Source organism: Streptomyces huasconensis (assembly GCF_021028635.1).
Taxonomy (GTDB): domain Bacteria; phylum Actinomycetota; class Actinomycetes; order Streptomycetales; family Streptomycetaceae; genus Streptomyces; species Streptomyces huasconensis.
The window spans coordinates 3,110,001-3,338,813 of record NZ_CP086119.1; the positions used below are offsets into that span (position 1 = coordinate 3,110,001).

At 71.9% G+C, this 228,813-nt stretch carries 193 protein-coding genes, 3 tRNA genes, 4 pseudogenes and 1 riboswitch (1 of these 201 cut by a window edge); of the genes and pseudogenes, 82 read left to right on the forward strand and 118 right to left on the reverse strand.

What is annotated here, in order from left to right:
- Positions 1-758 carry the 5' portion of a stage II sporulation protein M gene (locus tag J2N69_RS13975; protein WP_230901040.1) on the reverse strand. The gene continues 250 nt to the left of window position 1, outside the view, so only the first 758 of its 1,008 coding nucleotides appear in the window; the start codon lies at positions 756-758; its stop codon lies beyond the left edge, outside the window.
- Positions 759-845: 87 nt separating this feature from the next.
- Between J2N69_RS13975 and J2N69_RS13980 the strand changes: the two genes are divergently transcribed.
- A complete protein-coding gene (locus J2N69_RS13980) occupies positions 846-1,784 on the forward strand; it encodes an RDD family protein (protein WP_230901041.1) in 939 nt (312 codons plus the stop codon).
- A gap of 23 nt (positions 1,785-1,807) precedes the next feature.
- Here J2N69_RS13980 and J2N69_RS13985 read toward each other — a convergent pair whose 3' ends face one another.
- Positions 1,808-2,422: a hypothetical protein gene (locus J2N69_RS13985; RefSeq protein ID WP_230901042.1), complete on the reverse strand. Its 615-nt coding sequence runs from the start codon at positions 2,420-2,422 to the stop codon at positions 1,808-1,810.
- Positions 2,423-2,513: 91 nt separating this feature from the next.
- Entirely contained in the window at positions 2,514-3,971 is a 1,458-nt protein-coding gene (ahcY, locus tag J2N69_RS13990) for an adenosylhomocysteinase (RefSeq protein WP_230901043.1), read from the reverse strand.
- A 536-nt stretch (positions 3,972-4,507) separates the two neighbouring features.
- Here ahcY and J2N69_RS13995 point away from each other — a divergent pair.
- Positions 4,508-5,368, forward strand: a pseudogene (locus tag J2N69_RS13995) (PTS sugar transporter subunit IIA); the annotation flags it as partial.
- Positions 5,369-5,593: 225 nt separating this feature from the next.
- Here J2N69_RS13995 and J2N69_RS14000 read toward each other — a convergent pair.
- The 7 genes from J2N69_RS14000 to J2N69_RS14030 all read right to left on the reverse strand — a co-directional run bounded on the left by J2N69_RS14000 (position 5,594) and on the right by J2N69_RS14030 (position 13,237).
- A complete protein-coding gene (locus tag J2N69_RS14000) occupies positions 5,594-6,550 on the reverse strand; it encodes a cation diffusion facilitator family transporter (RefSeq protein ID WP_230901044.1) in 957 nt (318 codons plus the stop codon).
- Between the two features lie 132 nt (positions 6,551-6,682).
- Positions 6,683-7,834, reverse strand: a complete 1,152-nt coding sequence (gene manA / locus J2N69_RS14005; RefSeq protein WP_230901045.1) for a mannose-6-phosphate isomerase, class I — start codon at positions 7,832-7,834, stop codon at positions 6,683-6,685.
- 76 nt (positions 7,835-7,910) lie between these two features.
- Positions 7,911-9,107 (reverse strand): SIS domain-containing protein, encoded by a 1,197-nt coding sequence (locus J2N69_RS14010; protein WP_230901046.1) that lies wholly within the window; start codon positions 9,105-9,107, stop codon positions 7,911-7,913.
- A gap of 81 nt (positions 9,108-9,188) precedes the next feature.
- Positions 9,189-9,365 (reverse strand): Trm112 family protein, encoded by a 177-nt coding sequence (locus J2N69_RS14015; protein WP_127912062.1) that lies wholly within the window; start codon positions 9,363-9,365, stop codon positions 9,189-9,191.
- Positions 9,366-9,554: 189 nt separating this feature from the next.
- On the reverse strand, positions 9,555-10,919 hold the full coding sequence (locus J2N69_RS14020; protein WP_230901047.1) for a phosphomannomutase/phosphoglucomutase: 1,365 nt from the start codon (positions 10,917-10,919) through the stop codon (positions 9,555-9,557).
- 143 nt (positions 10,920-11,062) lie between these two features.
- Positions 11,063-12,679: an L-lactate permease gene (locus J2N69_RS14025; protein WP_230901048.1), complete on the reverse strand. Its 1,617-nt coding sequence runs from the start codon at positions 12,677-12,679 to the stop codon at positions 11,063-11,065.
- A 135-nt stretch (positions 12,680-12,814) separates the two neighbouring features.
- On the reverse strand, positions 12,815-13,237 hold the full coding sequence (locus tag J2N69_RS14030; RefSeq protein WP_127912065.1) for a DUF3499 domain-containing protein: 423 nt from the start codon (positions 13,235-13,237) through the stop codon (positions 12,815-12,817).
- Between the two features lie 259 nt (positions 13,238-13,496).
- Here J2N69_RS14030 and J2N69_RS14035 point away from each other — a divergent pair, with 259 nt between their 5' ends.
- On the forward strand, positions 13,497-13,949 hold the full coding sequence (locus J2N69_RS14035; RefSeq protein ID WP_230901049.1) for a metallopeptidase family protein: 453 nt from the start codon (positions 13,497-13,499) through the stop codon (positions 13,947-13,949).
- A 36-nt stretch (positions 13,950-13,985) separates the two neighbouring features.
- On the opposite strand, the gene J2N69_RS14040 is transcribed toward J2N69_RS14035, so the two are convergent.
- The 3 genes from J2N69_RS14040 to J2N69_RS14050 all read right to left on the reverse strand — a co-directional run bounded on the left by J2N69_RS14040 (position 13,986) and on the right by J2N69_RS14050 (position 19,672).
- Positions 13,986-15,485 (reverse strand): DUF5719 family protein, encoded by a 1,500-nt coding sequence (locus J2N69_RS14040; protein ID WP_230901050.1) that lies wholly within the window; start codon positions 15,483-15,485, stop codon positions 13,986-13,988.
- Complete coding sequence (locus J2N69_RS14045; RefSeq protein ID WP_230901051.1) at positions 15,482-19,174, reverse strand: glycosyltransferase family 2 protein; 3,693 nt, start codon at positions 19,172-19,174, stop codon at positions 15,482-15,484. The genes J2N69_RS14040 and J2N69_RS14045 overlap by 4 nt, the downstream gene beginning before the upstream one ends.
- 234 nt (positions 19,175-19,408) lie before the next feature.
- Complete coding sequence (locus J2N69_RS14050) at positions 19,409-19,672, reverse strand: WhiB family transcriptional regulator (RefSeq protein WP_016642094.1); 264 nt, start codon at positions 19,670-19,672, stop codon at positions 19,409-19,411.
- Positions 19,673-20,265: 593 nt separating this feature from the next.
- On the opposite strand from J2N69_RS14050, the gene J2N69_RS14055 reads away from it, so the two are divergent.
- Genes J2N69_RS14055 through J2N69_RS14065 form a run of 3 tightly spaced genes read left to right on the forward strand, consistent with a single transcriptional unit; the run spans position 20,266 to position 23,090 of the window.
- The gene (locus tag J2N69_RS14055; protein WP_127912067.1) at positions 20,266-20,781 is read left to right on the forward strand and encodes a cysteine dioxygenase; all 516 of its coding nucleotides are present in this window, start codon (positions 20,266-20,268) and stop codon (positions 20,779-20,781) included.
- A 33-nt stretch (positions 20,782-20,814) separates the two neighbouring features.
- A complete protein-coding gene (cofD, locus tag J2N69_RS14060; protein ID WP_230901052.1) occupies positions 20,815-21,771 on the forward strand; it encodes a 2-phospho-L-lactate transferase in 957 nt (318 codons plus the stop codon).
- On the forward strand, positions 21,768-23,090 hold the full coding sequence (locus tag J2N69_RS14065) for a coenzyme F420-0:L-glutamate ligase (RefSeq protein ID WP_230901053.1): 1,323 nt from the start codon (positions 21,768-21,770) through the stop codon (positions 23,088-23,090). The genes cofD and J2N69_RS14065 overlap by 4 nt, the downstream gene beginning before the upstream one ends.
- Before the next feature lie 178 nt (positions 23,091-23,268).
- Here the strand turns inward: J2N69_RS14065 and J2N69_RS14070 are convergent, their stop codons facing one another.
- The 3 genes from J2N69_RS14070 to J2N69_RS14080 form a co-directional block, all read right to left on the reverse strand.
- On the reverse strand, positions 23,269-24,264 hold the full coding sequence (locus J2N69_RS14070) for a DNA-3-methyladenine glycosylase family protein (protein WP_230901054.1): 996 nt from the start codon (positions 24,262-24,264) through the stop codon (positions 23,269-23,271).
- A 39-nt stretch (positions 24,265-24,303) separates the two neighbouring features.
- Positions 24,304-25,386, reverse strand: a complete 1,083-nt coding sequence (gene manB / locus J2N69_RS14075) for a mannose-1-phosphate guanylyltransferase (protein ID WP_230901055.1) — start codon at positions 25,384-25,386, stop codon at positions 24,304-24,306.
- 105 nt (positions 25,387-25,491) lie between these two features.
- Complete coding sequence (locus J2N69_RS14080; RefSeq protein WP_230901056.1) at positions 25,492-26,895, reverse strand: peptidoglycan recognition protein family protein; 1,404 nt, start codon at positions 26,893-26,895, stop codon at positions 25,492-25,494.
- A gap of 120 nt (positions 26,896-27,015) precedes the next feature.
- On the opposite strand from J2N69_RS14080, the gene J2N69_RS14085 reads away from it, so the two are divergent.
- From J2N69_RS14085 to J2N69_RS14100, 4 genes are all read left to right on the forward strand, one after another.
- Complete coding sequence (locus J2N69_RS14085; protein WP_230901057.1) at positions 27,016-27,768, forward strand: TIGR03089 family protein; 753 nt, start codon at positions 27,016-27,018, stop codon at positions 27,766-27,768.
- A gap of 424 nt (positions 27,769-28,192) precedes the next feature.
- A complete protein-coding gene (locus J2N69_RS14090) occupies positions 28,193-29,440 on the forward strand; it encodes an LCP family protein (RefSeq protein WP_230901058.1) in 1,248 nt (415 codons plus the stop codon).
- 226 nt (positions 29,441-29,666) lie between these two features.
- Positions 29,667-31,418: an LCP family protein gene (locus J2N69_RS14095; protein WP_230901059.1), complete on the forward strand. Its 1,752-nt coding sequence runs from the start codon at positions 29,667-29,669 to the stop codon at positions 31,416-31,418.
- A gap of 100 nt (positions 31,419-31,518) precedes the next feature.
- A complete protein-coding gene (locus tag J2N69_RS14100; RefSeq protein ID WP_230901060.1) occupies positions 31,519-33,180 on the forward strand; it encodes an LCP family protein in 1,662 nt (553 codons plus the stop codon).
- Positions 33,181-33,265: 85 nt separating this feature from the next.
- On the opposite strand, the gene J2N69_RS14105 is transcribed toward J2N69_RS14100, so the two are convergent.
- Complete coding sequence (locus tag J2N69_RS14105; protein WP_230901061.1) at positions 33,266-34,303, reverse strand: glycosyltransferase family 2 protein; 1,038 nt, start codon at positions 34,301-34,303, stop codon at positions 33,266-33,268.
- Positions 34,304-34,478: 175 nt separating this feature from the next.
- Here J2N69_RS14105 and J2N69_RS14110 point away from each other — a divergent pair, with 175 nt between their 5' ends.
- Complete coding sequence (locus J2N69_RS14110) at positions 34,479-35,963, forward strand: LCP family protein (protein WP_443049174.1); 1,485 nt, start codon at positions 34,479-34,481, stop codon at positions 35,961-35,963.
- Positions 35,964-35,990: 27 nt separating this feature from the next.
- Here J2N69_RS14110 and J2N69_RS14115 read toward each other — a convergent pair whose 3' ends face one another.
- Complete coding sequence (locus tag J2N69_RS14115; RefSeq protein WP_230901062.1) at positions 35,991-36,539, reverse strand: acyl-CoA thioesterase; 549 nt, start codon at positions 36,537-36,539, stop codon at positions 35,991-35,993.
- Between the two features lie 129 nt (positions 36,540-36,668).
- Here J2N69_RS14115 and J2N69_RS14120 point away from each other — a divergent pair, with 129 nt between their 5' ends.
- Together J2N69_RS14120 and J2N69_RS14125 are read left to right on the forward strand one after the other, a co-directional pair.
- Positions 36,669-38,015 (forward strand): LCP family protein, encoded by a 1,347-nt coding sequence (locus J2N69_RS14120; protein WP_230901063.1) that lies wholly within the window; start codon positions 36,669-36,671, stop codon positions 38,013-38,015.
- A gap of 113 nt (positions 38,016-38,128) precedes the next feature.
- Positions 38,129-39,289 carry a dipeptidase gene (locus J2N69_RS14125; RefSeq protein WP_230901064.1) on the forward strand — a complete coding sequence of 387 codons (1,161 nt, stop codon included), beginning with the start codon at positions 38,129-38,131 and terminating at the stop codon, positions 39,287-39,289.
- A gap of 49 nt (positions 39,290-39,338) precedes the next feature.
- Here the strand turns inward: J2N69_RS14125 and J2N69_RS14130 are convergent, their stop codons facing one another.
- Both J2N69_RS14130 and J2N69_RS14135 read right to left on the reverse strand, forming a co-directional pair.
- Positions 39,339-39,755, reverse strand: a complete 417-nt coding sequence (locus J2N69_RS14130; protein ID WP_230901065.1) for a VOC family protein — start codon at positions 39,753-39,755, stop codon at positions 39,339-39,341.
- A gap of 34 nt (positions 39,756-39,789) precedes the next feature.
- Complete coding sequence (locus J2N69_RS14135) at positions 39,790-40,152, reverse strand: VOC family protein (RefSeq protein WP_230901066.1); 363 nt, start codon at positions 40,150-40,152, stop codon at positions 39,790-39,792.
- A gap of 89 nt (positions 40,153-40,241) precedes the next feature.
- On the opposite strand from J2N69_RS14135, the gene J2N69_RS14140 reads away from it, so the two are divergent.
- Positions 40,242-40,766, forward strand: a complete 525-nt coding sequence (locus J2N69_RS14140) for a CGNR zinc finger domain-containing protein (RefSeq protein ID WP_230901067.1) — start codon at positions 40,242-40,244, stop codon at positions 40,764-40,766.
- 28 nt (positions 40,767-40,794) lie between these two features.
- Here the strand turns inward: J2N69_RS14140 and J2N69_RS14145 are convergent, their stop codons facing one another.
- On the reverse strand, positions 40,795-42,138 hold the full coding sequence (locus tag J2N69_RS14145; protein ID WP_230901068.1) for a UDP-glucose dehydrogenase family protein: 1,344 nt from the start codon (positions 42,136-42,138) through the stop codon (positions 40,795-40,797).
- Between the two features lie 187 nt (positions 42,139-42,325).
- Here J2N69_RS14145 and J2N69_RS14150 point away from each other — a divergent pair, with 187 nt between their 5' ends.
- Together J2N69_RS14150 and J2N69_RS14155 are read left to right on the forward strand one after the other, a co-directional pair.
- Complete coding sequence (locus tag J2N69_RS14150; protein ID WP_269075611.1) at positions 42,326-43,498, forward strand: acyl-CoA dehydrogenase family protein; 1,173 nt, start codon at positions 42,326-42,328, stop codon at positions 43,496-43,498.
- A gap of 94 nt (positions 43,499-43,592) precedes the next feature.
- Positions 43,593-44,246: a dihydrofolate reductase family protein gene (locus J2N69_RS14155; RefSeq protein WP_230901070.1), complete on the forward strand. Its 654-nt coding sequence runs from the start codon at positions 43,593-43,595 to the stop codon at positions 44,244-44,246.
- 45 nt (positions 44,247-44,291) lie between these two features.
- Here J2N69_RS14155 and J2N69_RS14160 read toward each other — a convergent pair whose 3' ends face one another.
- Genes J2N69_RS14160 through J2N69_RS14170 form a run of 3 tightly spaced genes read right to left on the reverse strand, consistent with a single transcriptional unit; the run spans position 44,292 to position 47,165 of the window.
- Positions 44,292-45,476: a dipeptidase gene (locus tag J2N69_RS14160; protein ID WP_230901071.1), complete on the reverse strand. Its 1,185-nt coding sequence runs from the start codon at positions 45,474-45,476 to the stop codon at positions 44,292-44,294.
- Positions 45,477-45,480: 4 nt separating this feature from the next.
- Positions 45,481-46,014, reverse strand: coding sequence for a 5-(carboxyamino)imidazole ribonucleotide mutase (gene purE, locus J2N69_RS14165; RefSeq protein ID WP_230901072.1), 534 nt, complete (start codon positions 46,012-46,014; stop codon positions 45,481-45,483).
- The gene (locus J2N69_RS14170) at positions 46,011-47,165 is read right to left on the reverse strand and encodes a 5-(carboxyamino)imidazole ribonucleotide synthase (protein WP_269075612.1); all 1,155 of its coding nucleotides are present in this window, start codon (positions 47,163-47,165) and stop codon (positions 46,011-46,013) included. The genes purE and J2N69_RS14170 overlap by 4 nt, the downstream gene beginning before the upstream one ends.
- 242 nt (positions 47,166-47,407) lie before the next feature.
- On the opposite strand from J2N69_RS14170, the gene J2N69_RS14175 reads away from it, so the two are divergent.
- On the forward strand, positions 47,408-47,965 hold the full coding sequence (locus J2N69_RS14175; RefSeq protein ID WP_230901073.1) for a GtrA family protein: 558 nt from the start codon (positions 47,408-47,410) through the stop codon (positions 47,963-47,965).
- A 15-nt stretch (positions 47,966-47,980) separates the two neighbouring features.
- Here J2N69_RS14175 and J2N69_RS14180 read toward each other — a convergent pair whose 3' ends face one another.
- Positions 47,981-49,249, reverse strand: a complete 1,269-nt coding sequence (locus J2N69_RS14180; RefSeq protein WP_230901074.1) for an ATP-binding protein — start codon at positions 49,247-49,249, stop codon at positions 47,981-47,983.
- A gap of 410 nt (positions 49,250-49,659) precedes the next feature.
- Positions 49,660-50,337 (reverse strand): response regulator transcription factor, encoded by a 678-nt coding sequence (locus J2N69_RS14185; RefSeq protein ID WP_127911041.1) that lies wholly within the window; start codon positions 50,335-50,337, stop codon positions 49,660-49,662.
- 472 nt (positions 50,338-50,809) lie between these two features.
- Between J2N69_RS14185 and J2N69_RS14190 the strand changes: the two genes are divergently transcribed.
- Entirely contained in the window at positions 50,810-52,306 is a 1,497-nt protein-coding gene (locus J2N69_RS14190) for a peptide MFS transporter (protein ID WP_230901075.1), read from the forward strand.
- A 115-nt stretch (positions 52,307-52,421) separates the two neighbouring features.
- The gene (locus J2N69_RS14195) at positions 52,422-53,258 is read left to right on the forward strand and encodes an alpha/beta hydrolase (protein ID WP_230901076.1); all 837 of its coding nucleotides are present in this window, start codon (positions 52,422-52,424) and stop codon (positions 53,256-53,258) included.
- Positions 53,259-53,695: 437 nt separating this feature from the next.
- On the opposite strand, the gene J2N69_RS14200 is transcribed toward J2N69_RS14195, so the two are convergent.
- The 6 genes from J2N69_RS14200 to J2N69_RS14225 all read right to left on the reverse strand — a co-directional run bounded on the left by J2N69_RS14200 (position 53,696) and on the right by J2N69_RS14225 (position 59,324).
- On the reverse strand, positions 53,696-54,973 hold the full coding sequence (locus J2N69_RS14200) for a hypothetical protein (RefSeq protein ID WP_230904724.1): 1,278 nt from the start codon (positions 54,971-54,973) through the stop codon (positions 53,696-53,698).
- Positions 54,973-56,106 (reverse strand): hypothetical protein, encoded by a 1,134-nt coding sequence (locus J2N69_RS14205; protein ID WP_408056892.1) that lies wholly within the window; start codon positions 56,104-56,106, stop codon positions 54,973-54,975. Before J2N69_RS14205 ends, J2N69_RS14200 begins: the two co-directional genes overlap by 1 nt.
- A gap of 50 nt (positions 56,107-56,156) precedes the next feature.
- Positions 56,157-57,173, reverse strand: a complete 1,017-nt coding sequence (locus tag J2N69_RS14210) for a COG1470 family protein (RefSeq protein ID WP_230901077.1) — start codon at positions 57,171-57,173, stop codon at positions 56,157-56,159.
- Positions 57,174-57,212: 39 nt separating this feature from the next.
- The gene (locus tag J2N69_RS14215; RefSeq protein ID WP_230901078.1) at positions 57,213-57,959 is read right to left on the reverse strand and encodes an LPXTG cell wall anchor domain-containing protein; all 747 of its coding nucleotides are present in this window, start codon (positions 57,957-57,959) and stop codon (positions 57,213-57,215) included.
- A gap of 236 nt (positions 57,960-58,195) precedes the next feature.
- On the reverse strand, positions 58,196-58,705 hold the full coding sequence (locus J2N69_RS14220; RefSeq protein WP_230901079.1) for an ATP-binding protein: 510 nt from the start codon (positions 58,703-58,705) through the stop codon (positions 58,196-58,198).
- Between the two features lie 250 nt (positions 58,706-58,955).
- Positions 58,956-59,324 carry an STAS domain-containing protein gene (locus J2N69_RS14225; RefSeq protein ID WP_127911897.1) on the reverse strand — a complete coding sequence of 123 codons (369 nt, stop codon included), beginning with the start codon at positions 59,322-59,324 and terminating at the stop codon, positions 58,956-58,958.
- Positions 59,325-59,562: 238 nt separating this feature from the next.
- On the opposite strand from J2N69_RS14225, the gene J2N69_RS14230 reads away from it, so the two are divergent.
- Positions 59,563-60,516 carry an RNA polymerase sigma factor SigF gene (locus J2N69_RS14230; RefSeq protein ID WP_408056726.1) on the forward strand — a complete coding sequence of 318 codons (954 nt, stop codon included), beginning with the start codon at positions 59,563-59,565 and terminating at the stop codon, positions 60,514-60,516.
- Between the two features lie 195 nt (positions 60,517-60,711).
- Here the strand turns inward: J2N69_RS14230 and J2N69_RS36520 are convergent.
- Positions 60,712-60,973 (reverse strand): annotated as a pseudogene (locus J2N69_RS36520) (aspartate/glutamate racemase family protein); the annotation flags it as partial.
- A gap of 232 nt (positions 60,974-61,205) precedes the next feature.
- On the opposite strand from J2N69_RS36520, the gene J2N69_RS14240 reads away from it, so the two are divergent.
- Complete coding sequence (locus J2N69_RS14240) at positions 61,206-63,404, forward strand: hypothetical protein (RefSeq protein WP_230901080.1); 2,199 nt, start codon at positions 61,206-61,208, stop codon at positions 63,402-63,404.
- Between the two features lie 7 nt (positions 63,405-63,411).
- On the opposite strand, the pseudogene J2N69_RS14245 reads toward J2N69_RS14240, so the two are convergent.
- The 5 genes and pseudogenes from J2N69_RS14245 to hutU form a co-directional block, all read right to left on the reverse strand.
- A pseudogene (locus J2N69_RS14245) lies at positions 63,412-63,531 on the reverse strand (IS5/IS1182 family transposase); the annotation flags it as partial.
- 177 nt (positions 63,532-63,708) lie between these two features.
- The gene (hutI, locus tag J2N69_RS14250) at positions 63,709-64,881 is read right to left on the reverse strand and encodes an imidazolonepropionase (RefSeq protein WP_230901081.1); all 1,173 of its coding nucleotides are present in this window, start codon (positions 64,879-64,881) and stop codon (positions 63,709-63,711) included.
- Positions 64,882-65,029: 148 nt separating this feature from the next.
- Positions 65,030-66,382: a formimidoylglutamate deiminase gene (locus J2N69_RS14255; protein ID WP_230901082.1), complete on the reverse strand. Its 1,353-nt coding sequence runs from the start codon at positions 66,380-66,382 to the stop codon at positions 65,030-65,032.
- Positions 66,373-67,575, reverse strand: coding sequence for an allantoate amidohydrolase (locus J2N69_RS14260; RefSeq protein WP_230904727.1), 1,203 nt, complete (start codon positions 67,573-67,575; stop codon positions 66,373-66,375). Before J2N69_RS14260 ends, J2N69_RS14255 begins: the two co-directional genes overlap by 10 nt.
- Positions 67,576-67,607: 32 nt before the next feature.
- A complete protein-coding gene (gene hutU, locus J2N69_RS14265; protein WP_230901083.1) occupies positions 67,608-69,272 on the reverse strand; it encodes a urocanate hydratase in 1,665 nt (554 codons plus the stop codon).
- Positions 69,273-69,431: 159 nt separating this feature from the next.
- Here hutU and J2N69_RS14270 point away from each other — a divergent pair, with 159 nt between their 5' ends.
- The 3 genes from J2N69_RS14270 to J2N69_RS14280 all read left to right on the forward strand — a co-directional run bounded on the left by J2N69_RS14270 (position 69,432) and on the right by J2N69_RS14280 (position 73,253).
- Positions 69,432-70,832: a type III PLP-dependent enzyme domain-containing protein gene (locus J2N69_RS14270; protein WP_230901084.1), complete on the forward strand. Its 1,401-nt coding sequence runs from the start codon at positions 69,432-69,434 to the stop codon at positions 70,830-70,832.
- Between the two features lie 251 nt (positions 70,833-71,083).
- Complete coding sequence (locus J2N69_RS14275) at positions 71,084-71,758, forward strand: hypothetical protein (protein WP_230901085.1); 675 nt, start codon at positions 71,084-71,086, stop codon at positions 71,756-71,758.
- A gap of 127 nt (positions 71,759-71,885) precedes the next feature.
- A complete protein-coding gene (locus J2N69_RS14280; protein ID WP_230901086.1) occupies positions 71,886-73,253 on the forward strand; it encodes an APC family permease in 1,368 nt (455 codons plus the stop codon).
- A gap of 3 nt (positions 73,254-73,256) precedes the next feature.
- Here J2N69_RS14280 and J2N69_RS14285 read toward each other — a convergent pair whose 3' ends face one another.
- From J2N69_RS14285 to J2N69_RS14300, 4 genes are all read right to left on the reverse strand, one after another.
- Entirely contained in the window at positions 73,257-73,844 is a 588-nt protein-coding gene (locus J2N69_RS14285; protein WP_230901087.1) for a hypothetical protein, read from the reverse strand.
- A 126-nt stretch (positions 73,845-73,970) separates the two neighbouring features.
- Complete coding sequence (locus J2N69_RS14290) at positions 73,971-74,387, reverse strand: type II toxin-antitoxin system VapC family toxin (protein ID WP_230901088.1); 417 nt, start codon at positions 74,385-74,387, stop codon at positions 73,971-73,973.
- Positions 74,384-74,626: a hypothetical protein gene (locus tag J2N69_RS14295; RefSeq protein WP_127912864.1), complete on the reverse strand. Its 243-nt coding sequence runs from the start codon at positions 74,624-74,626 to the stop codon at positions 74,384-74,386. Before J2N69_RS14295 ends, J2N69_RS14290 begins: the two co-directional genes overlap by 4 nt.
- A gap of 68 nt (positions 74,627-74,694) precedes the next feature.
- Positions 74,695-75,528 (reverse strand): MurR/RpiR family transcriptional regulator, encoded by an 834-nt coding sequence (locus J2N69_RS14300; protein ID WP_230901089.1) that lies wholly within the window; start codon positions 75,526-75,528, stop codon positions 74,695-74,697.
- A 143-nt stretch (positions 75,529-75,671) separates the two neighbouring features.
- Between J2N69_RS14300 and J2N69_RS14305 the strand changes: the two genes are divergently transcribed.
- Both J2N69_RS14305 and J2N69_RS14310 read left to right on the forward strand, forming a co-directional pair.
- Positions 75,672-77,099 (forward strand): purine-cytosine permease family protein, encoded by a 1,428-nt coding sequence (locus J2N69_RS14305; RefSeq protein WP_230901090.1) that lies wholly within the window; start codon positions 75,672-75,674, stop codon positions 77,097-77,099.
- An 11-nt stretch (positions 77,100-77,110) separates the two neighbouring features.
- Entirely contained in the window at positions 77,111-77,545 is a 435-nt protein-coding gene (locus J2N69_RS14310) for a hypothetical protein (protein ID WP_127912862.1), read from the forward strand.
- 16 nt (positions 77,546-77,561) lie between these two features.
- Here J2N69_RS14310 and J2N69_RS14315 read toward each other — a convergent pair whose 3' ends face one another.
- Entirely contained in the window at positions 77,562-78,323 is a 762-nt protein-coding gene (locus J2N69_RS14315; RefSeq protein ID WP_230901091.1) for an SDR family oxidoreductase, read from the reverse strand.
- A 152-nt stretch (positions 78,324-78,475) separates the two neighbouring features.
- Between J2N69_RS14315 and J2N69_RS14320 the strand changes: the two genes are divergently transcribed.
- Positions 78,476-79,321 carry a helix-turn-helix transcriptional regulator gene (locus J2N69_RS14320; RefSeq protein WP_230901092.1) on the forward strand — a complete coding sequence of 282 codons (846 nt, stop codon included), beginning with the start codon at positions 78,476-78,478 and terminating at the stop codon, positions 79,319-79,321.
- 267 nt (positions 79,322-79,588) lie between these two features.
- Here J2N69_RS14320 and J2N69_RS14325 read toward each other — a convergent pair whose 3' ends face one another.
- A complete protein-coding gene (locus J2N69_RS14325) occupies positions 79,589-80,980 on the reverse strand; it encodes a cystathionine beta-synthase (RefSeq protein WP_127912860.1) in 1,392 nt (463 codons plus the stop codon).
- Between the two features lie 171 nt (positions 80,981-81,151).
- On the opposite strand from J2N69_RS14325, the gene J2N69_RS14330 reads away from it, so the two are divergent.
- The 4 genes from J2N69_RS14330 to J2N69_RS14345 all read left to right on the forward strand — a co-directional run bounded on the left by J2N69_RS14330 (position 81,152) and on the right by J2N69_RS14345 (position 86,377).
- Complete coding sequence (locus J2N69_RS14330; RefSeq protein WP_230901093.1) at positions 81,152-82,183, forward strand: SGNH/GDSL hydrolase family protein; 1,032 nt, start codon at positions 81,152-81,154, stop codon at positions 82,181-82,183.
- Between the two features lie 496 nt (positions 82,184-82,679).
- Entirely contained in the window at positions 82,680-83,900 is a 1,221-nt protein-coding gene (locus tag J2N69_RS14335) for an acetyl-CoA C-acetyltransferase (RefSeq protein WP_230901094.1), read from the forward strand.
- Between the two features lie 268 nt (positions 83,901-84,168).
- Positions 84,169-85,020, forward strand: a complete 852-nt coding sequence (locus J2N69_RS14340; RefSeq protein ID WP_230904728.1) for a hypothetical protein — start codon at positions 84,169-84,171, stop codon at positions 85,018-85,020.
- Positions 85,021-85,285: 265 nt separating this feature from the next.
- The gene (locus J2N69_RS14345; RefSeq protein ID WP_230898903.1) at positions 85,286-86,377 is read left to right on the forward strand and encodes an IS630 family transposase; all 1,092 of its coding nucleotides are present in this window, start codon (positions 85,286-85,288) and stop codon (positions 86,375-86,377) included.
- On the opposite strand, the gene J2N69_RS14350 is transcribed toward J2N69_RS14345, so the two are convergent.
- On the reverse strand, positions 86,374-86,685 hold the full coding sequence (locus tag J2N69_RS14350; protein WP_230901095.1) for a hypothetical protein: 312 nt from the start codon (positions 86,683-86,685) through the stop codon (positions 86,374-86,376). The two genes, J2N69_RS14345 and J2N69_RS14350, sit on opposite strands and share 4 nt — an antisense overlap.
- A gap of 102 nt (positions 86,686-86,787) precedes the next feature.
- On the opposite strand from J2N69_RS14350, the gene J2N69_RS14355 reads away from it, so the two are divergent.
- Positions 86,788-87,018, forward strand: coding sequence for a DUF4287 domain-containing protein (locus J2N69_RS14355; RefSeq protein ID WP_127911873.1), 231 nt, complete (start codon positions 86,788-86,790; stop codon positions 87,016-87,018).
- A gap of 106 nt (positions 87,019-87,124) precedes the next feature.
- On the opposite strand, the gene J2N69_RS14360 is transcribed toward J2N69_RS14355, so the two are convergent.
- The 3 genes from J2N69_RS14360 to J2N69_RS14370 form a co-directional block, all read right to left on the reverse strand.
- On the reverse strand, positions 87,125-88,054 hold the full coding sequence (locus J2N69_RS14360) for a Bax inhibitor-1/YccA family protein (RefSeq protein WP_230901096.1): 930 nt from the start codon (positions 88,052-88,054) through the stop codon (positions 87,125-87,127).
- A gap of 66 nt (positions 88,055-88,120) precedes the next feature.
- The gene (locus J2N69_RS14365) at positions 88,121-89,479 is read right to left on the reverse strand and encodes an MFS transporter (protein WP_230901097.1); all 1,359 of its coding nucleotides are present in this window, start codon (positions 89,477-89,479) and stop codon (positions 88,121-88,123) included.
- Positions 89,480-89,494: 15 nt separating this feature from the next.
- A complete protein-coding gene (locus J2N69_RS14370) occupies positions 89,495-90,682 on the reverse strand; it encodes a 4-hydroxybenzoate 3-monooxygenase (RefSeq protein WP_230901098.1) in 1,188 nt (395 codons plus the stop codon).
- Positions 90,683-90,826: 144 nt separating this feature from the next.
- Between J2N69_RS14370 and J2N69_RS14375 the strand changes: the two genes are divergently transcribed.
- Positions 90,827-92,827, forward strand: a complete 2,001-nt coding sequence (locus J2N69_RS14375; RefSeq protein ID WP_230901099.1) for an IclR family transcriptional regulator domain-containing protein — start codon at positions 90,827-90,829, stop codon at positions 92,825-92,827.
- Between the two features lie 79 nt (positions 92,828-92,906).
- On the opposite strand, the gene J2N69_RS14380 is transcribed toward J2N69_RS14375, so the two are convergent.
- Positions 92,907-92,989: transfer RNA gene (locus tag J2N69_RS14380), tRNA-Leu, on the reverse strand.
- Between the two features lie 385 nt (positions 92,990-93,374).
- Here J2N69_RS14380 and J2N69_RS14385 point away from each other — a divergent pair.
- Positions 93,375-94,145, forward strand: coding sequence for an ABC transporter ATP-binding protein (locus J2N69_RS14385; RefSeq protein ID WP_230901100.1), 771 nt, complete (start codon positions 93,375-93,377; stop codon positions 94,143-94,145).
- A 62-nt stretch (positions 94,146-94,207) separates the two neighbouring features.
- Complete coding sequence (locus tag J2N69_RS14390; RefSeq protein ID WP_230901101.1) at positions 94,208-96,721, forward strand: ABC transporter permease; 2,514 nt, start codon at positions 94,208-94,210, stop codon at positions 96,719-96,721.
- A gap of 68 nt (positions 96,722-96,789) precedes the next feature.
- Here J2N69_RS14390 and J2N69_RS14395 read toward each other — a convergent pair whose 3' ends face one another.
- A complete protein-coding gene (locus J2N69_RS14395) occupies positions 96,790-98,094 on the reverse strand; it encodes an SAM-dependent methyltransferase (protein WP_230901102.1) in 1,305 nt (434 codons plus the stop codon).
- Between the two features lie 213 nt (positions 98,095-98,307).
- Positions 98,308-99,723: an NAD(P)/FAD-dependent oxidoreductase gene (locus J2N69_RS14400; protein ID WP_230901103.1), complete on the reverse strand. Its 1,416-nt coding sequence runs from the start codon at positions 99,721-99,723 to the stop codon at positions 98,308-98,310.
- Between the two features lie 471 nt (positions 99,724-100,194).
- Here J2N69_RS14400 and J2N69_RS14405 point away from each other — a divergent pair, with 471 nt between their 5' ends.
- A complete protein-coding gene (locus tag J2N69_RS14405; RefSeq protein ID WP_230901104.1) occupies positions 100,195-100,608 on the forward strand; it encodes a hypothetical protein in 414 nt (137 codons plus the stop codon).
- Between the two features lie 132 nt (positions 100,609-100,740).
- On the opposite strand, the gene J2N69_RS14410 is transcribed toward J2N69_RS14405, so the two are convergent.
- From J2N69_RS14410 to J2N69_RS14465, 12 genes are all read right to left on the reverse strand, one after another.
- The gene (locus J2N69_RS14410) at positions 100,741-101,724 is read right to left on the reverse strand and encodes a Ppx/GppA phosphatase family protein (protein ID WP_230901105.1); all 984 of its coding nucleotides are present in this window, start codon (positions 101,722-101,724) and stop codon (positions 100,741-100,743) included.
- Positions 101,721-102,272, reverse strand: coding sequence for a DUF501 domain-containing protein (locus J2N69_RS14415; RefSeq protein WP_230901106.1), 552 nt, complete (start codon positions 102,270-102,272; stop codon positions 101,721-101,723). The genes J2N69_RS14410 and J2N69_RS14415 overlap by 4 nt, the downstream gene beginning before the upstream one ends.
- Positions 102,273-102,294: 22 nt before the next feature.
- Positions 102,295-102,774, reverse strand: a complete 480-nt coding sequence (locus J2N69_RS14420; protein WP_127911865.1) for an FtsB family cell division protein — start codon at positions 102,772-102,774, stop codon at positions 102,295-102,297.
- Between the two features lie 130 nt (positions 102,775-102,904).
- Positions 102,905-104,188 (reverse strand): phosphopyruvate hydratase, encoded by a 1,284-nt coding sequence (gene eno / locus J2N69_RS14425; RefSeq protein ID WP_435844739.1) that lies wholly within the window; start codon positions 104,186-104,188, stop codon positions 102,905-102,907.
- Between the two features lie 335 nt (positions 104,189-104,523).
- Positions 104,524-105,243 (reverse strand): LysM peptidoglycan-binding domain-containing protein, encoded by a 720-nt coding sequence (locus J2N69_RS14430; RefSeq protein ID WP_127911863.1) that lies wholly within the window; start codon positions 105,241-105,243, stop codon positions 104,524-104,526.
- A 4-nt stretch (positions 105,244-105,247) separates the two neighbouring features.
- A riboswitch (cyclic di-AMP (ydaO/yuaA leader) is annotated at positions 105,248-105,434 on the reverse strand.
- A 194-nt stretch (positions 105,435-105,628) separates the two neighbouring features.
- A complete protein-coding gene (locus J2N69_RS14435) occupies positions 105,629-106,690 on the reverse strand; it encodes a transglycosylase family protein (RefSeq protein WP_230901107.1) in 1,062 nt (353 codons plus the stop codon).
- A gap of 117 nt (positions 106,691-106,807) precedes the next feature.
- Positions 106,808-108,118, reverse strand: a complete 1,311-nt coding sequence (locus tag J2N69_RS14440; protein WP_230901108.1) for a cytochrome P450 family protein — start codon at positions 108,116-108,118, stop codon at positions 106,808-106,810.
- Positions 108,119-108,298: 180 nt separating this feature from the next.
- A complete protein-coding gene (locus tag J2N69_RS14445) occupies positions 108,299-109,300 on the reverse strand; it encodes a nucleoside triphosphate pyrophosphohydrolase (RefSeq protein ID WP_230901109.1) in 1,002 nt (333 codons plus the stop codon).
- A gap of 31 nt (positions 109,301-109,331) precedes the next feature.
- Entirely contained in the window at positions 109,332-110,015 is a 684-nt protein-coding gene (locus J2N69_RS14450) for a SurA N-terminal domain-containing protein (protein ID WP_230901110.1), read from the reverse strand.
- 152 nt (positions 110,016-110,167) lie between these two features.
- Entirely contained in the window at positions 110,168-111,739 is a 1,572-nt protein-coding gene (locus J2N69_RS14455) for a serine/threonine-protein kinase (protein ID WP_269075613.1), read from the reverse strand.
- A 2-nt stretch (positions 111,740-111,741) separates the two neighbouring features.
- A complete protein-coding gene (locus tag J2N69_RS14460; RefSeq protein ID WP_230901111.1) occupies positions 111,742-112,269 on the reverse strand; it encodes a hypothetical protein in 528 nt (175 codons plus the stop codon).
- A 129-nt stretch (positions 112,270-112,398) separates the two neighbouring features.
- Positions 112,399-114,513, reverse strand: a complete 2,115-nt coding sequence (locus J2N69_RS14465) for an N-6 DNA methylase (RefSeq protein ID WP_230901112.1) — start codon at positions 114,511-114,513, stop codon at positions 112,399-112,401.
- Between the two features lie 145 nt (positions 114,514-114,658).
- Here J2N69_RS14465 and J2N69_RS14470 point away from each other — a divergent pair, with 145 nt between their 5' ends.
- The gene (locus J2N69_RS14470) at positions 114,659-115,408 is read left to right on the forward strand and encodes a hypothetical protein (RefSeq protein WP_230904730.1); all 750 of its coding nucleotides are present in this window, start codon (positions 114,659-114,661) and stop codon (positions 115,406-115,408) included.
- Between the two features lie 102 nt (positions 115,409-115,510).
- Here J2N69_RS14470 and J2N69_RS14475 read toward each other — a convergent pair whose 3' ends face one another.
- The gene (locus tag J2N69_RS14475; protein ID WP_408056727.1) at positions 115,511-116,902 is read right to left on the reverse strand and encodes a sporulation protein; all 1,392 of its coding nucleotides are present in this window, start codon (positions 116,900-116,902) and stop codon (positions 115,511-115,513) included.
- Positions 116,903-117,236: 334 nt separating this feature from the next.
- On the opposite strand from J2N69_RS14475, the gene J2N69_RS14480 reads away from it, so the two are divergent.
- The 3 genes from J2N69_RS14480 to J2N69_RS14490 all read left to right on the forward strand — a co-directional run bounded on the left by J2N69_RS14480 (position 117,237) and on the right by J2N69_RS14490 (position 120,859).
- Positions 117,237-119,003 (forward strand): asparagine synthetase B family protein, encoded by a 1,767-nt coding sequence (locus J2N69_RS14480; RefSeq protein WP_230901114.1) that lies wholly within the window; start codon positions 117,237-117,239, stop codon positions 119,001-119,003.
- A 28-nt stretch (positions 119,004-119,031) separates the two neighbouring features.
- Positions 119,032-119,469: an NUDIX domain-containing protein gene (locus J2N69_RS14485; RefSeq protein ID WP_230901115.1), complete on the forward strand. Its 438-nt coding sequence runs from the start codon at positions 119,032-119,034 to the stop codon at positions 119,467-119,469.
- 70 nt (positions 119,470-119,539) lie between these two features.
- Positions 119,540-120,859 carry a UDP-glucose dehydrogenase family protein gene (locus tag J2N69_RS14490; protein ID WP_230901116.1) on the forward strand — a complete coding sequence of 440 codons (1,320 nt, stop codon included), beginning with the start codon at positions 119,540-119,542 and terminating at the stop codon, positions 120,857-120,859.
- A 271-nt stretch (positions 120,860-121,130) separates the two neighbouring features.
- On the opposite strand, the gene J2N69_RS14495 is transcribed toward J2N69_RS14490, so the two are convergent.
- Both J2N69_RS14495 and J2N69_RS14500 read right to left on the reverse strand, forming a co-directional pair.
- Positions 121,131-121,871 (reverse strand): HNH endonuclease family protein, encoded by a 741-nt coding sequence (locus J2N69_RS14495; RefSeq protein ID WP_408056728.1) that lies wholly within the window; start codon positions 121,869-121,871, stop codon positions 121,131-121,133.
- Entirely contained in the window at positions 121,868-122,611 is a 744-nt protein-coding gene (locus J2N69_RS14500; RefSeq protein ID WP_230901117.1) for an MOSC domain-containing protein, read from the reverse strand. The genes J2N69_RS14495 and J2N69_RS14500 overlap by 4 nt, the downstream gene beginning before the upstream one ends.
- Before the next feature lie 140 nt (positions 122,612-122,751).
- Here J2N69_RS14500 and J2N69_RS14505 point away from each other — a divergent pair, with 140 nt between their 5' ends.
- Positions 122,752-123,165 carry a hypothetical protein gene (locus tag J2N69_RS14505; protein WP_230901118.1) on the forward strand — a complete coding sequence of 138 codons (414 nt, stop codon included), beginning with the start codon at positions 122,752-122,754 and terminating at the stop codon, positions 123,163-123,165.
- Positions 123,166-123,279: 114 nt separating this feature from the next.
- Complete coding sequence (locus J2N69_RS14510; RefSeq protein WP_127909851.1) at positions 123,280-123,729, forward strand: nuclear transport factor 2 family protein; 450 nt, start codon at positions 123,280-123,282, stop codon at positions 123,727-123,729.
- 14 nt (positions 123,730-123,743) lie between these two features.
- Here J2N69_RS14510 and mfd read toward each other — a convergent pair whose 3' ends face one another.
- Entirely contained in the window at positions 123,744-127,274 is a 3,531-nt protein-coding gene (gene mfd / locus J2N69_RS14515) for a transcription-repair coupling factor (protein ID WP_230901119.1), read from the reverse strand.
- Between the two features lie 328 nt (positions 127,275-127,602).
- On the opposite strand from mfd, the gene J2N69_RS14520 reads away from it, so the two are divergent.
- On the forward strand, positions 127,603-129,057 hold the full coding sequence (locus tag J2N69_RS14520; protein ID WP_230901120.1) for a DUF2079 domain-containing protein: 1,455 nt from the start codon (positions 127,603-127,605) through the stop codon (positions 129,055-129,057).
- A 73-nt stretch (positions 129,058-129,130) separates the two neighbouring features.
- On the opposite strand, the gene J2N69_RS14525 is transcribed toward J2N69_RS14520, so the two are convergent.
- A complete protein-coding gene (locus J2N69_RS14525) occupies positions 129,131-131,722 on the reverse strand; it encodes an ABC transporter permease (protein ID WP_230901121.1) in 2,592 nt (863 codons plus the stop codon).
- Positions 131,719-132,507: an ABC transporter ATP-binding protein gene (locus tag J2N69_RS14530; protein WP_230901122.1), complete on the reverse strand. Its 789-nt coding sequence runs from the start codon at positions 132,505-132,507 to the stop codon at positions 131,719-131,721. The genes J2N69_RS14525 and J2N69_RS14530 overlap by 4 nt, the downstream gene beginning before the upstream one ends.
- 488 nt (positions 132,508-132,995) lie before the next feature.
- Between J2N69_RS14530 and J2N69_RS14535 the strand changes: the two genes are divergently transcribed.
- Positions 132,996-134,552 carry an MDR family MFS transporter gene (locus tag J2N69_RS14535; protein ID WP_408056893.1) on the forward strand — a complete coding sequence of 519 codons (1,557 nt, stop codon included), beginning with the start codon at positions 132,996-132,998 and terminating at the stop codon, positions 134,550-134,552.
- Here J2N69_RS14535 and J2N69_RS14540 read toward each other — a convergent pair.
- The 3 genes from J2N69_RS14540 to J2N69_RS14550 all read right to left on the reverse strand — a co-directional run bounded on the left by J2N69_RS14540 (position 134,549) and on the right by J2N69_RS14550 (position 139,439).
- On the reverse strand, positions 134,549-135,451 hold the full coding sequence (locus J2N69_RS14540; protein ID WP_230901123.1) for a coiled-coil domain-containing protein: 903 nt from the start codon (positions 135,449-135,451) through the stop codon (positions 134,549-134,551). The genes J2N69_RS14535 and J2N69_RS14540 overlap by 4 nt on opposite strands.
- A 282-nt stretch (positions 135,452-135,733) precedes the next feature.
- Complete coding sequence (locus J2N69_RS14545) at positions 135,734-138,436, reverse strand: SUKH-4 family immunity protein (RefSeq protein WP_230901124.1); 2,703 nt, start codon at positions 138,434-138,436, stop codon at positions 135,734-135,736.
- A gap of 7 nt (positions 138,437-138,443) precedes the next feature.
- Positions 138,444-139,439 carry an SMI1/KNR4 family protein gene (locus J2N69_RS14550; RefSeq protein ID WP_230901125.1) on the reverse strand — a complete coding sequence of 332 codons (996 nt, stop codon included), beginning with the start codon at positions 139,437-139,439 and terminating at the stop codon, positions 138,444-138,446.
- A gap of 354 nt (positions 139,440-139,793) precedes the next feature.
- Here J2N69_RS14550 and J2N69_RS14555 point away from each other — a divergent pair, with 354 nt between their 5' ends.
- Both J2N69_RS14555 and J2N69_RS14560 read left to right on the forward strand, forming a co-directional pair.
- Positions 139,794-140,384, forward strand: a complete 591-nt coding sequence (locus tag J2N69_RS14555; RefSeq protein WP_230904733.1) for a YwqJ-related putative deaminase — start codon at positions 139,794-139,796, stop codon at positions 140,382-140,384.
- An 83-nt stretch (positions 140,385-140,467) separates the two neighbouring features.
- The gene (locus tag J2N69_RS14560) at positions 140,468-140,983 is read left to right on the forward strand and encodes an SUKH-3 domain-containing protein (protein ID WP_230901126.1); all 516 of its coding nucleotides are present in this window, start codon (positions 140,468-140,470) and stop codon (positions 140,981-140,983) included.
- 48 nt (positions 140,984-141,031) lie between these two features.
- Here the strand turns inward: J2N69_RS14560 and J2N69_RS14565 are convergent, their stop codons facing one another.
- Positions 141,032-142,360 carry a sensor histidine kinase gene (locus tag J2N69_RS14565; RefSeq protein ID WP_127909856.1) on the reverse strand — a complete coding sequence of 443 codons (1,329 nt, stop codon included), beginning with the start codon at positions 142,358-142,360 and terminating at the stop codon, positions 141,032-141,034.
- Positions 142,361-142,527: 167 nt separating this feature from the next.
- Here J2N69_RS14565 and J2N69_RS14570 point away from each other — a divergent pair, with 167 nt between their 5' ends.
- The 6 genes from J2N69_RS14570 (at position 142,528) to pth (ending at position 147,604) form a co-directional block, all read left to right on the forward strand.
- Positions 142,528-143,409, forward strand: a complete 882-nt coding sequence (locus J2N69_RS14570) for a hypothetical protein (protein WP_230901127.1) — start codon at positions 142,528-142,530, stop codon at positions 143,407-143,409.
- A 14-nt stretch (positions 143,410-143,423) separates the two neighbouring features.
- Positions 143,424-143,495, forward strand: a tRNA-Gln gene (locus tag J2N69_RS14575).
- 128 nt (positions 143,496-143,623) lie between these two features.
- A complete protein-coding gene (gene glmU, locus J2N69_RS14580) occupies positions 143,624-145,072 on the forward strand; it encodes a bifunctional UDP-N-acetylglucosamine diphosphorylase/glucosamine-1-phosphate N-acetyltransferase GlmU (RefSeq protein ID WP_127909858.1) in 1,449 nt (482 codons plus the stop codon).
- 116 nt (positions 145,073-145,188) lie between these two features.
- Positions 145,189-146,163 carry a ribose-phosphate diphosphokinase gene (locus J2N69_RS14585; RefSeq protein WP_127909859.1) on the forward strand — a complete coding sequence of 325 codons (975 nt, stop codon included), beginning with the start codon at positions 145,189-145,191 and terminating at the stop codon, positions 146,161-146,163.
- Positions 146,164-146,328: 165 nt separating this feature from the next.
- A complete protein-coding gene (locus J2N69_RS14590) occupies positions 146,329-146,922 on the forward strand; it encodes a 50S ribosomal protein L25/general stress protein Ctc (RefSeq protein WP_230901128.1) in 594 nt (197 codons plus the stop codon).
- A 73-nt stretch (positions 146,923-146,995) separates the two neighbouring features.
- Entirely contained in the window at positions 146,996-147,604 is a 609-nt protein-coding gene (gene pth / locus J2N69_RS14595; RefSeq protein ID WP_230901129.1) for an aminoacyl-tRNA hydrolase, read from the forward strand.
- A gap of 79 nt (positions 147,605-147,683) precedes the next feature.
- Here pth and ppc read toward each other — a convergent pair whose 3' ends face one another.
- The gene (ppc, locus tag J2N69_RS14600; protein ID WP_230901130.1) at positions 147,684-150,428 is read right to left on the reverse strand and encodes a phosphoenolpyruvate carboxylase; all 2,745 of its coding nucleotides are present in this window, start codon (positions 150,426-150,428) and stop codon (positions 147,684-147,686) included.
- A gap of 258 nt (positions 150,429-150,686) precedes the next feature.
- On the opposite strand from ppc, the gene J2N69_RS14605 reads away from it, so the two are divergent.
- Both J2N69_RS14605 and J2N69_RS14610 read left to right on the forward strand, forming a co-directional pair.
- A complete protein-coding gene (locus J2N69_RS14605; RefSeq protein WP_230901131.1) occupies positions 150,687-151,697 on the forward strand; it encodes an acyl-CoA desaturase in 1,011 nt (336 codons plus the stop codon).
- Positions 151,694-152,380, forward strand: coding sequence for a TetR/AcrR family transcriptional regulator (locus J2N69_RS14610; RefSeq protein ID WP_230901132.1), 687 nt, complete (start codon positions 151,694-151,696; stop codon positions 152,378-152,380). Before J2N69_RS14605 ends, J2N69_RS14610 begins: the two co-directional genes overlap by 4 nt.
- Before the next feature lie 30 nt (positions 152,381-152,410).
- On the opposite strand, the gene J2N69_RS14615 is transcribed toward J2N69_RS14610, so the two are convergent.
- Positions 152,411-153,031 carry a Uma2 family endonuclease gene (locus tag J2N69_RS14615; protein ID WP_230901133.1) on the reverse strand — a complete coding sequence of 207 codons (621 nt, stop codon included), beginning with the start codon at positions 153,029-153,031 and terminating at the stop codon, positions 152,411-152,413.
- Positions 153,032-153,155: 124 nt separating this feature from the next.
- Positions 153,156-154,010: a trans-aconitate 2-methyltransferase gene (locus J2N69_RS14620; RefSeq protein ID WP_230901134.1), complete on the reverse strand. Its 855-nt coding sequence runs from the start codon at positions 154,008-154,010 to the stop codon at positions 153,156-153,158.
- A 117-nt stretch (positions 154,011-154,127) separates the two neighbouring features.
- Between J2N69_RS14620 and tamR the strand changes: the two genes are divergently transcribed.
- A complete protein-coding gene (gene tamR / locus J2N69_RS14625) occupies positions 154,128-154,625 on the forward strand; it encodes a MarR family transcriptional regulator TamR (RefSeq protein ID WP_127909867.1) in 498 nt (165 codons plus the stop codon).
- Here the strand turns inward: tamR and J2N69_RS14630 are convergent.
- Positions 154,584-155,360 carry a LuxR C-terminal-related transcriptional regulator gene (locus tag J2N69_RS14630; RefSeq protein ID WP_230901135.1) on the reverse strand — a complete coding sequence of 259 codons (777 nt, stop codon included), beginning with the start codon at positions 155,358-155,360 and terminating at the stop codon, positions 154,584-154,586. The genes tamR and J2N69_RS14630 overlap by 42 nt on opposite strands.
- A 274-nt stretch (positions 155,361-155,634) precedes the next feature.
- On the opposite strand from J2N69_RS14630, the gene J2N69_RS14635 reads away from it, so the two are divergent.
- Entirely contained in the window at positions 155,635-156,090 is a 456-nt protein-coding gene (locus J2N69_RS14635; protein ID WP_230901136.1) for a GNAT family N-acetyltransferase, read from the forward strand.
- Here the strand turns inward: J2N69_RS14635 and J2N69_RS14640 are convergent.
- The 4 genes from J2N69_RS14640 to galT form a co-directional block, all read right to left on the reverse strand.
- Positions 156,071-156,421: a DoxX family protein gene (locus J2N69_RS14640; protein ID WP_230901137.1), complete on the reverse strand. Its 351-nt coding sequence runs from the start codon at positions 156,419-156,421 to the stop codon at positions 156,071-156,073. The two genes, J2N69_RS14635 and J2N69_RS14640, sit on opposite strands and share 20 nt — an antisense overlap.
- A gap of 110 nt (positions 156,422-156,531) precedes the next feature.
- On the reverse strand, positions 156,532-157,686 hold the full coding sequence (gene galK, locus J2N69_RS14645; protein ID WP_230901138.1) for a galactokinase: 1,155 nt from the start codon (positions 157,684-157,686) through the stop codon (positions 156,532-156,534).
- A gap of 3 nt (positions 157,687-157,689) precedes the next feature.
- Positions 157,690-158,649, reverse strand: a complete 960-nt coding sequence (gene galE / locus J2N69_RS14650) for a UDP-glucose 4-epimerase GalE (protein ID WP_230901139.1) — start codon at positions 158,647-158,649, stop codon at positions 157,690-157,692.
- On the reverse strand, positions 158,646-159,707 hold the full coding sequence (gene galT, locus J2N69_RS14655) for a galactose-1-phosphate uridylyltransferase (RefSeq protein ID WP_230901140.1): 1,062 nt from the start codon (positions 159,705-159,707) through the stop codon (positions 158,646-158,648). Before galT ends, galE begins: the two co-directional genes overlap by 4 nt.
- Positions 159,708-159,883: 176 nt before the next feature.
- Between galT and J2N69_RS14660 the strand changes: the two genes are divergently transcribed.
- Positions 159,884-161,569, forward strand: coding sequence for a sodium:solute symporter family protein (locus J2N69_RS14660; protein WP_230901141.1), 1,686 nt, complete (start codon positions 159,884-159,886; stop codon positions 161,567-161,569).
- Between the two features lie 22 nt (positions 161,570-161,591).
- The gene (locus J2N69_RS14665; RefSeq protein WP_230901142.1) at positions 161,592-161,876 is read left to right on the forward strand and encodes a hypothetical protein; all 285 of its coding nucleotides are present in this window, start codon (positions 161,592-161,594) and stop codon (positions 161,874-161,876) included.
- 22 nt (positions 161,877-161,898) lie between these two features.
- Here the strand turns inward: J2N69_RS14665 and J2N69_RS14670 are convergent, their stop codons facing one another.
- From J2N69_RS14670 to J2N69_RS14685, 4 genes are all read right to left on the reverse strand, one after another.
- Positions 161,899-162,630: a helix-turn-helix transcriptional regulator gene (locus J2N69_RS14670; RefSeq protein WP_230901143.1), complete on the reverse strand. Its 732-nt coding sequence runs from the start codon at positions 162,628-162,630 to the stop codon at positions 161,899-161,901.
- A gap of 212 nt (positions 162,631-162,842) precedes the next feature.
- On the reverse strand, positions 162,843-164,804 hold the full coding sequence (locus J2N69_RS14675; RefSeq protein WP_230901144.1) for an outer membrane protein assembly factor BamB family protein: 1,962 nt from the start codon (positions 164,802-164,804) through the stop codon (positions 162,843-162,845).
- 61 nt (positions 164,805-164,865) lie between these two features.
- Positions 164,866-166,668, reverse strand: coding sequence for an outer membrane protein assembly factor BamB family protein (locus tag J2N69_RS14680; protein WP_230901145.1), 1,803 nt, complete (start codon positions 166,666-166,668; stop codon positions 164,866-164,868).
- A 156-nt stretch (positions 166,669-166,824) separates the two neighbouring features.
- On the reverse strand, positions 166,825-168,639 hold the full coding sequence (locus tag J2N69_RS14685; RefSeq protein ID WP_230901146.1) for an ABC-F family ATP-binding cassette domain-containing protein: 1,815 nt from the start codon (positions 168,637-168,639) through the stop codon (positions 166,825-166,827).
- 169 nt (positions 168,640-168,808) lie between these two features.
- Between J2N69_RS14685 and J2N69_RS14690 the strand changes: the two genes are divergently transcribed.
- The gene (locus tag J2N69_RS14690) at positions 168,809-169,402 is read left to right on the forward strand and encodes a Uma2 family endonuclease (protein WP_230901147.1); all 594 of its coding nucleotides are present in this window, start codon (positions 168,809-168,811) and stop codon (positions 169,400-169,402) included.
- On the opposite strand, the gene J2N69_RS14695 is transcribed toward J2N69_RS14690, so the two are convergent.
- From J2N69_RS14695 to rsmI, 7 genes are all read right to left on the reverse strand, one after another.
- A complete protein-coding gene (locus J2N69_RS14695; RefSeq protein WP_230901148.1) occupies positions 169,380-170,735 on the reverse strand; it encodes an acyltransferase family protein in 1,356 nt (451 codons plus the stop codon). The genes J2N69_RS14690 and J2N69_RS14695 overlap by 23 nt on opposite strands.
- Positions 170,736-170,884: 149 nt before the next feature.
- Positions 170,885-171,778, reverse strand: a complete 894-nt coding sequence (locus tag J2N69_RS14700) for a 4-(cytidine 5'-diphospho)-2-C-methyl-D-erythritol kinase (protein ID WP_230901149.1) — start codon at positions 171,776-171,778, stop codon at positions 170,885-170,887.
- Positions 171,775-172,641, reverse strand: coding sequence for a 16S rRNA (adenine(1518)-N(6)/adenine(1519)-N(6))-dimethyltransferase RsmA (rsmA, locus tag J2N69_RS14705; protein WP_230901150.1), 867 nt, complete (start codon positions 172,639-172,641; stop codon positions 171,775-171,777). The genes J2N69_RS14700 and rsmA overlap by 4 nt, the downstream gene beginning before the upstream one ends.
- 55 nt (positions 172,642-172,696) lie before the next feature.
- Entirely contained in the window at positions 172,697-174,016 is a 1,320-nt protein-coding gene (locus J2N69_RS14710) for a resuscitation-promoting factor (RefSeq protein ID WP_230901151.1), read from the reverse strand.
- Between the two features lie 109 nt (positions 174,017-174,125).
- A complete protein-coding gene (locus J2N69_RS14715; protein ID WP_230901152.1) occupies positions 174,126-175,001 on the reverse strand; it encodes a TatD family hydrolase in 876 nt (291 codons plus the stop codon).
- Positions 175,002-175,073: 72 nt separating this feature from the next.
- The gene (locus tag J2N69_RS14720) at positions 175,074-175,496 is read right to left on the reverse strand and encodes a hypothetical protein (RefSeq protein ID WP_230901153.1); all 423 of its coding nucleotides are present in this window, start codon (positions 175,494-175,496) and stop codon (positions 175,074-175,076) included.
- 157 nt (positions 175,497-175,653) lie between these two features.
- Positions 175,654-176,550: a 16S rRNA (cytidine(1402)-2'-O)-methyltransferase gene (gene rsmI / locus J2N69_RS14725; RefSeq protein WP_230901154.1), complete on the reverse strand. Its 897-nt coding sequence runs from the start codon at positions 176,548-176,550 to the stop codon at positions 175,654-175,656.
- A 62-nt stretch (positions 176,551-176,612) separates the two neighbouring features.
- Between rsmI and J2N69_RS14730 the strand changes: the two genes are divergently transcribed.
- The 5 genes from J2N69_RS14730 to J2N69_RS14750 all read left to right on the forward strand — a co-directional run bounded on the left by J2N69_RS14730 (position 176,613) and on the right by J2N69_RS14750 (position 183,439).
- Entirely contained in the window at positions 176,613-178,352 is a 1,740-nt protein-coding gene (locus tag J2N69_RS14730; RefSeq protein ID WP_230901155.1) for a dolichyl-phosphate-mannose--protein mannosyltransferase, read from the forward strand.
- 157 nt (positions 178,353-178,509) lie between these two features.
- Entirely contained in the window at positions 178,510-180,147 is a 1,638-nt protein-coding gene (locus J2N69_RS14735; RefSeq protein ID WP_230901156.1) for a penicillin-binding transpeptidase domain-containing protein, read from the forward strand.
- 148 nt (positions 180,148-180,295) lie between these two features.
- The gene (locus J2N69_RS14740; RefSeq protein WP_408056729.1) at positions 180,296-182,014 is read left to right on the forward strand and encodes a penicillin-binding transpeptidase domain-containing protein; all 1,719 of its coding nucleotides are present in this window, start codon (positions 180,296-180,298) and stop codon (positions 182,012-182,014) included.
- A gap of 70 nt (positions 182,015-182,084) precedes the next feature.
- On the forward strand, positions 182,085-182,591 hold the full coding sequence (locus J2N69_RS14745; RefSeq protein ID WP_230901157.1) for a YbaK/EbsC family protein: 507 nt from the start codon (positions 182,085-182,087) through the stop codon (positions 182,589-182,591).
- On the forward strand, positions 182,588-183,439 hold the full coding sequence (locus J2N69_RS14750) for a DMT family transporter (protein ID WP_230901158.1): 852 nt from the start codon (positions 182,588-182,590) through the stop codon (positions 183,437-183,439). Before J2N69_RS14745 ends, J2N69_RS14750 begins: the two co-directional genes overlap by 4 nt.
- 85 nt (positions 183,440-183,524) lie before the next feature.
- Here J2N69_RS14750 and J2N69_RS14755 read toward each other — a convergent pair whose 3' ends face one another.
- Complete coding sequence (locus J2N69_RS14755) at positions 183,525-184,181, reverse strand: permease prefix domain 1-containing protein (RefSeq protein WP_230901159.1); 657 nt, start codon at positions 184,179-184,181, stop codon at positions 183,525-183,527.
- Positions 184,178-184,519 carry a PadR family transcriptional regulator gene (locus J2N69_RS14760; protein ID WP_230901160.1) on the reverse strand — a complete coding sequence of 114 codons (342 nt, stop codon included), beginning with the start codon at positions 184,517-184,519 and terminating at the stop codon, positions 184,178-184,180. Before J2N69_RS14760 ends, J2N69_RS14755 begins: the two co-directional genes overlap by 4 nt.
- A 90-nt stretch (positions 184,520-184,609) precedes the next feature.
- Between J2N69_RS14760 and J2N69_RS14765 the strand changes: the two genes are divergently transcribed.
- Positions 184,610-185,068 (forward strand): hypothetical protein, encoded by a 459-nt coding sequence (locus tag J2N69_RS14765; RefSeq protein WP_230901161.1) that lies wholly within the window; start codon positions 184,610-184,612, stop codon positions 185,066-185,068.
- Positions 185,069-185,073: 5 nt separating this feature from the next.
- The gene (locus J2N69_RS14770; protein ID WP_230901162.1) at positions 185,074-185,334 is read left to right on the forward strand and encodes a hypothetical protein; all 261 of its coding nucleotides are present in this window, start codon (positions 185,074-185,076) and stop codon (positions 185,332-185,334) included.
- 5 nt (positions 185,335-185,339) lie between these two features.
- Here J2N69_RS14770 and J2N69_RS14775 read toward each other — a convergent pair whose 3' ends face one another.
- From J2N69_RS14775 to J2N69_RS14790, 4 genes are all read right to left on the reverse strand, one after another.
- Positions 185,340-186,506, reverse strand: coding sequence for a serine hydrolase domain-containing protein (locus tag J2N69_RS14775; RefSeq protein ID WP_230904735.1), 1,167 nt, complete (start codon positions 186,504-186,506; stop codon positions 185,340-185,342).
- 130 nt (positions 186,507-186,636) lie between these two features.
- On the reverse strand, positions 186,637-187,419 hold the full coding sequence (locus tag J2N69_RS14780; protein ID WP_230901163.1) for an energy-coupling factor ABC transporter ATP-binding protein: 783 nt from the start codon (positions 187,417-187,419) through the stop codon (positions 186,637-186,639).
- Positions 187,407-188,168 (reverse strand): cobalt ECF transporter T component CbiQ, encoded by a 762-nt coding sequence (gene cbiQ, locus J2N69_RS14785; protein WP_230901164.1) that lies wholly within the window; start codon positions 188,166-188,168, stop codon positions 187,407-187,409. Before cbiQ ends, J2N69_RS14780 begins: the two co-directional genes overlap by 13 nt.
- A gap of 1 nt (position 188,169) precedes the next feature.
- The gene (locus J2N69_RS14790) at positions 188,170-189,309 is read right to left on the reverse strand and encodes an energy-coupling factor ABC transporter permease (RefSeq protein WP_230901165.1); all 1,140 of its coding nucleotides are present in this window, start codon (positions 189,307-189,309) and stop codon (positions 188,170-188,172) included.
- 245 nt (positions 189,310-189,554) lie between these two features.
- On the opposite strand from J2N69_RS14790, the gene J2N69_RS14795 reads away from it, so the two are divergent.
- Positions 189,555-189,905: an SsgA family sporulation/cell division regulator gene (locus J2N69_RS14795; protein ID WP_230901166.1), complete on the forward strand. Its 351-nt coding sequence runs from the start codon at positions 189,555-189,557 to the stop codon at positions 189,903-189,905.
- A 25-nt stretch (positions 189,906-189,930) separates the two neighbouring features.
- Here J2N69_RS14795 and J2N69_RS14800 read toward each other — a convergent pair whose 3' ends face one another.
- Together J2N69_RS14800 and J2N69_RS14805 are read right to left on the reverse strand one after the other, a co-directional pair.
- Positions 189,931-192,171 carry an MMPL family transporter gene (locus J2N69_RS14800; RefSeq protein ID WP_230901167.1) on the reverse strand — a complete coding sequence of 747 codons (2,241 nt, stop codon included), beginning with the start codon at positions 192,169-192,171 and terminating at the stop codon, positions 189,931-189,933.
- A gap of 134 nt (positions 192,172-192,305) precedes the next feature.
- A complete protein-coding gene (locus J2N69_RS14805; protein ID WP_230901168.1) occupies positions 192,306-192,896 on the reverse strand; it encodes a TetR/AcrR family transcriptional regulator in 591 nt (196 codons plus the stop codon).
- 174 nt (positions 192,897-193,070) lie between these two features.
- Here J2N69_RS14805 and J2N69_RS14810 point away from each other — a divergent pair, with 174 nt between their 5' ends.
- Together J2N69_RS14810 and J2N69_RS14815 are read left to right on the forward strand one after the other, a co-directional pair.
- Positions 193,071-196,481, forward strand: coding sequence for a S41 family peptidase (locus J2N69_RS14810; protein WP_230901169.1), 3,411 nt, complete (start codon positions 193,071-193,073; stop codon positions 196,479-196,481).
- 113 nt (positions 196,482-196,594) lie between these two features.
- Positions 196,595-196,816 carry a hypothetical protein gene (locus J2N69_RS14815; protein ID WP_230901170.1) on the forward strand — a complete coding sequence of 74 codons (222 nt, stop codon included), beginning with the start codon at positions 196,595-196,597 and terminating at the stop codon, positions 196,814-196,816.
- An 87-nt stretch (positions 196,817-196,903) separates the two neighbouring features.
- Here J2N69_RS14815 and J2N69_RS14820 read toward each other — a convergent pair whose 3' ends face one another.
- From J2N69_RS14820 to J2N69_RS14830, 3 genes are read right to left on the reverse strand one after another with little or no spacing between them, the layout of a single operon-like run.
- On the reverse strand, positions 196,904-197,779 hold the full coding sequence (locus J2N69_RS14820; RefSeq protein WP_230901171.1) for an SDR family oxidoreductase: 876 nt from the start codon (positions 197,777-197,779) through the stop codon (positions 196,904-196,906).
- A complete protein-coding gene (locus tag J2N69_RS14825) occupies positions 197,776-198,702 on the reverse strand; it encodes an alpha/beta fold hydrolase (protein WP_230901172.1) in 927 nt (308 codons plus the stop codon). Before J2N69_RS14825 ends, J2N69_RS14820 begins: the two co-directional genes overlap by 4 nt.
- Complete coding sequence (locus J2N69_RS14830) at positions 198,699-200,264, reverse strand: flavin-containing monooxygenase (RefSeq protein ID WP_230901173.1); 1,566 nt, start codon at positions 200,262-200,264, stop codon at positions 198,699-198,701. The genes J2N69_RS14825 and J2N69_RS14830 overlap by 4 nt, the downstream gene beginning before the upstream one ends.
- Positions 200,265-200,450: 186 nt before the next feature.
- Between J2N69_RS14830 and J2N69_RS14835 the strand changes: the two genes are divergently transcribed.
- Positions 200,451-201,077 carry a MerR family transcriptional regulator gene (locus tag J2N69_RS14835; RefSeq protein ID WP_127912124.1) on the forward strand — a complete coding sequence of 209 codons (627 nt, stop codon included), beginning with the start codon at positions 200,451-200,453 and terminating at the stop codon, positions 201,075-201,077.
- Between the two features lie 12 nt (positions 201,078-201,089).
- Here the strand turns inward: J2N69_RS14835 and J2N69_RS14840 are convergent, their stop codons facing one another.
- Together J2N69_RS14840 and J2N69_RS14845 are read right to left on the reverse strand one after the other, a co-directional pair.
- Positions 201,090-202,106 carry a DUF6528 family protein gene (locus J2N69_RS14840; protein ID WP_230901174.1) on the reverse strand — a complete coding sequence of 339 codons (1,017 nt, stop codon included), beginning with the start codon at positions 202,104-202,106 and terminating at the stop codon, positions 201,090-201,092.
- A gap of 139 nt (positions 202,107-202,245) precedes the next feature.
- Positions 202,246-203,037 (reverse strand): exodeoxyribonuclease III, encoded by a 792-nt coding sequence (locus J2N69_RS14845; protein WP_230901175.1) that lies wholly within the window; start codon positions 203,035-203,037, stop codon positions 202,246-202,248.
- 168 nt (positions 203,038-203,205) lie between these two features.
- On the opposite strand from J2N69_RS14845, the gene J2N69_RS14850 reads away from it, so the two are divergent.
- Positions 203,206-203,715 (forward strand): GNAT family N-acetyltransferase, encoded by a 510-nt coding sequence (locus tag J2N69_RS14850; protein WP_230901176.1) that lies wholly within the window; start codon positions 203,206-203,208, stop codon positions 203,713-203,715.
- 94 nt (positions 203,716-203,809) lie between these two features.
- Here the strand turns inward: J2N69_RS14850 and J2N69_RS14855 are convergent.
- From J2N69_RS14855 to galU, 7 genes are all read right to left on the reverse strand, one after another.
- Positions 203,810-203,883, reverse strand: a tRNA-Ala gene (locus tag J2N69_RS14855).
- 86 nt (positions 203,884-203,969) lie between these two features.
- A complete protein-coding gene (gene sepX, locus J2N69_RS14860; RefSeq protein ID WP_230901177.1) occupies positions 203,970-205,157 on the reverse strand; it encodes a divisome protein SepX/GlpR in 1,188 nt (395 codons plus the stop codon).
- Positions 205,158-205,374: 217 nt separating this feature from the next.
- On the reverse strand, positions 205,375-205,998 hold the full coding sequence (locus J2N69_RS14865) for a GNAT family N-acetyltransferase (RefSeq protein ID WP_269075666.1): 624 nt from the start codon (positions 205,996-205,998) through the stop codon (positions 205,375-205,377).
- A complete protein-coding gene (locus J2N69_RS14870) occupies positions 205,995-206,495 on the reverse strand; it encodes a MogA/MoaB family molybdenum cofactor biosynthesis protein (RefSeq protein ID WP_127912560.1) in 501 nt (166 codons plus the stop codon). Before J2N69_RS14870 ends, J2N69_RS14865 begins: the two co-directional genes overlap by 4 nt.
- Positions 206,492-207,013 (reverse strand): cyclic pyranopterin monophosphate synthase MoaC, encoded by a 522-nt coding sequence (moaC, locus tag J2N69_RS14875; RefSeq protein WP_230901179.1) that lies wholly within the window; start codon positions 207,011-207,013, stop codon positions 206,492-206,494. Before moaC ends, J2N69_RS14870 begins: the two co-directional genes overlap by 4 nt.
- 87 nt (positions 207,014-207,100) lie before the next feature.
- On the reverse strand, positions 207,101-208,447 hold the full coding sequence (gene glp, locus J2N69_RS14880) for a molybdotransferase-like divisome protein Glp (protein ID WP_230901180.1): 1,347 nt from the start codon (positions 208,445-208,447) through the stop codon (positions 207,101-207,103).
- A gap of 4 nt (positions 208,448-208,451) precedes the next feature.
- Positions 208,452-209,363, reverse strand: coding sequence for a UTP--glucose-1-phosphate uridylyltransferase GalU (gene galU, locus J2N69_RS14885; protein WP_230901181.1), 912 nt, complete (start codon positions 209,361-209,363; stop codon positions 208,452-208,454).
- Between the two features lie 92 nt (positions 209,364-209,455).
- Between galU and J2N69_RS14890 the strand changes: the two genes are divergently transcribed.
- Positions 209,456-210,070, forward strand: a complete 615-nt coding sequence (locus J2N69_RS14890; protein WP_230901182.1) for a 5-formyltetrahydrofolate cyclo-ligase — start codon at positions 209,456-209,458, stop codon at positions 210,068-210,070.
- Between the two features lie 61 nt (positions 210,071-210,131).
- Here the strand turns inward: J2N69_RS14890 and J2N69_RS14895 are convergent, their stop codons facing one another.
- On the reverse strand, positions 210,132-212,939 hold the full coding sequence (locus J2N69_RS14895) for a penicillin acylase family protein (RefSeq protein WP_230901183.1): 2,808 nt from the start codon (positions 212,937-212,939) through the stop codon (positions 210,132-210,134).
- Between the two features lie 242 nt (positions 212,940-213,181).
- Between J2N69_RS14895 and J2N69_RS14900 the strand changes: the two genes are divergently transcribed.
- The 6 genes from J2N69_RS14900 to mscL all read left to right on the forward strand — a co-directional run bounded on the left by J2N69_RS14900 (position 213,182) and on the right by mscL (position 218,973).
- Positions 213,182-214,714, forward strand: coding sequence for a potassium/proton antiporter (locus J2N69_RS14900; RefSeq protein WP_230901184.1), 1,533 nt, complete (start codon positions 213,182-213,184; stop codon positions 214,712-214,714).
- A 280-nt stretch (positions 214,715-214,994) separates the two neighbouring features.
- Positions 214,995-216,266: an MFS transporter gene (locus J2N69_RS14905; protein ID WP_230901185.1), complete on the forward strand. Its 1,272-nt coding sequence runs from the start codon at positions 214,995-214,997 to the stop codon at positions 216,264-216,266.
- A 67-nt stretch (positions 216,267-216,333) separates the two neighbouring features.
- Positions 216,334-216,672: an FmdB family zinc ribbon protein gene (locus J2N69_RS14910; protein ID WP_127912554.1), complete on the forward strand. Its 339-nt coding sequence runs from the start codon at positions 216,334-216,336 to the stop codon at positions 216,670-216,672.
- Between the two features lie 93 nt (positions 216,673-216,765).
- Entirely contained in the window at positions 216,766-217,677 is a 912-nt protein-coding gene (locus J2N69_RS14915; protein WP_230901186.1) for an S-methyl-5'-thioadenosine phosphorylase, read from the forward strand.
- 168 nt (positions 217,678-217,845) lie between these two features.
- Positions 217,846-218,358 (forward strand): RcpC/CpaB family pilus assembly protein, encoded by a 513-nt coding sequence (locus J2N69_RS14920; protein ID WP_230901187.1) that lies wholly within the window; start codon positions 217,846-217,848, stop codon positions 218,356-218,358.
- 138 nt (positions 218,359-218,496) lie between these two features.
- Positions 218,497-218,973, forward strand: a complete 477-nt coding sequence (gene mscL / locus J2N69_RS14925; protein WP_230901188.1) for a large conductance mechanosensitive channel protein MscL — start codon at positions 218,497-218,499, stop codon at positions 218,971-218,973.
- A gap of 106 nt (positions 218,974-219,079) precedes the next feature.
- Here the strand turns inward: mscL and J2N69_RS14930 are convergent, their stop codons facing one another.
- Positions 219,080-219,319, reverse strand: coding sequence for a hypothetical protein (locus J2N69_RS14930; protein WP_230901189.1), 240 nt, complete (start codon positions 219,317-219,319; stop codon positions 219,080-219,082).
- A 407-nt stretch (positions 219,320-219,726) separates the two neighbouring features.
- Between J2N69_RS14930 and J2N69_RS14935 the strand changes: the two genes are divergently transcribed.
- From J2N69_RS14935 to J2N69_RS14950, 4 genes and pseudogenes are all read left to right on the forward strand, one after another.
- Complete coding sequence (locus tag J2N69_RS14935; protein ID WP_230901190.1) at positions 219,727-221,031, forward strand: low temperature requirement protein A; 1,305 nt, start codon at positions 219,727-219,729, stop codon at positions 221,029-221,031.
- A gap of 26 nt (positions 221,032-221,057) precedes the next feature.
- A pseudogene (locus J2N69_RS14940) lies at positions 221,058-222,154 on the forward strand (P1 family peptidase).
- Between the two features lie 153 nt (positions 222,155-222,307).
- Positions 222,308-223,525 (forward strand): L,D-transpeptidase, encoded by a 1,218-nt coding sequence (locus J2N69_RS14945; protein WP_408056731.1) that lies wholly within the window; start codon positions 222,308-222,310, stop codon positions 223,523-223,525.
- Between the two features lie 156 nt (positions 223,526-223,681).
- Complete coding sequence (locus tag J2N69_RS14950) at positions 223,682-224,443, forward strand: DUF6227 family protein (protein ID WP_230901191.1); 762 nt, start codon at positions 223,682-223,684, stop codon at positions 224,441-224,443.
- Here J2N69_RS14950 and J2N69_RS14955 read toward each other — a convergent pair.
- The 4 genes from J2N69_RS14955 to J2N69_RS14970 form a co-directional block, all read right to left on the reverse strand.
- The gene (locus J2N69_RS14955; protein WP_230901192.1) at positions 224,440-224,694 is read right to left on the reverse strand and encodes a hypothetical protein; all 255 of its coding nucleotides are present in this window, start codon (positions 224,692-224,694) and stop codon (positions 224,440-224,442) included. The two genes, J2N69_RS14950 and J2N69_RS14955, sit on opposite strands and share 4 nt — an antisense overlap.
- Before the next feature lie 92 nt (positions 224,695-224,786).
- A complete protein-coding gene (locus tag J2N69_RS14960; RefSeq protein WP_230901193.1) occupies positions 224,787-226,871 on the reverse strand; it encodes a PTS fructose transporter subunit IIABC in 2,085 nt (694 codons plus the stop codon).
- A 58-nt stretch (positions 226,872-226,929) separates the two neighbouring features.
- Positions 226,930-227,877, reverse strand: a complete 948-nt coding sequence (gene pfkB, locus J2N69_RS14965; protein WP_230901194.1) for a 1-phosphofructokinase — start codon at positions 227,875-227,877, stop codon at positions 226,930-226,932.
- A 49-nt stretch (positions 227,878-227,926) separates the two neighbouring features.
- Complete coding sequence (locus J2N69_RS14970) at positions 227,927-228,688, reverse strand: DeoR/GlpR family DNA-binding transcription regulator (protein WP_230901195.1); 762 nt, start codon at positions 228,686-228,688, stop codon at positions 227,927-227,929.
- Positions 228,689-228,813: the final 125 nt, after the last annotated feature.

The window sequence follows — 228,813 nt, forward strand, 5'->3', positions numbered from 1 at the left end:
AGGGCGGTGCGGCGTGTGCGCGGGCCGGGGTCGATCACGGTCCAGCCGAGCCGCAGTCCCGTGCCCGCGGCTACGAAGACGGCGGTCAGCTCCAAGAGACCGTGGGGCAGGACCAGACCGAGGAAGGTGTCGAGCCGGCCGGCCGAGGACATCAGGCCGATGCCAACCCCGAGGTTGAGCATGTTCTGGAAGAGGACCCAGAGGACGGGGAAGCACAGGAAGGCCCCCAGGACGAGGCACATGGCGGCGGCCTGGGCGTTGTTCGTCCAGACCTGGGCCGCGAAGGACGCTGCCGGGTGGCTGGAGTAGTAGGTCTCGTACTGGCCACCGGGGCGGGTGAGCTCGCGCAGCTCGCTGGGGGCGGCGATCGAGGACTGGACCTCGGGGTGCGTGCCGATCCACCAGCCGATGAGCGCGGCGAGGGCCGTCGAGAGCAGCGCGGTCGGGACCCACCAGTGGCGGCAGCGGTAGACCGCTGCCGGGAAGCCGTGCGTCAGGAAGCGGGTCACGTCGCGCCAGGAGGCGCGGCGGGTGCCGGTCACGGCGCTGCGCGCGCGTGCCACGAGGTGGGTCAGGCGGCCGGTGAGCTGGGGGTCCGGTGCGCTGGACTGGATCAGGGAGAGGTGGGTGGCGGCACGCTGGTAGAGGGTGACGAGTTCGTCGGCCTCTGCTCCGGAGAGGCGGCGTTGGCGGCGCAGCAGGGCTTCCAGGCGGTCCCACTCGGCTCGGTGGGCGGACACGAAGACGTCGAGGTCCATCGGACGGCTGCTCCTCGTACTGCGGCGCGTGGCAGTTCAGCTTGGCAGACTGGCCAGTCCCAGGGCAGGGCAGGAAGGGCGGCGGGCGTGAGTGAGCTTGTGACGGGCGAGGCGGTGGCGCTGGAGCTGCGTCCCGCGAAGCTGCCGAGCCGGGCGCTGGCCGTGCTCATCGACCTGGTCGTGGCGTGGGCGCTCTATCTCGCGGTGACGGTCGGGATCATCGCTTCGACGTCCTCGTTGGATGACGCCGCCGCTGCCGCGGTCGCGGTCGCCAGTTTCGTACTCATTCCGGTCGGGGGCCCCATCGCGGTGGAGACGCTCAGTCATGGGCGGTCGCTGGGGAAGCTGGCCTGTGGGTTGCGGGTGGTGCGGGACGACGGCGGGCCGATCCGGTTCCGGCACGCGTTGGTGCGGGGGGCCCTCGGAGTCGTCGAGATTCTGCTGACCTTCGGGGTCGTGGCGTGTATCGCGTCGCTGGTGTCCGCGCGCGGGCGGCGGCTCGGGGACGTGTTCGCGGGGACCCTGGTGGTGCGCGAGCGGGTTCCCGCGGGGCGGGCCGCTTTTGTGCCTCCGCCGCCGCCCTGGTTGATGGGGCGGTTCTCGGGGCTCGATCTGTCCGGGGTTCCGGAGGGGCTGTGGCTCGCCATCCGGCAGTACCTGACGCGGATGGGGCAGCTGGACCCGCAGGTGAGCTGGGCGATGGCGGAGCGGTTGGCCGGGGATCTGGCGGAGCGTACGGGGGCTCCGGCGCCTCATGGGGTGCCGCCGGCCGCGTACCTGGCGGCTGTGGTGCACGAGCGGCAGGCGCGGGACGCGCGGCGGGCCTTCGGCGGGGCGGCGCTCGCCGATGGCGGGGCCGCGGTCACTGGCGGTGGGGCTGCGTCTGGCCACGGTTCTGCGTACGGCGGTGGGGTTGCTGCTCCGCTTCCGCCGCGCTCCGCCGCTCCGGATGCCGTTCCGGCGCCGGAGCCGCGTGGGGGCGCTGGGGCCGCGCGGCCGACCACGGGGTTCGTGCCGCCCACTTAGCCGGTCAGGGCGGGCGAAGGGCGTCAGGCGAAGGTCGAGGGTGGCGTCTCGAGGTGCTCCAGTTCGACGCCGGGGGCCGAGAGGACGACGTCGCCGGTGATGTGGACCGGGTGCTGTTCGCCGGTGTCCAGGGCTGTGACCTGGTATTCGTCGACGATCAGCGGGCCGTTGTCAGTGGCGTGTGCTTCGCTTTTCAGCAGGGCCCAGGACTGGTCGAGGGTGCGGGGGGCGAGGACCGGGTCCGTGAAGGCGACCAGACGGATGCGGGTCGCGGGGGAAGCGGGGGTCAGGCGCAGGAGCCGGGCCGTCGCGATGAGGAAGGCGGGGGAGGTGCCGGTGAAGGCGTGGGCAGGTGCGTTGTCCTCGGTGGCGTGGGCGCCGGTGGGGTCGGTGCGTACCCAGGTGACGCCGTTGAGGGCGGCGGCGCGGACCTGCCAGTCGCCCGCGTGCAGTTCGAGGCGGATGGGGCGGCCCCGGTCGTCGAGGGCGAGGTCGACGGAGCCCGCGGGGGTGCCGGAGGGGGTGGTGCGCTGGGAGACGTAGCGCCAGCCGGAGGGGCCGGGCGCGCAGTGGAAGTGTTCTTCGCCGAGGGGGGTGTGATCGTGTGGATCGTGGAGCGAATAACGGCCGCGGGGCATGGGCTGGGGTCCTCTGAGGCAAAGGGGGCAGGCCCCCGCCGCGGGGGCGAGGGCCTGCTGGGGTCGTGCTGACCGATGACCGGTCGGGATGTCAGTAGCGGTAGTGGTCGGGCTTGAACGGGCCCTCTACCTCGACGCCGATGTACGCGGCCTGCTCGGGGCGGAGCTTGGTGAGCTTCACGCCGAGTGAGTCCAGGTGGAGGCGGGCGACCTTCTCGTCCAGGTGCTTGGGGAGCACGTAGACGTCGATCGGGTACTCCTCCTGCTTGGTGAACAGCTCGATCTGGGCCAGGGTCTGGTCCGCGAACGAGTTGGACATCACGAAGGACGGGTGGCCGGTGGCGTTGCCCAGGTTGAGCAGGCGGCCCTCGGACAGCACGATCAGGACCTTGCCGTCGGGGAACGTCCAGGTGTGGACCTGCGGCTTGACCTCGTCCTTGACGATGCCGGGGATGGCGGCCAGGCCGGCCATGTCGATCTCGTTGTCGAAGTGGCCGATGTTGCCCACGATCGCCTGGTGCTTCATCTTGGCCATGTCGGAGGCCATGATGATGTCCTTGTTGCCGGTCGTGGTGATGAAGATGTCGGCCTTGTCGACGACCTCGTCCAGCGTCGTGACCTGGTATCCGTCCATCGCCGCCTGGAGCGCGCAGATCGGGTCGATCTCGGTGATGATCACGCGGGCGCCCTGGCCGCGCAGAGACTCGGCGCAGCCCTTGCCCACGTCGCCGTAGCCGCAGACGACGGCGGTCTTGCCGCCGATCAGGACGTCCGTGGCGCGGTTGATGCCGTCGATCAGCGAGTGGCGGCAGCCGTACTTGTTGTCGAACTTCGACTTCGTCACGGCGTCGTTCACGTTGATCGCCGGGAAGAGCAGCGTGCCGTCACGGTGCATCTCGTAGAGGCGGTGGACGCCGGTCGTGGTCTCCTCGGTCACGCCGCGGATTTCCGAGGCGAGCTGGGTCCACTTCTGCGAGCCCTCGGTGATGGTGCGGTTGAGGAGCTCCAGGATGACGCGGTGCTCGTCGTTCTCGGCGGTGTCGACGGACGGGACCTTGCCGTCCTTCTCGTACTCGACGCCCTTGTGGACCAGGAGCGTGGCGTCGCCGCCGTCGTCCAGGATCATGTTCGGGCCGCCGGTGGGGGTGTTCGGCCAGGTCAGGGCCTGCTCCGTGCACCACCAGTACTCCTCCAGGGTCTCGCCCTTCCAGGCGAAGACCGGGACGCCCTGGGGGTTGTCCGGGGTGCCGTTCGGGCCGACGGCGATGGCCGCGGCGGCGTGGTCCTGGGTGGAGAAGATGTTGCAGGAGGCCCAGCGGACCTCGGCGCCGAGGGCGACCAGGGTCTCGATGAGCACGGCGGTCTGCACGGTCATGTGCAGCGAGCCGGTGACACGGGCGCCGGCGAGCGGCTGGGTGGCGGCGTACTCCTTGCGGATCGCCATCAGGCCGGGCATCTCGTGCTCGGCGAGGGTGATCTCCTTGCGGCCGAACTCGGCGAGGGAGAGGTCGGCGACCTTGAAGTCCTGGCCGTTGGTGGCAGTCGTCATGAGTGAGCTGGCTCCTCGTGGGGTTGGTCGAGGGTGGGCATGGCTGACCTGCGGCGTCGGGTACAAGGGTGCACCGCACCGACGCGCGCAGCGCAGTCCGTCGGAGGCCCTCTCTCCCTCGGCCGGTCCGTGCGTGGACCGCCCGACCGCCATCAGCAGCGACGTCTGGCTCAGCCTCAAAGCTACACCGGGTGGGGCGACCAACCCCAGCCCGCCTCCGGGCCCGGCATCACCGGCGGACCGGCCGCCGGAACGGGAGGAGAGGGGCATCTCGGTTTCTGGGCGGGCGGCGGGCGCGCCTCTGGGCGTGCGGCGACCGGGCACCTGGGCGGGCGGCGACCGGGCGTTCGGGGGTGCGGCGAGCGTGCTTCTGGGCGTGCGAGGGCCGCGCTTTTAAGACATGCGGCGAGCCGCGCTTCCGGCCGTGCGAGGGCCGCGCTTCTGGGCCATGCGGCGAGCGTGCTTCTGGGCGTCTGCGGGTCGCGCTTGCGGGCGCGCGGCGCGCCCGCTTCCGGGCGTGCGGCCAGTTCGCTCTTGGGCGCGCGATCGTGGCGGTGCTGGGGGCCATCGGTGGCGTACCGATGTTCTTCGTGGCCGTGGCCATCGGGACGGTCGTCACGGTGACGCTCATCGACCTCGGTGAGCGCAGGCGGCGCGGGGAGGACGTGGTCCGCGGGTCGGTGGGGCCGGGTGGGCCCGAGCCGGTGTTCGCGGGGGCCGGGGTGGCCTCCGGGGGTGCGGCGGTCGGCGCGGGGGCGTTGGGGAAGGAGCGGTCGGTGACGGCTGCGGCTTCCTCGGCGGAGGCGGCGACTACGGAGGCACCGGCTGTGAAGGCACCCGCCGCGGTGGCGTCGGCCGAGCAGGCACCCGTTGCCGTGGCGTCGGCCGAGGAGGCACCCACTGCGGACCCGACCGCTGCCGTGGCGGAGCCCCCGGCCGACGAGGTCCTCTCCGGTTACCTCACCGAACAGACCGTGAAGGTCCGCCTGGCGGCTCGCGACAAGGAGGACGCGATCCGCGAGATGGCCGCGCTGCTCGCCGCCACGGGCAAGGTCGACGACGTGGAGGAGCTGGTGCGCACCGCCCTGCGGCGCGAGGAGCAGGGCACCACCGGGCTCGGCGAGGAGATCGCCATCCCGCACGCGAAGACCGACGCGGTGAGCGCCCCGGTCGTCGGGTTCGCGCGCTCGGCGGAGGGCATCGAGTGGGGCTCCCTGGACGGGACCAAGGCCAAGCTGATCTTCATGATCTCCGTACCGGAGGCGGCCGCCGGGGACGAGCATCTGCGGATTCTGGCGCTGCTCTCGCGGAAGCTGATGGACACGGGCTTCCGGGAGCGGCTGGAGGCAGCGCCGGACGACGCCTCGGTCCTCGATGTGCTGCGTGAGGTGCGGTAGGGGGCTTGGCGGCTTCGCCTGGCCGGGGGGAGCAGGGCCTCCGCGCTTTGCCTGCGCGTGGGCCCAGCGGGTCCGACGAGAGCCACACCCCCGGATGCGCCGATGGGGCCCCGCACCATGCCCGGTGCGGGGCCCCATCGGCGTACGTACGCCTGTCCGGACAGCCAGACGGCCAGACAGCCGCACGGCCAGACAGCCAGGCAGACCAGCCGGGCGTCAGCCGCCCTAAGTCGTCGTCGGCTTCGCCGGATTCGTGGCGCCCGCCGCTGCCGACTCGCTGTAGATGTCCGGCTCCAGGTAGATCACGCGGGCGATCGGGACCGCCGCGCGGATGCGGTCCTCGGCGGAGTTGATCGCGGCGGCCACCTCGGCGGCCGTGTCGTCGTGCTGGACGGCGATCTTGGCGGCGACGAGCAGCTCCTCGGGGCCGAGGTGGAGCGTGCGCATGTGGATGACCTTGGTGACCGTGTCGCCGTCGACCAGGGCCTTCTCGATCTTGGCGACCTCCTCCGTGCCCGCGGCCTCGCCGAGCAGCAGCGACTTGGTCTCCGCGGCGAGGATGATCGCGATGGCGATGAGCAGGATGCCGATGCAGAGGGTGCCGATGCCGTCCCAGACGCCGTCGCCGGTGGCGAGGGCCAGGCCGACGCCGCACAGGGCGAGGATCAGGCCGACCAGCGCGCCGAGGTCCTCCAGGAGGACGACCGGCAGCTCGGGGGCCTTCGCGCGGCGGACGAACTGCGTCCAGGAGAGGTTGCCGCGCAGCTGGTTGGACTCCTTGATGGCCGTCCGGAAGGAGAAGCTCTCCGCGATGATCGCGAAGACCAGGACGCCGACCGGCCAGTACCAGTGGTCGATCTCGTGCGGGTGCTTGATCTTCTCGTAGCCCTCGTAGATCGCGAACATGCCGCCGACCGAGAAGAGGACGATCGAGACGAGGAAGGCGTAGATGTAGCGCTCGCGGCCGTAGCCGAAGGGGTGTTGCGGGGTCGCCTCGCGCTGGGCCTTCTTGCCGCCGACGAGCAGCAGCCCCTGGTTGCCGGAGTCGGCGAGCGAGTGGACGCTCTCGGCGAGCATCGAGGACGAGCCGCTGAAGATGAACGCGACGAATTTCGCCACCGCGATCGCGAGGTTCGCGGCGAGTGCCGCGACGATCGCCTTTGTTCCGCCTGACGCGCTCATAAGTGCCGGGGGTCCCTTCGCCTTCGTGTGTGGTCGGCCATCGCGGGCGGGCCGTGCTCCGGTGCTCTGTCCGGTTGCTTTGCCCGTCCTTTGCGGTGGGTCATTGTTGCAGCACAGGAGGGTGCTGGTGCGTCAGGCCACCACAGTGGCCCGGAAAACCGTGCCCACTCCGGACACTTCCGCCTTTTCTCCCGCTGGGACGAATACGGACTGGCCGGGCGTCAGGGGCAGTTCGCCCGCGTGGACCGTCCCCGCGGTGCAGAGCAGGATCTGCGGGGTGGTGGCGGTGAGGTCGTGCGGGGCGGCGCCTCCGGGCAGGACGAAGCGGGAGAGGCGGAACTCGTCGATCGGGGTTTCGTAGACCTCTTCGCCGGCCGGTGTCGCCTCGGGGCGCAGGACGCCCGGGTCGGTCGGCTCGAAGCGGACGACGCGCAGGAGTTCGGGTACGTCGACGTGCTTGGGGGTCAGGCCGCAGCGCAGGACGTTGTCGGAGTTGGCCATGATCTCGACGCCGAGGCCGTCGAGGTAGGCGTGCGGGACGCCGGCGCCGAGGAACAGGGCTTCGCCGGGCTGGAGTCGTACGTGGTTGAGGAGCATCGCGGCGATGACTCCGGGGTCGCCCGGGTAGTGGTGGGCGATGCCGGCGTACGGGGCGTAGGGGCCGCCGAGGCGCTGGGCGGCGGCGGTGACCGCGGTGCCGGTCTCGGCCATCTGTTCGGGGTCGGCGGTCAGTACGGCCGTCAGGACCTCGCGCAGGGCGGCGTCCTCGGGGTGGGCGCGCAGCAGGTCGACGTACGGCTTGAGGGAGTCGACGCCGAGGGCCTCCAGGAGGTCGGCGGTCTCGGCGGGGGCGCGGAAGCCGCACAGGCCGTCGAACTCCGTGAGGGCGCAGATCAGTTCGGGCTTGTGGTTGGCGTCCTTGTAGTTGCGGTGCGGGGCGTCCAGGGGGACGCCGCGGCTCTCCTCGTCCGCGTAGCCCTCCTTCGCCTGGGCGAGGTCGGGGTGCACCTGGAGCGAGAGCGGGGCGCCCGCGGCGAGGATCTTGAGGAGGAAGGGCAGGCGCGGGCCGAACTTGGCGACCGCCCGCGGGCCGAGTTCGCGCTCCGGGTCCGCCTCGATGACCCGGTCGAGCGCGCCGCGCCCGGTGCCCGAGGGTGCCCCGGGGTGGGCGCCCATCCACATCTCGGCCTGCGGCTCACCGCTCGGCTCGACGCCGAGCAGCTCCGCGATGGCGGTGGTGGAACCCCAGGCGTAGGGGCGGATGGTGTTGCTGAGGCGGTCCACGGAGGGGTGCTCCCTTACTGCGTACGCGAATGCTGAACTGCCGGCGGTCCGGCCGGCGTGGCCGGGGCCGGAGCGGTCATGATCGGCCCCCGGAGGCGAGCGCCAGGTAAACGGCGGCGAAATCCGTGACGGCGATCAGCTCCGCGAGCGCCTCCAGTTCGTCGGTCGCCTCCGGTTCCAGTTCGCTGAGGGCGACGTCGTGGCCGTGCGCCAGTTCGCGGGCGGCGGGCGCCGCGGTGAGGCCGCCCAGGTCCACCGGGCGGTCGCGGAGCAGCACCACGCGGGCGCGCAGGGCCGCCTGGTCGTCGACGCGGTCGCGGAAGAAGTCGTCGGCGTCGCCGCCTGCGGGGTTGCCCGCGAGGAGGGCGCCGTGGGCGGGCAGGGCTTCGGGCAGCTCGGCGGCGAGGGCCGCGTGCCCGGCCAGTTCGGCGAGGGTGGCGGCGAAGCGGCGGCCCGCGACTCCCGCGGACTGGCCCTCGGTCCAGATGAGCGGGAGCGCGTCGGCCAGCTCGGCGGCGAGCGTCTTGGCGGGGTTGCTGTACGTCCCGATGGCCGGACCGCAGCGTTCCGCGACACGGTCGAGGCGGTCGGCGACCTTCTGGAGGGTGTCGACGGGGGCGGTGATCAGGCCGGTGCGGTCCAGGAGGACGAGGAGCGGGACGATCAGGGCCCACAGGGTGCAGGGGGCGCCGGGCGCGGCTTCGTCCTCGACGCGGCGTGCCTCGTACGAGGCGGCCTCGCGGGTGGCTTCGTCGTGCGCGCCTTCGTAGGCACCGTAGGGCGAGGTGGCCAGGGGGACGGTGAGGCCGTGGCTGCCCTCCACGCTCTCCGCGAGGGGGGTGCGCGCGGGGGCGACGGCGACGACCGTGCAGCCGCGGCGGTACGCCTGCTCCGCGAGGAGGGAGAGGCCCGGTTCGGTGCCGTCCGGGGTGGCGAGGAGCAGCAGGTCCACCGGGCCGGCCCAGCCGGGCAGTGTCCAGCGCAGGGCGCCCGCGGCGGGGGCGACGCCGGTCGGGGCCAGGCGGACGACGGGGCAGGAGGCGCCCGCGAGGCCGTCGAGCAGGTCGGCGACGCAGACGGCCGCGGTGCCCGGGCCCGCGATCAGGATGGCGCGGGGGCGGCCGTCGGGTTTCAGTTCCGTCAGCCCGGCCTCGGCGGCGTGCCGGACGGCCGTGCGGACCCGGGCGCCCGCCTCGGCCGCGCCGCGCAGCAGTCCGCGGCGGTCGGCGCGGGCCAGCGCCTCGGGGTCGTCGAGCAAGGACTCGTCGAGCATGGGGTGCGGCCTCCGAATCGGCTGCGCGGCTTCCCGCGCACTGCTGGGTCGTGCCGGAGCGTATGCCCTGCGCGCGTGCCGTTACGCGGGGCGGCGGGCCTCGTCGACCAGGAGCACGGGGATGCCGTCGCGGACGGGGTAGGCGAGGCCGCACTCCTTGGCGTCCGCCGTGCAGATCAGCTCGCTGTCCGTCTCCTTGAGCGGGGCGTGGCAGGCCGGGCAGGCGAGGATCTCCAGGAGGCCGGCTTCGAGCGCCATGGGGTGGGTCCCTTCGAGCTGATGTGGTGAGGTTTTTTCCGCGGCCGCGCCGCGGTTCGCCGGGTCCTGCGAGGCGGGGCACCGCGGCCTCGTCGGTGCGGGATTCCGCGGCGTCGCCTCACAGGATGCGGCCTGGTCAGCCTACCTCCGTGGCAGACGGCCGGGTGGCCGTCAGCCGTGGATGATCCGTCAGCCGCGGATGATCGCGAGCGCCTCGTCGCGGACCTTGGCCATCGTGGCCTCGTCCCGCGCTTCGACGTTCAGCCGCAGGAGCGGCTCGGTGTTGGAGGCGCGGACGTTGAACCACCAGTCGGCGGCGGTCACCGTGAGCCCGTCCAGCTCGTCCAGCGTCACCCCGTCCTGCTCCGCGTACGCCGACTTGATGGCGGCCAGGCGGGCGGTCTGGTCGTCGACCGTGGAGTTGATCTCGCCGGAACCGGCGTAACGGTCGTACTGGGCGACGAGGGCGGACAGCGGGCCGTCCTGCTCGGCGAGGGCCGCCAGGACGTGGAGCGCGGCGAGCATGCCCGTGTCCGCGTTCCAGAAGTCCTTGAAGTAGTAGTGCGCGGAGTGCTCGCCGCCGAAGATCGCGCCGGTCCTGGCCATCTCCGCCTTGATGAAGGAGTGGCCCACGCGCGTGCGCACGGGCGTGCCGCCGTTCTCCTTGACGACCTCCGGGACCGACCAGGAGGTGATCAGGTTGTGGATGACCGTGCCGGAGCCGCCGTGCTTGGCCAGCTCGCGGGAGGCGACCAGGGCGGTGATGGCCGACGGGGAGACCGGGTCGCCGTTCTCGTCCACCACGAAGCAGCGGTCGGCGTCGCCGTCGAAGGCGATGCCCAGGTCGGCGCCCTCGGTGCGCACGCGCTCCTGGAGGTCCACGATGTTCGCCGGGTCGAGCGGGTTGGCCTCGTGGTTGGGGAAGGTGCCGTCCAGCTCGAAGTACATCGGGACCAGCTCCAGGGGCAGGCCCTCGAAGACGGTGGGGACGGTGTGCCCGCCCATGCCGTTGCCCGCGTCGACGACGACCTTCAGGCTGCGGTTGGCCCGCAGGTCGACCAGGCCCCGCAGGTGCGCGGCGTAGTCGGTCAGGGTGTCGCGCCGGGTGAGGGTGCCGGGCGTCGCGGCGGGCTCGGGGGCGCCGGTCTCGGACCAGCCCTCCACCAGGGCGCGGATCTCGGCGAGGCCGGTGTCCTGGCCGACCGGGGCCGCGCCCGCGCGGCACATCTTGATGCCGTTGTACTGGGCGGGGTTGTGCGAGGCGGTGAACATCGCGCCCGGCAGGTTCAGCGCGCCCGAGGCGTAGTACAGCTGGTCCGTCGAGCAGAGGCCGATCTCCGTGACGTCCACGCCACGGGCGGCCGCCCCGCGCGCGAAGGCCCGCGACAGGCCCGGCGACGAGGGGCGCATGTCGTGGCCGACCACGATCGCGTCCGCCTCCGTGACCTGTGCGAAGGCGGCTCCGAACAGTTCGGCCAGCGACTCGTCCCACTGGTCCGGGACCACCCCGCGAACGTCGTACGCCTTCACGATCTGGGACAGATCAGCAGTCACGGCCAACCCTCTCTACGAACTCTGCGAGTCATGTACCGGTACGTCGGTCACCCACGTCGGTCACCCCACGTCGGTCGTCCCAAACTACCCGCAACGACCGACAACGAACGGAGCGCGGGCGCCGGGCCACGGTCGGACGCCCGTCACGGCAGCATCCAGCCGAGCACGGGCGTGCTCTGCCCGACCACGATCAGGCACATCACGAGGAGCAGTCCGAGGCTCCAGGGCAGTACCTTGCGCAGCAGATCGCCCTCTTTCCCGGCGAGGCCGACGGCGGCGCACGCGATCGTCAGGTTCTGCGGGGAGATCATCTTTCCGAGGACGCCGCCCGAGCTGTTGGCGGCCGCGAGCAGCTCCGGCGAGAGCCCCGACTGCTGGGCCGCCGTCACCTGGAGGGCGCCGAAGAGGGCGTTGGCGGAGGTGTCGGAGCCGGTCACCGCGACGCCGAACCAGCCGAGCACCGGCGACAGGAAGGCGAGGCCCGCGCCCGCCGCCGCCACGTAGTGCCCGATCGTGGCGGCCTGCCCGGAGAGGTTCATGACGTACGCGAGGGCGAGAACGGACGTCACGGTGAGGAGCGCGAAGCGCAACTCGTGGACGGTGGCCGCCCATTCCCGTACCGCCACGCGCGCGTGCACCCCGATGACCGCCGCCGTGCCCACCCCGGCGAGCAGCACGAGCGTCCCGCCGGTCGCCACGAGCGGCAGCGAGAAGACGTTGCCGCCGACCGGGTCCCCCGAAGGGTCGCCCACGTTCAGGAAGGGCCAGTCGAACGTCCGTGTCGCCTGGGCGAGGACGTCCTTGACGGCCGGTATCTGGGCGAGGGAGAAGACGGCGACGATGAGGACGTAGGGGGCGTAGGCGCGCAGCACCTCGGGGCGCGGGTCGACGTGGTCGAGGTCGTCGCTGCGTACGCCGGTGAGGACCGCGGCGCGCACGGGCTCGGCGGCGGGCCTGCGCGCGTGCGGCACGGCCATCAGCGCGCCCGCGCCCGCCAGGGCCGCCCCGATGTCGGCGAGTTGCGCGGAGACGTAGTTGGAGGCCGCGAACTGGGCGAGGGCGAACGCTGATCCGCACGCCAGGGCCGGCACCCACGTCTCGCGCAGCCCGCGCCGCCCGTCCACGAGCCACACCAGGAGCAGCGGTACGACGAGCGCGAGCAGCGGCGTCTGGCGGCCGACGACCGTGGCGACGGTGTCCAGCGGAAGGCCCGTCACCTGGGCGAGCGTCACCACGGGGGTGCCCATGGCGCCGAAAGCCACGGGCGCGGTGTTGGCGACGAGGGCGACGACCGCAGCGCGCACCGGGTCGAAGCCGAGGGCGACGAGCATGACCGCGCTGATCGCGACGGGTGCCCCGAAGCCGGCGAGGGCCTCCAGGAGCGCCCCGAAGCAGAAGGCCACCACGAGGGCCTGCACGCGCGGGTCGTCGGAGAGCCGCCCGAAGGAGCGGCGCAGGACGTCGAAGTGCCGGGTGCGGACGGTCATGCGGTACACCCACAGGGCGTTGACGACGATCCACAGGATGGGGAAAAGCCCGAAAAGGGCTCCTTGCGCGGCGCTGGAGGCGGTCTGGCCGAGCGGCATGCCGTACGCGAGCCAGGCGACGAGGACGGCGACCGCGAGACCGATGAGGCCTGCCCGGTGGGCCTTCATGCGGACGGCGCCGAGCAGGACGAGGACGGTCAGGAGGGGCAGGGTCGCGACGAGCGCGGACAGGCCGAGGGAGCCGGCCACGGGCTCCAGTTGCTGCACGTACACGGAACGCCTCCCGGGCTGTGGGGTGGCGAAATCGTCAGGGCCTCGGTGAACGGGCGTCAACGTGCGGGACGGGGAAGATCCGGTGAAGGGGCGTCAGGCTCCGCTACGGGCGCCTCGGGGCCCGCTGCGGCGGGGTCAGGACTCGGGTGAGCGCAGCACGCGGAGGTGTCCGCGGCGCGCGACCTCCATGGGGTCCGTCCTGCGGCTGCCGCCGCCCTCGGCCGCGCGCTCCTGGGGGCGGGCCGCCTCGCGCACGGCGTTGGCGAGCGCTTCGAGGTCGTCGCCCGAGGGGCGGGCCGGGCCGGAGGCGTCGGCGAGCCGGACGACCTCCCAGCCGCGGGGCGCGGTGAGGCGCTCGGAGTGCTCGGCACACAGGTCGTAGCAGTGGGGTTCGGCGTAGGTGGCGAGGGGGCCGAGGACCGCGGTCGAGTCGGCGTAGACGTACGTCAGCGTCGCGACGGCGGGACGGCCGCAAGCGGTGCGCGAACAGCGACGTACAGGGCTCACGACGTTGGACGGTACCGCACTCTTGAGCGGGCCGCGACGACTCTCCCTCAGCTCACTCCACCGTGTCGTGCCGTGCCTCTCGCGTCGGTGTGACGCGAGAGGACCGCGTTGACCTGCGCAGATGCCAGTGACTGGAGGGACAGGTGGTGTTGAATCCGGTCACCACATGGCGTGAATCACGTCATTCGGCGCGAGCCCGACGGTCCAGGAGAGATACGGAATCGAGTCCAAGCCAGTCAGGAACGGTCAGGAAGCGACATGCCGCGCAGCGCCCGGAAAGGCCGACCCCGGGGACTACGCTTCATCAGTGATGGACGACCCCGTACAGCCCCGTTCCGCAGAACCGAGGCCCCGCCGCCGGGACCGCCACGGCAGAGGCATGCGCGGTCCCGTGGCGCCGCCGCAGGTACCGCTCTCCGCGAGCCGCGCCGAGGCCTTCACGGACCTCGTGCAGGACTCCGTGGAGCGGCTCGAGCGGCGCTGGCCCCAGCTCGCGGAGGTGGAGTTCCTGGTCCTGGAGGTCCCGCCGCTGGGCGGGTCCGACGGCGAGTGGCCGGACGAGGCGGTGCCGCTCGGCGGCTCCCTCTCGGCGGCCGAGGGGAAGCCGGCCCGCGTGATCATCTACCGGCGGCCGGTCGAGATCCGCACCAAGGGGCGCGACGAGCGTGCCGCCCTGGTGCACGAGGTGGTGGTCGAGCAGGTCGCCGATCTGCTGGGCCTCTCCCCGGAGTCGGTCGACCCGCGCTACGGCGACGAGGACTGACGCCCGCTCGCTCCGTCTCCCACTCCCCCGCGCCGGTTACCTCTGGAGCACCGTCAGATCCCGTTCCGCCTCCGGGACCGGGACCGACCCGCGATCGTCCGGCAGCGTCTGGATCGTGAACATCGGGATGCCGTCCTCGGGCAGGGCCAGCATCCGTGATCCGTAGACCTCGCCACCGGACACCGGCTCCACGGTCAGGGCGTACACGCCTTTGAGCCCGGCCGGGACCGGTGGCCGGGCGACCTCCAGGGTCGTGCCACCCTTGACCGTGTACGTCTTCGTGGCCGGCGTGCCGCCCTCCGTGCCCGCCGAGGCCGTGACCTTCACCTTCGCCGACTCCTCCGGGGCCACCAGGGAGAGCGTGGAGCCCTTGGCGCGGTTGTCGGCGGCCGTCGCGCGCGTGCCGACCGCGGCCGTCGCCGGGATGAACGCCGTCTCCTTGTCGCTGCCCTTGCCGCGGGTGACCCGCAGCGCCGCGACCACGGGCACCGCCTTGTCGGTCGGCGAGAGCAGCAGGGAACCCGCCTCGCCCTTGGTGACGTCACCGAGGTCCACGGCGGCCGTCATGCCCGCCTTGACGTGGAGGTTCTCGTGTCCGGCCGGGGTGAGGGTGCCGGTCGGCGAGGCCAACTGCACCTTGAGGTCGGCGTCGTCGGAGCCGGGCGCGAAGGCCACCAGACGCACCGACGTGGCGTCCTTCGGGATGCCGGGCAGGACCGCCGCGGGCGCCGGGTCGGCGGCGGCCGCCAGCCAGTCGCCGCCGGTCTTCTCGTCGGAGGACTGCACGGCGGCCGCGACCCGGCCGCTGCGCGCGGTCACGTGCATCGTGAGGTTCGGGTACTCCTTGTCGGCGAGCGTGGAGAGCAGCACCGGGACGCTGGAGTGCGGCTGGACCTGGATCGCCTCGCCGACCGGGGAGGTGACCTCGCCGTCGGGACCGAAGAGTTCCACGTCGACGACGGCCGCGGAGTCGTCGGGGTTCGTCAGGTGGATGTAGTCGCTGCGGCCCTTGGCGGTGCTCGTGCCCGGGAACCAGAAGTCCGTGTCGGGCGCGGTGCAGTTGGTGCCCTGGGCGCCGCGGCCGCTGCCCGCGGAGTACGTCGTGGTCTGCTGCACGGTCCAGCCGGGGGCGAGCGCGCCGTCGGCGGTGCCGATGAGCACGGGGGCCTCGGCGCCCGACTGCTCGCCGCCGACCGCCTCGCCCGGCGTGCGCTGGGTCAGGAAGGGCTTGGCCTTCTTGCCCTTGGCTCCGCCGTGCTGGGGCACGTCCGTCAGCTGCTTGGTGACGGGCACCAGTTCCGCCTTGCCGCCGCCTTCGGAGCCGCTCGTCTTCGGGGTGAAGGCGGTGTACGAGGTCTCGGCGAGGTCGGAGGCGCTGGGTGCCGGGCAGAGGAGGCTGGTGCGCTCCACGGGCAGCCGCGTGGCGGCCTTGGCGCCGTCGCCGTCCGTGCCGCCGGGGGCGCCGGCCGCGGCGTACCCGGTGACGGCGCCGAGCGCGACGACCACGGCGATCAGGGACTGGGTGGTGCGGTTCACTGCTGGCTCCCGTCGGGGCGCTCGCTGTCGGTGCCGTGGGGCGGCCGCGGGGGCGCCGGCGGCATCGGGGGGTGCTGCTCGTACGGCGCCTCTCCGTAGGAGTGGCCGTACTGCTGCTGGTCGCCTCCGTAGGCCCCGGCCGCTCCTCCGTAGGAGGCGTACGGGTCGTACTGGCCGTTCTGGTAGGGCTCCGACTGATATTGCGGCTGTTCATAGGCCCCGGCCTGGTACGGGCCGCCCTGGTACTGCTGTTCGCCGCCGTACGTGCCGTACTCGGCGCCCGCGCGGGCGGGTGCCTGTCCGTCGTCGTAGGACTGTGACGGTGTCTGCTGGTGCGGGACCGCGGCGAGGGGCTGCTCGGCGGGGGGCGGCGGCACGTCCTGGTCCGCCTCCTGCGCGGCCTGCTCGCTCTGGGCCCGCAGCCTGCGCGCCCTGCGGCCCTCGCCCTCGACCGCCTGGGCGGGGACGAGGGGCTCCTCGGGGAGGTCGTCGTCGACGTCGCGGCGCCGGCCGGGCAGGGCGAGCACCACGAGGACGAGGGCGAGCGCGCCCTGCGTCCACAGCCAGGCGGTGTGGCTCATGGGCGCTTCGAAGGTGACGTCCAGGTGGCCGCCGGTGGTGGGCAGCTCGAAGCCCTGCGCCCAGCCGTCGAGCGTGGTGCGGGACAGCGGGCGGCCGTCGAGGGTCGCCGTCCAGCCCGGGTCCGCGGAGTCGGCGAGGCGCAGCACGCGGCCCTCCGCCCCCGAGGGGATCTTCGTGTGCAGCTCGACGGGGCCCGCGGCGACGGGCTCCGGGTCGCCCGTCTTCGGGACGATGGCGGCGCGGGAGACCTGCCGGTCCACCCGCCACAGGGCGCTGCCGTCCTCCTGGCTGAGCCGGGTCAGCCCCGGTGTCGCGTCCAGGGTGCGGCTCATCTGGCGGGGGGCGCCTTCGCGTACGAGGACGTAGCGCACGGCGTAGCCGCCGAGCTGGTCGGCCTGGTCGGCGCCGGAGCCCGCGACGAGCCGGGCGACGATCTTGTCGAGCCCGGTGTCGGTGGCGGCCGCCGCGGTCAGTTCGGCGTCACCGAGGCGGGCGCCCGATCCCCGTACGAGCGTGTAGGAGACCTGGGCCGCCGAGTCGCTGTCGAGGACGAGGGTGCGGGCCTGGTCCTGCGTGCCGCTCTCCTCCGCGACGAACGCGGGGACCTGCACCGGGTCGCGCCGCTCCAGGGGGCCGTCGGCGCCGCGGATCATCCATCCGGCGGCGGCGAGCAGCGGTCCCGCGGCCGCGGCGAACGCGATGAGCGCGGCCACCGGCTGGCGCCAGCCGAAGCTCTGCTCGGCGACACGCGCGCGTGCCCCGTCGGCGCCGAGCGCGGCGGCGGCCAGGAGCGCGATGCCGTAGCCGAGGGTGGCGGGGCCGGCCCACGCCGAGCCGTTCGCCACGACGGCGAAGACCAGACAGACCAGGGCGGCCGCCCAGGCGGTCCGGATGGCGAGCTGCCGCTCGCCGCGCAGCAGGGCGCCGAGCGCGGCGAGGACGATGCCGATGAGCAGCAGTCCGTCCACGGTGCCGGGGCCGCCGGGGCTGGCGCCGAGCAGGTCGAACGCGCTCGCGGAACCCTGACCGAACTCCAGTCCCGCTTCCTTGAGGAAGCCGAAGGGCAGCAGCGTCAGCGACCAGGGGGCGAGGAGGAGCAGCGGCGTGCCGAGCGCCGCGAGGAACCGCAGTCCGTACGCGGTGATGTCGCGCAGACGCAGCACAAGGAGGGCGAGGCCGAGCACCAGGGCGATCGGCCAGACGATCGGCGTGAAGGCCGTGGCGAGCGTCAGCAGCAGCGCGTACGCCCACGTGGCCCGCCAGGTGCCGCGCGCGCCCTTGGCGGCCGTCAGCCCCGCGGCGGCGACGCCCGCGCGCGCGATGAGCGGCAGCAGGACGGCGAGGACGGCGGTGCCGACGCGGCCGCCCGCGAGCGCGCCGGTGGCGGCGGGCAGGAAGGCGTACGCGACGGAGACCCAGGCGCGCAGCAGGCGCGAGGTGACGAGCGGGCGCGAGGCGAAGTACGCGGCGAAGCCGGCCAGCGGCACGGAGCCGACGAGCAGCACGGTGACCGCGAGCCCGGTGGAGCCGAACAGCAGGGTGGACAGTCCGGCGACGAGTGCGAGGTAGGGCGGCGCGGTCTGGGTGCCGCCCGTGCCGACGGGGTGCCAGCCGTCCAGGTAGCGCGCCCAGAGGCCGGAGGAGTCGGCGGGGGCGGGCAGCAGCGCGCCGCCCGCGAGCGCCCCGCTGCCGAGCAGCGCGCGGCAGGCGATGAGCGAGACGAACAGGAGGACGACGAAGAGCACCGGGCCCGGTTTGCGGGCGATGCGCTTGAGGCGGGCGAACTGCTCGATCTCCAGGAAGTCGGCGTCGTCGCCACCGGGTCCGGACTCGACGGCGCCGTGGCGTCCGGCGCCCGCGGGGGCGTCCGCGTCGGAGCTGCCGACGAGGCTGCCCGCGGCCTGTTCGACGGTGGCCCGCACGGTGGCGCCGGGCGGCGGGAACAGGGCCCGCATCTCCCCCGCGTCGGGCACCGGCTTGCCGCGCTGCTTGCGTGCGGCCAGGAGCCGCCCGGGTCGCAGCAGCGTCACCAGGAGACCGGCGATCTCGTCGAGCGCCTGTCCGGGCGCCTTGCCGAGCAGATACGTGAGGGTGCGCAGGAGCGTGCCGAGGACGAGCCGGAAGAGCACCCACGGCAGGACCGCCGAGCGGGCGTTGACCAGCAGGGTGTAGGCGGCGCCCGCCTTGTCCACGCGGTGCGGCGACGTCGCCGTGCGGCCCACGCAGTCGACGGTGCGGCGCTCGCGGGAGGACGCCTCGGCGTGCCGGACGACGGCGTCGGGGGCGACGAGGACGCGGTGTCCCGCGGCGTTCGCGCGCCAGCACAGGTCGACGTCGTCGCGCATCAGCGGCAGGAAGCGGTCGAAGCCGCCGAGTTGTTCGTAGACGTCGCGGCGGATCAGCATGCCGGCGGTGGAGACGGAGAGGACGGGGCGCACGTGGTCGTGCTGGCCCTGGTCCTGTTCGCGGCGGTCGAGGCCGGTCCAGCGGCGGCCGCTGTTGGCGATGGAGACGCCGACTTCCAGCAGCTGCCTGCGGTCGTACCAGCCGCGGAGCTTGGGGCCGACGACGGCGACGTCCTTGCCCAGCTCGTGTTCGTTCTCCACGGCGCGCAGCAGTTCGGCGAGGGCTTCGGGCTCGGGTGCGCAGTCGTCGTGGAGCAGCCAGAGCCACTGCACGGGCTCGCCGTGCGGCAGGTCCGGCATGTCGTACGCCTCGTCGCGCCAGGTGCGGCTCACCGGGTCCCAGCCGCTGGGGCGCTTCAGGTACGGCAGCTCCTCGGGGGTGAGCACCTTGGCGCTGCGGACCGCCTCGTCGACGGCGGTGCCGAAGCCGGAGCGCCGGGCGAGGTGCAGCACGCGGTCGGCGCCGAGGGCCTCGGTGACCAGCCGGGCGGAGTCGTCCGCGCTGCCGGTGTCGGCGGCCACGGCCTGCTGCACGGGGCGCTCCTGGCCGAGCAGCCCGGCCAGGGCGTCGGGCAGCCAGCGGGCGCCGTCGTGGGAGACGAGGACGGCAGTCACGACGTGCCGCGGGAACTCAGGAGGGCGGGTCGGGTCGAACCCGGCGGCAGCGTCGTGATGGGCTGCCGGATGGCTGTGCACGGACATCGAGGTACGGGCCCCGGTTCGATGGACTGCGGTGGACGCCTGCGCCCTGCGGGGGCGCCGGGGCGTATCGGACGGGGCCCCACACTAACGGCTGGCACCAGGACGGCCCGCCGCCTGTGGATAACCCACGGGCGACGGGCCGTTCGTTGCGCAGCGGTTGCGGGAGATGTGTGCCGAATTGGCGGGACGGCTCCGGCGCGCGAGCGCGTCCGGTCACACCGCGGACTTCTCCGGTCACACCGCGGCCTTCTTCAGCCGGCGGCGCTCACGCTCCGACAGACCGCCCCAGATACCGAAGCGTTCGTCGTTGGCGAGTGCGTATTCAAGGCATTCCGATCTGACTTCACAGGCGAGACAGACCTTCTTGGCCTCGCGGGTGGAGCCGCCCTTCTCAGGGAAGAAGGACTCGGGGTCGGTCTGGGCGCACAGCGCGCGCTCCTGCCAGCCGAGTTCCTCGTCCGCGTCCTCGACCAGCAGTTCCTGAACCAGCTCGGTCATCTGCGCCCCTCGTCTGTCTGTGCGTCCCCGTGGTGCTGCCGTTACCGATTTCGGCTGAACGACACGAGTGAAATTACAAGTGCGCCGATCCGGGCCAGTCAAGCCGAGATCTGCTATTGGGCCCCTTATTCACTCTGCGGAACCAAGGCTATGCGGAAAGTGTTCAAATCGGGATAAACCACTACCCCGTCGGCGACCCGGTCTCACTGATGAGGACGGCGAGGTTTGGCAGCCGGTTGCTGCGCCATGTGTCCCGTGCACCCGCTGCACAAACCTTTCACCTATCCGAACAACCGGATGAGGTGAAACACATCCCACATTTCGGACATAGAGTTGACAGCACAGGTGTAAGAGGGTGTCCTGGTGGGCATGCTCGCGCACCTGGCTCTTTCGATGACCCGCACCAGCGGGTCCATCGGTGCTGCCCACGCGCGCTGTTGCTGTTCCTGCTCCAGCTGTTGAGTTCATCCAGCTGTCGAGCCGCTTTCCCGCGTCGCCTCCCTCCGCACGACCCTGCGGCGCCCCTGTCTTCTCCACGCTTCACCCATCCTTCGCGACACCCCAGCTCTCTTACGTTGAGGAACCACCGCACGATGAACAGCGACAGCGACCTCCAGATCGCCGGCGACATCCTCGAGGTCCCGCACCTCCTGCAGCCCGCCCGCGAGCACCCCGCCACGGTGGCCGAGTTCGTCGGCCTGGCCCGCACCATCGCCGCCGACCGCTCCCAGTGGGAACACCTCGTCGAATACGACGCCACCAGCCGCTGGTACCACCGCCTGCGCACCGGGCCCGGCTACGAGGTCTGGCTGCTCTCCTGGGTGCCCGGGCAGGGCAGCGGCCTGCACGACCACGGGCCCTCCTCCGGCGTACTCACCCTCCTGGAGGGCGAGTTGACGGAGCGCACCCAGCGGGGCACGCGGGCGCTCGAAGCGGGCGCGCAGCGCGTCTTCGCGCCGGGTTACGTCCACGAAGTCGTCAACGACTCCCTCGAACCGGCCGTCAGCCTGCACATCTACTACCCGGGCCTGACCGAGATGCCGATGCACGCGGCCCAGTGCGCCGCCCGCGACACCGGTGGCGTCGCGGAGGATGTCGTGACCGCCTGACGGACTGTCGTACCCGCCTGACATGCTGGGCGCATGCGCATTGTGGTTCTGGCCGGTGGCATCGGCGGCGCCCGTTTTCTCCGCGGGCTCAAGAAGGCCGCGCCCGACGCGGACATCACGGTCATCGGCAACACCGGTGACGACATCCACCTGTTCGGGCTGAAGGTCTGCCCCGACCTGGACACCGTGATGTACACGCTCGGCGGCGGCATCAACGAGGAGCAGGGCTGGGGACGTTCGGACGAGACGTTCAAGGTCAAGGAAGAGCTGGCGGCCTACGGCGTCGGGCCCGAGTGGTTCGGGCTCGGCGACCGCGACTTCGCGACGCACATCGTGCGGACGCAGATGCTGGGCGCCGGGTATCCGCTCAGCGCCGTCACGCAGGCGCTCTGCGAGCGGTGGCAGCCCGGCGTGCGGCTCATCCCCATGTCCGACGACCGCGTCGAGACGCATGTCGCCGTCACGATCGACGGCGAGCGAAAGGCCGTGCACTTCCAGGAGTACTGGGTGCGGCTGCGCGCCTCGGTGGACGCGCACGCGATCGTGCCGGTCGGCGCCGAGCAGGCCAAGCCCGCGCCGGGCGTGCTGGAGGCCATCGCGGAGGCCGACGTCGTGCTCTTCCCGCCGTCGAACCCGGTGGTGAGCGTGGGGACCATCCTTGCCGTGCCCGGCATCCGCGAGGCCATCGCCGACGCGGGCGTACCGGTCGTCGGCCTCTCCCCCATCGTCGGCGACGCGCCCGTGCGGGGCATGGCCGACAAGGTGCTGGCCGCCGTCGGCGTGGAGACCGACGCCGCCGCCGTCGCCGAGCACTACGGCAGCGGTCTGCTCGACGGGTGGCTGGTCGACAGCGTCGACGCGGGCGTGGTGGAGCGGGTGGAGAGCGCCGGAATCCGGTGCCGGGCCATCCCGCTGATGATGACCGACATCGACGCGGCGGCACAGATGGCGCGGGAGGCCCTCGCGCTCGCCTCGGAGGTACGGGCGTGACCCCGCCGGACGGGGCGGGCCCGTCTTTCCGGGTGTGGGCCGTGCCCGGGCTGCCCGAGGTCCGGGAGGGCGACGACCTCGCCAAGCTGATCGCCGCCGCCGAGCCAGGACTCGCCGACGGTGACGTCCTGATCGTCACCTCCAAGATCGTCAGCAAGGCCGAGGGGCGGATCGTCCGGGCGGACGACCGCGAGGCGGCCATCGACGCCGAGACCGTACGGGTCGTGGCGCGGCGCGGGGCCCTGCGGATCGTGGAGAACCGGCAGGGGCTCGTGATGGCCGCGGCCGGTGTCGACGCGTCGAACACGCCTTCGGGGACGGTGTTGTTGCTGCCCGAGGACCCCGACGCGTCGGCTCGCGCCGTGCGGGACGGGGTGCGGGACGCGTTGGGCGTCGAGGTCGGCGTCATCGTCACCGACACGTTCGGGCGGCCCTGGCGGGCCGGGCTCACCGATGTCGCCATCGGGGCGGCGGGGGTGCGGGTGCTCGATGATCTGCGGGGCGGCGTGGACGCGTACGGCAATCCGCTGAGCGCGACCGTGGTGGCCACCGGCGATGAGCTGGCCGCCGCGGGGGATCTCGTCAAGGGCAAGGCCGCGGGGCTGCCGGTGGCCGTGGTGCGGGGGCTCGGGCATGTGGTGGCCGGGGGTTCCGGCTCCGACTCCGGGGCGCGGGCCCTCGTGCGTGAGGCGCGGGACGACATGTTCCGGCTCGGGACGTCCGAAGCGGTGCGGGAAGCGGTGGCGCTGCGGCGGACCGTGCGGGAGTTCACCGACGAGGAGGTCGACCCCGGGGCCGTGCGGCGCGCCGTCGCCGCGGCGGTCACCGCGCCGGCGCCGCATCACACGACGCCGTGGCGGTTCGTGCTGCTGGAGTCCGCGGCGGCGCGGGCGGAGCTGCTGGACGCGATGCGGGACGCGTGGATCGCGGATCTGCGGCGGGACGGGAAGTCCGAGGAGTCCATCGCCAAGCGGGTGCGGCGCGGGGATGTGCTGCGCAAGGCGCCGCTTCTGGTCGTGCCGTGCATGGTGATGGACGGCTCCCATACGTACGGGGACGCGCGGCGGGACGGGGCCGAGCGGGACATGTTCGTGGTCGCGGCCGGGGCCGGTGTGCAGAATTTCCTGGTGGCGTTGGCCGGGGAGCGGCTGGGGTCGGCGTGGGTTTCGTCGACGATGTTCTGCCGGGATGTCGTGCGGGACGTGCTTGCGTTGCCGGGGGCGTGGGAGCCGATGGGGGCGGTGGCTGTGGGGCACCCGGCGGGGGAGCCTCCCGCTCGGGGTGGGCGGGATGTGGGTGGTTTTATCGCTGTGCGGTGAGGGGGTGGGCGGGGGCCTTGGTGGGGGCTGCCGGGGGGCTGTTTTTTCGGGTGCCGGTGGGGGGTGGCTGGGCGCGCAGTTCCCCGCGCCCCTGACGGGGCGCTCCTGTCCGTGGGAGTGTGCGGGTTCGTGGGGGGTGCTCGCGCAGTTCCCCGCGCCCCTGGTGGGGCGGGGCTCGTCAGAGTAGGGCGATGTCTGTTTTGCGCATGCGGGGGGCTCTGCGGGGTGGGGTGTGGCCGCTCAGGAGGATGAGGCGGGTTGCTCGGTGGCGTTGGCCCCTGTAGGGGGTCAGGAGGCTCAGCATCGTTTCGTCGTCCGCGTCGCGGTCGTCGGCCAGGGCGTGACCGACGATGCCCGGGAGGTGGAGGTCGCCGACCGTGACCGCGTCCGGGGCGCCGTTGCTGCGCTGGACGGTCTCGGCCGAGGTCCAGGGGCCGATGCCGGGGATCAGCTCCAGGCGGGCCTGGGCCTGGAGCGGCTCCATCGTGGCCGCCTCCTCCATGCGCCGGGCCACCTTCACCGCGCGCAGGATCGTCGACGCCCGCTTGTTGTCGACGCCCGCCTTGTGCCACTCCCACGAGGGGATCAGGGACCAGGTGCGCGGGTCCGGCATCACGTACATGCGAGGGGTGGGGCCGGGAGCCGGCTCGCCGTGGCCGCGGACCAGGAGGCGCCAGGCGCGGTAGGCCTCGTCCGCGGTGATCTTCTGCTCCAGGATGGAGGGGATCAGGGATTCGAGGATCAGTTCCGTGCGCGCAAGGCGCAGGCCGGGCCGGCGGCGGGCCGTCGCGGCGATCAGGCGGTGGCGGGGCTCGAAGGCGGAGGGGTCGTCCGACGCGCCGAGCAGGGTCGGGAGGCGGTCGAGGAACCAGCGGGCGCCGGGGCCCCAGGCCTCCGCCTCGACCGTGCCCGCGCGGAGCGCCACGCGCAGGGTGCCGGGGCCCTCGGGCGTACGGCTGGCGCGCCAGACCGAGCCGTCCGGGGTGATGTGGAAGGTGGGGTCGCCGGGACCGCGCCGCAGGACCCCCAGGGTCACGCCCAGGTCCAGGGGGAACGGCGGCTTCCAGGAGCGGGTCAGCGGCGCCGCGCTCTGGCGGGGGACGCCTGACGGCACGGCCGTCTCGCCGCCGCGCACGGTGGTGCGGGTGGGGCGCGGGGCGAAACGGGACGACACGTGTATGAGGGTAGGCGACGCCCGCCCTCGCCGGGGGCGCTACTGGTCGGAGGAGAAGCGGACCGCGCCCGCCGGGAGCGTGGCGCCGCACCAGACGCGTACGCCGTCACGCAGTTCGTTGTCGGCGCCGACACTCGCCCCGTCGCCGACCACCGCGCCGCTCAGCGCCGTGCGCGCCCCGACGCGGGCGGCCGCGCCGACGAGGGAGTCGGTGATCACCGCGCCCGGTTCGATGACCGCGCCGGACAGGATCGCGCTGCCGGAGATCCGCGCGCCCTCGCCGACCTCCGCGTCCTCGCCGACGACTGTGCCGGCGGTGAGCTTGGCGTCCGGGGCGACGCGGGCGGTGGGCAGGACGAGGCTCTCACCGCGGCGCCCGGGCACGGCCGGGGAGGGCGCGCGGCCGAGGACGAGGTCCGCCGAGCCGCGGACGAACGCCTGGGGCGTGCCGAGGTCCAGCCAGTACGTGGAGTCGACCATGCCCTGGAGGTGGGCGCCCGAGGAGAGGAGGCCGGGGAACGTCTCGCGTTCGACGGAGACCGGGCGGCCCGCCGGGATCGTGTCGATGACCGAGCGGCGGAAGACGTACGCGCCCGCGTTGATCTGGTCGGTGACGATCTCCTCCGGGGTCTGCGGCTTCTCCAGGAAGGCGGTGACGCGGCCGGTCGGGTCGGTCGGGACCAGGCCGTACGCCCTGGGGTCCGCGACCCGGGTCAGATGCAGGGAGACGTCGGCGCCGGAGGTCTCGTGCGTGTCGACCAGGGCCCGGATGTCGAGGCCGGTGAGGATGTCGCCGTTGAAGATCAGGACCGGGTCGTCGGGTGCCGAGCGCAGGCGGGACGCCACGTTGCGGATGGCGCCGCCCGTGCCCAGGGGCTCGGTCTCGGTGACGTACTCGATGTGGAGGCCGAGCGCGGAGCCGTCGCCGAAGTACGGCTCGAAGACCTCCGCGAGGTAGGAGGTGGCGAGGACGATGTGCTCCACGCCCGCCGCGCGGGCCCGCGCCAGCTGGTGGGTGAGGAACGGGACGCCCGCCGCCGGGACCATCGGCTTGGGGGTGTGGACCGTGAGCGGCCGCAGCCGGGTTCCTTTGCCGCCGACCAGGAGGATCGCTTCTGTCACCTGTCGTCTCTGCTTCCTGCTGGGGCCGGCCGAACGTGAGTTTCGGCCGGCCAGTGTATGCAGACGGGTTTGCAGGTCGTGCAGGTCGTGCAGTGCGACCGGGCTTCAGCGCCCCTGGTAGCGGGCCGCGGAGGACCGGGCCGTGCCGAGCTTTGCGTACAGTTGCTTGCCCGGACATTCCGTGGCGTATCCGTCGCGGTGCCCTGAGATCACCCTAAGTCTGACGTTCGTGCCTTTCTTGTACAGGTTGCCGCCGCCGGACTGCAAGTGGGTGGTGCCGCTGGGGTCGGCGCCGTGCAGGCCGAGCTTCCACGCGGCCAGCCGGGCGATCGCGGTCACGGCCGCCTTCGGCGGTGTGGCGGTGCTGTACGTGCCGAGGACGGCGATGCCTGTGCTGTTCGCGTTGAAACCGAGAGTGTGGGCCCCGAGGACCGGCTTGGCCACACCTCCGGCACGTCCTTCGTAGATGTTTCCGCACTTGTCGATCGCGAAGTTGTAGCCGAAGTCGCGCCAGCCGCTGCTCTTGACGTGGTACCGGTAGATGCTGCGGAGTACGGACCCGGCCTGTGAGCAGCGGTAATTGTTGCCGGAGGCGCTGTGGTGGACGAAGGCGGCCTTCACCGTCTGCGTGTACGCGAAGTCCTTCTCGCGAATCCGCTCGTCCGCGCCCCAGCCCTTGCGCGTGATGATGCGCGGGCGCGGGCCGATGTAGGGCCGTGCCTGGCCGGCCGCGGCCGCGGGGTCGCCGCGGGCGGCGAGCAGTTCGTCCTCCGTCTGCTGCTTCGTCAGCTCCGGGATCGCGTCGGCCTCCATCGGGGCGAGGTCCGCGTTGACGGCCGCGACGGCCTCCGACTCGGCGGTCATCGCGGGGGTCAGGCGCGGCGCTTCGGTCTGGCCGCCGCGTGGCGGCGGCTCGTCGCCGGGGTCGACCAGTTCGAGGCGCAGGCCCTCGGGGAGCAGGCCGCCGGCTCGGTCCCGGTCGCCGCGGCGCTCGGACTCCGCCCGTACGCGGACCTCCACGCCGTCGGAGTCGCCGACCCACAGGGGGGCGGTGGCGCCGCGGACCTTGCCGGTGCCGCGCTCCAGGGTCTCCGGGTCGGCCGCGTGTTCGTGGTTGTGCGTCTCCACGCTCTGCCAGCCGGACCAGGTGGTGGTGCCGCTGGCCCGGGTGCGGACCTGGACGGTGCCGTGCAGTTCGTCGGACGGGTCGTCCCAGACCACCCCCACCAGGGCGAAGGGGCGGACGTCCCGTCGGGTCAGGCCCTGCTCGCGCTCGTTCGGGCCGGACGAGCGGTCGGTGGCGAGCGGGGCGAGGGGCAGTGACTGGGTGCTGCCGGGGATGCCCTCGGCAGCGGGCGGGGCGGCGGGCGGCGCCGCGGGTGGCGGGGCGGCGGAGGTCGCGGCCCGGGCGCCGGATGACGGCAGGGCGAGGGGCAGGGCCAGGACGGCCGCGCAGGTGACGCCGATCGAGGAAGCAAGGAATCCACGCATACGTCTGATCGTCGGCATACCGGAACATATCTGTCCATCGGGGAATTGACGGACCGTCGCCTTTGAGCGGCCGAACCGGTGGTCCGCCCTCCCCCGCCACGCCGGGCACCGTGCGGGTGCCCGCGTACCCTTGCGCCCGTGAACGTCAACGACCGCACCCCTGCCGACCTGCTGCGATCCGCGCTCGCCTCGGACCCCGGCCGCCCTCTGGTCACCTTCTACGACGACGCCACGGGTGAGCGCGTGGAATTGTCCGTCGCCACCTTCGCCAATTGGGTGGCCAAGACCGCCAATCTGCTGCAGGGCGACCTCGCCGCCGAACCCGGTGACCGGGCCGTGCTGTTGCTGCCCGCGCACTGGCAGACGGCTGTGTGGCTGCTCGCCTGTTCGTCGGTGGGCGTGCTCGCGGACGTGGGCGGTGACCCCGCTGCGGCGGATCTCGTCGTCAGCGGGCCGGACACGCTGGACGCCGCGCGTGCCTGTGCCGGGGAGCGGGTCGCGCTGGCGCTGCGGCCGCTCGGCGGGCGTTTTCCGCAGCCGCCGGTGGGCTTCGCCGATTACGCGGTGGAGGTGCCGAGCCAGGGCGACCGGTTCGCTCCCTACGCTCCCGTCGACCCGGACGAGCCCGCGCTCGCGGTCGGTGGGGCGGAGCTGAGCGGGGCGGGGGTGGTGGAGCGGGCGCGGGCTGACGCCGAGCGGCTCGGCGTCACGGCCGGCTCCCGGGTGCTGTCCGGGTTGTCGTACGGGACGTGGGAAGGGCTCAGTGCCGGGTTGTACGCGGGGCTTGCGGCGGGTGGGTCGGTGGTGTTGTGCCGGCACCTTGATCAGCTGGCGGAGGGTGGGCTGGAGAAGCGGGTCTTGGATGAGCGGGTGACGGTCACCGTCCGGTGAGGTGACGGCCGGGGGGTGCGTGTTCGGCTGCCGGTTTGTGGGGGTCGAGCGCGCAGTTCCCCGCGCCCCTTCGGGGCGGCTGACCCCTGGTCGGAGGCACGCAGTGGGGCCGTGCGGCCGCCAATCCCGTTTTCGGCTGCCGGTTTGTGGGGGTCGAGCGCGCAGTTCCCCGCGCCCCTTCGGGGCGGCTGACCCCTGGTCGGAGGCACGCAGTGGGGCCGTGCGGTGTGAACCCGTTTTCGGGTGAACGTCCGTGGGGGTTGAGCGCGCAGTTCCCCGCGCCCTTCGGGGCGGTGGGGTGGTGTTGCCGATCACCCGTTCGGCCTACCTGGGCCGCCGACCCAGAGGCCCTTGGCGGTGTGGCGGGCCATGGTCGTAAGGGACGCAGCACGCACCGACGCAGCCGTGAGGGGTGGACGTACACGTGACCGACACCGCGGGCGCGGCATGGGAGCCCAAGGCCACGTACGGACCCGGGACGGGGGCGAGCCCCACCGGGGAGGGCGTGGTGCGCCGGCGGCGCCGCTGGCTGCGCGGTGTGGCGCTCGGGACCGCCGTGCTGGTGCTCGGGGCGGGCGGTGCGGGATGGGCGGCGTACCAGAAGCTCAACGGCAACATCACGAAGGACACCGACGCCGCCGCCGAACTCGCCCGCTACGAGAGGGAGCGGCCGACGCCGCTGGTGCACGACGCGCAGAACATCCTGCTGATCGGCTCCGACACCCGCGCCGGCGACAACAGCAAGTACGGCAGGGACCGGGGCACCCAGCGTTCGGACACCACGATCCTGCTGCACCTGGCCGCCGACCGGCAGAGCGCGACCGCCGTGTCGATCCCCCGTGACCTGATGGTGGACGTCCCCGGCTGCCGACGGCCGGACGGCTCGCGGACGCGGGCCCAGTTCGCCCAGTTCAACTCGGCGTTCGAGGTGGGCGGGACGGCCTGCACGATCCGTACCGTCGAGAAGCTCACGAGAATCCGCGTCGATCACCACATGGTCGTGGACTTCGCGGGGTTCAAGGACATGGTCGACGCGGTGGACGGGGTGGAGGTCTGCCTGAAAGCCCCGATCGACGACGATGACGCGCATGTGCGGCTCGCCCCGGGGCTGCAGACCCTCGACGGCGAACAGGCGCTGGGGTACGTGCGCGCCCGCAAGAGCCTCGGCAACGGCAGCGACACCGAGCGGATGGACCGCCAGCAGCGGTTCCTGGGCGCGCTCGTCAACAAGGTGCAGAGCAATGACGTCCTCCTGAACCCGTCGAAGCTGTATCCCGTGCTCGACGCGGCCACGTCGTCGCTGACCACCGACCCCGCGCTCGCCAGCCTGCGCGGCCTGTACGAACTGGTGCGCGGCATGCGCAACATCCCCACGGAACGGGTGCAGTTCCTCACCGTCCCGCGACAGTCGTACACGTACGACGTCAACCGCGACCAGCTGGTCGAGCCGGCGGCGGAGCAGCTCTTCACGCGGCTGCGCACCGACAGCCCGGTCGCGGTGGTCCCCGAGCGGCCCGCGAGCCCCCGGGAATCACCGCCCGGCCAGGAACAGGCGCACCGGGTGAATCCGGGCCATTCGGACAGTGACGCGAAGCCCGGCGATCCTTCACATACGCCGTCTCCCGCGCCGACATTCCGGGGCAACACGGCGGCCGGAGCACCCTGCGAGTAAAACGATCCCCAAAGGAAACCGACCGCGCCCTGAGAAATTGGGTGGATTGCCCAGTTGTAGGGGAGTGGAATTTGTCACCGGCGTCGTCCGGCGCTGAACTGGGCGGATAGTGTGAGCGATCCGGTGCGCCGGGCCCTCTCGGCCGCGCACCGCTGGAACGACTGACCGAGCGCCTTCTTGAGGGGGATGAGGCGCCGCGTGGCCCCGACGGAGGACGCAAACAACCGTGGACGCGCAAGGCCGTGGGCGGGCGGAGAACATCGACCCCGCAGACCAGTGGGTGCTCAACCCGGACACCGGTGATTACGAGCTGCGACTGAGCCCCTCCACAGGGCAAGGACCCTCGACGGTCCCCGGGCCGCGCCGAGCCGCGTCCCGCCAGGGGGGCCGCGGCCGCTCCACGCCGGGGCGCGACCGCCAGCGCCCGCGTCCGGGCGAGCGCGACGAGCGCCGCGAGGTGCCGGGCCAGCGCAGGCGCCGGGTCAAGGAGCCGGAACCGGCCCCCAGCGGCAGGCGCAAGCAGAAGCCGAAGAAGTCCGCGGGCAAGAAGGTCATGGTGTGGACCGGCGGCACCCTGGCGTTCCTGCTCGTCACGGGCTGCGTCGGCGGTTACCTGTACTACCAGCACCTCAACGACAACATCACGTCGATCAACGACGACGGCGCGGGCACCGGCGGCTTCAGCAAGGACCGGGCCATCAACATCCTGGTGGTCGGCACCGACAAGCGCAGCGGTGACGGCAACAAGGGCTACGGCGACGAGGGCAGCGCCGGCCACGCGGACACCACGATCCTGCTGCACGTCTCCAAGGACCGTACGAACGCGACCGCGCTGAGCATCCCGCGCGACATGATCACGGACATTCCGGACTGCCCGACCACGATGGAGGACGGCAGCACGAAGGTCATCCAGGGCACGAAGAACGCCCGGTTCAACGAGAGCCTCGGCCAGAACGAGCGCACGCCGAGCTGCACGATGCGTACGGTCACGAAGATCACGGGGATAAAACTCGACCACTTCATGGTGGCCGACTTCAACGCGGTCAAGACGCTCTCCAGCGCCGTCGGCGGCGTGGACATCTGTCTCGCCAAGGACATCGACGACCCCAAGTCGCATCTGAAGCTGCCCAAGGGCGAACACACGCTCGCGGGCGAGAAGGCGCTCGCGTTCGTGCGGACCCGGCATGCCGTGGGCAACGGCGGCGACCTGAGCCGCATCGAGCTGCAGCAGCAGTTCCTCAGCTCGCTCATGCGCAAGCTGAAGTCGAGCGACACGCTCACCAACCCGAAGAAGATGTTCAAGCTGGCCGAGGCCGGCACGAAGGCCCTCGCCGTCGACTCCACGATCGCGGACATCATGAAGCTGCGCGACCTCGGCATGGAGCTCGGCAAGCTCGACATGAAGAACCTGACCTTCGCCACCGTGCCGGTCGTCGACAACCCGAACGAGAAGGTCCACACCACGGTCGTGCTCAACCCGGCCAAGGCCGACCCGCTCTTCGCGATGATGCGGGCCGACCAGTCGCTGACCGAGGTGAAGAAGAAGGAGAAGAAGGAGAAGGCCGCGGTGGCCGCCCGCCTCAAGGGCCCCAAGGCCGACCCCTCCGACGTGCGGGTCGACATCTTCAACGGCAGCGGCAAGACCGGTGCCGCTCAGGCGACTCTCACGTGGCTGCAGAACAACGAGGGCGTGCTCAAGTCCAGCCAGCAGGGGAACGCGCCCGCGGTCATCAAGAAGACGACCCTGGAGTACGGCCCCGACCAGGCGGCCCAGGCCCGTCGGCTCGCCGCCATCATGGGGCTGCCCGCCGCCGCCCTGAAGCCGGGCAAGAGCGAGGAGAACGCCCAGGGGCTCCCCGCCATGAAGCTGACGCTCGGCGGCGACTTCGCGGGCGCGGGGGTGCCCATCGCCCCGCCGAAGAAGGCGCCGGAGGGCATCCAGAAGGTCGAGGCCGACAAGACCGTGTGTGCCAAGTGACGTCTGCCGAGTGACCTGAAGCGGTCGTTTGGCATCTAACAATGCGCCAAGGCGCCGCACGGCGGTCGCAGTTCGGGAACGGGGCGGGGAGGGGCTGGGGATGAGGCAGAACAGCGTGCGTAAGGAGGGGGCGCGGTCACGCGCCCCGCACGCAAGTGATCACGGCTGGGACGAGGGCTCGAAAGAGCCGTCGTCGGACGCGGCCGTGCCCGCCGGCGGCAGCCGCCGGCAGCCCGGCCGCCGGCGCCGGCGCGGCTCGGGTGGCAGAGGCGCTCCGCCGCGCCGCAGGCGCCGCGTCCTGCGCTGGTCGGCGACGGTCCTGTCGGTCCTGATACTCGGCACGGCCGGCGCCGGTTACCTGTACTACCAGCACCTCAACTCCAATATCGAGACGGACGACCTGAACCTCGGCGAGCACCGGGCCCCCGAGCCCACGCCCAACGCCGCGGGACAGACGCCGCTGAACATCCTGCTGATCGGCTCGGACGCGCGGGACTCCAAGGAGAACCAGAAGCTCGGCGGCGCCAAGGACACGTTCGGCGCGCCGCCGCTCGCCGACGTGCAGATGCTGCTGCACCTGTCGGCCGACCGCTCCAACATGTCGGTGATCAGCATGCCGCGGGACACGCTGCTGACGATCCCCAAGTGCACGGACCCCGACGACGGCAAGGTCTACCCCGAGTCCGGCCCGCGCACCATGACCAACGAGTCGCTGGGCCGCGGCGGTCCCGGCTGCACCGTCGCCACCTGGGAGAAGCTCACCAACATCCACATCGACCACTACATGATGGTCGACTTCGCGGGTGTGGTCTCCATGGCGGACGCCATCGGCGGCGTACCGGTCTGCGTCGACAAGAACATCCACTCGCGCGACAGCCGGGGCAAGGGCTCGGGCCTGAAGCTGAGGAAGGGCACCACGGAGGTCCAGGGCGAGCAGGCCCTCCAGTGGCTGCGCACCCGCTACGGCTTCGAGGACGGCACCGACATAGGCCGTGCCAAGGCCCAGCACATGTACATGAACGCGCTGGTCCGCAAGCTCCGCGAGAACACCGGCCTGACGAGCCCGAACCAGTTGCGCAAGCTCGCCGACAAGGCGACGAAGGCGCTCAACGTCGACAACGGCCTGGGCACCGTCAAGAAGCTGTACGACCTCGGCAACGAACTCAAGAAGGTCTCGCCCGCGCGTACGACGATGACGACCATGCCGTTCGAGTACGTGGGCGCCCGCGTCGTCCCCAAGCCCGGCGACGCGGAGCAGCTCTTCCGGCTGGTCCGCGACGACATCCCGCTGGACGGCAAGGGCGGGAAGAAGCCGGCCAAGGAGAAGGCGTCGGACGACCCGGCCGCCGAGGACGACCGGATCGCGGTGCAGGTGCAGAACGGCACGCGCACCGTCACCGAGCCCCCGGCCACCGGCCGGGCGAGCGCGGTGGCGCAGATCCTGGCCGCGAAGGGCTTCAAGAAGGCGACGCCGGACATGACGACGGCGCTGACCGAGGCCAAGACGGTCGTCCGCTATCCCAGCGTCGACCTGGAAGGCGATGCCCAGCGGGTCGCCAAGTCGCTGGGTCTGCCGCTCAGTTCGGCGAAGAAGTCGACGGATGTCTCCGGGGTGACGCTGGTCGTCGGCGCCGACTGGCGCGAGGGCGACGCACCGCCCAAGCACAAGAAGAAGGACGACAAGACGCCGGACTCGGCGGGCGCGCTCAGCGGCTCCGACAAGAAGGCGTGCATGAAGGTGAACCCGGAGTTCACCTGGTAACCGCCCCTGGACGCGGGGAGCCGCCCCCGTACGTGCGAAGGGGCCCGGCACGCTCCAGCGCCGGGCCCCTTCGCGTGTACGGCTCTCAGGCCTCCTGGGTCTCCCCCAGGACGGCCGGACGGCGGAAGGCGATGACCTTCCTGGCCAGCGAGCGGGGGCTGGTGAGGAAGCCCCAGCCCCACGACATGTGCATGGTCGCGAGCGCCACCGGTATCTGGAGGCGGGCCTTCAGCGGCAGGCCCTTGCCCGCGGGGATGGAGCCCGCGACGATCGCCGCGAGGTAGCCGCCGGGGATCACGAAGCCCCACGGCGTGAGCGCCGCGCCGACCACGACGCCCGCGGCGATCGCGCAGACCGCGGTCGGCGGGGCGAGGTAGCGGAGGTTGATGGAGCCCTCGTGGTAGCGGGCGACGACGTGGCGCCAGCGGCCGTAGTCCTTGTACTGCTTGGCGAGGGCCTTCACGCTCGGCCGCGGGCGGTAGGAGACCTTCAGCTCGGGCGAGAACCAGATCAGGCCGCCCGCCTCGCGGATGCGGAAGTTCAGCTCCCAGTCCTGGGCGCGGATGAACTCTTCGTTGTACCCGCCCTGTTGCTCAAGGGCCTCGCGGCGGAAGACGCCGAGGTAGACGGTCTCGGCCTGCTGGGCCGCGCCGCCGGTGTGGAAGGCGGCGTTGCCCACGCCGATCTTCGACGTCATGGCGGCGGCGACCGCGTGCTCCCAGTCGTTCTGGCCCTCGGCGTGCATGATGCCGCCGACGTTCATCGCGCCGGTCTCCTCCAGGAGGCGGACGGCGGTCGTGATGTAGCCCGGCGAGAGCGCGGCGTGGCCGTCCACGCGCACCACGATCGGGTGACGTGAGGCCTTGATCGCGGCGTTCAGCGCGGCCGGCGTACGCCCCGTGGGGTTGGGGACCGTGTGGACCCGCGGGTCCTCGCGGACCAGCTCGGCGGCGATCTCGTCCGTACGGTCGGTGGAGGGGCCGAGCGCGACCACGACCTCCATCTCACCCGCGTACTCCTGACGCAGGATCGCGTGGACGGCCTCGCGCAGGTGCCGTTCCTCGTTGAGGACGGGCATGATCACGGACACGGCGGGAGGCTGTGCCTCAGACTTCGCGTTCATCACGCGCCACGTTACCGCGAATGGGGGACACGGACGCGCGCCGTCCGGGTCGCTACCCCGGGCCGCATTTCGTATGGGCTTACGTTTCTGGGGTCGCCCGCAGGCCCGCCGCCCGTCACCCGCCGTCCGTCGCCCGCTCCGAGCCAGGTCCGTCTCCGCGGAGGTGTTCCCTCACGTGCCCACACCGCCCCGCTCCCCCGCTCCCGCGCCGCGCCGCCCGAAGCCGCGGGGCCGCGGACCGTCCGCAGGCCGGCCGGCCGGGCGCGTGAAGCGGCGGCCGCGCTGGGTCATGCGGATGGCGACCGCGTGCTCCGTGGCGGTGCTCCTCGCGGCCGGCATCGGGCACTCCGTGGTCACCGGTCTCGACACCGGGATCAAGCGGGTCGACGCCTTCCGGGACATGAAGAACCGTCCCGCTTCGGGCAACGGCATGAACGTCCTGCTCGTCGGCACCGACGGCCGCGACAAGATCACTCCTGAGGAGAAGGCGAAGTACCGCCTCGGCGGCGCGCCCTGCCACTGCACGGACACGATCATGATCGTGCACATCTCGGAGGACCGGGACCGCGCCAGCGTCGTGAGCCTGCCGCGCGACTCCTACGCCGAGCTGCCCGCGCACACCGACCAGAACAGCGGCAAGAAGCACCGCGCGCACCCCAGCAAGATCAACGCGGCGTACGCGGAGGGCGGGCCGAACCTCACGGTGCGGACCGTCGAGCACATGACGAAGGTCAAGATCGACCACTATCTGGAGGTCGACTTCACCAGCTTCATCAAGACCGTGGACGTCCTCGGCGGCGTGGAGATCTGCACGTCCAGGCCGCTCCAGGATTCCAACACGGGCCTGAACCTCGCGGTCGGCACGCACGCCATGAACGGCGGCGAGGCGCTCCAGTACGTGCGGTCGCGGTACGTCGACGGGGCCTCCGACCTCGGCCGCATGCGGCGCCAGCAGCGGTTCCTCGCGGCGCTCATCGCGAAGGCGACCAGCAGCGGCGTCCTGCTGAATCCGGTCAAGTTCCGCGACGTGACGCAGACGCTGCTCGGCTCGGTCCGGGCGGACAAGGGCTTCGGCACGAGCGACATGCTGGACCTCGGCCGGGCGATGCGGGGCTTCTCGCCGTCGTCCTCGGAGTTCACGACCGTGCCGCTCAGCGCCGAGGGGCAGACGCTGCCGGGCATCGGCGCGACGCTGCGGTGGCACCCGACGAAGGCCCCGAAGCTGTTCGACGCGCTGCGCGAGGACCGGCCGCTGGCCCCGCACCGCAACAAGCCCAAGGTCACGCTGGTGGACGTCTCGCCCCAGCAGATCCAGGTGCAGGTGGACAACGGCACGGCCGTGCCGGGACTCGGCAAGCGCGTCGACACCCAGCTGCGGGCCACCGGGTTCCGTACGACGGGTCTGCCGGGCAATGTGCCGACCGCGCGGACGGCGCCGGCGCCCCGGACCGTCGTCGCCTACGACCCCCGCTGGGACCGCTCCGCGAAGGCCCTGGCGACGGCCCTGCCGGGCTGCGAGATGCGCAGCGTCGACGGGCAGGGGGCGGTGCTGAAGGTGATCGCGGGGACGGACTTCAAGGCGGTGCGGCCGGTGCGGGCGGAGGACGAGCTGGAGGGTGAGTTCGGGGCGGTCACCGGGGACCAGGTCGTCTGCCCCTGACCGGCACCGTGCCGCAGAGGGGGGCTTTCAGTCGTCGAAGCCCTCCGCCGCGCGGGCCTCCCGCAGCTCCTTGATCGCGCGGCGCCGGGCGAGGCGGTGCGTGCGGCGGATCTGGGCCTCCTGGTAGCGGCGGCGGTCGCGGTCGGTCTCCGGGAGGACCGGGGGGACCGTGCGGGGCTTGCCGTCGGCGTCGACCGCGGCGAAGACGAGGTAGGCGGAACCGACCTGCTGGGCGGGCGTGGACTCGTTCCACCGCTCGGCCAGGACCCGGACGCCGACCTCCATGGAGCTGCGTCCGGTCCAGTTGACCTGCGCCTTCACATGAACGAGGTCTCCTACTCTGACCGGCTCCAGGAAGACCATCTCGTCCATGGAGGCGGTGACCGCCGGGCCGCCCGAGTGGCGTCCGGCGACGGCCCCCGCCGCGTCGTCCACGAGTTTCATGATCACGCCGCCGTGCACCGTGCCGAGGAGGTTGGTGTCGTTGTGGGTCATGATGTGGCTGAGCGTGGTGCGGGACGCCGAGGTCGGCTTGCCCGGTATATCCGATTCCGGACGGGGGGCCTGATCTGTCATGCCCTCCACCCTATGCCGGGCGTACGAACGAGCCGCCCCCGGCCGCTTTGCATCAGCTCTGCAACAGCCCTGGCCCGAAATCCCGACCGCCCTGTGAGCCGCGCGCCCGCGCACTGCACACTAAGCCACATGAGCGATTGGCCAGACGATCAGGCGGGCGGCCGTGGCTACGGCCGCGGCAGCGGGAACCCTCAGCCCGACGGCGCCCGCGTGATGCGGCACGTCCAGCGCGGCGGCACCGGCCGCCCCGCGGGTCCGCCGCCGGGCGGCGTGCCGCAGCAGCCCGCGTACGACGACGGGTACGGGGACCAGCGCGGGGACGGACAGCCGTACGGCGACGCCCGCGACGAGGTCTTCGAGCCGCGCGCCCCGCGCCAGGGCGCCCACGGCCAGGGCTACGACAGCGGTTACAACACCGGGCAGGTCTACGGCCAGCCCGCCGCGGCCGGCGGTGGCCGGGGCGGCGCCGGACGCCCGCCGCGCGGCCCGCGCCCCGCGCCGAACTGGCGGCGCCGCATCAAGATCGGCTCGATCACCCTCGTGTCCGTGCTGCTGGTGACGTCCGTGGCGACGTATTTCTGGGCCGACGGCAAGCTCAAGCGCGAGGTCGACCTCTCCAAGGTCATCGAGCGGCCCGAGGGCGGCGCGGGCACCAATTACCTGATCGTGGGCTCCGACAGCCGCGAGGGCATGTCCGACGAGGACAAGAAGCGGCTCCACACCGGTTCGGCCGAGGGCAAGCGCACGGACTCGATGATGATCCTGCACGTCGCGGACGACGGCGGGAACACGATGATCTCGCTGCCCCGCGACTCGAACGTCACGATCCCCTCCTTCAAGGGCGCGGAGTCCGGCAAGCTCTACCCGAACCAGGGCCGCCAGGTGAAGCTGAACGCCGCGTACGCGGAGGACGGCCCCGAGCTGCTCGTACGGACCGTCGAGTACAACACCGGACTGCGCATCGACCACTACGCGGAGATCGGCTTCGGCGGCTTCGCCAAGATCGTGGACGCGGTCGGCGGCGTCGAGATGGACATCCCGAAGGGCTTCAAGGACAAGAAGTCCGGCGCCGACTTCGAGGCGGGCAAGCAGACGCTCGACGGCGAGCAGGCCCTCGCCTTCGTCCGCACCCGCTACGCGCTGCCGGGCAGCGACCTGGACCGCACGAAGAACCAGCAGAAGTTCCTCGCGGCCCTGGCGAACCAGGCGGCGACGCCCGGCACGGTCCTGAACCCGTTCAAGCTCTATCCCACGATGGGCGCGGGCCTGGACACCCTGATCGTCGACAAGGACATGGGCCTGATGGACGTGGCGTCCATGTTCTGGGCGATGAAGGGCGTCACCGGCGGCGACGGCAAGTCGATGAACATGCCGCTCGCGGGCACGGCGGGCGGGAACCTGCTCTGGGACAAGGCGAAGGTCAAGCAGCTGGTCAACCAGTTGAACAACGACGAGAAGGTCACGGTCTCCGGCTGATCCAGGGCCCCGGGCGCGGCCCCGTCCCCCGAACGGCCCGCCCGGCGGGAAACCCCGGCCCCGGCATGCCACGGTGGTCCCGAACTGCCACCGCCGACGTCCGGAGCCCTGCCATGGCAGACCTGCAGGACGAGATCAACGCCGCCGCCGAGGCCGGGGAGCTGGACCAGCCTCCCGCCCGGCCCGACCCCCTCGCCGAGCCGCTTCCCGAGCGGAAGCCCGGCCGCGAACCCGAGGCGGCAGACGCCGCCGAGACCGCCGAGACCGCCGATCCGCTGGAGCGGGCCGACGCCGTGCTCGCCGCGCACCCCGTGGCCGACGGGTACAGCGGTCTGCCGGGGACCTTGCGCGACCTGCCCTGGTACGACTTCGAGACGGGCGACAGCGGCCTGGAGAGCGACCTGCCACGGCTGCGCGCGGGCCGGGTCGGGGCGCAGCTGTGGTCCGTGCACGTGCCCGAGTGGCTCGGCGCCGACCAGGTCGTGCGGACCACGCTCGAACAGATCGACCTGGTGAAGCACGTCGTCGACACCCATCCCGAGTGGCTGCGGCTCGCCCGTGACGCGTCGGAGACCACCGACGCCCGCAACTGCGGCCGCATCGCCACGCTGATCGGCCCCGCCCGCGGCACCGCGCTCGGCGACTCGCTGGGCGCCCTGCGCGGGCTGCGCAGCCTGGGCCTGTGCGCGGTGACCCTCTGCGGCACGTCGTGGGCGGGCGCGGGCGGGCTGACCGCGTTCGGCGAGGAGGTCGTGCGCGAGATGAACCGGCTCGGCGTCCTCGCGGACCTGTCCGGCGCGTCCGAGGCGACCGTGCGGAGGGTGCTCGCCATCTCCAAGGCGCCGGTGATCTTCACCCGCTCCGGGGCCCGCGCGCTGTGCGACCACCCGGACAACCTCTCGGACGAGCTGCTCGCGGAGGTGGGCGCGCTGAAGGGCCTGTGCATGGTGCCGCTGGCCGCCGACCGCACGGGGTCCTCGCTGCGCGAGGTCGCGGACCACCTTGATCACGTGCGTCGGGTGGCGGGGCCCGAGTGCGTCGCCCTCTCGGGGCTGTACGACACGCCCGAGGTGCACCCGGAGGGTCTCGTCGACCCGTCGGGCTATCCGCGGCTCGTGGCGGAACTCCTGGAGCGCGGCTGGTCCGAGTCGGACGTGGCGCTGCTCACCTGGGACAACTTCCAACGGGCCCTGCGCGGCGCCGACTTCACGGCGCGGGCGACGCGCGAGCGCAGGGCGGCGTCGACGGCGCGGATAGAGCGTCTGGACGGCTGACCGGGGACGGGGCCGTCTTCGGTCACGGCGGCCCCGTCTTCCGTCACGGTCAGGGGATCTTGCAGAGGCAGAACGGGTGCCCGACCGGGTCGGCGTAGACGCGGAAGTCCCGCTTGCCGCCGTCGTCGTCCACGTCGAGGGGGCGCGCGCCGAGGGCGAGCACCTTCTCCTCGGCGGCGTCGAGCTCCTCGGTGGTGCGGCCGGCGTCGAGGTCCAGGTGGAGCTGCTGGGCGTTGGCGTCGGCGCGGGGCCACTCGGGCGGACGCAGGTCGCTCACCCGCTGGAACGAGACCTTGACGCGGCCCGGGGCCACGAGGTCGACCCAGTCGCCGTCGCCCTCGATGGTGCCGCCGATGATCTGGGCGTAGAACTCCGCCAGTTCACGCGGCCGCGGGCAGTCGAAGACGACGTTGTGCAGACGGGCGATGGGGGCGGCGGGGGCGGCGGGGTCGTGCTGTTCGGTCATGACCTCTCCTTCTCGACGGCCTTTGACAGGCCTCTCAGCAGGCGCAGAGGCAGAACGGGTGCCCGGCCGGGTCGGCGTAAACCCGCCAGTTGCGGTCCCGGTCGGCCGCGTCGAGGACGGTGGCGCCGAGTGCGAGGACCTCCTTCTCGGCGGCGTCCATGTCTTCCACTGTGAGGTCCAGGTGGAACTGCTGCGACCCGTCGGGCGCGGGCCACTTCGGCGGTACGAGGCCGGGGGCCTTCTGGAAGGCCAGGGAGGTGCCCCCGTACCCCTCCAGGTCGACCCAGGTCTCGTCGGCGGGGGTCGGGGTGCCGCCGACGATGGCGGCGTAGAACTCGGCGAGAGCGAGGGGGTCGGGGCAGTCGAGGACGACGGCGCCGAGCTTGGCGAGAGCCATGATTCCTCCGGAGGTCGTTGATTACCGGTAGGTCGCGGCAACCGGTAACGGTGACTTCATGCTCCCGCATGAGAGGTAACGTCGCAACCATGAATGACAGAGCGCCGGCACCGGGAGGGCTCGCGCTGGTCCAGGAGCTGGTGAACACGCTGAACCTGGAGACCGGCGCGGACGCCCTGGACACCGAGGCCGGACGCGACGCCTTCGGGCTCGGCCCGCAGGACGTGGACGCGGCGCGCGCACTGCGGGAGTCCCTGCGGGCGGCGTGCCTCGCGCACGCCGGACACCCGGCGCACCGGCCGGTACGGGAGCTGGGTGAACTGCTGGCGGGGGGCCCGCTGCTGATCGAGGTGGACGGCGCCACGGGCGCCGCGTCGCTCGTCCCCGCGGACGCCTCGGCGCTCACCGCGCGGGTGGCCGCGGCGATCGCGGAGGCGCTCATCGCCGGGACGTGGCTGCGCCTCAAGGCGTGCGAGGCCGTGACCTGCCACTGGGCCTACTACGACCGCAGCCCGGCGGGGCGCAGCCGGTGGTGCGACATGGGGGTGTGCGGGGCGCGCGCGAAGATGCGGGCGTACCGGGCGCGCAAGGCGGCACCCGGCACGTCTTCCTAGTCCCTCCGGTGGAACCCCCGGGCCCGTATCAGGCGGCGGGCCTGCCCATGGCGCGGTACGTCCAGCCCGCCGCCCGCCAGGTCTGCGGGTCGAGGGCGTTGCGGCCGTCGAGGATCACCGGGGTCGTCGCCACGGAGGCGAGCGCGGCCGGGTCCAGCTCGCGGAACTCGCGCCACTCCGTGAGGTGCAGGACGACGTCGGCGCCGCGCACCGCGTCCGTCGCGGTGTCCGCGTAGCCGAGCGTGGGGAAGAGGCGGCGGGCGTTCACCATGCCCTTGGGGTCGTACACGGTGACCTGGCCGCCCTGGAGGTGGATCTGTCCGGCGACGTTCAGCGCCGGGGAGTCGCGGACGTCGTCGGAGTCCGGTTTGAACGTGGCGCCGAGCACCGCGACCCGCTTGCCGAGGAAGGAGCCGCCGCCCAGCGCCTCGCGGGCCATCTCGACCATCTGGCCGCGGCGGCGCATGTTGATGGAGTCGATCTCGCGCAGGAACGTCAGGGCCTGGTCGGCGCCCAGCTCGCCCGCCCGCGCCATGAACGCGCGGATGTCCTTGGGCAGGCAGCCGCCGCCGAAGCCGATGCCGGCCCGCAGGAACTTCTTGCCGATCCGGTCGTCGTGCCCGAGGGCCTCCGCCAGCCGCACGACGTCGCCGCCGGCGGCCTCGCACACCTCGGCCATGGCGTTGATGAAGGAGATCTTCGTGGCGAGGAAGGAGTTGGCGGAGGTCTTGACCAGCTCCGCCGTCGGGAAGTCGGTGACGACGAAGGGGGAGCCCTCGGCGATCGGCGTCGAGTACACCTCGCGGAGCAGCTTCTCGGCGCGCTCGCTGCGCACACCGACCACGATGCGGTCGGGGTGCAGCGTGTCCTGCACGGCGAAGCCCTCCCGCAGGAACTCGGGGTTCCACGCCAGCTCGACCTCGTCGCCCGCCGGGGCCAGCTCGGCGAGGCGGGCGGCGAGCCGGTCCGCGCTGCCGACCGGCACGGTGGACTTGCCGACGACCAGCGAGGCCCTGGTGAGGTGCTTGGCGAGGGACTCCAGCGCGGTGTCGACGTACGACATGTCGCAGGCGTACTCGCCGTGCTTCTGCGGGGTGTTCACGCAGATGAAGTGGACGTCGCCGAAGTCGGCGGCCTCCGCCGGGTCCGTCGTGAAGCGCAGCCGCCCGCTGGCGCCCTCGATGCCGGCGACGTGCTTGCGCAGCAGCTCTTCGAGGCCGGGCTCGTACATGGGCACCTCGCCCCGCTGGAGCATGGCGACCTTCTCGGCCACCACGTCGAGACCGAGGACCTCGAAACCGAGTTCGGCCATGGCCGCGGCGTGCGTGGCGCCGAGATAGCCGGTGCCGATCACGGTGATCTTGAGGGCCATGTGGTGCTCCAGACGCTCTGCGGGGGCTTGCTGCTGCCGTGCGGTGACCGAGCATAGTCGGGCGTATCCGGGCCTCTCACCGGGCACGTTTCCGGCTGTCGCCAAGCTCACGTATCCGTTGCGCGGGCGACACCACTAAAATTTGGGTTACTTAACGGTAATTAGCGTCCTTGGAGCGTGAGAGACCTTGGCCGGATCGGCTGATTTCGACCTGTACCGCCCGTCCGAGGAGCACGACATGCTCCGGGACGCGATCCGCTCGCTGGCCGAGGCGAAGATCGCGCCGTTCGCCGCCGCGGTGGACGAGGAGGCCCGCTTCCCCCAGGAGGCCCTCGACGCCCTCGTGGCCAACGACCTGCACGCCGTCCACGTACCCGAGAGCTACGGCGGTGCGGGCGCCGACGCCCTGGCGACCGTGATAGTGATCGAGGAGGTGGCGCGCGTGTGCGCCAGCTCCTCCCTCATCCCCGCCGTGAACAAGCTCGGCTCGCTGCCCGTCATCCTCTCCGGCTCCGAGGAGCTGAAGAAGAGGTACATGACGCCGCTCGCCAAGGGCGAGGGCATGTTCTCGTACTGCCTGAGCGAGCCGGACGCCGGTTCGGACGCGGCCGGCATGAAGACGAAGGCCGTCCGCGACGGCGACAGCTACGTCCTCAACGGCGTGAAGCGCTGGATCACCAACGCGGGCGTCTCCGAGTACTACACGGTCATGGCCGTCACCGACCCGACCAAGCGCTCCAAGGGCATCAGCGCCTTCGTCGTCGAGAAGGGCGACGAGGGCGTCTCCTTCGGCGCCCCGGAGAAGAAGCTCGGCATCAAGGGCTCCCCCACCCGCGAGGTCTACCTCGACAACGTCCGCATCCCCGCCGACCGCATGATCGGCGAGGAGGGCACCGGCTTCGCGACCGCGATGAAGACCCTGGACCACACCCGCATCACCATCGCGGCGCAGGCCCTCGGCATCGCGCAGGGCGCCCTGGACTACGCCAAGGGCTACGTCCAGGAGCGCAAGCAGTTCGGCAAGCCGATCGCCGACTTCCAGGGCATCCAGTTCATGCTCGCCGACATGGCGATGAAGATCGAGGCCGCCCGCCAGCTGACGTATGCGGCGGCGGCCAAGTCGGAGCGCGCTGCCGCCGGAGGTGGAGAAAGGGACCTGACGTTCCAGGGCGCGGCCGCCAAGTGCTTCGCCTCGGACGTCGCGATGGAGGTCACCACGGACGCCGTCCAGCTCCTCGGCGGCTACGGCTACACCCGTGACTACCCCGTCGAGCGGATGATGCGCGACGCCAAGATCACGCAGATCTACGAGGGCACGAACCAGGTCCAGCGGATCGTGATGGCGCGGAACCTGCCGTAAGTCCCTGGGGGGCCACGGAAATTTGTTCGTCGGCAACGATGAGTTTCCGTGGCCCCGGCGGTCTTTCCTGTTACCGATGGCATGGGAGGGACACATGAAACAGCCGGAACAGCTGGTGCGGGTGCAGAACTTCACGGTGTCGAGCGACGGGTTCGGGGCCGGTGAGGGGCAGAGCCTGGAGCGGCCGTTCGGGCACGCCGAGCCCGGGGAGATGTTCGCCTGGGCGGGGGCCACGGCGAGCTGGCCCAACCGCACCGACCCGGGCGGCAGCCGCGGTCTCGACGACTGCTTCACGCGGGACTTCGCGCGGAACATCGGCGCCGAGATCATGGGGCGCAACAAGTTCGGGCCCCAGCGCGGCCCCTGGACGGACCACGAGTGGCGCGGCTGGTGGGGCGACGAGCCGCCGTTCCACACCCCGGTGTTCGTCATGACCCACCACAAGCGGCCGTCGTTCACGCTCTCGGACACGACGTTCCACTTCGTCGACGGCGACCCGGCCACGGTCCTCGCGCGGGCGCGGGAGGCCGCGGACGGCAAGGACGTCCGGCTCGGCGGCGGGGCCACCACCATCCGGGAGTTCCTCGACGCCGGCCTCGTCGACACGCTGCACGTGGCGGTCTCGCCGGTGCGGCTCGGTTCCGGCGTACGGCTGTGGGAGTCGCCGGAGGAGCTGCTCGACCGGTATCACCTGGACGTCGTGCCCAGCCCGAGCGGCGTGACGCACCACCTGTTCTGGCGGAAGTGAACAGGTGACGCGGGGCCGCTCGGGCCGTGGGGTGCTCTTGGGGGCCTAGCCGTCCAGCTGTTCCAGCGTGGCGACGGACGGGCCCCTGCGGGTCTGTTCGTCCCTCGCCACGTCCTCGGCGGCGCCCAGCACCCGTACCGCGTTCTGCCAGGTCAGCTTGGCGAGGTCGGCCTTCGACCAGCCGCGGTCCAGCAACTCGGCGACGAGGTTCGGGTAGCCCGCGACGTCGTCCAGGCCGTCCGGCGTGAAGGCCGTGCCGTCGTAGTCACCGCCGATGCCGATGTGGTCGACGCCCGCGACCTCGCGCATGTGGTCGAGGTGGTCGGCGACGGTGGTGACGGTGGCGACCGGGCGCGGCGTCGACTCCTCGAAGGCCGCGTGGACCTTCATGGCCTCGGGTGTCGTGTCGAGGTGGTGGAAGCCGTGGGCACGCATGTTCTCGTCGGCGGCCGCCGTCCAGTCGACCGCCGCCTGGAGGACGAACTTCGGCACGAACGTCACCATCGCCACGCCGCCGTTGGCGGGCAGCCGCTCCAGGACGTCGTCCGGGATGTTGCGGGGGTGGTCGCAGACCGCCCGCGCCGACGAGTGCGAGAAGATCACCGGCGCCACGGAGGTGTCGAGGGCCGCCCGCATCGTCGTCGCCGCCACGTGGGAGAGGTCGACCAGCATGCCGACGCGGTTCATCTCGCGTACGACCTCGTGGCCGAAGGGCGACAGGCCGCCCACCCCCGGCTCGTCCGTCGCCGAGTCCGCCCACGCGATGTTGTCGTTGTGCGTGAGCGTCATGTAGCGGACGCCGAGCGTGTGCAGCGCCCGCAGCGTGGCGAGGGAGTTGTTGATGGAGTGGCCGCCCTCGGCGCCCATCAGGGAGGCGATGCGGCCCTCGGAGCGGGCCTTCTCCATGTCCGCCGCCGTCAGCGCGCGGGCCAGGTCCGCCGGGTGGCGGGCCAGCAACTGCTCGACGCAGTCGATCTGTTCGAGCGTGGCGCTGACCGCCGCGTCACCGGCCAGGTCCGTGCGGACGTAGACGGACCAGAACTGCGCGCCGACACCGCCGGCGCGCAGCCGGGCGATGTCGGTGTGCAGGTGGCCGGTCTGGTCGGTGGCGATGTCGAGGCGGTCGAGGTCGTAACCCGCCTTCTCGCGGAGGGCCCACGGCAGGTCGTTGTGGCCGTCGACGACCGGGAAGTCGGCGAGGAGGGCGCGCGCTTCGTCCAGGGATGTCATGCGCTCACTTTCCCGAACCGAAGCCGAATCCGGAACCCGCTCCCTCGACCTTGGTGCGCAGCCGCTTGCCCTTCTCCGTCGCCTGGTCGTTCAGATCCTGCTGGAACTCCCGCATACGGGACAGGAGTTCGGCGTCGTGCGCCGCGAGCATCCGGGCGGCGAGCAGGCCGGCGTTGCGCGCACCGCCGACCGAGACCGTCGCCACCGGGACACCGGCGGGCATCTGCACGATGGACAGGAGGCTGTCCATGCCGTCCAGGTACTTCAGCGGGACCGGCACGCCGATCACCGGCAGCGGCGTCACCGACGCCAGCATGCCGGGCAGGTGGGCGGCGCCGCCCGCGCCCGCGATGATCGCCTTCAGGCCGCGGTCGGCCGCCTGCTCGCCGTACGCGATCATCTCGCGCGGCATGCGGTGCGCGGAGACGACGTCGACCTCGTACGAGATCTCGAACTCGTCGAGGGCCTTGGCGGCGGCCTCCATCACGGGCCAGTCCGAGTCGGAGCCCATGACGATGCCAATAAGGGGAGAGGTCATTCGGTGATCGTCCCTCGGAGGTAGCCGGCTGCGTGGCGGGCGCGGTCGAGGACCTCGTCCAGGTCGTCGCCGTAGGTGTTGACGTGGCCGACCTTGCGACCGGGCTTCACGTCCTTGCCGTACATGTGGATCTTCAGCTGCGGGTCGCGGGCCATGCAGTGCAGGTACGCGGCGTACATGTCGGGGTAGTCGCCGCCCAGGACGTTGGCCATGACGGTCCACTTGGCGCGCGGGCGCGGGTCGCCGAGCGGCAGGTCGAGCACGGCGCGCACGTGGTTGGCGAACTGCGAGGTGATCGCGCCGTCCTGCGTCCAGTGGCCGGAGTTGTGCGGGCGCATCGCCAGTTCGTTGACCAGGATGCGTCCGTCGGCCGTCTCGAAGAGTTCGACGGCGAGGTGGCCGACCACGCCCAGTTCCTTCGCGACGCCGAGGGCCAACTCCTGCGCCTGGCCCGCGAGTTCCGCCGAGAGGCCGGGGGCGGGGGCGATCACGGTGTCGCACACGCCGTCGACCTGCTGGGACTCGACGACGGGGTAGGCGACGGCCTGGCCGTGCGGCGAGCGGACGACGTTCGCCGCCAGTTCGCGTACGAAGTCGACCTTCTCCTCGGCGAGCACCGGGACGCCGGCCCGGAAGGGCTCCGCGGCGTCCTCGACGGAACGCACGAACCACACCCCCTTCCCGTCGTATCCGCCGCGCACCGTCTTGAGGATGACCGGGAAGCCGTCGCCGCCGTCCGAGGCGCCCTCGGCCGCGAAGGCGGCCACGTCGGCCGGGTCCTTCACGATCCGGTGGCGCGGGCAGGGCACGCCGATCTCCGTGAGCTTCGCGCGCATCACGCCCTTGTCCTGGGCGTGCACCAACGCGTCGGGCCCCGGACGGACGGGGATGCCGTCCGCCTCCAGGGCCCTGAGGTGCTCGGTGGGTACGTGTTCGTGATCGAAGGTGATCACGTCGCAGCCCCGCGCGAAGTCACGCAGCGTGTCCAGGTCGCGATAGTCGCCGATGACGACATCGCCGACGACCTGCGCCGCGGAATCCAGCGGGGTGTCACTGAGGAGCTTGAATTTCAGGCCGAGGGGGATGCCCGCCTCGTGGGTCATGCGGGCGAGCTGACCGCCGCCGACCATGCCGACTACCGGGAACGTCACACCCCCAGGGTATCGGCCGTTGCCGGGCGCCCGGGAACCGCCGGGGGCGGGGCCCCCGGGCCCCTTCCGCCACAGTGGAGCCCGTCACAGCGGGGCCACGGTGTTCGGACGCCCGCGCGCGCCGGGAGGGCCCGCTGGTTAGCATGGCTGGGTCGACACGACCGAATCACCAATCCGTCGGCACGTACACGAGCCGGGGCACACCGTCCCGGTACGAACCGACGGGGGCTGGGGCGACCACCATGACGGAACGGGGCGCACTTCGGGGACGACTGGACAGGGTCTGGCGCGAAGTGGCCAAGTTCGGAGCCGTGGGGGCGGTCGGAACGCTGGTCAACTTCGGTGTCTTCAACCTCGTACGCCACGTCACGGATCTGCACGTGGTGCGCGCGAGCGTGATCGCGACCGTCGTCGCCATCGCCTTCAACTACGTGGGGTTCCGTTACTTCACGTACCGGGACCGCGACAAGAGCGGCCGCACCAAGGAACTCACGCTGTTCCTGCTGTTCAGCGCGGTCGGCCTGGTGATCGAGAACGGCGTGCTCTACGCCGCGACGTACTGGTTCGGCTGGGACGGCAGGCTCCAGTCCAACTTCTTCAAGTTCCTCGGCATGGGCATCGCCACGCTCTTCCGCTTCTGGTCGTACCGCACGTGGGTGTTCAAGGCGCTGCCCGTGCGCGAGGCCGTCGCGCATGCGGAATCGTTCCTGGAGAAGTCGCGGGAGCAGGGGCGGGAGCCGGGGCAGGGGCGGGAGCAGGACCGCGAGCGCGAGCGGCCCGTCGTACGGCGCGCCGGCTGACGCCGTCCCGTCGGCTCAGCGCACGGTCTCGTGCGCGGCCTCCGTCTTCGACAGCGGCGTACGCGACAGGAAGAGGCCGAAGACCGGCGGCTTCGTCTGGAGCATCTCCAGGCGGCCGCCGTCCGCCTCGGCCAGGTCCCGGGCCACGGCGAGGCCGATCCCCGTGGAGTTGCGGCCGCTGATCGTCCGCTCGAAGATGCGCGCCCCGAGGTCGGGCGGGACGCCGGGGCCCTCGTCCGTGACCTCGATGACCGCCTGGTTGCCGGTGACGCGGGTCCGCAGGGCGACCGTGCCGCCACCGTGCATCAGGGAGTTCTCGATCAGGGCCGCCAGGACCTGCGCGACCGCGCCCGGCGTGCCCACCGCCTCCAGGTGCCGCTTGCCCGAGCTGACGATGGCGCGGCCCGCGCTGCGGTAGGCGGGGCGCCACTCCTCCAGCTGCTGCTTGATCACCTCGTCCAGGTCGAAGGCGACGGCGGAGCCGGTACGGGGGTCGCGGGAGTTGGTGAGCAGCCGCTCCACGACGTCGGTGAGGCGCTCCACCTGCGCCAGCGCGATCGTCGCCTCCTCCTTCACCGTGTCCAGCTCGTCGGTGACGGTGATCTCCTCCAGCCGCATGGACAGGGCGGTCAGCGGGGTGCGCAGCTGGTGGGAGGCGTCGGCGGCCAGGCGCCGCTCGGCGGTCAGCATGCGGCCGATGCGGTCGGCGGAGGCGTCCAGGACGTCGGCGACGCGGTCCAGTTCCGGTACGCCGTACCGCTTGTGGCGGGGGCGGGAGTCCCCGGAGCCGAGGCGTTCGGCGGTCTCGGCGAGGTCGGTGAGCGGGGAGGCCAGGCGGTTGGCCTGGCGGACGGCGAGGAGCACCGCGGCGATGATCGCGAGCAGCGCGACGGCGGCGATGATCAGCAGGGTGCGGCCGACCTCGCGGGTGACGGCGTCCTTCGGCTCCTGCACGGTGACCTGTTCGCCCTGCTCGCCGGGGCGGGTGGCGCTGATCACGTCGCCGGTGGGGCGCTTGCCGATCTCGATGGGCGGGCGGCCGGGCAGGTCGATCCGGGCGTAGCGGGCGGTGGCGACCTGGTCGCGCAGGATGGCGGCGCTGATCCGCTCCTGGCTGATCAGCCGGCTGTCGACGATGCTGGCGAGGCGCATGGCCTCGGAGTCCACGCGTTCCTGGGCGCTGCTGCTGATCGTCCTCGTCTCGACGATGACGAGGCTGACGCCGAAGACGGCGATCACGACGAGGACGACGGCGAGGGTGGAGTTGATCAGTCGGCGACGCATGCGTTTAGTGTCGCGGATCGGAGCGGGCCGGGGGTGCGGGATGCCGCGGGGTGGTCCCGCTGCCCTCAGGGGCGCGGGGCGGCCGCAGGCCCCCTCACGAGATGCCGCGGGGTGGTCCCGCTGCCCTCAGGGGCGCGGGGAACTGCGCGATCAGCCGAGACGGTCTGCGGAGGCCGACGGTCCTGGACCTCGCAGACGCGGCTGCCTCCGGCGGTTTCGCGGGCGGGTGCGGGGCGTCTTGGCTTGCTCGCGCCGTTCCCCGCGCCCCTTACGGGGCCCGAGCCGTCAAAGCCGCCGGAGCGGCTGCCCGCCGCCGTATCGTGCGCGGGTGCGGGGCATCCTCGCTTGCTCGCGCAGTTCCCCGCGCCCCTTACGGGGCGCCACACTGACGCCCCTGACACACGTGCGGGTCAGCTCTTCTCGAAGCGGAAACCCACGCCCCGTACCGTCGCGATGTACCGCGGGTTCGCCGCGTCGTCGCCCAGTTTTTTGCGGAGCCAGGAGATGTGCATGTCCAGGGTCTTGGTGGACGACCACCACGTCGTGTCCCAGACCTCCCGCATCAGCTGATCGCGCGTGACGACGCGGCCCGCGTCGCGCACGAGGACCCGCAGCAGGTCGAACTCCTTTGCCGTGAGCTGGAGTTCCTCCTCGCCCATCCAGGCCCGGTGCGACTCCACGTCGATCCGCACGCCGTGCGTGGACGGCGCCTCCTTGTGCTCCGTGGCACCACGCCGCAGCAGGGCCCGCACCCGGGCCAGCAGCTCCGCGAGGCGGAACGGCTTGGTCACGTAGTCGTCGGCGCCCGCGTCCAGACCGACGACGGTGTCCACCTCGTCGGCGCGCGCGGTGAGGATCAGGATCGGCACCGTGAGCCCGTCGGCGCGCAGCCGGCGGGCGACCTCCAGGCCGTCCATGCCGGGCAACCCCAGGTCGAGCACGACAAGATCGACACCGCCCTGGAGTCCGGCGTCGAGGGCGGTCGGGCCGTCCTCGCGCACTTCGACCTCGTAACCCTCCCTGCGCAGGGCGCGGGCCAGCGGCTCCGAGATGGACGCGTCGTCCTCGGCGAGCAGTACACGGGTCATGAGGTGATGGTAGTCCGCGGTGGACAAGGGCTGTGCGGTGATCGCACAGTGGAGGCGACGGCCTGCGGCTGTAGGACGCGAAACTAGGAAACACCTTTGAATGTACGCCGCCGGTTGCAGCCAAACCTGTGATCCATGTCTCAAGTCCTTCCATATGCCTCCCTGTGGTGTCGTATGGTGACCCAACGCCTGATGCACTACTCAAGGACCTTTGGCCCGCTGTGCGCGCCTTAGGTCTCTTTTATGTGCGGGCCGGCTTCGGCCAGCCTTGAAAGGAATGACCTGTGGTCGGGCCCTGCGCGCGAGGTTGCGCCCAGGGTGTGGATCCCGGAGTCGCCGTCCCTCGCTCCCTCCACCGGGGTGTGAACCTCCCCTGGGCGTGGGGTTGGACGAGGCGGCACCGGTGCCGACCGCCCCCCACCGGGCGCGCACACGCTCCTGCCGCGCGTCCCGAACCCACGAGGATCGACCCATGGCGTCCAGCCTGACGAAGGACTCCGCCAGTACTCCTGGCCCCGAGAAGACCTTCTTCGGCCACCCCCGCGGACTGGCCACACTGTTCATGACCGAGATGTGGGAGCGCTACAGCTTCTACGGCATGAAGGCACTTCTCCCGCTGTACCTGATCGCCCCCGGCGGCATGAACATGAGTGCCACGACGGCGACGGCGATCTACTCCGTCTACATGTCGATGGTCTACCTGCTCGCCCTGCCGGGCGGCTGGATGGCCGACCGCTTCTGGGGTCCGCGCAAGACGGTCATCATCGGTGCCTCCGTCGTCATCCTCGGCCACATCACCCTCGCGCTGCCGAACTCGGCGTCCTTCTTCGCCGGCCTCGCGCTCGTCGCGCTCGGCTCCGGCCTGCTGAAGGCGAACATCTCCGTGATGGTCGGCCACCTCTACGACGGCCCGAAGGACCCGCGCCGCGACGGTGGCTTCACGCTCTTCTACATCGGCATCAACCTCGGCGCCTTCCTCGCCCCGCTCTCCATCGGCACGGTCGGCGAGAGCGTCAACTGGCACCTCGGCTTCGCGCTCGCCGCGGCCGGCATGGCCCTCGGCCTCGCCCAGTTCATGCTCGGCTCGCGCCACCTGAGCGCGCAGAGCAGCGTGATCTCGCAGCCCGCCACCCCGGAGCAGCGCGCCTCCGCCCTGCGCACCGGCCTGATCTGGCTGATCGTCGCCGCCGCGCTCTACACGCTGATGGGCGTCACCGGGAACTTCGCCGACTGGGCGCTGATGCCGCTGATCATCGCGGGTCTGCTCATCCCGATCGCCGTCCTCGCCCGCATGAAGCGCGACAAGGAGCTGTCACAGCTGGAGCAGTCGAAGCTGTCCGGCTACATCTGGTTCTTCGTGGTCGCCGCCGTCTTCTGGATGATCTACGACCAGAACGGCTCGACCCTGTCGATCTTCGGCAAGACGGCGACGACGAACAACCTCCTCGGGTTCGACTTCCCGACCTCCTGGTACCAGTCGCTGAACCCGATCTTCATCATGGCGCTCGCCCCCGTGGTCGCCTCGGCGTGGCTGTGGCTGAACAAGCGGGGCAAGGAGCCGAGCACGGCGGTCAAGTTCGCCTCCAGCCTCACGCTGATCGGCATCTCCTTCGCCGTCTTCCTCATCCCGCTGATCGACACCGCCAACAACGGCGGCCGGGTCAGCCCGATGTGGCTGGTCGCGATCTACTTCATCCAGACCGTCGGCGAGCTGTGCCTCTCCCCGGTCGGCCTGTCGCTCACCACGAAGATGGCCCCGGAGAAGTACAGCGCCCAGATGATGGGTGTCTGGTTCCTCGCGGTCACCGCGGGCGACTCCGTGACGGGTCTGCTGACCTCGCCGCAGCTCGGCATCGACCTGAACAACTCCGGGGCGGTGGCCGTCGAGGCGATCATCGCGGTCATCGCGGGCTTCGGCATCTGGACGTCGCGCAAGAAGGTCAAGCAGCTGATGGGCTCCGTCAACTGACGTACGCCCGTCCAGGCCACGCCTGAACCGAACGAAGGGCCGCCACACCACCCGGTGCGGTGGCCCTTCGCGTTTCTGCGCGCTCCCGGGGGCCGGCCGGTGGAGCATCTGGCGCATGCGCCGTACCTTGCTGCCCCTCGCCCTCTGCGGGGCGCTGCTCTCGCCCCACGCCGCCGCCGAAGCGGCTCCCCGGCCGCCGTCCGGGAAGCTCTTCTCGTACGGGCCCCACGCGCGCCAGAACATCACCGTGTACGGGAACCCGTCCCCGCACCGCCCCGCCCTGATGATCGTGCATGGGGGCTCGTGGGCGCGGGACACCGACTGGAGCGGCCGGGCGCGGTGGTTCGCGGAGCGCGGTTTCACCGTGTACGACACCGACTACCGGCTGACGTCCGACGCGGCGTGGCCCGCGCAGCGTGACGACGTGCTGGCGGCGCTGCGGTGGGTCGGGGACCGGGAGCGGGGGGAGCGGCCGCTGGTGCTCGGCTCGTCGGCGGGCGGGCATCTGGCCTTGCAGGCCGGTGCGTACGGGGAGGGGCGTGCGCGGGTGCGGGGGGTCGTGGCGCTCTCCCCGGTGGCCTCGCCCTACCGGGCGTGGGCGGACGGGGGCGTGGCCGGTGCCCCGGCCGAGCGGCGGGCGCTGCGGAGGGCCGCCGAGCGGCTCGCGGGGTGCGCACCGGATCTCGGCGGGCTGCGCTGCTGGGAGCGGTGGGACGACCTGGCCGCCCGGACACACGCGTCCGGTACGGATGACGCCCCGCTGCTCCTGATCCACTCGGCGGGTGACTTCGTGCCGCGCGCCCACTCCACGGAACTCGCGGGCGCGCAGCGGCGGGCGGGGTTGCGGGACGTGACGGTACGGACGGTCCGGGGCGCGGCCCACGGGGGCCCACTGCTCAAGGCCCCCGGCATGGCCGGGGCGGCCCTCCGCTGGCTGCGGGCTCACACGTAGTGCCTCCGGCGGTCGGCGGTCGGGTGCGGGACGGCCGAGGGTTGCTTCGCGCAGTTCCCCGCGCCCCTGAGGGGGCCGCCCCACCTTGCGCCCCGCCAACCACGCCCCCAAAGGGGCGCGGGGAACTGCGCGCCCAGCCACAAACAACCCGCAGACGCGTCTGCCCCCGACAGCTACATGGCGAGTGCGGGTCCGCTGCGGGTCGCTCGCGCAGTTCCCCGCGCCCCTGACGGGGGCGCCACACCATGCGCCCGCCATGTACGCGAACCCCCCGCAGACGCGTCTGCCCCCGACAACTACATGGCGAGTGCGGGTCCGCTGCGGTTGCTCGCGCAGTTCCCCGCGCCCCTGACGGGGCGCCACAGCTTGCGCCCGGACAACCGCGCCCCTTAGGGGCGCGGGGAACTGCGCGACCGGCCACGAACAACCCGCGGTGGTCAGCGGACAGAACCCCGCCTCCGCCTCGGCAAGAACGTAAAGACCGCGCCGCCCAGCAGGATCACCGTGCCGGCGACCAGCCCCAGTGCTCGCAGGGCGCCATCGTTCTCCGCCCCGGTCTCCGCGAGACCGCCCCCCGTGGCGGAGCCACCCGCGGAGCCACCCCCGGTCGACGAACCCCCCGACGCCCCACCCGGCTGCGCCTCCGTGTCCAGTTCCAGGGAAACCTCGCTCTTGGCGGGCGTGCAGGTCGTCGTCGTACCCAGGGCCTTGACGGTCAGGACGCCCGGCGAGAGCGTCGCCCTGCCGTCCGCCCCCGGCTTGTAGGTGCCGGTGAGGTCCGGGACGGCGATGGGCGCGCCGGACTTGATGGGGTCCTTGTTGGTCGGGCCCTCGACATGCACCGTGCCCTTGTCCGCGCCGCCCAGCGTGACCTCCATGGACGGTTTCACGGAGTCGGCGGGGATGTCCGCGGGGCTGTCCATCACGGACTTCTTGAACTGCACGGTCAGGCCGTATGCCCCGCCGCCCTTCTTGGCGTTGATCTGGACCGGCGAGGTCGCCTCCTTGTCGCCGATCGGTGTCTTGCACTTGTAGGGGGTCTGCACCTCTTTGCCGAGGAAGTCGGTCCGCCCGTCCCCGCCACCCGAGGTGCCGCCAGAGGCACCGCCGGCGTTACCACCACCGCTCGCCGTCCCACCCGTACCGCCCGACGAACCCCCTGAACCGCCGCCGTCCGTCACCTTGATCGTCGCGCCCGCCCCCACCCGCTCCTTCGGCGCGCACTTCGTGTCCGTCGAGATCGGCTTGCTGACGTTGATGTGGTACGCGTCCGGGGTCAGCGTCACCTCGCCCGCCGCCGTCAGCTTCAGCTTGCCCCTCATGTCGGAGAGGATCATGGGGCTGTTCTTCTTGATCGGCGGGTTCTTCCGCTCCCCCTCGACCTTCAGGTCACCGCTCTGCCCGCCGCCCACCTTGATCGTGCCGCTCGGCTTCACCGTGTCCTGGTCCAGGTCGAGCACGTCCGGGTTCTTGGAGGCCGCCTGGGTCGTCTTCCATACGACCTCGATCTCGTCGCCCACCTTCGCCGTGGCGGGCGCCGTGATCTCCACCTTCGTCGTGCCCTGCACGGGCGGCAGCCCGGAGATCGGCGGAGGGACGCACTCCGTCTGGTAGGCGACGTCCGCGGCCCGTGCGGCGCCCGCGGTGAACAGGACGCCCGCCCCGCCGAGCAGGAGCGCGACCGAGGCCGCGCCCGCTCTCCGTCGATGCGTGATCACGTTTTTCCCTTCGTCGGACTGTTGTCGGACGGTGCGGAGAGCCGGCCCGCGGGCGCGCCGGGGTCTGTGTCGGGGGTGAACCACGGCAGAGCGGTCGTCCGCTCCGCCGAACCGGGGTCAGGCGCGCCGGAGCCCCCCGAAGGCCGGGCGACGCGTGGCGCGCGGGTCTCCTCGTCGGCCGCGGCCGCGCCCTGCGCGGGCCTCAACTTCGCCAGCCGGTCGGTGAGTTCGGCGAGCCGCCCGGCGCGGTGCCGGCCACCGGCACGGCGTCGGCGCGGCCCCAGCCGGTCGACCACCGCCATGCCGAGGCGGAAGACGGCGGCGGGCACGACGAGGCAGAGCAGGAGCCAGAAGACGGTGACGCCCCAGGGGCGGCCCACGCCCCACGGCTGCTCGGCGAGGACCTTCCCGCCGAACTTCAGCGAGACCAGGTAGTCGCCGTGCGCACCCGCCGACAGCTCCACCGGCAGCTCGATCCGCGCCTTCTCGCCCGGCGCGACGGTGCCGCGCCACTGCCGCTCCTCCCACTGCGGCGCGAACACGCCGTGGGAGGTGCCGACTTGGAAGACGGGGTCCTTGAGGGGCGCCGGGCCGACGTTGCCCACGGTGAAGACGAGCGTGCGCCGCGGCGGCGCGCCGAACCAGGTCAGCAGGGAGCCGGAACCCTCCATACGAGTGTCCGACAGGACGGAGAGCCGCCCGCCGCCGCTCTGCTCGGGCAGCGGCTTCACGGGGTGGCCCGCGACCTTGAACGCGGCGTCGGCCTTCGCCTTCTCCCCCGTCACCGTGGCGACGTGGACGACGCAGGGGCAGGGCTCGGGCGGCTCGGCGACGGGCAGCTTCTTGCGGAACGTGCCGTCCTTGCCGGTGGTGACGGCGCGGCCCTCGGCGTTGGCACACGCGTTGGTGCCGCCGACGACGCCCTCGCCGGGCGTGGACTGTCCGCAGATCAGCATCATCAGCAGGGCCTCGGGACGCCAGCCCTCTCCCGTGACGGTGACGGAGCCGCCCTTGCCCGCCTGCGCGGCGGAGAGCGTCACGGTGGGCTTGTCCGCCGCGGGGGCGGCCGTCGCCGCCGGCCAGGGCAACAGGGCGGAGCCGAGCAGCGCCAGGGCGACGACGGCCCACAGACCGGCCGTCCCGTTCCGCTTGCCGTTCCGCTTACCGTTCCGCTTGGCGCTCACGGTTCCTCCCGCGTCCCGGCTTCCGCCAACTCCCGTGCGCTGCCCGGCGGCTGGGCCCGCTCGCACTCCCGCTCCGTCCCGGCTTCCGGTTCCGGCACCTCGGAGCTGCGTCTGCGTCCCCGTACGCGTACGAGATGAAGCGCGCCGCCCGTGACGGCGAGCAGCGCGGCCGCCCCGCCCGCCAGCGCGCCCCACGGCACGAAGCGCGCCGACGCCGTGGCGGTGTCACGGGCGCCGCCCGGTGCCGTCGCCGTCAGCCGTACCTCCGCCGCGTCGAGAGCCGGGACGTCCGGCCACGGTTCGCTCAGGGAGACGCGGCGGCCGGGCAGCAGTTCGACCGGCAGCGGCCGCGCCGGTCGGTGCAGGAGCGTGCCGAGGACACCGTCGACGTGGACCGCGAGCTTCGGGCTCAGCACGGTGTTGCCGCGGTTGACCAGGTCGTACGTGATGCGCCCGGCGTCCTGGTCGACCTTGACGCGCTCCACGGTGAGCGCCGGGAGCGTGGGCCCGCCGACCCGCAGGTGCAGCCGTACGCCCACCGTGCGCCCGCCGCCGCTCGCGACGATCACCCCGGGGTGGTCGCCGGGCACCGCGTCCTCGGGGACCGTCACGGTGAACGGCACCTCGGCGCGCGTGCGCGGCGGCACCTCCACGCGCCGCCGCGCGAGGCGTATCCACGCCCCGGTCTCCGTGGGCCGCTCCTTGGCCGAGGCGACCGAGGGGGCGCCGGAACCGGTGTCACCCGCTTTCACGTCCGCGCCCCGCAGGGACACCGTGCGCGGCTTCGGGCCCGGGTTGCTGACGGACACGGTGTCCCGGAGCACCGTGCCCGGGGCGCCCTCGGCGTAGAAGGCGGGGCGGCCGTCCTTCGGGGCGCGTGGGCCGTCCCCGGTGGACGGCCCGACGGACCAGTCCGGGGAACCGCCGCGGTCCGCGTGCGCGGGGGCCGCGGAACCCAGCACGAGGGCGGCGGCACACAGCGCGGCGGCGGCACGTGCGGCGGAGGACGGCATGGGCGGCTCCTGGCCTCGGTTCGGCGGTCCGGGCGGCGGCTACCGCGAGCGCGCCGCCTGGTTCCTGCGGGTCAGCCAGAGCGCGCCGGCCGCGCCCGCGAGCAGCACGGTGCCGCCGAGGGTGCCGAGCGCGATCGCGGAGTCCGCCGGACCGGTCTGCGGGAGTTCACCGCTGCCGGAGCCGCCGGTTCCAGCCCCTCCGGAGCCGGAGCCAAGGCCGGAGTCGGGCCCCGCGTCGGAACCGGAACCGGAGTCAGAACCGGAACCGGAGCCTCCCGCCCCCTTCACCTCCAGCTCCAAGGACGGCTTCGGGTTGTTGGACGGCGTACACGTGGTCGTCGTACCGAGCGCCTTGATGGTGAGGACCCCGGCGGTGAAGGTGACCTTGCCGCTCTTCTTCGGCGTGTACGTGCCCGACAAGTCGCTGATCTTGATCGGCGTGTTGGCGGGGATCGCCTCGGTGTTCGGCGCGCCGGAGACCGCCACGGTCCCGCTGTCCGCGCCGCCGACCTTGATCACGGCACTCGGCTTCATCGCGCCCTTGCCCAGCTCGACGGGGCTGGACGAGACGCCCTTCTGGAAGGACATCGTGAGCTTGTGGCCGCCGCCGCTCCTGACGCTCTTGATGTCGATCGGCGAGACCGCGCCCTTGTTCCCGATCGGCGTCTTGCACTGGTAGTTGACGTCCTGGACGGTGGCCTGCGCGGCAGGGGCGGCCACCAGCACCGCCGAGCCGCCGGCCAGGGCGGTGGCAAGCGCGAGCGCGGCCGATTTCTTGTACGACACCTCGTGATCCCCTCATGCCGGTCGTCGTGGCGTGCCGCGGTGCGGAGTGACGCTGGCTTGCTGACTTACTGACGGCACATCAGATTGGGCGCTCAAGGTACGCCGGGGGCCTTGCCGAGGGAAGACAAAAGACGCGCCGGATCGTGGTGATCCGGCGCGTGTGCGAACCGTGGACAGCAGGACGGCAGGACAACGGGCCGGCAGCCGTGGCCGGGGGCGGGCCCGCCGCGCGGGCGCTAGGCGGGCGCTCCCAGCTCCGCCCAGACCCTCTTGCCGACGTCCCCCGGCGTGCGTACGACACCCCAGTCGAGGCAGAGCCGCTGGACGATGAACATGCCGTGTCCGCCGGGCCGCCCCGCGCGGTGCGGGGTCCGGGGCGCGGGCTGGCCCGCGCCGCGGTCGGAGACCTCGATGCGCAGCACCTTGCCGTCGCAGGAGAGCCAGAGCTCGTCGGGACCCTCGGCGTGCAGGCAGGCGTTGGTGACGAGCTCGGAGACGACGAGCAGGACGTCCTCGGCGGCGGCTCTGCGGTCGGCGCTCTCCGCGGGCAGCCAGCCCCACGCGTGCAGCGCCTCGCGGGTGTAGTCCCGGGCGAGCGGGACGATGCCGCTGGCACCGCTCAGGCTCAGCCGGCGGACCTGGCGAGCCGTGGGCGCCCCGGAGGGCGGGTCCGCGGGAGCGTCCGCGACGGCGGCCTCGGAGTCCGGGCCGCGGTCGCCCGGCGAATAAGGCCGGGTGGTGCTCATCAGCGCTTCACCTCACCGACAAGATGACTGAGCACTCTGGACACGCAGAGGACTCTGGACAAGTAGGGGTCGTGGGACGAGTAGGGGACATCGGCTGCTTGCCGTTCTGACAGAGGACGGGTCCAGGTCTCTCCTGCCCGGCCGAACCGTGAGAACACCCACTTGTTCGGGACGGTTCCTGTGACGCTGGTAACGCCTTGATCACAGAGAGACAACTGACGCGTAACTTTCGCGTGCGACCGTCACGGGCTCAGTCGCCCAGAGCGGCTTCGAGTGTCTCGTGCACCGTGAAGACGGCCTCCGCACCGGTGATCTCGAAGACCCGGGCCACCACCGGCAGCATCCCGGCCAGGTGGACCCCGCCCCCCGCGGCCTCGGCCTTGAGCCGGGCCCCGAGCAGCACATTGAGCCCCGTGGAATCACAGAATTCGAGGCGCGAGCAATCGACGACGAGCCGTGAATAACCGCCCGCGAGACAGCTTTCCAGCGGTTCACGCAGGAGATCGGCGGTGTGGTGATCCAGCTCACCCGCCGGTGTCACGACGGCGCTCGTGTCCACCTCTCGCACTTCGACCAGAAGTCGGCCCCTGTGCGCACTGCCGACCGTGCCGCGGTCCATGCCGTCTCTCTCTTCCGACCGTCGTGGCTGTTGATGACGCCCCTGAACATTACGCCCTCCCCGCGGTTCGGGGTACCCGAACATCCCCCCGAAATCGGACATTTCACCGCCAAAGCCACTTGCGACCGGAGCGCGGAAGCGGGTAGGGGTAGAAGAGACAGCAATCGACACGGACGGCTTTGGAGGCGCCGCACACCGCAGTGCACGCATAGGCATCGGCAGCCATATGCCGAGAACGATGGAGGACACCATGTCACCCCGGCTCGACGAATCGCCTGCTGACCAAGCGACGTCGACACCCCCGCCGTCCCACTCCGCCACCACGATCCCGGCTCCCGCCCGCGAACCGCAGCCGGTTCCGGAAGCGGCCCCGGAAGCCCCGGAAGGGCTGCGGGACCTCCCCGAGATCCCGCCGTACGCCGAAGTGGGGCCGCTGGACGCGAGGGCCCTGTCCAAGACCCTCTTCGAGCGCCTGGAGTCGCTCGAAGAAGGCACGCACGAACACGCATACGTCCGCAACACCCTGGTCGAACTGAACCTCGCCCTGGTGAAGTTCGCGGCCTCCCGGTTCCGCTCCCGCAGCGAGCCGATGGAGGACATCATCCAGGTGGGCACGATCGGCCTCATCAAGGCCATCGACCGCTTCGAACTCAGCCGCGGTGTGGAATTCCCCACGTTCGCGATGCCGACGATCGTCGGGGAGATCAAGCGCTTCTTCCGCGACACCAGCTGGTCGGTGCGCGTCCCGCGCCGGCTCCAGGAACTCAGGCTCGACCTCGCCAAGGCGGGCGACGAACTCGCCCAGAAGTTCGACCGCGCCCCCACGGTGAGCGAGCTGGCCGAGCGCCTCGGCATCTCCAACGACGAGGTCGTCGAGGGCATGGCCGCGTCCAACGCCTACACGGCGAGTTCCCTGGACGCGCAGCCGGAGGAGGACGACTCCGAGGGCGCGCTCGCGGACCGGATCGGCTATGAGGACCACGGCCTCGAAGGCATCGAGTACATCGAGTCGCTGAAGCCCCTGATCGCCGAACTGCCGCCGCGCGACCGGAAGATCCTCTCTCTCCGCTTCGTCGCCAACATGACGCAGTCCGAGATCGGCGAGGAACTCGGCATCTCGCAGATGCACGTCTCGCGACTGCTGTCGCGCACCCTCGTCAAGCTCCGCAAGGGACTGACGGTCGAGGAGTGAGCCGACGCGACGCCACGGGGCGCCTCAACGGCCTCGTGCCCTGCGCCCCGGCCTTCTGCCTCGGCCCTGTGGGGCCCGCCTCGTGACGGGGCGGGCCTCACAGTCGTCATATGACGCCTGTGAGGTCGGCTCACGCCTCTGAGGTAAGCGCCGCCTCGACCGCCGCCTGCGCGTGCAGCCGGTTCGTCGGGAAGAGACGACGGCCCGCCCCGCCGCGTCCGGCACGAGCACCTCCAGGCCATGCCCCGCCAGCCACTCCCGGTAGAAGTCCTGCTCCATGGTGAACGCGGTGCCGAGCAGCCCGACCGGCCGAACTCCCCCGCAGCCTGCAATCGCCCGATCTCCGCGAAGTCCACGGAGTGCAGGCCGCCGAGGCGCGTAGGAGTTCGTTGAGCAGTCGGTAGTACTCGGCGCTGGACTCCCAGCTCATGCCGCCGAAGAGGCCGATGGTCTTCATGGTCATCGGTGACGAGGCGAAAGCATTGACGAGTCGGATCTCGCCTGAATGAGGCGACGGTGCCGGACGCATCGACCGTCGCGCACCTCAACTACCGTTCTGACGCTATATAGATCACTTCACCGCCTAGGCGGGGGACCGCGCGAGAGCCGCCAGCTCCTTGATCGGCCTTACCGATTCGATTCGCCGGAACGGCAGCGAAGCGCGCAATGGCTGCGAAAGAATGCCCCTCATGAGTGTCTTCGACGAGGACCCGCACTTCCGTCCGTACATGACACGAATTCGACGTTCCCTGCCGGCTGCTGTGGTGATGCTGCTGCTCGATGTCGCGACGGGCATCGCCATCCCCTTGACCATGGGGCTGACCTGGTGGTTGGTTCTGATCTTGATCTCCGGTCTGGCAGCAGGAGTGACCTTGCTCTCCGCAGCCCGCACGATCAACGCGGCCACACGAATTCGCCCTTTACCCGTGCTCGTCAGACGCGAGCAACTGAAGGACCAGACCTACGTGCTATACCTGCGCAATTTTCAGATGGACCAGGTCTTGTCAAGGGTGGACGAAAAACCAGGCCGGGGCATATGGTCTGCTGTGCGCCAGTATTTCGGAGACAGGGATAGCATCGAGACCGGCGCAACGGCGGAGGAGCAACTCGTCCGTCTCTTCCGGCGCTTCGGCAAGGTGGTTGCCGTGGGAAGTCCCGGGGAATCGTTCACATTGCCCGGGGCAGAGCGCTTCTACCTTCCGGAGGATGACTGGAAAGGCGCGGTCAGCGACGCCATTCGCCACGCCCGTCTTGTTCTGATCATTGCCGGCCTCGACTGCGGATCAAGGACACCTGAGGGTGTCCTGTGGGAGTACACCGAAGCGCTTCGTCTCTTACCGCCGTCACGTGTTCTGTTGCTCGCCTGTTCTGACCCCGAGAGCTACGGGCGCTTCTGCGAGGAAGCCTCGAACTTCTACACCGCCCGTGCCGGAGAGCTGCGCGCAACGGGCGTTCCAGTTCCGGCGCAGCCGTCACTTCCCCCGTACCCGCCCTTGATGCGGCCTTCGAAGCCGCACAGGAGAATGCCGGTCGAGGGCATTGTCCGCTTCAAGGACGACTCCTCAGGGGAATTCGTGCGATTCGACCCCACCTCGTGGCCGGGCCTGACTCGTCGTGCGCGACAGCGCAGGATGGTCACCACGCAGATCGACCCGCTGCTGGAGCATATCGAGGAAGCACTCCCCGGCAAGGCCACCTACACCGCTCCCGTTAACCGGGCAAGAGTGGCCCGGACCACAGCCCGTATTTTTCTCGGGGTCGCATGCGCAAGCCTTCTGCTCATCGAGGCATTCGACATCACGTCACCCTCTCAGCTCGCCGGGATCTGCATATTCACATTCGCTGGTTCGGCGTGGCTGACGATGGAGATAATGGAGGAAGAACGCAGCAGGCAAATCGGCGACGTCAAGGTCGCAGTTCCGAAGGAGGGTGGACATTCGGTCAAGGGCATCATTACCACTGGGCCCTCGCCTCTTCCCACAACGACGGAACCTAGTTCCAGGCAGTTGACGGAAGAGCCACCAGCGACGCTTGCAAAGGGCGAGCGTACGCTGAACCGGACCATGCGGCACTGGCAACAGGTGAATGTCACCATAATCTTTGTGGTCATGTTCTTGCTCATATGGACTCGACCGGCACTTCCGGTGATTCTGTGGTCTTCGGCGATCGGTGTCGTACTGGTTGCCGTGAACACGGCTCATCAACTGCGGAAACTGGGGCGCTTCATTGCTTATGCGCGACGCCCCTCCGACCTCAAGCAGGAGCCGTACGTCCTGTACCTTCGCCCTATGCCGCTGGACGTTGATACACCGCCGCTCTGGAGTCCTCCTGGCCTCAAAGAAGCACTCATGGCCGTCTTTGAACCCTATGGCACACTCATCGTGTCCGGCGATCGGGCCGACATGGAGAAGGCGGGAATACCACGGCTTCCCCTGACACCGGGCAAGTGGAAACCCGAGGTCTCCGAGGCACTCCCGTACGCAGATCTTGTACTCATCATGGCGACATCCTCGCCCGGAACGCTCTGGCAGCTCACGGAGGCCGTCCGGCTGCTCTCACCTGCGCAATTGCTCGTAATCATTCCCGGAGGAAAGGATGCGGCAGCATGTTACGAGCGATTCAAGGCGGCGGCCGAGGCGGAATTCGCCAGGCGAATAAACGAACTCCGGAACGCACGCGGCGCCGATTTCTCTTCGCCGCGCTTTCCGAACATTCCCCGCACTGCGGCGCGCGGGCAACGGGAGCCGGCTCTTTGCGGCGTCATTTACTTCACACGAGCGTGGCAACCCGGTTTCCTCCGGCTCGAGCCGTCCCCGACGGGAGACGACCAGCCCGAGGTATGGCGTGCACAGGTCCACAGCCTGCCGCACTCAGAACTCGACCGCTGACCGAACCGATGTAGGCACGTAGATCACGGCTGCTACGTCGACCTGCCGAGAGCCGGTCCCACCGGCCACGGAAGGGCACCCGCACGGTGCCGCACGCCTCCCGGTGGTCCTTGTCCGCCGCCCAGCAGGCCAGGGGCACACTCTGCCCACGGCGGTCCAGCCGGTGACCGCTGAGGTCCGGGCCCGCTGCGGCGGGCTGCGCTCCGCGCAACTCCAGGCCCGAACCCCGCGGCTGATCACCGGTACCGCGCCGACGTCACGACACAGTCGCGCAACCGCTCCGCACGGAACATGGCAGGGAACGTCACCCCACCCGCGCGCCCCTCCGCCACACCTCCCCGACCAGCGGCACCCCCGGCCGGTACGCCAAGTGCACATGGCTCGGGGCGTCCAGGAGGGCCAGGTCGGCGCGGGTGCCCTCGCGGAGGGTGCCGATGTCGGTGCGGCGCAGGGCCGCCGCGCCGCCCGCCGTGGCCGACCAGAGCGCCTCGTCGGGGGTCATGCCCATGTCCCGTACCGCCAGGGCGATGCAGAACGGGAGCGAGGACGTGAAGGACGAACCCGGGTTGCAGTCCGTGGAGAGGGCCACCGTCACGCCCGCGTCCAGGAGGCGGCGGGCGTCCGGCCACTCCGCACGGGTGGAGAACTCCGCGCCCGGCAGGAGCGTCGCCACCGTGTCGCCCTGGGCGAGCGCGTCGACGTCGGCGTCCGTGAGGTGCGTGCAGTGGTCCGCCGACGCCGCGTCCAGTTCGACCGCCAGCTGGACGCCCGGGCCGTACGAGAGCTGGTTGGCGTGGATGCGGGGGTGCAGGCCCTTCGCCTTGCCCGCCGTGAGGATCGCGCGGGCCTGGTCGCCGTCGAAGGCGCCCTTCTCGCAGAAGACGTCGATCCAGCGGGCGTGCGGCGCGCAGGCGTCCAGCATCTCGCCGGTGACCAGTTCGACGTACGCCGCCGGGTCCTCGGCATAGTCCGGGGAGACGATGTGCGCGCCGAGGAACGTGACCTCGTCCGTGTGGCGCGCCGCGATGCGCAGGGCGCGGGACTCGTCCTCGGTCGTCAGGCCGTAGCCCGACTTCGTCTCGAAGGTCGTCGTGCCCTGGCGCAGGGCCTCGCGGAGGTAGTGGGTGACGTTCGCCTCCAGCTCCGCGTCCGTGGCCGCGCGGGTCGCCGCCACCGTCGTACGGATGCCGCCCGCGGAGTAGGCGCGGCCCGACATGCGGGCGTTGAACTCCTGCGTGCGGTCGCCCGCGAAGACGAGGTGGGAGTGGGAGTCGACGAAGCCGGGGATCGCGGCGCGGCCGTCGGCGTCGTGCACCGTGTCCGCCGCGGGGGCCTTCGCCGCCGGGCCCACCCAGGCCACAGTCTCGCCGTCCAGGACGACGGCGGCGTCCGTGAGCAGGCCCAGGGGGCTGCCGTCGCCCTGGGCGGGGTCGTTGGTGACGAGGCTCGCGATGTTGGTGATGACGGTGGTGGTCATGGGGTGCTCCATGGGGGAAGGCGGGGGTTCGAGCGAGTTCCTTCCCCAAGCCCGCCCCTTCCCGAAACCGGGGCTCCGCCCCGGACCCCGCTCCTCAAACGCCGGAGGGGCTGGGAAAGCGGGCAAGGCGGCGGCCTTGGGGGGCCGGTCAATCTCTCAGCGCCGCCACCGCCTCCGCCAACGCCCCCGGCACGTCCGGAACCGCCGCGTGCGCCCCCTCCCGTACGACGACCCGGCCGCCGGTCACCACATGGCGGACGTCCGCCGCCGTCGCCGCGAAGACCGCCGTCTCCGCGGCCAGGCGCGGGACCGGGCCCGCGGTGCGGACCGTGTCCAGGGCGACCGTGGTGAGGTCCGCAAGGGCGCCCGGTTCGAGCACGCCCGCCTCGGGCCAGCCGAGCGCCGCGTGACCCGTGGCCGTCGCCGCGCGCAGCAGCGCCGCCGCCGTCCAGTGGCCCCGCGTGTGGGAGCGGAGGCGTTCGTTCAGCTCCATCGCGCGCGCCTCCTCGAAGAGGTCGATCACCGCGTGGCTGTCGCTGCCGAGCGACAGGGGGCTGCCCGCCCGGTCCAGGGCGACGGCGGGGCCGATGCCGTCCGCCAGGTCGCGTTCCGTCGTCGGGCACATGCACGTGCCCGTCGTCGTGCCGCCGAGCAGCCCGATGTCCTCCTCCGTCAGGTGCGTGTTGTGGACGCCCGTGGTGCGCGGGCCGAGGACGCCGTGGTCGGCGAGGAGCTGGGTCGGCGTGCAGCCGTGCACCGCCTGGCAGGCGTCGTTCTCCGCCGTCTGCTCGGAGAGGTGGACGTGCAGGGGCGCCTGCCGCTCCGCCGCCCACTGCGCCACCACGCCCAACTGCCGTGCCGGGACCGCCCGTACGGAGTGGATCGCGGCGCCTATGCGGGCGTGCGGGCGGTCCTTGAGCGCCGACGCCCGCTCCGCCCACGCGTCCGCCGTGCCGTCGGAGAAGCGCAGCTGGTGGCGGTCGGGGGCCTTGCCCCGCGTCGCGGAGAGCAGTCCGGAGGCCACATACGCCGTGTCCAGGAGGGTGATGCGCACGCCCGCGTCCGCCGCCGCCTGGATCAGCGCCTCGCCCATCGCGTTCGGGTCGGCGTACGGCGTGCCGCCCGGCTGGTGGTGGAGGTAGTGGAACTCCCCCACCGTCGTGATGCCGGCCAGCGCCATCTCCGCGTACACCGCCCGCGCGAGCGCGTGGTAGCTCTCGGGCGTCAGGCGGTCCGCCACCCCGTACATCACCTCGCGCCACGTCCAGAACGTGCCGGAGCCGACCTGGACCGTGCCGCGCAGCGCCCGGTGGAAGGCGTGCGAGTGGGCGTTGGCCAGGCCGGGGAGCGTCAGGCCGCGCAGCACCGTCGCGCCCGGCGGGGGCGCCGCGACGTCCTTGCGGACGGCCGTGATCCGCTCGCCCGTCACCTCCACCGCGACGCCCGGCTCGACATGGGTGCCGAGCCAGGCGTGCTCCAGCCAGTACGTCGTCACCTGCATGCCAACCCTTCCAGTACGTCGGCCAGTGCGGCCACCCCGGCCAGGCAGTCGTCCTCGGCGGCGTACTCTGCCGGGGAGTGCGAGACGCCCGTGGGGTTCCGTACGAACAGCATGGCGGTGGGGATCGAGGCGGACAAAATACCCGCGTCGTGTCCGGCGCCCGTGCCGAGGACGGGGACCGGCCGCTCGGTCTCTCCGCCGAGGATCGCGCCCAGCTCGTCGCGGAGGGCGTCCTCGAACTCCACCACCGGCGTGAAGGACTCCCGTACGACGTCGAGGTCGATGCCGTGGCGCTCCGCGTACTCGCGGGCCGCCTTCTCGACGCCCGTGACGACGGTGTCGAGGGTCGCCTGGTCGGCGGCGCGGGAGTCGAGCCAGCCGCGCACGAGGGACGGGATGGCGTTGACGCCGTTCGGCTCGACGGAGATCTTGCCGAACGTCGCGACAGCGCCCGCGAGTTCGGCCTCGCGGCGGGCGGCGAGGACCGTCTCCGCGTAGGTGAGCATCGGGTCCCTGCGGTCGGCCAGGCGGGTCGTGCCCGCGTGGTTGGCCTCGCCCCGGAAGTCGAAGCGCCAGCGGCCGTGCGGCCAGATGGCGGAGGCGATGCCGACGGGGTCGCCGGTCAGGTCCAGGGCGCGGCCCTGCTCGACGTGCAGCTCCACGAACGCGCCGATCCGGGCGAGGCGTTCGGGGTCGGGGCCGATCGCCGACGGGTCGTACCCCGCGGCCTCCATCGCCTGCGGCAGCGTCACGCCGTCGCCGTCCCGCAGCTTGTGCGCCGCCTCGATGGTGAGCTGCCCGGCGGTGAGGCGGGAGCCCACGCAGGCCAGGCCGAAGCGGGCACCCTCCTCGTCGCCGAAGTTCACGATGGCCAGGGGCTTGGTGAACCGGGTCCCGCGGGCACGGAGTTCGTCCAGCGCCGCGAAGGCGGAGACGACGCCCAAGGGGCCGTCGAAGGCGCCGCCGTCGGGGACGGAGTCCAGGTGCGAGCCGGTGACGACGGCGTCCCCGGCGGCCGGGTCGCCCAGCCAGGCCCACTGGTTGCCGTTGCGGTCCAGTTCGTGGGTGAGGCCGCGGGACTCGGCCTGGGCCCGGAACCAGGCCCGGCAGTCGGCGTCGGCCCCGGTCCAGGCGTAACGGCGGTAGCCGCGCGACCCGGCGTCGCGGCCGATGGGTGCCAGGTCCCGCCACATCTCCTGGAAGGACGGGGCGGCGGCCTGCTCGCTCACGCGCCGTCACCCTCCCGCATCGGAACCCGTACGCCCTTCTCGTCCGCCACGGACTCCGCGATGTCGTACCCGGCGTCCACGTGCCGGATGACGCCCATGCCGGGGTCGTTGGTCAGCACGCGGCGGATCTTCTCGCCGGCGAGCTTCGTGCCGTCGGCGACCGAGACCTGGCCCGCGTGGAGGGAGCGGCCCATGCCGACGCCGCCGCCGTGGTGGAGGGAGACCCAGCTCGCGCCCGACGCGACGTTGACCATGGCGTTCAAAAGCGGCCAGTCGGCGATCGCGTCGGAGCCGTCGAGCATGGCCTCCGTCTCGCGGTACGGGGAGGCGACGGAGCCGCAGTCCAGGTGGTCGCGGCCGATGGCCAGCGGGGCCTGCAACTCGCCGCCCGCCACCATGTCGTTGAAGCGCTCGCCCGCCTTGTCGCGCTCGCCGTAGCCGAGCCAGCAGATGCGGGCGGGCAGGCCCTGGAAGTGGACGCGCTCGCCCGCCATCTTGATCCAGCGGTGCAGCGATTCGTTCTCCGGGAAGAGGTCGAGGATCGCCTTGTCCGTCTTGTGGATGTCGGAGGCCTCGCCGGACAGCGCCGCCCAGCGGAAGGGGCCCTTGCCCTCGCAGAAGAGGGGGCGGATGTAGGCGGGGACGAAGCCGGGGAAGGCGAAGGCGCGGTCGTAGCCCGCGAGTTGGGCCTCGCCGCGGATGGAGTTGCCGTAGTCGAAGACCTCGGCGCCCGCGTCCATGAAGCCGACCATGGCCTCGACGTGCCGGGCCATCGACTCACGGGCGCGGGTGGTGAAGCCCGCCGGGTCCTTCGCCGCGTGCGACGCCATGTCCTCGAAGGCGACGCCCACCGGCAGGTAGGAGAGCGGGTCGTGGGCGGAGGTCTGGTCCGTGACGATGTCGATGGGCGCGGACTCGGCGAGCATGCGCGGCAGCAGCTCCGCCGCGTTGCCGAGCAGGCCGATGGAGAGCGGCTTGCGCTGGTCGCGGGCCTCGACGGCGAGCTGGAGCGCGTGCTCCAGGGAGTCGGCCCGCACGTCCAGGTACTTGTGCTCGATGCGGCGCTCGATGGCGCGCGGGTCGCAGTCGACGCAGATCGCGACGCCGTCGTTCATGGTGACGGCGAGGGGCTGGGCGCCGCCCATGCCGCCGAGGCCCGCGGTGAGGGTGATGGTGCCCGCGAGGGTGCCGTTGAACTTCTTGGCCGCCACCGCCGCGAACGTCTCGTACGTGCCCTGGAGGATGCCCTGCGTGCCGATGTAGATCCACGAACCGGCCGTCATCTGGCCGTACATGGTCAGGCCCAGCTGCTCCAGGCGGCGGAACTCCTCCCAGTTCGCCCAGTCGCCGACCAGGTTGGAGTTGGCGATCAGGACGCGCGGCGCCCACTCGTGGGTCTGCATGACGCCGACGGGGCGGCCGGACTGGACGAGCATCGTCTCGTCCTGCTTCAGGGTCTGAAGCGTACGGACCATCGCGTCGAAGGAGCGCCAGTCGCGGGCGGCCTTGCCGGTGCCGCCGTAGACGACGAGCTTGTCGGGGTGCTCGGCGACCTCGGGGTCGAGGTTGTTCTGGAGCATGCGCAGGGCGGCTTCCTGCTGCCATCCCAGGGCGCTGAGTTCCGTGCCGCGCGGCGCTCGTACGGGGCGGGGTCCTGACATGGGGCGGTGCCTCCTCGCGTGAACCTGCGGTGACTGTCGTCGCTCTGCCGACTGTGACCTTGTTATTCACATCCTGATGGCCTGAATAGAGCTAGTCAATAGCGAACGGATGCGCGAGTACGTCGGCGCGGGCCCGCCCCGGATGATTGGCTGGATCGCATGGCCCACGACGAGGACGACGACCAGCAGACGCAGGACCTCCGCACGGACACCGCCCCCGGCACCACCACCGCCGCTCGCGCCGCCCGCCGCGACCAAGCCGTCCGCGCCGCCGTCGAGCAGGGCATCGTCGGGCCCGGCGCCCCCGTCGCGGGCCTGCTCGACATCGCCGGCATCCGCGCGAGCGCCGCCGCCCTGCGCGCCGCCTTCGAGGCGGTCACCCCGCCCGGCACCCCCGTCCTGCACGCCTTCGCGGTGAAGGCCACCCCGCTCGTGCCGGTGCTGCGGCTGCTGCGCGCGGCCGGGATCGGCGCCGAGGTGGCGAGCCCCGGCGAGCTGGCCCTCGCGCGCGCCGCCGGGATCGCGCCCGCCGACACCGTCCTGGACTCCCCCGCCAAGACGCCCGCAGAGCTGCGCCAGGCCCTCGCGCTCGGCATCGCCGTCAACGCCGACAACCCCGGGGAGCTGACCCGCGTCGACGCCCTGGTCCAGTCGGCGCCGACCGCCTCCCCCGTCGGGCTGCGCGTGAACCCGCAGATCGGCGGCGGCGCGATCGGCGCCCTGTCGACGGCGACGGCCACCTCCAAGTTCGGCGTGCCGCTGCTCGACGAGGGAGCCAGGGAGTGGGTGATCCAGGCCTTCCTGGACCGGCCCTGGCTGACCCGCCTGCACGCGCACTCCGGTTCGCAGGGTATGCCCCTGGAGATGATGGCGCGCGGGGTCGAAGCGACGTACGAACTGGCCGAGGAGATCAACGGACGCGCCGGGCGGCGGCAGGTCGACACGATCGACATCGGCGGCGGCCTGCCCGTCAACTTCGGCTCCGACGAGGAGAGTCCGACCCACGCGCAGTACGCGCGCCGCCTCCAGGTACGGGTGCCGGGGCTGCTCGACGGGCGGTACGGCCTGGTCACCGAGTTCGGCCGGTCCCTGCTGGCCAAGCACGGCACGCTGCTCGCCCGCGTCGAGTACGCGAAGGAGGCGGGCGGCAGGCCCATCGCGGTGACGCACGCGGGCGTGCAGGTGGCGACCCGGACGGTGTACGCGCCGCTGTCCTGGCCGCTGCGGATCGCCGCGTACGACGCGCAGGGGCGGCCCAGGAGCGGGCCCGCCGTCGGCCAGGACATCGCGGGCCCGGCCTGCTTCGCGGGCGACCTGCTCGCCGAGAACCGTCCGCTGCCGCTGCTCGAACCGGGCGACCACATCGCCGCGCTGGACACCGGCGCCTACTACTTCGCGCAGCACTACTCGTACAACAGCCTTGCCAGGCCCGGCATTTACGGCTTCTCGCAGCACGGCGACGACGTACGCTTCGCCGCCGCGCGCGAGCCGCAGACCCTCGACGAGATCGTGGCGGAGTCCGGCGGCGGATCGGAGCGGGACGCGCTGCGGTATCTGTGAGCACCACGCGGCGCCGCACGCCGCACGCCGCTCCAACCGAACCGGATAAATACTTTCTGCTTTGCCCGCGAAAGAATTAACGTTTCTGTTGGCAAGGCCTGCCGGGACGTCCCATGACCCGTACTGCCTTTGCATGAGAAGCCACCCCTGCGATGGCCTCGGGAAAAGGTGAGAATGGCATGATCACGTCCTTTTCCCGCACGCCGAGTGCTTCACTTGCCCCCGGGGATGGATAGGTCAGGGGGGGCACAATGATTCATGACCCGAACGACGGGGGGCCGACGCCGGCACCACCTGCATCACCACCGCCGCCGCAGCCGACGCCGCCGACACCGACACCGACACCGACACCACCGAACAGCAACGGCATTCCTCGAAGGCGCGTCTGGGAGGTGCTCGGCGTCGCGGCAGCGGTCGCGGGCGTCGTCATCGGGCTGATCCAGGTCTGGCCGGACCCTCCTTTCACGCTCCAGGACTGGAGCAAGGAGGCGAACGCCGCCTGTGCGCAGACCCAGGGGGATCTCGACGAATCGGCGAGAGACGCCAACGACGCTCTCACGGGCCTGGACGAGGCGTACGCCCAAGGAACGGCGACCCGAGCGGATTTCGTCGCCACCGGGAACATGTTCTACAAATTGGCCGGGTTGCAGAACAAGCAGGCGGGAGATCTCAGCAGAATACGCACCCCCGACTCACGCGCCGACGAAACGACATCGGTGGTCGACGACATGCGCGCGGCCGACCGCACGCTCTATCGAATGGCGGAGAAACTGCGGCATGTGGATGCGCAGAACCTGCAGAAGACGTTGCAGGACTTCGGCGAGCTGACGCAGTCGTTCAACCGAAAGGCCGATTCCATCAATCGGCGCCTGGAGGAACTGGGCGCCCACCACTGCCTGTCGGCAGTGGACGCGGCGTCGTCCTGACGGTCGCCACGCCATGCTCTGAGGTTCCTCAACTCGCGCATAGTGACGTGGCTCACGGGCAGACCCTCCCTCCAGAACGTGTTCCCGGCCGGACTCGTTTCCGGTCTCGGTCTCGGGGGAGGCTCCCATGACGGCATCCGGCACACCCACCACCGCGTCACCACCCGCCGAGGACGGCGCGCTGCGCCGCGCCATCGGCCCCAGACTGCTGATCCTCTTCGTGATCGGCGACATCCTCGGTACGGGCATCTACGCCACCACCGGCAAGGTCGCGGGGAAGGTCGGCGGCGCGCTGTGGCTGCCGTTCGCGATCGGCTTCGTGGTGGCGATCCTGACGGCGGCGTCGTACGTCGAACTGGTCGGCAAGTACCCGAAGGCGGCCGGGGCCGCGCTCTACACCCAGAAGGCGTTCAAGACGCCGTTCCTGACCTTCATCGTCGCGTTCATGGTGATGTGCTCGGGGCTCGCGTCGGCGAGCGCGGCGGCCCGCGCCTTCAGCGGCGACTATCTGAGCGAGCTGACGGGCGACGCGCTGCCGCCGACCCTGATCGCGATCACGTTCCTCGTGCTGCTCGCGGCGCTGAACCTGCGGGGCGTCTCGGAGTCCGTGAAGACGAACGTGGTGCTGACACTCGTGGAACTCACCGGCCTGGCGATCATCCTCGCGATCGGCGCGTACGCCGTGCTGAGCGGGGACGGCGAACCGTCCCGCCTCACCGAGTTCGAGGCGGGCGGAGGCACCGGATACGCCCTGATGACCAGCGTCCTGGGCGCGACGGCGCTCGGCTTCTTCGCCTTCGTCGGCTTCGAGGACTCGGTGAACATGGCCGAGGAGACGAAGGACCCGGTGCGGACCTTCCCGCGCGCGATCTTCATCGGCGTCGCGGTGACGGGCACGATCTACGTCCTGGTGGCGCTGGTCTCGTCGCTCCTCGTCGACCACAAGACACTCGAGGGCTCCAGCGGCCCGCTCCTGGAGGTCGTGAAGGCGGGCGGCGTCGACTTCCCGCACAAACTCTTCGCGCTCATCGCGCTGTTCGCGGTCACCAACTCGGCGCTCATCAACATCATGATGGCCTCGCGGCTCTGCTACGGCATGGCCAACGAACGCATCCTGCCGCGCGCCATGGGCCGCGTCCTCGCCAAGCGCCGCACCCCGGTCGTCGGCATCGTCTTCGTCTCGCTGCTCGCGATCGGCCTGGTGTCGACGGGCGAGATCGAGGGCCTCGGCGACACCACGGCGTTCCTGCTCCTGTGCGTCTTCGCGGTGGTCAACGTGGCGGTGCTGGTCCTGCGCCGCGACCGCGTCGACCACGCCCACTTCCGCACCCCCACGGCCCTGCCGGTCCTCGGCGCGATCACGGCCCTGATCCTCGCGAGCCCCCTCGCCGACCGCCCCGCCGAGGTCTACATCCGCGCGGGCATCCTGCTCGCCATCGGCGTGGCGCTGTGGGCCGTCAACAAGGCGGTGCTGAGGACCCGGGGCGAGGAGTAACCGCTACCGGGCCCCGGCGGCGGTGCGGCGCCGCGCCCCACCCGGCGCGGCGTCACCCGCCACCGGGCCCGTCGTACGGAAGGCGCGGACGGCCTTGCCCGCCGGGGCGCCCGCGCCGTGGTCGAGCCAGTCGACGCGTACCCACAGGAGTACGTCGCCGTCCTGCTCGCGGCGGCCGAGGCGGGCGGCCTTCGCCCACAGGCCCGCGCCCGCCCCCGCGAGGACGGCGCCGCCCGCCACGGGGACGGCGAAGGCGCTGCCGAGTGCGGCGAGGAAGGCGGCGGCGAGCCACCAGCGGTGCCCGCGCCGCCAGTTGCGCACGGTCACGGCACGGCTCTGGAGCACGTCGTGCTTCCCGGCGCGGGCGGCCACGCGGGCGAGGGCGTCGTACCGCTTCATGCGGGAGTACGCGACGACCAGGGCCGTCACGATGAAGAGGGCGGCCCCGGCGTAGACCCCGATGCGCCGCCCGGTGAACCCGTCCGGCACCGCGCCCACGCCGGCGGCGACCACGCCGAGCCACCACAGGGGCGCGGCCCCGGCCCGCACCACCACCGGCACCCTCGCCAGCCCATATCCACCGCGTCCCACGCCGTCGCCTCCTTGGCCTGCGTCATGCCTGCGCTGCTTCGGCGGAGGAGGATAGCGGCGGAATCTGAGGAGAGGGTGAGAAGCGGGGCGTCCCGGCCGACCCCGCGCACGGTGGAGGCGCCGCGCTCACGGCAGGAGCGTGAAGGCCTTCACATGCTGCGGCCGGACCGCCGCGAAGTGGCGGCGGTCCAGTGTCGCGACCTCCGCGAGGCCGAGGCGTTCGGCCACGGCGATGACGGAGGCGTCGACCGTGCCGAGGGGGAAGTCGGCGTACTTGCGGACCAGGTCCGCCATGCGTGCCAGGTCCCGTCGCTCCATGGCGACCAGGTCCAGCTGGCCCGCTGCCACCGAGTCCAGAAAACCCGCCTCTGCCTCCGGGGACAGATACCGCTCCAGCATCCAGGCCGTCTCGGTCACCACGGTCGGCAAGATCTTGAGGCGCCCCTCGAATCCTTCGGCGAAGGCCACGCACGCGGCGTGATGAGCGTCCCGCCGATCAGCGATCGCGATCAGTACACCCGTGTCGACCAGGATCTCCCTCACCGATCCAGCTCGATTCCGTCCTGGACCAGCTCGCGGTGGCGTTCCGAAAGGTCTGACCGACCCGAATCGCCGATGCCCGCGAAGGACAGGCGCCGCGCCGGCGGCTCGGCCCCGGCGTGCTCCGCATAAGGCGCGGTCTTCGGGTCGGTGTCCACGATGACGCGGAGGTGACGGAGCGTCTCCGGTGGCAGTACGTCCAGTACGTGCCGAAGGTGGTCGTAGTCCTCTGCTGCAGTCATACAGTCGAGCCTACGGCGCCCCGCCCACCCCCGGCACAGCCCACGAACCGTTCACCCGATAGGGACCCTCACTCCACGAACAGCCCCCGCGCCGCCGCCCCCGCGTCGAACTCCTCGAGCCGCGCCTGCGCGTCCGGGAGGCCGTCGCACATGGCCTCCAGGAGGACGCGGCCCAGCAGCATCGGGGCGCAGGCCGTGTCGAAGGCCAGGCCGGTGCCGACGGCGGCCGGGAGGAGGAGGTGGGAGTGGGCCGCCACCGGGGCGAACGGGGAGTCCGCCACCGTGACCACCGTCAGGCCCGCCTCCCTGGCGTGGGCCAGCGCGTCGACGACCTCCCGGGGGTGGCGCGGCAGCGCGAAGCAGAGCAGGGCCGTGGCGCCCGCGCGGACCGCCGCGTCGATGCGGTCGGTCAGCATCGAACCGCCCTCGTCGAGGAGGCGTACGTCGGGGTGGACCTTGGCGGCGAAGTACGCGAAGCCGTACGCCTGGGAGGCGGCGGCCCGCAGGCCGAGGACGGGGAGGGGGCGGGAGGCGGCGAGGAGGCGGCCCGCCCGCTCCACCGGCCGGGGGTCCGCGAGGGCCTCCGCGAGGTGCCGGAGGTTCTCGATCTCCGCCTCGACCGCCTGCTGGTACTCGTTGAGGGAGTCACCGCCGGCCGCCTCGGGGGGCACCACGTCCCGCAGGTGCTTGCGCAGCGCCGGGTAGCCGTCGAAGCCGAGCGCGACCGCGAACCGGGTCACGGACGGCTGGCTGACCCCGGCCAGCTCCGCCAGTTCGACGCTGGAGAGGAAGGGGACGTCCGCCGCCCGCCGCACCATGCAGTGCGCGATGCGGCGCTGCGTGGGGGTGAGCCGGTGCCCCTCGAAGAGCACCTGCAGCCGTGCCGCAGGACTGTCACTCATGCCGTCCCCCTGTTGTTCGACCAATGCGTCACTGGATCACCGGGTCACCTGTCGACCGCCTATTGACAACCTATTCAGTCTGCGTGGACCGTGCATGACGTTATACAGGAGGCGTCCGGCACACCCGTGGGGAGTCGCGCGGCATGGCAGCTGAAGACCTGGTGGAGCGGCGCTCCATCGACGTCGTCCCGGACGACGAACGGCACGGCACGGCGTTCAGCCAGTTCACGCTCTGGCTCGGCGCCAACCTCCAGATCACCGCGGTCGTCACGGGCGCCCTCGCCGTCGTCTTCGGCGGCGACGTGGTGTGGTCGCTCGCCGGCCTCGTCCTCGGCAACCTGCTGGGCGGCGCGGTGATGGCCCTGCACTCGGCGCAGGGCCCGAGGCTGGGCCTGCCGCAGATGATCCAGTCCCGCGCCCAGTTCGGCGTGAAGGGCGCGGTGGTCCCGCTCCTGCTGGTCATCCTCATGTACGTCGGGTTCTTCGCGAGCGGCAGCGTCCTCGCCGGGCAGGCCACCGCCCAGCTGACGCACACGGACGACACCACCGGCATCGTGCTCTTCGCCGTCGTCACGGCGGTCATGGCGGCGGTCGGCTACCGCGTCATCCACGCGCTCGGCCGGGTCGCGAGCGTGATCTGCGCGCTCGCGTTCGTCTACCTCGGCATCCGCCTCCTCGACCGCGTGGACCTCTCCGCCCTCCTGGGCGACGCCCGCTTCGACCTGCCGATGTTCCTGCTCGCCGTCTCCCTCTCGGCGTCCTGGCAGCTCGCCTTCGGGCCGTACGTCGCCGACTACTCGCGCTACCTGCCGCGCACGACCTCGGCGAAGGCCACCTTCTGGTGGACCCTGTCGGGGTCGGCGCTCGGCTCGCAGTGGTCCATGACGTTCGGGGTGCTGGTGGCGGCGAGCGCGGGGGACGCCTTCCTCACCCACCAGGTCGGCTATGTCGTCGGCCTCGGCGGCACCGGCCTGATCGCCTCCTTCCTGTACTTCGTGATCGCCCTCGGCAAGCTGACGATCAACGTGCTCAACACCTACGGCGGCTTCATGTCGATGGTCACGAGCATCAGCGGCTTCCGCGGCCTGAAGGTGCTCGGGCCGCGCGGACGCGCCGCGTACATCGCCGTGATCATGGTGGCGGGCACGGCGGTGGCGCTGCTGGGCAAGGACAGCTTCCTGACGTCCTTCAAGGACTTCCTGCTGTTCCTGCTGACCTTCTTCACGCCGTGGTCGGCGATCAACCTCGTCGACTACTACCTGATCTCCAAGGAGCGCTACGACATCCCGGCGCTCTTCGACCCGCGCGGCCGCTACGGCGCCTGGCGCTGGGACGCCCTCACCGTCTACGGCGTCGGGCTCCTCGCCCAACTGCCCTTCCTGGTCACGCACTTCTACACGGGCCCGCTCGTCGAGCCGCTGGGCGGCGCCGACATCTCGTGGCTCGTGGGCCTCGTGGTGCCCGCGGCGCTGTACTGGGCGCTGGCCCGGCGCCGGGCCGTGGCACCGGGGGCGGGTCCCCGGCCGGAAAGGGGGGTTAGCCCCACCGCCGACGAGCCCCGGGCACCGTAACGTTGACCGCTATGGAAGCCCGTGACGCGGAACTCAAGGCCGACCTCAAGAAGGAACTCGACGCCACTCTGCACGCCCGCAGGGAGCTGGGCGAGGAGTACGACTCCGCCCTGGTCGACTCCTTCCTCGGGAAGGTCGAGCAGCGCCTGGACGGCACGATCGACCGGCGCATGCGCCGCCACCTGGCCGAGCAGCAGATGGTCGTCGCACGCGGAGCCGCCCGCTCCCGGCCCGACAGCCCGCTGGACTCGTGGAGCGAGCGGTTCGGCTTCGGGGTGATCTCGCTGATCCTCGCGGTCCCGCTCTCCGCGATCGGCGCGGTCAACGCCGGCCTGACCGGTCTCGTCGTGACGTGGGCGGGCATCTTCGGCGTGAACGCGGTGCACGCGGTCCGCGGCACCCCCTTCGGCCGCCGCAAGGACCGCGCCTCGGAGTGGGACGACTGAGCCCGGCTTCCGTGAACTACGCCTGACGCGTGGGCAGCACGATCAGCTGCCGGAGGTTGACGTGGCGCGGACGGCTCGTCGCGTACGCGATGAGGTCCGCGACGTCGTCCGCCGCCAGTGACCCGATCGCGCCGAACATGCCCTCCAGCTGCCCGCTCAGCTCCTCGTTGTCGATGTGCCCGCGCAACTCGGTCTCGGTCAGGCCCGGTTCGATGTTGGTGACGCGTACGTCACGCGGCCCGAACTCGGTGCGCAGGGACTCCGACAGGTACGTCAGCGCCGCCTTCGTCGCCCCGTACACCGCGTAGTGGGGGAACGCGATGTGCGCGCCGATCGAGGAGATGTTGACCAGGTCCGCCGTGCCGCCCGCGGCCGCGACCGCGACGAGGTCCGGCGCGAAGGCGCCGATGACCCGCAGCGCGCCCGCCAGGTTCGTGTCCAGCATGCGCTGCCACTCGTCGGTGCGGTGCGCGCTCACGGGGTTCGGCAGCATGACGCCCGCCGCGTTCACGACCAGGTCCACCCGCCCGTAGGCCGCGTGCACGCGCTCGGCGGCGGCGTCCACCGACGCCTGGCCGGTGAGGTCGGCGGGGACGGCGAGCGCCCGGCCGCCGTCCGCCCCGATCTTCGCGGCCAGCTCCTCCAGCCGCTCCGCGCGCCGGGCGAGGAGGACGACCCGCGCCCCCTGGGCGGCGAGCAGCCGGGCCGTGGCCTCACCGATGCCGCTGGCGGCGCCGGTGACGAGGGCGGTGCGGTCCTGAAGCGTTCCGTACGACATGCCTGAACTCCCCTTGTGGTCCCTGCCGTCGGGGGTCCTCCCCGGCGGCGACCACCACAGTGCGCGCCCCGTCGTCCGCCACCCAGGGCCGTGCTCTTCCTGGGTCTGCCAGTACCAGGCACGCGCCGTCCCGGCCTCCTAGGATCGAACGCATGGCCAGCGACCTCGGAGACTTCCTGCGCTCACGGCGCGCCCGCATCCAGCCCGCGGACGTGGGTCTCACCGCGTACGGGCGGCGCCGCGTGCCCGGCCTGCGCCGCGAGGAGGTCGCGCAGCTGGCGGGCGTGAGCGTGGACTACTACATCCGGCTCGAACAGAACCGCGGCCCCTCGGTGTCCGACGCCGTGCTCGACGCGATCGCCCGCGTCCTGCGCCTGGACGAGACCGAGCACGCCTATCTGCGTACGGTGGCCCGTCCGCGCCCGCGGCCCCGCACCGACAAGTCCGCCGCGCAGCGCGTCCGCCCCGGCCTGCGCCTCCTCCTGGACACCCTCGACCGGGCACCCGCCTTCGTCTTCGGCCGCCGCATGGAGGTCCTCGCCTGGAACGCCCTGGGGGACGCCCTCAACGGCTGGTCCCGGATGACGCCCGCCGAGCGCAGCGTTCCCCGCCAGGTCTTCCTGGACGACCCTTCGCGCCAGTGCTACCCGGAGTGGGAGGCGGTCGCGGCGGAGACGGTCGCGTATCTGCGCCTGGACGCCGCGCGCTGCCCCGCGGACGCCGAACTGTGCGCGCTGGTGGGCGAGTTGTCCGTCAGGAGCGAGGCCTTCCGCCGCCTGTGGGCCGACCATCAGGTCAAGGAGAAGACCCACGGCGTGAAGCGGATCATCCACCCGGTCGCGGGCGAACTGATCCTCCCGTACGAGACGATGACGCTGCCCGGCGACCCGGAGCAGATCCTGGTCGTCTACATGGCGGAGCCGGGCTCGGAGAGCGCGGAACGGCTGGCGCTGCTGGGCAGTTGGGCCGCGTCCCCGGCCGAGCGGGGCGCCCCGTAGGGGCCGCGGCGGGGTGTCGCCGCGGGGACCGCCGCACCCCCGGTTGCCCAGGGGGCGGGACGACGGCGGTCCCCGCGAAGGACGCGGGCCGGGTCAGGGCCAGGCCGCGTCCAGGCGCTGGAGGTCCGGGAGCCGCTCCGGAGTTCCTGACGCCGACACCCACCAAGGTGCCGGACCAGTGTTAAGCGGGTGCTGCGCGAACGTGTCGCACACGTACCACTTCCGCGAAGTTCGCACTCCCGAGCGGTTCCGGCCGCCTGCTGCCGCCTACTGCCCCTGCTGCTCCGCGAGGAACGCCAGCAGGTCCTGACGGCTGACGACACCGGTCGGCTTGCCCTCGACCAGGACGATCGCCGCGTCGGCGCCGCCGAGCACCGACATCAGGTCGGCCACCGGCTCACCGGAGCCGACCTGCGGCAGCGGGTCCGACATGTGCTTCTCCAGCGGGTCGCCGAGCGAGGCGCGCTGCGTGAACAGGGCGTCGAGCAGCTCGCGTTCGACGACGGAGCCGATGACCTCGGCGGCCATCACGTCGGGGTGGCCGGCGCCCGGCTTCACGATCGGCATCTGCGAGACGCCGTACTCGCGCAGCACCTCGATGGCCTCGCCCACGGTCTCCTCGGGGTGCATGTGCACCAGCGAGGGCAGCGCGCCGCCCTCCTTGCGGCGCAGCACGTCACCGACGCGCGGCGCGTCCCCGGCCTGCTCCAAGAAGCCGTAGTCGTTCATCCACTCGTCGCTGAAGATCTTGCTCATGTAACCGCGCCCGGAGTCGGGCAGGAGGACGACCACGACGTCGTCGGGGCCGAGCCGCTCGGCGACGCGCAGCGCCGCGACGACGGCCATGCCGCAGGAGCCGCCGACGAGGAGCCCCTCCTCCTTGGCCAGGCGCCGCGTCATCTGGAACGAGTCCTTGTCGGACACCGCGATGATCTCGTCGGTGACGTGTCGGTCGTACGCCGTCGGCCAGAAGTCCTCACCGACGCCCTCGACGAGGTAGGGCCGCCCGGAGCCACCGGAGTACACGGACCCCTCCGGGTCGGCGCCGACGACCTTCACCCGGCCCTCGGACACCTCCTTGAGGTAGTTGCCCGTCCCGGAGATGGTGCCGCCGGTCCCGATGCCCGTCACGAAGTGGGTGATCTTCCCCTCCGTCTGCTCCCACAGCTCGGGACCGGTGGAGTGGTAGTGGGAGAGCGGGTTGTTCGGGTTGCTGTACTGGTCGGGCTTCCAGGCGCCGGGCGTCTCGCGGACGAGGCGGTCGGAGACGTTGTAGTACGAATCCGGGTGCTCGGGGTCGACGGCGGTCGGGCAGACCACCACGTCGGCGCCGTACGCGCGCAGCACGTTGATCTTGTCCAGGGACACCTTGTCCGGGCAGACGAAGATGCACTTGTAGCCCTTCTGCTGGGCCACGATGGCGAGACCGACGCCGGTGTTGCCGGACGTCGGCTCGACGATGGTCCCGCCGGGCTTCAGCTCCCCGCTCTGCTCGGCCGCCTCGATCATGCGCAGGGCGATGCGGTCCTTCACGGAACCGCCGGGATTGAAGTACTCGACCTTGGCCAGGACGGTCGCCTGGATACCCGCGGTCACGTTGTTGAGCTTCACCAGCGGGGTGTTGCCGACGAGGCTGATCATCGAGTCGTGGAATTGCACCGTTGTCTCCGGGCTGCGATGTAGTGCGACGAATTGGTGCGGTCAGCCTAAGGCTCCACCTCATCCGTTCACCTCCGCTCACGATTGGCGGACCGTGCTTACGGGGCAATGAGTGGATGTACGGCGGTTCGGTGGTTCGGCGGTTCGGCTAGGAGGAGGTGGCTGCGGGGCATGTCGAGAGCGAGGGTGGCACGGCGGATCGCCGCGGGCGCGGCGTACGGCGGCGGAGGCATCGGGCTGATCGGGGCGGCGACGATCGGCGTGGTCCTGGCCGAGGTGCAGCTGGCGAAGCGGAACGTGGGCGGCGGGGGCCTCACGGCTCCCCCGCGGGCTGACGGCCGGTACGGCAGGTCGTACGCCGGAGCCGCCGAGAACCGCGACCGCCCCGACTGCTCCGAACCGGTACGGTTCGCGATGCTCGGCGACTCCACCGCGGCGGGGCAGGGCGTGCACCGGGCCGGGCAGACGCCGGGGGCGCTGCTCGCCGCCGGGCTCGCGGCAGTGGCCGAGCGGCCCGTCGACCTGCGGAACGTCGCGCTGCCCGGCGCCCAGTCGGACGACCTGGACCGGCAGGTGACGCTGGTCCTCTCGGACCCGTCCTGGATGCCGGACGTCTGCGTCATCATGATCGGCGCGAACGACGTGACGCACCGGATGCCGCCGACGCGCTCGGTGCGGCACCTCTCCTCGGCGGTGCGGCGGCTGCGGACCGCCGGGGCGGAGGTGGTGGTCGGCACCTGCCCCGACCTCGGCACCGTGGAGAACGTCTACCAGCCCCTGCGGTGGCTGGCCCGCCGGGTCTCGCGGCAGCTGGCGGCGGCGCAGACGATCGGGGTGGTCGAGCAGGGCGGGCGGACGGTGTCGCTGGGTGATCTGCTCGGCCCGGAGTTCGCGGCGAACCCCCGGGAGCTGTTCGGTCCCGACAACTACCACCCCTCGGCGGAGGGGTACGCGACCGCTGCCATGGCGGTGCTTCCGACGCTCTGCGCGGCGCTCGGCCTGTGGCCCGAGGAGGAGCGCCCCGACCTCTCGCGGCGCGAGGGTTTCCTGCCGGTGGCCCAGGCGGCGGCCCGGGCGGTGGCGGAGGGCGGCACGGAGGTCACCGCCGCGATGCCGGCGGGCCCCCGGGGCCCCTGGGCCCTCCTCAAACGCCGCCGCCGCCGACGCATCCACACCCCGGAACCCTCTCCACTGCCTCACTGACCGGCGTCCACTTCTGCGGGCCGCGGGGGCTGAGCGCCCAGCGGGGCGGGCCCGTACGCGGCCGCCTGCGGGCCGTGGGGGCTGGCCGCGCAGTTCCCCGCGCCCCTGAAGGGGCACACCTCGCACCGCCCCTCACCAGCGCCCCGCAAGGGGCACGGGGAACGGCGCGCTCAACCACACCCCACCCGCACGCCCCTGCAAGGGGCGCGGGGAACTGCGCGAGCAACCCACACCCCACCCGCAGCCAAACCACACGCCCCACCACCCCCACCCAGGGGCGCGAGGAACCGCGCGCCCAGCCACAACCCACCCGCAGCCAAACCACGCACCCCCACCGCCCAAGCCCCGCAGGGCTGAGCGCTCGCTTAGAAATGCGGCCCGAGTCACATCCCCACCCCCTGCCGCCCACCCCTACGTGCAGGTAACTTCCCAGAGAGTCCCGCCCGCCCGCCGCCAAGGCGCCCCCCGCCAAGGCGCCCCGCCCCAGGAGCCCGTGATGCCCGAAGCCGTGATCGTCTCCACCGCCCGCACCCCGATCGGCCGCGCCTTCAAGGGCTCGCTCAAGGACCTGCGCCCGGACGACCTGACCGCCACGATCATCGAGGCCGCCCTCGCCAAGGTCCCCGAGCTGGACCCCAAGGACATCGACGACCTCATGCTCGGCTGCGGCCTGCCCGGCGGCGAGCAGGGCCACAACCTCGGCCGCATCGTGGCCGTACAGCTGGGCATGGACCACCTGCCCGGCTGCACCATCACCCGCTACTGCTCGTCCTCCCTCCAGACGAGCCGCATGGCCCTGCACGCCATCAAGGCGGGCGAGGGCGACGTCTTCATCTCGGCGGGCGTCGAGATGGTGTCCCGCAGCGTCAAGGGGACCAGTGACGGCCTGCCCGACACCCACAACCCCCTCTTCGCCGACGCCGAGGCCCGCACCGCGGCCCGCGCCGAGCAGACCGGCACCGACTGGCACGACCCGCGCGAGGACGGCCTGATCCCGGACGCGTACATCGCGATGGGCCAGACCGCGGAGAACCTCGCCCGCGCCAAGGGCGTCACCCGCAAGGACATGGACGAGTTCGGCGTCCGCTCGCAGAACCTCGCCGAGGAGGCCCTCAAGAACGGCTTCTGGGAGCGGGAGATCACCCCGGTCACCACCCCCGACGGCACGGTCGTCAGCAAGGACGACGGCCCGCGCGCCGGCGTCACGTACGAGGGCGTCCAGGGCCTGAAGCCCGCCTTCCGTCCCGACGGCATGGTCACCGCCGCCAACTGCTGCCCCCTGAACGACGGCGCCGCCGCCCTCGTGATCATGAGCGACACCAAGGCCCGCGAGCTGGGCCTGACCCCGCTCGCCCGCATCGTCTCCACCGGCGTCACCGGCCTCTCCCCCGAGATCATGGGCCTCGGCCCGGTCGAGGCGTCGAAGCAGGCCCTGCGCCGGGCCGGGCTCACCATCGACGACATCGACCTCGTCGAGATCAACGAGGCCTTCGCCGCCCAGGTGATCCCGAGCTACCGCGACCTGAACATCCCGCTCGACAAGCTGAACGTCAACGGCGGCGCGATCGCGGTCGGCCACCCCTTCGGCATGACGGGCGCCCGCATCACCGGCACGCTGATCAACTCCCTCCAGTTCCACGACAAGCAGTTCGGCCTGGAGACGATGTGCGTCGGCGGCGGCCAGGGCATGGCGATGGTCATCGAGCGCCTCAGCTGACGCCCGATCGCCGCGGAATCACTGACGCAGAGTGCGCCGCTCTGACGCTCCGTATCTGCATCGTTCCGTGACCCAATCTCCCCCAGGATGTGACCTATCTCCTGGGGGAGAGGCATATGCCCTGGTCACAGCAGATCCACTTGCCCCGCCAGGCACAAAGGCCTGCCCCTTTCGTGACGTTATGCACTGACAGACGGATCGTGCAGGCTTCAAGCTGATGTAGGAAGTCGGGGGTCGACTTGAAACCGGGAGTACGTCAGTGAGCGCCATGCCTCTTGCCTTGCTGCTCTCCACGGCCGCTGCCACGGCCGTGGGCGCCGCCGCCCTGCACGCAGTGCGCGGTCTGCGCAAGCAGCTCGCCGAGATCACAGCCCTGCGCACCGAGCTGGCCGACAGCCGTGCCGCCGCCGGCCGTCCGCACCCCACGGTGCCGGGCGCCCGCACCGCCGTGGACACCGACGAGATACGCGCGGCGGTCGCCGAGGCGCTCGCCGAGGAGCGCGAGCGGGAGCTGGCCGAGGCCCGCGCCTTCTGGGCCGCCCAGGAGGCCCGTGAGGGCACGGACACGCCGTCCCTGCTGCACGGCCTGCCGGGCCTCGCTGACGGCATCCCGGAGAGCATCGCCGAGGAACTGTTCCTGCCGCGCCAGGCCGACTTCTCCGGCCTTGAGGCGGACAGCCTGGAGCCGGTGATCGAGCCCTTCCCCGATCCGACGGCCGACGAATTCGCGGGTGACTCCCCGGAGTTGGCCGCGGCCCGCCGCCGCCACCCCTCGCACCCGGACTTCGTGCCGGTGCGGACGCCCGCCGCCGAGAGCCACGGCGACCACGAGCGCACGGTGGCCTGCCTCGAAGAGCTGGCCCACGCCCGTACCGCCCTCGCCGACGTCCGCCCCGGCCCGCTGGGCACCCTGGACGTGTACGTCTTCGCGGACGGCACCACGCTCTGCATGACCCCGGGCCACCGCGAGACGGCGGAACAGCTCGCGGAGGCCCTGCGCGAGGGCCACGCCCCGGTCCTGCTCGGCGGCTCCGGCATCTCCGGCGCCTACGCCCTGACCTTCGAGTGCGGCACCGAGAACGTCTACATCCTCGCCGACCGCGTCATCGCCTCGGTCTGACCCGCTCGGCCCCGGGCCGGGGTCCGGCGCCTGCCCGACAGGCCTAGGGCCTGTCTGACAATTCCCGTCTGCCTCGCGACGCCATGCACGCACTCTCGCCGCACCGGGCGCAGAGCCAAGTACATCCAGTACGAGGCCCTACGCCCGGCACGCCGAGAGCACGCACCTGACGCCGCGAGGCCGCCCTCCGGGCGACGACGCGAATTGTCAGACAGGCCCTAGTCTTCTGAGTCAGGAATTCTATTCAGATGTATAAGCTTGGCCTGTGGCACGTACCGGGCGGCCGAAGGCCGAATTGATCCTGTCGGGTGAGGAACGGACCGCCCTCGAGGGGTGGGTGCGGCGCCGTTCCACACCGCAGGCGTGGGCCTTGAGGTGCCGGATCATCCTGGCCTGCGCCGAAGGTGCTTCAAACAAAGACGTGGCGGCTCGCCTCGGCTCGACTCCCCACGCGGTGGGCCGCTGGCGGGCGAGGTTCGTCGAGCACCGGATCGCCGGCCTGGGCGACATGCCCCGCCCGGGCGGTCCTCGCACAGTGACGGACGAGCAGGTGGCCGCACTGGTCACCAGGACGCTGGAGTCCACCCCGAAGAACGCAACCCACTGGTCGACGCGCTCGATGGCGAAGGAACTGGGCCTGTCGCAGTCGACCGTGTCCCGGATCTGGCGGGCGTTCGGCCTGCAGCCGCACCGCTCGGAGACGTTCAAGCTGTCGACCGATCCGTACTTCGTCGACAAGGTCCACGACGTCGTCGGCCTCTACCTGGACCCGCCCGAGCGGGCCCTGGTGTTCTGCGTGGACGAGAAGTCACAGATCCAGGCCCTGGACCGCTCGCAGCCGGTGCTGCCGATGATGCCCGGAGTCCCGCAGCGGACCACCCACGACTACGTCCGGGCCGGCACCACCACCCTGTTCGCCGCTCTGGAGGTCGCGACCGGCAAGGTGATCGGCTCACTGCACCAGCGCCACCGGGCCGAGGAGTTCAAGAAGTTCCTCAGCAAGCTCGACAAGGAAGTCCCGGCCGGCCTCGAGGTCCACCTGGTGCTGGACAACTACGCCACCCACAAGACCCCTGCCATCAAGACCTGGCTCCTGGCCCACCCCAGGTTCCACCTGCACTTCACACCGACCGGTTCGTCCTGGCTCAATCTGGTGGAGCGGTGGTTCGCCGAGCTGACCAACAAGCAGATACGGCGAGGCGTCCACAAGACCGTCCAAGCCCTGGAGCAGGACATCCGGACCTGGATCGCCGCATGGAACACCGACCCCAAGCCCTCCATCTGGACCAAGACCGCAGACGAGATCCTCGAACGCCTCGCCTCATATCTGAACAGAATTCCTGACTCAGAAGACTAGACCCCGGCCCGTTTCTGCGCCTCCCCCACGAGTTCCAGCGCCCGCGCCAGCTCCTCCTCGTCGGTCAGTACGAGGGCCAGATCGCGTCCCGCGACCGTGATCTGGTCGGCGGCGGCGAACATCCCCGCGTCCGGCATCTCGCGCGGCGGGGTCCCGGGCTCCTCGATGGCCTGCGCGCGCGCCGCCAATTCCCTGGCCAGAGCCAGCGCTTCGGTCGCCGCGCCGCGCTGCAGCCGGCTCTGCGGCGCGGCCCGCAGGCGGTCGGCGAAATGGTCCACTGCGGCCGTCAAAGGCGTCGTATCGAGCACCCCGCGACTTTATGTGCCTTTCCGGGACTGTTGCCAACGCCCGCGGCCTCGGGCACGGTGGCGTGAAGGACGGAACACATCGCGACGCGTCCGGAGGCGCCGATGTCACAAGTCTTCTCCGAGGAGACCCACCGCAACCTGATCGCCCGAATCCCCGAGTGCACCGGTCGTGATATCTCCGACTGGCTGCGCGCGGTGGAGGAAGGTCCCTCTCTCTTCCGCTTCGAGGAGAAGGTCAGCTGGCTGCGTGCCGAGCACAATCTCGCGTACGGCCACGCGAAAGCGATCATCCACGAGTACGACCTGAGGCGGGCCGCCCGCAAGCTCCGCTGACCCGGCGGCCACCACCCCCCGACCACGACCCCCCAGCCGACATGCGAAGGGCCCGCGGACCGGTTCCGGTCCGCGGGCCCTTCGGCTGTCACTTCATGCGCCCGCGTCAGTCGTTCCCCTGGAGGATCGCGATCAGGCGCAGGAACTCGAGGTAGATCCACACGAGCGTCATCGTCAGGCCGAAGGCCGCGAGCCAGGCCTCTTCCTTCGGCGCGCCGTACGCGATGCCGTCCTCGACCTGCTTGAAGTCCAGGGCGAGGAAGCAGGCGCCGAGCAGGATGCCGACGATGCCGAAGACGATGCCGAGGCCGCCACTGCGGAAGCCGAGGCCGTCACCGCCGCCGAAGACCATGAACAGCAGGTTCACGGCGGTCAGCAGCAGGAAGCCCATCGCCGCGGCCATCACGAAGCCGTAGAAGCGGCGGTTGACGCGAATCCAGCCCGCCTTGTACGCCACGAGGACGCCGACGAAGACCGCCATCGTGCCCAGCACGGCCTGCATGGCCGCGCCGTCCGCGATGCGGTTGTCGACGACGCTGGAGACGACGCCGAGGAAGACGCCCTCCAGCGCGGCATACGTCATGATCAGCGCGGGCGAGGCCTTGCGCTTGAAGGACTGCACCAGGCCGAGCACCATCGCCACGAGGCCGGCGCCGATCGCGATGCCGTACGACTTGCCGATGTTGGCGTCGTCGACCGGCAGCAGCGCCCAGGCGAGCGCCGCCGTGACCAGCAGCGTGCCGAGCGTGGTGGCGGTGCGCATGACGACGTCGTCCATCGTCATGCGGCCCGTGGTGCTTACGGGCGCCTGGGGCGCGCCGTGCTGCACGTCCTGCTGGGCGTACGGATTGGTGGCGTAGGGGTTGCCCGCGGGGGCCTGCTGGCCGCCGACGTACGGATTGCCCTGCGCGTACGGGTTGCCCTGGGTCTGGGTCGCGGCTGCGGGTCCCCCGGCCTGCGGCTGCGCGCCGAAGCCGGCGTAGCCGTTGTCGCGGCTGAACCCCCGTCGCGAGAAGACCGGGTTGCTGCTCCTCATTTCACTCCTCCATGGCCACCGTGCGTGGCTTTGCCTCAAGAGTAATGCGTAGGCAAAAGGATGGACCTAGTGCTTGGGGAGGATCTTTCCCCCTCTGTGACCGAGAACGCCCGGGACGGCCCCGACTGTTCCCGGATCGGAATCGTTCCCCCGGGCGAGTGGCACCAGCGAGATGGCCGCGGCCCCGAGGACGGCGGCGACCGCGAAGGTGGTGAAGCCGAGGGAGGCGTCGCCGCCCGCCACCACCGCGCCGCCGAGCCACGGCCCGACGACCGCCCCGGTGCGCCCGACGCCGGTGACCCAGCCGAGCCCGGTGGCGCGCTCCGCGGGCCCGTAGAGCGCGGGGGTCGCCGCGTACACCATGACCTGCGCGGAGAAGAGCCAGATGCCGGTGACGAAGACGATGGCGTAGGCGACGCCGAGCGGCAGCTGAGCCTTGAGCAGGAAGGCGCCGCAGGCGGTGAGCAGGAACCAGACCGCGGAGACCCTGACGGCGCCGAAGCGGTCGGCGGCGCGGCCCGCGACGAGCATGCCGACGATGCCGCCCGCGTTGATCACCATCAGGAAGGTGACGGAGGAGGAGAGGGAGTATCCGGAGGCGCGCATCAGTTCGGGGAGCCAGGTGGAGACTCCGTAGACGAGGAGGAGCCCGGCGAAGGAGGCGGTCCACAGCAGCGGGGTGGCCAGACGTCGGCCGGGCGCGAAGAGCGCGGCGACCGCGGTGAAGCGGCCCTTCGCCCCGGCCTCGGGTGCTTCGGCGGCCGTCGGGGACGGCAGGCGGTAGCGGGCGGCGACCGCCTCGGCCTCGCGGACACGCCCCTTGGCGAGGAGCACGCCGGGCGACTCGGGCAGCCACTTGACGACGAGCGGGACGGCGACGAGCGCGGGGAGCACGCCGCACCAGAAGACGACGCGCCAGCCGTGGCCGGGCCCGAGCGCGAGCCCGAGGCCCGTGGCCGCCATGCCGCCCGCGTGGTACGAGGTCATCATCAGGCCGGTGGCGAGCGCGGCCCTGCGCGGCGGCGCGAACTCGGCGACGATCGCGAGCCCGATCGGCATCAGTCCGCCGAGGCCGAGACCGGAGACGAAGCGTCCGGCGCCGAAGAAGGCGGCGCTCGGCGCGAGCGCGCACAGCGCGGAGCCCAGCGAGAAGAGGACGACGCTGCCGGTCACCATCGGCCTGCGGCCCGCCCAGTCGGTGAGGGTGCCGCAGCCGAGGGCGCCGAGCAGCATGCCGAAGGTGGTCCAGGAGCCGATGGTCCCGGCGGTGGAGGTGCTGAAGCCGAAGCCCTCGTCGTCGAGGAGGTGCGGCATGACGGCGCCGTAGATGTTGACGTCCATGCCGTCGAAGAAGACGACGAGCCAGCACAGGGCGAGGACAGGCGCGACGGAGCGGAAGGTGCGGTCACGGGCGGGAGGGGTCACGTGCTGCCTCTCTTCCTACTGCGGCTCGTCGAAGGGGAGACCGGTGTAGGCCTCCGCCAGGTCGGTCTCGGCCGCGCGCGCGGTGGTGATCCGCTCCAGCGCGGCGAGCTGGAGGCGGTCGTCGAAGGGGGTGGCGTCGGGGGCGCGGTGGAGCAGGGTCGTCATCGCGTACGAGAAGCGTTCGGCCTGCCAGACGCGGCGCAGGCAGGTCGCGGAGTACGCCTCCAGGCGGCTCGGGTCGCCCTTCTCGCGCAGCAGGACCAGGGCGCGGGCGAACGTGACGACGTCCCCGACGGCGAGGTTGAGGCCCTTCGCGCCGGTCGGCGGGACGATGTGCGCGGCGTCCCCGGCGAGGAAGAGGCGGCCGTGGCGCATGGGCTCGTGGACGTAGCTGCGCATGGGGGTGACGGACTTGGCGGTGACGGGGCCGCGCCGCAGGGTCCAGGCGGGGTCGTCGGTCTCCAGGCGGCGGTCCAGCTCGTCCCAGATCTCCTCGTCGGTCCAGTCGGCGGCGTCCGTGCCGTCGGGGACCTGGAGGTACGCGCGCGTGACGCTCGGCGACCGCATGGAGAGCAGGGCGAAGCCGCGGTCGTGGCGGGCGTAGACCAGTTCGTCGTGGGAGGGCGGTACGTCGGCGAGGATGCCGAGCCAGGCGTACGGGTACGTGCGTTCGAAGACCCGGGAGAGCGCCTCGGGCACCGCCTTGCGGGCCACGCCCCAGAAGCCGTCGCACCCCACCACGTAGTCGCACTCCAGGACCTCCTCGCGGCCCTGGTGCCGGAAGCGGACCCTCGGGTTCTCGGTCTCGGCGCCTTCGACGGCCAGCGCCTCGGCCTCGAAGAGCAGCGGGCCGCCCTCGGCGAGCCGGAGGGCGATGAGGTCCTTGCAGACCTCGGTCTGGGCATAGACGGTGACGGACCTGCCGCCGGTCAGCGCGGGGAGGTCGACGCGGTGCCTGCGGCGGTCGAAGCGCAGCTCGATGCCGTCGTGCGGGAGGCCCTCGCGGTCCATGCGGGCCCCGGCGCCCGCCTCGCGCAGCACGTCGACGGTGCCCTGCTCCAGGATTCCGGCGCGCTGGCGCCGCTCCACGTAGGCGCGGTCGCGGCTCTCCAGGACGACGGAGTCGATCCCCGCGTTGTGCAGGAGGCGGGCGAGCAGCAGCCCGGCCGGTCCGGCCCCGATGATTCCGACGCTGGTGCGCATCCCTCGCCCCTCGCTCGCCCGGCCCGCTTGTTCGCCTGGTGAACTTTCGTTCACAATGCTTGAGCGGGGAGTCTCGGGCCGCGCCCGTGCCGTGTCAACGGGCGTGCGGCACCCGATTCCGCCAGACGTCAGGAGCGGCGCGCCATGCCGGAAGAGTCCGTACGCCCCCTGGAGCGCGGCCTGGCCGTCCTGCGCGCCCTCGCGGGGGTGGAGCCGGGGCAGCTGCGGGCCGGCGACCTGGTCCGCGCCACGGGCCTGGCCCGTTCCACGGTCGACCGGGTGGTGACGACCCTGGCCCGGCTCGGGTACGTACGCCTGCGCGGCCAGCAGCTGCACCTCACCCCGCGCCTCATGGAGCTGGGCAACGCCTACCTCGCGGCCAGCGGCCTGACCGGCGAGGTCGCCGCCCGCACCGCCCGGCTCGCGGACGAGCTGGACGAGTCGGTGTCGCTCGCCGTGCCCGACGGCGACGGAGTGCGCTTCGTGACGCAGGCCGCGCGGCGCCGCGCGATGTCGGTGGCCTTCCGCATCGGGGATTTGCTGCCGCCCGAGCGCTGCGCTCCCGGCGCCCTCTTCGCGGCCGCCTGGGACGCGGAGCGGTGGGCCGCCTGGCGGGAGCGTGTGGCCACCGGGTCCGCCCAGGAGACCTACCCCGCCCTGCCGCCGGGCCCCGCGCCCGCCGGGGCCCCGGACCTCGCGGAACGCGCGGCGCACGCACGGCGGAGCGGCTGGGCCCTGGACGACCAGCTGATCGAGCCGGGCCTGATCGCGGTGGCGGTCCCGGTGCGCGGCACCACGGGCCGGGTGCGGTACGCGCTCTCGGCGGTGAGCCACACCAGCAGACATACGGCACAAGGCCTCGCGGAGGCGGTGCTGCCGCGACTGCACGCGGAGGCGGAACACCTGGCGGCCCTCTCGGAGACGGAGCCCCGGCCGACTGCCGACGGTCGGCCGTCCGCCCTGGACGTCGGCACCGGCCGGGCATCCGCCCAGGAAGCCGCACACAGCCGGGCGCCCGCCCACGAGGTCGGCGTCGATCGGGCACCCGCCCAGGAGGCCACCGACGGCCGGGCATCCGCCCAGGAAGCCGCAGACAGCCGGGCACCCGCCCAGGAGGTCGGCGTCGATCGGGCACCCGCCCACGAGGCCACCGACGGCCGGGCATCCGCCCAGGAAGCCGCAGACAGCCAGGCACCTGCCCCGGAAGCCGCCGTCGGCCGGGCGCCTGCCCCGGAAGCCGCAGACAGCCGGGCACCCGCCCAGAAGGCCACCGACGGCCGGGCGCCCGCCCTGGAAGCCGTCGGCGGCCAGGCCCCCACCCCCGAAGCCACCGACCCCGCCACCGCCAAGCACGAGCTCGGCCCCGGTTTCCTCCAGTCACTGGCCCGTGGGCTCGCCGTGCTGCGTGCCCTTGGCGGGGCCCGTGGCGGCGGGCTGCCGCTCACCGTGCTCGCCGAGGCCACGGGGCTGCCGAGGGCGACCGCGCGGCGCTGCCTGCGCACACTGGAGGCGGCGGGGTACGCGGCCCACGACGGCCGCCTGTTCCGCCCCCTCCCCCGCATCCTGGAGCTGGGCCACGCGGCCCTGTCCGGGCTCACCTTCGCCGAGCTGGCCGAGCCGCACCTGCGCGACCTCGCCGACCGGGTGCGCCAGTCGGCGTCGGCGACGGTCCTGGACGGCACGGACATCCGCTACGTCGCGCGGGCGGCCACCGTCCGCGTCATGAGTGTCCACATCACGGTCGGCACCCGCTTTCCCGCGTACGCCACCGCCATGGGCCGGGTGCTGCTCGCCGGGCTCCCCGAGGAGGAGCGCGAGCGCCTCCTGAAGGCCGCCCCGCCCCGCGCCCTGACCCCGCGCACCGTGACCGACCCCGACGAGCTGGCCCGCGTCCTCGACCGCGCCGCCGCCGAGGGCCACGCCGCCGTCGACCAGGAGCTGGAGGACGGGCTGCGCTCGGTGGCCGTGCCGGTCAGGGACGCGGCCGGGCGGGTGGTCGCCGCCGTGAACGTCGCGCAGCACGCGGGCACCGCCCCGCTCTCCCGGACCCGCGACGCCCTGCTGCCCGCCCTGCGCGCGACGGCGGCGGCGATCGAAACGGACCTGCACGTCGCCGCCCGCTTCAACACGATGCGGATGTCCTGACCACGCAGGCGAGGTGACGTTGCGTCAGGCACATGCCGCGCACCCGTCGGGCGCCCCCGCCGTCGCGAGATGGCGGAGGTGCCCGGAGCCGGACTCGAACCGGCACGCCCCCGAGGGGCAGCGAGGTTTAAGCTCGCCGTGTCTGCATTCCACCATCCGGGCAGGCCGTGGGCCCCGCATCAAGGATTCGACCCTATCGGGAGGCGTCCCCCGAGCAGCGGGGGAACGGCATGATGTTGTCTTATTTTATTGACGTCTGAGGGGGCATCAGCCGCCGGTACGGGCCATTGGTACTTGCCGGAGGCCTTTCCATGGCCGCGGCCGGTCTCATGGGCCTCTGCGCGGAATGACGGAATTTAGCCTCCCGTCCGTTCCCGCCCCAGGTGCCGGACCTCAGGGACGCCCCTCATCCCCAGGTATGACATGTGGCCCCCGAGTCCGACTGGAGAGGGCCCCGGGAACCGGAACAGCGGCTGACTACAGGACGCCGATCGGCCGCGACGATGGAGTACGTCCCCACTCGTCGTCCCGACAGGAGCACCGTCCCGTGACCACCACCCCCTTCGCCACCCGAGCCACCGCCGTGGCCGCCCGCGCCACGGACCTCTCCAAGGTGTACGGACAGGGTGAGACCCAGGTGGTCGCCCTGGACCACGTCTCCGTCGACTTCGGGCAGGGCGAGTTCACCGCCATCATGGGTCCCTCCGGGTCCGGCAAGTCGACGCTCATGCACTGCGTCGCGGGCCTGGACAGCTTCAGCTCCGGGTCGGTGCGCCTCGGCGAGACGGAGCTGTCCACGCTCAAGGACAAGCAGCTCACCAAGCTCCGCCGCGACAAGATCGGCTTCATCTTCCAGGCGTTCAACCTGCTGCCGACGCTGACCGCCCTGGAGAACATCACGCTCCCCATGGACATCGCGGGCCGCAAGCCCGACAAGAAGTGGCTGGAGCAGGTCATCGAGATGGTCGGCCTCTCCGGACGGCTCGGCCACCGGCCGACCGAACTGTCCGGCGGCCAGCAGCAGCGCGTGGCCGTGGCCCGCGCGCTCGCCTCGCAGCCCGAGATCATCTTCGGTGACGAGCCGACCGGAAACCTCGACTCGCGCTCGGGCGCGGAGGTCCTCGGCTTCCTGCGCAACTCCGTGCGGGACCTCGGGCAGACCGTCGTGATGGTCACCCACGACCCGGTGGCCGCGTCGTACGCGGACCGCGTGATCTTCCTCGCGGACGGTCGGATCGTCGACGAGATGCTGCGGCCCAGCGCCGAGGGCGTGCTCGACCGGATGAAGCACTTCGACGCCAAGGGGCGGACCAGCTAGGCGTCCCTTCGCCTCGTTCCTTCCCCCGGCCCTCCGCCCCCCTTTCACCTGGACTCACACCCATGTTCCGTACCGCCCTGCGCAACGTGCTCGCGCACAAGGCCAGGCTGCTCATGACCGTGCTCGCAGTCATGCTCGGCGTCGCCTTCGTCTCCGGCACCCTGGTCTTCACCGACACCTTCGGCAACGCCTACAAGAACAAGTCGGCGAAGAGCTTCGACCACGTCTCCGTCGCCGTCCTCTCCGGAGGCGGCTCGGACGAGGACGGGAAGAAGGAGAAGCCCCGGCTCACCGACGCCCTCCTGAAGAAGGCCGCGGCGCTGCCCGGCGCCGACTCCGCGATCGGCTCCGTCTCCGGCTTCACCGCCCTCGCCGACAAGGACGGCAAGCTGGTCGGCGGCGAGTGGGGCACCACCGGCGCCAACTACTTCCCCGGCAAGGGCGGCAAGGACCCGCGCTACGACTTCACCGACGGCGCCGCCCCGACGTCCGCCGGCGAGATCGCCCTCGACTCCCGCACCGCCGACCGCACCGGCTACCGGGTCGGCGACACCGTCCGCCTCTCCACCGACGGCCCCGTGCGCACCGCGAAGGTCAGCGGCGTCTTCGACACCGACGAGGGCAGCGTCGTCGCGGGCGGCAGCCTGGTCCTCTTCGACAACAAGACGGCGTTCAAGGCGCTCAACAAGACCCAGTACGACGAGATCGACGTGAAGGCGGCCGGGGGCACCTCCGAGGCGGCCCTGGAGCGCTCCGTCGAGAAGATCCTGCCCGAGGACCACCCGACGATGACGGGTGGGGAGCTGAAGGCCCAGCAGGACGACATGATCGAGGAGCAGACCAGCTCGATGAGCCAGGTCCTGCTGATCTTCGCCGGGATCGCGCTCTTCGTCGGCATCTTCATCATCGCCAACACCTTCACCATGCTGGTCGCCCAGCGCACCAAGGAGCTGGCGCTCATGCGGGCCGTCGGCGCCTCGCGCCGCCAGGTGACGCGCTCCGTGCTCATCGAGGCCTTCCTGGTCGGCATGATCGCCGCCGTGACCGGTTTCGCGCTCGGCATCGGCGTGGCCGTCGGCCTGGAGTCCCTGATGAACTCCGCGGGCGCCTCGCTGCCCGACGGACCGCTCGTCATCGCCCCGACCACGATCGTGGTGGCGCTGCTCATCGGCGTCGTCGTGACCATGCTGGCCGCCTGGCTGCCGGGCCGCCGCGCCGCGAAGATCCCGCCGATCGCCGCGATGAACAGCGTCCACGCGACGCCGACCATGCGCGGCCTGGTGGTCCGCAACACCATCGGCTCGATCATCGTCGCGCTCGGCGCGCTGATGCTGTTCATGGACGACAACTACGTGAAGTCGGGCGGCGCGGGCGTCATGCTCGTCGGCGTCATCGTCCTCACGCCGCTGCTGTCCCGCCCGTTCATCGCCGCCTCGGCCCCGCTCCTGAAGCCGTTCGGCGTCACCGGCAAGCTCTCGCGCCTCAACTCGGTGCGCAACCCGCGCCGCACGGCGTCCACGGCCGCGGCCCTGATGATCGGCCTGACCCTCATCACGGCGATGACGGTCGTCGCCACCTCCATGAGCAGTGCCATCAACAAGATGGCCGCCGGTTCCATGAAGGCCGACTACAGCGTCGCCATGGCGAACTTCCAGCCGCTGGCCCCCGAGGTCCGCGAGAAGCTGGACAAGCTCCCCGACGTCGAGGCGACCACCCCGCTGCGCCAGGCGTACGGCGAGGCCGACGGCGGCTTCACCACCATCTCCGGCGTCGACCCGAAGACCTTCGGCAGCCTGGTCGGCATGGACTTCATCGGCGGCTCGGTGGACGGCCTTAAGGCCGGTGACGCGCTCATCGACGACAAGCTGGCCAAGGACAAGGGCCTGAAGGCGGGCGACACCTTCCCGCTGAAGTTCGACGACGACAGCAAGACCGTCAAGGTGAAGGTCGCCGGTGTCTACGAGGGCAACGAAATGCTCAGCGGCGTCTTCGCCGCCACCTCGGTCGTCGACCCGCACCTGACCAAGGTCGTCGACAAGCAGGTCCTGGTGAAGATGGAGGACGGCGCCTCCGCCAAGGCCGAGGACGCCATCGTCAAGGCCCTCGGCGAGAACCCCGCCATCACCGTCCAGGACAAGGACGCGATCAGCAACGCGGTGGCCGGCGCCATCAACATGATGCTGAACATGCTCTACGGCCTGCTGGCCATGGCCGTCCTGATCGCGGTGCTCGGCGTCATCAACACCCTCGCGATGTCGGTGTTCGAGCGCAAGCACGAGATCGGCATGTTGCGGGCGATCGGCCTGGACCGCGCGAAGGTCAAGCAGATGGTGCGCCTGGAGGCGGTCATCATCTCCCTGTTCGGCGCGGTGCTCGGCATCGGCCTCGGCCTGTTCATGGGCTGGGTCGCGGGCGGCACCATCTCCAACAGCGTCTCCACGTACACCATGGAGATCCCGCTCGGCCGGATCGTGGTCTTCCTCGGGATCGCGGCCCTGGTCGGTGTCCTCGCGGCGATGTGGCCGGCCCGCAGCGCGGCGAAGCTGAACCCGCTGATGGCGATCAAGAGCGAGTAGCCGACAGCGGTACGAGGAGAGGGGCCCCGGACGGTGATCCGTCCGGGGCCCCTCTCACGTACGGACACCTATGGCCGCGCGCGCCACTCCCGGGCCCGCAGCGGCATCCCCGAGGCGCCGCTCTCCGGGGTCTTCACCGCGAGGACCTGGTTGACGCCGATGCGGTTGTGTTCGAAGGCGAGCGCGGAGGCGGCCATGTAGAGCCGCCAGACGCGGGCACGGCCGGGCGAGGTGAGGCGCTGGGCCTCGGGCCACCCCGCCTCCAGGTTGGCGACCCAGCGGCGCAGGGTCAGGGCATAGTGCTCCCGGATGGCCTCCACGTCGCGCACCTCGAACCCGGCCCGCTCCAGGAGCCCCACGGTGGTGCCGACGGGCGCCAGCTCCCCGTCGGGGAAGACGTACGCGTCGATGAACTCGTCCACCTCGTACGCCGACTCGTCGGCCCGCGGGCGGCGCGCGATCTGGTGGTTGAGCAGCCGCCCGCCCGGCTTCAGCAGGGCGTACAGGTCGTGCGCGTACTCCAGATACCGCTCGGAGCCGACGTGTTCGGCCATGCCGATGGAGGAGATCGCGTCGTACGGGCCGTCGCGCACGTCCCGGTAGTCCTGCACGCGGATCTCGATCCGGTCGGTCAGGCCCTCGTCGGCGATGCGCTTCCTGGCGTACGTGGCCTGCTCCTGGGAGAGGGTGACGCCGACGACGGTGACGCCGTGCTCCCGGGCCGCGTGGATCGCCATGGAGCCCCAGCCGCAGCCGACGTCGAGCAGGCGCATGCCGGGCTTCAAGGCGAGCTTTTGGCAGATGAGTTCGAGCTTGGCGCGCTGGGCGTCCTCCAGGGTGGAGTCCGGCGAGGCCCAGTAGGCGCAGGAGTAGACCATCGAGGGGCCGAGGACCAGCTCGTAGAAGTCGTTGCCCACGTCGTAGTGGTGGCTGACGGCCCGTCGGTCGCTGCCCTTGGTGTGCCGGTGGAGGCGGCCGTGTCTGCGCATCTCCTCGGGTGGCGGGGCCGGCGGCAGGAAGGGCGCGGAGAGGGCGAGCAGCGAGCGGGCGGCGGCCCGGACCCGCGGGTCGCGCAGCGCCTGCCGCAGGCCCGGCGCGTCCTCGCCCCGCTCCCAGATGAACTCGGCCATCCGGTCGAGCACCTCGTACAGGTCGCCGTCGACGTCCAGGTCACCGGCCACCCAGGCGCGGGCCAGGCCCAGTTCGCCCGGCTTCCACAGGAGGTGGCGCAGGGCGCGGCGGCTGCGGACGACGAGCGCGGGGGCGCCCGGAGGCCCGGCCTCCGAGCCGTCCCAGGCGCGGATGCGCACCGGCAGCGGGGCTCCCATCAGCTGCTCGGCGAGACTCTTCAGCCGCAGTGCGGCGTTCTGCATAACGCACACCTCCGTGACGACGACCTGTGATCGGTCCGACACCACGTAAACACCGAAGAACCCCGCGCGCAGTCCCCCCGCCGTGTCATGGAACGGCAAAATAGATGCCACGGACATCTATCCCGCGCCGCCCGCAGCCCGGGTACGCCGAAGGGGGCCGCCCGCACCACGGATGGCGGGCGGCCCCCTGCGGGGTGGATCAGTGACGCGAGGTCAGGAGGCCTTGGCCTTCTCGTCGTCCTTGGCCTCGGCCTTGGCCGCCGGGGCGGGCTCGGCCGCGGCCTGCGGCTTCGGGGCCGGCTTGGCGGCCTCGTAGAACTCCTCGCGAGGCGCTTCCAGAGCACCGAGGGAGACGACCTCGCGCTTGAGGAACATGCCGAGCGTCCAGTCCGCGAAGACGCGGATCTTGCGGTTGAACGTCGGCATCGCCATGCCGTGGTACGCGCGGTGCATGTACCAGGCGAGACGGCCCTTGAGCTTGATCTTCATCTTGCCCATGACGATCATCGCGACGCCCTTGTGCAGGCCGAGACCGGCCACAGCACCCTTGTTGGCGTGGCTGTACTCCTTCTGCGGGAAGCCCCGCATGCCGGAGATCACGTTGTCGCCGAGGACCTTCGCCTGACGCAGCGCGTGCTGGGCGTTCGGCGGGCACCAGGCGTTCTCGTTGCCCGCCTTGCGGCCGACGAGGTCCGGCACCTGCGCGTTGTCGCCGGCCGCCCAGATGTAGTCCGTGCCCTGCACCTGGAGCGTGGTCTGGGTGTCCACGTGGCCGCGGGGGCCGAGCGGCAGACCGAAGCGGGCGAGCGCCGGGTTCGGCTTGACGCCGGCGGTCCACACGATGGTGTTGGAGTCGACCTCCAGGCCGTTCTTCAGAACGACGTGGCCGTCCACGCAGGAGTCCATCGACGTCGAGAGGTAGACCTCGACGCCGCGGCTCTCCAGGTGCTCCTTGCCGTACTGGCCGAGCTTCGGGCCGACCTCGGGGAGGATCTTGTCGGCGGCGTCGACGAGCACGAAGCGCATGTCCTCGCGCTTGACGCTCTTGTAGTACTTGGCCGCGTCGCGGGCCATGTCCTCGACCTCGCCGATGGTCTCCGCACCCGCGAAGCCACCGCCGACGAAGACGAAGGTCAGCGCCTTGCGGCGGACCTCCTCATCCGTCGTGGAGTCAGCCTTGTCCAGCTGCTCGAGGACGTGGTTGCGCAGGCCGATGGCCTCCTCGATGCCCTTCATGCCGATGCCCTGCTCGGCGAGGCCGGGGATCGGGAAGGTGCGGGAGACCGCGCCCATCGCGATGACGAGGTAGTCGAAGGGCAGCTCGTACGCCTCGCCCACGAGGGGGGCGATCGTGGCTACCTTGCGGTCCTGGTCGATGGTGGTGACCCGGCCGGTGAGAACCTCGGCCTTGGGCAGCACGCGTCGCAGCGGGACGACGACGTGCCGCGGCGAGATGCTGCCGGCGGCGGCTTCGGGCAGGAAGGGCTGGTAGGTCATGTACGACCGGGGGTCGACGACCGTGACGGTCGCCTCTCCGTAGCGCATCTTCTTGAGGATGCGCCGAGCTGCGTACAGGCCTACGTACCCACCGCCTACTACGAGGATCCTGGGACGCTCCGTGGTGCTCATGCCATCGAGTATCCACCCGCTCGGCGGGGGGTGCTCGTGCGCCCCTTCACAAGCTTGCCGGGGGGCTCTGCTACACTTCGCCGCCCACGTGACCGAGGTCATGGCGTCCCAAGGGAACCACCGCACCTCATGAGTCGTTGTCCACCCCTTGTGAGCTGCCGGTCCGGGTCCGCCGCCGGGGTGGACCACCCCGCGGCGCCGCCGGTCGGCCGACCGCCCGGGGCGTCCGGGCCACCCGGCCGAGAACCCCGGAATGACCTTTTCGGCGGCCCTGTGACCGCGAACCTCGCCCGCAGGGGCCCAATTCCTTGTGAAGAACTTCACGAACTTTTTCCGACAGGCCGTCGACCGGACGTCAGGGCCCCCGATGTCACCCGATGGCCGCCGGATGGCCGCCGATCAGATGCGGTCGCGCGCGATGCCCGGGTGAATGGATGCCAGGGGGAGACCATCCGTCCGCAAAGGAGCCTCATGCGCATCCGCACCGCATTCGTCACGGCGACGTTCGTCGCCGCGGCCACCCTCGGCAGCGCGGGTACTGCCGCCGCCGAGCACCACACGCCCGCGAACACGACGGCCGACGTCACCCAGCCGCGCGCCGCCGACCCCGACCCCGACCCGCTCGGCGACGACCCGCTCGGCAGGGACATGCTCGACAACGGCATGGTCGAGGACGACATGCTCGACAACGACAACGACAACGACAACGACATGACGGACAGCGACAAGATCGGCCAGGGCACCCTGTCCAAGAAGGACCCCCAGCCCCCCACCAACCAGCTCCCCGTCCTCGGCTCACTGCTCGGCGTCCTCAACAACCTGCTCGGCGGGGTGCTCGGGCGCGGCGTGCCCGCGGAAGCCGGCTACGGCGGCAACGCGGTCTAGTGGGCGGGCCCCGCCGCCCGCAGCGGGGCGGCCGACGCCCCGCGTCCGCCCGGAAAAGACACGGCGCGCCCCCAGCCTCGCCCAGAAGGGCCGGGGGCGCGCCGTCGCGGCTCGTGCGGGGCCCAGGGGGCCTCAGGCCGCGCCGGGAGCGCCCTGCCGCCGCTGCTCGGCCTCTTCGGCCACCTTGTGGGCGATGCCGTCCAGGATGTCGTGCTCGCTCACGACGACCTCCTCGGCACCGATCCTGTCCATGATCGAGAGCAGCACGAGGGCGCCCGACGCGATGACGTCGACCCGCCCCGGGTGCATCACCGGGATCGCGGCGCGCTCGGCGTGCGTGGCGCTCATCAGGCGTTCCGCCACGGCCTTGACCTGGTCGTACGGGATGCGGGCGTGGTGGATCGCCCGCCAGTCGTAGGTGTCGAGGCCCAGCGCGATCGCGGCGACCGTGGTGACCGAGCCCGCGAGGCCGACGAGGGTGCGGGCCTTCCGGAGCGGGACCGTCCGCTCGGCGAGGTCCAGGGCGGCCTCGACGTCCGCGCGCACCGCCGCGAACTGCTCACGCGTCGGCGGGTCGGCGACGACGCCGTTCCGCACGAGATGACGCTCCGTCATGCGGACGCAGCCCACGTCCACCGAGCGCGCCGCCTCGACCCCGTCCGCGCCGACCACGAACTCCGTGGAGCCGCCGCCGATGTCGACCACGAGGTAGGGCCTGGCCAGGTCGTCACGGCCGGTCAGTTCCTTGGTCGCGCCGGTGAAGGAGAACTCCGCCTCCTGCGCCCCGGTGATGACCTCCGGCTCGACGCCGAGGATGTCCAGGACGCCCCGCACGAACTCGTCGCGGTTCTCCGCGTCCCGGGAGGCGGAGGTGGCGACGAAGCGGACGTGCTCGGCGCCGTGCTCCTTGATGGCCTCGGCGTACTCCCGGCAGGCCGCGAAGGTGCGCTCCAGGGCCTCGGGGGCGAGGCGGCCGGTGCGGTCCACGTCCTGGCCGAGGCGGACGATCGTCATGCGCCGGTCCAGGTCGACGAGCGCGCCCGTGGCCGGGTCGGCGTCGGCCACCAGGAGGCGGATCGAGTTCGTGCCGCAGTCGATCGCGGCGACGCGGGTCACTCGGCGCCCTCGGCACTCTCGGGTGCCTCGGGGGCGCACGGCGTGACGCACGGCCCCTTGGCCCACCACTCGGGCAGCATCGCGATGGCCTCGTCGCCGAGCGGGTTCACGCCGGGTCCCGCGGCCAGCGAGTGGCCCACCAGGACGTGCAGGCACTTCACGCGGTCCGGCATGCCGCCCGCGCTCGGGAAGCCCTCCAGGACCTCGATGGCGTCGCGGCGCGCGATGTAGTCCTCGTGCGCGGCGCGGTACTGCTTCGCCAGCTCCTCGTCCGTCGTGAGCCGCTCCGACATCTCCTTCATGACGCCGTTGGCCTCCAGCGTGCCGATCGCGGAGGCGGCTCGCGGGCACGTCAGGTAGTACGTGGTCGGGAAGGGCGTCCCGTCCGGCAGGCGCGGCGCCGTCTCGACGACGTCGGGCTGACCGCAGGGGCAGCGGTGCGCGATGGCCCGCAGGCCGCGCGGCGGGCGGCCGAGCTGCTGCTTGAAGGCCTCGACGTCGGCGTCGGTGGGCTCGGTGCGCGGGGTGCTCGGCGGGGGCGTTTCCATGCCTGTCTTTCGTGTCAGTCGGTCAGTCACCGGCACGGTCGGCCTTGTCGATGCCGTGCCAGACGTTCGAGTACCAGGGGCGGGCGACCGCTCCCTGGTCCGCGCGCCGGCTCTTGGCCGCGGCGGGGTCGATCACCGTGAAGCCGGTCTCGCCCGGCATCACGTAGTGCAGGCGGTCCCGGATGCGCTGCTGCGCGTACGCGTCGTCCTGCCAACGGGCCTTCTCGTCCCGCAGCTTCTCGACGTCGGCCCGGTGCTCGGCCTGCTGCCGGCGCAGGTCGTCGATCTCGGCGCGCTGCGAGACGTACTGCCTCATCGGGTACGCGAGCGCGACGACCAGGGAGCAGAGCACGAGCGCGAGGAGCGCCGCGCGGCCGGTGAGCCGGGAGCGGCGCGCCTGGCGCTTGGTCTGGGAGCGGTAGACCCGCTCGGCGGTCTGCTCGCCGAGCAGCCGCAGGCGGGTAGCGGTGGAGAACCGGTCCTTGGTCCCGGCCTTGGCCATGGTTCGGTCTCCCCAGAGCTTGCGTCCGCACGTACATACGTCCCCGCACACGGTACGGGACCGGCTGCGGGGACGTACGCAACTACGTGGCTGCGCGAGCTGCGGACAGCTCGGCCGTGCGGTGCTCGGGTCAGGCGGAGCGGAAGCGCGGGAAGGCGCTGCGGCCGGCGTAGACCGCGGCGTCGTCGAGGATCTCCTCGATGCGCAGCAGCTGGTTGTACTTGGCGACGCGCTCGGAGCGGGCCGGGGCGCCGGTCTTGATCTGGCCGCAGTTGGTGGCGACGGCGAGGTCGGCGATGGTGACGTCCTCGGTCTCGCCGGAGCGGTGCGACATCATGCACTTGAAGCCGTTGCGCTGGGCCATCTCGACGGCGTCCAGGGTCTCGGTCAGCGAACCGATCTGGTTGACCTTGACGAGCAGGGCGTTCGCGGAGTTCTCCTCGATGCCGCGGGCCAGGCGCTCCGGGTTGGTGACGAACAGGTCGTCGCCGACGAGCTGCACCTTGTCGCCGAGCTTCTCGGTGATGGCGTTCCAGCCGGCCCAGTCGTCCTCGAACAGCGGGTCCTCGATGGAGACGAGCGGGTACGAGGCGACGAGCTCCTCGTAGTACTCGGTCATCTCGGCGGCCGTGCGGGACTTGCCCTCGAACTGGTAGGTGCCGTCCTTGTAGAACTCGGACGCGGCGACGTCGAGGGCGAGCGCGATCTGCTCGCCGGGGACGTAGCCGGCCTCCTTGATGGCCTCCAGGATGAGGTCCAGGGCGGCGCGGTTGGAGTCGAGGTTCGGGGCGAAGCCGCCCTCGTCGCCGAGGCCGGTGGCCAGGCCCTTGCTCTTCAGGACCTTCTTCAGCGTGTGGTAGACCTCGGTGCCCCAGCGCAGCGCCTCGGAGAACGACTCGGCGCCGATCGGCGCGATCATGAACTCCTGGATGTCGACGTTGGAGTCGGCGTGCGACCCGCCGTTGAGGATGTTCATCATCGGGACGGGCAGCAGGTGCGCGTTCGGACCGCCGAGGTAGCGGAACAGCGGCAGGTCGCTGGCCTCGGAGGCGGCGTGCGCGACGGCGAGCGAGACGCCGAGGATGGCGTTGGCGCCGAGGGAGCCCTTGTTGTCGGTGGCGTCCAGGTCGAACATGGCCTGGTCGATCAGGCGCTGCTCGGTGGCGTCGTAGCCGACCAGCTCCGGGCCGATCTGCTCGATGACGGCGAGGACGGCCTTCTCGACACCCTTGCCCTGGTAACGGTTGGGGTCACCGTCACGGAGTTCGATGGCCTCGAAAGCACCGGTGGAGGCACCGGACGGAACGGCGGCACGACCGGTGCTGCCGTCGTCGAGGCCGACCTCGACCTCGACCGTGGGGTTGCCTCGGGAGTCCAGGATTTCCCGGGCTACGACGACGTCGATGGACGGCACGAGCATCTCCTTCTGGGAGTGTGACGCGTAAACACGATTACGCCGGGCCGCTTCGGCCCTGCGTCTCCTGAGCCTAACCGGCCCGGAGCCTTCGGCCAGCCGACCGCCCGTCCCGTGGGACGGTCAAGTGCGCAAACAGCCGGGAAACAGGGCGTAAGCCCACGTTTTCTACTCGCTGGTAGCGAACAAGGGAGCCGAGCGGCGGTGGTGCGGACATGGCCCCGCCCCGGTGCGTACGGGGGTACGCGCACCGGGGCGGGGAGCCCGTGGGGACGGGGCGGGGAGTACGGCCGTGCTTCCGCCGAGGCACGGCCGCGTCTCCGGGGGGAGCCGGGTCAGCTCAGGTGGAGCTGCTGGCCCGGGTAGATGACGTCGGCGTTCTCGATGATGTCGCCGTTGAGCTTGTAGATCTTCTGCCAGCCGCCCTTGACGTCCTGCGCCGCGGCGATCTTGGACAGCGTGTCGCCGGTCTTGACCTTGTACTCGCCGTCGCCCTTCTTGACCGTCTTGCCGGTCGGGGTCTCGACGGTCTTCTTGGACTCGGTCTGCGGCGCGGGCTGCGGCTTCGGGGCCTGCTGCGTCTGGTGCTGCGGGGCGGCCTGCTGCTGCGTCTGCTGCGGCTTCGGCTGCGGCTTGGCCTGCTGCTGCGGGGCCTGCTGCTGCGGGGCGCCACCGTTGTACGCGGCGCCCGAGAGGCCGACGCCGCAGTGCGGCCAGGCACCCTTGCCCTGGCCCGCGAGGACCTTCTCGGCGACCGCGATCTGCTGGGCCTTGGAGGCCTTGTCGGCGGTGGGCGCGTACTGCGTGCCGCCGTACGCGGCCCAGGTGGACGGCGAGAACTGCAGGCCGCCCTGGTAGCCGTTGCCGGTGTTGATCGACCAGTTGCCGCCGGACTCGCACTGGGCGACGGCGTCCCACTCCTGGCCGGTGGCGGCGGAGGCCGAGCCGGCGGCCATCAGCGGGGCGGCCACGGCCGCACCGGTGACACCGGCGAGCGTGACGACACGAGTGGCCTTGGACGGACGACGGTGCTTGCCCTTGCTGGAAAACAGCATGAGTTCATCCCCTCACCGACGCCTGCGAGGTGAGCTGTCGGGTTCGGGCCAGTGAAGTTGCCCGGCCGCACTTCCTGAGTGCGACTTCACCCCTAGCCGGTTCCGTACGTCCCGCTCCTCCTCGGAGCTCGACGTGCGGACCCGGCGGCTTACCTTGGGTCCCCCGCTCCTGCCTACGGCGCTCGAAGCGACGACTGTTCCCGTCCGGCCGTTGGCAGGATTCGGCGTACCGACCGGCGGGGCCCACCAATGGCGGGCGTTGACGACCGTAGTCACGCGATCGCCGGAATTTCAAAGACGATCAGGGCTTCTGAGACCCATCTCTCACTCGCGCCAATTGGGGCATACAGCCCGAAGCGGCCGGTGGACGGGTCGTCAATTACCTCTACTTTTCGCCCAAATCGAGGCTCTGACCGGGGAGAATGAGGTCCGGGTCGGCACCGACGGTCTTCTTGTTCTCGGTGTACAGCTCGTGCCAACCGCCCTTGACGTCAAGGTCGTCCGCGATGGCCGACAGGTTGTCACCGGAGCGCACCGTGTACGCCCCGTCCGCCACCTTCTCGGTGCGCTCGCCGCCACGCGAGGCGTGCCGGCCGGGGCGGTCGCCGCCGCTGCCGCTCTCGCTCCCGGAGGAGGGGTTCTCGTCCGCGCGGTCGCCGCGGTGGCGGCCGGGGGTGGAGTCGTCGGCGGGGGTGGCCGGGTCCTTGGACGCGGGGCCGCCGGAGGAAGGGGCCTCCGCGCGCCCGGACTTGCCGTCCGTGGCGCTGTCGCCGCCCTTGTCGGCCCTCTCTCCCTCGCCTGCTCCCTTGTCTCCCTTGTCCCCCGTGTCGTGATTCTTGTCTCGGGAGGCGCTGTCCGGGTCGGGCGTGTCGCTCGGGTCGCCTTCGCCGTCGCGTGCGGAGTCAGGGGCCTTTGACGTGTCGTCGGAGGCCTTGCCGGCGTCCTTGTCCGTCTTGTCCTTGCGCCCCTTGGACTCCTTGGACTCCTTGGGCTCCTTGGACTTCTCGGGCGCCTTGGAATCCGTCGCGTCCGGGGTGACCGGGTCGCCCGGGTCCACGTCGGCCGCGGCTCCGCCGTCGGTGAGCCCGGCGATCGGGGCGCAGCTCGGCCAGGCCTGGGGGCCCTGCCCGTCGAGAATCCGCTCGGCCACGGCGATCTGCTGGGACTTGGAGGCCTGGTCGGCGCTCGGCGCGTAGTCGAGGCCGCCGTGCTTCTCCCACATCTCCTCGGAGAGCTGGAGTCCTCCGTAGTAACCGTTCCCGGGGTTGGCGCTCCACGCGCCGCCGCTCTCGCACTCGGCGAGCCGGTCCCACGTCACCGTCTCGGCGGCGCTCGCGCTGGTGGCTCCGAGCAGCGGGATGGCGATGGCGGACCCGGTGACTCCTGCCGCGACGATGAGGGCCGGGGCCTGGCGGGGGCGTCGGTGACGACCATTGCCGGAGAGCATGCGGTTGCCTTTCAGGAGACTGTTACGGCGACTTGGGCACCGGGTGCCCGAGTGGACGTGAACGTAGCCGCACTCGAACGCTTGTCACAAGTCGATGCAGCGGAGATCACGTCAACATCACAGTTGTGACGTGCCGTCAGAACGGTGCTGGTCCGGGGCCGTTTCCTGTGCGTCTGTGAACTTCACCGGCAGGGTGCGCAGTCCCCGCATGATCAGCCCGCCACGCCACCGCAAATCCGCCGGATCGGCCGCCAGTTGCAGGTCGGGCAGGCGCCTGAGCAACGTCGCGAGGGCGGTCTGGCCCTCCAGGCGGGCGAGCGGGGCGCCGAGGCAGTAGTGGATGCCGTGGCCGTAGCCGAGGTGCTGGTTGTCGCGGCGGGAGAGGTCCAGGGTGTCGGGCCGGTCGAAGCGTTCCGGGTCGCGGTCGGCGGCGGCGAGCACGACGAGGACGGGGTCGCCGACGGCGATGTCCTGCCCGCCGAGGGTCAGCGCCTCGGTGGCGAACCGCCAGGTGGCCAGCTCCACGGGTCCGTCGAAGCGGAGGAGTTCCTCCACGCCGGTCTCCAGCAGGCCCGTGTCGCCCTCCGCCAGCGCCTGCTGCAGCCGTGCGCGCTGCTCGGGGTGGGTGAGGAGGGCGTACATGCCGTTGCCGATGAGGTTGACGGTGGTCTCGAAGCCGGCGAAGAGGAGGATGAAGGCCATCGCGGCGGCCTCGTTCTCCGTGAGGTGCTCGCCGTGGTCGGAGGCGCGGATGAGGCCGGAGATGAGGTCGTCGCCGGGGTCGAGGCGCTTGCGGTGGATCAGCTCGGCGAGGTAGCCGCGCATCTTCTTCACGGAGCGGGCGACGCCGCCGCGCGGGCCTCCGCCGTGCCGGATCATCATGCCCGCCCAGTCGCGGAAGTCGTCCTGGTCCTCGCGGGGGACGCCGAGCAGGTCGCAGATGGCGTAGATGGGGAGCGGGAAGGCGAACTCGTGGATGAGGTCGGCCTCGCCCCTCGCCGCGAAGGCGTCGATGAGGCCGTCCGTCAGCTCCTGTACGCGGGGCGCGAACTCGGCGACGCGGCGTGGGGTGAACGCCTTCGAGACGAGGCGGCGCAGGCGGGTGTGGTCCGGCGGGTCGATGTTGAGCAGATGCGTCATCAGCTCGGCCTTGCGTTCGCCGGGGATGCCGGTTTTGCCCTTGGCGTGGGCGGGCTCGTCGTGGTGGGCGGGGTTCTTGCTGAGCCGGTGGTCGGCCAGTGCGTGGCGCGCGTCCGCGTAGCGGGTGACCAGCCAGGCCTCGACGCCGCTGGGGAGGGTGGTTCTGTGTACGGGGGAGTTCTCTCGGAGCCAGGCGTAGGCGGGGTAAGGGTCGGTGGCGAACTCCCAGGTGAAGAGTTCGGGGCCCTGGGGCTCGGGGGTGGGCGGGGTGGGGTGCGGGTCGGGCATGGGGTGACCGTATCCGGCGGGGTGGGGGCGGGGGCGGGCTGCCAGGGCTTGGCGGGGGTTCGGGTGCCCTTCCTCGCCTGTGCGTCTGCCGGGTGCGGTGCGGTTGGCGGGTGCGGGTGCGTTGTGGTTGCTCGCGCAGTTCCCCGCGCCCCTTCAGCGGCGGCTTTGGTGGGCGGGCCGTTAGCGGGTTGCTGCCTCGGCTGTTTGTACCGCCTCGCGGTAGGCGCGGGCCGCTGAGCGTAGGGCTGCTTCTGGGTCGATGCCCTGTGCTTCCGCCTGCAGGGCCAGGGTGAGGAGTTCGTAGCCGATGCCCTCGCCCGACGGCAGCTCCACTTTGAGGCCCGCCGTGCGGACGCGGGAGGCCAGTTTCGCGGTCAGGGCGAGCGCGGGCTGGCCCACGGGGATGCCCTCCGTCAGCGATGAGCGCTGCTTCTCCACGGCCTTGGTGCGCAGCCAGTGCGCCTTCACGTCCTCGGGGGTGTCCGCCGAGTCGTCGCCGAAGACGTGCGGGTGGCGGTGGATGAGCTTGTCGACGATGCCGCCCGCGACGTCGTCGATGGAGAACGGCTCGTCCTCCTCGCCGGGGCCGCCCTCCTCGGCGATCCGCGCGTGGAAGACCACCTGGAGCAGCACGTCGCCCAGTTCCTCCCGCAGCTCCTCGCGGTCGCCGTCCTCGATCGCCTCGACCAGCTCGTACGCCTCCTCGATCGCGTACTTGGCCAGGCCCTTGTGCGTCTGCTGCGAGGACCACGGGCACGCGACGCGGATCTGGTCCATCACCTGCACCAGGTCGAGCAGGCGGGCGCCCGGCAGGTCGTAGGAGGCGGGGAGCAGCTCCAGGTCCGGCATGGCGACGCGGCCCGAGCCGGCGAGGCGGGCCAGGCCGTCGGTGAGGGGGCGGTCGCCCTCGGCGGTGGCGACGACCACGACCGTGCGGCCGCCCGCGCAGGCGTCCACCAGTTCCTCGGCGGTCGGCGACGCGTGCGTCACGGTCACGCCCGCCTCGCGCAGGTACGGCAGCTGCGGATGACCGCCGTCGCCGCACAGGACGGCGTCGGCGCCGCGCAGGGCCTGCCAGGCGGGCCAGGACAGCAGGCCGGGCGCGACGCGGTGGCTGGTGGTCAGCAGGATGACGCGGCCGGTGGACGCGTCGGCCGGGGGCGGGGTCTGGGTGTCGTTCACCTCTCGAACGTAACCCAGCCCGCGCCCGCGCCTACGCCTGCGGTTCCTGCGGCCCCTGAGCGGAGCCGGCGTCCTCGGAGACCTGCCGCACCCACGGCGTCTTGGCGTCCACCCGCTTGTTCTTGTCGACGTCCCAGGTGCCGTAGCGCGGGTTGAGGTCGACGTCGAGCTTCTTGGAGGCCGCGGTCAGCGCCTTCCAGAAGACGGCCTGGCCCTCGGGCGACTGCATGTCCGCGCCGAGCTTCTGCGCGAGCTTCTGCGCCTCGATCTCCGTGCGCAGGCTGTCGTCGAGGCGGGCGGGGGCGACGCCGTACTGCTGGAGCCAGCCCTCTTCCAGGGCCTTCCCGCCGCCCGCCTGCTTCTCCAGGCCCGCCCGCATCCGCTGGACGTCGCGGCGCGTCACCCGCACCCCGGCGTCGGCGGCCGCGCGGTGCAGGACCTTGTCGAGCACCATCGTGTGCAGCGTGCTGCGGGTGAGGCCGCCGGACTTGGCGATGGCCTGCTCGTACTGGGTGTCGTCGGGGACGGCGGCCCGCTGCGCGTCGCGCACCTCGTTCACCCGGCTCTCCAGCTGCGCGACCGTGATGCGGTCGCCGCCGACCACGGCCGCGGCGCCGGGATGCGCCTCGCTGCCGCAGGCGGTGAGGAGGGGGGCCGCGACGAGCGCGGCGGTGGAGAGGACGAGCGCGGTGCGACGGCTGGTGCGGCGGTGCAAGGGGGCCTCCCTGCTACGAGTTTGTGCGTCGGTGCACAAAGTCCGGCAGTGATCGATGGTAGGCAGTGGCCGTCTTCCCGGCCAGCTATTCGACAGGTATTCGACCAACGATTTCCCGGGGGTTGGGGCACCCTCGCCCCGCCGTACGAGCGTCAGCCGCGCACCTGTCCGAGCCACTGCAAGGTCCGCCGGATCTCCGCGGGGAACGGGTGGCCCGGCCCGTGCAGCAGCTCCGCGTCGTGCAGCAGGCGCGCCAGGGTGTCGTGGGCGGCGGGCCGGTCGCCGAGGGCGAGCAGCAGGTGGCCGATGCGGCGGCGGATCTCCAGGGACTGGCGGCGGTCGTCCGTCGCGTACTGGTTCTCGTAGTAGGGGAGCAGCGCGCGGTACTCGGCGAGGGCCGCGGCCGGTTCGCCGAGCTGCTCCAGGCACTGCGCGGCCTCGTACCGGAACTGGAGGGAGTGCGGGTCGGCGTGGCCGGACTCGGCGGCCCGCTCGTCGGCGAGGCGCCGCAGCTCGGGCAGGGCGCGGCGGTACTGCCCGTCGTCCATGAGCGTGGCCGCGTACTGCTTGCGCAGGGTGCGTACGACGGGTGAGTGCTCGCCGTGCTGGGCCGCGGCGGCCGGCAGGATCGCGCCGAGGATGTCCACGGCCTGGGTGATGCGGCCCTCGCCGAGGAGGCGCCGGACGTCCTCGACGGCGCGGGCGACGTCCTGCCCCGGCGGCGTACCGGGGGGCCCGGGCGGCTGCGGCGGCAGGTCGGGGGCGGGCGCGGGCGTCGCGGCGCGGTCCGGCCAGGGCGCGAGGGGGCGCAGGAAGGGCCGGGTGGGGTCGAGCGGATGGCCGGAGGGGATGCCGCGGGCGGGCAGCAGCGGCGCCAGTTCCTCGTAGACCTGCTGGGCACTGGCGGGGCGGTGCTGGGGGTCCTTGGCGAGCAGGCGCAGGACGAGGGACTCCAGGGCCTCGGGCACCTCGGGGCGCAGGCGGCGGACCGGCAGCGGCGGTTCGTACAGGTGGCGGTGGAGGACGCCGAGGGCGGTGGAGCCGGAGAACGGCACGTCGCCGCTGAGCAGTTCGTGCATCAGCACGCCGAGGGCGTAGAGGTCGGTGTACGGGCCGACGGCGCCGCCCATCGCCTGCTCCGGGGCCATGTAGGCGGGGCTGCCGATCGGGGAGCCGGTGTGGGTGAGGCGGGTGGTGTCGGTGTCCATCACGGAGGCGATGCCGAGGTCGAGGACGCTGATCGTGCCGTCCTGCTTGACCATCACGTTCCGCGGTTTCAGGTCGCGGTGGACGATCGGCACGGCGTGCACCGCGGAGAGCACGGCGCACAGCTGCGCGGCGACGGCGACGGTCCACTGCCAGGGGTAGGGGTCGTGTTCGGCGAGGTGGTCGCCGAGGTCGGCGCCGTCGACGTACTGCATGACGAGGAAGAGGGCGCCGTCCTCGGTGGGCTCGCTGCCCGCGTCGTGGACGGTGACCAGGCCGGGGTGGTCGACCTGCGCGGTGACCCGGCACTCGCGCACGAAGCGGCGGCGCAGCTCCTCGGCCTCGGCGCCCGCGACCCGGTCGGGGCGCAGCAGCTTGACGGCGACGCGGCGGTCCAGGCGCTGGTCGTACGCCGTCCAGACCTGTCCCATGCCGCCCTGGCCGATGAGGGTGGAGAGTTCATAGCGGCCTGCGACGACCCGGCTGCCCCGGCCGCCGGTCCCGGTGCCCTGTGCCACGGTCAGTTGCCGCCCTGCTGCTTGCGCAGGAAGTCGCTCAGCTCGTCGAGCTCGGCGCGGACCTGGTGGATGCGGGCGGGCGCGGGGGGCGCGGGCGGGGTCTCCTGGACGGGCGGGGGCGCCGCCGGGTAGCCGTAGTAGGCGGGGGGCGTCGCGGGCGGTGCGTAGGGGGTGAACGCCGGCTGCCGGAGGCGGCTGAAGTGGCGTATGTCCGCGAACAGGTAGTAGGCGACGGCGGCCATCAGCGTGCACAGCAGGATCACCATGCCCGCGTTGCCCGGGCCCTGGAACTCCTCCTCGCCGGGGTCCACGCCGATCAGCACGAGGGCCGTGACGTCGAGCGCCGCGACGAGCCCGAAGAACACCCAGTCGTACGCCTTGCGGGTCACGATCGCGAGCCGCAGCAGCGACGCCCACGCGAGCAGGCCACAGGTCACGACGGCGAGGACGACGAACAGCACGCGCAGCGTCACCGGTGAGCCCCCGGCCGGGGGCGGCGGTTGCTGCGGGGCGTGGCCGTGGCCGTGCATGGCTGCTCCTGATACCTGAAAGGACGAACGAACGCGGACCGAGCGTATAGGCCGACACCGGAGAGCGGTCCCGGGTTGTACCGAACCGTTGCCGTACTGGTCACGGCGGTGTGGCGGGGAGCGCCTCCCTCACTCCGCCGGAAGCGTGCCCTCCGTCAGTCCGTCGTGCATGCCGCGCACCAGCCGCTCGCCGAGCCGGGCCGCGAGGCGCACGGCGTCCTCGAAGGCGGCCAGTTCCCGGAACCGCTCGCTGTAGCCGCGCTGTCCGGCGAGCGGCAGGCGCGGCAGCTGGAGGCGGCGCACGTCGAGCCGGGCGGAGGTGGAGGCGTAGCTGCTGGCGCGGCGGTGGTTGGCGGTGCCGCGCAGGAAGCCCGCGAGGAACCAGGGGTCGAGCACGGCCGGGTCGGGGCGCAGCAGGGTGAGGCCGCGGCCGAGCGCGGCGCCCGCGGTGGCCTCGTCGACGACGCGGGCCGCTGCTCCGCCGCCGAAGACGGGGACGACGACGTCCCCGGGCTCGGTGTGCACGACCGTGTCGTCCGGGCCGCCCTCGTGCGGGGCCCCCGAGGGCGCGCCGCCGGTCAGGACGTCGTGGTCGGTGAGGACGGGGACGCCGCCGCTCCCGGCGCCGGTCCCGGTGTGCAGGGTCAGGGCGCCGGCGCGGGCCAGTTCGCCGACGGTGGTCAGGGGCGGGCGGGCCGCGGGCCGGGCGGCCTCCCGCGGGGGCAGGGGCGGGGTGAGGTCCGCGGTGCGGCGCAGCGCCTCGCCGAGGTTCTTGCGTACGGTCGCCAGCTCCGTGGCGCCGCCGCCCGCGGCCGGGGGCGGCAGCCGCCGGGCCGGGGCCAGGTCGACCTCGTCGTCGAGGAGGTCGAGCACCGGCACCGAGCGGGCGAGGCCGGGGCGTTCCTCGACCGTGCCGTGCCGGTCGAAGCGGTGCCAGGCGTCGAGCACGGCGTCCTGCACGGCGGGCCACAGCTGCTTGTCGCGGCCGTCGGTGTCGGGCACCCCGGCCGCCTCCACGAGGAGCAGCGCGCCGGCGGGCGGCGTGGCCGGGCCCGGCCTGCGCAACACCCAGACGTGCAGCGGGAGGTTGTACGGCGGTGCCGCCCCGGCGGGCAGCGCGATGACCGCGCGCAGGGCGCCGCGCCGCAGCAGGTCGGCCCGGATGCGGCGGCCCGAGCGGCGGGAGGCGGCGGCGGGCGGCATCAGCAGGACGGCGGTGCCGCCGTCGACGAGGCGGGCCAACGCGTGCTGGACCCAGGCGAGTTCGGACTCGACGCGGGCCGGGAAGCCGTACTCCCAGCGGGTGTCGTAGGCCAGTTCGTCATGGCCCCAGTTGCGTTCGTTGAACGGCGGGTGGCAGAGCACGGCATCGGCCCTGCGGTCGTCGTAGGCGTCGGCGCGCAGGGTGTCGGCGGCCCTCGTGCGGACGGTCGCGTCGGAGTGCAGGGCGAGGCGCAGCGCGGTGAGGGCGGCCAGTTCGGGCGCGCTGTCCTGGCCGTACAGGTGCTGGTCGGGACGCGGCTCGACGGCGCGCAGCAGCGCGCCGGTGCCGCAGGCGGGGTCGAGGACGGTGCGGGCGGGGGCCGCGCTGGTGGCGAGCCGGGCCATGAGGGCGGCGGGGCCGTCCGGGGTCAGCGTGTACTGGCGGGGGTTGGCGTCGGTCTGCCGGCCGAGCAGGAACTCGTACGCGCCCCGGGCGCCGAGTTCGGCCGCCAGCTCGGCGACGCCGCGCAACAGCGGGACGGAGGGCAGGAGTTCGGCGGGTTCGGGGACGTGCACCGCTCTCTCTCGGTGTCCCCCGAACCGCGGGGTCACGACGTCTTCGAGTTCGCCGGGCAGGAGCTGGGCCATGCGCTCGTCCGACACGGCGCTGAGCGCGAGCCAGGCCGGTGGCCGGTCGCGGACCAGGAGCAGGGCGCAGCCGGCGTGCAAGAGCGCGGTGACGGGCCCGGCGGGGTGCCCGGCGAGCTGCTGCCAGACGCGTTCGCGCAAGGGCACCTCGACGAGCTTGCCCTGGGCGCGCAGCCAGCGTTCTACGTCGGCGAGGGCGAAGGAGGGGCTGGTCTCCGTGCCGCCCACGGGCTTGGGGAAGTCAGCGTGCCTGCGCCGCCAGTTGCTCACGGCGGCGCGTCCCACCCCGGCGAGCCGGGCGATCCCGGCGGCGGTCACTTCGGTCGCGTCGTCCCGCGCCTTCATGCAGCAGCTCCCCTCGTCGCGCGGGGTCAGTCGCGCGCGGTCGAGCATACCCAGACGATCTTCCGCACGGTCGGCTTCACGACCGTTAATAACTGACTCACACTCACTCGTGTTGACTCGGTTCACACGGATCTGCTGTGATGTCCGCATCAAACGACATCCCTTGGGGGGAACCATGCGTCACCACCTGCGTCTGCGCCGTACCGCCATCGCCGCCGTCTGCCTCGCCACCGCCGCGACGGCCGGACTCACGGCGTGCGGCTCCGAGAACGGCAAGGCCGGGGCGGCCGAGAAGGGCCCCTTCGCGGGCATGTCCGGCGGCGAGATCGCCGAGAAGGCCGTCGACACGACCTCGGGCGCCTCGTCCCTGAGCATCAAGGGCGAGGTCACGGACGAGGCGTCCGGGCTGATCTCGCTCGACATGGCCATGGACACCAAGGGCAAGTGCGCGGGCACCATGGGCATGAACAAGGAGGGCTCGATCGAGCTGATCGTCCCGGGCAAGACCGTCTACATGAAGTACGACGAGAAGCTCCTGCGCGCCCAGAGCAAGGGCGAGCCCAAGGCCGATGTGGAGGCCGCGGTCGAGATGATGGCCGGCCGCTGGGTGAAGACGCGGGCCACGAGCGCCGACGCCAAGGAGATCGCCGCATTCTGCGACCTCGACGTCCTGCTCGCCGACTTCAAGGGCACCCGGTCCTCGGCCCGCAAGGGCGGCACGACCACGGTCGACGGCACCCCCGCGATCAAGCTGACGGAGCGCGACGGCGCGACCAAGTACACCCTCTACGTCGCCACCAAGGGCAAGCCGTACCTGCTGAAGGTCGACACGAAGAAGGACGGGGACGGCGGGAAGACCGAGTCCCTGACCTTCGGCGACTACGAGAAGCCGGTGAAGACGACGCCCCCGACCGGCGACGTCATGGACCTCGACAAGCTCTGAGCCTCTGCGCGTGCCGGGCCCGCAGCGGCGGGACGCCTCGCCCGCTGATGTGAAGTCCCGGCGATCGCGGCGTACGGACTGCCTCGGGTGGTGCGGGTCGTCTCAGGCGGCGATGCCGAGTTCGGTGCGGGTGCGGTGGAGGAACTCCCGGACGGGTGGTTCCCGGCGCCAGGGGGCGAGGGCAGCGTTGAACTCGCGGACGTAGTCCTTGGCCCGGGAGGACTGGACGCGGGCGAGGATGTCCACGGACCGGTTGCCGAGCTCAAGGCCCTGGTCGAGGTCGCGGGCCTGGAGGTGGGCGGTCCCCACGATCGCCAGCCGCATCCCGACCGAGCGGGTGAACACCCCGGACGGCATGGCGGCGGCCTGCTGGTTCCACGCGAGGGCCGCCTTGGGGTTCTTGAGGTCGCGGAAGACCTCGGCGGCGTCCGCGGACAGACGGGCGTGGTCGTAGAAGTCGATCCAGGCGGGCTCCGAGCCGCTGAAAGCCTCCGCCCGGCTCAACAATTCCTCCGAAGCCTTCAGGGCCCCTGAGGCGGTTCTGGCGTCCCTTTCGCGGGCGTGGGCCCGGGCCTCGATGAGCTTGGTGAACGCCAGCACCCTGGGGGCCGCTTGGCCCTTGCCCCGTTCGAAGGCTCCCTGCGCCATGTCGACGGCCTCGGAGGCGAAGCCCCGCAGCAGCGACTGCATCGCCATCGTCGTCAGGACATAGCAGCCCAGCTCGACGTCTCCGCCCGCGCGGGCCAACCGGAGAGCCTGGATGAAGTGCCGCTGGGCGACGTCGTGCCGGCCGACATCGAACGCGGTCCACCCCGCCAGCCGCGACAGCTCGCCGGTGACGGAGAACAGCTCCCGGCCGACCGCGTCGGTGAAGGAGCCCCGCAGCAGCGGGGCGGCCCGTTCCTTGAGGCAGACGGTGACGGAGTCGGCCTTCCAGTTGCCCCCGCCGTATTTGGAGTCCCAGCGGCGGGCCTCACCGGCCGCTTCGCGGAGTTCGTCCAGGTCGGCCCGGCCCACCTGCTTGCTGCCCTTGTGGTCGGCGGCATCGTCGGCGGGGGTGACCAGCCAGCGGGTCACGGGGGTGGTGAACGCGGATACGGCGAATCCGGGTCCGGTCAGGAAGTCGCGGCGGTTCACGAAACTCCAGAACGACGTGGCCACTCGGACCGCATCAGCACGGTCCCGGGGGAAATCCAACCCCACTCTCGTGTCCGGTGTCTCCGCGCCGCCCATACCGATGTCCGCCGGAGACACCGGCCGCCCGAGCCGTTCGGCGATCGCCTGAGCGAGCAGGGCCGGCACCGGCCACTTGGGAAGCATGCCCCGCCGGCACCAATTGGCGAGGGAGGTATGCGAGTAGTCCGTCTCCAGCCCTGCATGCCGGGCAAGCTGATTGACCCGCAGGGCCAGCGATTTGTGGCTCGCCCCGCAGGTCTCGATGAGCCGGGCCAAGTCCGGATTGGGAGGCCGCTTCCGACGGCTGGTCGACGCCACCTTCAGTCCCCTCTTCCACCACAGGTCAGCGATGTGATGAAGCCGCTGACGAGGAATGCCACAGGGCCACTTCGCGCGACAGGGCACATTCGGCCGCACGGCTTCCGGCCGTCAGGGAAGGGCGGCTGCCCTCCACCTCATGGGACACCGAGAGTATTGCCCCGCGAACCCTGGGTGCACTGCTTTCGCGAGTTGCGAGCCCCCCTGCGAGCCCTCCCCGGCGCCGGCCGCGACGGGTGTGATGAAGGCACAGGCCGCCGCCGGGACGCCAGGAAAGGGCTCCCGGCGGCGACCGCCGCCACGCACCACGACTGCACGCCCAGAGGTGAACCAGATGTGCGGAATCGCAGGACTGGCCGGAGGCGACGCCGTCCGGCACGAGAAGACCGTCGCCGCGATGGGCGCCTCACAGCACTACCGGGGCCCGGACGGCACCCTGCACGCCACCAGCCGTGACGGGCGGGCGGTGCTGGCCATGAACACCCTGCTCATCGTCGATCCGCAGGCCATGCCCGGCCCCTACCTGGACCGGGCCACCGGAATCCTCCTGGCCTTCAACGGACAGATCTACAACTGGCGTCGGCAGGCGACGGCTTGGGGCATCGAGATCGCCGACCGGGAGTCGGACGCCCACTTCCTGCTGCGGGCCTGGGCCAAAATCGGCCCGTCCTGCCTGGAGGGCCTGGACGGCATGTTCGCCCTCTCCGTCTATGACCCGCGGGTCGCGAAGCTGTTCCTGGCCCGCGACCGCCTGGGGGAGAAGCCGCTCTACTGGCGTCTGGACGGCGGCCGGCTCGCGTTCGCCTCCGAGGTCACCACGCTGACCGGTTACGGACCGGCACCGCTGGTCCTGCGGCCGGAGGTCACCGCGATCGAGACTCCCATCGGGCTGGACACCCCGTTCCAGGGCATCCAACTGCTGGCCCCCGCCACCCTGCTGTCCTTCGACGTCACCACCGGCTCGCTCGACCAGATGACCTGGTGGCACCTGGCGGACCGGGCACCGTTCACCGGCGCCTACGCCGAGGCGCTGGCGAAGTTCTCCACCGTCCTGACCGAGCAGATCCCGCTCAGGTCCCCGGCCTGCGACTTCGCCCTCCTTCTCTCGGGCGGGCTGGACTCGGCGGTGCTGGCCTACCTGATGCGGCCGCCCGTCTGCGTCACCGTCCGCTACCCGGGCCAGGACCGCCTCGACGAGTCCTCCGTCGCGGCCGTGATCGCCCGGGACATCAAGGCCGAGCTGGTCGTGGTCGAGCCGGACCAGGTCGACTTCGCCCATGCCCTGCCGCATGTGATGCGGGCTCTGGACTACCCCATGGGCAACGCGTCCACGTTCTCCGAGCACATGGCCTACCGGAAGGTCGCCGATCTGGGGCTTCGGGTGGTGATCGGCGGGCTGGGGCCGGACGAGTTCCTGATGGGCTACGTTCGCCAGGCCTTGGTCCTCTTCGGCCCCGACGCCGTCCTGAACGCCGGCTTGGAGGCATACCGGCCGCTGGCCGCCAAGCTCCTGCACACCGCGGGCGAACCACTGGAAGCGGCGGAGGCCGCGGCCCGGCTGATACTTCGCGGCCCGGACCCGGACGGCCGGGTGCGGGACCTGGTCGCCGACGCGATGGCCCGCGCCGGCGGGGACTTGGCCCGCGGCCTGACCCTCGCGGACCTGGCAACGGCCTGGCGGCCGCTGGTGATGACCAGCGACAAACTCGCCTCCGCCTACGCCCTCGAACGCCGGTCCCCCTACCTCGCCCGCGACCTGGTCGAACTGTCGTACCGGCTGCCCGTCGACCACAAGATCACCGACCCTGCTCAGGGCAAACGAATCCTGCGGGACACCGCGAAGGCCCTCGGCCTGCCCCGCGAGGTCTGGGCCGGCCGGGACAAGCTCGGCTTCGCCTCCCCGATCCCCGCCTGGCTCAACGGCGATCTCGCCGAATGGGCCGACGCCCAGATCAGCTCCGCCCTCACCGACGCCCCGCCGGGCTTCCGTCCGCTCCTCGAGGGAGGTTTGACCCGCGGGTGCCGGTTCGACCGCACCCGCATGCAGGCCCTCATGACAGCTGCCTGGTTCGCCGACCAGGCCGCCCGGGCTGCCGCGTGAGCCCCAACTGCCGCATTAGCGTGTCGGAATGCACTCCGACACCACCGCGAACCCGGAGCCGGGCGCCGCCCGCGGAGCCGTCGCGATCCTCACCAACCGCCGCGGCGAACTCCTCCTCCACCTGCGCGATGACCTGCCGGACATCGCCTGGCCCGCCCACTGGAGCCTGCTGGGCGGCGGATGCGACCCCGGCGAGGACCCGGCCGCCGCGATCGTCCGCGAGCTCGACGAGGAAGCCGGCCTCACCGTCGTTCCCCTGACCCAGCTGTTCGACATCACCGACCACCGCGGCTCCGGGCAGATCATCACCTTCTTCTCCGGCACCTGGGACGGCGACGAGACCGGCCTCCCGCTCAGCGAGGGCGTCAAGCTCCAGTTCTTCGCCCCCAAGCACCTCGACATCCTCACGATCCCGCCGTTCATCCGGGACGGGATCAACCGCCACCTGGCCGCCCGGCCCTCCTGATCACCCCGCCCTCCCGGGCGGAGCAAGGGTGGGGCCGTTCGGCGGCCGCACCTGAAGGGACACCCCGCTCATGAAGATGACCGTGATCGGATGCGGCTACCTCGGCGCCACCCACGCCGCCTGCATGGCCGAGCTGGGCCACGAGGTCCTGGGCATGGACGTGGACATCGACAAGGTCCACGCCCTGAACTCCGGCAAGGCCCCGTTCTTCGAGCGGGACCTGGACGACCTCCTGGCCACACACACCGCGTCGGGCCGGCTGCACTTCACCGCCTCCTACAAGGAGGCCGCCGACTTCGCCGACCTGCACTTCATCGGGGTCGGCACCCCGCAGCAGCCCGGCAGCGACGCCTACGACCTCAGCCATCTCTTCGAGGCCGTCCGCCGGCTGGCCCCCGGCCTGACCCGGCCGGCCGTCGTCGCGGTCAAGTCGACCGTCCCCGTCGGCACCGCACCCCGCGTCGCCGAGCTCCTGCGCGAACAGGCTCCCGCCGGGGACCTCATCGAGGTCGCCTGGAACCCGGAGTTCCTGCGCGAGTCGTTCGCCGTCGAGGACACCCTCCGCCCCGACCGGCTCGTGCTCGGCTTCAACACCGGGCACTCCCGGGCCGAGGCCCTGCTGCGGCAGGCGTTCGCCGAGATCATCGACTCCGGGACGCCGACGATCGTCACCGACTGGGCCACCGCCGAGCTCGCCAAGGGCGCCGCGAACTCCTTCCTCGCCACCAAGATCTCCTTCATCAACGCGATGGCCGAGGTCTGCGAGAAGTCCGGCGCCGATGTCGCCGAGCTCGCCGACATCCTCGGCCACGACATCCGCATCGGACGCCGCGGCATGCGGCCCGGCCTCGGCTTCGGCGGCGGCTGTCTGCCCAAGGATCTGCGCGGCTTCATCACCCGCGCCGACGAACTCGGCGCCGACGAGGCCGTCGGGATGCTCCGCGAAGCCGACACGGTCAACGCCCGCCGTCGCCGGCGTGTCATCGACCTCGCCCGCGAGGAGCTCGGTACCGACCTGCGCGGCAAGCGGATCACCGTCTGGGGCGCCGCCTTCAAGCCTGGGACCGACGACGTCCGGGACTCGCCCGCCCTGGCCGTCGCCCAAGACCTCCACGGCCTCGGCGCGACCGTCACCGTCACCGATCCCAAGGCCCTCGACAACGCCCGCAAGCTCCACCCCGGGCTCGACTACGTCGAGGATCCGATCGCCGCCGCCGAGGACGCCGACCTGCTGCTGCACCTGACCGAGTGGCCGCAGTTCTCCCCCATCGATCCGAGGCGACTCGCTGCCCGCACCCGCAACCCCAAGGTCATCGACGCCCGCGGCACCCTCGACACCGCCCGGTGGCGCGACGCCGGCTGGGCGATCCGGTGCCTCGGCCACCGCTGAGTCCACCGCCTGATGACCGGCCACTACCGCGGTCAGGTCACGGCTTAGCGGGCGTGAAAACGCGACGGTGCCGTGGTCGGGGCCGGGCCGGTCGGGAGGGGCTGGGTCGGGCAGGTGGAGAGGACCCTTCTCATCGCGTCCCGTTCCGCCGCCGTCACCCACACCCCGTATTTCTTCTTCATCGCGACCTGCCCGGCCACATACGTGCAGCGGTACGCCTTGGCTGAGTCCACCCCCTGATGACCGGCCACTACCGCGGTCAGGTCACGGCTCAGCGGGCGTGAAAACGTGACGGTGCCGTGGTCGGGGCCGGGCCGGTCGGGAGGGGCTGGGTCGGGCAGGTGGAGAGGACCCTTCTCATCGCGTCCCGTTCCGCCGCCGTCACCCACACCCCGTATTTCTTCTTCACCGCGACCTGCCCGGCCACATACGTGCAGCGGTACGCCTTGTTCGGCGGCAGCCAGGTCGCGGTGTCGCCGTCTCCCTTGCTGCGGTTGGGGCCGGCGTCGACGGCGACGAGGTTCAGCGGGTCGTTGGCGAAGGCGATGCGCTTGCCCGGCGACCAGCGGGCCGCGCCCTTCTGCCAGGCGTCCGAGAGGGCGACGAGATGGTCGATGTCGACCTGGCTGCGGCCGCGCCGGAACGTCACGTCCCTGCCGGTGTAGGGGTCGGGTGCGAGCCTGCCCGAGACGACCCTGCACTCCTCGCCCCCACGTGAGCGCTGATACGTGACGTCACTCAGGTCCCGCTTGAGTATGTCGTCCCTGGTGGGGCAGCCGTTGGAGTCCGTGTCGGCCCACGCGCTGCCGAACCGGCCCCGGTCGTAACCCGTCTTGGGCGCGCGGCCCTTGACGGTGAGCGTGTCGACGGCCGACAGCGCGGAGCCCGCCCGCGCGCCGGACCCCGCGGAGCCACCGCCCGCCGGGTTTTCGGTGTCGAGGCCGCAGCCGGTGAGGAGCAGTGCCGGGACGGCGGCCAGCGTCAGCAGGGCCGAGGTGATGCGCCGGTTCACCGGACGGCCACCGTGTCGCCGAGGGCGAGCGGCGCGGGCGTCACGACGTCCGTGTGGATGCCGATGCACATGCCGCGGGCGGCGGTGAGCGTCTTGAGGACGCGGTTGTCGGCGGGGAGGCCGGGCTGGGCCTGGGTGACCATGACGCAGCGCTTGACGCGCTTGATGCCGCGCAGCCGGAGCGGCTCCGTGCCGTGTCCGCCGCCGAGGACGATCTCGCGGCCGATCCAGCTCTCCTCGATCCAGGGTTCGTCGGTCTCCACGACGATGTTCTTGCGCAGCCGCCGTACGTCGACGGGGTCGGCGTCACCGAGCAGGTCACCGAGCGCGCGGAGCGAGGCGGTGCCGATGAGGGAGACGGCGGAGACGTCCTTGTGGCCCTCCGGACCGGCCGCCGAACCCGCCTCCGAACCGGCCGCCGCCTCCCCCTCACGGACCAGTTCGACGCCGTCGCCGAAGCGCTCGGGAATGCGCGGGTCGCCGGGGCACAGCGTCGCGCCGTCCGGTGCGGTGATGACGGGCAGGCCCTCGTCGTCGTAGGCCGCGTGGTGCTCCAGGAGCCCGGGGATGCGGCGGAAGCGCGGGTGGTTCTTGCCGCTGCCCAGCTTGCCGTCGGCGCAGCGCAGGGCCCACCGCCGGTCACCGACGGCGCCTGTCGCGTCGAACTCCAGCCGGTCGTGCTCTTCGCCGAGCATCGACTTCACCGGGAACCGGCGCAGTCCCACGACCTTGAGCGTCACTGCGCTCTCCCCTCCCCTGGGCGGACTTGGCGAGCTCCACGGTAGCTGCCGCGCGTCGCGGACCGCGTCCGCCTCCTCGGCCCAGGAACGACGCGGCGGAAGCCGTACTATCTGCTGATCAATCACGCTTCGGGAGATCCATGCACAAGCGCCTGCCCCAACTCGCCCTGCTGCTCACCGTCCTCGCTGTGGGCGCCGCGGCCTGCGGCCCGTCCGACGCCTCCTCCGCTCCGTCCGCGAGCACGCCGACGGCAGCGAGCACACCGACGCCGGCGAGCGCCTCCCCCAGTCCCCGGGGAAGGGGGCTGAAGGGCGCGGCGGCCGCCTTCTACCTGAAGACGCTGCGCAAGCACTACCCGGATCTCGACCACATCAGCGACGAGGCGCTCGTCGCGGAGGGCGACGCGCTGTGCACCATCCGGGGCGCGGCCCTCGGCGAGCAGTTCACGAAGTCCACGCGCCGGCTCGGCACGTCCAAGGTGCAGACCTCCCGCATCATGGGCGCCGCACACGCCCTGTGCCGGGACGAGGACGAACAGCTGTACAAGGACTGACGCGGCTCCCGGGGGGCGCGGGGCCGCGGGGATTACCTCCGCGGTAATCGACCGTCCCCCCGCTCCCCGGCAGCATCGGCCCCATCAGCCGAGCCCGCAGCCGAGGAGAACCCCATGACCGCCGAGCACGCCGCCGCCACCCCGCCTCCCGCCGCCGGCACCGCCGCACACACCCGCGCCGTCGTGCGGGAGTTCCTCGCCGCCCGCCTGGCCGGGGACCTGGACCGCCTCACCGCCGTCTTCGCCGACGAGGTCGACTGGCTGCTCGCCGAGAACCCCGCCGTGCCGTGGATCAGGCCGCGCTCCACGGCCGCCGAGTGCGCCGCCCAGTTCACGGAGCTGATGGAGCACACCGTGCCCGAGGACGCGCGGGCCACCGTCGACGCCTTCCTCGTCGACGGCGCCGACGCGGTCCTCACGGGGCACGTCTCGGGCACCGTACGGGCCACCGGCAAGTCCTTCGCGGGGCCCTTCGCGCTGCGGCTCACCGTGGAGGACGGCCGGATCACCCGGCACCACCTCTACGAGAACAGCCTCTCGATAGCCGAGGCCTGCACCCCGTAGGCCCCGCCCCGGAGCTACGACCCGAGGATCGACGCCAGGAACTCCCCGACCCAGCCCAGCAGTTCGCGGCCGACCAGCGGCTTGCCGCCGACCTTCGCGGTCTTGGGGCGCGGCACCAGGATCTGCTGGGCGTTCGCCTTGATGACCGTGCCGGGGTAGAGCCGCTTGAGCCGCAGCTCCTGCGACTCCCGCAGGTCCACGGGGGCGAAGCGGATGTTGGTGCCCTGGAGGACGATCTCGCCGACCCCGCAGGCCCGCGCCAGCATCCGCAGCCCCGCCACCAGCAGCAGGTTCTCCACCGGCTCCGGCAACTTGCCGTAGCGGTCGGTGAGTTCCTCGCGTACGGCCTTGACGTCCTCCTCCGTGGTGGCGGAGGCGATGGCACGATAGGCCTGGAGGCGCAGCCGCTCGCCGGGGGCGTAGTCATGCGGGACGTGCGCGTCCACCGGCAGCTCGATCTTGACCTCCAGCGGCGGCTCCTCCTCCACGCCGCCCTCCAGCGAGGCGCGGTAGTCGGCCACGGCCTCACCGACCATCCGTACGTACAGGTCGAAGCCGACGCCCGCGATGTGCCCGGACTGCTCGCCGCCGAGCAGGTTGCCGGCGCCGCGGATCTCCAGGTCCTTCATCGCCACGTACATGCCCGCGCCCATCTCGGTGTGCTGGGCGATGGTCGCGAGCCGCTCGTGCGCGGTCTCGGTCAGCGGCTTCTCCGGCGGGTAGAGGAAGTACGCGTAGCCGCGCTCGCGGCCACGGCCGACGCGGCCGCGCAGCTGGTGCAGCTGAGAGAGGCCGAAGTTGTCGCCGCGCTCCACGATCAGCGTGTTGGCGTTGGAGATGTCGATGCCGGACTCGACGATCGTCGTCGAGACGAGCACGTCGAACTTCTTCTCCCAGAAGTCCACCACGACCTGTTCCAGGGCCTGTTCGGTCATCTGGCCGTGGGCGATCGCGATGCGGGCCTCGGGCACGATGTCCCGCAGCCGCGCCGCCGCGCGGTCGATCGACTCGACGCGGTTGTGGATGTAGAAGACCTGGCCCTCGCGCAGCAGTTCGCGGCGGACCGCCGCGCCGATCTGCTTCTCCTCGTACGGCCCGACGAAGGTGAGCACCGGGTGGCGCTCCTCGGGCGGCGTGGTGATCGTCGACATCTCCCGGATGCCGGTGACCGCCATTTCGAGCGTACGGGGAATGGGGGTCGCGGACATGGTCAGCACGTCGACGTTGGCGCGGAGCTTCTTCAGCTGCTCCTTGTGTTCGACGCCGAAGCGCTGCTCCTCGTCGACGATGACCAGGCCCAGGTCCTTGAACTTGGTCTCGGAGGAGAACAGGCGGTGGGTGCCGATGACGATGTCCACCGAGCCGTCCCGCAGCCCTTCGAGCGTCGCCTTGGACTCGGTCTCCGTCTGGAAGCGGCTGAGCGCCTTCACGCTGACCGGGAACTGCGAGTACCGCTCGGAGAACGTGCCGAAGTGCTGCTGCACCAGCAGCGTGGTGGGTACGAGGACGGCGACCTGCTTGCCGTCCTGCACCGCCTTGAAGGCCGCGCGGACCGCGATCTCCGTCTTGCCGTAGCCGACGTCGCCGCAGATCAGGCGGTCCATCGGGACCGTCTTCTCCATGTCCTCCTTGACCTCGGCGATCGTGGTGAGCTGGTCGGGCGTCTCCGCGTACGGGAAGGCGTCCTCCAGCTCGCGCTGCCAGGGCGTGTCGGGGGCGAAGGCGTGGCCGGGGGCCGCCATGCGGGCGGAGTACAGCTTGATGAGGTCGGCGGCGATCTCCTTGACCGCCTTCTTCGCGCGCGCCTTGGTCTTCGTCCAGTCGGCGCCGCCCAGCCGGTGCAGGGTGGGGGCCTCGCCGCCGACGTACTTGGTGATCTGCTCCAGCTGGTCGGTGGGGATGTAGAGGCGGTCGCCTGGCTGGCCGCGCTTGGCGGGGGCGTACTCCACGACCAGGTATTCGCGGGTGGCGCCCTGGACGGTGCGCTGCACCATCTCGATGTAGCGGCCGACGCCGTGCTGCTCGTGGACGATGTAGTCGCCGGCCTCCAGGGTCAGCGGGTCGATCGTCTTGCGGCGGCGCGCGGGCATGCGCTGGCCGTCCTTGCCGGCCGCCTTCTGGCCGGACAGGTCGGTCTCGGTGAGGACGGCGAGCTTCAGCGCGGGGTCGACGAAGCCGTAGTCGATCGAGCCGCAGGAGACGTGCACCAGCGACGGCGTCAGCTCGGTGAGGTCGCCGTCCAGGCGGGCCGCGATGCCCTCGCCGCCGAGGACCTCGACGGTACGGGCGGCGGGGCCGTGGCCCTCGGTGACATAGACGGTCCGCCAGCCGTCGGCGAGCCAGCCCTTGGTGTCGGCCAGCGCCTTCGCGGTGTCGCCGCGGTAGGACTCCGGGGCGTGCATGCCGAGCTTGAGGGTGTCGTCGTCCAGCTCGTCGTCGGCGGCGAACGGCGACACCGACCACCACATCATCCCCAGGTCGCGCGCGTGGTCGCGGACGTCCGCGATGCCCCACAGGGACGCCGCGCCCACGTCGATCGGGGCGTCGCCGCCTCCGGCCGTCGCCGCCCAGCTGGCCTGCAGGAATTCCTGCGACGTCGCCACCAGGTCGGCCGCGCGGGTGCGCACCCGCTCCGGGTCGCAGACCACCGCCATGCTGTTCTTCGGCATGACGTCGAGCAGCAGCTCCATCTCGTCCACCAGGACCGGGGCGAGGGACTCCATGCCCTCGACCGCGATGCCCTCGGCGATCTTGCCGAGCAGCTCGCCCAGCTCCGGGTGCTGCTCGGCGAGGGCCGCGGCCCGCTGCCGTACGTCGTCGGTGAGCAGCAGCTCGCGGCAGGGCGGCGCCCACAGGCCGTGCTCGGCGACTTCCAGGGAGCGCTGGTCGGCGACCTTGAAGTAGCGGATCTCCTCGACGTCGTCGCCCCAGAACTCGACGCGCAGCGGGTGTTCCTCGGTCGGCGGGAAGACGTCGAGGATGCCGCCGCGCACGGCGAACTCCCCGCGCTTCTCGACCAGTTCGACGCGGGAGTACGCGGCGGCGGCGAGCGCCTCGACGACCGTGTTCAGGTCGGTGGTCTCACCGGAGCGCAGGGCCACGGGCTCCAGGTCGCCGAGGCCCTTGACCTGCGGCTGGAGCACCGAGCGGACCGGCGCGACGACGACGGAGACCGGGCCGGTCTCGGGGTCGTCCGGGCGGGGGTGCGCGAGGCGCCGCAGGACGGCGAGGCGGCGGCCGACCGTGTCGGAGCGGGGCGAGAGGCGCTCGTGCGGGAGGGTCTCCCAGGACGGGTAGTCCACGACACCGTCCGGCGGCAGGATCGTGCGCAGCGCCGCGGCCAGGTCCTCCGCCTCGCGGCCGGTGGCCGTCACGGCGAGGACGGGACGGCCGGCCTCGCGGGCCAGCGCCGCCACCACGAAGGGGCGCGCGGCGGGCGGGCCGACCAGGTCGACGTGGGTGCGGTTGCCGTCGGCGGCGGCCTTGACCGCCTCGGCGAGTGCCGAGTCCTTGACGACAGCGTCGAGCAGACCGTGCAGGCTCATGGAAGGCTTTCCGTCCAGGTACCGGGATGACCGGAGTGGGTGGGCAACGCGAACCACCCGGCACGTCGCACGGGCCGGGGGCCTCCAGCGTACGACTCCGGGCCGCCGGACGCGGGCCGGTCGCTCCGGGCGCGTACGAACTCCGGGGCGATGGGCGTGGTCCGGCCGCCCCGGGGTCGTACGGCTCGGGAGCCCCCGACACGGACAGTCCTCCCCGGGCCACCCGGCGACCCGGCCCCATGCCTGGCGCACAATGTTGCGAACCCCCAGGGGCCGAAGACCGGGGCTGGTACCCGCCGCCGCCCCCCGCCGACCAGAAAGCCACCCCATGCCCGGAGCCAAGCCCGACGCCCCCGCACTGGAGCGCGGCGACGAGCTCATACCGTCGCGGGACCAGACCCCGCCCGCCCCCCGCCCAAGGGGCCACGGTGTCTGGGACCGCGTCCCGTATCTCCTCGCGGCGGCGTTGTTCCTCGCCTACGCCGTGCTGTCCGTCAGCCGGTACCGCCGCATGGAGAGCCGTTCCTGGGACCTCGGGATCTTCGAGCAGGCCGTGCGGGCCTACGCGCACCTCCAGGTGCCGGTCGCCGACCTCAAGGGGCCCGGCGCCAACATCCTCGGCGACCACTTCAGCCCCGTCACGGCGCTCCTCGCGCCCGCCTACCGCCTCATCCCCTCCCCCGTCACGCTGCTCGTGGCACAGGCCCTGCTCTTCGCCGTCTCCGCCATCCCCGTCACGCGCGCGGCGACCCGGCTGCTGGGGCGCGCCTCGGGCCTCGCGGTGGGCATCGCGTACGGACTGTCCTGGGGCATCCAGCGCGCCGCCGACTTCGACTTCCACGAGATCTGCTTCGCCGTACCGCTGATCGCGTTCTCCCTGGAAGCCCTGCTGCGGCAGCGGTGGCGGGCCGCGCTGCTGTGGGCGCTGCCGCTGGTCCTCGTCAAGGAGGACCTCGGCGTGACGCTCGCCGCCATCGGCCTGGTGGTGGCCCTGCGCGCCCGCCGCGCGCACCCGAAGGCCGTGCCCTACGCCCTGGGTGTCGCCGCGTTCGGGGCCGCCGCCGCCGTCGTCACGCTCACGCTGATCATCCCGGCCTTCAACTCGGTCGGCGCGTACGACTACTGGGACAAGGTCGGCGAGGGCGGCGCGGCCGCCGGGGCGCTCGGCGGGCTCGACACCAAGCTGCGCACCCTCGCCTGGCTGCTGATCCCCACCACCGGGCTGCTCGCCCTGCGCTCGCCGCTGCTGATCGTCGCGCTGCCCACGCTCGGCTGGCGCTTCCTGTCCGCCGACGACCACTACTGGGGCACCGACTGGCACTACAGCGCCGTCCTGATGCCGGTGGTCATGCTGGCCCTCGTCGACGCCGTCGACATCTTCCGCCGCAGTGGGCGGCCGTGGCTGCGCGAGTACGCCGACCGGCTGCCGGCCTGCGCCGCCGCCGCCGCGCTGGCCCTGACGACGTCGCTGCCGCTGGCGGGCCTCACCGAGGCGAAGACGTACGAGAAGAGCGGGCAGGTCGCGGCGGTGGAGCGGATGCTGGAGCGGATTCCGGACGGCGCCACCGTCGAGGCGAACATAGGGCCCATCAGCCGCCTCACCTCTCGCGCCCGCGTCTTCTGGGTGGGCGCGGCCCGCCCCGTCGTCCCGAAGTACCTCGCCCTCGACATCCGCTCCGGCTGGACGAAGGACCCCGTCGGGTACGCGGAGAAACTGCACCCGGGCGCCGATTACGTGGCGGAGGACACCGCCTACGGGTACGTGCTGCTGCGCAGGGTGTGAGACGGCGGGCGGCCCCGGAGGACAGCTGTCCCCCGGGGCCGCCCGGCTTTCCCCCGCACCCCCGTGGCGGTGGCTATTCGGTGGCGATGGCGTTCAGGACGTTCATGCGGCCCGCCCGGAAGGCCGGGACCAGCGCCGCGAACAGGCCCACGAACGCCGACCCGACGAAGACCCCGATGATCGTCGGCCAGGGGATCTCCAGGACCTTCAGGCCCTCCAGGGCCAGCAGCTTCTGCGCCGTCGCCCCCCAGCCCATCCCGAGGCCGAGGCCGAGCAGCGCGCCGAAGAGGGCGATGACCACCGACTCCAGGCGGATCATGCGGCGCAGCTGGCGGCGCGAGAGCCCGATGGCCCGCATCAGGCCGATCTCCCGGGTCCGCTCGACGACCGAGAGGGCGAGGGTGTTCACCACACCGAGGATCGCCACGATGATCGCGAGGCCCAGCAGGCCGTAGACCATGTTCAGCATCTGGCCGACCTGGTCCTTCAGGGTCTGCTTGAAGTCGGTCTGGTCCATGACCTTGTACTGCGGGTAGGCGGCCAGGGAGTCCTTCAGGGACCGGTAGGCGGCGTCCTCCTGGCCCTTGGCGGCCGTGGCGAACATGATGTCGTTCTGCGGCATCCGGTCGGCGGGGACGTACTTCTCCAGGGTCGTGATGTTCAGGTACATCGCGCCCTTGTCGACGGTTCCCTCGTCGGAGGTGATCGCCGCGACCTTCAGCCGGGCCGTCCTCCCGTGCTCGAAGGCGACCTTCAGCTCGTCGCCGACCTTCAGGCCGTGCTTCTTCGCGAACTCGTCGCCGACCGACATGGCGTTCTTCCCGTACGCGGCCGACAGGTCACCGGCAACCGTCTCGCGGCGCAGGTCCTTGGCGTACGTCGGGTCGGCGGCGCTCAGTCCGACGCCGTCCACGGCCTTGCCGCCGGGCGTCGTCACGTCCGCCCTGGTCTGCTTGTAGCGGGTGATGTGGCCGATGTGGTCGGCCTTCGTCAGGGCCTCGGCGGCCTGCTGCGTGATGAAGCCGCCGGGCTGGGTGGGCTGGACGATGAAGTCCGCGCCGACCGACTTGTCCAGCTCGTCCGTGGCCGAGGCGACCATCGAGGAGCCGACCACGGAGAGGCAGGCGACCAGCGCGAGGCCGATCATCAGGGCCGCGCCGGTGGCGCCGGTGCGGCGCGGGTTGCGCAGGGCGTTGCGCTCGGCCATCCGCCCGACCGGGCCGAACGCCCGCAGCAGGACCACGCTGATGACGCGGACCACACCGGAGGCGAGCACCGGGCCGATGACGACGAACCCGACGAGGGTCAGGACGATCCCGCCGCCCAGGAGCAGCGAGCCGTCCTTGGCCTGGTCGGCCTGGCCCGCGGCGTAGAGGCCGAGGCCGCCGACGCCGGTGAGGACCAGGCCGATGACGGCGCGCAGCACGCTCGCCCGGCCGTCCGCCGGGGTGCCCGCGTCGCGCAGGGCGGCCATCGGGGAGACCTTGCCGGCCCGCCGTGCGGGGAGGTAGGCGGCGAGGACGGTGACGAGGATGCCGAGGGCCATGCCGACCACGGGGGTCGTCCAGGCGACGGTGAGGTCACCGGTGGACAGCTCCATGCCCATGCCGGACATGAGCTTCATCAGACCGACGGCGAGGCCGATGCCCGCGCCGACACCGAGGACAGAGCCGAAGACGCCGAGCAGCAGCGCCTCGACGAGCACCGAGCGGTTGACCTGCTTGCGGCTCGAACCGATGGCGCGCATCAGACCGATCTCGCGGGTGCGCTGGGCGACCAGCATCGAGAAGGTGTTGATGATCAGGAAGATGCCGACGAGGAAGGCGATCCCGGCGAAGCCGAGCATCGCGTACTTCATGACGTCCATGAAGCTGCCGACCGCCTCGCGGTTCTCGTCCGCGCTCTCCTTCTGCGTACGGATGTCGTACGCGGACCCGCCGGCCTTGTCCACGGCGGCCGCGACGTTCGCCTTGAGCCGGGCGTCGCTCACCCCCGCGTCGGCGGTGACGTTGACGTGCGTGAACCGGCCGGTGGCACCCAGCAGTTCACGCTGGGCGGTGGCGGTGTCGAAGTAGACGATCGCGGCGCCGGGGTTGGTCACCTTGAAGGCGGCGATGCCGGAGATCTTCGCGGTGTGGTCGCCGGTGGCGGCGATGGTGCGCAGCTCGTCGCCGATCTTGAGGTCGTGCTTGTCGGCGGTGTCGGCGTCGATCATCACCTCGGTGGGCCCGCGCGGGGAGTGCCCCGCGGTGATGTCCATCGATCGCAGGTCGTTGCGCGTCCAGTTGCCTGCGATGGTCGGGCCGCCGTTGGTGGGGCCCAGGTTCTTGTTGTCGGAGTCGACGACGGTCACGCTCGGGCTGGCGACGGCGCCCTCGGCGGACTTGGCGCCCGCCGCCTTCCCGGCCGCCTCGACGACGGAGGCGGGCATCGACTCGGGCCTGCCGCTGCGGGGCGCCTCCCCCGCGTCCTCGGCGGACTTGGGCGAGACCGTGACATCGGCCGAGGTCGCCGCGAAGAGCTTGTCGAAGGTGGTGCTCATCGTGTCGGAGAAGACGAGCGTGCCGCACACGAACGCCACCGACAGGACGACGGCCACGGCGGAGAGCGCCATGCGGCCCTTGTGCGCGAAGAAGTTGCGCATCGAGGTCTTGAGGACGGTCATGACGTGCGCCCCCGCGCGTCGAAGGACTTCATGCGGTCCAGGACCTGGTCGGCGGTGGGGCTGTACATCTCGTCGACGATCCGGCCGTCGGCGAGATACAGCACCCGGTCCGCGTACGAGGCGGCGACCGGGTCGTGCGTGACCATCACGATGGTCTGGCCGAGGTCGGTCACCGACCGCCGCAGGAAGCCCAGCACCTCCGCCCCGGCGCGGGAGTCGAGGTTGCCGGTCGGCTCGTCCCCGAAGATGATCTCGGGCCGCGAGGCGAGCGCGCGGGCCACCGCGACGCGCTGCTGCTGACCGCCGGACAGCTCGGTCGGGCGGTGCTTGAGGCGCCCGGCGAGGCCGACGGTCTCCACGACCTGGTCGAGCCAGGCACGGTCGGGCTTGCGGCCCGCTATGTCCATCGGGAGCGTGATGTTCTCCAGGGCGTTGAGCGTCGGGAGGAGGTTGAACGCCTGGAAGATGAAGCCGACCCGGTCCCGGCGCAGCCGCGTCAGCTTCTTGTCCTTCAGCCCGGTGATCTCGGTGTCGTCCAGGAAGATCTGCCCGCTGCTGACCGTGTCGAGGCCCGCGAGGCAGTGCATCAGGGTGGACTTGCCGGAGCCGGAGGGGCCCATGATCGCGGTGAACTGCCCGCGGGCGATGTCCACGTCGATCCCGTCGAGCGCGACGACGCGGGTCTCCCCGGAGCCGTACGCCTTCACTACTTGGCGCGCCCGTGCCGCCACGGCCGTACGCCCTCCAGTGCCCCCGTGCCTGGGTGTGGTCACAGCCGTTGTCACGGTAAGTCTCCTATGTCGGTCAAGCGAAGAGCGGATGCGTTCGGCGTGCGAACGAGTCCGGTGTCCCGGTCGAGTCTGGTGTCCCGCCGGGGTGCTGCGCGCTGGTGCTCGGCGCAGTCTTTTCCGGGGGAAAACCCCACCCCCGCTCGTGCGGTGCGCCGTAAAGCAAATCTAAAGAGCGCTCCGGGCCCGCTCATCCTCCGCCGGGACGAACCCTCCCCGGTCCGTAGTACGGAGGTTCCCCTAGGGGATCTCCACCCGCCGGTGGAGATCGACTCAGGGTTGCCTCCACCCTCCCCTCCACCCCCGACGAGTGGGATGGTGGCCCGCAGCAACCGGTGCAGGGGGAAAGGACCGCCGTGGAGACGGAGACGGGAAGCGGAACAGGCGCGGGGACGGGAACGGGGACGGGAACAGGCACGGGAAGCGGCGCGGGCGCGGGAGCGAAGGGCGCGATGCGGGGGCGGCGCGCGGTCGTCGCCGCGCTGATGCTCTCCATGGCACTGACCGCCGTGGACTCCACGATCGTGTCGACCGCCGTCCCGCAGATCGTGGGCTCCCTCGGCGGCTTCCCGATCTTCTCCTGGCTCTTCTCCGGCTATCTCCTCGCCGCCACGGTCACCCTGCCCGTCTACGGCAAGCTCTCCGACACCTTCGGCCGCAAGCCCGTGCTCATCGCGGGCAGCGCGCTGTTCCTGGCCGGCTCCGCGCTGTGCGCCCTCGCCTGGAGCATGGAGTCCCTCATCGCCTTCCGCGTCGTCCAGGGCCTGGGCGGCGGCGCCATCCAGGGCACCGTGCAGACCCTCGCCGCCGACCTGTACCCGCTCAAGGAACGCCCCAAGATACAGGCGAAGTTGTCCACCGTCTGGGCCACCTCGGCGGTCGCGGGACCCGCCCTCGGCGGTCTCATCGCCGCCTGTGCCGACTGGCGCTGGATCTTCCTCATCAACCTGCCGATCGGGGCGGTCGCCCTCTGGCTGATCGCGCGTCACCTGCACGAACCGGCCCGTGAGACGGCCGCGCGGGGCCGCGTCGACTGGCCCGGCGCGCTCGCCGTCTTCGCCTGCGGCGGCGTCCTTCTGACCGCGCTCGTCCAGGGCGGCGTCGCCTGGGGCTGGCTCTCCGCGCCCTCGCTCGCGCTCTTCGCCACCGGCCTCGCCCTGCTGGCCGCCGTCGTCCTCATCGAGCGGCGGGCCGCGGAGCCGATTATCCCCGGCTGGGTCTGGCGGCGCCGCACCATCGCCGCGGTGAACCTCGCCCTCGGCGCGCTCGGCCTGCTCATGGTCGCCCCCACGGTCTTCCTGCCGACGTACGCCCAGTCCGTGCTCGGCCTCGCACCGGTCGCCGCCGGGTTCGTGCTCTCCGTGATGACCCTGAGCTGGCCGGTCTCAGCGGCATTCAGCCAGCACCTCTACCGCAGGATCGGCTTCCGGAACACCGCGGTCACCGGCATCTCCGCGGCCGCCCTGATCCTGCTCGCCTTCCCCCTCCTCCCCTACCCCGGCACGGCCTGGCAGCCGGCCCTGATCATGCTGCTGCTCGGCGCGGCACTCGGCATCTTCCAGCTCCCCCTCATCGTCGGCGTCCAGTCCACCGTCGGTTGGGCCGAACGCGGCACCGCCACCGCCTCCATCCTCTTCTGCCGCCAGATCGGCCAGACCCTGGGCGCCGCCCTCTTCGGCGCGGTCGCCAACGGCGTGCTGAGCGCCCGGCTCGGCGGCTCCGGCTCGCTCGACTCCGTGGCGCGCGTCCTGGACGACCCCGGCTCCGTGGCCGACCCGGAACGGCTGCGGCGAGCGGTCGACACAGCCGTCGACGCGGTCTACGTGGGCGCCGGGTGCGCCGCCGTCCTCGCCCTGCTCGTCCTCCTCCTCATGGCCCCGCGCCGCTTCCCGGTCCTCCAGGAACCGGACGCCGACGCCGACGCCGATCAGGACGGGCCGGGCGAACCGGGCCCGCGGCCGGACCAGTCGACCCCTGCCCGGCAACACACCGACCCACGGCAGAACACCGCCCCACGGCAGAACACCGACGGGGCGCCCTAGGGAGCCTCCTCCGCCGGGGCCCGCCCGGTGAGCGCCGCGAGGCTGCCCCGTACGTGATCCATGTGGGCCCGCACCTCGTCCCACTCCTCACCGTGCTCCCGCAGGACCCGCTCCGTCTCCCGCGCGATCCGCTCCTCCCGAAGCCGCGCCTCCGCCACGATCTCCGCGGCCCACGCCTGCGCGTCCTCCCGCTTGTGCCGCGCCGCCTCCTCCGCCTCGGCGAAGGCCCGCTCGGCCTCGGACAGCCGCGCCTCGGCGGCGGCGATCAGCTCCGCGTCCCGCGCGTCCGCCGCCGCCTCCCGCTCGGTGAGCTCCCGCTCGGCCGCCTCCCACCGCCCGGCCTGCTCCTTCTCCTGCTCGGCGAGCAGGGCCTCGCACCGCCGCCGCGTCTCCCGCAGCACGGCCAGCGCCGCACCCCGCCACTCCTTCACGTCCCGCCGCGCCGAGATCCGCGCCTCGTCCGCCGCCCCGCGGTCCTCCCGCAACCGCCGCCCGACCCACTCGTCGGCCTGCGCGCCCACCTCCTCGGCGTACACGCGGGCGGCCTCCCGCACCTCACGCGCCGCGGCCTCGGCCGCCTCGACGACGGCCTGCGCCTCGTCCCGCGCCGCCTCCCGCACGGCGTCGGCCTCCTCCCGCGCGAGCGCGAGGATCTGCCGGGCCCGACCGCCCAGCGTCTCGTACGTCTGGGGGGCGAGCCGGGAGACGACCTCGCGCAGGTGCGCGGCCTCGGCCTCCATGTCCTTGGCGAGGACCGTCAGCCGGGCGGCGCGCTCCCACGCCTCGTCCCGCTCCTCGGACAGTCCGGCGGCGTACGCCTCCACCTGCTGGGGACGGTAGCCGCGCCCGCGCACGGTGGTGAAGCCGTGCGGCGACGACGATGCACCGCTGCTGCTCATCCTGGGAACCCCTCTCCGACGTACCTCGCGCGCACAGCACGATTGGCGCACATCTTGATGGATCAAGCGGAAGCGCTCATAACGCGACACTCCGCCCGCCCCACCAGGTCAAGGATGCGGCAAACGGCGCCGCACGTCGGGATCAAGGCGCAGGTTCACCCCCGCCGGGTTCCCGGGACCCGCACCCCGCCCCGTACGCGAGAAGGCGCCCGACCGTCACCAGGTCGAACGCCTCCTCTCCTACGCCGCCGGATCACCCCCCGGCCGGCCCGGGCCGCCCCGCTACAGCAGCCCGTCCCACATCTGCTCCAGCAGCACCGACCACCAGCTCTCCGGCGACGCGAGCGCCGCCGCGTCGAGGGCCGCCAGCTGGTTCTGGAAGTCGACGGTCCAGCGGCCCGCCTGCTCCTGGTTGAGCCCGAACCGCAGCCGCCACATCCGGCCGAGCAGCGCCATGCAGCGCGCGAACTCGGGCAGCCCCGTGTTGACGAACTGCGGCGGCACGGGCGTCCCGCCCGGGCCGGCCTCCACCGGCACCGCCACGATGTGCGCCGTCCCGTACTGCACGCACAACGCACGCCCGAAGTCGCTGCCCATCACCAGATACGAGCCCGCGTCCGACGCCGGCTGCACCCCGCGCTCCTGCGCCAGCTCCGCCAGCGTCGGCACCGGCCGCCCCGGCTGCGCCTGCGCCCAGAAGAACGGCCCGAAGTCCACGGGCAGGCCCGCCACCACCAGGGTGTGCGCCACGATGTCCGGCACGCCCTGCCGCGACACCGCCCGCTGGTCGAAGCGGAAGATGCCGGGACCGAACGCCCCGGCCAGCTCCTGCGCCACGCCTTCCGGTGGGATCGGCGGGACGGGCGGCAGCTGCTGCAACGGCGCGCGCACGGGACCCGGACGCGCCGGGCCGTCCGCCACCTGGTGCAACTCGCCCTGGTGCGCGAGCAGTTCCCGCATGCCCTGCTGACGGGACGCGTGGTCCCTGCCGTACGGGGCGATGGACGTGATCCGCGCCTGCGGCCACGTCTCACGGATCATGCGGGCGCAGTACGCGCCCGGCAGCTCGCACGACTCCAGCTCGGTGTGCAGCTCCAGGACCTGCTGCGGCGGCACGTTCATGCCGCGCAGCTCGTGCAGGATCTGCCACTCCGGGTGCGGGGTACCGGGCGCCGAGCGGCGGATGAGCTGCTGCTCGGAGCCGTCGGCGGCGCGGTAGCGCAGCACGGCCTGGTAGCCCGGGCCCACGGTGGGCTGCCCGGTGGGCGGCTGCGGATAGCCGTACGGCTGCCCGGGCGGACCGGGCTGTACGGGCGCGGGTGCGGGCGGCGGCGGCATGCCGGGACCGCCGACCGCGGGACCGGCCAGCATCGTCGCGGCGTGGTGCACACCGCCGCCGGGGGCCCCGGGAGGCCCGGGAGGCTGCGGCGCGCCAGGCGCACCGGGCGCGCTCGGCGGCTTGATCCCCCCGGGGCCGCCGAGACTCGGGTCGGCGAACATCGTCGCCGCATGGTGCACCCCACCAGGAGGCGCACCCGGGGCACCCGGAGGACCGGGAGGCGCAGGGGGGCCGGGCGGCTTGATCCCACCAGGACCGCCGAGACTCGGGTCGGCGAACATCGTCGCGGCATGGTGCACCCCACCGGGAGGCGTACCCGGGGCACTCGGAGGACCGGGAGGCGCAGGGGGGCCGGGCGGCTGCGGCGCACCGGGCGCGGCCGGCGGCTGCCCGTCCGGGCCGAGGGAGGAGACGAGCTGCGTCGGGACGTACCCACCCGCGGGAGTACCGGGCGCACCGGGCCCGGACGGCGGCGGCGTACCCACGTCGGACACACCGGGCACACTGGGCGGACCGGGCGGCGGCGGAGTCGGCGAACCGGCAGGCGGCTGGGGCGAGTTCGCCCCAGCCTCACCCGGTACACCTGCACCCGGCGTACTCGGCACACTCGGCGCACCCTGCGGCCCCGGCCCCGCCGCACTCGGCTCCTGCGGATAGCCGTACGCCGAAGCGTCTGCCCCCGGCGGCGGAGGCACCGGTGCGCCGGTGGGCGGCGGCGGTGTGGCGGGGGACGTGTTCGGGGACGGGCCGTCCAGAGCCGGGGCGACCGTCGTGGCGGGCAGCTGGCTGCCGCCGTGCATCAGCGCCGTCTTGGCGTCCGGCGCGGCACCGGGCGGCGGGGTGTCCTCGTCGCTCAGTGCGGACAGCGGCGGTGAGAACACCGTCGCGGGCAGCGGCACCGAGTGGTCCTCGGCCGCGTCGGCGTTGGTGTCCGTACCGGCCCACGGCGTCGCCCCCGCGGGCGTGCCCTGCGACGTGGCGGCCGGGCCCTCGTCCCGCTCAGGCTCGCCGTCACCGTCCGGAGCACCGGCCGCGGGCCACGGCGTACCGCCCCCCGCAGCGGCGGCAGGCAGGGGCGTCCCGGAGGCCTCCCCGGCCCCCGCGCCCGTATCCCCGCCCGAAGCGGACGCACCAGAAGCAGCCGCACCCGAAGCTGCCACACCAGAAGCAGACGCACCCGGATTGAACGCACCAGAAGCGGACGCACCCGAAGCAGCCGCACCAGCAGCTGCCGCACCCGCAGCAGCCGCGTCCCCGCGGCGGTCCGGGATGCCCATCTTGTCCGCCGCCTCCTGGAGCCACTCCGGAGGACTCAGCAGGAACGACGTCTGATTCAGGTCGACCCGCTCCGGAGGCGGCGGCGCCGCGTCCTGCGGTGCCGCGTCCGGCAGGCCGTACTCCTCCTCGTACCGGCGGATCACCTCGCCCACGGGAAGCGACGGCCACAGCGTCGCCTCACCGCTGTCCCGCGCGATGACGAGCCGCTGGCCACCGCCGTCGGACACCGGCCCGTCCTCGCGGTCCTCCGCCCACACGACGAACCCGAGGTCGAACTCCCGCACCCGCACCGCACGGTGCTGATAGCCCGGCACATCGCCGTTGATCCACTCTTCGGCGCGCTCCTGCGCCTGCGCGAAGGTCACCATCGCCTAGTCACTCCCCAGCCGAGGACACGGGAACGGCACGCGCGAAGCCGCCGTCCACCATCAGGTTCGCCACGGTCTCCAGCTCCGGCGGGTTGCCCGCGAGCCGCCCCAGGAACGCGTCGAAGTCATCGCCGCACGGCAGCAGCAGCCGCCGCACACGCTCCGCCGGCGGCCACGCGGCCGCCTCCGAGTCGTCCCGCACGTCGTCGTACGCGCAGAACCACACCGAACCGACCCGCTCACCCTTGACCTTCACGGCGAGCAGCCCGCCCTGCACGAACCCGACGCCCAGGTAGTCCTTGGTGAGATGGTCGCGCAGACACTTGTTGACGTACACCAGGTCATTGACCGCGGCCTCGTCGCGCACCGTGAAGAACGGCTGGTCCACCAGCAGCCCCAACTCGGCGTCCAGAGCCGCCCCGACCGGCGCGCAGCCACCCGCCGCCTTCAGGAACGAACGGTAGGCACCCGGCAGCCGGTAACCCAGGTCCTCCTCCACGCCCTGCACCTGCTGCTCCGTCACCGCGACCGACGCCTTCGGCAGACCGAAGTGCGCCGGACGCGTCTCCTGGAGCGGGCGCGTGCCCCGCTTCTCGTGGTCCACGGCCGTCGTCGCGAGCCCGCCGTGATGCCGCAGCAGCGCCTTCACCTCGACCGGAATCAGTTCGAGCCGACGGCTGTCCGGCACGTGGTGCCAGGTCCAGCCGTGCGGAGTCGCCACCGCGGGAATCGTGTCCCACAGGTCATGGCCCTCCGCCGCCAGCGCCGCGTTCGCCGACACATAGTCCGTCAGGCGCAGTTCGTCGACACCGAAGCCCTCCGGGGGCTCCGCGATCTCAGCTGCGGCCCGGGCATACGCGGAGAAGTCCGGATAGCCCCGCTCGTCCACCCGCACCCCTCTGGGATGGCGGGCGGCGCGGACCGGGTCCGGGAAGTGCACGACCTGCCCGGCGTAGGCCGCGTTCGGCGGCGCGGACTGCTGCCCCAGCCGACCTGTCGTCATGGCGGTTGCCCCCTGCGGCACTGTGAAGGTTCTGATACTGCTGCTGGCTGTGCATTGTGGTTCCGGCTCTGCAATCCCGCTGATCCGGCGCCGCGGAATCGGGTCCCATGGCCTTCCGGTACTGCGGACGCCGACACAGCCTATGCGTAAGGACGACACCGGTCACCGGGCCTCCGGTTCCATGACCAGCAGCCACCGGCCGGTCACCGTACGACGAATCCCGACACCGCCCCAGGCGTGTCGCGGTGCCCCAGCTTCCGCACCACCCGCCCCATTTGGCAGGCTGTCCCCCGCGACGCGGGGGCGTGGCACACAGCGGTGACGACCGCGAGCAGGGGGAGGGACAACAGCATGATGCACACGGCACAGAGCGACACCACCGGCCACACGCCGTCCACCACGGCACCGGCACCGGTACCCGCACCGGCAGCCGCACCGGTGGAGACGACACCACCCGCGGCACTCTCCGGCGACCCACGCGTCGGCTGGAGCAGCACCGCCGCCCTCGCGCCCATCCTGCGCCAGCGCCGCGACGGCATCCTGCCGACCGTCGCCGCCGCGCTCTCCGTACGCGGCCAGACCACACTCACCTGCACCGCCAGACGCGGCGACGAACCACCCACGCTGCACCCGCTCGTCCAGGACTTCCTCGACACCCTCACCAGCGGCCAGCGCGAACGCTTCACCGGCCGCTGCGCCGAAGCCATCCTCATCTCCCGCCACCTCACCGCCGCGGACGCCGGCCGCTCCAAGCGGGCCGCCCGCAAACCCATGACCAACGGCGAAGCACGCAAAGCCCTCAAACACGCCAAACTCACCACCCGCCGCATCCGCGAGGACGGGGACCCCCTGCACGGCTCCTTCGCCCAGCCCTGCCGCTCCTGCACCGCCCTCACGGCGCACTTCGGCGTACGAGTCGTGGACCCGACGGCGACCGAAGGCTGACGCCGCCCGGCCACCCGCCGGACCAACGCCTCCACCGACCCCAGGAACCACACCAACCGCCCCGACCGAACAAGGGCCACCCCATGCACGCCGACCACCCCGCCACCGCCATCCCGGCAGGCGGCAGCACCCGCTTCCCCGTCCCCGTCGACGCCGCCCTCCGCGCAGCCGGCTGGCGACCGGGACGCTGGGACATCAAACAGGCCGAGATCTGGGCCGACGCCCTGCGCCGCCACACCTCACCCGCCGGACACCGCCACGCCGTCTTCCCCGCCGCCGTCGAGGCCTGGGCCGAATTCGGCGGACTCCACATCACCCCCCAGGGCCCCGGCCGCCAGATAGCACCGGCCACCATCAACCTCGACCCGATGTACGGCCTCCACCTCGCCCGCACCCTCGGCGACCTCGGCCGCGCCCTCGACTCCCAGGTCTGCCCCATCGGCGAGGAGACCGAGACCCAGGCCCTCCTCGCCATCGACACCGACGGCCGCGTCTACAGCCTCGACCACAGCGGCGACTGGTTCCTCGGCGCCCACCTCGACCAGGCCCTCGCCACCCTCATCACCGGCGCCCAGCCGACCCGCCTCACCGCGACCTGACCGAAAGCCACGCGACACACGCGGCAGGCACCGCCCGGCCGCCACCCCTCACCCCCCGGACGGCACCGCCGCCGGAAGCACCGCCGACACACGGAAACCGCCCCCGTCCGTCGGCCCCGACACGAACACCCCGCCGAGCCCCGTCACCCGCTCCTTCATCCCCACCAGACCATTGCCCCCGCTCGGCAGCCGCGCGTCCGCCGTCGAACCCGCCTCCGGCGGCGGCTCGTTCTCCACCTGCATCGCGATCTCCGCCGCCCGATGCGCCAACCGCACATACGTCTTCGCACCCGCCGCGTGCTTATGGACGTTCGTCAACGCCTCCTGCACCACCCGGTACGCCGTCTGCTCCACATCCGCCGCATAACCACGCGGCTCCCCCTCCACCGACAGATCCACCGCCATCCCCGCCGCCCGCGACTGCCCCACCAACTCGTCCAGCTCCGCCAGACACGGACCGTCCTCATCCACCGCACGCGACGCCGCGACCGCCGCCGCATACCCCACAGCCGCCAACGGCACCGGCTCCACCGGCTTCACCGCCTTGCCCCCATCCCCCGTACGCAGCACCCCGAGCATCTCCCGCAGCTCCGTCAACGCCTGCCGGCCCATGTCACCGACCAACGCCGCGTTCCGCACCGCCTTCTCTGGGTCCTTCCGCGCCACCGCCTGCAACGCCGCCGCGTGCACCACCATCAGACTCACCCGGTGCGCCACCACGTCATGCATCTCACGGGCGATCCGCGTCCGCTCCTCGTTGCGCGCCCACTCCGCACGCTCCTCCGCCCGCTCGGCCAGCAGCTGAAGCTCCCGCTCCAAGTCGTCCGCCCGCTCCCGCAGACTCTCCATCAACCGCCGTCGCGCCCCCACATACAGCCCCAGCAGCACCGGCGGAGCCGTCACGCCGATCGCCGCGGCCACCGCGAAGAACGGCACGTACTCGCTGCCGATCGGCGGATGCGTCCCCTCCTCCGCCAGATCCCGGCTGGCCCGCACCATCGTGACGATCAGCGTCCCCGCCATCGACATGCCCGCGAGCGCGCCCGTGATCCGGCGCGGCAGCTCCGAGGCCGCCAGCGAGTACAGGCCGACGATCGTCAGCAGGAAGCCCATCTGGGCGGGCGTGATCGCGATGGATATCAGCACCACGGCCACGGGCCAGCGGCGCCGGAACAGCAGCGCGGCACCCGCGAGCACCCCGAAACCGACCCCCACCGCCGTCGGCAGCCCCGCGTCCCGCGCGAACGCGATGCCCTCGGCCCCGCACTCGGCCGCGGACACCGCCGCGAGCCCCACATCCAACGCGGCCCCGCGCCGCCTCTCCCACCACCACGGCCCGGTCAAGGCCGCGGTGTGGTCGTCCCCCGTCGTGGTCATGCCTTCCAGCGTACGGGCGTCCCGCCCCGGTTTTCCGGTGAGTTTCCGGCGCGGTGATCCAGCACACGCACCGTTCGAACGAAAGCGAAACCTGCCGGTATCCCTCGAACTGTTGACCTTGGCGGCGTTCCCGGCCGGAAGCCCGCATTCCGGACGACGGTTCTCACATGACGGAGATCAGCGGCCGCCGCGTGGGCGGCCTGAGCAAGTACGAGGACTTCGAGGGGCTGCGGGAGAGGGCGATCGCGTTACGGCGGGCCGGGTTCAGCCTTCGGCAGATCCGCGACGAACTGAAGGTCCACAACAACGACCTCTTGAACCGGTTGGTCCACGGCGAGCCGCCCCCGGAGTGGACCAAGCGCCCGAACGCCAAGGACGACCTCCGGGAACGGGCACGGGAGCTGCGGCTCCAGGGTTGGACGTACGACCAGATCCAGGTGGAACTGGGCTGCTCGAAGAGTTCCATCTCGCTGTGGGTACGGGATCTGCCGAAGCCGGAGCGGCGGGAACCGTCGGAGCAGGCAAGGTTGGCGGGTCGCAAACGGTGGGAGCACGAGCTCGCAGTGCGTGACGAGGCGCGGCAGCGTACGAAAGCTGCAGCGGAGCAGGCGATCGGTGATCTGTCAGACCGCGAGCTGTTCTTGGTGGGAGTCGCCCTTTACTGGGCCGAAGGCGCCAAGGACAAGCCGTACGACCGGCGAGAGAACGTCCTCTTCGTCAACAGCGACCCTAGCGTGATCCAGACATACGTGGCCTGGCTCAACCTGCTCGGGATCGCTCCCGAGCGCCGTCAGTACCGGCTCATGATCCACGAGTCCGCTGACGTCGCCGCGGCGGAGCAGTACTGGGCCGACCTGCTGCGTGTCGACGTGGCCACGTTCCAGCAGACGACTCTGAAGAAGCACAACCCGAAAACGGTCCGTAAGAACACCGGCGAGGGCTACCACGGTTGCCTCGTCATTCGCGTCCGAAAAGGTGCCGACCTGTACTGCCACATCGAGGGGTGGTGGAATGGGATCACTGCAGATGCAGTGACACGACTCAGGTAGGGTCTGAGGCGTGATCCGCCGTGGGGTAGCGGCATCCCGCAGGCCTTTGGAGCCTTGAGACGCTGGTTCGAATCCAGCCGGCGGAGCTACAGATTCCGGGTCCTGACCGTGCGGTCAGGACCCGCCCCCATTTCCACCCCCCTACGCCCCGGTATCCTGCGGATGTCCACCCCACCCAGGCACCCCACGCCATCCGAAGCCGAAGGGCACCCCCGTGAGCGCAACTCGCCCGGCAGCCGTCGTCGTCCTCGCCGCGGGTGAGGGCACCCGCATGAAGTCGGACCTGCCCAAGGTCCTGCACGAGATCTGCGGGCGTTCCCTCATCGGGCACGTGCTGCACGCCGCCTCCGCGCTCTCGCCCGAGCAGCTCGTCACCGTCGTCGGTTTCCAGAGCGAGCAGGTCCGCGAGCACCTCGGCGCCATCGCGCCGCAGGTCCGCACGGCCTACCAGGCGGAGCAGAACGGCACGGGACACGCCGTCCGCATCGGTCTCGAAGAGCTGGGCGGTGTGGTCGACGGCACGGTCATCGTCGTCTGCGGCGACACCCCGCTGCTGACCGGCGAGACGCTCCAGAGGCTCGCCGCCACGCACGGCGCCGACGGCAACGCCGTGACGGTGCTGACGGCCGAGGTGCCGGACGCGACGGGTTACGGCCGCATCGTGCGCGACGGCGCGAACGGCGCGGTCACCGCGATCGTGGAGCACAAGGACGCCACGGAGTCGCAGCGCGCGATCCGTGAGATCAACTCGGGGGTCTTCGCCTTCGACGGCCGGCTCCTGGCGGAGGCGCTCGGCAAGGTGCGCACCGACAACAGCCAGGGCGAGGAGTACCTCACCGATGTGCTGGGGATTCTGCGCGAGGCCGGGCACCGGGTCGGCGCGGCCGTGGCCGGGGACCACGAGGAGATCGCGGGGATCAACAATCGCGTTCAACTGGCGCAGGCGCGTCGTACGTTGAACGACCGGTTGCTGACGGAGGCGATGCTCGCGGGTGTCACGGTGGTGGACCCGGCTTCGACGTGGGTGGACGCGACGGTGACGTTCGAGCGGGACGCGGTGGTGCATCCGGGTACGCAGCTGCACGGTGCCACGCATGTGGCGAAGGGTGCCGAGGTGGGGCCGAACGCGCGGCTGACGGACACGAAGGTGGGTCCGGGGGCGCGGGTCGACAACAGCGTGGCGGTGGGCGCGGAGGTCGGGGAGCGGGCGAGTGTCGGTCCGTTCGCGTATCTGCGGCCGGGTACGCGGCTTGGGACGGCGTCCAAGGCGGGTACGTATGTGGAGATGAAGAACGCGACGGTGGGTGAGGGTTCGAAGGTGCCGCACCTGTCGTACGTGGGTGACGCGACGATCGGTGAGTACTCGAACATCGGTGCGGCGAGCGTCTTCGTGAACTATGACGGCGAGGCGAAGCATCACACGACGGTGGGGTCTCACTGTCGTACGGGTTCGGACAACATGTTTGTGGCTCCTGTCACGGTGGGGGACGGTGCTTACACCGCTGCCGGGTCCGTGATCACGAGGGATGTGCCGGCGGGTTCGCTGGCCGTCGCGCGGGGCCAGCAGCGGAATATCGAGGGCTGGGTGGCCCGCAAGCGTCCGGGGAGCGCGGCGGCGAAGGCCGCGGAGGCGGCGTCCCGGGAGGCGGACGGCGCAAGCTGACCGGAAACAGGTGCCTCTGACACGGCGTACCGTGATAGGTGCACACATTCGGCCGACTCGTCGCATCGGGACGCGTGAGTACGGCAGCGGGAAGAACTCTCTGAGGAGACAGTGCTGTGACCGGGATCAAGACGACCGGCGAGAAGAAGTTGATGCTCTTCTCCGGCCGCGCCCACCCCGAGTTGGCCGAGGAGGTCGCACACAAGCTGGGTGTCGGCATCGTGCCGACGAAGGCCTTCGATTTCGCCAATGGTGAGATCTATGTCCGCTATCAGGAGTCGGCGCGTGGCGCCGACTGCTTTTTGATCCAGAGCCACACCGCTCCGATCAATAAGTGGATCATGGAGCAGTTGATCATGATCGACGCGCTGAAGCGCGCGTCGGCCCGCTCCATCACCGTCATCGTGCCGTTCTACGGTTACGCGCGTCAGGACAAGAAGCACCGTGGGCGTGAACCGATCTCGGCGCGTCTGATCGCGGACCTGATGAAGACCGCGGGTGCCGACCGCATCCTCACGGTCGACCTGCACACCGACCAGATCCAGGGCTTCTTCGACGGGCCGGTCGATCATCTGTTCGCGCTGCCGATCCTCGCGGATTACGTGGGCGCGAAGGTGGACCGCTCGAAGCTGACGGTGGTCTCCCCCGACGCCGGCCGCGTCCGTGTGGCCGACCGCTGGTGCGACCGGCTGGGCGCGCCGCTGGCGATCGTCCACAAGCGGCGTGACAAGGACGTCGCGAACCAGGTCACCGTGCACGAGGTGGTCGGTGAGGTGCAGGGCCGGGTGTGTGTCCTGGTCGACGACATGATCGACACGGGTGGCACGATCTGTGCCGCGGCGGACGCGCTGTTCGCGCACGGTGCGGAGGACGTCATCGTGACGGCGACGCACGGTGTGCTGTCGGGTCCGGCGGCGGACCGGCTGAAGAACTCGAAGGTGAGCGAGTTCGTGTTCACGGACACGCTGCCGACGCCGGGTGAGCTGGAGCTGGACAAGATCACGGTGCTGTCGATCGCGCCGACGATCGCGAACGCGGTGCGTGAGGTGTTCGAGGACGGTTCGGTGACGAGCCTCTTCGAGGAGCAGTAAAGATCCTTTTGGGTGTGGCCTCCCGGCCGAGTAGACTGCTGAAGTTGCTCGGCGAGGGAGGCCTCACCTTTGTGGTGGGGCGGTCCGTTATCGACGCGCTCTTCGTAGCAGGCCAGTCGTATGGCCGGGTAACCCCATCCGACACCTGTTGTACGAGGAGTGCACATGTCCGAGGTCAAGATTTCCGCCGAGGTCCGTACGGAGTTCGGCAAGGGCGCTTCGCGCCGCGTCCGCCGTGAGAACAAGGTTCCCGGCGTTCTCTACGGCCACGGTGCCGACCCGGTCCACCTGACGCTGCCGGGCCACGAGCTGCTGCTCGCCCTGCGTACGCCGAACGTCCTGATCTCCCTGGACGTCGACGGCAAGACCCAGCTGGCCATCCCGAAGGCCGTGCAGCGTGACGCTCTCCGTCAGGGCATCCTGAAGCACGTCGACCTGCTGCTGGTGCGCAGCGGCGAGAAGGTCACGGTCGAGATCCCGGTCCACACCGAGGGCGAGCTGGCCCCGGGCAACAACCTTCTCGAGCACGTGCTGAGCACGCTGCCGGTGGAGGCCGAGGCCACGCACATCCCGACCGAGGTCACCGTCTCCGTCGCGGGTCTGGACGCCGGTGCGTCCATCCTGGCCAAGGACATCCCGCTGCCGTCGGGTTCCAAGCTGGCGATCGACGAGGACGCGGTCGTCATCCAGGTCCTGGCCGCGCAGGCCGAGGAGGCCCCGGCCGAGTCCGCCGAGGGCGACGCGTCCGCCGAGGCCTGATCCTCGCGACGTACATCCGGCACGGCAGCCGCCGCTCCCTCGGGGGCGGCGGCTGCCGCGTATGCAAGGAGACATGCACGTGACGACCGACGCCAACGCCGACGCGCCGTGGTTGATCGCGGGCCTCGGCAACCCGGGTCCCGAGTACGCCATGAACCGGCACAACGTGGGTTTCATGGTGGCCGACCTGCTGGCACAGCGGATCGGCGGCAAGTTCAAGCGGGCCGCGAAGGCGCAGGCCCAGGTGGTGGAGGGCAGGATCGGGGCGCCGGGTCCGGCGAGCCGTCGGGTGATCCTGGTGAAGCCGATGTCGTACATGAACGTCTCGGGCGGTCCGGTGACGGCGCTGCGTGACTTCTACAAGGTGCCGACGGGGCACATCGTGGCGGTCCATGACGAGCTGGACATCGACTACGGCGCGCTGCGGCTGAAGCTGGGCGGCGGCGACAACGGCCACAACGGTCTGAAGTCGATGACGAAGGCGATGGGCCCGGATTACCACCGGGTGCGGTTCGGGATCGGCCGGCCGCCGGGGCGGATGCAGGTGGCGGACTTCGTGCTGAAGGACTTCGCGTCGGCGGAGCGCAAGGAGCTGGACTACTTCGTGGACCGGGCGGCGGACGCGGTGGAGGCCCTGATCACCGAGGGCCTGGAGCGGGCGCAGAGCACGTACAACTCCTGAAAAGGGGCGCCCCCGTGAGGAGCGCCCCTTTAGGGGCGCGGGGAACTGCGCGCCCAGCCCCCCACGCACCCGCAGAAAATCAGCCGGTGTTCCGAAGCCCGGCCGCGACACCGTTGACGGTAAGAAGCAAGGCCCGCCCCAGCAACGGGTCCGGCTCCTCCCCCGCCGCCGCCGCGTCGCGCTGCCGCTTCAGCAGCGCGACCTGGAGGTACGAGATCGGGTCGAGATACGCGTCCCGGATCGCGAAGGTCTGCCGAAGCGCCGGGTGGGAGCCGAGGAGCTCCTCCTCGCCGGTGACCCGCAGCACCTCGCGCACGGTCAGCTCATGCTCTTCCTTGATCGTCTCGAAGACGTGCTTCAGCTCGTCGGGGACGAGCGTGTCGACGTAGTGCTGTGCGATGCGCAGGTCGGTCTTGGCGAGCGTCATCTCGACGTTGGAGATGAAGTTGCGGAAGAAGTGCCAGTGCTCGTGCATCTCGTCGAGGACGGTGTCGAGTCCGGCCTCGCGCAGTGCCTTGAGGCCCGAGCCCACTCCGAACCAGCCGGGCACGATCTGTCGTGACTGGGTCCAGCCGAAGACCCACGGGATGGCGCGCAGTCCGTCGAGCGAGACGCCGGAGCCGGGGCGGCGGGAGGGCCGCGAGCCGAGGTGCAGGTCGGCGAGCTGGTCGACCGGGGTCGACGCGAGGAAGTACGTGGGCAGGTCGGGGTCCTCGACGAGGCGCCGGTAGGTGGAGTGGGCGGCGTCGGAGACGACGTCCATGGCGGCGTCCCAGCGGGCGAGGGCCTCGTCGGACTGGCGCGGGGCGGTGTGCAGGGCGGAGGCCTGGAGGGTGGCCGCGACGGTCAGTTCGAGGTTCTCGCGGGCCAGGGACGGCACGAGGTACTTGTCGGAGATGACCTCGCCCTGCTCGGTGACCTTGATCTCGCCTTCCAGGGTGCCCCAGGGCTGGGCGAGGATGGCGTCGTGGGAGGGGCCGCCGCCGCGGCCGACGGTGCCGCCGCGGCCGTGGAAGAGCCGCAGCCGTACGCCGTAGCGGTGGGCGACGTCACGCAGCCTGCGCTGCGCCCGGTGGATCTCCCACTGGCTGGTGGTGATGCCGCCGAACTTGGAGGAGTCGGAGTAGCCGAGCATGACCTCCTGGACGTCGCCCCGCAGGGCCACCAGGCGCCGGTAGGACGGGTCGGCGAGCATCTCGTCGAGGATGACGTCGGCGGCGCGCAGCTCGTCGGTGGTCTCCAGGAGCGGCACGATGCCGATCTTGGCCCAGCCGGCGTGCAGGTCGATGAGGCCGGCCTCGCGGGCGAGGACGGCGGCGGCGAAGACGTCGTCGGCGCCCTGGCACATGGAGATGATGTACGACTCGACGACCTCGGGTCCGAAGACTTCGAGGGCCTTCTTGACGGTGTGGAAGACGCCGAGGGTCTTCTCGCCGGCGGCGTCGAGCGGGGCGGGGGACGGCGCGAGGGGGCGCCGCGAGCGCAGCTCCTTGGCGAGGAGCTTCTGGCGGTACTCGCGGGGCATGTCCGTGTAGCGCCAGGACTCCTCGCCGAGGCGGTCGAAGAGCTGGCCGAGCGCGTGGTGGTGGGCGTCGGCGTGTTCGCGTACGTCCATGGTGGCGAGCTGGAGGCCGAACGCGGCGAGGGTGCGGATGGTGCGGTTCATCCGGCCGTCGGCGAAGAGGGCGCCCTTGTGTTCGCGCAGGGAGGTCTGGATGAGCGTGAGGTCTTCGAGCAGCTCGCCGGTGCCGAGGTAGTCGCGGCCGGGTTCGTGGGCGGTGCCCTTGGCGAGGCGCTGCTTGGTGTTCTCCAGCTTCTGCCGGATGCAGGTGGCCTTGAGGCGGTAGGGCTCTTCGGCGTTGAGGCGCTTGTACCGGGGGCTGATCTCGGGGAGGCGCTCCAGGTCGGCCCGGAGGGAGGCCTTCAGCTCGTCGGTGGCGCCGGTGTAGCGGATGGAGTTGGAGAGGAAGCCGCGCAGCTCGTCGATCATGTCGAGCGCGTCGTTGATGCCGTGCTCGTGCTGGAGGATCAGGACGTCCCAGGTGACGGCGGGCGTCACGTTGGGGTTGCCGTCGCGGTCACCGCCGATCCAGGTGCCGAAGGTGAGGGGGCGGGTGCCTTCGGGGAGCTGGACGCCGACGCGCTCCAGTTCGGCGGTGAGGTCTTCGAGTACGTCGCCGACGGCGCCGGCGTGCAGCTCGTCGAGGTAGTAGATGGCGTTGCGGGCCTCGTCGGTGGGCTCGGGGCGTACGACGCGCAGTTCGTCGGTCTGCCAGACGAGGTCGATGTTCTCGGCCAGTCGGGTGTCGTGGCGGCGCCGGTCGGAGTCGATGACCGGCGTCTCCAGGAGTTCGGCGACGCGGCGGAGCTTGTTGAGGACCGAGCGGCGGGCGGCCTCGGTGGGGTGCGCGGTGAAGACGGGCCGCACGTTGAGGTGCTGCACGGTCTGGCGCAGGTGTTCGGGGTCGGCGTCCTTGAGGCGGTCCGCGGTGCGGGCGAGGAGTCCGCCCTCGGCGGCGCGCTTGGCGCGCAGCTCGCGTCCGCGGTGGACCTGCTCGGTGACGTTCGCCAGGTGGAAGTAGGTGGAGAAGGCGCGGACCAGCTTGGCGGCGGTCTCCAGTTCGGTGCCGCCGAGCAGCTTGGCGGCGGCCTCGCCGTCCTCGCGCGTCAGGCGGCGGACCTTCTCGACCAGTTCGAGGAGTTCGGGGCCCTCTTGGCGTACGAGGGTCTCGCCCAGCAGGTCGCCGAGGCGGCGGATGTCGGCGCGCAGCTCGGTGCTGGCGGGGCTGGTGGCCTGGCGGCCCTGGTCGTCGGCACTGCTCACAGGTGCGGCTCCTTGCAGTGTTTGAAGCTCGTCTGGGAGGGGTCCCGGTAAGTGTCCGGGGAGATTCAGAGCGGACCGCGCTGTCCGACCGGTTCCAAGGATAGGTGTCACCGCGCGGCACGGAAGTTTCGGCCACTTGCCGAGACGCCCCGCGCTGCCATACTTACGTCGCCGTAGGTTACGGACCCGTAGGAAGCGGAACCCGTACCCGTGCACCTTCTCTCCGACCTTGATCCTCGACCCCCCAGGGACGTGCCCATGACGACAGCCTCCGATGCGCCTTCCGAGACCGATGTGATCGACGACGCTCCCGCCCCGAGGGCGGCGGTGCCCCCCGAACCGGTGCCCCCCGCGACGCTGGGCGGTGAGCAGAAGCGGTCCGTGGAGCAGCTGGCGCTGCTCCTGTTCATCGTCGTGCCCTTCCTGGCCGTACTGGCGGCGGTGCCGCTGGCGTGGGGGTGGGGGGTGAGCTGGCTCGATCTCGGTCTGCTCGTGTTCATGTACTTCCTGGGGTGCCACGGCATCACGATCGGCTTCCACCGTTACTTCACGCATGGTTCGTTCAAGGCGAGGCGTCCGCTGCGGATCGCGCTGGCGATCGCCGGTTCGATGGCCGTGGAGGGGCCGGTGGTGCGCTGGGTGGCCGACCACCGCAAGCACCACAAGTTCTCGGACGCGGAGGGCGATCCGCACTCGCCGTGGCGTTTCGGTGAGACGGTCCCGGCCCTGATGAAGGGCCTGTGGTGGGCGCACATCGGATGGATGTTCGACGAGGAGCGGACGCCGCAGGAGAAGTACGCGCCGGACCTGGTCAAGGACCCGGCGATCCGCCGGATCTCGCGGCAGTTCCTGTTCTGGACGATCGTCTCCCTCGCGATCCCGCCGCTGGTCGGCGGTCTGGTGACGATGTCGTGGTGGGGGGCGTTCACGGCGTTCTTCTGGGGCTCGCTGGTGCGTGTGGCGCTGCTGCACCACGTGACGTGGTCGATCAACTCCATCTGCCACGCGGTCGGCAAGCGCCCCTTCAAGTCCCGTGACCGCTCCGGCAACGTGTGGTGGCTGGCGGTGCTGTCGTGCGGCGAGTCCTGGCACAACCTCCACCACGCCGACCCGACGTCCGCGCGGCACGGCGTGATGAAGGGCCAGCTCGACTCCTCGGCGCGGATCATCCGCTGGTGCGAGCGGCTCGGCTGGGCGTACGACGTGCGGTGGCCGTCGAAGGCCCGCATCGACTCCCGCCGACAGCCACAGGGTGCTGACGCGGCATGATGGACGACGTGGCGACCGACTCCAGCAACCCCAGCCCTGCCGGCAAAGAGAAGCAGCCCCGGCGCACCCGCCGGACCCGGATGACGGGAGCCGAGCGCCGGGAGCAGTTGCTGGACATCGGCCGCACGCTGTTCGCCTCGAAGGGTTTCGAGGGCACGTCGGTGGAGGAGATCGCGGCGAAGGCCGGGGTCTCCAAGCCGGTGGTGTACGAGCACTTCGGGGGCAAGGAGGGCCTGTACGCGGTGGTGGTGGACCGGGAGATGCGTCAGCTCCTGGACATGGTGACCGGCGCGCTCACCGCCGGGCACCCGCGGGAACTCCTCGAACAGGCGGCGTTCGCGCTGCTCGACTACATCGAGACGTACACGGACGGCTTCCGCATCCTGGTCCGCGACTCGCCCGTGGCGCAGTCCACGGGCACTTTCGCCTCCCTCATCTCCGACATCGCCACGCAGGTGGAGGACATCCTGGGGCAGGAGTTCAAGGGCCGCGGCTTCGACCAGAAGCTGGCGCCGCTGTACGCGCAGGCGCTGGTCGGCATGGTGGCGCTGACGGGGCAGTGGTGGCTGGACGTCCGCAAGCCGAAGAAGGCGGAGGTCGCGGCGCACCTGGTGAACCTGGCGTGGCACGGCCTGGACGGGCTGGAGCCGAAGCCGCGGCTGATAGGGCACCGCAAGAGCTGACGGCTCCTCGGAACGGGGGGCGTGGCGCGGTCAGCCGCGCGTGATGTCCTCGCCGATGGTGAAGCCCTTGGCGGGGCCGCCCGGAATGACCGCCTCGGTGCCGTAGGGCACGCGGTGCTCGTCCTCGTAGGTCGCCTTCTCCGGATTGGGCGCGGTCAGGACGTGGACGGCACCGCCCTCGTCGAAGTCGTCGACGATCACGTAGACGGGAATGCCCGCGCGGGCGTACTCGCGGCGCTTGCGGACCCGGTCCCGCTCGATGTTGCGGCGGCCGGGTGACACGACCTCGATGACCATGGGGACTCCGGAGGCGTCGACGCCGAGGTCTTCTTCGTCCGGGATCTCGTCGAGGTCTTCGGGGCCGACGAAGAGGTCGGGGACCCATGCCTTCTGGCGGTGGATGACGTTGCCGTCGTGGTAGGGCGCGTGACCGCTGCCCTGCATGTGGGTCTCCAGGGCCCGGCGGAGGCGGTTGATGACGACCGTATGACGACGGCGACCGGTGGGCGACACCTCGATGGCTCCCTCGATGATCTCGGCGCGGTAGCCCTCGGGGAGATCCATGGCCTTCCACGCCTGCCACAGGACCTCGTCCAAGTCGGATACCGGGTTGTCCACCACGGGAGTCACCTCATGTGCGAGAGCGGTCATCGTGCAGCACCTCCTCCATCAGTGTGGGCGCGGGCGCCACTGCGGCACAAGCGACACCGCGACGCTAGGGCGCACGGCGCGCCCTGGCCCGGAGAGCCCCGTGCCTTCACCCAAAAGTGCGAGGTCAGGCCTGAGGTTCGAGGTCCCGTGCCCGCGCCACGACGAACACCCGCCGGAAGGGGAACACCGTGCCCCCGCCTCCGGGGAGCGCCGGGTAGGCCGCCCGCAGCAGGGCGCCGTACTCCGTCAGGAAGGTCTCCCTCGCCTCCGCGTCGTCCGCCAGCGCGGTCAGGACGGGGCGCAGGCCCGTGCCCTTGACCCAGTCCAGGACCGGGTCGACGCCGTCCAGGACGTGCAGGTACGTGGTCTCCCAGGCGTCGACCTCGCAGCCGAGCCCCGCCAGCCGCTCCAGGTACGCCCCGGGCGGGAGCACAGCGTCGGCGTGCCGCAGGCGTCCGCCGAGCCGTCCCCGCCACCGCGCGGACTCGCACAGGTCCCGCATCAGCGCGTGGCTGGGGGCGTCGAAGTTGCCGGGCACCTGGAAGGCGAACGTGCCGCCGGGGGTGAGCGCGGAGAGCCAGGCGGGGAAGGAGTCCGCGTGGCCGGGCACCCACTGGAGGGTGGCGTTGGAGACGATCAGGTCGTACGTCTTTGGGGCCGGCGCCCAGTGCGTGACGTCGGCGGGGGCGAAGTCCAGGCGTCCGCCGCCCGGCGTGGGGCCCGCGTACCGCTCGGCCTCGGCCAGCATGGCCGGGGAGTTGTCGAAGCCGGTGATGTGCGCGGCGGGCCACCGGTGGGCGAGCAGCCGCGTGACGTTGCCGGGGCCGCAGCCGAGGTCGGCGATGCGCGGTGGGCGGCCCTCGGCGGAGGGCGGGTCGGGGACGCGGGCCAGCAGGTCGGTGAAGGGCCGGGCGCGGTGGTCGCGGTGACGCAGGTACTGGAGCGGGTCCCAGGTGGTGGTGGCCGCGGCGGCGGGCATGAAGGGCCTCCTCGAAGACGGCGGCGCACGTGTTCACGCCGTTTCCCCGCCATCCTCACCCCCGGATATCTTGACGTCAAGAGACTTCACGTCGACAGACCCCCTACACTGATCGTCATGGAGGACGAGGTCGATCGGCTGGTCGCGGCGTGGCGCAGGGAGCGCCCGGACCTCGACGTGGAGCCGCTTGAGGTGCTCAGCCGCGTCAGCAGGCTCGCGCGGCATCTGGACCGCGCCCGCAGACTCGCGTTCTCCGAGCACCAGCTGGAGCCGTGGGAGTTCGATGTCCTCACCTCGCTGCGGCGCGCGGGCGCGCCCTATCAGCTCTCCCCCGGGCAGCTCCTGACGCAGACCCTGGTGACGTCCGGGACGATGACGAACCGCATCGACCGCCTCGCGAAGAAGGGTCTCGTCGAGCGCCTGCCCGACCCCAGCGACCGGCGCGGCGTGCTCGTGCGGCTCACCGCCGAGGGCCGCGACCGCGCCGACCAGGCCCTGGCCGGGCTCCTGGAGCAGGAGCGGGCGATCCTCGGCGAGCTGTCCCGCGCCCAGCGGGGTGAACTGGCGGGGCTGCTACGCCAGTTGACCGCCCCGTTCGACAACATCCCCGGTTAGGTCGACCGGGCCGACGCCGGCGCGGCGGGCGAGCGCGACCGCCGCGAGCGTGGAGTGCACGCCCAGCTTCCCCAGGACGTTCTGCATGTGCGTGCGCACGGTGTGCGGGGAGAGGAAGAGGCGTTCGGCGACGGCTTTCCTGCCCAGGCCCGCCACCATGCAGCGCAGCACCTCGCGCTCGCGCGGGGTCAGGGACTCCACGAGGCGCTCGGACTCGGTGCGGTGCTTGCGGGCGGCGGTCAGCTCGCGCAGGACGCCGGTGAGCAGGGCGGGCGGCAGGTGCGTCTCCTCCCGCAGGACGCCCCGTATGACGGTGAGCAGGCGCGAGAGCGAGCAGTCCTTGGCGACCCAGCCGCAGGCCCCGGCCTGGAGGGCGAGGGCCGCGCGGCGCGGGTCGTCCTTCTCGGCGAGCACCACCGTGCGGACGCCGGGCTGGCCCGAGCGGACGCCCGCGACCAGGGAGATGCCGTCGACGAGCCCCTCGGCGTTGCCGTCCTGGACGGGGACCGCGGGCCGGGTGCCGTTCAGGGCGCTCGCGGTGGCGCCGAGGTCGGCGTCGACGAGCAGCACGTCGAATCTGCGGCCTTCGGCGACCGCCCGCTCCAGGCAGCGCAGCGCGGCGGGGCCGCTGCCCGCCGCGGAGACCTCCACGTCGGGTTCGGCCGCCAGCGCCGCGGCCAGCGACTCGGCGAAGATGCGGTGGTCGTCGACGACCAGTACTCGGATGCGAACCATGGAAAACCCCCTCCCCCGCGCTCCCGCAAGGAGCAGGGGCTACCCCCGTCGAATACGTGGGGAACGATCCGCGCGGGTGCGGCGTCCGGAACGGGGGTCGCCGCGGTCGCACGGCCGCCGCCGCGCGTCGTACCGCGCCCACCCCCATGCCGGGCGTCGCACCCGACTGTCTCGCCCCCTGATCGGTGCCGGCCCCCACCGGCACTGTTCTTCAGAGTAGGGCCGCACGCCAGGAGCGGAAGGTGATTTGCAGAACTGATTGTCCGGCGCGTTTATGGTGAGCCGTATGTTTCGCATGGAGACAGGAGTCGACAAAGAGCGGCTGGCTCTGCTTCGTTCGCGGCTCGCGGACACGAATACGGCGGCCTCGCCCCGGCTCCGGGCCCTGCGGGGCACGGTCGACGACCAGGAAGTGCCCCTGGCCATCTGGGCGTTGGACGCGGAGGGTGGCCTGGTGGCCGGGCTCGCCGGGCACACCTGGGGGCGCTGGCTGCACGTCGACCTCCTGTGGGTCGACGACCGCTGCCGCGGCGCGGGCCTCGGCAGCCGTCTGCTCGCCGAGGCGGAGCGCGTCGCCCGCGAGGAGCGGGGGTGTGTGGCCTCGCGGGTGGAGACGTGGGATTTCCAGGCGCCGGGCTTCTACCGCGGCCAGGGGTACGAGTTGGTGTGCGTGATCCCCGACTACCCCGAGGGCGTCAAGGAGTTCACGCTCACCAAGCGCCTGGGGTGAGGGCGAGCGCGCCGACGACGGGAGCCGCGTACACCAGGGGGAAGGGGAGGTGCGCGTACCAGCGGGCCCGCGCCACGGTGATCACGGCCCCGGTGAAGTACAGGATCAGGGCGATCCCGGCAACGACCCCGACCAACGGCACGGCCAGGCCGACGAGCAGGCCCGCGGCTCCGGCGGCCTTGGCGGCGCCGAGCCAGGGCAGCCAGGTCTGCGGGACGCCGTAGTCGGCCATGGACCGGACGACCGACTTCGAGCGCAGGAAGACCGAGGCGGCCGAGAAGCCGGTCATCGCGGCGGCCAGGACGGTGACGACGACGTGGGCGGTGGACATCAGGGGGTGCTCCTCATCCGGCAGTCGCCGGGGCGCCTTCACGCCCCGGCCAGGGGGTTGTTCACTGCCATGACGAGCCGCTGCGCGGGAGTGTGACCGCCCGGCGGGCATCAGATCTCTCTGCGCGCCCCCGCCGACGCGACCGCCGGGAAGAGCCGCGGCGCGGTGAAGCCCGCGGCGGTGAAGGCCGCCAGGACGGCCGCGGTGACCTTGTCGGTGTCGTCCGCCTCGACCAGGACGATCGCCGAGCCGCCGAAGCCGCCGCCGGTCATCCGGGCGCCGAGCGCGCCCGCCGTGTTCGCGGCGTCCACGACGAGGTCCAACTCCGGGCAGGAGATGCGCAGATCGTCGCGGAGCGAGGCGTGGCCCTCGGTGAGGACGGGGCCGAGCGCGCGGACGTCACCGGCGTCCAGGAGGCCGATGACCTGCTCGACGCGGTGGTCGTCGGAGACGACGTGGCGGACGTAGCGGCGGACCGTGTCGTCCCTCAACTTGTCGAGGGCGGCCGGCAGTTCCTCGTACGCGATGTCGCGCAGGTGGCTGACGCCGAGGGTGCGGGCGCCCTCCTCGCAGCCGGCGCGGCGCTCGGCGTAGGCGCCGTCGCCGAGGGCGTGCTTGACGCGGGTGTCGACGACGAGGAGCCGCAGTCCGTGCGCCGCGAGGTCGAAGGGGACCTGGCGCAGGGACAGGTCACGGCAGTCCAGGTGCAGGGCGTGTCCGTCGGTGCAGCACGCGGACGCCGTCTGGTCCATGACGCCGCAGGGGACGCCGACGAAGGCGTTCTCGGCGCGCTGGGCGAGGACGGCCAGTTCGGGCCGGGTGAGGCCGAGCCCGAACAGGTCGTCGAGGGCGAGCGCGGTGACCACTTCGAGGGCGGCCGACGACGACAGGCCCGCGCCGGTCGGGACCGTCGAGGCCAGGTGCAGGTCGGCGCCGGTGACTCGGTGCCCGGCCGCCCGCAGCGCCCAGACGACTCCGGCCGGGTAGGCGGCCCAGCCGCCGTCGGAGAGCGGGGTCAGCTCGTCGACGCGCAGTTCGGCGAGGGGGGCGTCGAGGTCGGCGGAGTGCAGCCGCAGGATGCCGTCGGTGCGCGGGGAGACGGCGGCGACCGCCGTGTGCGGGAGGGCCAGCGGCAGCACGAAGCCTTCGTTGAAGTCGGTGTACTCGCCGATGAGGTTGACGCGGCCGGGTGCCGACCAGACGCCGTGGGGCGCGTACCCGTACAACTTCTCGAACTGTGCGGCGACTTCGGCTGCCGTGGCCATGCGTTACCCCTTTCGCTGGGCGAAGGCCCAGGCGTCGGCGACGATGCCCGCGAGGTCCGGGCGGGACGGGCGCCAGCCGAGCTTCTCGTGCGCGGTGGCGGCGGAGGCGACGAGCACCGCCGGGTCGCCGTCGCGGCGGGCGGCCATCACCTCGGGGATGGGGTGCCCGGTGACCTGGCGGACGGTCTCGATGACCTGGCGCACGGAGAAGCCGTTGCCGTTGCCGAGGTTGCAGATGAGGTGCTCGCCGGGGGTGGCGGCCTCGACGGCGAGGAGGTGTGCCTCGGCGAGGTCGGCGACGTGGATGTAGTCGCGTACGCAGGTGCCGTCGTCGGTGGGGTAGTCGTCGCCGTAGACGCTGATCGCCTCGCGGGTGCCCTGGGCGACCTGGAGGACGAGCGGGATGAGGTGCGACTCGGGGTCGTGGCGCTCGCCGAACTGGCCGTAGGCACCGGCGACGTTGAAGTAGCGCAGGGAGACGGCGGCCAGGCCGTGGGCAGCGGCCTCGCCGGTGATCATGTGGTCGACGGCGAGCTTGGACGCGCCGTAGGGGGAGGTGGGGGCGGTGGGGTCGGTCTCCGTGATGGGGGTGTTCACGGGCTCGCCGTAGGTGGCGGCGGTGGAGGAGAAGACGAGCCTGCGCACGTCGGCGTCGCGCATGGCGGCGAGCAGCGCCATGGTGCCGCCGACGTTGTTGTCCCAGTACTTCTCGGGCTTGGCGACGGACTCGCCGACCTGGGAGAAGGCGGCGAAGTGCAGGACGGCGTCGAAGGAGGAGTCCAGCCATTTGGCGGCGTCGCGGATGTCGCCCTCGATGAAGGCGGCGTCGGCGGGGACGCCCTCGCGGAAGCCGGTCGAGAGGTTGTCGAGGACGCTCACCTCGTGGCCGGCCTCGATCAGGTGCTGGGCCACCACGCTTCCGACATAGCCCGCCCCACCGGTGACCAGGTACTTACCGCTCATGAACTCGCTACCTCTCGCAGTCGCTCGGCCGCGGCTTCCGGCGGCACGTCGTTGATGAACACGCTCATGCCGGATTCGGAACCCGCGAGGAACTTCAGCTTGCCCGAAGTGCGGCGGATCGTGAAAAGTTCGAGGTGGAGGGCGAAATCGTCACGGTTGATCCCGGCATGTCCCTCCAGGGCCGTGAAGGGTGCCTGGTGCCAGGCGGCGATGTACGGGGTGGGCGGCTGGCCCTCGCCGAAAACACGGTCGAAGCGCCGCAGGAGTTCCAGGTAGACCCGGGGGAACTCCGCGCGCGCGCCCTCGTCGAGCCCGAGCAGGTCGGGGACCCGGCGCTTGGGGTAGAGGTGCACCTCGTAGGGCCAGTGGGCGGCGTGGGGCACGAAGGCCAGCCAGTGCTCGCCCTCCAGGACGACCCGCTCGCCCGCGCGCTCCTCGGCGACGATGTCGTCGAAGAGGTTTTGGCCGCCCGAGGTCTCCTTGAACGCGGCGAGTGAGCGCAGCATCAGGTCGGTGCGGGGCGTGACGAACGGATAGGCGTAGATCTGGCCGTGCGGGTGGCCGAGGGTCACACCGATCTCGGCGCCGCGGTTCTCGAAGCAGAACACCTGTGCCACGGAGGGCAGGTGGGACAGCTCGGCGGTGCGGTCGGTCCAGGCCTCCAGGACGAGTCCGGCCTGTTCGGGGGTGAGGTCGGCGAAGGAGGCGGCGTGGTCGGGGGTGAAGCAGACGACCTCGCAGCGGCCCGCGTCGCCCGCGAGCGAGGGGAAGCGGTTCTCGAAGACGACGACGTCGTACGAGGAGTCGGGGATCTCGCTGAGCCGGTCCCCGGCGGAGGGGCACAGGGGGCACTCGTCGGCCGGCGGGTGGTAGGTGCGGCCCTGGCGGTGCGAGGCGATGGCCACGCTGTCGCCGAGGAGCCGGTCGCGGCGGATCTCCGAGGCCGTGGCGACGGGGTCGAGCGGGCGCCGGTCGACGGCCTCGCGGACCACGTCGTCACGCAGGTCGTAGTAGATGAGCTCACGGCCGTCGGCGAGCCAGGTCGAGGTCTTCTTCACGTCCGGGGCTCCTCACCACCAACCCAACAGAACCGAACATAAACAAACCACATCACGGCAGGAGCGTCAACGCTCGATCACAATCAAACAAAGAACACCAACAGAACTGTTCAATTATTCAAGTGAGGGGCGTAGGTTCCGGTCTGATCCGTTCGCGCAACGAAGCGAGTTCATCCATGCAGTCCCCCACGCAAACCCTGGCCGAGGGGCTTCGGCTGCCCACCAACGGCCTCGACTACGCGATCCTCGCGATCTACTTCGCCGTCGTCCTCGGCATCGGCTTCGCCGCCCGGCGCTCCGTGCGCACCAGCCTCGACTTCTTCCTCTCGGGCCGCTCCCTGCCCGCCTGGGTCACCGGTCTCGCCTTCGTCGCCGCGAACCTCGGCGCCACCGAGATCCTCGGCATGGCGGCCACCGGCGCCCAGTACGGCGTCGCGGTCGTCCACTGGTACTGGATCGGCGCCATCCCGGCCATGGTCTTCCTGGGCCTGGTCATGATGCCCTTCTACTACCGCAGCAAGGTCCGCTCCGTCCCCGAGTTCCTGCTCCAGCGCTTCGACAAGTCGGCGCACCTGCTCAGCTCGGTGCTCTTCGCCTTCGCGGCGATACTCATCGCGGGCGTGAACCTCTACGCCCTGTCGATCGTCGTGGAGGCGCTGCTCGGCTGGCCGCAGTGGGTGGCGATCGTCGTCGCCGGGCTGTTCGTCCTCGCGTACATCACCATCGGCGGCCTCTCCTCGGCGATCTACAACGAAGTGCTCCAGTTCTTCGTGATCCTCGCCGCGCTCATCCCGATCTGCGTCATCGGCCTGAAGAAGGTCGGCGGCTGGGACGGCCTGTCCGGCTCGATCGAGAAGCAGCACGGCGGCGACTTCCTCACCGCCTGGGGCGGCACCGGCATCGGGGACGCCAACCCGCTCGGCGCCAACTGGCTGACGATCATCCTCGGCCTCGGCTTCGTGCTCTCCTTCGGCTACTGGACGACCAACTTCGCCGAGGTGCAGCGCGCCCTGTCCGCGAAGAACCTCAGCGCGGCCCAGCGCACTCCGCTGATCGCCGCCTTCCCCAAGATCTTCATCGTCTTCCTGGTGATGATCCCGGGCCTGGTCGCCGCCGTCCTCGTGCCGAAGATCGGCACGCCGGGCTCCGACCTGACGTACAACGACGCGATCCCCTACCTGATGCAGGAGTTGCTGCCCAACGGCGTCCTCGGCATCGCGGTGACCGGTCTGCTCGCCGCGTTCATGGCGGGCATGGCGGCGAACGTCTCTTCCTTCAACACCGTCTTCACGTACGACATCTGGGCGAAGTACGTGAGGAAGGGGCGCGAGGACGGCTACTACCTCAACTTCGGCCGGCTCATCACGGCCATCGGCGTGCTCGCCTCGATCGGCACCGCCTTCATCGCCTCGTCGTTCTCGAACATCATGGGGTACCTCCAGACGCTCTTCTCCTTCTTCAACGTCCCGATGTTCGTGGTCTTCATCATCGGCATGTTCTGGAAGCGGGCCTCGATGAAGTCCGGTGTGTGGGGCCTGCTCGCGGGCACGACGGCCGCGATGGTCAACTACTTCTGGATCTACAAGCAGGGCGTCGTCGACATCCCGACCGACCAGGGCGCCAACTTCGTCTCGGCCATCGTCGGCTTCGTCGCCGGCGCCGTCGTGATGGTCGTCGTCACCCTCTTCACCGCGCCCAAGCCGGAGGCCGAACTCGCCGGGCTGGTCTACGGAACCGCCTCACCCGGCCTGGCGGACGACGGCACGGAAGCGGGCGACGACGCCTGGTACCGCAAGCCCGCGCTGCTCGGCTGGGGCGCCGTCGTCCTCGCCGCCGCCTGCTACCTGCCGTACTCCCTCTAGCCCCGACCGGAGGCCGAAGACCATGTCCGAGCTGCACAAGGAAGTCTCCGAGCTGGAGCGCACGTCCGCGACAGCCGCCCGCCTCTTCGACATCCGGCGGATCATCGGCGGCCTGTTCGTCGTCTACGGGATCATCGTGACGATCGCCGGGATCACCGCGTCCGACGCCGACCTGCGGAAGGCCGAGGGCATCAACATCAACCTGTGGACGGGCCTCGGCATGCTCGCCCTCGGGCTCTTCTTCCTCGGCTGGCTGTGGCTGCGCCCCACGGCGGCACCGGCCGGGCCGCCGCCCGAGGACGCGTAGCCCCCTCCCTACGGGGCCCGGTTCACCGCGGTGAGCCGGGCCCCGTCCGCGTGTCCACCTCGCCGGGACGCTCCTCGTACGCCGACGCGGGCCGCTCGGCGCGGTCCAGCAGACCCGTGCGCGCGGCGAGCGCGGCCGCCTCCAGACGCGAACCGACACCGAGCTTCATCAGGACCCGCTGCACATGCGTCCGCGCGGTGCTCGGGGCTATCCCCATCCCCGCCGCGATCAGCCGCGTGTCCTCGCCGTCCGCCACCCGCACCAGCACCTCGACCTCGCGGGGCGTGAGCATCTGCAGCAGGCGCTGCCCCTCGTCGTCGGGCTGCGCCGCCGGGTTCAGCAGCTCGCTGAAGGCACCGTGCAGCAGCTGCGGCGCGACGGCGGCCTCCCCGGCGCGCGCCTTCATGATGGCGCGCTCGACGCCTTCGATGCGCTCGTCATGGCGTACGTATCCGGAGGCGCCGGCGGCGAACGCCGCGGCGATCCCGCGCGGACTCGGCACCGGGCCCAGCACCACCACCGCCACCTGCGGGCGCTCCCGCTTGATCTTCACCACCGGGTCGAACATGCCCGGCTCGGCGGGCGTGGCCGTGCCCAGGAGGCAGACCTCCGGCGCCCTGCTGATCACCAGCTCGGCCGCTCCCGCCGCGGGCGCCGCCGCGGCGAGCACCCGGTGCCCGCGCAGTTTCAGCGCCGAGGCGAGCGCCTCGGCGAGCAGACGGTGATCGTCGACCACCATGAGCCGCACACCCATAGAAACCCCCCAGTTCCCGCAGGCCCCCCGGCCCTTCATCTGACGGAAGCTACACGCTTGTTCGACGTTGCGCGCCCCCTACCCATCAGAAGCGGCCCGGAATGCCGAAATCCCCGCCGGTCCCGGGTGTTCGGGGGTACGGGACGGCGCGGTGACGACGCCGGCCGCCCCCTCGTGCTCCAAGGGGACGGCCGGCGTGCGGGGCGGGGGGACTACTTCGCGACGAAACCGAGCGCGACGTACTCCTTCTCGTCCTTCGAGTAGGGCTTGCTCAGCAGCTTCTTGCCGAGGAACAGGCGCCCCTCGGCATAGACCAGCTCGTTCGACTTCGGGACCATGCCGCTGATCGCGTCGGTGACCGACTCGGAGGAGGGCGTCTCCAGGAGCTTGGTCTCCTTCATCGTCTTGCCGTCGAGCGAGACGATCTGGGCGCCCTTCTGGTAACCGTGCGCCTTGTACGCGATGACGTTGCCGCCGTCCATGCGGATCGGGAAGATCTCGCCGTTCTCGCCCGCGTCGGCGCGGTCACTGGTCGGCTTCCCGGTGGCCAGCGAGAACGACACGATCTCGTTGGTGCGGTTGTAGCTCTCGCCGCTGCCGTCGTGCTGGCGCGTCGGGACGTACAGCCGGTCGTTGCCGACCGTGATCGACGTGCAGTCGTTGACCACGTTGACGCCGCAGTCGTGGTCGTACTTCCCGTCCTCCAGCGAGATCTTGGCGCGCAGCTTGCCGTTGCTGCCGAGGGAGAAGACATCCGTGGCACCGCTCGCGGTGATCTCGGTGGTGTCCTGGCCGAAGACGACCGGGTTCGTCGAGATGATCTTGGCGTTGTCGATGCCGTCGGCCAGCGGGTACGTCCACTTGTCGTCGCCGGTCTTCGGGTCGAGGAGCTGCACCTTCAGCTTCTCGTCGCCGTACGTGCCGCACTTGCGGACCGCGACGAGCTGGTCGCCGCCGGCGTAACCGACGTCCTCGCACTTGCCGACCTTCGGCGTCCACAGGGACTTGCCGCTCACGTCCCAGGCGGCGCCGCCGCTGCTGGTGCCCGCGCCGGCGGCGATCGTGGTGCCGGAGATGGTGACCTCCTTGAAGGTCGCCTTCATGCCGTTGGTCTCGGCGGTCTCCGTCCAGAGCTTCTTGCCGGACTTCAGGTCGATCGCGGAAACGTTGGTGCAGCTCTCGTAGTCGCCCTTCTTGTTCCGCTTGGCCTCTTCGGTGATGACCGCCGCGACGCCGTCCTTGGTCATCTCCCGCGACATCGCGCAGACCTGGCCGGAGAGCGGCACCGACCACTTCTCCTTGCCGGTGTCCGGGTCGTAGCCGTTGACTTCGTTGATGCCGGACTTGACGTAGGTGTCGTCGGTCAGCAGCGAGCCGTTGGCCTGCCAGATCTGGTCCTTGGGGATCTGCGGCTGGGGCAGCTGCATGACCACCTTGGCCGAGGGATCGGCCGGGGCCTTCTCCTTGGCCGGGCCCGCGTCGGGCAGCGTGTCGCCGTCCTTGCCGCCCTCGCCCTTCTTGCCGCCGCCCTTGCCGTCGGAGCCCTGGGCGGTGTTCTTGGGGTCGTCGTCCTTCGACGAGGAGGCGTACATGACGCCGCCGCCCACGATCAGCGCGATCGCGACGACCGCCGCGACGATGATCGCCATCTGGCCGCTGAACTTCTTGCCGCCACCACCGGAGCCGCCGGGCTGCGGCTGCATCGGCATGGTGGGCGGCTGCTGGTAACCCTGCTGCGGGTAGCCCTGCTGGTACGGGGGCTGCTGGTACTGCGGCTGCGCGGGCTGGGTGGGGTAGCCGTAGCCCTGCGGGGCCTGGGGCGCCTGAGGTGCCTGCGGGTAGCCGTAGTTCGGCTGACCCGCGGGCGGTGCGGGCGGGGCCTGCGGCGGCGGTCCCGCGGGGGCCGGCGGCGCGGCGGGCGGCGGGGTCTGGGGGGCCGGGGGCTGCTGCGGGTAGCCGTAGGACGGGTCCGGGGCCTTGCCGAAGCCGCCGGGCGGGGGGTCCTGCGGGGCGCCGAAGCCTCCGGGCGGGGGGTCCTGCGGGGCGCCGAAGCCACCGGGCGGGGGGTCCTGCGGGGCGCCGAAGCCACCGTGCGGGGGGTCCTGGGGTGCGCCGAAACCGCCCTGCGGGGGCTCGTTCGGCGGCTGCTGGGGCGGCTGGGGCGGCTGGGTCATCAGATTGTCGATTCCTTGGGAACGCTGGGGGACGAGAGGGTGAAGGAGGCCGCGGGCAAGGTCACTTGCCGTAGGCGAGCATCAGCTTCGCCTGGCCGGAGGTGCTGCCCATGATGCTGGTGGTGGAGATGTAGAAGCGCCCGTCCACGTAGTCGATGTCCTTCGAGTAGAAGCCGCTCTCGATCTGCGACGTGCCCTTCGGGTGCTGCAGCAGAGTCCTGGGCTTGTGGGAGCCGGACGTGGCGATGGAGACGACGCGGCCACCGGAGTCGTACGACGGCTCGACGTACCCGATCAGCTCGCCGTTCTCGATCTTCAGCGGGAGCATCTTCTCGTCCAGCGGCGACTTGGTGCGCCAGGCCTCCTTGCCGGTGGCCAGGCTGATCGCGACGATCGCGTTGGCGCCGCTCTTCTCGGCGGTCGGCAGGTAGAGGTACTTCTCGTCGGACGTCACGCCCAGGCAGCCGCCCAGCTCACGGCTGAGGACCGAAGTGTCGCACTCGGGGGCGAAGTTGTCGTCGGAGCTGACCTCGGAGCGGGTCTTGTCGCTGTTCTCCTTCAGGACCGAGATGTTCCAGCGCTTCCTGTCCTCGTTGGCGAGGTACACGATCGTCGGTCCCGTGCCGTAGACCTTGCCGATGCGCCAGCCCTTGGGGAACTTCTTGGTCCACAGGGCCTTGCCGGTCTTCGGGTCGAGCTGCTGCAGCTCGTCGTGTTCCGTGGGGGTGCTCGCGCCGCAGGAGAGCGCCATCAGGAGCTTGCCCTCACCGCCCGCGAAGCCGCTGGGGTAGCAGGTGCCCTCGTCCTTCTTCTTCGCCACGTAGAGCTTCTTGCCGTCGCTCATGCGCAGCGCGGTGCCGGACTGGTCGCGGCCGACCATCAGCACGTCGCCGACGAGGACGAGGTTGCTCTGCATCGAGAAGTCGAAGAGGCCCTCCTCCTTGACCGGCTTGCCCCAGCCCTTGCCGCCGCTCTTCAGGTCGATGACCTGGAGCTGGTTGCACTTGGCGCTGCTCTTGGCGCTGTCCTTGAACGCGACGACGATCTTGCCGTCGTCGGTGGCCGTCCTGGTCGCGGCGCAGATCTTCTGCGGGAACTTGATGGCGGGCCACTCGATCTTGCCGGTGCTCGCGTTGTACGCGTACAGCTCCTTGTACGCGGCCTTGACCACCGTGTCGCCCTCGACCCACATGCCCGGGGCGTCGCCTCCGGAACCGGGCACCTTGGGCGCCTCCTTGTACCAGAGGACCTTCGCCTCGCCGGGCCGGCGGCCTTCGTTGAGGTCTTCCTTGCCTTCGTTGCCGTCACCGTCGCCGGTGCCCGGGTTGGCGGGCGCGGAGACGGGCGGCTTGGGGTCCTTGTTCTTCGCCTCGGACTTCTTCTTCCCGCCGTCGTCGTCACCGCCGACGACGGCGAAGGTGACCCCGCCCGCGACGAGGAGCGCGGCCACGGCCGCGGCGGTGATCAGGAGGAGCTTGTTGCGCTTGCCCTTGCCGTTGCCGTCACCGCCGCCGGGAGCGCCGGGGCCCGCCGGGAACTGCGGCTGGGTGGGCGGCTGCTGGGCGTACTGCTGCGGGTGGCCGTACTGCGGCTGGCTTCCGTAGGGGCCGGGCTGCGTGGGCCGGCCATAGGGGCCGGGCTGCTGCGGTTGACCGTAGGGGCCCGGCTGCTGCGGTTGGCCGTAGGGGCCGGGCTGCGTCGGCTGCGCGTACGGGTTGCCGGCCGTGGGCGGCGGGGTCTGCGGAGGCGGCGGGCTCTGCGGGTAGCCGTACCCCGGCTGCGGCGGTATCGGCGGCTGCCCCGGTGGCTGATCCTGCGGAGCTCCGAAGCCGCCGGGCGGCGGCTGGTTGGGCGGCTGAGTCATCAGCGCTTCCCCCTTCACTGATTTTCGGCACGCCAAATGGTGCTCAGGTCAGCCTTTCTATCACCCTGAGCCCCTGCCGAACGGGGCCGGTCCTGCCCCTGTTCCCAAGGGAGGACCGGCCCGTGATGCGTCCGTTACGCGAGCTGCACGGGAGCTTTACGCGTCTTCCGCCAGCTCCATCCAGCGCGTCTCCAACGCCTCGCGCTCACCGATCAGTTCACGCAGCTCCGCGTCCAATTTCGCCACCTTTTCGAAGTCCGTGGCGTTGTCGGCGATTTGGGCGTGCAGCTTGGTCTCCTTCTCCGAGACCTTGTCCAGCTGCCGCTCGATCTTCTGGAGTTCCTTCTTCGCGGCGCGGGCGTCGGCGGCGGAGACGGCCTTGGCGGCGGCCTGCGCGGGCGCGGACTGCGCCGGGGGCGCGGCGGAGGCGGCCTGCGCCATCCGCTGCCTGCGCTCCAGGTACTCGTCGATGCCGCGCGGCAGCATCCGCATCGTGGCGTCACCGAGGAGCGCGAACACCTTGTCCGTCGTGCGCTCGACGAAGAACCGGTCGTGGGAGATCACGACCATGGAGCCCGGCCATCCGTCGAGGACGTCCTCCAGCTGCGTCAGCGTCTCGATGTCGAGGTCGTTGGTGGGCTCGTCGAGGAAGAGGACGTTCGGCTCGTCCATCAGCAGCCGCAGCAGCTGGAGCCTGCGCCGCTCGCCACCGGAGAGGTCGCCGACCGGCGTCCACTGCTTCTCCTTGTTGAACCCGAACGTCTCGCAGAGCTGCCCGGCGGTCATCTCCCGGCCCTTGCCGAGGTCGACGCGCTCGCGCACCTGCTGCACGGCCTCCAACACCCGCAGGGTGGGCTTCAGTTCGGCGACCTCCTGCGAGAGGTAGGCCAGCTTCACCGTCCGGCCCACGACGATCTTCCCGCCGGCGGGCTGCACCTCGCCCTCGCTGCGCGCGGCGTCGGCCATGGCACGCAGCAGCGACGTCTTGCCCGCGCCGTTCACCCCGACCAGGCCGACGCGGTCGCCGGGGCCGAGCTGCCAGGTCAGGTGCTTGAGGAGCAGCTTCGGCCCGGCCTGGACGGAGACGTCCTCCAGGTCGAAGACGGTCTTGCCGAGCCGCGTCGTCGCGAACTTCATCAGCTCGCTGGTGTCGCGCGGCGGCGGCACGTCCGCGATGAGTTCGTTGGCGGCCTCGATGCGGAACTTCGGCTTGCTGGTACGGGCCGGGGCGCCGCGCCGCAGCCAGGCCAGCTCCTTGCGCATCAGGTTCTGCCGCTTGCTCTCCTCGGTGGCGGCGATGCGCTCACGCTCGGCGCGGGCGAAGACGTAGTCGGAGTAGCCGCCCTCGTACTCGAAGACGGAACCCTTCTGCACGTCCCACATGCGGGTGCAGACCTGGTCCAGGAACCAGCGGTCGTGCGTGACGCAGACGAGCGCCGAGCGGCGCGTGCGCAGGTGCTCGGCCAGCCACGAGATGCCTTCGACGTCCAGGTGGTTGGTCGGCTCGTCGAGGACGATCAGGTCCTGCTCGGCGATGAGCAGCTTGGCGAGCGCGATGCGGCGCCGCTCGCCGCCGGAGAGCGGGCCGATGACGGTGTCCAGGCCCTGCGGGAAGCCGGGCAGGTCGAGCCCGCCGAACAGGCCGGTCAGCACGTCCCTGATCTTGGCGCTGCCCGCCCACTCGTGGTCGGCGAGATCGCCGATGACCTCGTGGCGGACGGTGGCGGCGGGGTCGAGGGAGTCGTGCTGGGTCAGCACGCCGAGCCGCAGCCCGCCGTTGTGCGTGACGCGGCCGGTGTCGGCCTCCTCCAGCTTGGCGAGCATCCGGATGAGGGTGGTCTTCCCGTCGCCGTTGCGCCCGACGACGCCGATCCGGTCCCCCTCGGACACGCCGAGTGAGACGCCGTCGAGCAGGGCACGGGTGCCGTACACCTTGCTGACTGCCTCGACATTGACCAGATTGACGGCCATTAACGCTCCTGAAAGGGGGGACGATCGATCCTCCAGCGTAGTCGCCCTCGGGGGCGAACCTCCGGCCTCCCTGGGGGTACCGGCTCGCTCACTCTTTGTGATGACGGATCAAGGAATCCGCGGCTACCGTTGAGGCACAGGCCGAAGAATCCCGTCCATGGGAGGAACCATGACCGCCGAGTCCGTTCAGCAGCACGGGCGCTGGCCGGTGCCGCCGCCGACCGGCTACACCGTGGACGACCTGTTCACGCTGCCCGATCTCCCGCCGCACACAGAGCTCATCGACGGGAGCCTGATCTTCGTGAGTCCGCAGAGCTACCTCCATCTCCTGTCGATCAAGCTCCTGGAACGCGGGCTTGAGCAGAATCTGCCGTCGGAGTTGAAGGTCGTACGCGAGATGAGCGTAGTGATCGACAAGCACAACGTCCCTGAGCCCGACCTCAGCGTTGTCCGTGCTTCCGCTGTCACCGATGACCGTCTGAGCCGTTTCCCGGCGAAGGACGTGCTCTTGGCCGTCGAGGTCGTCTCCCCGGAATCGCAGTCCCGCGACCGCACGACCAAGCCCCAGAAGTACGCCGCAGCCGGGATCCCGAACTTCTGGCGCGTCGAACAGACAGGGACCGGCCGCAGGCTCGTCATCCACGTCTACGAACTCGACGAGGTGACCAACGCCTACGTCCACATGGGCATCCATCGCGACCAGATCAAGGTCAACAAGCCCTACGACATCGACATCGACCTCACTGCCATCGACGTGCTCTGACCCGACCTCCCGCCCTCTCCACCAGCAGCCACCCCGCCAGCGCCATCGCCACCGCCGCCGGAGCCGTCACGTGGACGGCGATCAGCATCGCCGTACGACCCTCCAGCAGGCCCCCGAAGCCGACCATCGACAGGCCGAGCACCCCGAAGAGGCAGAGCGTGACGCCGAGTGCCGCCGCCGGGCCCGAGGCCGTGCCGGAAGCGACCGGCTCCGCCGCCGCCGGGCGTTCGAAGCGGCGGAACGCCGCCACCAGCGCCGCCGTCAGCGCCGCGGCCGCCGCCAACCGCGGCGGGACCTGCGCCCACCACGCGGCACTCGCGGGCTCCGGGAGCGGGACGTCCAGGGCGAGCAGCATCCCGTACACCCCGAGCATCGCCGTCAGGTGCCAGAGGAACGCCGTCATGGAGATGCCGTTGGCCGCCACCACGCCCCGCCAGACGCGGGGCCGCGCCAGCCATCGCGTCGCCGGGCCGCGCAGCGCCTCCACCGCGCCGACCAGCCACAGGCCGTGGCAGAGGAGGGCGAAGGTGGGCGGCGCCATGTTGGAGACGCGTTCGCCGGGCATGCCGACCATGGAGAGCGGATACGGGCCGAGGGCGACCAGGAGCGAGGCGCCCGCCAGACCGGCGCCCGCGAGGACGTACGGCAGCCGCAGCTTGCCGTCGGCGCGCAGGAAGCCGAGCTGGTGTACGGCCAGCCAGACGAAGGCGAAGTTGAGGAACTCCAGGTAGGGCACGCCGAACGCGAACCGTGCCACGTCCACCGCGCCCGCGGCCGCCACGAGCGCGCCGAACGCGGCCCAGCCCCACCGCTCGTGCAGCCGCAGCAGCGGCGGCGTGAAGGCGACCATCGCGAGGTAGATGCCGATGAACCACAGCGGCTGGGCGACGAGGCGCAGCGCCACGTCGAGCAGTCCGCCGCCCTGGCCGAGGAGTTGCAGGAGCAGTGCGCCCGCGCCCCACACGCCTATGAAGACCATGGTGGGGCGCAGCAGCCGCTGGAGGCGGGCGCGCAGGAAGGCGGAGTAGACCGAGCCGCTCTTGGGCCCGCCCTCGGCCTTGCGGCTCAGGGAGCGGTACGACAGGGCGTGCGAGAAGCCGCCGACGAAGAAGAACACCGGCATGATCTGCAGCGCCCAGGTGAGGAGTTGCAGCTCCGGTACGACGGCGAGGAGGTTGCCGACCTCGGTGCGGCCGTCGGCGCCGACGGTGACGGCCGCCATCAGCCAGTGGCCGGCGACGACCGTGCCGAGCGAGGCGACCCGCAGCAGGTCGATGTACCGGTCACGCCCGGCGGGCGTCTTCTCGGCGAGTTCGCGAACGCTTGATCCCATGGACGTACGGTCGCTTGGGCTGTGCCTTCGGCGTCAGCGTGTCCGTACTCATCCGGGGGTGAGTATGTGAGCGCTTCTCCTGCTTGTCGGGGGGCGCGGGTGCGGGTGCGTCGTGGCTGGGCGCGCAGTTCCCCGCGCCCCTTCCGGGGCTACAGCTGCTGGGCGCCCGGTGCCGGTGCCGTCGCCACCCGGGCCGTGCGGCATGTGCCGGAGGCCGTCAGGGCGTCGGCCACCTTCTGGGCGGAGGGGGCGTCGGCCGTGAGGAACGCCGTCGTCGGGCCCGAGCCCGAGACCAGGGCGGCCAGGGCGCCCGCCGCCGTGCCCGCCGCGAGGGTGTCGTGGAGTGCGGGGAAGAGGGAGAGCGCCGCGGGCTGGAGGTCGTTGTTGACCGTGGCGGCGAGGGCCTCGACGTCGCCCGTGCGCAGGGCTTCGAGCAGCGCCGGGGACGCCTCGGGGGCGGGTGCGTCGGGGGTGAGCCGGTCGAACTCGCGGTAGACGGCGGGCGTGGAGAGCCCTCCGTCGGCGACGGCGAACACCCAGTGGAAGGTGCCGCCGACCTCCAGCGGCTGGAGCTTCTCGCCGCGCCCGGTGCCGAGCGCGGCCCCGCCGACCAGGCTGAACGGCACGTCGCTGCCCAGCTCCGCGCAGATGTCGAGCAGTTCCGCGCGGGAGGCGTGCGTGCCCCACAGCGCGTCGCAGGCCACGAGCGCGGCGGCGCCGTCCGCGCTGCCGCCCGCCATGCCGCCGGCGACGGGAATGTCCTTGGCGATGTGGAGGTGGACGTCGGGCGCGATGCCGTGCCGCGCGGCGAGGAGTTCGGCGGCGCGGGCGGCGAGGTTCGTACGGTCCAGGGGGACCTGGTCCGCGCCGGGGCCCTCGCAGGTCACCCGGAGGGTGTCGGCGGGCGTGGCGGTGACCTCGTCGTGGAGGCCCACGGCGAGGAAGACGTTGGCGAGGTCGTGGAAGCCGTCGGGGCGAGCGGCGCCCACGGCGAGCTGGACGTTGACCTTGGCGGGGACCCGTACCGTCACGCTCGCGCTCACGCGGCGGCCTCCTTGTGCTCGGCGATGCGGGCGAACTCCTCCACGGTCAGGGACTCGCCGCGGGCCTGGGGCGATACCCCGGCGGCGACCAGGGCGGCCTCGGCGGCGGCGGCCGACCCGGCCCAGCCGGACAGGGCGGCCCGCAGCGTCTTCCTGCGCTGCGCGAAGGCGGCGTCGACGACGGCGAAGACCTCGCGCTTGGACGCGGTGGTCTTCACCGGCTCGGCGCGGCGCACCAGGGAGACGAGTCCGGAGTCGACGTTCGGGGCGGGCCAGAAGACGTTGCGCCCGATGGACCCGGCGCGCTTGACGTCGGCGTACCAGTTGGCCTTCACGGACGGCACGCCGTACACCTTCGAGCCGGGGGCGGCGGCGAGCCGGTCGGCGACCTCGGCCTGCACCATCACGAGCGTGCGCTCGATGGTCGGGAAGGTGTCGAGCATGTGCAGGAGGACGGGGACGGCGACGTTGTACGGGAGGTTCGCGACGAGCGCGGTCGGGGCCGGGCCCGGCAGCTCGCGCACCAGCATGGCGTCGCTGTGCACCAGCGCGAAGGAGGTGGCCTTCTCGGGGAGGCGGGCCACGATGGTGGCGGGCAGCGCGGCGGCGAGCACGTCGTCGATCTCGACGGCGGTGACGTGCGCCGCGGTCTCCAGCAGGGCCAGGGTCAGGGAGCCGAGGCCCGGGCCGACCTCGACGACGCAGTCGTCCGGGCGGACCTCCGCGGTGCGGACGATGCGCCGCACGGTGTTGGCGTCGATGACGAAGTTCTGGCCGCGCTGCTTGGTGGGGCGTACGCCCAGGGCAGCGGCCAGTTCGCGGATGTCGGCGGGGCCGAGGAGGGCGCCGTGCTCAGTGCTCACGGCTCAAGGTTACGTGGCGTGGTCCCCGGGCCCCGCCGCTGCTCCGGTGGGAGCGTCAGCCGTGCAGCCGCCGCCCGCAGTGCGGCCACGGGCTCGCGCCCCGCTGCACGTACAGCTTCTTCGCGCGGAAGGTCTGTTCCGACGCCGAGGCGTCCTGGGGGCGGCCCCGGCCGCCGAGGGCCTGCCAGGTGCGCGTGTCGAACTGGTAGAGCCCGCCGTACGTGCCCGACGGGTCGACCGCTCCCGGCCGGCCGCCCGACTCGCAGCGGGCGAGCGCGCCCCAGTTGAGCCCGTCCGCGCCGGTCACCGACTGCGGTTTCGGCTTGGTGCCGACCTTCACGATCCGGTCCTGCGGCGCGCGCACCACTTCGGAGCCGAGGCGCCGCGGCCGCTGCTTGACGCCGTTGACGCTGCGCAGCGCGTACGTGACGCGCAGGGCGCCCGGCTGTCCGGGCTGCGCGACGACCTCCGTGCCGCGGAACAGCGTCGGGTCCTCGGTCCGCCGCACGCGGAAGGGGATCGCCTCCTCCCGCACCTCCCGCGACCCGGTGATCCGCATGACGGTGACCGTCTGTCCGTCGCGCGGGAAGCTGCCGGGCGCCACCGACGTGGTGTCCTGTCCGCGCAGGGTGACGCCGGCCTCCTCGACGGCTTCCCGTACGGTCGCCGCGTTCGTGCGGATGGTGCGCGCCCGGCCGTCCGCCATGATCGTGACGGTGCGTTCCGTGCGGACGGCGAGGTCGAGCCCGGCCCGGCCGATGCGGCGGCTGCGCGAGGCCGACAGGTGCGCGCCCTCCGCGCGCACCCCGAGCTGGCGCAGCGCGCCGTCGACGGTGCGGGCCGTGGTCCACACCTCGCGCGGCTCGCCGTCGAGGGTGAGGTGGACGGGCCGGCCGTAGCGCACGGCGATCTCGTCGCCGCTGGCCAGGGCGGTGCCGGGCGCGGGCGCCACCATGTCGTGGGCGCCGACGGCGACTCCCTCGTCGGCGAGGAGTTCACCGACGTCGTCGGCGAAGGTGTGCAGGGTGCGCGGTTCGCCGTCGACGCTCAGCCGGATGGCCTTGTCGTCGGCGACGAACGCGGAGGTGCCGCCGGCGAGGAAGGCCACGACGAGGGCCTGCGGCACCAGCCGCCGCAGCGTCTCGGCCCGCTCGGAGGTCCTGGGGCCGCCGGTGCCCCGGGATGCCTTCCGGCCGCGGGCGGCCCGCCGCGCCTCGGCCCGGCCGCCGCCGGGCAGCGCATCGGACGGTGGGCCGGAGGCCTGGCCCGGCACGTACGGCCGGCCGTACGGCTCGGCCGGCTCGCACGGCACGTCGCACGGCGGGTCGTACGGCTCATACGGCGCTTCATACGTCTCGTACTGCGCGTTGCTCACGATGACGCTCCAGAGGTCCGGACCGGGCGGACAGAACCTAGCGGAGCCGTCGTCACTCTCCAAAGCCGACCGGCTACGGAGCGTCGTTACGTTATCGGCCGGTGACCGGTCAGTAATCGAAGGCGCGTGCGGTGTTCGCGGCGAGGGCCGCGGCCATGGCGTCCTCGTCGATGCCGCGGACCGCGGCCATGGCGCGCACGGTGACCGGGATGAGATACGGGGCGTTGGGCCGGCCGCGGTAGGGGGCGGGCGTGAGGAAGGGCGCGTCGGTCTCGACGAGCACCAGCTCCAGCGGCGCGACGGCCAGCGCGTCGCGCAGCCCCTGCGCGTTCTTGAACGTGACGTTGCCCGCGAAGGACATGAAGTAGCCGTGCTCCGCGCAGATCCGGGCCATCTCGGCGTCCCCGGAGTAGCAGTGAAAGACGGTGCGCTCGGGGGCGCCCTCCTCCTTCAGGACCCGCAGCACGTCCGCGTGCGCCTCGCGGTCGTGGATGACGAGGGTCTTGCCGTGCCGCTTGGCGATCTCGATGTGGGCGCGGAAGGACCGCTCCTGGGCGGCCATGCCCTCCGGGCCGGTGCGGAAGTGGTCGAGGCCGGTCTCGCCGACGCCCCTCACCCGGGGCTGCGCCGCGAGCCGGTCGATCTCGGCGAGCGCCTCGTCGAGCGCGGCCTCGCCGCCCGCCTCGCGCGCGCCCTGCCGGGACCAGCCGTCGGGGTCGCCGAGCACGATGCGGGGCGCCTCGTTGGGGTGCAGGGCGACGGCGGCGTGCACGGCGTCGTACTCGGCGGCGGTGGCCGCCGCCCACTGGGAGCCGCGTACGTCGCAGCCGACCTGGACGACCGTCGTGACACCCACCGAGGCGGCCTTGGCGAGCGCTTCCGCCACCGTGCCGGACTGCATGTCGAGGTGGGTGTGGGAGTCGGCGACCGCCACCCCGAGCGGTGCTGGCAGGGGCGGCGGGACGTCGGCGTTCTTCGAAGGCATGCCCCCGATCCTACGAAGCGGCGGGCCTTGCCGGGCGGGTGCGCCTCGCCCACCCTTGCTCGCGCGTGCGTCTCAGCGTGCCTTGCGGTGCTGGAAGGGGTGCAGCAGGTCGGACAGGTGCCAGTGGTGCTCGCGGGCGGCGGGCACCGGCACGGGTCCCGGCCCGGCGGCCCGCACGTCGGACTCCGTCGCGCCCGCCGGCGCGGTCTCGTGCTGACGGCGCATCATGTCGAGGACCGACGACACCTGCCCCGCGCGCATGATCCGCACGACGTGGCCGCCGCAGTTGAGGCAGGTGGGGCGGGACAGGGGCGACGGCACGTGGTGGCCGTCCGCGCGGTACAGCACGAACTCCTGACCCCTGGCGTCCACGTGGTGCTCTATCTCGTACGACTGTTCCCAGCCGTGCCCGCAGCGCATGCACGCGAACGCGTAGGACTCGTGCACCACGTCGAGTGCCGTGTGGGGGTGGCCGGTGCCTGCGATCTCACTCATGCCAGCTGCTCCTCTTGTCCGGGGGACAAGCGCACCGCGCGTCCCCACGACCAGTGGACGCCTTTCCCGGAGCGAGCGCATCAGACCTGTCGAGCGTTGAGACCGTTTTGGTCATTCCATAGGAAACAAGCCTCGTGCGCGGCCCGCGCTTTGCCTTTCACGATAGTCCTTTGCCTTCCGATGGGCCGCTTCGAGCCGCATTCTTTGCCGCGACGACGGCATCGAATACCTCGCGCTTGGGAAGGCCCGCTTCGGCGGCGACCGCGGCGATGGCCTCCTTGCGCCGCTCCCCCGCCTCCTCGCGCACCAGCACCCGGCGCACCAGCTCCCCGGGGCCGAGTTCGGCCGCGCTCCTCTCGGGGGCGCCCTCGACGACGACGGTGATCTCGCCGCGTACCCCGTCGGCGGCCCAGGCGGCCAGCTCCGCGAGCGAGCCGCGCTTGACCTCTTCGTACGTCTTGGTCAGCTCGCGGCAGACCGCCGCCCTGCGCTCGTCGCCGAACGCCTCGGCCATCGCGGCGAGCGTGTCGTCGATGCGGTGCGGGGCCTCGAAGTAGACGAGCGTCCTGCGGTCCTCGGCGACCTCCTTCAGGCGGGAGAGCCGCTCGCCCGCCTTGCGCGGCAGGAAGCCCTCGAAGCAGAAGCGGTCGACCGGCAGCCCGGACAGGGCGAGCGCGGTGAGCACGGCCGACGGGCCCGGCACGGCGGTCACCTTGATGTCCCGCTCCACGGCAGCGGCGACCAGGCGGTAGCCGGGGTCGGAGACCGACGGCATGCCCGCGTCCGTCACGAGCAGCACGCGCGCGCCGCCCACGAGGGCCTCGACCAGCTCGGGGGTGCGCGCGGTCTCGTTGCCCTCGAAGTAGGAGACGACACGGCCGCCGACCTGCACGCCGAGCGCCTGGGTGAGCCGGCGCAGGCGCCGGGTGTCCTCGGCGGCGACGACGTCGGCCGACTCCAGCTCGGCGGCGAGCCGTGGCGGCGCGTCGGCGACATCGCCGATGGGAGTGCCTGCCAACACGAGGGTTCCGGGGGAATCTGCGCTTCCTGTCACGGTTCCATCCTCGCAGGGCCCACCAGCGGGACTCGCACAGTCGCGTTCCCTACGATGGCGCGGTGACCAGTACCGCGTCTTCCCCGGACACCCGCGAGGGCCAGGCAGCCGAGGAGCAGCAGCCCTCGTGGCCGCGGCGGCTGCGCCGATTCGGCTACGCGGCGCGCCCCCCGGCGGACATCACGGCGCGGCTGGTGCCCCCGTACACCGAGCCGGGGCCCCGCCTGTGGTTGACGCTCGGCGTGGCGAAGCCGGCCGCCGACCGGCTGGTGCGCTGGTCGGCGTGGGCGGGTCCGCTGCTGGTCGCGCTCGTCGCCGGGGTGACGCGGTTCTGGAACCTCGGCAACCCGAAGGCCGTGATATTCGACGAGACGTATTACGCGAAGGACGCGTGGGCGCTCATCCACCGCGGCTTCGAGGTCAACTGGCCGGAGAAGATCAACGACGACGTGCTGCGGCAGGGCAGCGACATCGCCATCCCGCACGACGCGGCGTACGTGGTGCATCCGCCGGTCGGCAAGTACGTGATCGGCCTCGGCGAGTGGCTGTTCGGCTTCGACCCGTTCGGCTGGCGGTTCATGACGGCGGTGCTCGGCACGCTCTCCGTGCTGATGCTGTGCCGGATCGGGCGGCGGCTCTTCCGCTCCACGTTCCTCGGCTGCCTGGCGGGCGCGCTGCTGGCGGTGGACGGCCTGCACTTCGTGATGAGCCGCACGGCGCTGCTCGACCAGGTCCTGATGTTCTTCGTGCTCGCCGCCTTCGGGTGCTTCCTCATCGACCGGGACCACGCGCGGGCCAGGCTGGCGGCGGCGCTGCCGGTCGACGAGGACGGCATCATCCGCGCCGACGCGCACGTCGCCGAGACGCTGCGCCTGGGGTGGCGGCCCTGGCGGTGGGCGGCCGGACTCTGCCTGGGCCTGGCCTTCGGCACCAAGTGGAACGGCCTGTACGTCATGGTCTTCCTCTGCCTGATGACGGTGCTGTGGGACGTCGGGGCGCGCCGCGTCGCCGGGGCGGACCGGCCCTACCGCGCGGTGCTGCGGCGGGACGTGCTCCCGGCGTTCGTGTCGACGGTGCCGGTGGCGCTCGTGACGTACGTGGTGTCCTGGCTCGGCTGGATCCTCTCCCCGGCGGACGGCTCCGGCGGCTACTACCGCGACTGGGCGGCGACGTCGGGGCGGGGCGGCGGCTGGACGTGGCTGCCGGACTGGGTGCGCAGCCTGTGGCACTACGAACACGCGGTCTACGAGTTCCACGTGGGCCTGTCCTCGCCGCACACCTACCAGTCCAACCCGTGGAGCTGGATCGTCGACGGCCGCCCCGTCTCGTACTTCTACGAGTCGCCGCTGCCCGGCAAGGACGGCTGCCCGGCCGGCACCACGGAGAAGTGCGCCCGCGAGGTCCTCGCGCTCGGCACGCCGCTGCTGTGGTGGCTCGCCGGGCTGGCCCTGCTCTATGTCCTGTGGCGCTGGCTCTTCCGGCGCGACTGGCGGGCGGGCGCGATTGCCTGCGGGGTGCTCGCGGGTTATCTGCCCTGGTTCTTCTACCAGGAGCGGACCATCTTCTATTTCTACGCGGTCGTGTTCGTGCCGTTCCTGTGCCTGGCGGTGGCGATGCTGATCGGCGCGCTGCTGGGGCCCGCGGGCTCCAGTGAGCGGCGCCGGGTGGCGGGGGCCGCGGTGTCGGGTGTGCTGGTCCTGCTCGTCCTGTGGAATTTCATCTACTTCTGGCCCATCTACACCGGCACCGCGATTCCGATCGATTCCTGGCGTTCGCGCATGTGGCTGGATACATGGGTGTGAGGGGCGGCTCACCGAATACCTTCGGACACCTTTGGCCGCCGCGGGACACCTTCGGATAACGGACGTCCCGATTTTCCCTCCACCCCCATAAGGTGCCGGACGAAAGAGCCTTCCCGGACCTCTCCTTCGGGAAGGCTCCCGGGGAGGGGAGCGCATCGTGCGCAGAGGAGCTAAGGCCGCTCTGGTCGGCGGGGTCTTCGCCGCCATGGTGGGGGGTGCCGGATTCGGCGCGTACAGCCTGGTGAACGACGTGACCGGGGACGGCGGTTCGGCCGGTGCCGGTCCGGCCCCCGTGAAGAGCGGGCCGCCCACCGGAGGCGAGGTCCGGGAGACCGCGCGCGAGTTCCTCGACGCGTGGGCGGCGGGCGACGCCCGGCGGGCCGCGGGGTACACGAACGACGACGCGTCGGCCGAGCGCGCCCTGACCGGTTACCGCGAGGACGCGCACATCTCCGAGGTGAAGCTGACGCCGAAGCGGACGTCCGGCCCGCATGTGCCGTTCTCCGTCTCGGCGACGGTCTCCTACAAGGGGCACAGCCAGCGGTTCGCCTACGACTCCCGGCTCACCGTCGTGCGGGGAAAGACCACCGGACGCGCGCTCGTCGACTGGTCGGACAGCGTCCTGCACCCCTCCCTGGAGAAGGGCGACCGCCTCGTGACGGGCAAGGCCGCGGCGCCGCCCCTGAAGACGGTGGACCGCGCGGGCGTTCCCCTGCGCACCAGGGACTACCCCTCGCTCGGCCCGATGCTGGACGCGCTGCGGGCCAAGTACGGCGCCAAGGCGGGCGGCACACCGGGCGTGGATCTGTACGTGCGGCCGGCGGGCGGGGGCCCCGAGGCGGTGACGCAGACGCTGCTCACCCTCAAGAAGGGCAAGGCGGGCACGCTGTCCACGACGCTCAGCGCGGGGCTTCAGAAGGCGGCGGAGCGGGCGGTGCTGCGGTACGACGAGTCGTCGGTGGTGGCCCTGAAGCCGAGCACGGGCGAGGTCCTCGCGGTCGCCAACAACCGCAAGGACGCCTTCAACGCGGCGTTCCTCGGCAAGGTGGCCCCCGGCTCGACCATGAAGATCGTCACGGCGGCGATGTTCATCGACAAGGGCGTCGCCAAGGCGGCCGGGCCCGCGCCCTGCCCGGCGGACGCCACCTGGCAGAGCCAGACCTTCCACAACCTCACGGGCATGGTGCCGAACGAGTCCGCGACGTTCTCGGAGAGCTTCGCGCGGTCCTGCAACACCGCGTTCGTGAAGCTCATCGACGAGGACGGGCTGACCGACGCCTCCCTCACCGAGGTGGCGCAGAACAACTTCGGCCTGGGCAGGGGCGACTGGAAGGTCGGTGTGCCCTCCTTCGACGGTGCCGTCCCGCCCTCCCCGGGCCCGGACCGCGCCGCCAACGCCATCGGGCAGGGCAAGGTCCTGATGAGCCCGCTGGACATGGCCTCGGTCACGGCCACCGCGATGACGGGCAGCTTCCGGCAGCCGGTGATCGTGCCGCGTTCCCTCGACGGCCGTGAACTGGCCACCGCCCGGGGGCTGCCCGCCCCCACGGTCGCGCAGCTGCGGCAGATGATGCACCGCACGGCGGTCGGCGGCACCGGGGCGCGCGCCATGGCGAGCCTGACCGGGGACATCGGCGCGAAGACCGGGTCGGCGGAGCGGGACGGCCAGGCGAAGTCCGACAGCTGGTTCACGGGCTACCGCGGCGATGTGGCGGCCGCCGCGATGACGGAGCAGGGCGGGCACGGCGGTGACGCGGCGGGCCCGATCGTCGCGGACGTCCTGCGCGCGGGGTAGTGGGCCCGGGGATCAGGGGCCCGCAGGGTAGAGGGCCCGGTGGGCGGCCGTCCGGCCGGGCGGGAAAGTGGTCGAGGGCTTCTCCGTGCGCCTCTAAGGTGGCCTTCCGGTGAGGAGCTTGGGGGCTCTGGGGAATTGCGGAGGGTTTGTGGGCAAGCGAAGGCGCGCCACTGAGCGCAAGAGCGTCGGACTGCGGGGCGTGCGGGTGCGCCGGGGCGTGCTCGCCGGGGCGGCTGTCGTCGTCGTGTGCGGCATGGGAGCCGCCGCGTTCGCGCTCTCCGGCGGGGTGGGGTCCGGCGAACGGAGTGTGGGCGAGAAGCAGGTGCCGACGGGGCCGCCCACCTCCGCCGAGGTGCGGACCACCGCGCGGGACTTCCTCGCCGCGTGGGCGGAGGGCGACGTGGCGCGGGCCGCCGCGCTGACGGACGACCGTGCGGCGGCGAAGAAGGCCCTGACGTCCTACCGCAAGGACGCCCGTCTCACGAAGGTGCGGCTGACACCGGGCAGGCGGTCGGGCACCGAGGTGCCGTTCAAGGCGGCCGCCATGGTGTCGTACGAGGGAGTGAGCAAGCCGTACGCGTACGCGTCGGAGCTGACGGTGGTGCGCAGGAAGAGCGACGGCGCGACGCTGGTCGACTGGCGCCCCGCGGTGCTCCATCCCGAACTGCGGCAAGGGGACCGCCTGGTCACCGGTGAGGCGGGCGACCCGCCGATCAAGGCGGTGGACCGCGCGGGCGCGGAGCTGACCGCGGCGAAGTACCCCTCGCTCGGCGCCGTGCTCGACAGCCTGCGCGAGAAGTACGGCAAGAAGGCGGGCGGCACGGCGGGCATCGAGCTGCGGGTGGTGCGGGCCGACGGCAAGAAGCCCGCGAAGGGCGCGGGCGACACCACGTCCAAGGACGACGCCAAGTCGGTGCCCGACAAGACGCTCCTGACGATCGCGCCCGGCACCCCGGGGACGCTGAAGACGACGTTCAGCGGCTCACTCCAGGCCGCGGCGGAGCGGGAGACGGCCAAGCGGAAGCAGGCGTCCGTGGTCGTCGTGAAGCCGAGCACCGGGGAGATCCTGGCCGCCGCCAACTCCAACCCGACCGGCTTCAACATGGCCTTCCAGGGCTCACTCGCGCCGGGCTCCACCATGAAGGTCGTCACCTCTTCGATGCTGCTGGAGAAGAAGCTCGCCGGGGTGGACAAGAAGCACCCGTGCCCGAAGTACTCGACGTACGGCGGCTGGAAGTTCCAGAACGACGACAAGTTCCAGATCAAGAACGGCACGTTCCGGACGAGCTTCGCGCGCTCCTGCAACACGGCCTTCATCAGCCAGGCCAAGAAGCTGGAGAACGACTCCCTGACCCGGCAGGCGCAGGAGGTCTTCGGTCTCGGCCGCGACAACTGGTCGATCGGTGTGCCGTCCTTCGACGGCGCGGTCCCGGTGCAGGCGGACGCGCAGATGGCGGCGTCGCTGATCGGGCAGGGCGGGGTGCGGATGAACCCGCTGAACATGGCGTCGGTCGCGGCGACGGTGAAGTCCGGCACGTTCCGCCAGCCCTACCTGGTCTCGCCGGACGTCGACGACCGCACGCTCGCGACCGCGCCGCGCAAGATGTCCGGCGCGACGGCGGCGGCCCTGCGGGAGCTCATGCACCACACGGCGGTGGCCGGCACCGCGGCGCAGCCGATGCGGGGCCTCGGCGCCGACTCCGGGGCGAAGACGGGCTCGGCGGAGGTCGACGGCCAGAAGAAGCCGAACGGCTGGTTCACGGCGTACCGGGGTGACCTGGCGTCGGCGGCGGTCGTGCGGGAGGGCGGACACGGCGGGGAGTCGGCGGGGCCGCTGGTCCGGGCGATGCTGCTGGCCGGGGGCTGAGGGCGCGGCCGGGAGGCAAGCCCCGATACCTGGTCGCGTGGCGGGTACACGGACCGCTAGCGTGCCGGGCATGAGCGCTACCGCACCCCGAGCATCCGACGCCCACCCCCGTTTCGCCGAGGCCCTGCGGGAACTGGGCCTCGGCGATCTGCTGCCCCGGGTCCGCCGCTTCCCGGAGCAGACCCGTACCGCGCAGGAGGCCGCGGCCGCGATCGGCTGCGAGCTGAGCCAGATCTGCAAGTCGCTGATCTTCGCGGCGGACGGGGTGCCCGTCCTGGTCCTGATGGACGGCGCGTCGCGGGTCGACGTGGAGCTGGTGCGTCGGGAGCTGGGCGCGGAGAAGGTCACGCGCGCCAGGGCGGACGTGGTCCGGGAGACCACCGGTTACGCGATCGGCGGCGTGCCGCCCTTCGGCCACGCGACCAGGACCCGTGTGCTCGCCGACCGTTCCCTGCTCGACCACGACGAGGTGTGGGCGGCGGCGGGCACCCCGTACGCCGTCTTCCCCATCGACCCCAAGGCGCTGATCGCCCACGCGGGCGGCGCCGTGGTGGACGTGCGCGAGAGCGCGGAGTGACGCCGCTGGTCGCGGCGGCGGTCCTGCTCGCCGCCGTCACGCACGCCAGCTGGAACGCGATCGCCCACCACATCACGGACAAGCTGGTGGGGTTCACGCTCATCTCCGGCGGCGGCGCGCTGATCGGCCTGCTCCTGGCCCCCTTCGTCGCGCTCCCCGCGGCGGGGGCCTGGCCCTACCTGGTCCTCTCCGCGCTCATTCACGTCGGCTACTACGCCCTGCTGATGCGGTCGTTCAAGCTCGGCGACTTCGGCCAGGCGTACCCGATCGCGCGCGGCACCGCGCCGCTGGTGGTCACGGTCCTCGCGGCGGTCTTCGCGGGGGAGATCCCGGACGGCTGGCAGGCGGCGGGCGTCGCGGTCTCGTGTGCGGGGCTGACGGGCCTGGCGCTGTGGGGCATACGGGGATCGGGGCGCCGCCCGGACTGGCCGGCGCTCGGCGCGGCCCTGGCGACGGGCGTCTCCATCGCGGCGTACACGGTGGTGGACGGCCTCGGCGTACGGGCGTCGGGCTCCTCGATGGGGTACATCGCGTGGCTGATGATCCTGGAGGGCATGGCGATCCCGCTCTACGCGACGTACCGCTGGCGGGGCGAACTGACCGCGCGCCTGCGTCCGTTCGCCGCGGTGGGCCTGCTCGGCGCGGCCCTGTCCGTCGCCGCGTACGGCCTGGTCCTGTGGGCGCAGACGAAGGCGGAGCTGGCACCGATCTCCGCGCTGCGGGAGTCCTCGATCATCGTCGGCGCGGCGATCGGCGCGATCTTCTTCAAGGAACGCTTCGGCGCGCCACGGCTGGTGGCGGCGGGGTTGATGGTGGCGGGGATCGGGTTGATGTTGCACGCGGGGTAGGGGGCGCGTGGAGGGGGTGGCGGCCGCGTGGCCGGGGGGCGGCTGCGTACCCGGTGGCGGCCGTAACCCGCTGGGCGGCGTCACGTCAGCCGGGCGTCGGTTCCGGTAGGCGGGCGCAGCGGCGGCAGGTGCGGGCCGAGGGCGCGATCGCCGCGTGTGCGGCGGCTGCCAGTGCCCCGGCGAAGGCGAGCAGTGTCCAGTCCGTGGCCAGCGCCGCCGCGGCGGCCAGGGCGAGCGTCGCGGCGGCCATGGCTCCGCTGGCCGTGGTGCCCGCCCAGGCGACGATCAGCGGCAGGCGTTGCGGTGTCGGGAGGCGGCGGGCGAGGCTGCCGGTGGCGGCCAGGGTCGCCGCGGCGAGCAGGGCGGCCACGGTCGCGACGAAGGCGAGGTGGACGGCGAGCAGCCGGGCGACGGCGGGGTCGTGGCCCGCGGTCCTTGCCAGGTACCAGCAGCCGAGCAGGAAGGGCGCGGTGAGCGTGACGGCCCGCGCGGTGTGCCGCGCCTGGGCGACGGTCAGCTCCCGCTGGCAGCTGGGGGCGAGTTCGCCGACCGTGCCGAACTCCCGTACCGCCCGGCGGGCCGCCTCCTCCTCGGACAGCCCGGCGTCGGCGTACGCGGCGGCCGTGTCCGCGAGGCCGTCCCGTACCTCCTCGACGAGGCGGGACTTGGCCTTGGCGGGGCCGTGCAGCGCGGCGGTCAGGTCGGCCGCGTACGCCTGGACGAGGCGGTCGGCGGGGCTCATGCGGCGAGCCCGGGTGCCGGGCCGGGGTTCAGGACGGAGCCGATCGCCTCGGTGAACTCGGCCCACGCCGCGCGCTCACCGGCCAGGGTGGCCCGGCCCGCGTCGGTCAACTCGTAGCACCTGCGCCGCCGTTCGCCGGAGGACTGCCAGCTGCTGCTCAGCAGGCCGAGCCGTTCCAGGCGGTTCAGGGCCGGGTAGATCGTGCCCGTACGCAGCTCCAGCGCGCCGCCGCTGCGGCGCTGCACGGCGGCGATGATCGCGTACCCGTGCAGGGGGCCAGGTTCCAGTACGGCCAGCAGCAGTCCGTCGAGGTGCCCTCGCACCGCATCCGCCTTCATGAGTAGGCAGCCTACACAAAACCGCCGTAGGCAGTGTATGTATTGGCAGCCAACACATGAGTCCTCAGTCCCGCTCCCCGGAGGTCCGGCGTGACCAAACTGCTGTTGTCCGTCCACGTGCTCGTGGCGATCCTGGCCGTGGGGTCGATCACCGTGGCCGCCTCGATGTTCCCGCGCCAGGCGCTGCGGGCGATCGGCGGCGAGGGGCCGGGGGTGGCCGCGCTGCTGCACCGGGTCTGCCGGGGCTACGCGGTCGCCGGTATCGCCGTGCCGGTGTTCGGGATCGCCACCGGGGCGCGGCTCGGCGTCCTCGGCGACGCGTGGCTGATCGTCTCGCTCGTCCTGACCGCGGGCGCGGCGGCCCTGCTGGCGCTGGCCGTCCTGCCGGGGCAGCGGACCCTGCTCACGCTGGCCGAGGCGCCCGGGGACGTCGAGGCGGCGCGGCCCGTCGCCGCCCGGCTGACGATGCTCACCGGCGTCTTCAACCTGCTCTGGGCGGTCGTCGTGGTCCTGATGATCGTCCGCCCCGGCTCCACGACGGGAGCGTGAGCGGCGTGCGCACGCTCCGCATCGCGGCCGCCGCCGAGGCCGCCTCGCTCGTCCTGCTGCTCGGCAACCTCTTCACCGTCCACGCGCCGGCGCTCTCCGCGCTCCTCGGCCCGCTGCACGGCACGGCGTATCTCGTCGTCATCGCGGCCACGTGGATGGTGCCGTCGGCCGCGGCGCCGGGCACCCGGTGGCGCGCCCTCGTCCCCGGCCTCGGCGGTCTGCTCGTCCTGCGGCGGATCGGGGACGGCCGGGCCGACGCCGGGTGACGGGCCTAGAGCGCCTCGCGCAGAGCCCTGACCAGGGCCTGGGCGCGGGGGTCGGCCGTCACGCCCTTGTTCATGCCGTTGGTGACGTAGCCGAAGGCGATGCCCGACTCCGGGTCGGCGAAGCCGAGGGCGCCGCCGCGGCCGGGGTGGCCGAAGGAGCCGGGGGCCAGCAGCGGGGAGGCGCCGCCGTGCAGCATGTAGCCGAGGCCGAAGCGGGTGGGGACGACCAGGACGCGGTCGGGGCCCGCCGACGCCTCGGCGCGGGCGGCGTCCACCGTCTCGGGGGTGAACAGCGGGGCCGCGCCGTCCACTTCGCCGGTCAGCGCGGCGTAGAAGCGTGCCAGGCCGTCCGCCGTGGCGATGCCGTTGGAGGCGGGCAGGGCCGCCGCCCGGTACGCCGGGTCGTTCTCGTCCGGCAGCGGGTCGATGGCGCCGAAGGCCCGGCGGGTCAGCGACGCGGGGTCGGCGTAGGCCTGCGCCACGTTCCGCTTGGGGCGGGTCCGCAGGCCGCCCGGCGCGGCGGGCGGCTCGATGCGGCCGATCCGGCCCACCCGCGCGGCTTCCGCTTCCGGCAGTCCCACCCAGAGGCCGAGGCCGTACGGCCGGGCGATCTCGGCGTCGATCCACTCCCCCACGGCCCTGCCCGTCACGCGCCGCACCAGCTCGCCGGTGAGCCAGCTGTAGGTCTGCGCGTGGTAGCCGTGGCCGGTGCCCGGCTCCCAGAACGGAGCCTGCGCGGCGACCACGGCGGCGGCGAGGTCCGGGTCGAGCGCCTCGGCGGGCGTGAGCGGCCGGTCCAAGGCGGGCACCCCGGCGCGGTGCGCGAGGACGTGCCGTACGAGGACGCCGTCCTTGCCGTGCGCCTTGAACTCCGGCCAGTAGGCACCGACCGGCGCGTCCAGGTCCAGTTCGCCGCGCTGGTGGAGCAGGAGCAGGGCGGCGGCGGCCACGCCCTTGGTGGCCGAGCGGATCACCTGCGCGGTCCCCGGCTCCCACGGGGTGTCCCCGTCCCCGTCGACGTCCCGCACGCCACCCCACAGATCCACGACCTTGCGCCCGTCACGGTAGACGGCGACGGCGGCGCCGCGCTCCCCCCGCTCACCGAAGTTGCGGACGAAGGCGTCCCGCACCGGCTCGAAGCCGGCGTCCACCGTGCCGTGCACGCCGCCCATGACGTGCGTGCCACTCATGACGTCCGTGCCACTCATGCCGCTGGTGCCGCTCATGTCGCTGGTGTCCTTCATGACCAGGCCAACAGCGGCTTCGGGCCGAGGATTCCCGGGCCGCGCGCGTCGGCAGGCTTCATATCGAAGCCTCGGGCGCCACCGTCCGCGGGCTGAACCCGAAGGGCAGCTCCAGGCGGTGGGCGCTCATCAACGCCTCGTCGGCCAGCAGTTCGCCCGTCGGGCCGTCGGCCGCGATCACGCCCTCGCTGAGGATCAGGGCACGGGGGCACAGCTCCAGGGCGTACGGCAGGTCGTGCGTGACCATCAGGACCGTCACGTCCAGCGCGCGCAGGATGTCGGCCAGCTCGCGGCGCGAGGCCGGGTCCAGGTTGGAGGACGGCTCGTCCAGGACCAGGATCTCCGGCTCCATGGCCAGCACCGTGGCGACCGCGACCCTGCGGCGCTGCCCGAAGGAGAGGTGGTGCGGCGGACGGTCGGCGAACTCCGCCATGCCGACCCGGCCCAACGCCGTCAGCACGCGCGCCTCCAGCTCCGGGCCCCGCAGGCCGGCCGCCGCGGGCCCGAAGGCCACGTCCTCGCGGACCGTCGGCATGAACAGCTGGTCGTCGGGGTCCTGGAAGACGATGCCGACCCGGCGCCTGATCTCCGCCATGTGCTTCTTGCCGACGGGCAGCCCGGCCACCGTCACGGTCCCGGCGCCGCCGGTCAGGATGCCGTTCAGATGCAGGACGAGCGTGGTCTTGCCCGCGCCGTTCGGCCCGAGCAGGGCGACGCGCTCGCCGCGCCGGACGGTGAAGTCGACGCCGAACAGCGCCTGGTGGCCGTCGGGGTAGGCGAAGGCAAGCCCGGCCACGTCGAGCGAGGGTGCCGGCGGCGGCGTGGAGGTCACAGGGTCCATCCCAACAGGCAGACGACGAGGGCGGAGAGCGGCAGGGCCAGTGCGTACGTCCACTGCGCGCGCGAGGCGGTCACCTCGTCGATGACCGGCATCGACCCGGCGTAGCCCCGGCTGACCATGGCCAGGTGGACGCGCTCCCCGCGCTCGTACGAACGGATGAACAGGGCCCCGGCGGACTTGGCGAGGACGTTCCACTGCCGCACGCCCCGCGCTTCGAAGCCGCGTGACTCCCGGGCGATCTTCATGCGGCGCATCTCGTCCGTGATGACGTCGCCGTACCGGATCATGAAGGAGGCGATCTGGACGAGCAACGGGGGGAGCCGCAGCCGCTGGAGGCCGAGGAGCAGCTCGCGCAGCTCGGTGGTGGAGGCGAGCAGTACGGAGGCGGCGACGCCCAGCGTCCCCTTGGCGAGGACGTTCCAGGCGCCCCAGAGGCCGTTGACGCTCAGGGACAGGCCGAGCACGTCGACGCGTTCGCCCTGCGCGACGAACGGCATCAGGACGGCGAAGGCCACGAAGGGGACCTCGATCAGCAGCCGCTTGAGGAGGAACCCGGCGGGGACGCGGGCGGCCCGGGCGACCGCGGCCAGGAGCACCGCGTAGAGCCCGAAGGCCCACATCGCCTCGCGGGGCGTCGAGACGACCACGACGACGAAGCAGAAGACCGCGGCGAGCTTGGTGTGCGGCGGCAGCGCGTGCACCGGCGAGTGCGCGTGCCGGTAGAGCCGGTGGGCGTGGCCCGCACCCACGTCAAACCTCCCCGCCCGGAGTCCGTGACCGCCCGCCGCCGTCGCCCGCGGGGGCCGGCTTGGCCGCGGGAGCCGCCTCGGGCACGGCGTCCGCCCCCTCGTCCGCCCCCGGTACGGCCGCCGCGGAGGCGTCCCCCGACCTCCGGCGCCGCAGCGTCCAGAAGACCGCCGAGCCCGCGATCACCGTGACGCCCACCCCGATCACGCCCGCCAGGCCTCCGGAGAGGCGCGCGTCGGTGATGTCCTTGACGCCGTAGTCCGCGAGCGGTGAGTCCGCCGTGGCGTGTTCCTCCGCCTTCTTGTCGATGCCCTTGTCGTGCGCGACCTTCTCCAGGCCGTCGGGGTTCGCGGAGGCGTAGAAGCTGACGAAGCCCGCGAGGACGAGGGAGGTGACGATGCCCGCGATCCACAGCGTGCGGGTGGACCGGGCGGCGGCGGGCGCGGCGGCCGGCGTGTCCACCAGTTCGCCGCCGACCCGCAGTTTCAGCGGCCGGGTCAGGCCCCGCGCCCCGTACACCAGGTCGGGCCGTACGGCGATGACCGCGCCGACGGTGAGCGCGGTGATCGCGGCCTCGCCGATGCCGATCAGGATGTGGACGCCGACCATGGCGGTGGCGACCTTGGTCAGGGAGACGTCGGTCGTGCCGCCCACGGCGTAGACGAGGGTGAAGGCGACCGCGGCGGCGGGCACGGACAGCAGCGCCGCGGCGAAGGAGGCGACGGTCACCGAGCGGCGCCCGCGCGGGAGCAGCTTCACCAGGCCGCGGAAGACCACGTAGGCGACGACGGTGGTGACGACCGCCATGTCGGAGATGTTCACGCCGAGCGCGGTCAGCCCGCCGTCCGCGAAGAGGACGCCCTGCATGAGCAGCACGACGGAGACGCACAGGACGCCGGTGAAGGGCCCGACGAGGATGGCGGCGAGCGCACCTCCGAGAAGGTGGCCGCTCGTCCCGGCCGCGACGGGGAAGTTCAGCATTTGCACGGCAAATATGAACGCGGCGACGAGCCCGGCGAGCGGCGCGGTGCGTTCGTCCAGCTCACGCCGGGCGCCTTTGAGGCTGACCGCCACCGCGCCCGCGGCGACCAGCCCGGCCGCGGCGGAGACAGGGGCATCGATGAATCCGTCGGGGACATGCATGGGCGCGCTCCTGGGCAGGGGCCCTGGCAGGGCAGATCGCTCATCGTGAACCGTGCAAGGCGTGAACCGTTCAATGATTGGCCTTGTTGCGAACTGTTTGCAAGAGCACTGCGGTCCCAATACGGCTACGTCCGAGGGGCGCGGTCCGCACCGCCACCCCAAGGAAGAAGTGCGTACATATGGGACATTGGTGAGGAAGTGGGCGTCGATGGCGGCGCGCACCCGCAGGGACGAGGAGTTCGGTGATGTCCGCAGTCGAGCAGTACGCACGTGCCCACCTCGTCACGGACTCCTCCGAGGGCCACCGCGCCGTCCCCGTCGTCCTGCGCTACGACCCGGAGGCCGACCCGCACGCGGTGCGGATCGGCCTCCCCGGGCACCGGGAGTGGACCTTCGCCCGGCAGCTGCTCGAACAGGGCCTGCGGGCCCCGGTCACGGCCGGTGACGTACACGTCTGGCCGTGCGGCCGGGTCCAGACGGTCGTGGAGTTCCACGCGGGGGACGACGGGGTGACGGTCGTCCAGTTCGACGCCTCGGCGCTGATGCGCTTCCTGCGCCGCACCTATGCGGCCGCCGCCGCCCCGGTCACCCGCTGACCTGGGGCCATCGCCCCCGGCGGGATCAGACGCGTACCGGCTTCCGGTCGGGGTCCGCCTCGGGGTCCGTCTCGGGGTCCGAGGCGGCCTCCGTACGCAGCCCCTCACCCTCCACGTCGACGTTCGGCAGCGCGCGGTCGAGCCACCTCGGCAGCCACCACGCCTTGTCGCCGAGCAGCGCGAGGACGGCGGGCACCAGTGCCATGCGGACCACGAACGCGTCGAAGAAGACCGCGATCGCGAGGCCGAAGCCGATCATCTTGACCATCTGCTCGCTGGAGCCGATGAAGCCCGCGAAGACCGCGATCATGATGACGGCCGCCGCCGAGACGACCCGCGCCCCGTGCCGGAAGCCGGTCACGACCGCCTGGCCGGGCCGCTCCCCGTGGACGTACGCCTCCCGCATGCGGGTCACGAGGAAGACCTCGTAGTCCATCGCCAGGCCGAAGACCACGCCGACCATGAAGATCGGCATCATCGACATGATCGGGCCGGTCTGCTCCACGCCGAAGAGCGAGCCGAGCCAGCCCCACTGGAAGACCGCGACGACCGCGCCGAGGGCCGCGAGGACCGAGAGCAGGAAGCCGAGGGCCGCCTTGAGCGGGACCAGGACCGAGCGGAAGACGACGATCAGGAGCAGGAAGGCGAGGCCCACGACCAGCGCCAGATAGGGCAGCAGGGCGTCGTTGAGCTTCTGTGAGACGTCGATGTTCATGGCCGTGGTGCCGGTGACCATGATCTCGGCGCCGGTGTCGGACGTGATCCTCGCGCCCGTGTCGCGGATCGAGTGGACCAGGTCCTCGGTCTCGGTGCCGCTCGGCTTGGAGGACGGCACCACGCTGATGATCGTGGTGTCCCGGGCCTTGTTGAACATCGGCGGGGCGACGGTCAGGACGTCGTCCAGCTGCGAGATCGTCTTGGTGATCTCACCGGCCGCCGCCTTCGGGTCGTCGGCGCCCTTGAGGTCGCCGACCACCATCAGCGGGCCGTTGAAGCCCGGCCCGAAGCCCTCGGAGACCAGGTCGTACGCCTTGCGCTGGGTCGTGGACGTGGGCTGCGCGCCGTCGTCCGGCAGGCCGAGTTCCAGCTGGGAGACCGGGATGGCGGCGGCGCCGAGCCCGACGATGCCGACGAGCAGCACGGCGACCGGACGGCGGACCACGAAGCGGGCCCAGCGGGTGCCCATGTTCGGCTTGGCGTCCTCGCCTGCGGCCCTGTCCTTCGTGCCGCCGCCGAACAGCCGGCTCTTCTCCCCCATGGGCAGGACCCGCTTGCCCGCGTACCCCAGCAGCGCGGGGATGAGGGTGAGCGCGATGAGGACGGCGATGACGACCGTGCCGGCCGCGGCGAAGCCCATCTTGGTGAGCATCGGGATGTTGACCACGGCGAGGCCGACCAGCGCGATGACCACGGTGAGCCCGGCGAAGACCACCGCGGAGCCCGCGGTGCCGACGGCCCGGCCCGCCGCCTCCTCGCGGTCGCGGCCCTCGGCGAGTTCGCCGCGGTAGCGCGAGACGATGAACAGCGCGTAGTCGATGCCGACGGCGAGGCCGATCATCATCGCGAGCGTCGAGGTGGTGGTGCCGAGGTCCAGCGCGTTCGCGAGGGCCGCGATGGTCGAGACGCCGATGCCCACGCCGATCAGCGCGGTGAGCAGCGGCAGCCCGGCGGCGATCAGCGAGCCGAAGGTGATGACGAGGACGACCGCGGCGACCGCGATGCCGATGATCTCGGAGGAGCCGGTCTCGGGCATGGCCTGGAGCGCGTCACCGCCGACCTCGACCGTGAGCCCGGACCCGCGCGCCTTGTCGACGGTCTTCTCCAGCGCGTCGCGGTCCTCGTCGGTCAGCTCCATCGAGGTGACCTTGTACGAGACGGAGGCGTACGCCGTGGAGCCGTCCTTGCTGACGGTCTTGGCGCGGAACGGGTCGTCGGCGCGGGCCACGTGGTCCGAGCCGGACCCGAGGGCGCCGACGGTCTTGACGATCTCGGCCTTGTTGGCCGGGTCCGTCACCTTCTCGCCGTCGGGCGCCTTGAAGACGACACGGGCGCTCGCCCCGTCGGCGGCGGCCTCGGGGGCGCGCTTCTCCAGCAGGTCGAAGGCCTTCTGCGCCTCCGTGCCGGGTATGGAGAAGGAGCTGGAGGCGGCGGTGGGCGCCGACGCCGCGCCGACCATGGCGAGGGTGAGCAGCGCCAGCCAGATCAGGGCGACGAAGTGCCGTCGCCGGAAGGCGAGTTTGCCGAGTTTGTAGAGGAAAGTGGCCACGTGGGCGTACTCCCGGTCAGGTCGTGGTGAGTGACTTCGGGGCAGGGGTGACTGCGGGCGCGGGTGTGTACGGGCAGGGCGGATGGGCCCGAGGGCGCGCCGGGGGGGGCGCGTCGGGCTCAGGTCCGGGGTGGTCAGACGCCGAGCGCGGGGAGGATCACGGCGTCGACGTACGAGGCGAGGAAGGCGCGGTCGACCGGGCGGTCCTCGATGAGGTCCCGGGCGACGAAACCGCCGACCATCATGTGCACGACGTACTCCAGGGCCGGATTGTCCGCGGCGACCTCACCGCGCTCCACCGCTCTGCGCAACAGGGCGTTCAGGCCGGTCAGCTCCGGCTCGATGAGGAGGTTGCGCAGCGCCTGGTGCAGCTCGGGGTTGTCGTGCACGGCGTGGAACAGGCCCCGCATCAGCGCGGCGTCCCTCTCCATCTGGCAGTCGTCCGAGCGGGCCACCATCTCGTGCAGGTCGCCGCGGAGCGATCCGGTGTCGATGTCCGACAGCGACGCCGGCTTGTTGTGCCGCAGCGCCTTGGCGACCAGCTCGGGCTTGCTCCCCCACTGCCGGTAGAGCGTCGCCTTGCTGGAGCGGGTGCGGGATGCCACGGCGTCCATGGTGAGGGCGTCGTAGCCGACGTCGCGGAGCAGGTCGAGCACGGCCTCGTACAGCTCGGCCTCACGCTCCGGCGTGATCCGGCTGCGCCGCGCGGCGGCTGCCTCGGTCATGATCCGTCCCTCCTGTTCCACTGCTGAAAGCCAGGTGAACGAAACGGTTTCGTACACCGGCCTCACCGGAGCGTACCCCGCACGCCGTAACGAAACGAAACGGTTTCGTACGTGTGCTGGGTCACGCCGCTCCCACGAGTTGCCGGGGCCCCCGGCGCGGAAAAGCATGGTGAGGTGACCGACGACCGCGACGACGCCCCGGCAGAGCAGCCGCAGCCCCACCAGGCGGACCACGCCTACCTGCGTTTTCCCCACCTCAGCGGCGACCGCCTCTGTTTCGCCGCCGAGGACGACCTGTGGGTGGCCCCCCTCACCCCCGAGGGCGCCCCCGCCGACCGGGCCTGGCGGCTCACCGCGGACCGGACCAAGATCGGCCACCCCCGCTTCTCCCCGGACGGCCGCCACATCGCGTACACGACCTGGCGCAGCCTCGACCCGGAGATCCATCTGGCGCCGGTGGACGGCGGGCCCTCGCGCCGCCTCACCTACTGGGGCAGCACCGACACCCGGGTCTGCGGCTGGACGCCCGACGGCCACATCCTCGCCGTGTCCTCGCACGGCGAGCCCTTCTCGCACTTCTGCTTCGCCTACAGCGTGCCCACCGACGGCTCACCCGGCGGCAAGCTGCCCTGGGGCCCGGTCGCCGACATCGCCGTCACCGACACCCTCGCCGGCAGTGACGGCCCCGGCGACTGCGACCGCAAGACGCTTTTGCTCACCGGCAAGCCGCCCCACGAACCGGCCGCGTGGAAGCGCTACCGCGGCGGTGCGACGGGCCGGCTGTGGATGCACGGCAAGCAGATCCTCGGCCACCTCGACGGGCACCTCGACTCACCCATGTTCGTGGCCGGCCGCATCGCGTTCCTCTCCGACCACGAAGGCATCGGCAACCTCTACTCCTGCCTCCCCGACGGCTCCGACCTGCGCCGCCACACCGACCACGACGCCTTCTACGCCCGGCACGCCGCCAGCGACGGCACCCGCGTCGTCTACCAGTGCGCGGGCGAGGTGTGGCTGGTCGACGCGCTCACCGCGGACTCCGTGCCGCGCCGCCTCGACGTGCGGCTCGGCGGACCGCGCTCCGGACGGCGGATCTACCAGGTCCCGGCCGCGCAGCACGTCGACGCACTCTCCGTGGACACGACGGGACGGGCCAGCGCCGTCGTCGTGCGCGGCAGCCTCTACTGGCTCACCCACCGGGACGGCCCGGCCCGCACCATCACCGACACACCCGGCGTCCGCGTGCGGCTGCCGGAGATGCTGGGCACCGGCGGGCAGGTCGCGTACGTCACCGACGCCGAGGGACAGGACGCCGTCGAGATCGCCCACCTGCCGCGCGCCACCGGCACCCGGCCGCCGCGCAGGCTGGTGACCGGGGACCTCGGCCACGTCCAGGAACTGGTCTCCGACCCCGCGGGCGAGCGGCTCGCCCTCGCCTCGAACGACGGCCGCCTCCTGCTCGTCACGGCCTGCGACCCGGAGGAGACCGAGGCCATGAACCGCAGGCTGCGCGAGGTCGGCGAGGCGGCCCCCGAAGCCGCGGAGCACCCGGAGGCCGTGGAGAAGACGGAGGCCGAGGTCACCGAGGTGATCCGCTCCATCAACGGTCCGGTGCGCGACCTCGCCTTCTCCCCGGACGGCACCTGGCTCGCCTGGTCGCACCCGGGCATCGGCCGCTCCCTGCGGCAGATCAAACTGGCCCGCGTCGCCGGGCCGGGACCGCGCACCATCGTCGACGTCACCAACGGCCGCTTCGAGGACGAGAACCCCGTCTTCACCCGCGACGGCCGCTACCTCGCCTTCCTCTCCTGGCGCGGCTTCGACCCCGTCTACGACGTGCACACCGGCGACCTGTCCTTCCCGCTGGGCTGCCGCCCCTACCTCGTACCGCTCTCGTCGGCGATCCCCTCGCCCTTCGCGCTGCTGCCGGACGGACGCCCGGCGGCCGGCGGCCTGGACCCGGCCGACGACAACGCGGGCGACGGCACGACGACGGTGGAGACCGAGGGGCTGGCGGCGCGGGTGACGCCCTTCCCGGTCGCCGCGTCGAAGTACTCGGCCCTCCAGCCGGTGAGCGGCGGCGGCCTGGTCTGGCTGCGCTGGCCGATCTCGGGCGCGCTCGGCGAGACCTTCGCCAACCCGGCCGACACCTCGGGCCGCCCCACGCTGGAGTACTTCAACATCGCCAAGGCGAAGAAGGCGCAGCTCGTCGAGCACCTGGACTGGTTCGCGCCGAGCGGCGACGGCACCCGGCTCGTGGTGGTCGACGAGGGCGACCTGACCGCCGTGCCCGCCACCGAGCAGGGCGACGGCGACACCACCGTCTGGATCGACCTGCGCCGCATCCTGCACGAGGTCGACCCGGGCGCCGAGTGGCGCCAGGCGTACGAGGAGGCGGGCCGCGTCATCCGCGCCTACTTCTGGGACCCGGGGATGTCCGGCGTCGACTGGGACGGGGTGCTCGCGCAGTACCGGCCGCTGGTCGAACGCGTCGCCTCGCCGGACGAGTTCGCGGACCTGCTGCGGGAGGTCCTCGGCGAACTGGGCACCTCCCACGCGTACGTCTCCCCGGCCCGCCGCAACGAGGGCCCGCCGCACTACCAGCGCGCGATGGGCCTCCTCGGCGCCAACCTCGTACGCAGGGACGGCGGCTGGATGGTCAAGCGCATCCTGCCGGGCGAGTCCTCCGACTCCAAGGCGCGCTCCCCGCTGGCGGGCGCGGGCATCCGCGAGGGCGCGATCCTCACGCACGTCGACGGCCGCCCCGTCGACCCGGTGACCGGCCCCTACCCGCTCCTCGCGGCGGCGGGCGGCACCACCGTCGAGCTGACGTTCTGCCCGGAGGGCGAGGGCCGCCCGCGCCGGGTCGCCGTCGTCCCGCTCGTCAACGAACGCCCCCTGCGCTACCAGGACTGGGTGGCCAAACGCCGCGAGGTCGTCCGGGAGTTGAGCGGCGGCAAGTGCGGCTACCTGCACATCCCCGACATGGGCGGCTCCGGCTGGGCCCAGTTCAACAGGGACCTGCGCCTGGAGGTGTCACGGCCCGCCCTCATCGTCGACGTGCGCGGCAACGCGGGCGGCCACATCAGCGAGCTGGTGGTGGAGAAACTCACCCGCAAGATCCTCGGCTGGGACCTGACGCGCAACGCCCAGCCCGTCTCGTACGCCTCGAACGCGCCGCGCGGCCCGGTGGTGGCGCTGGCCGACGAGGCGACCTCCTCGGACGGCGACATGATCACGGCGGCCTTCAAGCTGCTGGGGCTCGGCCCGGTCGTCGGACAGCGCACCTGGGGCGGCGTGGTCGGCATGACCGGGCGGCACCGGCTCGGCGACGGGACGGTGATCACGGTGCCGATGAACGCGGGCTGGTTCGACGCGTACGGCTGGTCGGTGGAGAACCACGGCGTGACCCCGGACATCGAGGCGCTGCGCACCCCGCTGGACTGGGCGGAGGGGCGGCACGCCCAGCTCGACGACGCCGTGCGGGTCGCGCTCGACCTCCTGGAGCGGCACCCGCCGACGGCCCCGCCCGGCTACGCCGACGTGCCGGACCGCAGCCGACCGCCGCTGCCACCCCGCTCCTGACAGCCCTCCGACTCCCCGTTGACTCTCCGTAGTTGATCGAAATGCGGCGAATGTCCACCCATGTAAATCTGGTCGAGGCCCCAACCCCCTCACCCACAACGGGAGTGAACAGCATGGGCATCAAGGACCAGTTCCAGGACAAGGCTCAGGACCTCGCCGAGAAGGCCAAGAGCCGCGCGGGCGACAACGAGAAGATGCGCGAGCGCGGCACGCAGGCTCAGGACCGCCTGCGCGAGCGCGGCACGCAGACCCGCGACGAGGCGTCGGAGCGGTCCTCGCAGGCCCGTGACACAGCGCGGCAGCAGCGGGACCGGGTCGAGGACTACGAGATCTGACCCGCGCCGCACCCCGCGCCACCCGCGCGAAGAAGGCCCCGGGACGCCGGGGGCCTTCTTCGCGCACAGCCGAAGGGGCCGGTCCGCTCAGCTCGCCCGCGCCGCCTCGTCCGCCGAACCGCCCGCTCCCACCAGGCCCGTCGGCACGCTCGTGAGCCGCGGCTCGAAGCGCCGCATCTCGCGCTGGCCCACCGCGCCGATGAGACTCGGCAGGTAGCCGCGGACGCCCTGCATGCCCCGCAGCCACCACTGCGCGTACACATGGCTGGAGCGCCGCTCGATGCCGGCGACGATGCGGTCCACGGCCGGGCCCAGCGGATACGTCTTGTTGGACGGCCACGGCAGCCGCTGGCGCAGCTCGCGCATCACGTCGTCCTGGTCCGCGCCCCGCACCATGTCGGTGTCCGTCCAGGACAGGTAGCCGACGCCGACCTTGACGCCCTTGTAGCCGACCTCGGCCCGCAGCGCGTGCGCGTACGCCTCGACGCCCGACTTCGACGCGCAGTACGCCGTCATCATCGGCGCGGGCGTGATCGCGGCGAGCGAGGCGATCTGGAGCAGGTAGCCGCGGCTCTCCATCAGGACCGGCAGGAAGGCACGGGCGGTGACCGCACTGCCGATGAGGTTGACCTCGATGACGCGGCGCCACGCCACCGGGTCGGACTCCACGAAGGGTCCGCCGCTGGCCACGCCCGCGTTCGCGACGACGATGTCGACCTTGCCGAAGCGCTCCTTGACCTCCCGCGCGACCCGGGCCATCGCCTCGTGGTCGGTGACGTCGGCGTGCCAGTGGTCGGCCTCGGTGTGCAGCCGCTGCGCCACCTGCTTCAGCTCGTCCGGCTCCAGGCCCACGAGCGCGATCTTCGCGCCCCGCGCCGACAGCTTGCGCGCGAGCAGCTCACCGACCCCGCGCGCCGCGCCCGTGACGACCGCGACCTGCCCCTCCAGGCTGACCCTGCTCATGCGCCCTCCTTCACCTGTACGTACGTGTCGACGAGTTCCGCTATGCGTGCCGTGACGGCGTCCGGGGCCTCGATGGGCGTCATGTGCCCGACCCCGGCCAGTTCGGTGAGCCCCACGCACCGGGGCAGGGCGGCGGCGATCCGCCGCGCGTGCACCACCGGGGTGAGCCGGTCGGCCAGGCCCGCGACGACGGCCGTGGGCACCCGCAACGCGCCCACCTCGACGTCGAGTTCGAGCGTGGCCAGCACGTGGGACCAGCCGTGGCGCACGGCGGTCGGGCAGGCGTGCACGATCCGCGCGCAGACGTCGACCTTGTCCGGCGCCGAACCGGGGCCCATCGTCCCGTACTTGAGGATGCGCCGGGACAGCGGCGTGACGGGCCCGAGCGGCGCCCGGGAGCCGAGCACGGACCGCGTGATCCGGGTCCGCACCCGCCCGGCCCGCAGCGGCACCACCATCGACTCGGCGACCAGGCTCGAACTGCCCGTGCTGCACAGCAGGACGGCGGCCGCGTGCTCCCGGAACGTCTCGCGCCCACCCGCGGCCATGAGCGTCATGCCGCCCATGGAGTGCCCGACGAGCACGGCCTTCTCCCCCGGCGCGAGCGTCGCCGCGAGGACCGCTTCGAGGTCGTCGGCGAGCGCCCGCGTGCTGTACCCCTCGGGGTCCGCGGGGGCGGCGCTGCGCCCGTGCCCCCGCTGGTCGTACGTGATGACCCGGTGAGTGGCGCTGAGGGAACGTATCTGCGCCGCCCAGAACGCCGTCGAGCACGTCCAGCCGTGGGCGAGCACCACGGCGGGCGCTTCTTCCGGACCGTGCGCCTCGACGTGTATACGGGCCCCGTCGGCGGAGACGGCGGTCAGTTCGCGCGCGGCGGCGGGCGGCGCGTAGGGCCCGTCCGCGAGGCGGGTCAACCTGCTCATGCCCCGGCCTCCACCTTCGCGCCGCCGGACGTGCCCGCCGCGGCCTCGTGCGTACGGGGCTTCGGCGCCCGCAGCACCTCGTACTCCTGGAGGTCCACGCGCCGCGTCGCCGCGCGGAACTCGGTGGTCGTGCCGGGCCACACGGTGGTGTTGACGCCGTTGGCGTCGAGGTACCAGCTGGTGCAGCCGCCGGTGTTCCACACGGTGCGCTTCATCCGCTCCTGGACGCGGCGGTTCCAGGCGCTCACGGCGGCCGGGCGGGGGGCGAGCGCGGCGCGGCCTCCGAGGACGTCGAGCTGGCGCAGGTAGTCGGCCATGTAGTTCAGCTGGGACTCGATCATCAGGATCATGGAGGAGTTCCCGAGGCCGGTGTTGGGGCCGATGATCGTCATCCAGTTGGGGAAGCCGGCGGCGGTCGCGCCGCGCAGCGCGTTCATGCCGCCCTTCCAGGTCTCCATGAGGGTGTGCCCCTCGTCGCCGACGACCCGCTCGGCGATTGGCATGTCCGTGACGTGGAAGCCGGTGCCGAAGACGATCGCGTCGACCTCGGCCTCCGTGCCGTCCGCGGCGACCACCGTGCTGCCGCGCACCTCGGCGAGGCCACTGGCGACGACGTCCACATTCGGCTGGGCGAGCGCCGGGTAGTAGGTGTTGGACAGCAGGATGCGCTTGCAGCCGATGCGGTACGTGGGGGTCAGCTTGGCCCGCAGCGCGGGGTCCTTGATGGCCCGGTACATGTTCCGCTTGGCGAGCTGCTCCACCATGCCGAGTTCGTTCGGCCGCTTGGTGAACGCCTGGACCTGCAACTCCCGGATGCCCCACAGGAGTCCGCGCCGGGCCTGGGTGGTGAACGGCAGCTGCTTGTGCAGCCAGCGTTCCACGCCGGTGATGGCGCGGTCCGCGCGCGGCATCACCCACGGGGGCGTGCGCTGGAAGAGGGTGAGCCTGCCGACCTTCTTCTGGATCTCGGGCACGATCTGGATGGCGGAGGCGCCGGTGCCGATCATCGCGACGCGCTTGCCGGTCAGGTCGTAGTCGTGGTCCCAGCGCGCGGAGTGGAAGACCTTGCCGGGGAAGGTGGCGAGGCCGGGTATGTCCGGGGTCTTGGGGTCGGAGAGAGGCCCGGTGGCCGAGACGACGACATCGGCGGTGAGTGTGCCGTTGCCCGTCTCGATGATCCAGCGCAGCCGGTCGGCGTCCCAGGTCATCAGCTTCACCTCGGTGCCGAGGCGGATGTGCGGGCGCAGCCGGAAGGTGTCGGCCACGCGCTCCAGGTACTCCTGGATGTGCTCCTGCCCGGAGAAGGTGCGCGGCCAGTCGGGGTTGGGCGCGAAGGAGAACGAGTACAGGTGCGAGGGCACGTCGCAGGCGCAGCCCGGATAGCTGTTGTCCCGCCAGGTGCCGCCGACCGCGCCGGCCCGCTCCAGGACGACGAAGTCGGTGATGCCTTCCCGGCGCAGCCGCACGGCGGCCCCGAGGCCCCCGAACCCGGAACCGATCACCGCCACCCGTACGTGCTCGTGCTCACGCCCCTGCTCAGGGCCACGCTCGCGCTCGGCCATGCCGCCGCCTCCCGAAGTACCCGACTCTGCCAGTAACTACTGGCGCAATGGGGAGAGTAGAACACGTACGTACTCATGGGTAGGGGTCGGCCAGGGAAAGTTACCGGGGGTACGACATAGGCTTCCTCCGTGGCAGACCTAGGGGCAGACCAAGGGGAAGGCGAAGGCGGCGTCCGCGAGTACCGCATGGCGGAGCTGGCCGCGGAGGCCGGCATCACCGTGCGCACCGTGCGCTTCTACCGCGAGCGCGGGCTGATCCCGCCGCCGCGCCGCGAGGGCCGCATCGCCTGGTACGACGAGCACCACCTGGCCAGGCTGCGCACCATCGCCGCCCTGCTTGAGCGCGGCCACACCCTGAACGGCATCGCCGAGTTGGCCGACGCCTTCGAGAAGGGCCGCGACGTCGGCGAACTCCTCGGCCTCGGCGCACCCACCGAGGAGCAGCCGGTCCGCCTCACCCCCGAGGAGCTGGCCGACCACTTCGCGGGCGAGGTCACCCCGGAGAACCTCGTCGCCGCCCTGGACCTCGGCTACCTCGGCACCGACGGCGACGAACTGGTCCACATCAGCCGCCGCCTCCTCGACGCGTCGTCCACCCTCGTCCGCAAGGGCGTTCCGCTCGCCGCGGTCCTGGAGGCCGGGCAGCGGGTGCGCGAACACGCCGACGCGCTGGCGGAGTTGTTCGTCACCGTCCTGCGCGACCACGTCCCCGCCACCGCCGCCACGGACATCGACGACCTGCGCCCGGTGGCCAAGGCCGTGGTGGAGGCGGAGCTGTCGATGGCCCTGGACCGCCGCCTCAAGCAGCCCTGAGGAAGGGCGCGTTCAGCGCGGCAGCCACCACCGCGCCTTGTAGATCCCGCCGCCGACCAGCCGGTACGTGCTCGTGGGCCGGTGGACGCCCACCGTCGTCGTCCACCACGTCTCTTCGAGGCCGCGCTCGGGCACGGTGCTCAGAACCTGCCCGGTGCGCGGATCGTCACCGACGGCCTTCACCGATTTCCGCGAGATCTCCCCGGCCCCGGCGAAGTCCTGCACGAAGACCCCGCTGCCGGTGTCGTACTGGAAGACGGCCGCGTTGGTCGTCACCCACAGCCGCCCCGGCCGCCCCGCCACCGGGAAGAGGTCGTGCCCGCCGGGCGTGCGGCCCGGCGTCCCCACCGGCAGGCCGACCGCAAAGGCCTTGGTCAGGGCGGGCCGCGCGGCGGTGCCGCCCACCTCGTACGCCACCAGCTCGTCGTCGCCGATGGCCCACAGCACCCGCCGCGCACCGTCCCAGTGCAGGCCGTGGGCGCCCTTGAGCCGCGCCTCCGCGTACCGCTCGGCGCGCGGCCCCTGCGAGGCGGCGTACAGCCGCACGAGCGCGCCGGTGCTGCCCGCCACGGCCACGTTCCCGTCGGGCAGGATCTCGGCGCTGTGCGGGTTGAACAGGTCGTCCCCGGGCCCGAGCGCCGTGCCCCAGTACCGCCGCCCCGACGGATGCGCGACGACCGCCACGAAGCCGAACGACGCCGTGGTGAGCACGTACGTACGCTTCCGGTGCACCCGCACCTTCGCCTCGCACGGGTACACCCAGCTCGCGTCCGGCCGCAGATCCCGGTAGCGCGGGTCGCCGAGTGGCGAGAACTGCCACCGCACCACCGACGGATCGGCGGCCGGGTCCCACACGCGCCGCCGCGGGTCGAGGACGAGGAGGCGCCGGGACGCCTGCTCGGTCACCAGCACGGGCGGCGTTCCGGCCGGGACCGCGCTCCCGCTCGCCCCGTGCGCCGCCGTGGCGGGCAGCGCCGCCGCGATCCCGGCCCCCGCGGCACCCAGCACCACGGCACGTCTCGTAGGCATGCCCGACACGAAGTACCCCCGGCTCCACGGCAGTTGGTCGTGTACGCGACGGCAATCTGCCATGCCGGGCGGGCCCGGGACAGCCCTGTGCCGGACTTTGTGACCGTGTCCCGCCGACGGCCACTCCCTTGGCGGATACCTACAGGTCGTAGACCACGGTCACGGGCGCGTGGTCGCTCCACCGCTCCGCGTGCGTCGCGGCCCGCTCCACGTACGCCTTCACGGCGCGCTCGGCGAGACCGGCCGTCGCGACGTGGTAGTCGATGCGCCAGCCCGTGTCGTTGTCGAAGGCGCGCCCGCGGTAGGACCACCACGAGTAGGGCCCTTCGACGCCCGGGTGCTGGGCCCGCACGACGTCCTCGTACTCCTCGAAGACCTCGCTCATCCAGGCGCGCTCCTCGGGCAGGAACCCGGAGTTCTTCTTGTTGCCCTTCCAGTTCTTGAGGTCGGCCTCCTGGTGGGCGATGTTCCAGTCGCCGCAGACGACGACGTGGCGCCCGTCGGCGGCGGCCCGCGCCTTCAGCTCCTTCAGGTACACGAGGAACTCCGCCATGAACCGCGTCTTCTCGTCCTGCCGCTCGGTGCCGACCTCCCCGGAGGGCAGGTACAGGCTCGCGACGGTCACGCCCGGCAGATCGGCTTCCACATACCGTCCGCTGCCGTCGAACTCGGCCGATCCGAAGCCGATCCGGACCCGGTCCGGCTCACGGCGCGTGTACAGCGAGACGCCCGCGCGCCCCTTCGCCGCGGCGGGCGCGTGCACGACGTGCCACCCCTCGGGCGCGCGGACCTCGTCCGGCAGCTGCTGCGGCTCGGCGCGCACCTCCTGAAGGCACAGCACATCGGCCGTGGTCTCGCCGAGCCACTCGACGAACCCCTTCTTGGCGGCGGCTCGCAGCCCGTTCACGTTCGCAGAGGTCACTGTCAGCACAACACTCGCCTTACTCTCCTCCGGCCTCTTCGCCCGGACCGGGGATCAGGCTCCCACACGCCCCCGAGTGACCCGCGCCATCCTCCGCGCCCATACCGGGGCCCCGGCCCTCCCGGCACACTGGACCACGCATTCCGCCGACCGCCGCATAGAAGTACGATGCCACGCATGCCTATACAGACTGCCGACACCACCCGCGTCCACCTGCGCCCCGTCACGTTCGCCCACCCCGACGCCATCGCACTCAACGACCGCGTCCAGCGCGAATACGTGGAGCGCTACGGCGACGACGGCGACGTCACCTTCCTCGAACCGGGCATGTTCACGCCGCCCCGGGGCCTCTACCTCATCGCGTACGACGAGAACGCCACCCCGCTGGCCACCGGCGGCTGGCGCGGGATGGACGAGAACGGCGAGGGGTACGAGAACGGCGACGCGGAGCTCAAGCGGATGTACGTCACACCCGAGGCCCGCGGCCTCGGCCTCGCCCGGCGCATCCTGGCGGCCCTGGAGACCGACGCGAAGGCGGCGGGCCGCGTACGGATGGTCCTGGAGACGGGCACGAAGCAGCCCGAGGCGATAGCCCTCTACACCTCCAGCGGCTACACCCCCGCCCCGGCCAAGTTCGGCTACTACCGCTTCCACGACCTGAGCCGCTGCTACGCGAAGGCGCTCTGAGGCCACGAGGGGACGAGACCCGGGGGGACGGGCGCCGGGGGGCAACGCAAAGATCCCGCCCAGTTCGATGAACTGGACGGGATCTCATGTGCAGTGGACCTGTGGGGATTTGAACCCCAGACCCCCTCGATGCGAACGAGGTGCGCTACCAGACTGCGCCACAGGCCCTTGCAACGAGTGAAACTCTAGCATCCCGATCGGGGTGCTCGGAAATCCGGTCCTGGCAGGTCAGCCGGGGCGGACCCCACGACGCCTCACTCGTTGGCGGCGCGGGGCCGGTCCCCGTCCTCGTACTGGTCGAAGAGCGGCGTGCGACCGCGCTCGCGGGCGCGCCGCGCCGAGGCGGCCCGCCGCTTGTCGCTGCGCCCGCCGGCCGCGTCGGAGCCCTCCGCCGCGTCGATCTGCCCGGTGGTCCCGGCGGACCCGGTGCCGCGCCGCGCCTCGTCGGCGGCGGGCTCGGCCGTGCTGGAGCGCGCCGAGCTCCAGGTGTCGGGGGCGCCCAGGTCGACGCCGCCGGTGGCGCGCGGGGCGACCGGCGCGGTCACGTACGTCGGCAGGGGCACCGGGACCGGGTCCCAGCTGTCGCCCCGGCCGGGCCCGCGCTGGCGCTCCCGCTGCTGGTCGACCCACTCCGCGTGATCGGTCTGCTCGACGAGGGCGCGGCGATCGGCGGCGAGCGCGGACAGTCCGGTCTCCGTCTCCGGGGCCGGCTCCTGCACCGCCTCGCCGGCGGCGGACTCGGCGTCCGCGCGCCGGGGCTGACGCTCCCGCAGCCGCTGCGCCGCGGCCTCGGCCCGGCGCCGGTCCATCGTGTACGTGAAGCGCCGCCGCTCCTGGCCGCGCAGATAGACGATGTACGCGCTCAGCAGGACGGCGGGCACGGCGGGTGCCCACAGGAAGGCCAGACCGCCCACCCCGGCAACGATCGCACCCGCCGTGAAGGCGAGGAAGAGCATCATCGTCGTGCGCCGTCGCCGGGCGAGGACCTTGGAGCGCCTGGCGCGCGCGGCGGCCTCGGCCGAGGCGGCGCGCTGCGCGGGTGACGCCTTGGCACGCGGCGGCTGCTGCTCGCGTTCGGGGTCGGCTTCGTGGCGCGCCTGCTCACGGGCGGGAGGTTCGCCCCGCGCCGCGACGGGCTCCGCCCGGTCCGCCTCGGGCTCCGCCGGTTCGGCCGGAGGCATGGCGAAGGCCCGGACGTCCACCGAACCGGTGACGACGTCCGGGTCGCCGCGCGTCTCGCCCTCCTCGGGCGAGCGGGCTTGCAGGTCCCTGGCGTATCGGCGCTCCATCCCCGCCCGTCCGGACAGCAGCCGGATGGCGGTGCTGAAGCGTTCCGTCGGACGGGCTTCGTTCAGCTCGTCCTGCCTACGGAGCCACATCGGCACCAAGTAGGCGGCCCAGGCCCCGACGATGACTGCGTAGATGAGGCCGCTGCTGCTCACGCTCACACGGTAGAGGGGTTTGGCTGGGGCCATCCGCCAATTGCGCCGGTGTGTCGCACGATCCGGCTGATATCTCGAACTTTTTTTGTGACTGATGCGATCAACAAGCCGCCGTCCGCGTGAAATTAATGCATGAGACAAGGCTCATACGGGTCTCGGGCGGTCGATCGGCGATCAATTTCGAACATATATTTCATTACCGTCGGCGGGTGACGGACTAAGCGGTGTTCCGAGGTCGCGCCCGGTGCCAGCGGCGCAACAGCCCTTCCGGCACCTCTTCGGCGGTGAGCGCGAAGACGAGATGATCGCGCCAGTCGCCGTCGATGTGCAGATACCGGGGTCGCAGCCCCTCTTCGCGGAATCCGAGTTTCTCCACGACCCGGCGGCTCGGCGTGTTCTCCGGCCGAATACAGACCTCGATACGGTGCAGCCCGACCGAGCGGAAGCAGTGGTCCACGGCGAGCGCGACGGCGGTCGGCATCACACCGCGCCCCGCGACGGACTCGTCGACCCAGTAGCCGACATGGCCCGAGCACATCGATCCCCAGGTGATCCCGGCGACCGTCAGCTGCCCGACGAGCCGGCCCTGGAACTCGATGACGAACGGCAGCATCCGGCCCGCGCCCGCCTCGGCGCGCAGATGGCGGACCATCTGTCGGTAGGTGGGCCGGTGCACGATCGGCCCGCCGGCCGTGGGCGGCGGGATCGTCGCCTCCCAGGGGCGCAGCCAGTCGCGGTTGCGCCGGTTGACCTCACGCCAGGCGCGCTGGTCGCGCATCTTTATCGGGCGGAGGGTGACGTCTCCGTCCGTCAGCTCGACGGGCCAGGCGGGGCCGTTCAGCTCGCACCCCCCGAGGGACCGGGATGGTCGCCGCCGCGCACCTGGTCGACCGCGTGCGCGAGCAGCGGCTCCAGGACGGCGAGGCCGTCGCGCACCCCGCCCGTGGAGCCCGGCAGGTTCACGATGAGCGTCCGGCCCGCGACCCCGGCGAGGCCCCGCGAGAGCACGGCCGTGGGGACCTTGTCCCTGCCGTACGCGCGGATGGCCTCCGCGATGCCCGGCACCTCGTGGTCGATGACGCGGCGGGTGGCCTCGGGCGTGCGGTCGGTGGGCGAGATGCCGGTGCCGCCGGTGGTGAGGATGACGTCGTAGCCGGCTTCGGCTCCGGCGCGCAGGGCCTGCTCGACGGGGTCCCCGTCGGGGACGACCTGGGGCCCGTCCACGGCGAACCCGAGCGCGGCCAGCCCCTCGACGAGGATCGGGCCGCCCCGGTCGGCGTAGACACCGGCGGCGGCGCGGTTGGAGGCGGTCACGACCAGTGCGCGGTAGCCGCTCATGCGCCCGCTCCCTCGCGGCTCCAGTCCCCGGACTTGCCGCCGGTCTTCTCCTCGACGCGTACGTCCGTGATGACGGCGCCCTTGTCGACGGCCTTGACCATGTCGACCACCGTGAGGGCCGCGACGCTCACCGCGGTGAGCGCCTCCATCTCCACGCCCGTACGGTCCGTGGTCTTCACCGTGGCGAGGATCTCCACCGCGTCGTCGGCCACGGAGAGGTCCAGCTTCACTCCGGAGACGGCCAGCGGGTGGCAGAGCGGGATCAGGTCGGGGGTGCGCTTGGCGCCCATGATCCCGGCGATCCGGGCGGTGGCGAGGGCGTCGCCCTTGGGGACGCCCTCGCCCCGCAGAAGCTCGATCACGCGCGGCGCGACCAGGACGCGGCCACTGGCGCGGGCGGTGCGCGCGGTCACGTCCTTCGCGGACACGTCGACCATGCGGGCCGCGCCCGCCTCGTCGATGTGCGTCAGTCGCTGCTGCTCAGGGCCGGGGGTGTCCCCCCGGGAAATCGCGGTCATGTGCTGTGGCGCTCCCGGTCCGGGCCCCGCGCGGTGCGGCGCGCGCGGGCCTGTTGTGCGCGACACGGTACCGCGCGCCCGGCGTTCTCAGCCGAGCAGGACCACGTCGACGTCCGCGCCCGGCTCCACCGAGGTGACGTCCTCGGGGACGACGATCAGCGCGTCCGCGTGGGCGAGCGCGGCGACCAGATGCGAGCCGGCGCCCCCCACGGGCGCCACCGTGCCGGCCTCGGCGTCGTACGCCCCCCGCAGGAACTGCCGGCGCCCCTCGGGCGAGCCCAGCGCCTTCTCCGCGGCCAGCCGCGCGCGCACGGTGGGCCGGTGGACCTCGTCCAGCCCCATCAGCGTGCGGATCGCCGGGCGCACGAACAGCTCGAAGGAGACGTACGAGGAGACGGGGTTGCCCGGCAGCGCCAGCAGCGGGGTGTGGTCGGGGCCGATGGTGCCGAAGCCCTGCGGCTTGCCCGGCTGCATGGCGAGCTTGCGGAACTCCACGCCGCCGCCCGCCCCGATGCCGGTCTCCTCGTCCGGATCGCCGAGGGAGGTCAGGGCCTCCTTCACGACGTCGTACGCGCCGACGCTCACGCCGCCCGTGGTGACGACGAGGTCGGCGCGGATCAGCTGGTCCTCGATGGTGGAGCGCAGCGTCTCGGCGTCGTCGGCGACCGCGCCCACGCGGTAGGCGATGGCTCCCGCGTCCCGGGCGGCGGCGGTGAGGGCGAAGCTGTTGGAGTCGTAGATCTGGCCGTCCGCCAGCGACTCGCCGGGCTGGATCAGTTCGCTGCCGGTGGACATGACGACCACGCGCGGGCGCGGGCGCACCTTCACCGTGCCGCGGCCGACGGCGGCGAGCAGGGCGATCTGCGGCGGGCCGAGGACCGTGCCCGCGCTCAGGGCGCGGTCCCCGGCGCGGACGTCGCTGCCCCGCGCGCGTACGTGCGCGCGTGCCGCGGCCGGGCGGTGCACGCGGACCTCTCCGGAGGCGCCCTCGGGGGCGGCGCTGTGGGCGCGCATCCCGGAGGCGGGGCCCTCACCGAGGCCTCCGTCGGTCCACTCCACGGGGACGACGGTCTCGGCGCCGGGCGGCAGCGGGGCGCCGGTCATGATGCGGGCCGCCTGGCCCGCGCCGACGGTGGGCTGCTCGCCCGCGCCCGCGGCCACGTCACCGATCACGGTCAGGACGGCGGGGAACTCCTCGCTCGCGCCCTCGATGTCGGCGACCCGTACCGCGTACCCGTCCATGGAGCTGTTGTCGAAGGGCGGCAGCGCGACGGGCACCGTGACGTCCTCGACGAGGACGCAGCCCTGCGCGTCGAGGAGTTGGAGCTCGATGGGTTCGAGCGGGCGGACGGTCGCGAGGATGTCGTCCAGATGCTCCTCCACCGACCACAGAGGGCTCCGGCCGGTGGTCGGTGTCGTCGTGCTGCTGCTCAAAGTGCTACATCTCCTCGGTGACGTAACTGCGAAGCCAGGCCTTGAAATCCGGGCCCAGATCCTGACGTTCGCACGCCAGTCTGACAATGGCACGCAGATAGTCGCCCCGGTCGCCGGTGTCGTAGCGGCGGCCCTTGAAGACGACGCCGTGCACCGGACCGCCGACCTTCTCGTCCGCGGCGAGCTGCTGGAGGGCGTCGGTGAGCTGGATCTCGCCGCCGCGGCCCGGCTCGGTCTTGCGCAGGACGTCGAAGACGGCGGGGTCGAGGACGTAGCGGCCGATGATCGCGTAGTTGCTGGGCGCGTCGGCGGTGTCGGGCTTCTCGACCAGGTCGGTGACCTTGACGACGTCGCCTTCCTCGGTCGCCTCGACGGCGGCGCAGCCGTAGAGGTGGATCTGCTCCGGGGCCACCTCCATGAGGGCGATGACGCTGCCGCCGCACTGCTCCTGGACCTCGACCATCCGGGCGAGGAGCGGGTCGCGGGGGTCGATGAGGTCGTCGCCGAGGAGTACGGCGAACGGCTCCTTGCCGACGTGCGGGGCCGCGCAGAGCACGGCGTGACCGAGTCCCCTGGGGTCGCCCTGGCGGACGTAGTGCATCGTCGCGAGGTCGCTGGACTCCTGGACCTTGGCGAGCCGCGCCTCGTCGCCCTTCTTCAGGAGGGCCGACTCCAGCTCGTAGTTGCGGTCGAAGTGGTCCTCCAGTGGGCGCTTGTTGCGGCCCGTGATCATGAGGACGTCGTCGAGACCCGCCGACACGGCCTCCTCGACCACGTACTGGATCGCCGGCTTGTCGACGACCGGCAGCATCTCCTTGGGGGTCGCCTTGGTGGCCGGCAGGAAGCGCGTGCCCAGGCCTGCCGCCGGGATGACCGCCTTGGTGATCCGGGGGGTGGGGGGGTGAGACTCAGTCATGTCGACACCATATCCGGTACGTATGTGCGGAATCTGTGGGTCCGGATCATTCGTCGGCATATGCGCCCACCAGGCAGAAATGTGAGTATCCGATGAGCGGAACCGAGACCGGCGAACAGCAAACCAAGCGCACGTTGCGGCGAGACTTCCTCGCGGTGAGGAGCGGGTTGACCGGGGATGACACGCGGGGGGCGGCCGTCCTGCTCGCCGAGCGCGCGCTGGAGCTGGCGGAACTGGCCGAGGCGCGGACAGTGGCGGCGTACGTCTCCGTGGGCAGTGAGCCCGGCACGCGCGTCCTGCTCGACACCCTCCACGCGCGCGGGACGCGGGTCCTGCTGCCCGTACTGCTCCCGGACAACGACCTGGACTGGGCCGCGTACGACGGGGAGGGCTCCCTGGTCCGGGTGCGGCACCAGGGGAAGATCGAGCTGCTGGAGCCCTCCGGGCCGCGGCTCGGCCCCGAAGCCGTCCTGGCGGCGGACACCGTCCTGCTGCCGGGGCTCGCGGTGGACGAGCGCGGCACGCGGCTCGGGCGGGGCGGCGGCTCGTACGACCGCGTCCTGGCCCGTCTGGAGCTGTCGGGCGCCGATCCCGCTCTCGTGGTGCTCCTGTACGACTCCGAGGTCGTCGCGCGCATCCCCGCGGAGGCGCACGACCTGCCGGTGCACGCCGTGGTGACGCCCTCGGGGGTGCGCCGCTTCCGCTGACCCCCGGACAGCCGAAAGGGCCCTCCACGCGCGCGTGGAGGGCCCTTTCAGGAGCTGCCGGTCAGGGGCGCAGGACCAGCTTGTCGCTGGTGCTCTTCTCGACCGCCTTCTCCGAGTAGGCCCAGGGCAGGAGTTCACCCTTGGCCCACTTCTCGGTCTGGTCGGTGTAGTGCGCGTTGTACGCGTGCCCCGAGGCGCCGGTGAGGTTGATCCACTTGGACTTGTCGAGGTCCTTGAGGTTCACCACCATGCGCATCGACGGCACCCAGACCACGCCGTAGCCGCCCGCCGCGTTCCAGCCGGTGGCGTTGACCGCCGCCTCGCCGCCGCCGAGGTTCCAGGGGCCGCGGTTGAGCACGTACTGGAGCCAGCCGGGGCCCTCGGTGCCGAGCGTCTGGTTCTTCAGCGTGAGGCGGTGCAGGCGGCCCCAGCTCCAGCTGTCGATGTCCTTGCCGAGCTTGGCCGTCAGGTCCCAGCGCGCGTCCTCAAGGGCCCGTGCGAACAGCTGGTCGCGGGTCGTGGTCGCCTTGTCGGTGCGGGTCTTCGGCGACTTCCACCAGTCGTTGGTCTCGTCGTCGATGATCTTGCGGACCACTTCGTAGTAGCGGTCGCCGCCGTCCGGCTGGGCCGAGTCCGCGTCCCGCTCGCCGCACTCGCGCACCTTCTTGCCCTCGTCCGCCGGGCCGGTGTTGCCGGCCGGCTCCACGCTCAGGCACTGGCCCTTGACGCGCAGCTCCTTGGGGAGCTTGTTGCCGAAGGCGAGCTTGAGGATGTTGCGCCAGACCGAGTTGAAGTACGCGGCGGCGGCCGAGTCGGCGTCCTGGGTGTAGTCCCAGCCCTCCAGGAGCTTCTGCGCCTCGCGGACGTACTTGTCCTTGACGTCGATCTTCAGCAGCTTGGGCACCAGCAGCTTGGCGATCTCGCTGCTGTTGTCCATCTGCATGAGGCGCATGTCCTCGGTGGAGATCTTGCCGCCGTTCTTGATCTTCGACTGGATCAGGTCGTCGATGCGCTGGCTGCGCGCGCCGTAGCCCCAGTCCCCGGTGAGCTTGTACGGGTACTTGTCCTCGTCGATCACGGCCTGGTTGGCGGTGACGATGTAGCCGCGCTTGGGGTCGTACTCGTAGGGCAGGGCGTCCTGCGGGATGTAGCCCTTCCAGCGGTACTCCGGGTCCCAGCCGGGCGCCGGGAGCGAACCGTCGCCCTTGCCGCGGGTCGGAATCCTGCCGGGCGCCTGGTAGCCGATGTGGCCCTCGCGGTCGGCGTAGATGAGGTTCTGCGACGGCACCTCGAAGAGGGCGGCCGCCTTGCGGAACTCCGTGAAGTTCTTCGCCCTGTTGAGCTTGAAGACCGCGTCCATGGACTTGCCCGGGTCCAGCGCCGTCCAGCGCAGCGCCACGCCGTAGCCGTCGCCCCGGTCGGGGGCCGCGGCGTCGACGTGGGCCTTCCTGCCGACCTTGACCAGTTCGTCGTCGCGGTCGGAGATGAGCGGGCCGTTGTTGGTCTCGCGGACCGTGATCTTCTTCGCCTTGCCGCCCGCGACCTTGATGGTCTCCTCGCGCGACGCGAAGGGCAGCACCTTCTGGCCGTACTGGTAGCCGTCCCCGGTGAACTTCTCCAGGTAGAGGTCCGTGACGTCGGCGCCGAGGTTCGTCATGCCCCAGGCGATCTCGTCGTTGTGGCCGATGACCACGCCCGGCATGCCCGAGAAGGTGTAGCCGGAGACGTCGTACCGGCACTTGTCGGAGACCGAACGGCAGTGCAGGCCCATCTGGTACCAGACCGAGGGCAGCTGCGGGGCCAGGTGCGGGTCGTTCGCGAGGAGCGGCTTGCCGGTGATCGTGTGCTCGCCGGAGACGACCCAGGAGTTCGAGCCGATGCCGTTGCCGTTCGGGCCGAGGATCGCGGGGACCTCGTCCAGGGCGTCGGAGACCCCCGAGAGCTGCGACTGGAGCCCGTCGGGCGCCTGGGCGCCACCCGCGAGGCCGGAGCCCGCGGTGCCGCCGCCTGTGCCCGTGCCGGTGCCCGTACCCGTGCCGGTGCCTGTGCCCGTGCCCGTGCCGCCGGTTCCGGACTGCGTGCCGGTGCCCTTGGTGTCGTACTCCTTGGTGACAGCGTCATAGGCGCCCTCGCGGACGATCGGCTTGTTCCGCTGGTACGGGTACTCGGGGTACAGGTCCTTGATCTGCGAGGGGCCGAGGCGGCTCGTCATCAAGGAGCGGTCGATCTCGTCCTGCATGTTGCCGCGCAGGTCCCAGGCCATGGCCTTGAGCCAGGCCACGGAGTCGACGGGGGTCCACTTCTGCGGCTTGTAGTCGTTGGTGAAGCCGAGCGCCGCGTACTCGACGGAGACGTCCTTGCCGTCCTTGCCGTCGAGGTAGGCGTTGACTCCCTTGGCGTAGGCCTGGAGGTACTTCTTCGTCTCCGGGGAGAGCTTGGAGTCGTACTCCTTCTTCGCCACCCGGTGCCAGCCGAGCGTGCGCAGGAACTCATCCCTCTTGACCTGGCTCTTGCCGAACATCTCGGAGAGCCGCCCGGAGGTCATATGACGGCGTACGTCCATCTCCCAGAAGCGGTCCTGCGCCTGGACGTAGCCCTGTGCCATGAAGAGGTCGGCGTCGGACTCGGCGTAGATCTGCGGGATTCCGTTCCCGTCGCGCTTCACCTCGACGTTGCCGGAGAGGCCGTCGAGCTTGAGGGTCCCCTTGGTCTGCGGGAAGGAGGCGCGCACGGTGCTGACGCTCCAGTACGCGCCGAAGCCGATGCCTCCGACGATGGCCAGGACCAGGACGATCACGACGAGGCGGGCTCGGCGCCCCTTCTTCTTGCCGGACTTATGACCGGAAGAGGCGGTGGTGTTGGAGGGCATCGCTGTCCTTGCTGTCCTTACGCGAGCGGCAGGGCGGGCTGTGCTGTCGGGCGGGCGGCTCTGGGAGCGCTGGAGCAACCATAGGCGCAGGGCGTCTGGACTCCGGACGCGGAGTCAGGAACCGGACCTCGAAAGATCGTAAACGCGTTCGAAGGCATCAAGAAGGCGTTAACGATTAGGTAAGGTAACGAAGTACTTGCCTCGCGAGAGGTGAACGACGTACTGGCTCGCAAGAAGTGCTTGTGCGCGCACGGAGGAAGGAACGGCCCCTGACTGTCCACCACCTCAACCAGCTCCTGCTCGTCTGCTCGCTCGTTCTGCTCGTCGCGGTGGCGGCGGTCCGTATCTCCTCGCGCAGCGGGCTCCCCAGCCTGCTCCTGTACCTCGGCATCGGGGTCGCGATGGGCCAGGACGGCATCGGTGACGTCCACTTCGACAACGCCGAACTGACGCAGGTCATCGGCTATGCCGCCCTGGTCGTGATCCTCGCCGAGGGCGGCCTCGGCACGAAGTGGAAGGAAGTGCGGCCCGCCCTGCCGGCGGCCGCCGTCCTCTCCACGGTCGGAGTCGCGGTGAGCGTGGGCATCACGGCGGCGGGCGCGCACTACCTGGTGGGGCTGGAGTGGCGGCCGGCGCTGATCATCGGCGCGGTGGTCTCCTCCACGGACGCCGCGGCGGTCTTCTCGGTGCTGCGGAAGGTGCCGCTCCCCTCGCGCATCACGGGCGTCCTGGAAGCGGAGTCGGGGTTCAACGACGCCCCTGTGGTGATCCTCGTCGTGGCGTTCTCCACGGCGGGACCGGTGGACCACTGGTACGTGCTGCTCGGCACGATCGCCCTGGAGCTGGCGATCGGCGCCGCGATCGGCGTCGCGGTCGGCTGGCTCGGCGCCTTCGGCCTGCGGCACGTGGCCCTGCCCGCCTCCGGCCTCTACCCCATCGCCGTCATGGCCATCGCGGTCGCCGCCTACGCGGCCGGCGCCATGGCGCACGGCAGCGGCTTCCTCGCCGTCTACCTCGCCTCGATGGTCCTCGGCAACGCCAGGCTGCCGCACTGGCCCGCCACCCGCGGCTTCGCCGAAGGCCTCGGCTGGCTCGCCCAGATCGGCATGTTCGTCCTGCTCGGCCTGCTGGTCACCCCGCACGAGCTGCTCGACGACACCTGGCACGCGATCGTCATCGGCCTAGTCCTGACGATGGTGGCGCGGCCCCTGGAGGTCGTCCTGAGCCTGCTGCCGTTCCGCATGCCGTGGCAGGAGAAGGCGCTGCTGTCCTGGGCCGGGCTGCGCGGCGCCGTGCCCATCATCCTGGCCACCATCCCCATGGTGAACGGCGTCGAGGACAGCCAGCGGATCTTCAACATCGTCTTCGTGCTCGTCGTCGTCTACACCCTCGTCCAGGGCCCCACGCTGCCTTGGCTGGCCAAGCTGCTGCGGATCGGCGGCTCCTCGGAGGCCGCCGACCTCGGCATCGAGTCGGCACCCCTGGAGCGGCTGCGCGGGCACCTCTTGTCGGTCGCCATCCCCGAGGGCTCGCGCATGCACGGCGTCGAGGTGGGCGAGCTGCGGCTGCCGCAGGGCGCGGCGGTCACGCTCATCGTGCGCGAGGGCGAATCGTTTGTCCCGCTGCCCACGACGGTGCTGCGGCGCGGCGACGAGCTGCTGGTCGTGGCGACCGACCCGGTGCGGGACGCCGCCGAGAAGCGGCTGCGCGCGGTCGGCCACGGCGGAAAGCTCGCGAGTTGGCTGGGAACCGACGGAGGAAAACACCAATCGTAGGTGGCGGGGGTCTCATCCACTGCGATCACAGGGTCAGATGTGACTGTTGCCTGTACGATTAAGGCACCGACGGGGAGCTGAAAAGCGCCCCGCTCGAACACCTGACTGAACCAACTGATCGAACCAACTCTGCCTGAAGCAGAGCTGGCGCGACCGTATGGCGGTCGTGGCGCCCCCGCACTGGGCCCCGGCATCTACCGCAGTTCCGCGCAAGAGGACAGCTCTCGGCGTCGTCTCCCCACAAGGGAGACCGCTACCAGGCGGCAGAAAGGCACGGGCCGTGGCATCCACGGTCACCGAAACCCGCCCGGGCTACGGACAGCTCCTGCGCACCCCTCGCGCCTGGACGTTCCTGCTCCCCGGCTTCGCGGCACGCCAGCCGTTCGCGATGCTGACGATCTCCATCGTCCTGCTGGTGCAGCACACCACCGGCTCGTACGGTGCCGCGGGCGCCGTCTCGGCCGTCACCGGCGTCTCCATGGCGCTGTTCGCCCCCTTCAGCGGCAAGCTCGCCGACCGGTTCGGCCAGCGTGCCGTGCTGGTGCCCGGCGTGCTCGTCCACTCGGCCTCCGTCATCACCCTGACGGTGCTCGCGCTCTCCGACGCCCCCTTGTGGGCGCTGTTCGCGGCCGCCGTGCCGGCGGGCGCCTCGACGCCTCAGATCGGCCCCATGGTGCGGGCCCGCTGGGGCGTCAAGCTCCAGGATTCCCCGCTGGCCACCACCGCCGCCGCCTTCGAGTCGGTCACCGACGAGCTGACCTTCGTCCTCGGGCCGCTCGTGGCGACCGCGCTGTGCACCGGCGTCGACCCCTCCGCCGGACTGCTCACCGAAGCCGGGCTCACGCTGATCGGCGGTCTGCTGTTCGCCGCGCAGAAGAGCACCCAGCCGAAGCCGTCCTCGCAGAACGAGGACCACGCGCGCGTGGAGCACGTCTCCGCGCTGCGGGTCCCCGGTATCCGCGTGCTCATCGTGACGTTCCTCGGGATCGGCGCCGTCTTCGGCGGCATGCAGGTCTCGCTGGCCGCCTTCACCGAGTCCATCGGCGAGCCCGGCCTGAACGGCGTCCTGTACGGCACGTTCGCCGCGGGCAACATGCTCTCCGGAGTCGTGTGCGGCGCCATCGCCTGGAAGGTCTCCCCCCAGCGGCGCCTGCTCGTGGCGTACGCGGCGCTGACGCTGATGGCCTCGGGGCTGTGGGCCGCGCACTCCGCGCTGCTGCTCGCCGGGCTCGGCCTGTTGGTCGGCGTCTGCATCGCGCCGGCGCTGATCACCGGCTACACGCTGGTGGACAAGCTGGTCCCGCCGACCGGCCGCACCGAGGCCTTCACCTGGCTGACCGGCGCCGTCGCGCTCGGCCAGGCGGCGGCCGTCACGGTCGCGGGACAGCTGGAGGACCACTTCTGGGACGGGGCCGGCTTCCTGGTCCCCCTGGGCGGCACGGCACTGGCCCTGGTGGTCCTCGTCACGCTGCGCTCGCGCCTGGTTCCGAGGGGCCCGGGGCGCACGGTGGCGCGTGGCGTCGGTCACCGACAGCCGGTCGCGGTGGACTGATCCCCCGGAATACGTCACTATGGATCGTCGTTAGCACTCATCGAGTGAGAGTGCCAGGAGGAAGCAAGTGCCGACGTACCAGTACCAGTGCACCGAGTGCGGCGAGGGCCTCGAGGCGGTGCAGAAGTTCACGGACGACGCCCTGACCGTGTGCCCGAACTGCGACGGACGCCTCAAGAAGGTGTTCTCGGCGGTCGGCATCGTCTTCAAGGGCTCCGGCTTCTACCGCAACGACAGCCGCGGCTCGTCGTCGAGCAGCACGCCGTCGTCTTCGTCGTCGAAGTCCACGTCCGACGCGAAGCCGTCGACGGCTTCTTCCTCGTCGGCGTCCTCGACCTCTTCGTCCTCGGCGGCCTCGTCGTCCTCGTCGTCCGGCTCCTCGTCGGCTTCGAGCTCGGCCGCGTAGGCTTCCAGCTTCTTCTCCCAGGACCTCGCCGTTCACCGACGGCGGGGTCCTCGGCGTATCCGGGTGCCGATACGCGCCGATACCGTGCCGTCCATGGTGAACACGGCGAACGTGAACGGGACACGGGCCGAGATCGGGGTGATCGGCGGCTCCGGGCTGTACTCCTTTCTGGATGACGTGACCGAGGTTCAGGTCGACACGCCTTATGGGGCGCCGAGCGACTCTCTTTTCCTCGGCTCACTTGGTTCTGGGGGCTCTGGCGGTTCCCCCGGCTCTGGCGGCTCGCTCGGCGGTGGGGCGGGGCGGCGGGTCGCCTTCCTGCCCCGGCACGGCCGCGGGCACCATCTGCCGCCGCACCGCATCAACTACCGCGCCAACCTCTGGGCGCTGCGCTCCGTCGGCGTACGCCAGGTGCTCGCCCCCTGTGCGGTCGGTGGGCTGCGGGCCGAGTACGGGCCCGGCACGCTGCTCGTGCCCGATCAGCTGGTGGACCGCACGAAGGCGCGTACGCAGACGTACTTCGACGGGGTGCCGCTGCCGGACGGCACCGTTCCCGAGGTCGTGCACGTGTCGCTGGCCGACCCGTACTGCCCGGTGGGCCGGGCGGTGGCGCTGGCGGCCGCCCGTGGCCGTGGCTGGGAGCCGGTGGACGGAGGGACGCTGGTCGTGGTGGAGGGGCCGCGCTTCTCGACCCGGGCGGAGTCGCGCTGGCACGCCGCGCAGGGCTGGTCGGTGGTGGGCATGACCGGGCATCCGGAGGCCGCCCTCGCACGGGAACTGGAGCTCTGCTACACGTCGTTGGCGCTGGTCACCGACTTGGACGCGGGGGCGGAGTCGGGAGACGGCGTCTCGCACGAAGAGGTCCTGCGGGTGTTCGCCGCGAGCGTGGACCGGCTGCGGAGTGTCCTCTTCGACGCCGTCGCGGGGTTGCCGGCGGTCGGGGAGCGGGCGTGTCCGTGTGCGGGGGCGTTGGGCGGGATGGAGCCGGGGATTCGGTTGCCGTGAAGGCCGGGACCGGGGCAGCCGTGCGGGTGGTGAGCCGGGCGGAAGATCCCCTTCGGGTGAGGGAGTTGTCCACAACCGGCGAGTAGTCCACGGGGCTCAGCGGGAATCGGCGTGGTCCCGCATCGTGGGAGCGCAAGCCAAGCTCTCGCACCGCAGGTGGTGGTTGTCGTGACCCAAGTCCCTCTCCAGGCCCGGCCGTCCGACGGCTGCCCGGTCCCTCCCTTCGCGCCCGTGCGGGTGCGCGCCGGCCGTCCACGGCTGCGCCGACTGCTGCGGCACCGGCGGCGGGCCCTGGCGGTGGGGCTGGCGATGACCGCCGCCGCCCTGGCGACCACGGGGCCGCGGGACAGCGATGAGCCGCGGGCCCCCGCCGCGGCTGAGCAGGCCCGGGGGCGGCCGGCCGCCGAGACGGTGACCGCGCCGGTGCGGATCGCGGACGCGGCGGCCGCCGCGCTGTTGCGCCCCGGCGACCGGGTCGACGTGATCGCCGCCGAGGGGCCGCCGGGGAGCGGTGCGAAGCCGCGTGTGGTGGCGGCGGGCGCGCGGGTCTCCGAGGTGCCCGAGCAGGCGGAAGGGCCCGCCGAGAGCGGTGCGCTGGTGGTGCTCTCGGTGCCGCGCGACACCGCGTCGCGGCTGGCCGGGGCCGGGGCGAGCACCCGCCTGGCGGTGACCCTGCGATGAGCCGCGCCGTTCGCGATCGCACGGGCACCCGGTCACGTCGCCCATTGGAGAATGCCGATTGGACAGGCTCTCCACGGTCTGACGTAGGTTGCGAAGTCGTTTGTTCCGCAACCCGCACATGCGAAGAAAGGCCCCGTGGTGAGCGAGAAGAGGGAACCGGGCGTCTGGGAGGGCTTCAAGGCCTTCCTGATGCGCGGCAATGTGGTCGACCTGGCGGTCGCGGTGGTCATCGGCGCCGCGTTCACGAACATCGTGAACTCCGTGGTGAAGGGTGTCATCAACCCGCTGGTCGGCGCCTTCGGCACGAAGGACCTCGACCACTACAGCTCATGCCTGAAGTCGCCCTGCGAGGTGGGCGCCGCGGGCGAGGCCTCCAAGGGCATTGTCATCATGTGGGGCTCCGTGCTCAGCGCGGTCCTCAGCTTCCTGATCACCGCGGCCGTCGTGTACTTCCTGATGGTCCTGCCCATGGCGAAGTACCTCGCGCGGGTCGCGGCCCGGCGCGCCGAGAAGGAGGGCACGCAGGAGGTCATCGAGGTCTCGGAGCTGGAGGTCCTCAAGGAGATCCGCGACGCCCTGGTGGCACAGCGCGGCTCCGGGCACGACGAGCGGTAGCGGGGGCCCAAGGGGCCCCGGGGTGGCGGCGCGGCAGGGCCCGGGGGTGGTGGAGCAGGGCCCGGGGGAAGCGGGGCCGGGCTTCGAGCTGCTGGTGGGGCAGGGCTCAGAGGTGGTGGGGCGGCTTCTCGTCGAGGAACCGCGCCAGGTCGGCGGCGCTGCTGCTGCCACCGGTCTCGGCCCGCTCGCCCCACCCTCGGTCCGCGTCGTCCGCAGACTGCTGCGACAGCGGGTCGTCGAAGACCAGAGTGTTCCGCGGCTTCGTGCCCTGCTCGGGGCCTGCCGGGCTCTTGGGGTTCTTCGGGCTCTCCGGATCGCGCGGTTCGGGGGCGGGGGCGGTGCTCATGCCTCCAGGGTACGTCCGCGGGGGTGCGCGACCACCGTCGGACGGCCCTGAGCCCGTGGGCCGCGAAGGTCTCCCGGTCGGCGGCGATCCGCCCCGGGCCCGGCGCGGGCGTGCCGCGCGGGGCGAGATCCTTGCCGGGACCGGCGCGGCGGCGGGCGAAGCGGAAGGTGGGCCGCAGGTCGGCGTCACGGAGCAGGCCTCCGGTAGCGCGGGCGCCGAGGCAGCCGGACGTGTCGGGGGCGATGGGCAGGCCCCTTTCGTGCCTCAGGCGGTGCGGCAGCCCACCGGCCGCTGCACGCGTCGGCGAGGTCGCGGCCGGGCCGGGGCCTTGCTTCGCCCGGGTGGCCCTCTCGCGGCGCCGGGCGGCACAGCCCGTTTCGGCGTACGCCTTCTGCTGTGGTGTCCCCATGACGTCATCGCCTGGCTCCTCCGACACCCCCGGCCCGCCTGGACCCACCGGCTCACCTGGCTCCCCCGCCCCCACCGGCTCCTCCGCCCCCGGCGGTTCCGCCGCGGCGGACGCGCGTGCCGCGTCGTCCGTCTCCGCCGTCTCCGCCAAGCCGCTGCGGCCCCTCCTCGCGCGCGGGCGGGACGAGAAGCACCGCGCGGCGACGCCGCTGGAGCTCTTCTTCGACCTCTGCTTCGTCGTGGCGGTCGCGCAGGCGGGTGCCGAGCTGGTGCACGCCGTCGCCGAGGGGCACGCGGGCGAGGGCGTCCTGAGCTACGCAATGCTCTTCTTCGCGCTGTTCTGGGCCTGGGTGAACTTCTCCTGGTTCGCCTCGGCGTACGACAACGACGACGCGCTGTACCGCGTGGTGACGCTGATCCAGATCGCCGGTGTCCTCGTCTTCGCCGCCGGGGTCTCCAAGGCCTTCCAGGAGCACGACTTCCTGCTGGTCTGGCTCGGCTACCTCATCATGCGCATCGCGCTCTCCTCGCAGTGGCTGCGCGCGGCCAAGAACGCGACGGGCGCCGAGCGGACCACGGCCCTGCGGTACGCGGCGGGCGTGCTGGTCTGTCAGATCGGCTGGACGGGCCTGTTGTTCCTGCCGGAGGACGCCCGGCCTTGGCTGTTCCTCGTGATGGCGGTCGCCGAGATGTGCGTGCCGGTGCTGGCGGAGCGGCGGTACACCACCACCTGGCATCCGCATCACATCTCGGAGCGGTACGGCCTGTTCACGATCATCGTGCTCGGCGAGACGATCGCGGCGGCGACGATCGCGGTGAAGTCCGGCATCGAGGAGAACGACGCGCTCGACGAGCTGCTGCCCATCGCCGCGGGCGGGCTGCTCATCGTCTTCGCCGCGTGGTGGATCTACTTCGTCGTGCCCATCCACGGAAGGCTGCACAGCAACCGGCAGGCGTTCCTGTGGGGATACGGCCACTTCGTGATCCTCGGCTCGGCGGCGGCGATCGGAGCCGGCATCGAGGTGGCGGTCGAGCAGGCCGTGGGCGAGGCCCATCTGTCGACTCTGGCCGCGTCCGCCGCGGTGACGGTCCCCACCGCGCTGTATCTGATCACCATCTGGGCGCTGCACGCCCGCTACTACAAGGTGGGCCTGGCCCAGCAGCTGGTGCTGCCGACGAGCGCGTTGGCGACGCTGGCGAGTACGTTCGCGGGGCGCTGGGCCGTGCTGGTGGCGGGTCTCGTGGCCATGGCGACGGTCGCGACCGGGGTCACGCTCACCGCCCGCGCGGGCCGCCGCGCGTGATACGCGTCCGTGGTACCCATCGTCGTATGACTACTGACGTGACCACTGACGTGACCACCGGCTCCCTGACCGATGTCGCGGGTCTGCGCGTCGGGCACGCCACGTTGGACGGCGACGGGCAACTGACGGGCACCACCGCGGTGTTGGCCCCCGAGGGCGGCGCTGTCGCCGCGGTGGACGTGCGGGGCGGCGGGCCCGGCACCCGCGAGACGGACGCCCTCGACCCGCGCAACCTCGTGCAGCGCGTCGAGGCCGTCGTCCTCACCGGAGGCAGTGCGTACGGCCTTGACGCCGCGTCCGGGGTGATGGCCTGGCTGGAGGAGCGGGGCCGGGGGTGCGGGTGGGTCCCGAGCCCTCCCATGTGGTGCCCGTCGTGCCGGCCGCCTGCGTCTTCGACCTCGGCCGGGGCGGTGACTTCACGGCCCGTCCCGGTGCGGCGACCGGGCGGGCCGCGGTGGAGGCGGCCGCGCGCACGGAGCCGTGCGCGCCCATCGTGGAGGGCAATGTCGGCGCGGGCACCGGCGCGGTGGTCGGCGCCGTCAAGGGCGGCATCGGCAGCGCGAGCGTCCGCCTCGACTCCGGCATCACGGTCGCGGCGCTGGTGGTGGCGAACGCCGCGGGCTCGGGGGTCGACCCCGTGACGGGCGCGCTGTACGGGCAGCACTTCGCGGGGCGGCGGGTCGACCCCCCGGCACCCGAGGCGCACGAGGAGGCCACGCGGCGCCTCGCCGAAGCCGCGGCGGAGAACGGGCCGCCGCCGCTCAACACCACCCTCGCCGTCGTCGCCACCGACGCCGACCTGACCAAGGCCCAGGCGCAGAAGCTCGCCGGCACCTCGCACGACGGCATGGCGCGCGCCGTGCGGCCCGTCCACCTCCTCAACGACGGGGACACGGTCTTCGCCCTCGCCACGGGGGAGCGCCCCTTGGCCGCCGACAGTCCGCTCGCCCTCAACGAGATCCTCGCCGCCGGGGCCGACATGGTGACCGCGGCGATCGTGCGGGCGTTGCTGGCGGCGGAGTCGGTGCGGACGCGGGGCGGCACGTTCCCCGCGTATCGCGACCTCTACGGCCTCGGCGGCCACGACCTCGGTCTCCGCGGGAAGGAAGGCCACCGGCAATAGCCGCAAAGGGTGGGGGAAGAGGGCAAATGCCCGCCCATGCAGGGCCCTTGGGCGCGAAGTGTGCTGGCGCTCACACCCTCCGGAGGGAACTCCTCCGCGCATCCGGGCGCTCTTTACTCGTACTGGATCAGAACACGTACGTTGGAGCAGCCCGTGACAAGGTCGGTCATAGTCAACCCCCGGCGCCGTGCCCTGCTGGCCGCCACCGCGCTCGCCGCCGCGGGCGCGCTGACCCTCACGGCGTGCGGGGGCGACGCGGGCGCCAAGGGTGACAAGAAGGGCGCGAGCTCTGCCGCCAAGGGCGCCGAGATCACCATCTCCTCCAAGGACGGTGCCACCGACGCCTCGATCAACCACACCGGCGTCAAGGTCAAGAACGGCAAGCTGACCAGCGTGAAGATGACGTCGGTGACGTCCGGCGCGGCGGTCGAGGGCACCATCTCCGGGGACGGCACCTCCTGGAAGCCGAAGGGCCAGCTGGAGCGGGGCACGAAGTACAAGGTCACCGCCAACGCCAAGGACCCGAAGGGCAACGCGGCGACGGAGAACGCGACGTTCACCACCGTCTCCTCCGCCAACAGCTTCATCGGCAGCTACACCCCCGACGGCGGCACCACGGTCGGCGTCGGTATGCCGGTCTCCTTCAACTTCGACAAGCCGATCACGGAGAAGAAGGACGTCCAGTCGCACATCACGGTGACCTCCACCAGCGGCCAGAAGGTCGTCGGCCACTGGTTCGGCAACCAGCGCCTGGACTTCCGGCCCGAGGAGTACTGGAAGGCCGGCTCCAAGGTCACCATGAAGATCGACCTGGACGGCGTGAAGGGCGCGAACGGCATCACCGGCGTGCAGAAGAAGACGGTCACCTTCACCGTCGGCCGCGCGCAGGTCTCCACCGTCGACGTCAACACCAAGAAGATGACGGTCGAGCGCGACGGCAAGGTCATCAAGACCATCCCGATCTCCGCGGGCAGCCCGTCGAACCCCACGTACAACGGCAAGATGGTGATCTCCGAGAAGTTCACCCAGACCCGGATGAACGGCGACACGGTCGGCTTCGGCGGTGAGTACGACATCAAGGACGTGCCGCACGCCATGCGTCTGTCCACGTCGGGCACCTTCATCCACGGCAACTACTGGGGCTCGCCGTCCGTCTTCGGCAGCGCCAACACCAGCCACGGCTGCGTCGGCCTCCAGGACGCGCGCGGCGCGGGCGACCCGAACACCATGGGCGCCTGGTTCTTCAACAACTCCCTCATCGGTGACGTCGTGACGGTCAAGGGCTCCCCCGACAAGACGATCGCCCCGGACAACGGCCTCAACGGCTGGAACATGCCGTGGAGCGAGTGGACGGCCGGCAGCGCCGTCTGATCCATCTCCGGGCGACTCTGGCGCCTCTCAACTGAGCGAGCCACGCGGGAACTTCCCCGCGTGGCTCGCGCGTTTTCCCGTTCCCGGGCACGATGTCCGACCCAGGGGCTACGGTATGCACTCACCAGGTGACATGCAGCAACGCCGGGAGAAGCCTTGAGCGTTCCGTACGAAACGGCGTACGAGCCACCCGAGTCGCCCGAGCCACACTCTCCGGAGGAGCATCTCGAGCGACTCCTCGGCCGTGCCCTGAACTCCTTCGACCTGCCGGACGAGGTGATACGCCGCCTCGACTCGGCCCTCGCCCACGACAGTTCCCTGCACTCCGCGCACCACAGCGCGGGCCTGCACCGCGAGACGTACAGACACACCTGGCTGCTGGCCGACGCGTCCGTGCTCACGCTCTGGGAGCTGGTCCACAACACCGCGCCGGGCAGCGCCCCGACGTACGAGGTCTACGCCGACGAGGAGGAGGCGGGCGTCGCCACCTCGCGGCTGCCGCTGCCGCCGGACCCGCCCGCCTGCGAGCGGCCCGTCACGCTCCACATGTCCGCCGACCCGGGCCCCCGCCACATGTACGTGCCGGACGACTCCGCGGACCACGCGCGGCGGCTGCTGCGCCGCGCGGAGAACCCGGACGGCGACGTTCCCGGCGAGGACATCGCCCGGCTGCTGCGCGCGGCGTTCGCGCACCAGATAACGCAGGCGTTCGGCCGCCCGGGCCTGAGCGGCGAGGCGCGCCTGAGCTTCTCGCTCTACGAACACGCGTTCCTGCTCTTCGACGGCGGCGAGATCAGCCTGTGGGAGGTCGAGCACACCCTCACCCCCGACCGGCGCCACATGTGCGAGGTGTACGCCAGCGAGGAAGCGGCCCGCGCCGCGATGGAGCGCAGGGCCAAGGACGCGGCCGCCGGCTAGGAGCGCCGCCGCCCGAACTGCCGGACGAGACCGGCGAAGGCGGCGCGTTCGTCCGCGGTGAGCTCCACGGCCTCCGCGCGCGGCGGGCCCTGCTGGCCGGGCAGGGCCCGCAGGCCCGGGACCTGACGCCGCGCCACCGCGTCGGGGCGCTCCCTGCGCAGCACCCGCACCAGGCCGACGGCCCAGACCACGGTCGCCGCGGCGAGCACCGCCACGCCTGCCTGCTGAACGATCGAGACATCCTGGAACATGTCGCCCAGTAGACAACAGCGGGCACGACTTACGACAGGGGGCTTTTGGGCCTTAGGTCCCGAAGTGACGCAAGTCGCACAAGTCCCCTGCCTCAGGCGGTCGTCGGCACGCGCTTCGTGTCGACCGCTTCGACCACTCCAGCCGCTCCGGCCGCTTCGGCACTCGCCCGCGCGTCGGCCCCGTCGCCCGAGGGCGTCATCGTCTTCCGGGCGCCCTTGAGCACGACCACCACGGCCGTGGAGACACAGACCCCGGCGGCGATCGCGACGAGGTAGAGCAGCGGCTGTCCGATGAGCGGGACCACGAAGACACCGCCGTGCGGGGCGCGCAGCGTGCAGCCGAAGGCCATGGACAGGGCGCCGGTGGCCGCACCGCCCGCCATCGACGCCGGGATCACGCGCAGCGGATCTGCGGCCGCGAAGGGGATGGCGCCCTCGGTGATGAAGGAGGCGCCGAGGAACCAGGCCGCCTTGCCGTTCTCCCGCTCCGTCTTGGTGAAGAGGCGGCCGCGGACGGTGGTCGCGAGGGCCATGGCGAGCGGCGGGACCATGCCGGCCGCCATCACCGCGGCCATGACCTTGAGGCTGCCGTCGGTCGGATGGGCGAGGCCGCCGACCGCGAAGGCGTACGCGACCTTGTTCAGCGGGCCGCCGAGGTCGAAGCACATCATCAGGCCGAGGATGACGCCGAGGATGATCGCGTTGGCGCCGGAGAGGCCTTCCAGCCAGTCGGTCAGCGCGCTCTGCAGGGAGGCGATGGGCTTGCCGACGACGAGGAACATCAGGAAGCCGACCACCGCCGAGGAGCTCAGCGGGATCACCACCACCGGCATGATGCCGCGCAGCACGGCCGGAACGCGCACCCGCTGGACGGCGAGGACGACGGCACCGGCGATCAGGCCCGCGGCGAGACCGCCGAGGAACCCCGCGTCGATCGTGACGGCGACCGAGCCGCCGACGAAGCCGGGGACCAGGCCGGGCCGGTCGGCCATCCCGTACGCGATGTAGCCGGCGAGGACCGGGACGAGGAAGGCGAAGGCGAGCCCGCCGGTCTGGAAGAGCAGCGCGGCCCAACTGGTGTGGTCCGTCCAGATGAAGTGCTCGGCGACGGACGGCGCCTTGTCGATCTTCCAGCCGCCGATGGCGAAGCCGAGGGCGATCAGGAGGCCGCCCGCGGCGACGAAGGGCACCATGTAGCTGACGCCCGACATCAGCCACGTGCGGAGCTTGGTGCCGTAGCCGTCGCCGCTCTCCCCGGCCTCGTCGACCGGACTCGGCGTCCTGGCGTCCGCGGTGACCTCGCCGCGGGCGGCCTTCTCACGGGCCTCCGCGAGGAGTTCGGCGGGGCGGTTGATGCCCGCCTTCACCCCTACGTCGACGGTGGGCTTCCCGGCGAAACGTTCCTTGTCGCGTACGGGGACGTCGTGCGCGAAGACGACCGCGTCCGCCGCGGCGACGACCGCCGGGTCGAGGCGGGTGAACCCGGCGGAGCCCTGCGTCTCCACCGCCAGTTCGACGCCTGCCTCGCGGGCCGCGTTCTCGAGTGCCTCAGCGGCCATGTAGGTGTGGGCGATGCCGGTGGGGCAGGAGGTGACGGCGACGATCCTGAAGGCGGAAGCCGCCTCTGCGGGAGCCGCCTCTACAGGGTCCGGCTCTACAGGGTCCGGCTCTTCGAGGGACGGGCCTTGCGGGGGCCGCCCTTCGGCCGATGCTTCCGGAGACGTGACCGCCTCGTCCCCACGGATCAGCGCCGCCGCCGAAGCCGGGTCGGACGCGGCGCGCAAGGCCGCGGTGAACTCCGCGTCCATCAGCTGCCGGGCCAGCGACGACAGGATCGTCAGGTGGGCGTCGTCCGCGCCCGCCGGGGCGGCGATCAGGAAGATCAGGTCCGCCGGGCCGTCCGGCGCCCCGAAGTCGATGCCGCGCGCCGAGCGGCCGAAGGCGAGGGTCGGCTCGGTGACGTGCGCGCTGCGGCAGTGCGGGATGCCGATGCCGCCGTCCAGGCCGGTCGGCATCTGCGCCTCGCGGGCCGCGACGTCGGCGAGGAAGCCCTCCAGGTCGCTCACGCGCCCGAGGGCGACCATCCGCTCGGCGAGGGAGCGGGCCGCGGCTTCCTTGGTTTCGGCGGACAGGTCGAGTTCGAGATCGACCAGATCCGCGGTGATCATGTCGGTCATCGCGGTCTCCTTGGCGTGGTTTCGGTGAGCCGGGGGCGGAAGCGGGGGCGGAGGTGGTTCACGAGGCGGGCTCCGTCAGTACGCGGTCCAGCGGGACCTCGGCCGTCACGGTGACCGCATCGGGCCGCAGGTCGGAGGGCGACGGCATCGCGCTGCCCGGCAGCTGCACGGCCGCCGCGCCGTGCGCCACGGCCGAGGCGAGGGCGAGCACCCCCGTGCCCCCGGCGATCAGGAAGCCGGCCAGGGAGGAGTCACCGGCGCCGACGTTGCTGCGTACGGCGGTGACGGGGGCGCTCGCGAAGTACGCGCCCGAGCCGTCGACCAGGAGCTGGCCGTCCGCGCCGAGGCTGGCGAGTACGGCGTGGGCGCCCGCCGACCGCAGCTCTTGCGCCGCCTTCACCGCGTCGCCGACGGTCGCGAGGGGGCGGCCGACCGCCTCCGCCAGCTCCTCGGCGTTGGGCTTGACGACGTCGGGGCGCTCGGCGAGGGCGGCGAGCAGGGCCGGGCCCGAGGTGTCCAGGGCGATACGGGCGCCCGCGGCGTGGGCGCGGGCCACCAGCTCGGCGTACCAGGAGGGCGCGAGCCCGCGCGGCAGGCTGCCGCAGCAGGCGACCCAGTCGGCGCCGACGGACTTCTCGCCGACGGTGGCGAGCAGCGCCTCCCGCTCGGCCCGGGAGAGTTCGGGACCGGGAGCGTTGATCTTCGTCAGCGTGCCGTCCGGCTCCGCGACCGCGATGTTCGAACGGGTCTGTCCGGCCACCGGCACCGGGACGGCCTCGATGCCCTGCTCGTCGAGGAGCGTCGCGACCAGCGCGCCGGGGGCGCCGCCGAGCGGCAGCACGGCGACCGTGCGGACGCCCGCCGCGGCGACGGCCCGCGAGACGTTGACGCCCTTGCCGCCGGGGTCCATGCGGTCGCCGGTGGCGCGGACGACCTCGCCGCGGCCGAGGGAGGGGACCTCGTAGGTGCGGTCGAGGGAGGGGTTCGGGGTGACGGTGAGGATCATGCGCGTACGACTGCTTCCCTGCTCACGTGGCTACTGACTGCTTCCGTACTCATGCGCGTACCACTTCCGTGCCGGTGCGTTCGATGGCGGCGGCGTCGTCGGGGGCGAGGCCTGTGTCCGTGATCAGCAGGTCCACGTCGGTGAGGTCGCCGAAGCGCGCGAAGTGCTCCTGGCCGTGCTTGGTCGAGTCCGCGAGCAGGACGACCCGGCGGGCGGCGGCGACGGCCGCGCGCTTCACCGCGGCCTCGGCGAGGTCGGGAGTGGTGAGGCCCGCCTCGGCGGAGAAGCCGTTGGCGGCGAGGAAGAGGACGTCGGCGCGGATCTCCCCGTACGCGCGCAGGGCCCAGGCGTCGACGGCCGCGCGCGTACGCTGCCGGACCCGGCCGCCGATGAGGTGGAGCTGGATGCCGGGGTGGTCGGCGAGGCGGGCGGCGGTCGGCAGGCTGTGCGTGACGACGGTGAGCGTGGACTCCAGCGGGAGGGCCGCCGCGAGCCGTGCGACGGTCGACCCGGCATCCAGGACGACGCTGCCCTCGGCCGGCAGCTCGGCGAGGGCCGCGCGCGCGATGCGGTCCTTCTCGTCGGCGGCGGTGCCCTCGCGCTCGGTGAGGTCCGGCTCGAAGTCGAGGCGTCCGGCCGGGATGGCCCCGCCGTGCACACGGCGCACGAGCCCGGCGCGGTCCAGGGCCTTCAGGTCGCGGCGGATGGTCTCCGCGGTGACCTTGAACTCCTCGGCCAGCGACAGCACGTCGACCCGCCCGCCGTCCCGCGCGAGCCGCAGGATCTCCTGCTGCCGCTCCGGTGCGTACATGTCCGTTCGCCTCCGCCGTATGCCCGAGCTTGTGGTTTCACACGGAGAGTACGGTTGGAGCGCGGCAAAGTAAACAGTTCCGGGCATGGAGTGGGCACGAACGGACTTCGGGCCTTACGTGGGTC

Bases quoted from the DNA above. Each gene is read 5' to 3' on its own strand.
- J2N69_RS13985 (WP_230901042.1), bottom strand. From the start codon at position 2,422: ATGCCCCGCGGCCGTTATTCGCTCCACGATCCACACGATCACACCCCC.
- ahcY (WP_230901043.1), bottom strand. From the start codon at position 3,971: ATGACGACTGCCACCAACGGCCAGGACTTCAAGGTCGCCGACCTCTCC.
- J2N69_RS14000 (WP_230901044.1), bottom strand. From the start codon at position 6,550: ATGAGCGCGTCAGGCGGAACAAAGGCGATCGTCGCGGCACTCGCCGCG.
- J2N69_RS14010 (WP_230901046.1), bottom strand. From the start codon at position 9,107: ATGCTCGACGAGTCCTTGCTCGACGACCCCGAGGCGCTGGCCCGCGCC.
- J2N69_RS14015 (WP_127912062.1), bottom strand. From the start codon at position 9,365: ATGGCGCTCGAAGCCGGCCTCCTGGAGATCCTCGCCTGCCCGGCCTGC.
- J2N69_RS14035 (WP_230901049.1), top strand. From the start codon at position 13,497: ATGGACGACCCCGTACAGCCCCGTTCCGCAGAACCGAGGCCCCGCCGC.
- J2N69_RS14045 (WP_230901051.1), bottom strand. From the start codon at position 19,174: ATGTCCGTGCACAGCCATCCGGCAGCCCATCACGACGCTGCCGCCGGG.
- J2N69_RS14050 (WP_016642094.1), bottom strand. From the start codon at position 19,672: ATGACCGAGCTGGTTCAGGAACTGCTGGTCGAGGACGCGGACGAGGAA.
- J2N69_RS14055 (WP_127912067.1), top strand. From the start codon at position 20,266: ATGAACAGCGACAGCGACCTCCAGATCGCCGGCGACATCCTCGAGGTC.
- cofD (WP_230901052.1), top strand. From the start codon at position 20,815: ATGCGCATTGTGGTTCTGGCCGGTGGCATCGGCGGCGCCCGTTTTCTC.
- J2N69_RS14080 (WP_230901056.1), bottom strand. From the start codon at position 26,895: ATGCCGACGATCAGACGTATGCGTGGATTCCTTGCTTCCTCGATCGGC.
- J2N69_RS14100 (WP_230901060.1), top strand. From the start codon at position 31,519: ATGAGGCAGAACAGCGTGCGTAAGGAGGGGGCGCGGTCACGCGCCCCG.
- J2N69_RS14105 (WP_230901061.1), bottom strand. From the start codon at position 34,303: ATGAACGCGAAGTCTGAGGCACAGCCTCCCGCCGTGTCCGTGATCATG.
- J2N69_RS14115 (WP_230901062.1), bottom strand. From the start codon at position 36,539: ATGACAGATCAGGCCCCCCGTCCGGAATCGGATATACCGGGCAAGCCG.
- J2N69_RS14120 (WP_230901063.1), top strand. From the start codon at position 36,669: ATGAGCGATTGGCCAGACGATCAGGCGGGCGGCCGTGGCTACGGCCGC.
- J2N69_RS14125 (WP_230901064.1), top strand. From the start codon at position 38,129: ATGGCAGACCTGCAGGACGAGATCAACGCCGCCGCCGAGGCCGGGGAG.
- J2N69_RS14130 (WP_230901065.1), bottom strand. From the start codon at position 39,755: ATGACCGAACAGCACGACCCCGCCGCCCCCGCCGCCCCCATCGCCCGT.
- J2N69_RS14135 (WP_230901066.1), bottom strand. From the start codon at position 40,152: ATGGCTCTCGCCAAGCTCGGCGCCGTCGTCCTCGACTGCCCCGACCCC.
- J2N69_RS14140 (WP_230901067.1), top strand. From the start codon at position 40,242: ATGAATGACAGAGCGCCGGCACCGGGAGGGCTCGCGCTGGTCCAGGAG.
- J2N69_RS14145 (WP_230901068.1), bottom strand. From the start codon at position 42,138: ATGGCCCTCAAGATCACCGTGATCGGCACCGGCTATCTCGGCGCCACG.
- J2N69_RS14155 (WP_230901070.1), top strand. From the start codon at position 43,593: ATGAAACAGCCGGAACAGCTGGTGCGGGTGCAGAACTTCACGGTGTCG.
- J2N69_RS14160 (WP_230901071.1), bottom strand. From the start codon at position 45,476: ATGACATCCCTGGACGAAGCGCGCGCCCTCCTCGCCGACTTCCCGGTC.
- purE (WP_230901072.1), bottom strand. From the start codon at position 46,014: ATGACCTCTCCCCTTATTGGCATCGTCATGGGCTCCGACTCGGACTGG.
- J2N69_RS14175 (WP_230901073.1), top strand. From the start codon at position 47,408: ATGACGGAACGGGGCGCACTTCGGGGACGACTGGACAGGGTCTGGCGC.
- J2N69_RS14180 (WP_230901074.1), bottom strand. From the start codon at position 49,249: ATGCGTCGCCGACTGATCAACTCCACCCTCGCCGTCGTCCTCGTCGTG.
- J2N69_RS14185 (WP_127911041.1), bottom strand. From the start codon at position 50,337: ATGACCCGTGTACTGCTCGCCGAGGACGACGCGTCCATCTCGGAGCCG.
- J2N69_RS14190 (WP_230901075.1), top strand. From the start codon at position 50,810: ATGGCGTCCAGCCTGACGAAGGACTCCGCCAGTACTCCTGGCCCCGAG.
- J2N69_RS14195 (WP_230901076.1), top strand. From the start codon at position 52,422: ATGCGCCGTACCTTGCTGCCCCTCGCCCTCTGCGGGGCGCTGCTCTCG.
- J2N69_RS14210 (WP_230901077.1), bottom strand. From the start codon at position 57,173: ATGCCGTCCTCCGCCGCACGTGCCGCCGCCGCGCTGTGTGCCGCCGCC.
- J2N69_RS14220 (WP_230901079.1), bottom strand. From the start codon at position 58,705: ATGAGCACCACCCGGCCTTATTCGCCGGGCGACCGCGGCCCGGACTCC.
- J2N69_RS14225 (WP_127911897.1), bottom strand. From the start codon at position 59,324: ATGGACCGCGGCACGGTCGGCAGTGCGCACAGGGGCCGACTTCTGGTC.
- J2N69_RS14230 (WP_408056726.1), top strand. From the start codon at position 59,563: ATGGAGGACACCATGTCACCCCGGCTCGACGAATCGCCTGCTGACCAA.
- J2N69_RS14240 (WP_230901080.1), top strand. From the start codon at position 61,206: ATGAGTGTCTTCGACGAGGACCCGCACTTCCGTCCGTACATGACACGA.
- hutI (WP_230901081.1), bottom strand. From the start codon at position 64,881: ATGACCACCACCGTCATCACCAACATCGCGAGCCTCGTCACCAACGAC.
- J2N69_RS14255 (WP_230901082.1), bottom strand. From the start codon at position 66,382: ATGCAGGTGACGACGTACTGGCTGGAGCACGCCTGGCTCGGCACCCAT.
- J2N69_RS14260 (WP_230904727.1), bottom strand. From the start codon at position 67,575: ATGTGGCGGGACCTGGCACCCATCGGCCGCGACGCCGGGTCGCGCGGC.
- hutU (WP_230901083.1), bottom strand. From the start codon at position 69,272: ATGTCAGGACCCCGCCCCGTACGAGCGCCGCGCGGCACGGAACTCAGC.
- J2N69_RS14270 (WP_230901084.1), top strand. From the start codon at position 69,432: ATGGCCCACGACGAGGACGACGACCAGCAGACGCAGGACCTCCGCACG.
- J2N69_RS14275 (WP_230901085.1), top strand. From the start codon at position 71,084: ATGATTCATGACCCGAACGACGGGGGGCCGACGCCGGCACCACCTGCA.
- J2N69_RS14280 (WP_230901086.1), top strand. From the start codon at position 71,886: ATGACGGCATCCGGCACACCCACCACCGCGTCACCACCCGCCGAGGAC.
- J2N69_RS14295 (WP_127912864.1), bottom strand. From the start codon at position 74,626: ATGACTGCAGCAGAGGACTACGACCACCTTCGGCACGTACTGGACGTA.
- J2N69_RS14300 (WP_230901089.1), bottom strand. From the start codon at position 75,528: ATGAGTGACAGTCCTGCGGCACGGCTGCAGGTGCTCTTCGAGGGGCAC.
- J2N69_RS14305 (WP_230901090.1), top strand. From the start codon at position 75,672: ATGGCAGCTGAAGACCTGGTGGAGCGGCGCTCCATCGACGTCGTCCCG.
- J2N69_RS14310 (WP_127912862.1), top strand. From the start codon at position 77,111: ATGGAAGCCCGTGACGCGGAACTCAAGGCCGACCTCAAGAAGGAACTC.
- J2N69_RS14315 (WP_230901091.1), bottom strand. From the start codon at position 78,323: ATGTCGTACGGAACGCTTCAGGACCGCACCGCCCTCGTCACCGGCGCC.
- J2N69_RS14320 (WP_230901092.1), top strand. From the start codon at position 78,476: ATGGCCAGCGACCTCGGAGACTTCCTGCGCTCACGGCGCGCCCGCATC.
- J2N69_RS14330 (WP_230901093.1), top strand. From the start codon at position 81,152: ATGTCGAGAGCGAGGGTGGCACGGCGGATCGCCGCGGGCGCGGCGTAC.
- J2N69_RS14335 (WP_230901094.1), top strand. From the start codon at position 82,680: ATGCCCGAAGCCGTGATCGTCTCCACCGCCCGCACCCCGATCGGCCGC.
- J2N69_RS14340 (WP_230904728.1), top strand. From the start codon at position 84,169: ATGCCTCTTGCCTTGCTGCTCTCCACGGCCGCTGCCACGGCCGTGGGC.
- J2N69_RS14355 (WP_127911873.1), top strand. From the start codon at position 86,788: ATGTCACAAGTCTTCTCCGAGGAGACCCACCGCAACCTGATCGCCCGA.
- J2N69_RS14360 (WP_230901096.1), bottom strand. From the start codon at position 88,054: ATGAGGAGCAGCAACCCGGTCTTCTCGCGACGGGGGTTCAGCCGCGAC.
- J2N69_RS14370 (WP_230901098.1), bottom strand. From the start codon at position 90,682: ATGCGCACCAGCGTCGGAATCATCGGGGCCGGACCGGCCGGGCTGCTG.
- J2N69_RS14375 (WP_230901099.1), top strand. From the start codon at position 90,827: ATGCCGGAAGAGTCCGTACGCCCCCTGGAGCGCGGCCTGGCCGTCCTG.
- J2N69_RS14390 (WP_230901101.1), top strand. From the start codon at position 94,208: ATGTTCCGTACCGCCCTGCGCAACGTGCTCGCGCACAAGGCCAGGCTG.
- J2N69_RS14395 (WP_230901102.1), bottom strand. From the start codon at position 98,094: ATGCAGAACGCCGCACTGCGGCTGAAGAGTCTCGCCGAGCAGCTGATG.
- J2N69_RS14400 (WP_230901103.1), bottom strand. From the start codon at position 99,723: ATGAGCACCACGGAGCGTCCCAGGATCCTCGTAGTAGGCGGTGGGTAC.
- J2N69_RS14405 (WP_230901104.1), top strand. From the start codon at position 100,195: ATGCGCATCCGCACCGCATTCGTCACGGCGACGTTCGTCGCCGCGGCC.
- J2N69_RS14415 (WP_230901106.1), bottom strand. From the start codon at position 102,272: ATGGAAACGCCCCCGCCGAGCACCCCGCGCACCGAGCCCACCGACGCC.
- J2N69_RS14420 (WP_127911865.1), bottom strand. From the start codon at position 102,774: ATGGCCAAGGCCGGGACCAAGGACCGGTTCTCCACCGCTACCCGCCTG.
- J2N69_RS14430 (WP_127911863.1), bottom strand. From the start codon at position 105,243: ATGCTGTTTTCCAGCAAGGGCAAGCACCGTCGTCCGTCCAAGGCCACT.
- J2N69_RS14435 (WP_230901107.1), bottom strand. From the start codon at position 106,690: ATGCTCTCCGGCAATGGTCGTCACCGACGCCCCCGCCAGGCCCCGGCC.
- J2N69_RS14440 (WP_230901108.1), bottom strand. From the start codon at position 108,118: ATGCCCGACCCGCACCCCACCCCGCCCACCCCCGAGCCCCAGGGCCCC.
- J2N69_RS14460 (WP_230901111.1), bottom strand. From the start codon at position 112,269: ATGCACGGCCACGGCCACGCCCCGCAGCAACCGCCGCCCCCGGCCGGG.
- J2N69_RS14465 (WP_230901112.1), bottom strand. From the start codon at position 114,513: ATGCTCGACCGCGCGCGACTGACCCCGCGCGACGAGGGGAGCTGCTGC.
- J2N69_RS14480 (WP_230901114.1), top strand. From the start codon at position 117,237: ATGTGCGGAATCGCAGGACTGGCCGGAGGCGACGCCGTCCGGCACGAG.
- J2N69_RS14485 (WP_230901115.1), top strand. From the start codon at position 119,032: ATGCACTCCGACACCACCGCGAACCCGGAGCCGGGCGCCGCCCGCGGA.
- J2N69_RS14490 (WP_230901116.1), top strand. From the start codon at position 119,540: ATGAAGATGACCGTGATCGGATGCGGCTACCTCGGCGCCACCCACGCC.
- J2N69_RS14505 (WP_230901118.1), top strand. From the start codon at position 122,752: ATGCACAAGCGCCTGCCCCAACTCGCCCTGCTGCTCACCGTCCTCGCT.
- J2N69_RS14510 (WP_127909851.1), top strand. From the start codon at position 123,280: ATGACCGCCGAGCACGCCGCCGCCACCCCGCCTCCCGCCGCCGGCACC.
- mfd (WP_230901119.1), bottom strand. From the start codon at position 127,274: ATGAGCCTGCACGGTCTGCTCGACGCTGTCGTCAAGGACTCGGCACTC.
- J2N69_RS14520 (WP_230901120.1), top strand. From the start codon at position 127,603: ATGCCCGGAGCCAAGCCCGACGCCCCCGCACTGGAGCGCGGCGACGAG.
- J2N69_RS14525 (WP_230901121.1), bottom strand. From the start codon at position 131,722: ATGACCGTCCTCAAGACCTCGATGCGCAACTTCTTCGCGCACAAGGGC.
- J2N69_RS14535 (WP_408056893.1), top strand. From the start codon at position 132,996: ATGCTCTCCATGGCACTGACCGCCGTGGACTCCACGATCGTGTCGACC.
- J2N69_RS14540 (WP_230901123.1), bottom strand. From the start codon at position 135,451: ATGAGCAGCAGCGGTGCATCGTCGTCGCCGCACGGCTTCACCACCGTG.
- J2N69_RS14545 (WP_230901124.1), bottom strand. From the start codon at position 138,436: ATGGTGACCTTCGCGCAGGCGCAGGAGCGCGCCGAAGAGTGGATCAAC.
- J2N69_RS14550 (WP_230901125.1), bottom strand. From the start codon at position 139,439: ATGACGACAGGTCGGCTGGGGCAGCAGTCCGCGCCGCCGAACGCGGCC.
- J2N69_RS14555 (WP_230904733.1), top strand. From the start codon at position 139,794: ATGCACACGGCACAGAGCGACACCACCGGCCACACGCCGTCCACCACG.
- J2N69_RS14560 (WP_230901126.1), top strand. From the start codon at position 140,468: ATGCACGCCGACCACCCCGCCACCGCCATCCCGGCAGGCGGCAGCACC.
- J2N69_RS14565 (WP_127909856.1), bottom strand. From the start codon at position 142,360: ATGACCACGACGGGGGACGACCACACCGCGGCCTTGACCGGGCCGTGG.
- J2N69_RS14570 (WP_230901127.1), top strand. From the start codon at position 142,528: ATGACGGAGATCAGCGGCCGCCGCGTGGGCGGCCTGAGCAAGTACGAG.
- J2N69_RS14590 (WP_230901128.1), top strand. From the start codon at position 146,329: ATGTCCGAGGTCAAGATTTCCGCCGAGGTCCGTACGGAGTTCGGCAAG.
- pth (WP_230901129.1), top strand. From the start codon at position 146,996: ATGCACGTGACGACCGACGCCAACGCCGACGCGCCGTGGTTGATCGCG.
- J2N69_RS14605 (WP_230901131.1), top strand. From the start codon at position 150,687: ATGACGACAGCCTCCGATGCGCCTTCCGAGACCGATGTGATCGACGAC.
- J2N69_RS14610 (WP_230901132.1), top strand. From the start codon at position 151,694: ATGATGGACGACGTGGCGACCGACTCCAGCAACCCCAGCCCTGCCGGC.
- J2N69_RS14615 (WP_230901133.1), bottom strand. From the start codon at position 153,031: ATGACCGCTCTCGCACATGAGGTGACTCCCGTGGTGGACAACCCGGTA.
- J2N69_RS14620 (WP_230901134.1), bottom strand. From the start codon at position 154,010: ATGCCCGCCGCCGCGGCCACCACCACCTGGGACCCGCTCCAGTACCTG.
- tamR (WP_127909867.1), top strand. From the start codon at position 154,128: ATGGAGGACGAGGTCGATCGGCTGGTCGCGGCGTGGCGCAGGGAGCGC.
- J2N69_RS14630 (WP_230901135.1), bottom strand. From the start codon at position 155,360: ATGGTTCGCATCCGAGTACTGGTCGTCGACGACCACCGCATCTTCGCC.
- J2N69_RS14635 (WP_230901136.1), top strand. From the start codon at position 155,635: ATGGTGAGCCGTATGTTTCGCATGGAGACAGGAGTCGACAAAGAGCGG.
- J2N69_RS14640 (WP_230901137.1), bottom strand. From the start codon at position 156,421: ATGTCCACCGCCCACGTCGTCGTCACCGTCCTGGCCGCCGCGATGACC.
- galK (WP_230901138.1), bottom strand. From the start codon at position 157,686: ATGGCCACGGCAGCCGAAGTCGCCGCACAGTTCGAGAAGTTGTACGGG.
- galE (WP_230901139.1), bottom strand. From the start codon at position 158,649: ATGAGCGGTAAGTACCTGGTCACCGGTGGGGCGGGCTATGTCGGAAGC.
- J2N69_RS14660 (WP_230901141.1), top strand. From the start codon at position 159,884: ATGCAGTCCCCCACGCAAACCCTGGCCGAGGGGCTTCGGCTGCCCACC.
- J2N69_RS14665 (WP_230901142.1), top strand. From the start codon at position 161,592: ATGTCCGAGCTGCACAAGGAAGTCTCCGAGCTGGAGCGCACGTCCGCG.
- J2N69_RS14670 (WP_230901143.1), bottom strand. From the start codon at position 162,630: ATGGGTGTGCGGCTCATGGTGGTCGACGATCACCGTCTGCTCGCCGAG.
- J2N69_RS14675 (WP_230901144.1), bottom strand. From the start codon at position 164,804: ATGACCCAGCCGCCCCAGCCGCCCCAGCAGCCGCCGAACGAGCCCCCG.
- J2N69_RS14680 (WP_230901145.1), bottom strand. From the start codon at position 166,668: ATGACTCAGCCGCCCAACCAGCCGCCGCCCGGCGGCTTCGGAGCTCCG.
- J2N69_RS14685 (WP_230901146.1), bottom strand. From the start codon at position 168,639: ATGGCCGTCAATCTGGTCAATGTCGAGGCAGTCAGCAAGGTGTACGGC.
- J2N69_RS14690 (WP_230901147.1), top strand. From the start codon at position 168,809: ATGACCGCCGAGTCCGTTCAGCAGCACGGGCGCTGGCCGGTGCCGCCG.
- J2N69_RS14695 (WP_230901148.1), bottom strand. From the start codon at position 170,735: ATGGGATCAAGCGTTCGCGAACTCGCCGAGAAGACGCCCGCCGGGCGT.
- J2N69_RS14715 (WP_230901152.1), bottom strand. From the start codon at position 175,001: ATGCCTTCGAAGAACGCCGACGTCCCGCCGCCCCTGCCAGCACCGCTC.
- J2N69_RS14720 (WP_230901153.1), bottom strand. From the start codon at position 175,496: ATGAGTGAGATCGCAGGCACCGGCCACCCCCACACGGCACTCGACGTG.
- J2N69_RS14745 (WP_230901157.1), top strand. From the start codon at position 182,085: ATGAGCGCTACCGCACCCCGAGCATCCGACGCCCACCCCCGTTTCGCC.
- J2N69_RS14755 (WP_230901159.1), bottom strand. From the start codon at position 184,181: ATGAGCCCCGCCGACCGCCTCGTCCAGGCGTACGCGGCCGACCTGACC.
- J2N69_RS14760 (WP_230901160.1), bottom strand. From the start codon at position 184,519: ATGAAGGCGGATGCGGTGCGAGGGCACCTCGACGGACTGCTGCTGGCC.
- J2N69_RS14775 (WP_230904735.1), bottom strand. From the start codon at position 186,506: ATGGGCGGCGTGCACGGCACGGTGGACGCCGGCTTCGAGCCGGTGCGG.
- J2N69_RS14780 (WP_230901163.1), bottom strand. From the start codon at position 187,419: ATGGACCCTGTGACCTCCACGCCGCCGCCGGCACCCTCGCTCGACGTG.
- J2N69_RS14790 (WP_230901165.1), bottom strand. From the start codon at position 189,309: ATGCATGTCCCCGACGGATTCATCGATGCCCCTGTCTCCGCCGCGGCC.
- J2N69_RS14795 (WP_230901166.1), top strand. From the start codon at position 189,555: ATGTCCGCAGTCGAGCAGTACGCACGTGCCCACCTCGTCACGGACTCC.
- J2N69_RS14805 (WP_230901168.1), bottom strand. From the start codon at position 192,896: ATGACCGAGGCAGCCGCCGCGCGGCGCAGCCGGATCACGCCGGAGCGT.
- J2N69_RS14815 (WP_230901170.1), top strand. From the start codon at position 196,595: ATGGGCATCAAGGACCAGTTCCAGGACAAGGCTCAGGACCTCGCCGAG.
- J2N69_RS14820 (WP_230901171.1), bottom strand. From the start codon at position 197,779: ATGAGCAGGGTCAGCCTGGAGGGGCAGGTCGCGGTCGTCACGGGCGCG.
- J2N69_RS14825 (WP_230901172.1), bottom strand. From the start codon at position 198,702: ATGAGCAGGTTGACCCGCCTCGCGGACGGGCCCTACGCGCCGCCCGCC.
- J2N69_RS14830 (WP_230901173.1), bottom strand. From the start codon at position 200,264: ATGGCCGAGCGCGAGCGTGGCCCTGAGCAGGGGCGTGAGCACGAGCAC.
- J2N69_RS14835 (WP_127912124.1), top strand. From the start codon at position 200,451: ATGGCGGAGCTGGCCGCGGAGGCCGGCATCACCGTGCGCACCGTGCGC.
- J2N69_RS14840 (WP_230901174.1), bottom strand. From the start codon at position 202,106: ATGCCTACGAGACGTGCCGTGGTGCTGGGTGCCGCGGGGGCCGGGATC.
- J2N69_RS14850 (WP_230901176.1), top strand. From the start codon at position 203,206: ATGCCTATACAGACTGCCGACACCACCCGCGTCCACCTGCGCCCCGTC.
- J2N69_RS14870 (WP_127912560.1), bottom strand. From the start codon at position 206,495: ATGAGCGGCTACCGCGCACTGGTCGTGACCGCCTCCAACCGCGCCGCC.
- moaC (WP_230901179.1), bottom strand. From the start codon at position 207,013: ATGACCGCGATTTCCCGGGGGGACACCCCCGGCCCTGAGCAGCAGCGA.
- galU (WP_230901181.1), bottom strand. From the start codon at position 209,363: ATGACTGAGTCTCACCCCCCCACCCCCCGGATCACCAAGGCGGTCATC.
- J2N69_RS14890 (WP_230901182.1), top strand. From the start codon at position 209,456: ATGAGCGGAACCGAGACCGGCGAACAGCAAACCAAGCGCACGTTGCGG.
- J2N69_RS14895 (WP_230901183.1), bottom strand. From the start codon at position 212,939: ATGCCCTCCAACACCACCGCCTCTTCCGGTCATAAGTCCGGCAAGAAG.
- J2N69_RS14915 (WP_230901186.1), top strand. From the start codon at position 216,766: ATGGTGAACACGGCGAACGTGAACGGGACACGGGCCGAGATCGGGGTG.
- J2N69_RS14930 (WP_230901189.1), bottom strand. From the start codon at position 219,319: ATGAGCACCGCCCCCGCCCCCGAACCGCGCGATCCGGAGAGCCCGAAG.
- J2N69_RS14935 (WP_230901190.1), top strand. From the start codon at position 219,727: ATGACGTCATCGCCTGGCTCCTCCGACACCCCCGGCCCGCCTGGACCC.
- J2N69_RS14955 (WP_230901192.1), bottom strand. From the start codon at position 224,694: ATGTTCCAGGATGTCTCGATCGTTCAGCAGGCAGGCGTGGCGGTGCTC.
- J2N69_RS14960 (WP_230901193.1), bottom strand. From the start codon at position 226,871: ATGACCGACATGATCACCGCGGATCTGGTCGATCTCGAACTCGACCTG.
- pfkB (WP_230901194.1), bottom strand. From the start codon at position 227,877: ATGATCCTCACCGTCACCCCGAACCCCTCCCTCGACCGCACCTACGAG.
- J2N69_RS14970 (WP_230901195.1), bottom strand. From the start codon at position 228,688: ATGTACGCACCGGAGCGGCAGCAGGAGATCCTGCGGCTCGCGCGGGAC.